General features: G+C 35.0%; 176 protein-coding genes and 1 pseudogene (1 of these 177 running past the window's edge). 84 read left to right on the top strand and 93 right to left on the bottom strand.

From position 1 onward, the window contains the following. The 9 genes from ACFOWA_RS09100 to ACFOWA_RS09140 form a co-directional block, all read left to right on the top strand. Positions 1-338, top strand: the 3' portion of a protein-coding gene (locus tag ACFOWA_RS09100; protein ID WP_378984285.1) for a ParB/RepB/Spo0J family partition protein. 571 nt of this gene lie to the left of the window's left edge; the window shows 338 of its 909 coding nt (coding positions 572-909); its start codon lies beyond the left edge, outside the window; its stop codon occupies positions 336-338. Further along, positions 338-1,057, top strand: a complete 720-nt coding sequence (locus ACFOWA_RS09105; RefSeq protein ID WP_378984288.1) for a DUF5683 domain-containing protein — start codon at positions 338-340, stop codon at positions 1,055-1,057. Before ACFOWA_RS09100 ends, ACFOWA_RS09105 begins: the two co-directional genes overlap by 1 nt. A gap of 21 nt (positions 1,058-1,078) precedes the next feature. After that, positions 1,079-1,813, top strand: a complete 735-nt coding sequence (dapB, locus tag ACFOWA_RS09110; protein WP_378984291.1) for a 4-hydroxy-tetrahydrodipicolinate reductase — start codon at positions 1,079-1,081, stop codon at positions 1,811-1,813. A 164-nt stretch (positions 1,814-1,977) separates the two neighbouring features. Further along, entirely contained in the window at positions 1,978-3,174 is a 1,197-nt protein-coding gene (gene lepB, locus ACFOWA_RS09115; RefSeq protein WP_378984294.1) for a signal peptidase I, read from the top strand. 135 nt (positions 3,175-3,309) lie between these two features. Then, complete coding sequence (locus tag ACFOWA_RS09120) at positions 3,310-4,497, top strand: ROK family protein (protein ID WP_378984296.1); 1,188 nt, start codon at positions 3,310-3,312, stop codon at positions 4,495-4,497. Positions 4,498-4,587: 90 nt separating this feature from the next. Then, on the top strand, positions 4,588-7,854 hold the full coding sequence (locus tag ACFOWA_RS09125; RefSeq protein WP_378984298.1) for a SusC/RagA family TonB-linked outer membrane protein: 3,267 nt from the start codon (positions 4,588-4,590) through the stop codon (positions 7,852-7,854). A 21-nt stretch (positions 7,855-7,875) separates the two neighbouring features. Next, entirely contained in the window at positions 7,876-9,471 is a 1,596-nt protein-coding gene (locus ACFOWA_RS09130) for a SusD/RagB family nutrient-binding outer membrane lipoprotein (RefSeq protein ID WP_378984301.1), read from the top strand. 71 nt (positions 9,472-9,542) lie between these two features. After that, positions 9,543-10,970, top strand: coding sequence for an alpha-L-fucosidase (locus ACFOWA_RS09135; protein ID WP_378984303.1), 1,428 nt, complete (start codon positions 9,543-9,545; stop codon positions 10,968-10,970). Positions 10,971-10,995: 25 nt separating this feature from the next. Then, positions 10,996-13,683, top strand: a complete 2,688-nt coding sequence (locus tag ACFOWA_RS09140; RefSeq protein WP_378984306.1) for a glycoside hydrolase family 3 protein — start codon at positions 10,996-10,998, stop codon at positions 13,681-13,683. A 52-nt stretch (positions 13,684-13,735) separates the two neighbouring features. Here the strand turns inward: ACFOWA_RS09140 and ACFOWA_RS09145 are convergent, their stop codons facing one another. Both ACFOWA_RS09145 and bshC read right to left on the bottom strand, forming a co-directional pair. Beyond that, positions 13,736-14,821 (bottom strand): Ldh family oxidoreductase, encoded by a 1,086-nt coding sequence (locus tag ACFOWA_RS09145; RefSeq protein WP_378984308.1) that lies wholly within the window; start codon positions 14,819-14,821, stop codon positions 13,736-13,738. Positions 14,822-14,892: 71 nt separating this feature from the next. Beyond that, positions 14,893-16,479, bottom strand: coding sequence for a bacillithiol biosynthesis cysteine-adding enzyme BshC (bshC, locus tag ACFOWA_RS09150; RefSeq protein WP_378984310.1), 1,587 nt, complete (start codon positions 16,477-16,479; stop codon positions 14,893-14,895). A gap of 183 nt (positions 16,480-16,662) precedes the next feature. Between bshC and ACFOWA_RS09155 the strand changes: the two genes are divergently transcribed. Continuing rightward, entirely contained in the window at positions 16,663-18,123 is a 1,461-nt protein-coding gene (locus tag ACFOWA_RS09155) for a TonB-dependent receptor (RefSeq protein WP_378984312.1), read from the top strand. Beyond that, complete coding sequence (locus ACFOWA_RS09160; protein ID WP_378984315.1) at positions 18,077-19,435, top strand: TonB-dependent receptor plug domain-containing protein; 1,359 nt, start codon at positions 18,077-18,079, stop codon at positions 19,433-19,435. The genes ACFOWA_RS09155 and ACFOWA_RS09160 overlap by 47 nt, the downstream gene beginning before the upstream one ends. Before the next feature lie 112 nt (positions 19,436-19,547). Here the strand turns inward: ACFOWA_RS09160 and ACFOWA_RS09165 are convergent, their stop codons facing one another. The 4 genes from ACFOWA_RS09165 to ACFOWA_RS09180 all read right to left on the bottom strand — a co-directional run bounded on the left by ACFOWA_RS09165 (position 19,548) and on the right by ACFOWA_RS09180 (position 25,014). Further along, positions 19,548-21,389: an alpha-L-fucosidase gene (locus ACFOWA_RS09165; protein ID WP_378984318.1), complete on the bottom strand. Its 1,842-nt coding sequence runs from the start codon at positions 21,387-21,389 to the stop codon at positions 19,548-19,550. Positions 21,390-21,663: 274 nt separating this feature from the next. Then, positions 21,664-23,613, bottom strand: a complete 1,950-nt coding sequence (locus tag ACFOWA_RS09170; protein WP_378984321.1) for a DEAD/DEAH box helicase — start codon at positions 23,611-23,613, stop codon at positions 21,664-21,666. A 118-nt stretch (positions 23,614-23,731) separates the two neighbouring features. Further along, a complete protein-coding gene (locus ACFOWA_RS09175; RefSeq protein ID WP_378984324.1) occupies positions 23,732-24,265 on the bottom strand; it encodes a hypothetical protein in 534 nt (177 codons plus the stop codon). A 281-nt stretch (positions 24,266-24,546) separates the two neighbouring features. Beyond that, the gene (locus tag ACFOWA_RS09180) at positions 24,547-25,014 is read right to left on the bottom strand and encodes a DUF4293 domain-containing protein (protein WP_378984326.1); all 468 of its coding nucleotides are present in this window, start codon (positions 25,012-25,014) and stop codon (positions 24,547-24,549) included. 139 nt (positions 25,015-25,153) lie between these two features. On the opposite strand from ACFOWA_RS09180, the gene truA reads away from it, so the two are divergent. The 5 genes from truA to ACFOWA_RS09205 all read left to right on the top strand — a co-directional run bounded on the left by truA (position 25,154) and on the right by ACFOWA_RS09205 (position 31,045). Next, a complete protein-coding gene (gene truA / locus ACFOWA_RS09185) occupies positions 25,154-25,912 on the top strand; it encodes a tRNA pseudouridine(38-40) synthase TruA (protein WP_378984329.1) in 759 nt (252 codons plus the stop codon). A gap of 125 nt (positions 25,913-26,037) precedes the next feature. Continuing rightward, positions 26,038-27,807, top strand: coding sequence for an ABC transporter ATP-binding protein (locus tag ACFOWA_RS09190; RefSeq protein ID WP_378984332.1), 1,770 nt, complete (start codon positions 26,038-26,040; stop codon positions 27,805-27,807). A gap of 56 nt (positions 27,808-27,863) precedes the next feature. Then, entirely contained in the window at positions 27,864-28,889 is a 1,026-nt protein-coding gene (locus ACFOWA_RS09195; RefSeq protein ID WP_378984334.1) for an isoaspartyl peptidase/L-asparaginase family protein, read from the top strand. After that, the gene (locus ACFOWA_RS09200; RefSeq protein ID WP_378984335.1) at positions 28,889-29,722 is read left to right on the top strand and encodes a cyanophycinase; all 834 of its coding nucleotides are present in this window, start codon (positions 28,889-28,891) and stop codon (positions 29,720-29,722) included. Before ACFOWA_RS09195 ends, ACFOWA_RS09200 begins: the two co-directional genes overlap by 1 nt. A 54-nt stretch (positions 29,723-29,776) precedes the next feature. Then, on the top strand, positions 29,777-31,045 hold the full coding sequence (locus ACFOWA_RS09205) for a dicarboxylate/amino acid:cation symporter (RefSeq protein ID WP_378984337.1): 1,269 nt from the start codon (positions 29,777-29,779) through the stop codon (positions 31,043-31,045). A gap of 685 nt (positions 31,046-31,730) precedes the next feature. Here ACFOWA_RS09205 and gap read toward each other — a convergent pair. The 3 genes from gap to pfkA are packed head-to-tail and all read right to left on the bottom strand — an operon-like array spanning position 31,731 to position 34,569. Then, positions 31,731-32,729, bottom strand: a complete 999-nt coding sequence (gene gap, locus ACFOWA_RS09210) for a type I glyceraldehyde-3-phosphate dehydrogenase (protein ID WP_378984340.1) — start codon at positions 32,727-32,729, stop codon at positions 31,731-31,733. Positions 32,730-32,736: 7 nt separating this feature from the next. After that, positions 32,737-33,579, bottom strand: a complete 843-nt coding sequence (locus ACFOWA_RS09215; protein ID WP_378984343.1) for a hypothetical protein — start codon at positions 33,577-33,579, stop codon at positions 32,737-32,739. Between the two features lie 3 nt (positions 33,580-33,582). After that, positions 33,583-34,569 carry a 6-phosphofructokinase gene (gene pfkA / locus ACFOWA_RS09220; protein ID WP_378984346.1) on the bottom strand — a complete coding sequence of 329 codons (987 nt, stop codon included), beginning with the start codon at positions 34,567-34,569 and terminating at the stop codon, positions 33,583-33,585. Between the two features lie 110 nt (positions 34,570-34,679). Here pfkA and ACFOWA_RS09225 point away from each other — a divergent pair, with 110 nt between their 5' ends. Then, positions 34,680-35,369 (top strand): NUDIX hydrolase, encoded by a 690-nt coding sequence (locus tag ACFOWA_RS09225; protein WP_378984348.1) that lies wholly within the window; start codon positions 34,680-34,682, stop codon positions 35,367-35,369. 159 nt (positions 35,370-35,528) lie between these two features. Here the strand turns inward: ACFOWA_RS09225 and ACFOWA_RS09230 are convergent, their stop codons facing one another. Further along, positions 35,529-36,392, bottom strand: coding sequence for a BadF/BadG/BcrA/BcrD ATPase family protein (locus tag ACFOWA_RS09230; RefSeq protein ID WP_378984350.1), 864 nt, complete (start codon positions 36,390-36,392; stop codon positions 35,529-35,531). A 218-nt stretch (positions 36,393-36,610) separates the two neighbouring features. Between ACFOWA_RS09230 and ACFOWA_RS09235 the strand changes: the two genes are divergently transcribed. The 4 genes from ACFOWA_RS09235 (at position 36,611) to ACFOWA_RS09250 (ending at position 40,370) form a co-directional block, all read left to right on the top strand. After that, positions 36,611-37,636, top strand: a complete 1,026-nt coding sequence (locus ACFOWA_RS09235; RefSeq protein WP_378984352.1) for a threonine aldolase family protein — start codon at positions 36,611-36,613, stop codon at positions 37,634-37,636. A gap of 142 nt (positions 37,637-37,778) precedes the next feature. Further along, positions 37,779-39,263, top strand: coding sequence for an acetyl-CoA carboxylase biotin carboxylase subunit (accC, locus tag ACFOWA_RS09240; RefSeq protein ID WP_378984354.1), 1,485 nt, complete (start codon positions 37,779-37,781; stop codon positions 39,261-39,263). A gap of 12 nt (positions 39,264-39,275) precedes the next feature. After that, positions 39,276-39,872, top strand: a complete 597-nt coding sequence (locus ACFOWA_RS09245) for a riboflavin synthase (protein WP_378984356.1) — start codon at positions 39,276-39,278, stop codon at positions 39,870-39,872. A gap of 36 nt (positions 39,873-39,908) precedes the next feature. Next, on the top strand, positions 39,909-40,370 hold the full coding sequence (locus ACFOWA_RS09250; RefSeq protein ID WP_378984359.1) for a DUF4268 domain-containing protein: 462 nt from the start codon (positions 39,909-39,911) through the stop codon (positions 40,368-40,370). On the opposite strand, the gene ACFOWA_RS09255 is transcribed toward ACFOWA_RS09250, so the two are convergent. Continuing rightward, positions 40,362-41,510: a tetratricopeptide repeat protein gene (locus tag ACFOWA_RS09255; protein WP_378984362.1), complete on the bottom strand. Its 1,149-nt coding sequence runs from the start codon at positions 41,508-41,510 to the stop codon at positions 40,362-40,364. The genes ACFOWA_RS09250 and ACFOWA_RS09255 overlap by 9 nt on opposite strands. A 132-nt stretch (positions 41,511-41,642) precedes the next feature. Here ACFOWA_RS09255 and ACFOWA_RS09260 point away from each other — a divergent pair, with 132 nt between their 5' ends. Both ACFOWA_RS09260 and ACFOWA_RS09265 read left to right on the top strand, forming a co-directional pair. Beyond that, entirely contained in the window at positions 41,643-41,939 is a 297-nt protein-coding gene (locus ACFOWA_RS09260; RefSeq protein WP_378984364.1) for a hypothetical protein, read from the top strand. Positions 41,940-41,968: 29 nt separating this feature from the next. Further along, positions 41,969-42,559, top strand: coding sequence for a porin family protein (locus ACFOWA_RS09265; RefSeq protein ID WP_378984367.1), 591 nt, complete (start codon positions 41,969-41,971; stop codon positions 42,557-42,559). A gap of 58 nt (positions 42,560-42,617) precedes the next feature. Here ACFOWA_RS09265 and ACFOWA_RS09270 read toward each other — a convergent pair whose 3' ends face one another. The 3 genes from ACFOWA_RS09270 to ACFOWA_RS09280 are packed head-to-tail and all read right to left on the bottom strand — an operon-like array spanning position 42,618 to position 45,464. After that, positions 42,618-42,830 (bottom strand): hypothetical protein, encoded by a 213-nt coding sequence (locus tag ACFOWA_RS09270; RefSeq protein ID WP_378984370.1) that lies wholly within the window; start codon positions 42,828-42,830, stop codon positions 42,618-42,620. 55 nt (positions 42,831-42,885) lie between these two features. After that, complete coding sequence (locus ACFOWA_RS09275) at positions 42,886-45,072, bottom strand: TonB-dependent receptor (RefSeq protein WP_378984371.1); 2,187 nt, start codon at positions 45,070-45,072, stop codon at positions 42,886-42,888. Between the two features lie 56 nt (positions 45,073-45,128). Then, the gene (locus ACFOWA_RS09280) at positions 45,129-45,464 is read right to left on the bottom strand and encodes a hypothetical protein (RefSeq protein ID WP_378984373.1); all 336 of its coding nucleotides are present in this window, start codon (positions 45,462-45,464) and stop codon (positions 45,129-45,131) included. 160 nt (positions 45,465-45,624) lie between these two features. On the opposite strand from ACFOWA_RS09280, the gene ACFOWA_RS09285 reads away from it, so the two are divergent. Both ACFOWA_RS09285 and rlmF read left to right on the top strand, forming a co-directional pair. Next, a complete protein-coding gene (locus tag ACFOWA_RS09285; RefSeq protein ID WP_378984376.1) occupies positions 45,625-45,936 on the top strand; it encodes a hypothetical protein in 312 nt (103 codons plus the stop codon). Positions 45,937-46,071: 135 nt separating this feature from the next. Then, complete coding sequence (rlmF, locus tag ACFOWA_RS09290; RefSeq protein ID WP_378984379.1) at positions 46,072-47,070, top strand: 23S rRNA (adenine(1618)-N(6))-methyltransferase RlmF; 999 nt, start codon at positions 46,072-46,074, stop codon at positions 47,068-47,070. Positions 47,071-47,165: 95 nt separating this feature from the next. Here rlmF and ACFOWA_RS09295 read toward each other — a convergent pair whose 3' ends face one another. Then, complete coding sequence (locus tag ACFOWA_RS09295) at positions 47,166-47,855, bottom strand: VIT1/CCC1 transporter family protein (protein ID WP_378984381.1); 690 nt, start codon at positions 47,853-47,855, stop codon at positions 47,166-47,168. 334 nt (positions 47,856-48,189) lie between these two features. Between ACFOWA_RS09295 and sucD the strand changes: the two genes are divergently transcribed. From sucD to fabG, 10 genes are all read left to right on the top strand, one after another. Further along, on the top strand, positions 48,190-49,062 hold the full coding sequence (gene sucD / locus ACFOWA_RS09300; RefSeq protein WP_123206699.1) for a succinate--CoA ligase subunit alpha: 873 nt from the start codon (positions 48,190-48,192) through the stop codon (positions 49,060-49,062). 440 nt (positions 49,063-49,502) lie between these two features. After that, positions 49,503-50,006: a methionine-R-sulfoxide reductase gene (locus ACFOWA_RS09305; protein WP_378984383.1), complete on the top strand. Its 504-nt coding sequence runs from the start codon at positions 49,503-49,505 to the stop codon at positions 50,004-50,006. A gap of 222 nt (positions 50,007-50,228) precedes the next feature. Beyond that, on the top strand, positions 50,229-50,609 hold the full coding sequence (locus ACFOWA_RS09310) for a septal ring lytic transglycosylase RlpA family protein (RefSeq protein WP_378984385.1): 381 nt from the start codon (positions 50,229-50,231) through the stop codon (positions 50,607-50,609). A gap of 428 nt (positions 50,610-51,037) precedes the next feature. Then, entirely contained in the window at positions 51,038-52,033 is a 996-nt protein-coding gene (locus ACFOWA_RS09315; protein ID WP_378984388.1) for a ribonucleoside-diphosphate reductase small subunit, read from the top strand. Between the two features lie 157 nt (positions 52,034-52,190). Further along, positions 52,191-54,575 (top strand): ribonucleoside-diphosphate reductase subunit alpha, encoded by a 2,385-nt coding sequence (locus tag ACFOWA_RS09320; protein WP_378984390.1) that lies wholly within the window; start codon positions 52,191-52,193, stop codon positions 54,573-54,575. A 241-nt stretch (positions 54,576-54,816) separates the two neighbouring features. Beyond that, positions 54,817-55,038 carry a cysteine-rich CWC family protein gene (locus tag ACFOWA_RS09325; RefSeq protein ID WP_378984392.1) on the top strand — a complete coding sequence of 74 codons (222 nt, stop codon included), beginning with the start codon at positions 54,817-54,819 and terminating at the stop codon, positions 55,036-55,038. Positions 55,039-55,507: 469 nt separating this feature from the next. Next, positions 55,508-56,383, top strand: a complete 876-nt coding sequence (locus ACFOWA_RS09330; protein ID WP_378984395.1) for a carbon-nitrogen hydrolase — start codon at positions 55,508-55,510, stop codon at positions 56,381-56,383. Positions 56,384-56,487: 104 nt separating this feature from the next. Beyond that, positions 56,488-56,778, top strand: a complete 291-nt coding sequence (locus ACFOWA_RS09335; RefSeq protein WP_378984397.1) for a four helix bundle protein — start codon at positions 56,488-56,490, stop codon at positions 56,776-56,778. A gap of 208 nt (positions 56,779-56,986) precedes the next feature. Further along, entirely contained in the window at positions 56,987-58,063 is a 1,077-nt protein-coding gene (locus ACFOWA_RS09340; RefSeq protein ID WP_378984400.1) for an agmatine deiminase family protein, read from the top strand. A 152-nt stretch (positions 58,064-58,215) separates the two neighbouring features. Then, positions 58,216-58,959: a 3-oxoacyl-[acyl-carrier-protein] reductase gene (fabG, locus tag ACFOWA_RS09345; protein ID WP_378984402.1), complete on the top strand. Its 744-nt coding sequence runs from the start codon at positions 58,216-58,218 to the stop codon at positions 58,957-58,959. 74 nt (positions 58,960-59,033) lie between these two features. Here the strand turns inward: fabG and ACFOWA_RS09350 are convergent, their stop codons facing one another. Further along, positions 59,034-59,768 (bottom strand): L,D-transpeptidase family protein, encoded by a 735-nt coding sequence (locus ACFOWA_RS09350; protein ID WP_378984405.1) that lies wholly within the window; start codon positions 59,766-59,768, stop codon positions 59,034-59,036. Between the two features lie 224 nt (positions 59,769-59,992). Here ACFOWA_RS09350 and ACFOWA_RS09355 point away from each other — a divergent pair, with 224 nt between their 5' ends. Then, positions 59,993-62,077, top strand: a complete 2,085-nt coding sequence (locus tag ACFOWA_RS09355; RefSeq protein WP_378984408.1) for a hypothetical protein — start codon at positions 59,993-59,995, stop codon at positions 62,075-62,077. A 125-nt stretch (positions 62,078-62,202) separates the two neighbouring features. Here the strand turns inward: ACFOWA_RS09355 and ACFOWA_RS09360 are convergent, their stop codons facing one another. The 5 genes from ACFOWA_RS09360 to ACFOWA_RS09380 form a co-directional block, all read right to left on the bottom strand. Beyond that, positions 62,203-62,502 (bottom strand): FtsB family cell division protein, encoded by a 300-nt coding sequence (locus ACFOWA_RS09360; protein WP_109931233.1) that lies wholly within the window; start codon positions 62,500-62,502, stop codon positions 62,203-62,205. Positions 62,503-62,697: 195 nt separating this feature from the next. After that, positions 62,698-63,993 (bottom strand): phosphopyruvate hydratase, encoded by a 1,296-nt coding sequence (gene eno, locus ACFOWA_RS09365; RefSeq protein WP_123206688.1) that lies wholly within the window; start codon positions 63,991-63,993, stop codon positions 62,698-62,700. 660 nt (positions 63,994-64,653) lie between these two features. After that, on the bottom strand, positions 64,654-65,775 hold the full coding sequence (locus ACFOWA_RS09370; protein WP_378984412.1) for an alpha/beta hydrolase-fold protein: 1,122 nt from the start codon (positions 65,773-65,775) through the stop codon (positions 64,654-64,656). A gap of 30 nt (positions 65,776-65,805) precedes the next feature. Beyond that, on the bottom strand, positions 65,806-67,212 hold the full coding sequence (gene dacB, locus ACFOWA_RS09375; protein ID WP_378984413.1) for a D-alanyl-D-alanine carboxypeptidase/D-alanyl-D-alanine endopeptidase: 1,407 nt from the start codon (positions 67,210-67,212) through the stop codon (positions 65,806-65,808). Positions 67,213-67,349: 137 nt separating this feature from the next. Then, complete coding sequence (locus ACFOWA_RS09380; protein ID WP_188415423.1) at positions 67,350-68,339, bottom strand: aspartate-semialdehyde dehydrogenase; 990 nt, start codon at positions 68,337-68,339, stop codon at positions 67,350-67,352. 49 nt (positions 68,340-68,388) lie between these two features. Between ACFOWA_RS09380 and ACFOWA_RS09385 the strand changes: the two genes are divergently transcribed. Continuing rightward, a complete protein-coding gene (locus ACFOWA_RS09385) occupies positions 68,389-70,998 on the top strand; it encodes a lamin tail domain-containing protein (protein WP_378984414.1) in 2,610 nt (869 codons plus the stop codon). Between the two features lie 189 nt (positions 70,999-71,187). On the opposite strand, the gene ACFOWA_RS09390 is transcribed toward ACFOWA_RS09385, so the two are convergent. The 11 genes from ACFOWA_RS09390 to ACFOWA_RS09440 form a co-directional block, all read right to left on the bottom strand. Next, positions 71,188-72,057 (bottom strand): sugar phosphate isomerase/epimerase family protein, encoded by an 870-nt coding sequence (locus tag ACFOWA_RS09390; RefSeq protein WP_378984417.1) that lies wholly within the window; start codon positions 72,055-72,057, stop codon positions 71,188-71,190. 17 nt (positions 72,058-72,074) lie between these two features. Further along, positions 72,075-72,947: a TIM barrel protein gene (locus ACFOWA_RS09395; RefSeq protein ID WP_378984419.1), complete on the bottom strand. Its 873-nt coding sequence runs from the start codon at positions 72,945-72,947 to the stop codon at positions 72,075-72,077. A gap of 5 nt (positions 72,948-72,952) precedes the next feature. Then, on the bottom strand, positions 72,953-73,846 hold the full coding sequence (locus ACFOWA_RS09400) for a hydroxypyruvate isomerase family protein (protein WP_378984422.1): 894 nt from the start codon (positions 73,844-73,846) through the stop codon (positions 72,953-72,955). Between the two features lie 3 nt (positions 73,847-73,849). Then, complete coding sequence (locus ACFOWA_RS09405; RefSeq protein WP_378984425.1) at positions 73,850-75,085, bottom strand: nucleoside permease; 1,236 nt, start codon at positions 75,083-75,085, stop codon at positions 73,850-73,852. Positions 75,086-75,206: 121 nt separating this feature from the next. Further along, positions 75,207-75,887 (bottom strand): 3-keto-disaccharide hydrolase, encoded by a 681-nt coding sequence (locus ACFOWA_RS09410; protein ID WP_378984428.1) that lies wholly within the window; start codon positions 75,885-75,887, stop codon positions 75,207-75,209. Positions 75,888-76,004: 117 nt separating this feature from the next. After that, complete coding sequence (locus ACFOWA_RS09415) at positions 76,005-77,462, bottom strand: Gfo/Idh/MocA family protein (RefSeq protein WP_378984430.1); 1,458 nt, start codon at positions 77,460-77,462, stop codon at positions 76,005-76,007. A gap of 29 nt (positions 77,463-77,491) precedes the next feature. Then, complete coding sequence (locus ACFOWA_RS09420; RefSeq protein WP_378984433.1) at positions 77,492-77,878, bottom strand: c-type cytochrome; 387 nt, start codon at positions 77,876-77,878, stop codon at positions 77,492-77,494. Between the two features lie 88 nt (positions 77,879-77,966). Then, positions 77,967-79,019: a sugar phosphate isomerase/epimerase family protein gene (locus ACFOWA_RS09425; RefSeq protein WP_378984435.1), complete on the bottom strand. Its 1,053-nt coding sequence runs from the start codon at positions 79,017-79,019 to the stop codon at positions 77,967-77,969. A 3-nt stretch (positions 79,020-79,022) separates the two neighbouring features. Continuing rightward, a complete protein-coding gene (locus ACFOWA_RS09430) occupies positions 79,023-80,180 on the bottom strand; it encodes a Gfo/Idh/MocA family protein (protein WP_378984438.1) in 1,158 nt (385 codons plus the stop codon). 78 nt (positions 80,181-80,258) lie between these two features. Further along, complete coding sequence (locus tag ACFOWA_RS09435; protein WP_378984440.1) at positions 80,259-81,959, bottom strand: GMC oxidoreductase; 1,701 nt, start codon at positions 81,957-81,959, stop codon at positions 80,259-80,261. Positions 81,960-81,984: 25 nt separating this feature from the next. After that, positions 81,985-82,572 (bottom strand): gluconate 2-dehydrogenase subunit 3 family protein, encoded by a 588-nt coding sequence (locus ACFOWA_RS09440; RefSeq protein ID WP_378984442.1) that lies wholly within the window; start codon positions 82,570-82,572, stop codon positions 81,985-81,987. A 460-nt stretch (positions 82,573-83,032) separates the two neighbouring features. On the opposite strand from ACFOWA_RS09440, the gene ACFOWA_RS09445 reads away from it, so the two are divergent. Both ACFOWA_RS09445 and ACFOWA_RS09450 read left to right on the top strand, forming a co-directional pair. Further along, positions 83,033-83,980, top strand: a complete 948-nt coding sequence (locus tag ACFOWA_RS09445; protein ID WP_378984445.1) for an NAD-dependent epimerase/dehydratase family protein — start codon at positions 83,033-83,035, stop codon at positions 83,978-83,980. A gap of 144 nt (positions 83,981-84,124) precedes the next feature. Continuing rightward, positions 84,125-84,853, top strand: a complete 729-nt coding sequence (locus ACFOWA_RS09450; protein ID WP_378984448.1) for a YebC/PmpR family DNA-binding transcriptional regulator — start codon at positions 84,125-84,127, stop codon at positions 84,851-84,853. A gap of 110 nt (positions 84,854-84,963) precedes the next feature. On the opposite strand, the gene ACFOWA_RS09455 is transcribed toward ACFOWA_RS09450, so the two are convergent. The 12 genes from ACFOWA_RS09455 to ACFOWA_RS09510 form a co-directional block, all read right to left on the bottom strand. Continuing rightward, positions 84,964-85,746 (bottom strand): carboxylesterase family protein, encoded by a 783-nt coding sequence (locus tag ACFOWA_RS09455; protein WP_378984450.1) that lies wholly within the window; start codon positions 85,744-85,746, stop codon positions 84,964-84,966. A 64-nt stretch (positions 85,747-85,810) separates the two neighbouring features. Further along, positions 85,811-88,108, bottom strand: a complete 2,298-nt coding sequence (gene bglX / locus ACFOWA_RS09460; protein WP_378984453.1) for a beta-glucosidase BglX — start codon at positions 88,106-88,108, stop codon at positions 85,811-85,813. A gap of 26 nt (positions 88,109-88,134) precedes the next feature. Continuing rightward, positions 88,135-89,880 carry a family 43 glycosylhydrolase gene (locus ACFOWA_RS09465; RefSeq protein ID WP_378984455.1) on the bottom strand — a complete coding sequence of 582 codons (1,746 nt, stop codon included), beginning with the start codon at positions 89,878-89,880 and terminating at the stop codon, positions 88,135-88,137. A gap of 221 nt (positions 89,881-90,101) precedes the next feature. Next, positions 90,102-91,472, bottom strand: coding sequence for a glucoamylase family protein (locus tag ACFOWA_RS09470; protein ID WP_378984458.1), 1,371 nt, complete (start codon positions 91,470-91,472; stop codon positions 90,102-90,104). Between the two features lie 15 nt (positions 91,473-91,487). Then, complete coding sequence (locus ACFOWA_RS09475) at positions 91,488-93,164, bottom strand: glucoamylase family protein (RefSeq protein WP_378984461.1); 1,677 nt, start codon at positions 93,162-93,164, stop codon at positions 91,488-91,490. A gap of 69 nt (positions 93,165-93,233) precedes the next feature. Next, on the bottom strand, positions 93,234-94,067 hold the full coding sequence (locus ACFOWA_RS09480) for a LamG domain-containing protein (protein WP_378984463.1): 834 nt from the start codon (positions 94,065-94,067) through the stop codon (positions 93,234-93,236). A gap of 17 nt (positions 94,068-94,084) precedes the next feature. Next, on the bottom strand, positions 94,085-95,569 hold the full coding sequence (locus ACFOWA_RS09485; protein WP_378984466.1) for a RagB/SusD family nutrient uptake outer membrane protein: 1,485 nt from the start codon (positions 95,567-95,569) through the stop codon (positions 94,085-94,087). A gap of 11 nt (positions 95,570-95,580) precedes the next feature. Continuing rightward, positions 95,581-98,595 carry a SusC/RagA family TonB-linked outer membrane protein gene (locus tag ACFOWA_RS09490; protein ID WP_378984469.1) on the bottom strand — a complete coding sequence of 1,005 codons (3,015 nt, stop codon included), beginning with the start codon at positions 98,593-98,595 and terminating at the stop codon, positions 95,581-95,583. Positions 98,596-98,936: 341 nt separating this feature from the next. Then, a complete protein-coding gene (locus ACFOWA_RS09495) occupies positions 98,937-101,819 on the bottom strand; it encodes a triple tyrosine motif-containing protein (RefSeq protein WP_378984472.1) in 2,883 nt (960 codons plus the stop codon). Between the two features lie 62 nt (positions 101,820-101,881). After that, on the bottom strand, positions 101,882-102,253 hold the full coding sequence (locus tag ACFOWA_RS09500) for a DMT family protein (RefSeq protein WP_378984474.1): 372 nt from the start codon (positions 102,251-102,253) through the stop codon (positions 101,882-101,884). A 50-nt stretch (positions 102,254-102,303) separates the two neighbouring features. Continuing rightward, positions 102,304-103,251 (bottom strand): oxygen-dependent tRNA uridine(34) hydroxylase TrhO, encoded by a 948-nt coding sequence (trhO, locus tag ACFOWA_RS09505; RefSeq protein WP_378984476.1) that lies wholly within the window; start codon positions 103,249-103,251, stop codon positions 102,304-102,306. Between the two features lie 302 nt (positions 103,252-103,553). After that, entirely contained in the window at positions 103,554-106,001 is a 2,448-nt protein-coding gene (locus ACFOWA_RS09510; RefSeq protein WP_378984478.1) for a DUF5686 and carboxypeptidase regulatory-like domain-containing protein, read from the bottom strand. A 209-nt stretch (positions 106,002-106,210) separates the two neighbouring features. On the opposite strand from ACFOWA_RS09510, the gene kbl reads away from it, so the two are divergent. The 4 genes from kbl (at position 106,211) to ACFOWA_RS09530 (ending at position 109,573) form a co-directional block, all read left to right on the top strand. Further along, entirely contained in the window at positions 106,211-107,398 is a 1,188-nt protein-coding gene (gene kbl / locus ACFOWA_RS09515) for a glycine C-acetyltransferase (RefSeq protein ID WP_378984480.1), read from the top strand. Positions 107,399-107,547: 149 nt separating this feature from the next. Then, positions 107,548-108,588 carry a phenylalanine--tRNA ligase subunit alpha gene (pheS, locus tag ACFOWA_RS09520; RefSeq protein ID WP_378984482.1) on the top strand — a complete coding sequence of 347 codons (1,041 nt, stop codon included), beginning with the start codon at positions 107,548-107,550 and terminating at the stop codon, positions 108,586-108,588. A 2-nt stretch (positions 108,589-108,590) separates the two neighbouring features. Continuing rightward, complete coding sequence (locus ACFOWA_RS09525; RefSeq protein ID WP_378984484.1) at positions 108,591-108,998, top strand: hypothetical protein; 408 nt, start codon at positions 108,591-108,593, stop codon at positions 108,996-108,998. After that, on the top strand, positions 108,998-109,573 hold the full coding sequence (locus ACFOWA_RS09530; protein ID WP_029274048.1) for a TetR/AcrR family transcriptional regulator: 576 nt from the start codon (positions 108,998-109,000) through the stop codon (positions 109,571-109,573). Before ACFOWA_RS09525 ends, ACFOWA_RS09530 begins: the two co-directional genes overlap by 1 nt. A gap of 80 nt (positions 109,574-109,653) precedes the next feature. Here the strand turns inward: ACFOWA_RS09530 and ACFOWA_RS09535 are convergent, their stop codons facing one another. From ACFOWA_RS09535 to carA, 3 genes are all read right to left on the bottom strand, one after another. After that, positions 109,654-110,808 (bottom strand): ABC transporter permease, encoded by a 1,155-nt coding sequence (locus tag ACFOWA_RS09535; RefSeq protein ID WP_378984487.1) that lies wholly within the window; start codon positions 110,806-110,808, stop codon positions 109,654-109,656. Between the two features lie 102 nt (positions 110,809-110,910). Beyond that, entirely contained in the window at positions 110,911-111,675 is a 765-nt protein-coding gene (locus ACFOWA_RS09540) for an ABC transporter ATP-binding protein (RefSeq protein WP_378984489.1), read from the bottom strand. Positions 111,676-111,877: 202 nt separating this feature from the next. Beyond that, positions 111,878-112,990: a glutamine-hydrolyzing carbamoyl-phosphate synthase small subunit gene (gene carA / locus ACFOWA_RS09545; protein ID WP_378984492.1), complete on the bottom strand. Its 1,113-nt coding sequence runs from the start codon at positions 112,988-112,990 to the stop codon at positions 111,878-111,880. A gap of 334 nt (positions 112,991-113,324) precedes the next feature. On the opposite strand from carA, the gene panB reads away from it, so the two are divergent. From panB to ACFOWA_RS09560, 3 genes are all read left to right on the top strand, one after another. After that, positions 113,325-114,140: a 3-methyl-2-oxobutanoate hydroxymethyltransferase gene (gene panB / locus ACFOWA_RS09550; protein ID WP_378984494.1), complete on the top strand. Its 816-nt coding sequence runs from the start codon at positions 113,325-113,327 to the stop codon at positions 114,138-114,140. 153 nt (positions 114,141-114,293) lie between these two features. Continuing rightward, on the top strand, positions 114,294-114,983 hold the full coding sequence (locus ACFOWA_RS09555; RefSeq protein WP_378984497.1) for an RluA family pseudouridine synthase: 690 nt from the start codon (positions 114,294-114,296) through the stop codon (positions 114,981-114,983). A gap of 162 nt (positions 114,984-115,145) precedes the next feature. After that, positions 115,146-115,571 (top strand): hypothetical protein, encoded by a 426-nt coding sequence (locus tag ACFOWA_RS09560; protein ID WP_378984499.1) that lies wholly within the window; start codon positions 115,146-115,148, stop codon positions 115,569-115,571. A 222-nt stretch (positions 115,572-115,793) separates the two neighbouring features. Here ACFOWA_RS09560 and ACFOWA_RS09565 read toward each other — a convergent pair whose 3' ends face one another. The 13 genes from ACFOWA_RS09565 to ACFOWA_RS09625 all read right to left on the bottom strand — a co-directional run bounded on the left by ACFOWA_RS09565 (position 115,794) and on the right by ACFOWA_RS09625 (position 127,115). Then, complete coding sequence (locus ACFOWA_RS09565) at positions 115,794-116,264, bottom strand: hypothetical protein (protein WP_378984501.1); 471 nt, start codon at positions 116,262-116,264, stop codon at positions 115,794-115,796. Between the two features lie 116 nt (positions 116,265-116,380). Then, a complete protein-coding gene (locus tag ACFOWA_RS09570) occupies positions 116,381-117,688 on the bottom strand; it encodes a sensor histidine kinase (RefSeq protein WP_378984504.1) in 1,308 nt (435 codons plus the stop codon). 113 nt (positions 117,689-117,801) lie between these two features. Continuing rightward, the gene (locus ACFOWA_RS09575; RefSeq protein ID WP_378984507.1) at positions 117,802-118,479 is read right to left on the bottom strand and encodes a response regulator transcription factor; all 678 of its coding nucleotides are present in this window, start codon (positions 118,477-118,479) and stop codon (positions 117,802-117,804) included. Positions 118,480-118,539: 60 nt separating this feature from the next. Continuing rightward, positions 118,540-119,730, bottom strand: coding sequence for an aspartate aminotransferase family protein (locus tag ACFOWA_RS09580; RefSeq protein ID WP_378984512.1), 1,191 nt, complete (start codon positions 119,728-119,730; stop codon positions 118,540-118,542). Positions 119,731-119,883: 153 nt separating this feature from the next. Beyond that, on the bottom strand, positions 119,884-120,315 hold the full coding sequence (locus ACFOWA_RS09585; RefSeq protein WP_378984515.1) for a hypothetical protein: 432 nt from the start codon (positions 120,313-120,315) through the stop codon (positions 119,884-119,886). Positions 120,316-120,327: 12 nt separating this feature from the next. Next, positions 120,328-120,984 (bottom strand): hypothetical protein, encoded by a 657-nt coding sequence (locus tag ACFOWA_RS09590; protein WP_378984517.1) that lies wholly within the window; start codon positions 120,982-120,984, stop codon positions 120,328-120,330. Positions 120,985-121,017: 33 nt separating this feature from the next. Next, positions 121,018-121,578, bottom strand: a complete 561-nt coding sequence (locus ACFOWA_RS09595) for an RNA polymerase sigma factor (protein ID WP_378984520.1) — start codon at positions 121,576-121,578, stop codon at positions 121,018-121,020. Positions 121,579-121,662: 84 nt separating this feature from the next. Further along, a complete protein-coding gene (locus ACFOWA_RS09600) occupies positions 121,663-122,619 on the bottom strand; it encodes a transketolase family protein (RefSeq protein ID WP_378984522.1) in 957 nt (318 codons plus the stop codon). 72 nt (positions 122,620-122,691) lie between these two features. Continuing rightward, positions 122,692-123,537, bottom strand: coding sequence for a transketolase (locus ACFOWA_RS09605; protein WP_378984524.1), 846 nt, complete (start codon positions 123,535-123,537; stop codon positions 122,692-122,694). A 56-nt stretch (positions 123,538-123,593) separates the two neighbouring features. Beyond that, entirely contained in the window at positions 123,594-124,058 is a 465-nt protein-coding gene (gene bcp, locus ACFOWA_RS09610) for a thioredoxin-dependent thiol peroxidase (protein WP_378984527.1), read from the bottom strand. Between the two features lie 160 nt (positions 124,059-124,218). Next, positions 124,219-125,949, bottom strand: coding sequence for a M23 family metallopeptidase (locus ACFOWA_RS09615; protein ID WP_378984530.1), 1,731 nt, complete (start codon positions 125,947-125,949; stop codon positions 124,219-124,221). Positions 125,950-125,954: 5 nt separating this feature from the next. Continuing rightward, a complete protein-coding gene (locus ACFOWA_RS09620) occupies positions 125,955-126,566 on the bottom strand; it encodes a fumarylacetoacetate hydrolase family protein (protein WP_378984532.1) in 612 nt (203 codons plus the stop codon). A 75-nt stretch (positions 126,567-126,641) separates the two neighbouring features. Next, on the bottom strand, positions 126,642-127,115 hold the full coding sequence (locus ACFOWA_RS09625) for a T9SS type A sorting domain-containing protein (RefSeq protein WP_378984534.1): 474 nt from the start codon (positions 127,113-127,115) through the stop codon (positions 126,642-126,644). A 317-nt stretch (positions 127,116-127,432) separates the two neighbouring features. Here ACFOWA_RS09625 and ACFOWA_RS09630 point away from each other — a divergent pair, with 317 nt between their 5' ends. Further along, positions 127,433-129,391 carry a KUP/HAK/KT family potassium transporter gene (locus tag ACFOWA_RS09630; RefSeq protein WP_378984537.1) on the top strand — a complete coding sequence of 653 codons (1,959 nt, stop codon included), beginning with the start codon at positions 127,433-127,435 and terminating at the stop codon, positions 129,389-129,391. 235 nt (positions 129,392-129,626) lie between these two features. Here ACFOWA_RS09630 and ACFOWA_RS09635 read toward each other — a convergent pair whose 3' ends face one another. Continuing rightward, a complete protein-coding gene (locus ACFOWA_RS09635; protein ID WP_378984539.1) occupies positions 129,627-131,576 on the bottom strand; it encodes an amino acid permease in 1,950 nt (649 codons plus the stop codon). Between the two features lie 307 nt (positions 131,577-131,883). On the opposite strand from ACFOWA_RS09635, the gene ACFOWA_RS09640 reads away from it, so the two are divergent. Continuing rightward, positions 131,884-133,107 (top strand): MFS transporter, encoded by a 1,224-nt coding sequence (locus ACFOWA_RS09640; protein WP_378984542.1) that lies wholly within the window; start codon positions 131,884-131,886, stop codon positions 133,105-133,107. A gap of 114 nt (positions 133,108-133,221) precedes the next feature. Here ACFOWA_RS09640 and ACFOWA_RS09645 read toward each other — a convergent pair whose 3' ends face one another. The 4 genes from ACFOWA_RS09645 to yihA all read right to left on the bottom strand — a co-directional run bounded on the left by ACFOWA_RS09645 (position 133,222) and on the right by yihA (position 139,336). Then, positions 133,222-135,648: a TonB-dependent receptor domain-containing protein gene (locus ACFOWA_RS09645; RefSeq protein ID WP_378984544.1), complete on the bottom strand. Its 2,427-nt coding sequence runs from the start codon at positions 135,646-135,648 to the stop codon at positions 133,222-133,224. Positions 135,649-136,022: 374 nt separating this feature from the next. Beyond that, complete coding sequence (locus tag ACFOWA_RS09650) at positions 136,023-137,729, bottom strand: M3 family oligoendopeptidase (RefSeq protein WP_378984547.1); 1,707 nt, start codon at positions 137,727-137,729, stop codon at positions 136,023-136,025. 93 nt (positions 137,730-137,822) lie between these two features. Further along, positions 137,823-138,680, bottom strand: a complete 858-nt coding sequence (locus ACFOWA_RS09655) for a UbiA-like polyprenyltransferase (RefSeq protein WP_378984550.1) — start codon at positions 138,678-138,680, stop codon at positions 137,823-137,825. 35 nt (positions 138,681-138,715) lie between these two features. Beyond that, positions 138,716-139,336, bottom strand: a complete 621-nt coding sequence (gene yihA / locus ACFOWA_RS09660) for a ribosome biogenesis GTP-binding protein YihA/YsxC (protein WP_378984552.1) — start codon at positions 139,334-139,336, stop codon at positions 138,716-138,718. A gap of 185 nt (positions 139,337-139,521) precedes the next feature. Between yihA and ubiE the strand changes: the two genes are divergently transcribed. The 13 genes from ubiE (at position 139,522) to murI (ending at position 151,703) form a co-directional block, all read left to right on the top strand. Then, complete coding sequence (gene ubiE / locus ACFOWA_RS09665; protein WP_378984555.1) at positions 139,522-140,253, top strand: bifunctional demethylmenaquinone methyltransferase/2-methoxy-6-polyprenyl-1,4-benzoquinol methylase UbiE; 732 nt, start codon at positions 139,522-139,524, stop codon at positions 140,251-140,253. Beyond that, positions 140,250-141,056: a type IX secretion/gliding motility protein PorT/SprT gene (porT, locus tag ACFOWA_RS09670; protein WP_378984558.1), complete on the top strand. Its 807-nt coding sequence runs from the start codon at positions 140,250-140,252 to the stop codon at positions 141,054-141,056. The genes ubiE and porT overlap by 4 nt, the downstream gene beginning before the upstream one ends. Before the next feature lie 79 nt (positions 141,057-141,135). Beyond that, positions 141,136-141,894 carry an SDR family NAD(P)-dependent oxidoreductase gene (locus ACFOWA_RS09675; protein ID WP_378984560.1) on the top strand — a complete coding sequence of 253 codons (759 nt, stop codon included), beginning with the start codon at positions 141,136-141,138 and terminating at the stop codon, positions 141,892-141,894. Positions 141,895-141,980: 86 nt separating this feature from the next. Further along, positions 141,981-142,421 carry a GatB/YqeY domain-containing protein gene (locus ACFOWA_RS09680; protein WP_378984563.1) on the top strand — a complete coding sequence of 147 codons (441 nt, stop codon included), beginning with the start codon at positions 141,981-141,983 and terminating at the stop codon, positions 142,419-142,421. A 346-nt stretch (positions 142,422-142,767) separates the two neighbouring features. After that, positions 142,768-143,532, top strand: coding sequence for an alpha/beta fold hydrolase (locus tag ACFOWA_RS09685; RefSeq protein WP_378984566.1), 765 nt, complete (start codon positions 142,768-142,770; stop codon positions 143,530-143,532). Continuing rightward, positions 143,532-144,194 carry a CBS domain-containing protein gene (locus ACFOWA_RS09690; RefSeq protein WP_378984568.1) on the top strand — a complete coding sequence of 221 codons (663 nt, stop codon included), beginning with the start codon at positions 143,532-143,534 and terminating at the stop codon, positions 144,192-144,194. The genes ACFOWA_RS09685 and ACFOWA_RS09690 overlap by 1 nt, the downstream gene beginning before the upstream one ends. A gap of 7 nt (positions 144,195-144,201) precedes the next feature. Next, complete coding sequence (locus ACFOWA_RS09695) at positions 144,202-145,083, top strand: NAD kinase (protein ID WP_378984570.1); 882 nt, start codon at positions 144,202-144,204, stop codon at positions 145,081-145,083. Between the two features lie 2 nt (positions 145,084-145,085). Next, on the top strand, positions 145,086-145,889 hold the full coding sequence (gene porG, locus ACFOWA_RS09700; protein WP_378984573.1) for a type IX secretion system protein PorG: 804 nt from the start codon (positions 145,086-145,088) through the stop codon (positions 145,887-145,889). Positions 145,890-145,908: 19 nt separating this feature from the next. After that, positions 145,909-146,649 carry an isoprenyl transferase gene (locus ACFOWA_RS09705; RefSeq protein ID WP_378984575.1) on the top strand — a complete coding sequence of 247 codons (741 nt, stop codon included), beginning with the start codon at positions 145,909-145,911 and terminating at the stop codon, positions 146,647-146,649. Between the two features lie 152 nt (positions 146,650-146,801). Beyond that, entirely contained in the window at positions 146,802-149,348 is a 2,547-nt protein-coding gene (gene bamA, locus ACFOWA_RS09710; RefSeq protein WP_378984577.1) for an outer membrane protein assembly factor BamA, read from the top strand. Positions 149,349-149,512: 164 nt separating this feature from the next. Continuing rightward, the gene (locus ACFOWA_RS09715) at positions 149,513-150,043 is read left to right on the top strand and encodes an OmpH family outer membrane protein (RefSeq protein ID WP_378984682.1); all 531 of its coding nucleotides are present in this window, start codon (positions 149,513-149,515) and stop codon (positions 150,041-150,043) included. A 56-nt stretch (positions 150,044-150,099) separates the two neighbouring features. Continuing rightward, the gene (locus tag ACFOWA_RS09720) at positions 150,100-150,678 is read left to right on the top strand and encodes an OmpH family outer membrane protein (protein ID WP_378984580.1); all 579 of its coding nucleotides are present in this window, start codon (positions 150,100-150,102) and stop codon (positions 150,676-150,678) included. A 206-nt stretch (positions 150,679-150,884) separates the two neighbouring features. Then, the gene (gene murI / locus ACFOWA_RS09725) at positions 150,885-151,703 is read left to right on the top strand and encodes a glutamate racemase (RefSeq protein ID WP_378984684.1); all 819 of its coding nucleotides are present in this window, start codon (positions 150,885-150,887) and stop codon (positions 151,701-151,703) included. A 49-nt stretch (positions 151,704-151,752) separates the two neighbouring features. Here murI and ACFOWA_RS09730 read toward each other — a convergent pair whose 3' ends face one another. From ACFOWA_RS09730 to ACFOWA_RS09750, 5 genes and pseudogenes are all read right to left on the bottom strand, one after another. After that, the gene (locus tag ACFOWA_RS09730) at positions 151,753-152,892 is read right to left on the bottom strand and encodes a cytochrome-c peroxidase (RefSeq protein ID WP_378984582.1); all 1,140 of its coding nucleotides are present in this window, start codon (positions 152,890-152,892) and stop codon (positions 151,753-151,755) included. Positions 152,893-152,895: 3 nt separating this feature from the next. After that, positions 152,896-153,459 (bottom strand): annotated as a pseudogene (locus tag ACFOWA_RS09735) (DUF6850 family outer membrane beta-barrel protein); the annotation flags it as partial. Positions 153,460-153,488: 29 nt separating this feature from the next. Further along, a complete protein-coding gene (locus ACFOWA_RS09740) occupies positions 153,489-154,445 on the bottom strand; it encodes a DUF6850 family outer membrane beta-barrel protein (RefSeq protein WP_378984585.1) in 957 nt (318 codons plus the stop codon). Between the two features lie 41 nt (positions 154,446-154,486). Continuing rightward, positions 154,487-155,806: a DUF4876 domain-containing protein gene (locus ACFOWA_RS09745; protein WP_378984588.1), complete on the bottom strand. Its 1,320-nt coding sequence runs from the start codon at positions 155,804-155,806 to the stop codon at positions 154,487-154,489. Between the two features lie 9 nt (positions 155,807-155,815). Further along, the gene (locus tag ACFOWA_RS09750; RefSeq protein WP_378984590.1) at positions 155,816-158,593 is read right to left on the bottom strand and encodes a TonB-dependent receptor; all 2,778 of its coding nucleotides are present in this window, start codon (positions 158,591-158,593) and stop codon (positions 155,816-155,818) included. A gap of 230 nt (positions 158,594-158,823) precedes the next feature. Between ACFOWA_RS09750 and ACFOWA_RS09755 the strand changes: the two genes are divergently transcribed. Beyond that, complete coding sequence (locus ACFOWA_RS09755; RefSeq protein WP_378984593.1) at positions 158,824-160,725, top strand: amidophosphoribosyltransferase; 1,902 nt, start codon at positions 158,824-158,826, stop codon at positions 160,723-160,725. Positions 160,726-160,872: 147 nt separating this feature from the next. Continuing rightward, positions 160,873-161,427 carry a hypothetical protein gene (locus ACFOWA_RS09760; RefSeq protein WP_378984595.1) on the top strand — a complete coding sequence of 185 codons (555 nt, stop codon included), beginning with the start codon at positions 160,873-160,875 and terminating at the stop codon, positions 161,425-161,427. Here ACFOWA_RS09760 and ACFOWA_RS09765 read toward each other — a convergent pair whose 3' ends face one another. Further along, the gene (locus ACFOWA_RS09765; protein WP_378984598.1) at positions 161,428-162,054 is read right to left on the bottom strand and encodes a LysE family translocator; all 627 of its coding nucleotides are present in this window, start codon (positions 162,052-162,054) and stop codon (positions 161,428-161,430) included. It abuts the gene before it with no gap. 151 nt (positions 162,055-162,205) lie between these two features. On the opposite strand from ACFOWA_RS09765, the gene ACFOWA_RS09770 reads away from it, so the two are divergent. The 5 genes from ACFOWA_RS09770 (at position 162,206) to ACFOWA_RS09790 (ending at position 168,419) form a co-directional block, all read left to right on the top strand. Next, positions 162,206-163,813 carry an MFS transporter gene (locus ACFOWA_RS09770; RefSeq protein WP_378984600.1) on the top strand — a complete coding sequence of 536 codons (1,608 nt, stop codon included), beginning with the start codon at positions 162,206-162,208 and terminating at the stop codon, positions 163,811-163,813. Between the two features lie 61 nt (positions 163,814-163,874). Then, positions 163,875-164,333, top strand: coding sequence for a deoxycytidylate deaminase (locus tag ACFOWA_RS09775; protein WP_378984602.1), 459 nt, complete (start codon positions 163,875-163,877; stop codon positions 164,331-164,333). Positions 164,334-164,395: 62 nt separating this feature from the next. After that, entirely contained in the window at positions 164,396-165,928 is a 1,533-nt protein-coding gene (gene guaA, locus ACFOWA_RS09780) for a glutamine-hydrolyzing GMP synthase (RefSeq protein ID WP_378984604.1), read from the top strand. A gap of 85 nt (positions 165,929-166,013) precedes the next feature. Further along, positions 166,014-167,231, top strand: coding sequence for an ABC transporter substrate-binding protein (locus ACFOWA_RS09785; protein WP_378984606.1), 1,218 nt, complete (start codon positions 166,014-166,016; stop codon positions 167,229-167,231). 18 nt (positions 167,232-167,249) lie between these two features. After that, positions 167,250-168,419, top strand: a complete 1,170-nt coding sequence (locus ACFOWA_RS09790; protein WP_378984608.1) for an RsmB/NOP family class I SAM-dependent RNA methyltransferase — start codon at positions 167,250-167,252, stop codon at positions 168,417-168,419. Between the two features lie 264 nt (positions 168,420-168,683). Here ACFOWA_RS09790 and ACFOWA_RS09795 read toward each other — a convergent pair whose 3' ends face one another. From ACFOWA_RS09795 to ACFOWA_RS09810, 4 genes are all read right to left on the bottom strand, one after another. Then, on the bottom strand, positions 168,684-169,250 hold the full coding sequence (locus ACFOWA_RS09795) for a MarC family protein (protein WP_378984686.1): 567 nt from the start codon (positions 169,248-169,250) through the stop codon (positions 168,684-168,686). A gap of 72 nt (positions 169,251-169,322) precedes the next feature. Next, a complete protein-coding gene (locus tag ACFOWA_RS09800) occupies positions 169,323-170,654 on the bottom strand; it encodes a porin (RefSeq protein ID WP_378984610.1) in 1,332 nt (443 codons plus the stop codon). A gap of 84 nt (positions 170,655-170,738) precedes the next feature. Continuing rightward, positions 170,739-172,214, bottom strand: coding sequence for an amino acid permease (locus ACFOWA_RS09805; RefSeq protein ID WP_378984612.1), 1,476 nt, complete (start codon positions 172,212-172,214; stop codon positions 170,739-170,741). 114 nt (positions 172,215-172,328) lie between these two features. Further along, positions 172,329-174,575, bottom strand: a complete 2,247-nt coding sequence (locus tag ACFOWA_RS09810) for a sodium-translocating pyrophosphatase (RefSeq protein ID WP_378984614.1) — start codon at positions 174,573-174,575, stop codon at positions 172,329-172,331. A 262-nt stretch (positions 174,576-174,837) separates the two neighbouring features. On the opposite strand from ACFOWA_RS09810, the gene ACFOWA_RS09815 reads away from it, so the two are divergent. From ACFOWA_RS09815 to ACFOWA_RS09835, 5 genes are all read left to right on the top strand, one after another. Further along, positions 174,838-176,259: an APC family permease gene (locus ACFOWA_RS09815; protein ID WP_378984616.1), complete on the top strand. Its 1,422-nt coding sequence runs from the start codon at positions 174,838-174,840 to the stop codon at positions 176,257-176,259. A gap of 238 nt (positions 176,260-176,497) precedes the next feature. Further along, positions 176,498-177,442 carry a TIGR01212 family radical SAM protein gene (locus ACFOWA_RS09820; protein ID WP_378984618.1) on the top strand — a complete coding sequence of 315 codons (945 nt, stop codon included), beginning with the start codon at positions 176,498-176,500 and terminating at the stop codon, positions 177,440-177,442. A 347-nt stretch (positions 177,443-177,789) separates the two neighbouring features. Next, positions 177,790-179,193, top strand: a complete 1,404-nt coding sequence (locus tag ACFOWA_RS09825; RefSeq protein ID WP_378984620.1) for an ammonium transporter — start codon at positions 177,790-177,792, stop codon at positions 179,191-179,193. 42 nt (positions 179,194-179,235) lie between these two features. Next, positions 179,236-180,252: a porin gene (locus ACFOWA_RS09830; RefSeq protein ID WP_378984622.1), complete on the top strand. Its 1,017-nt coding sequence runs from the start codon at positions 179,236-179,238 to the stop codon at positions 180,250-180,252. A gap of 86 nt (positions 180,253-180,338) precedes the next feature. Continuing rightward, positions 180,339-180,914 carry a DUF4468 domain-containing protein gene (locus tag ACFOWA_RS09835; protein WP_378984624.1) on the top strand — a complete coding sequence of 192 codons (576 nt, stop codon included), beginning with the start codon at positions 180,339-180,341 and terminating at the stop codon, positions 180,912-180,914. A 6-nt stretch (positions 180,915-180,920) separates the two neighbouring features. On the opposite strand, the gene ACFOWA_RS09840 is transcribed toward ACFOWA_RS09835, so the two are convergent. Genes ACFOWA_RS09840 through ACFOWA_RS09850 form a run of 3 tightly spaced genes read right to left on the bottom strand, consistent with a single transcriptional unit; the run spans position 180,921 to position 182,470 of the window. Then, complete coding sequence (locus ACFOWA_RS09840; RefSeq protein ID WP_378984626.1) at positions 180,921-181,388, bottom strand: SRPBCC family protein; 468 nt, start codon at positions 181,386-181,388, stop codon at positions 180,921-180,923. 31 nt (positions 181,389-181,419) lie between these two features. Then, positions 181,420-181,947, bottom strand: a complete 528-nt coding sequence (locus tag ACFOWA_RS09845) for a TlpA family protein disulfide reductase (RefSeq protein ID WP_378984628.1) — start codon at positions 181,945-181,947, stop codon at positions 181,420-181,422. 49 nt (positions 181,948-181,996) lie between these two features. Next, positions 181,997-182,470 (bottom strand): ribonuclease H-like YkuK family protein, encoded by a 474-nt coding sequence (locus tag ACFOWA_RS09850; RefSeq protein WP_378984630.1) that lies wholly within the window; start codon positions 182,468-182,470, stop codon positions 181,997-181,999. A gap of 220 nt (positions 182,471-182,690) precedes the next feature. Between ACFOWA_RS09850 and ACFOWA_RS09855 the strand changes: the two genes are divergently transcribed. The 6 genes from ACFOWA_RS09855 (at position 182,691) to ACFOWA_RS09880 (ending at position 186,403) form a co-directional block, all read left to right on the top strand. After that, a complete protein-coding gene (locus ACFOWA_RS09855) occupies positions 182,691-182,909 on the top strand; it encodes a hypothetical protein (protein ID WP_378984632.1) in 219 nt (72 codons plus the stop codon). A 49-nt stretch (positions 182,910-182,958) separates the two neighbouring features. Next, on the top strand, positions 182,959-184,263 hold the full coding sequence (locus tag ACFOWA_RS09860) for a DEAD/DEAH box helicase (RefSeq protein WP_378984634.1): 1,305 nt from the start codon (positions 182,959-182,961) through the stop codon (positions 184,261-184,263). 149 nt (positions 184,264-184,412) lie between these two features. Further along, on the top strand, positions 184,413-184,643 hold the full coding sequence (locus ACFOWA_RS09865; protein WP_378984636.1) for a DUF1456 family protein: 231 nt from the start codon (positions 184,413-184,415) through the stop codon (positions 184,641-184,643). Positions 184,644-184,749: 106 nt separating this feature from the next. Further along, a complete protein-coding gene (locus tag ACFOWA_RS09870) occupies positions 184,750-185,454 on the top strand; it encodes a GDSL-type esterase/lipase family protein (RefSeq protein WP_378984638.1) in 705 nt (234 codons plus the stop codon). A 202-nt stretch (positions 185,455-185,656) separates the two neighbouring features. Beyond that, positions 185,657-186,004: a hypothetical protein gene (locus ACFOWA_RS09875; protein WP_378984640.1), complete on the top strand. Its 348-nt coding sequence runs from the start codon at positions 185,657-185,659 to the stop codon at positions 186,002-186,004. Between the two features lie 18 nt (positions 186,005-186,022). After that, positions 186,023-186,403, top strand: coding sequence for a hypothetical protein (locus ACFOWA_RS09880; RefSeq protein WP_378984642.1), 381 nt, complete (start codon positions 186,023-186,025; stop codon positions 186,401-186,403). Between the two features lie 47 nt (positions 186,404-186,450). On the opposite strand, the gene ettA is transcribed toward ACFOWA_RS09880, so the two are convergent. Further along, a complete protein-coding gene (gene ettA, locus ACFOWA_RS09885; RefSeq protein ID WP_378984644.1) occupies positions 186,451-188,130 on the bottom strand; it encodes an energy-dependent translational throttle protein EttA in 1,680 nt (559 codons plus the stop codon). 227 nt (positions 188,131-188,357) lie between these two features. Between ettA and ACFOWA_RS09890 the strand changes: the two genes are divergently transcribed. The 3 genes from ACFOWA_RS09890 (at position 188,358) to ACFOWA_RS09900 (ending at position 191,139) form a co-directional block, all read left to right on the top strand. Next, on the top strand, positions 188,358-188,618 hold the full coding sequence (locus tag ACFOWA_RS09890) for a hypothetical protein (protein WP_378984646.1): 261 nt from the start codon (positions 188,358-188,360) through the stop codon (positions 188,616-188,618). A gap of 434 nt (positions 188,619-189,052) precedes the next feature. Next, on the top strand, positions 189,053-190,204 hold the full coding sequence (locus ACFOWA_RS09895) for a DUF3095 family protein (RefSeq protein ID WP_378984648.1): 1,152 nt from the start codon (positions 189,053-189,055) through the stop codon (positions 190,202-190,204). A gap of 68 nt (positions 190,205-190,272) precedes the next feature. Beyond that, on the top strand, positions 190,273-191,139 hold the full coding sequence (locus ACFOWA_RS09900) for an EamA family transporter (protein WP_378984650.1): 867 nt from the start codon (positions 190,273-190,275) through the stop codon (positions 191,137-191,139). A 100-nt stretch (positions 191,140-191,239) separates the two neighbouring features. On the opposite strand, the gene ACFOWA_RS09905 is transcribed toward ACFOWA_RS09900, so the two are convergent. Both ACFOWA_RS09905 and ACFOWA_RS09910 read right to left on the bottom strand, forming a co-directional pair. After that, the gene (locus ACFOWA_RS09905) at positions 191,240-192,763 is read right to left on the bottom strand and encodes a DUF4394 domain-containing protein (RefSeq protein WP_378984652.1); all 1,524 of its coding nucleotides are present in this window, start codon (positions 192,761-192,763) and stop codon (positions 191,240-191,242) included. Positions 192,764-192,817: 54 nt separating this feature from the next. Then, on the bottom strand, positions 192,818-193,129 hold the full coding sequence (locus ACFOWA_RS09910) for a hypothetical protein (protein ID WP_378984654.1): 312 nt from the start codon (positions 193,127-193,129) through the stop codon (positions 192,818-192,820). Positions 193,130-193,820: 691 nt separating this feature from the next. Here ACFOWA_RS09910 and ACFOWA_RS09915 point away from each other — a divergent pair. Next, positions 193,821-196,370 carry an ATP-dependent Clp protease ATP-binding subunit gene (locus ACFOWA_RS09915; RefSeq protein ID WP_378984656.1) on the top strand — a complete coding sequence of 850 codons (2,550 nt, stop codon included), beginning with the start codon at positions 193,821-193,823 and terminating at the stop codon, positions 196,368-196,370. 300 nt (positions 196,371-196,670) lie between these two features. Next, entirely contained in the window at positions 196,671-197,189 is a 519-nt protein-coding gene (locus ACFOWA_RS09920) for a CAP domain-containing protein (RefSeq protein ID WP_378984658.1), read from the top strand. 43 nt (positions 197,190-197,232) lie between these two features. Here ACFOWA_RS09920 and ACFOWA_RS09925 read toward each other — a convergent pair whose 3' ends face one another. From ACFOWA_RS09925 to ACFOWA_RS09980, 12 genes are all read right to left on the bottom strand, one after another. After that, positions 197,233-198,105 (bottom strand): ATP-grasp domain-containing protein, encoded by an 873-nt coding sequence (locus ACFOWA_RS09925; RefSeq protein WP_378984660.1) that lies wholly within the window; start codon positions 198,103-198,105, stop codon positions 197,233-197,235. 41 nt (positions 198,106-198,146) lie between these two features. Further along, the gene (locus ACFOWA_RS09930; protein ID WP_378984662.1) at positions 198,147-199,214 is read right to left on the bottom strand and encodes a PA0069 family radical SAM protein; all 1,068 of its coding nucleotides are present in this window, start codon (positions 199,212-199,214) and stop codon (positions 198,147-198,149) included. A 62-nt stretch (positions 199,215-199,276) separates the two neighbouring features. Then, a complete protein-coding gene (locus tag ACFOWA_RS09935) occupies positions 199,277-200,515 on the bottom strand; it encodes a carboxypeptidase-like regulatory domain-containing protein (RefSeq protein ID WP_378984664.1) in 1,239 nt (412 codons plus the stop codon). Positions 200,516-200,595: 80 nt separating this feature from the next. Then, positions 200,596-201,834: a carboxypeptidase-like regulatory domain-containing protein gene (locus ACFOWA_RS09940; protein ID WP_378984666.1), complete on the bottom strand. Its 1,239-nt coding sequence runs from the start codon at positions 201,832-201,834 to the stop codon at positions 200,596-200,598. Positions 201,835-201,879: 45 nt separating this feature from the next. Further along, positions 201,880-203,532: a DNA repair protein RecN gene (gene recN, locus ACFOWA_RS09945; RefSeq protein ID WP_378984668.1), complete on the bottom strand. Its 1,653-nt coding sequence runs from the start codon at positions 203,530-203,532 to the stop codon at positions 201,880-201,882. A gap of 99 nt (positions 203,533-203,631) precedes the next feature. Then, the gene (locus ACFOWA_RS09950; RefSeq protein WP_378984670.1) at positions 203,632-205,635 is read right to left on the bottom strand and encodes a M56 family metallopeptidase; all 2,004 of its coding nucleotides are present in this window, start codon (positions 205,633-205,635) and stop codon (positions 203,632-203,634) included. A gap of 1 nt (position 205,636) precedes the next feature. Then, positions 205,637-206,017, bottom strand: coding sequence for a BlaI/MecI/CopY family transcriptional regulator (locus tag ACFOWA_RS09955; protein WP_378984672.1), 381 nt, complete (start codon positions 206,015-206,017; stop codon positions 205,637-205,639). Positions 206,018-206,175: 158 nt separating this feature from the next. Continuing rightward, complete coding sequence (porD, locus tag ACFOWA_RS09960) at positions 206,176-207,069, bottom strand: type IX secretion system protein PorD (protein ID WP_378984674.1); 894 nt, start codon at positions 207,067-207,069, stop codon at positions 206,176-206,178. Beyond that, positions 207,066-208,262, bottom strand: a complete 1,197-nt coding sequence (coaBC, locus tag ACFOWA_RS09965; protein ID WP_378984676.1) for a bifunctional phosphopantothenoylcysteine decarboxylase/phosphopantothenate--cysteine ligase CoaBC — start codon at positions 208,260-208,262, stop codon at positions 207,066-207,068. The genes porD and coaBC overlap by 4 nt, the downstream gene beginning before the upstream one ends. 71 nt (positions 208,263-208,333) lie before the next feature. Further along, entirely contained in the window at positions 208,334-208,660 is a 327-nt protein-coding gene (locus ACFOWA_RS09970) for a DNA-directed RNA polymerase subunit omega (protein WP_056094546.1), read from the bottom strand. Positions 208,661-208,663: 3 nt separating this feature from the next. Beyond that, positions 208,664-209,599, bottom strand: coding sequence for an outer membrane protein assembly factor BamD (locus tag ACFOWA_RS09975; RefSeq protein ID WP_378984678.1), 936 nt, complete (start codon positions 209,597-209,599; stop codon positions 208,664-208,666). 550 nt (positions 209,600-210,149) lie between these two features. Then, on the bottom strand, positions 210,150-210,367 hold a 218-nt coding region (locus ACFOWA_RS09980; protein ID WP_378984680.1), incomplete at its 5' end, for a hypothetical protein.

Consider the following 210,367-nt stretch of genomic DNA (forward strand, 5'->3'; position numbering starts at 1 on the left):
GCGACCAGCGAATTTCTATGGGTCATGCCCGTGCTCTAATTAATGTAGATGGCGTTGATAAACAATTGTTTATCCATCAAGAAATTTTAGATAAAGGTCTTTCTGTTCGTAAAGTAGAGGAACTTGTTCGCAACCTCCAACATACACCATTTAAAATTGAAGATAAGCCTAAACCAAAAAGCGCTTCGTTTCAATATCAGAAACTGCAAGATGATTTGGCGTCTAAATTCGCTACGAGAGTAAAATTAAAAGTTAGTCAGAACGGTAAAGGAGCAATAGAAATTCCTTTTGTTAGCGATGATGATTTGAATAGAATTTTAGAATTATTAGATTGGTAATGCTGAAATTCAAGAGGTTAATATCATTTTCTTTATTTGCATTTTGCTTTGTAAATCTGGCTTCAGCACAGGTTAGAGATACGCTATTAAAACCTATTGATACCATAAAAACAACTCCAATACGTGTTGTTAGGATAGATTCACCGAAGAAAACGACTGATACAGCGAAAGCGAAATACGTTAATCCTGGTAAAGTTGCAGCTAGAAAGGCCGTACTAAAATCTTTAATTATTCCGGGTTGGGGGCAGTTATACAACAACCAATTACTTAATGAAAAACTTAATGCCAAAGGTGAAAAAACTGGTCATTTCTGGCAGAAAACATATACGTTAAGCAAAGTCGGAATCATTTATGCCGGTTTTACCCTGCTAACTTTATCATATATTGATAATGATAAACAGTATAAGATTTTTTTAAAGGAGGCGCAATTTAGGGGATTAAATTCGGGGCAAACAGAGAATAAAACATTAGATAGATATAGTGATTCTAACCTACTTAACAATCTTGCCATTTTTAAAAGAAACAGACAGATTGTAATTTTCTCTTATTTCGCGGTTTACGCAATAAATGTTGTTGATGCGTATGTTGCCGCTCGCTTAAATTATTTTAATATAGATGATTCTCTGTCGATGAAAATTACACCATCATTAATGAACAATCCCACCGCTATGTATGGCTTTAATGCCACACCAGCTTTAAAAGTATCATTACGATTTTAACCAAATTAAATAAATATCCCGATGAAAATTGCGCTTTTAGGATACGGCAAAATGGGCCAGATTATAGAGAAATTCGCTTTAGAACGCGGTCATGAGATAGTTTTAAAAATTTTTATTGATAATCAAGACGAACTAACCCGTCAAAATTTAAAAGCTGCTGATGTAGCCATCGATTTTAGCACGCCAGATTCTGTATTAAACAATATCTATACTTGTTTTGATGCTAATGTGCCTATTGTTGTGGGAACAACTGGCTGGTATGGCAAATTACAAGAAGTAAAAAATGAATGCAATAACAGTAACAATACTTTACTGTATGGGTCTAATTTCAGTATTGGCGTAAATTTATTTTTTAAATTAAACCAAACTTTGGCAAAACTGATGAATAGTTATCCTGCTTACGAAGTTCAGGTAGAGGAAATTCATCATACACAAAAGCTTGATGCACCAAGTGGTACAGCAATTACCATTGCAGAAGGCATTGTAGATAATTTGGATAGAAAGACAGAATGGTTAAATGAGGTTGTAGGTACAAATGTAGAAATGTTCCCGAAAGCCGACCAACTATTGATAGAATCGCACAGAATAGAAAACATACCTGGAACGCATACCGTAATTTACAGTAGTGAGGTAGATGAAATAGAAATTAAACATACCGCTCACAGTAGAGCAGGTTTTGCATTAGGCGCTGTAGTAGCAGCCGAGTGGCTCGAAAATAAAAAGGGCTTTTTTAGTATTACAGATATTTTTGAATAGAAGGTTGAAGGTAAAGGGTTAGAAGGCATAAGGCTCATAGTCCAAGACTGAAAAAACGGACAAAATATTAAATAGTAGATTAATAATCACACAAGAGATATTTTCGCTTTGCGCTCCCTCTTCTATGGAAAGAGAGCGGGTGAGGCTTTAACTAAACAAAAAATATGAATTATAAATTCTGGCAGAAAAAAAATGATGCCAATAAAAAGAAAAAATCCAAAACCCGCGAATGGGTAGATGCAATTGTTTTTGCGGTGGTAGCGGCAACAATTATCAGGGTGTTTTTTATTGAGGCTTACACCATTCCTTCGGGTTCGATGGAACGCTCTTTATTAATTGGCGATTTTCTTTTTGTAAGTAAAGTTAATTATGGCGCACGTATCCCTATGACGCCTGTAGCTTTTCCTTTTGCGCACCACACTATGCCACTAACAACATCAACCAAAGCATATTGGGACGGTGTTCAATGGAAATATCATCGTTTACCAGGCTTATCAGAAATTAAACGCAACGATGTTGTTGTATTTAACTTTCCTGAAGGTGATACCGTTGCGGTAGAAAATCAAGTTCCGAGTTATTATGATTTGGTTAGACAATATGGTAGAGAAGCAATTCATAGTCAGTTTACTATTACCAGCAGACCGGTAGATAAGCGTGAAAACTTTATTAAACGATGTATTGGTATTGCTGGTGATGTTATCAGCATGAAGGACGGAATTGCGAACGTAAATGGTAAAGATGAACCATTAAAAAGCACTGGAATGATGCCTTACCGCATTGAATTTAAAACCATGAATTTTAATTATGCTGTTTTTGATGATTTAGATTTAAAAATGGGCGATATGCAACCAGATGGTCCGAATGCATATATTGCCGAAATCTCACCAGAAATGGCCGATGAAATTAAAGCTTTTGATTTTGTAAAGTCGGTAAAAATGAATGCAGCTCAATCTTCGGTTATCGAAGCTGGTGGTTTATTTCCACACGACCCAAATCGCGTTTGGAATAGAGATAATTTTGGACCAATAAAAATACCAGCTAAAGGTTGGACCGTTAAAATTGACAGCAATACCATGCCTTTGTATTACCGGGCTATAAGAACCTATGAGGGGAACAAAGTGGAGCAAAAAGGTAAAGATTGGTACATTAACGATAAACTTGCCACATCATACACATTCAAACTAAATTATTATTGGATGATGGGCGATAATCGCCATAACTCTGCCGATTCTAGATATTGGGGCTTTGTACCTGAAGATCATGTTGTTGGTAAAGCTTTATTTATTTGGATGAGTTGGAATAGCGAAGGTTCATTCTTACATAAAATTCGATGGAGTAGATTATTAAAAGGAATTCATTAAATCGATTAAATTCAAAAACGACTTACACAAACATGTAAGTCGTTTTTTTATAGTTAGTTATTCTTTTTAATTTTTTTAAAAAGATTATATAAGTTTTGTAAATTTTTATTAAGTTTGTTTAACAACCAAACTTAAATGTCTGCAATAGTTAAGAAGAACGTTCAGCTTAAAGCTGATATCATCAAACACCTTTACTATAAAAAACTTTTATCTCTAACAGATTTAAGCAAGCTTACTATGAAAAGTTTGCCACTAGTTACCTCCATAGTCAATGGGTTGGTTGAAGGTGGTCAGTTAATCGAACAAGGTTTTGCACCATCAACAGGCGGTAGGCGAGCGGCAATGTTTCTTATAAATCCCGATTACAAAAAATACATTGTTGCCGTAGCAATGGATCAATTCATCACCCGCCTCACCATTTACGATTTATCGAATAATAAAATACTACCTACGCAACTGGTAGATTTAGACATGTCTGCACAAAATAGTGCCGATTTGCTAATCGAATTCATAAACAAATGCATCGAAAAATCTAAACTAGATAGAACAAACTTATTAGGTGTAGGCATTGGGATGCCAGGCTTTGTAAATGCAGATTTGGGTATAAATTACTCTTTTATGCCGGTAGAAGGTGGAAGCAATTTGCAAGGTTACTTATCTAAACAATTAGATTTACCAATTTTTCTTGATAATGATTCGAGTTTAATTGCATTAGCCGAACTTAATTTTGGTGAAGCTGCTGGCTTAAAAGATGTTTTGGTAGTAAACATTGGATGGGGCACAGGTTTAGGGATGATTGTTCATGGCAGTTTATACCGTGGAAGCAGCGGTTATGCCGGTGAGTTCAGTCATATTCCTCTATCTAGTTCTGATACACTTTGTTCTTGTGGTAAACGCGGATGCCTTGAAGTAGAAACATCTCTGCTGGTTATGGTTCGTAAAGCAGAAAAGGCTGTAGCTGATGGCGAACCCACCATAATGGCTGAACTTTTTAAAGATACAAGTAAGCACCACGCCGATCATTTTCTTGATGCAGTAATTAAACAAGATTCAGTAGCCATCTCTATACTATTTGATGCGGCTTTCCTAATTGGAAAAGGGCTTGCTACGCTAATTCACATCATGAATCCTGAAAGAATCGTTTTAAGCGGTCGCGGAGCAAAAGCCGGAAAAATGCTTTTACCACCAATACAGCAGGCAATAAATAAATTTTGCATTCCCCGGGTGGCAGATCAAACCAGTATTGTACTTTCTAATCTTGCAGAGCAGGCAGAACTTTTAGCTGCGGCTAGCCTGCTGGTAGAACATAGCAATTTCGACTAATCATAATAAACAATACAATATGGCTAAACAAAAATCGTAAACAAACATCCCCAACAACCAACTAATCAATTAAATACTAACTACAAAAAAATGAAAAAAATGTACTTAAAGTGCCTAAGTACGCTATTGTTATCCCTTTTTACAATAGCAGCTTTTGCTCAAAAAACTGTTACAGGAACAGTTAGAGATGCATCTGGAGCAGTGCCGGGAGTTAATGTTTCTATAAAAGGAACAACCAAGGCAACTCAAACAGATGGAAATGGAAAATTTTCCATATCAGTAAATCCAAGCGAAGTTTTGGTATTTTCTGCAATTGGTTTTGCCAAACAAGAGGTAACCTATAGCGGCCAATCTACAATTAGCATTTCACTTAAAGAAAATGCAAGCCAGCTTGATGAAGTAAATGTTGTAACTACAGCTCTTGGTATAAAACGCCAGGAAAAATCGTTAGGTTACGCAGTAAGTACTGTTACAGCTAAACAATTAACAGAAGGTGGTAATACCAATTTTGCATCTGCATTATATGGTAAAGCAGCTGGTGTTAAAATTACTACAGCTCCGGGTGGTGCAAGTAGTGCGGTAAACGTTCAAATTCGTGGTATCAATTCAATCAATTATAACCAACAACCACTTTATGTTGTAGATGGCGTAATGATAAGAAACGATGGGCAAAACGGAGCCGCTGGTGCCAACAATAACAATTATTGGGATGATCAACGTGTTAGAGGTAATGGTATTTTAGATATTAATCCTGCTGATATTGAAACATTAACCATTTTAAAAGGTGCAAGTGCATCAGCTTTGTATGGTTCTGACGCAGCAAGTGGTGTTGTTGTAATTACTACCAAAAAGGGTTCAAAAAACAGAGGATTAGGTATCGACTTTAATTATCAGGCTTCTGTTGATAAAGTTGCGTTTTTACCAAACTTTCAGAATACTTATGGCCCAGGTTACGATAGAGAAACTAACGTTGCAAATGGTGCTACCGAAGAAGGATGGATTCCGGATGCTCAATCTCCAAGTGGTTTCAGACCATACTTCAGGGCGTACGCCAATTTCGGTCCGAAGATGGAAGGTCAGCAAGTTAGATGGTGGGATGGTTCTGTAAGAGCATACAATCCTCAGCCAGATAACTATAGAGATGTTTATCAAACGGGTTATACTTCAAATGCAAACGTTGCTATTTCCAACCAAACTGATGGTGTAAACTATCGTTTTTCTGCATCAAGATTAGATTATAAAGGTACACAGCCAGGTAACACAGGTACAAGAAATACTTTTAACCTAAATTCTACCATCAAATTAGCTCCTAGATTAACTGCTGATGTTATTGTAAGCTATGTTAACACACTAACCAAAAACAGACCATATCAATTAGGTCAGGTTTTAGGGTCGTTTAGTGGTTTTTTCAGTAGAGCAGAAGATATGGATTTGATGAAACAAAAATATCAAACCAGCAATGGATATAAATATTCTACGTTCGACCAAACTGCTCGTCCTGAGCCATTCATTTTTAACATTAGAGCAACAAATTTATTAGATTTTTATTGGCAACAGCTTAAAAATAAATACGACGAAAATGAGAACAGGTTATTATCAAGTTTCACTTTAAACTATGATGTTGCAAAAAACCTAAAATTCAGAGGTCGTATTGGTAACGATTATACAAGTGTAAAAACAGAAAATCGTCAATTTACAGAAATACCAAGTGCATTAAACGGTAACACAAGTACAGGTTCTTATACAACAACTCAAGGTCAGTATTCAGTTTTATATGGTGATGCGTTATTAAGTTACACCAATAAAATTGGTGAAGATTTTAGTGTTTCATTAAGCGGTGGCTATCAAGGCAGAAAAGAAAGTTATAAAGACTTAAGAGCAAATACCAGAGATGGATTGGTTACAGAGAATTTCTTTGCACTTTCTAACTCGTTTGGTATAGCAGAAACATCAGAAGCACGTAAAGAACAATTGAAATATGCTTATTTAGGGTTATTAAACTTGAGTTACAAAGATTTCTTATTTGTTGAAGGAACCGCAAGACGCGAGTATGTTTCTACTTTGCCTCCAGGAAATAATCAATACTCATATTATTCAGTAAATAGTGGTTTTGTTTTTAGCGATGTAGTTAAATTGCCATCCTTCTGGACTTATGGTAAATTAAGAGCATCTTATGGTGTAGTAGGTAATGCGCCGCCAATTTATGAAGCAAACGTTTCTTACACTCAAAACTCTTTACAAACCATTAATGGTTCTGTACCATCTATCGTTTCGGCAAGTGCTTACGGTAACTTAGGTTTAATGCCTGAGAAAAAATATGAAGCAGAATTTGGTTTAGAAACTCGCTTTTTAAAAGGAAGACTTGGTTTAGATGTAAGTTATTATGATAACAAAATTAAAAACCAAATTTTACCGCTAGATGTAACCTCTACTAATGGTGCAAAAAGCCAAATTGTAAACGTTGGTGAAATTGGCAACAGAGGTTTTGAGGTTGCCATTAATGCGACTCCAATTGCAGGAAAATTTAGATGGGATACCCGATTAAACTTTTCTACAAACAAATCGAAGGTAAACTCTTTAAAAGATGCTAATTCAGAAATTAACTTCTATTCTTCTGATCAGGCTACCTCTAAAATTGTTGCAAGAGCAGGCGAGGATTTAGGTAACATCTATATCCGTCCACGCAAAACAGATGCAAGCGGAAACTATTTGATTAATGATGACGGTTTTTATGTTATGGACAATTCTGTTTACGTAAAAGTTGGTAACATCATGCCGAAAGCTGTTGGTGGTTTTTCAAATACATTTAGCTATGGCAATGTTGCTTTAGATTTTACTATTGATTACCGTTTAGGTGGCAAAATCATTGCACCAAACTTGAAATTTATGCGTGGTGCAGGTATGTTAGAAAATTCGATGGAATTTAGAGATGCTGCAAATGGTGGAATTGCTTACACAGCGAATGGAAAAACATACAACGATGGTGTTTTATTACAAGGTGTAAACCAAACAACTGGCTTACCAAACACTAAAATTTTATCAGCAGCAGATTATTATTTAACTACGTACAATTGGGGTGAAGGTTCTTTAACAGAAGGTGAAATTTTTAATAACAGCTATGTTAAAATGAGAGAGATAACTTTAAGTTATAAAATTCCTGCATCATTCACTAAAAAGTTAAGCATCACAAATTTAAGGTTCTCGCTAATCGGACGTAACTTGTTTTACATCTATCGTACACTTAAAGATTTAGATCCTGAAGCTCCACTAGGAAACAAATGGTGGTCTCAAGGTGTAGATGTGGGCTCTACAGCAGCATCAAGAAACTTTGGATTTTCTCTAAGCGCAAACTTTTAGCCAACTAATAAAAATAATATTATGAAAAAATTAATCATAAATGCCAGTTTTCTTTTACTGTCTGTAACAGCTTTAGTTGGTTGTAAAAAAGATGTAGATGAAAAATTCAATAACCCTGAAAAAGTACTGGATCCTAACGTGCCAGGTCTTTTTACAGGAATGTTAAATAACGATAGGGTTGCCCAAAAATATTGGAATGTTCGTACGTTTTTAACCCAAATGCCAGGTGTTTACGCTCAAACGTCTTACATCTCCAACGGTAATACAGTTTATCAGCAAAGTGATGGTTATTCTCAACAATATTGGGATGATTTTTACAGCACTGGTGGAAATGGAAGCGGACCAATGGCACTTTACCGTGTTATGGAAACGAAGTACAATTCTTTATCTGCAGCAGAACAAGCTAGTCAGAAAGTTATAATGCAAGCTGCAAAAGTTGTATTGATAGAGCAAGCTGCTAAAATGGTCGATTTATGGGGTGATATTCCATATTCTGCAGCAGGAAGCTTGCCTACAAGCAGCGCAATTACCAACCCGAAATACGATGAGCAAAAGGCTTTATATACCATGTTCATTTCCGATTTGGCGGCTGCTGCAACATATTTCAAAACAGCAACAACAACCAGTGCATTTTCTAAATCAGACATTTTATTAAAAGGTGATGTATCAAAATGGACTCGTTATGCAAATTCTCTGCGTTTAAGGTTGTTAATGCGTATTTCTAAAACTGATGAAGCTACAGCTAGAACAGCTGTATTGGATATGCTTAACAATCAAGCTAATTTTCCATTGGTTGATGGTGGAAATATTGCACTATACAGTCCTGCAAGTTCAGATGTTTTGCTTGCTCCTTTAACAAATAGCACAAGCGATTTGCATGATGCTTTTTTTGAAGGTGCTTGGTATGCAACAGATTACATGCTAAATACTGTTATGGCTCCGGCTAATGATCCTCGTATTCCTGTAATTTATGATAAATTCGGACGTACAGTTGCAGGTAAATTTGTGCCAAATGCAACGTACAAAGCAATGCCAATTACCTTTACAACTGCTCAGCAAGAGTCTAGCTTTGCAGATTATGCTGTGTTAGATTCTGCAACTTTCCTTTACAACCAAAAATTGCCTGGTATCTTAATCACAGCAACTGAAGTAAACTTATTAAAAGCAGAAGCTTATGAAAGATGGGGAAGTACAACAGATGCTAAAACAGCTTACGATAATGCATTAAAACAATCGGTGGCTTTCTACTATTATTTAAATAATTTAAACCAAGGCAGTGGTTTTGTAAATGTTGCAGCTCCATCTACTACAACTGTTGATGCCTGGGTAAATACTTCATCTGCGGCTTATTCGGGTACATCGACTGCAAAATTGCAAAAAATTGCTACCCAAAAATGGACGCATTTCGGTGTATTACAATCTACAGAAGCTTGGTCTGAATACAGAAGAACAGGTTTCCCGGTACTTACATTTCCAACTAATGGTAAGTTATCTGGTTTTGAAACTCCGCCAAATCGTTTGCTGTATCCAGCTAAAGAGAAAACTTTAAACAGCGCTAATTATCAGGTTGTTGTAAGTAAAGATACTCGTATGGGTAAAATCTTCTGGATGCCCTAATCATCCATATAATTTAATTTATTTATTATCCCGGCCAACGGTTTGGTCGGGATTTTTTTTTATAATTGATTATGAAAACCAAAATCCTTATTCTATTCTGCGCCGTGTTTTTATCTATTAATTTAAAAGCCCAGCAAAACGATATTATGCCTCAATCTACTCATTATGAGGCACCAACCGACCCACTTGTTAAACAAAAATTAGATAACTGGCAGGATAAAAAGTTCGGTATGATTATCCATTGGGGATTATATGCTGTACCAGGAATTATAGAATCATGGTCTATTTGTTCTGAAGATTGGATTGAACGAGATACCACAATTTCATACGATGATTATAAAAAGTGGTATTGGGATTTCAGCAAGCAGTTTAATCCCACAAAATTTAATCCGGAGCAATGGGCAAAAGCTGGTAAAAGTGCTGGGATGAAATATTTGGTTTTTACAACTAAGCACCATGATGGTTTTGCCATGTTCGATACCAAAGAATCTGATTTTAGCATAGCAAAAGGTCCGTTTGCTAATGACGCAAAGGCCGATGTAGCTAAATATGTATTCGATGCTTTTAGAAAAGAAGGATTTATGATTGGTGCATATTTTTCCAAGCCCGATTGGCATTCGCAATATTATTGGTGGCAAAAATACGCTACGGCAGATAGAAACAACAATTACGATATAAGAAAATATCCATGGAGATGGAACAAGTTTAAAGATTTTACCTACAATCAAATTGGAGAATTGATGCACAACTATGGTAGTGTAGATATATTATGGCTAGATGGTGGTTGGGTCCGTCCGTTAGAAACTGTTAATGCCGAAGTTTTGTCTTGGGGAGCTAACATTCCAAAATGGAGCCAGGATATAGATATGCCGAAAATTGCAACAATGGCAAGAAAAGCACAACCAGGGTTAATCATTGTGGATAGAACCGTTCATGGTCCTTATGAAAACTATCAAACCCCTGAACAAAAAATTCCGGAAACACAATTGGATTATCCTTGGGAAAGCTGTATGACTTTAGGTGGTGCATGGGGTTTTGTTAAAAACGACTCTTATAAACCTGCTGCAGAAGTGATTCATAAATTAGCAGAAATTGTAGCAAAAGGCGGCAGTTTGCTTTTAGGTGTTGGTCCAAAACCGGATGGAACATTGCCAGAAGAGGTTACAACGAAACTAAATGATATAGGAAAATGGACTGTGGTAAATGGGAAGGCAATTTACAATACTCGAATTACCAAAAATTACAATAGCAACCAAACGTGGTTTACCCAAAGTAAGGATGGCAAAAAGCTTTATGCAATTTATTGCTTAAAATCTAATGAAAAATCTCCTGCATCAATCAGCTGGACGGGAAATTCTCCAAAAAAAGGTACTGACGTAATTTTAATTTCTACAGGAGAAAAAGTTAGGTGGAACGATGTTGATGGCAAAACCACATTGCAATTAAAGGGCAGTGTTAATCAGCCTGCATTGGCATTCGAATTTACGCCTAACGGTTAATCAGCATATATTTTATCCTTCAGAAATGATTTTTAGAAAAATTTTAGTTACTCTGCTTTTATTATTTGCAACAAGCTATAGCCTATTTGCGCAAAACAATAATGGTAAAAACACATCGCAACCAGTCTATAAAAATGCAAAATTAAATGTTGACGATAGGGTAAAAGATTTACTATCCAGGATGACACCGGAAGAAAAGTTCTGGCAGTTATTTATGGTTCCGGGTGATGTTGATGGCATCAAAAAAGGCAGTTATAAAAACGGTATTTTCGGTTTGCAAATTAGTGCACAATCTGGGGGAGGCGGCGAAGCACAACAAATGCTTAGTTACAACACCACGGAAAATGCTTACACCCTAGCTAAAAAGGTAAACTTGTTGCAACACTACTTCATTAACAATACCCGATTGGGAATCCCGATGTTGGTTTTTGATGAAGCGCTACACGGTTTGGTACGGCAAGGTGCAACCGCTTTTCCTCAATCCATCGGTTTGGCAGCAAGTTTTGATACTCTAATGATAGCACAAATTGGAAACTCGATTGCGAAGGAAGCTAAAATAAGAGGAATAAGAGATGTGTTGGCTCCTGTTATAAATATGGCTGATGATGTAAGATGGGGCAGAACCGAAGAAACTTATGGTGAAGACCCTTATTTAACCACGGTAATGGGCTTAGCTTTTATGAAAGCTATCGAAAAGGAAAATGTTGTGGTAACACCAAAACATCTTATTGCCAATGTTGGCGATGGTGGAAGAGACAGTTATCCGATAGAAAAGAATGAGCGATTTTTAGAAGAGATACATTTTCCGGCTTTTAAAGAAGCTGTAATGAAAGGTAAAATCCGTTCTGTGATGACATCTTATAACAGTATAGATGGCACACCAGCCACCTCGAATCATTGGCTTTTAACGGAGGTTTTAAAAAACAATTGGGGATTTAAGGGTTTCGTAATCTCAGATGCCGGTGCGGTTGGAGGCGCAAATGTTTTGCACAACACCGCAAGTGGCTATCACGAGGCAACGGTACAAGCGCTTAACGGCGGATTAGATGTTATTTTTCAAGTTGAATACGAACACTATAAATTATTTATGCCGCCATTTTTAGATGGTAGTATTCCTCAGAGCAGAATTGATGATGCCGTTTCGAGGGTTTTAAGAGCGAAGTTTGAATTGGGTTTATTTGAAAATCCGTATTTATCAGAAAAGGAAGCAAAGGCTTCATTAACAGATTATTCTAATAAATCTTTAGCAAAAAAAGCAGCTTTAGAGTCGTTTGTTTTGTTAAAAAATAATCAGCAAACTTTACCATTAAAGCAATCAAAAAACATTCTGGTTTTAGGTGAAGATGCGATTGAAGCCCGTTTAGGAGGATATAGCGGCACAGGAAAAGGTAAAGTGAGCATCTTGGATGGCATTAAAAAACGAGCAGGAAAATCAGCCATTGTTAATTACACCCAAGGCAGTTTTCGTAATGATAAAGATTATGTTGTTGTAGATTCTTTATATCTCTCGTCGAACAATAAAGTAGGTTTATCAGCAAATTATTTTGAAACAACTGATTTATCAGGCAAAGCCGTTTTAAGTAGAATTGATAAAAAAATAGATTTCATGTGGACGCTTTATGCGCCCGACGAAAAATTGAAAACCGATAATTATTCTGCCAGATGGCAAGGCGAAATCAGCATACCAAAATCAGGAAGTTATAAAATCGGTTTAGAAGGTAATGATGGTTATCGTTTATTTATTAATGATAAAATCGTAATCGACCAATGGGATAAAAGCTCCTATCATGCAAGATTGGTTGATTTTGATTTCGAAGCCAATAAAAATTATCCTATAAAGATAGAATTTAAAGAACCCAAAGGTAATGCGCACCTAAAATTAATCTGGAATTATGGTGTCGAAAATAAGCAAGCTGAAGAATTACAGAAAGCCAAAGACTTAGCTAAAAATACGGATGCCATCATTATTGCAGCAGGAATCAAAGAAGGTGAGTTTTTAGATAGAGCTATGCTAAATTTACCTGGGAATCAAGAATTTATAATCCGTGAGATGGTAAAAACGGGCAAGCCTGTAATCGTGTTGCTGGTTGGCGGTAGTGCTATAAATATGCAAAACTGGATTGATGAAGTGCCCGCTATTTTAAACGTTTGGTACCCTGGAGAAGAGGGCGGAAATGCTGTTGCGGAAACGCTTTTTGGCGATTATAATCCAGCTGGAAGGTTACCCATTACCTATCCTGTGGATGAAGCCCAATTGCCGCTGGTTTATAACCATAAACCTACTGGTAGAGGAGATGATTACAATAATTTAAGTGGCGAAGCACTGTTTCCTTTCGGTTATGGATTAAGCTATTCTAATTTTAAGTACTCAAATCTAAAACTTCAGAAAAATAAAATTAAAATTGGTGAAACAGCAATTGTCACCTGTACAATAAGAAACGAAGGGAAGTATGATGGCGATGAAGTGGTACAACTTTATATTCGTGATGTATTGGCCAGCGTTTCACAACCTGTGCTTGCCCTTAAGAATTTTAAGCGCATTCATTTAAAAGCAGGAGAAGAAAAAGAAGTTGTATTTGAATTAAAACCAGAAACTTTTCAAATGCTTAATAAAGAATTAAAATGGGTTGTAGAACCAGGTGAATTTAGAATTATGATAGGTTCATCTGGTAAAGAATTGCAGCTAAAAGGAACTTTGGTTATTGAGCCATAATATTTGAGAATCTAAACTTCCATGGTCTGTGTCCTCACAGACCATAATAAAGCTAATTCAATCTTTCAATTTTTAGTTTGTCAGCCAATTCGTTTAAATCTTTAACAACTACATCGATAATTGGTATTCCACTAATTTTCCTTTCCTGTTCAAATTCATGTTCTGGCTCACCTGGAATAATTACTTTTTTATCGGGGTCGATTGTTTCGGCGCTTTTAAATCTTTCAATCCAATTATCAAGATGATTTTTAAAATCTTCGGCTGGTCGGAAACCATCAACTCGCATAGCGCCTAAAAAATGACCTAAACCTTCTCCAACTGGATTTGCAGAAGGTTCTAAAAAAGCAACAAAAGGCGGAACCCATGGTCCATAATTGGCGCCAGAAAGCACAGCAGATAAGATGTCAACTGTTGCACTCAATCCATATCCTTTATGGCTTCCGTGGTCTTTATCACTTCCCAAGGGTAACAGCGAACCTCCATTTTTTAGTTCATTTGGATTGGAAGAAATCTCCCCATTCTTGTCCTGAACCCAGCCATCAGGAATGCTTTTATTTGCTCTTTGTGCAATTTCTAACTTGCCATTTGCAGCAGCTGCTGTAGCCATATCTACAATTACAGGTGGGTATTTTCCTGCCGGAAAAGCATAACACATTGGGTTGGTACCCAGCAATCTTTCGCTTGAATAAGTTGGCGCAACTAGCGGACTTGCATTTGTCATACTGATGCCAATCATATCTTGCTCAACCGCCATTAAAGCATGGTAGCCAGCAATACCAAAATGATTTGAATTTTTAACAGAAACCCATCCGCTTCCATATTTTTCGGCTTTTTCTATAGCAACCTTCATAGCAAACGGCGCCACAACTAAGCCTAATCCGGCATCGCCATCAATTGTAGCAGTTGTTGGTGTTTCATGTACGATTTTAATATTTGGAGTAGCATTGATCCTTTTCTTCTCCCATAAACGCACATACCCACTTAACCGGGCAACACCGTGCGAATCAATTCCACGTAAATCAGAACGAACTAAAACATCAGTGGCTAATTCTGCGTGCTCATTTGAACAGCCAATTTTTTTGAAAACACTATAAGTAAATGCCCTAAGTTTTGCTTCGGTAAAAGTTATGAAATTCATTTTTAGTATCAAATATTAAGTAGCAAGACAAGTTTTTTGTGTATTTGCTATGGTCTTTAAGCTGTAATTTTTTAAGGTAGCAACAAGGTAAAATCACCTCCCAATGGTTCAAAGTTTTCAATACACGATGAAAGAAAGTCTTCACCATAATTTACATACATGGGTGCAATGTTCAAAATGCGTTCTTGCAAAGTTCCGCTTGGAAAAAGTCGTTTTTTAACATTTTCTATCTGAGCCAAAGCTATTTCATGCTTGCGCTTTTCGGCCCTGAATAGTTTTTTCTCTAAATTGGCTAATAAATGATTTGTTTTTTGCTTCGCCGAATCAGTAGAAACTGAAAGTGTCTTATCAATTTTGTAGGCATTCAATTTTATCTGGTCGAAAATGCTGTTAATTGCTCTGGTTTCATCAGCTAAAATTAACTGTGCGGTAGAATTTCGTTTAACCCAAATGTTCTTTAATTCTTCAACAGGCAAGAAAATATCTTCCAGTGCGAAACCCAAACTGTATAAATTCTCTGCACTGCGTTTATCAATCAATAAAGCAGAATTACGCAGGAGTAAAACTGGGAAATCAACCTTGTAGAAATCAAAATTTGCTTTTAATTGCATCCAATAGGCTACCTCAGCACCGCCACCAATGTAGGCTATATTTGGTAAAATAATTTCCTGATACATTGGGCGCATAACTACATTTGGGCTAAATCGTTCCGGGTGAGCCTCTATTTCAGCTTTTAATTCTTCTTCCGTAAAACTGATTTCTGTATGATTTACAAGATATTTTCCATTTTCTAAAATCAATCTTTCACGCAAATCATCTTTCAGATAGAAAAAGTTTATATCCCTTCCATTAACCTGGGTTTTATAACCAAGCGATTCTAAATTACCCGAACTTTCGTTGATGTTTTTAGAGCTGTTGTGTTGTGTAATATCTGTAGCAATAACCTGCGAAAACAACTTTTTTAAAGATGGATTATCGGCATTAACGATAACTAAACCATACTTTTCAAAAAGATTATTAACCAAATATCGTGTGGCATCGGCTAAGTTATCATGTTTCAGGTAAGCTTTTTCAACCAGTTTTGCAATGTGCTTACCGTTTTTTGAGATACCCAAATAACCTTGGTAAGCCAGAACAGCTGCTGCTACAGTTTTTGTATTTAATCTACCAGTAGCACCATTAGTATTTTGAATCCAACTGATGTTTTTTTCATCAACACTTACGTGATTAATTTCATCAAAATCGTGGTCTTCAGTCGCCATCCAATAAATAGGAACAAAATTTTTATCGGGATGAGCCATCTTTAATTCGATAGCCAAATTTATAGTGGTTACAATTTTATAAATAAAATAAAGCGGGCCTGTAAAAAGATTTAATTGATGGCCGGTTGTAACCGTAAAAGTATTTGCAGAAGCTAAAAGTTCTATATTTTTTGTAACCGATTTATTAGGCTGTAAATGTTGATATTGAGCTTTCAAAACATCAACTAAAATATTTCTATCGCCTAAAAAGTTTCGGTTTTCTATGGCCTTGGCTAAACCATCTATATCTGGGCGATAACTGTAAAAAGCTTTGAGCTGTTCTTCGTTATTTATATAATCCAAAACCAATTTAGAAAAAGAACCGGTTTCCTGATAAGAAATATATTTAGCCTGCATAATTAGCGAAAGTAGTTCAATTTAAGAACATTTATAATTTGATGTTTACATTTTACATTTAATAAAGAAAATATTCATCTGAAAATATATTTGTCACTAAAAAGTTAAATACTACTGTTTCGGTAGTCTTTATCATAACTTTTCTATCTTTGCCGCAAATAATTATTTAAAATATAAAAGCGTATGCAAAGAAAGCTCTACCTAATCTTAACTTCCCTCATTTTAATCTCAATAAGTTTAAAGGCTCAAACCATAAAGGGTATTGTAAGCGATTCTTCGCGAACCATAATTGGTGCCACAATAACGGTTACTGGCCAAGGCCTAAAATCTGCAACAAATGCTCAAGGTGCTTATCAAATTAAACTTAATACTGCCGGAACATTTACCGTTTCAGCAAGTTATTTGGGCTTTCAAACGCAACAAAAACAGCTTACTGTTGCTGCGGGAGCCACGGAAGAATTAAATTTTACACTTGTAGAAAATAAGAACGATCTGGATGGGGTTGTTGTAATTGGTTCGAGAAGTGCACCGCGTTCGCAATTGGAAACCGCTGTACCTGTTGATTTGGTTGATGTTAAAAAATTAGCACAAAATTCTCCGCAGGTATCATTAAGTCAGATTTTGAACTATGTTGCACCATCATTTACATCAAATGTTGCCAACTTAACCGATGGTACCGATCATATCGACCCGGCATCTTTAAGGGGTTTAGGTCCAGACCAGGTTTTGATTTTGATTAACGGAAAACGTCGTCACACTACTTCATTAATTAATATCAATGGCAGCTTGGGTAAAGGTTCTGTTGGAACAGATTTAAATGCAATACCAACTGCGGCTATAAAAAGGATTGAAGTTTTACGCGATGGTGCTGCTGCTCAATATGGTTCAGATGCTATTGCTGGTGTAATTAACATCATTTTAAATGAAGATGTTAACAAACTTTCGGCAAGCATTACTGGCGGAGGTTTTGCTGGAAAGCATTCTGATGGTTTAGACGGAGAAACCGCTCAGGCTAATGTAAATTACGGTGTTAAATTAAATGATAAAGGTGGGTTTTTAAATCTTACCGGTTCATTCGATTATCGTGATTTTGCATCTCGTACAACACCATATCGCGGGGTAATTTATACCGATTATAATAACCCTACTTTGTATTCAACACCAACGGGTCTTGATATTACGAATGCAGAGTTGGCAAGAAGAGGGCAAAGTAGGGCAGATTTTGTTCCAAACATTGGACAAAGTAAAAATCGTGGTGGTGCATTATTTTTAAATGCAGTTGTTCCGGTTGCAGATAATGCAGAAATTTATGCATTTGGAGGTTTAAACTCTAGAAATGGTACATCAACCGCATTTTATAGAACACCCAGACAACTTACGCAAACTAACGCTACCATTTATCCAAATGGGTTTTTACCACAAATTGTTACCGATAATGGCGACCAATCTCTAGCAATAGGTATTCGTGGTTCATTGGGCGAGTGGAAAGCTGATTTTAGCAATACTTATGGTAGAAATCAAATTAATTTTACAACAGCAAATACTTTAAATGCATCAATGCTTACGGCTTCGCCAACATCTTTTGATGCAGGAGGTTATGATTTTGTACAGAACAACCAATCTAGATTTTACAAGGTTCTTTAAAAATACTTTAAGTGGAATTAACGTTGCGTTTGGTGCCGAACATCGCTACGAAAACTATAAAATTATAGCTGGCGAAGAAGCTTCTTATGCAAATTATGGTAACGCAATAAATGTAGGTACCACCGCAAATCCCGTTTTAATACCTGATTTTAAAGGGAATCTATCAACCCGCTTTGCTGCTAACGGTGCTGCCTTAACTGGTGGTGCACAAGGTTTCCCTGGTTTTAGTGCAGATAATGCAATCAATGTTAACCGTTCGTCTGTTGCAGCTTATGGCGATGTTGAGGTTAATTTTACTGAGAAATTTTTGGTAGATGGAGCTGTTCGTTTTGAGAATTACTCTGATTTTGGTTCGACGTTAAATTTTAAAGTTGCGGGTCGCTATAAATTTTCAGATAAATTTTTGCTTCGTGCTGCAGTTAGCAGTGGGTTCAGAGCACCATCTTTGCAACAACGCTACTTTAACGCAACATCAACCGTGTTTATTGATGGTGCTTTTGTAGAATCAGGAACGTTTGCAAACGATAGTCGCGTAGCACAATTATTGGGCATTCCGAATTTAAAAGAAGAAACATCAAACAGTTATAGTGCGGGCTTTACCTCTAACTTAGGTAAAGTTAAGATTACGGTAGATGGATACTTAATCCGTATTGATAATCGCGTAATTTACACTGGTGGATTTACTGGTAGCAATGCTGCAACTGCTTCGGCTCAGGATAGGGAAATTTACACCATTTTACGCCAAGCCAATGCCAGTACAGCACGCTTTTTTGCTAACGCCGTAAATACAGAAACTAAAGGTATTGATGCCGTAATTTCTTATTCTACAGGCTTAGGCAAAGGAACTTTAAGAACAGACTTAGCTGGAACAATTTCTAAAACAACACTCGTAGGCGGAATCAATACTTCTCCACTTCTAGCTGGTAAAGAAAGTATTTATTTAGATGAAGCAAGTGTTATTCTATTAACCAAAGTTGTACCTCGATTAAAAGGAAACCTTACTTTTGATTATACCTTGGATAAATTTAACGTGTTTTTGCGTAATGTTTATTTTGGTAAGGTATCGCAACCAACAAACGTTATTGCTAACAGACAAGAATTGCCTGGTAGAGTAATTACCGATTTGGGTTTAGGCTACAATTTAACTAAAAACCTAAAATTAACGGTTGGCGCAAACAATATTTTTGATGTTTATCCTGCAGAACTTTTGGTAGGTAGTCAAGGTACATCTGGTCAGTTATACCCGAATCAAGCACCACAATTTGGTTTCTTAGGTCGTTATGTGTTCACTAGAATTAATGTTAATTTTTAAGTTTAACATTTTACATTAATAAAGAATCTTATCAGTCAGATTGAGCTTGTTGAAATGCCCTAAAAGGCTTTTTACAAGCTCTGTCTGGCTTTTTTTATGTAGGTTACAATCTTTACAGATTGCTTTCTATCGCACCAACTTTCTCCCGATACAAATCAATAGGGGAATCTAAAAGGACAGCGATTATGGTCAATTGTTTATCAAGCTTATCTTCGGGAATTGGAATGTAAACTATTCCTGGAATTTTGCTCCAATATAGTTTGTTATATATTTCATGCGAAAGCATCGTTCCTTCGCCAACAACTCTTATCCTGCTAATGTTATTTTTTAATCCTTTTATGGCAATTGGTCCGGTTGGTTTTCCTTCAACAAAAAGATAAAGTGTTTGTTTATCTGCCGATAAAACTGTTTTACCCTGATAATGTCCTGCAGGAATTCCGGCTGTAGTTTTATACAAAGCTTCTGCATTTTTAACTACCCAATTCTTAATGTTTTCGTTATTCTTTGTTACTCCAGATTTGAAGCCTAAGCCATCAGCAGTTAAATTTGTATTTTGAAATATATTTATTCCATTATTTAAATCTGTAGCTAGCTTTTTAAGATTGATATTAGTTAAATCTTCCTTAGATGAGAACAAGTTTTCCATAGAAATCGATTTCAATTTATCATCAGCTAATATTATGGATTCATTAAGTGAAACTTTTAATACGGTAACATCCTTATCGAAATCGCTCTCATTTGCATATAACAAATAATTAGTTTCATTAAGCTTAACAACTTTTACAGGCGCTTTATTACCAACGATTTCAACCTTATTAATTTTTGATTTTATCCCTGATAGGAGCAATCCATTAGTAGTTTTATAATCTACATAAAGATAAAGCACATCATTATTTTTAGAAAGTGAGGTTTTACCAACAAAATGTGAAGCCGGAATGCCAGCTTGCGTGCCATAAATTGCTTCGCTATGTTTTTTAGTCCAACGGCCTAAATCCTTTAAAATTTTAACCTGTTCAGTGGCAATAGTTCCATCTGCTTTCGGACCAATATCTAGTAGTAAATTACCGCCCATGCTAATGCAATCAACCAATGTACGGATAATCATACTTGATGATTTGTAATGATTATCATACGGTTGATAACCCCAGGAATCGTTCATGGTATAGCAAAGCTCCCAATATTTCGAATCGGGTTTAACAACAGGTACACCTTGTTCTGGTGTTTCATAATCGCCATGCTCATCCAGTCTCGAATTGATAATGATGTTAAGGTTATCGCCTTTTAATATGCTTCGAACTTTATCGGTTTCCCATTCTTTAGGTGTGTGTTCCCAATCGCCATCAAACCAAACCAAATCAGGTTTATACTGTGTAGATAGTTCTTTTAGTTGAGTTTGGTAATAGTTTACAAAGTTATTCCACCGTTTTGGTTCGGTTATAAAATCATAGCGTTTTCTTTCACGAGTGAAAATATCATAATCAGGATAACTCCAATCGGGCAGGGAAAAATACAAACCAGTTTTCAAACCCGCATTTTTTAAATTGGCTATAAAGGGAGTTATCAAATCTTTTTTTGATGCACTGTTTGATAGGGTAGTAGTTGCTTTGGGCGCTTTTGTATCCCAAAGGGAAATCCCATCATGATGTTTAGTAGTAATCACCGCGTATTTTGCGCCACTTTCTTTTATCAGATTTACCCATTCTTGAGGATTATATTTTGAAGCATTAAATCCTTTAAGTTGTTTCATGTACGCATCGTGGTCGATGTAGTTATTGTAAAATGCCCACGATTCGGAAATCCCATTAACAGAATATATGCCCCAATGAATGAATATACCAAGTTTTGCATCAGCAAACCATTGCATTTTTTCATTCGGTGTAGGTGCTTTTTGAGCGAAAATATTTATGCTTTGGGTAAGTATTAAAAAGGATAAAAGAGGTTTTAAAATCCGCATGATTAGTTAGTAATATGAAGGATTAAATATAACCTTTTAAGATTTTTTAGCAAGAAGAATTATGACATAATACCGATTTAAGAAGCCAAAATTTAGTTCTTATATTATTAAAAATTGGCATTTCTGTTGTACATTTCTTAAAGCAATGTTGCAAGTACTACAGTGGAATTTGGTTTGAACTAAAACTATTTAATAACAAACTCCTTAAAAATTTTTCGCACAAAAAAGCCGTTCCGATTTATCGGAACGGCTGTAAAATATTTGGTTTAATAATTTACCATTTCTTTTTACGGTCGCCACCTTCACGGTTTCCGCCTTCACGACTTCCACCTTCTCTACGTGGGCTACCACCAGTGTTTCCACCTTTATCTTCGCGACTACGGCCTGAGAAATCTCTAAAACCGCCAGCACTACTTCCACCTTCACGACTTCCGCCTTCTCTGCGTCCGCTTCCGCCAGAACTTCTTCTGTCGCCGCCGCCGCTACCACCACGGTAACCACCGCCACCGCCGCTTCTGCGTTCTCCACCAAATCCACCACTACGTCTTTCTCCGCCGCCACTGCGTCTTTCGCCAGCGCCTTCACCGCGACCACCATCTCCGCTTTTTTCAATGCGAACCTGGCGACCATTAAACTCAACAGCTTTAAAGCCTTCGAAAACTTTATCAGCCACATCGTCTTCTACTTCAAAGAAAGAGAAAACACCTTTTAAATCTATTTTACCAACGCTTTTGCCTGCTATTTTACCATTGTTACAGATAAAAGATAACATATCGCCACGTGTAAATTCATCTACCGAGCCTAAGTTAATGAACAAACGAGTGTAACCTTCGCTACCACGTCCGCGTCCACCTCTTTCGCCACGTTCACCTCTTTCACCACGGTCATCGCCAACAGCTGCATTTAAATCAGGTGCTTTTGCATAATAATCTAAGAAACGGTTAAACTCTAACGATGCGAAACGTTTGATAACATCTTCTTTAGATAAATCTTTAAATTCATCCATTATACGAGGAATGTATTGATCAATTTGCTCTACATTAACTTCTACATTATGTACTTTATGTACCAATGAGAACAATTGTTTTTCGCAAACATCAAATCCTGTTGGCAATTCTGCTTTGGTAAATTGTTTACCAATAATACGCTCCAGCTGACGGATTTTTCCAACTTCTTTAGAGTTGATGATACAAATTGAGATACCTGTTTTACCAGCACGACCAGTACGGCCAGAACGGTGGGTATAACTTTCAATTTCATCAGGCAATGAGTAGTTGATTACGTGAGTAACACCGCTAACATCAATACCACGAGCAGCAACATCTGTAGCAATCAACAATTGCATGTTACGCTCACGGAAACGTTGCATTACTTTATCACGTTGTTGTTGTGATAAATCGCCATGTAAAGCATCAGCGTTGTAACCATCTTTAATTAAGTGCTCGGCAACATCTTGTGTATCCAATTTGGTTTTACAAAATACTACTGCAAAAATTTCAGGGTTAAAATCTACAATACGTTTTAAGGCAGCATATTTATCGCGGGCACGAACAATATAATATTCGTGTTCGATGTTTACATTACCAGTGTTTTTTGTGCCCATAGTTAATTCTACAGGGTTATCCATATAGTTTTTAGCTATACGGCGAACTTCTGCAGGCATTGTTGCCGAGAATAACCAGGTTTTTTTGTCATCAGGAGTAGTTGATAAAATGTCGTTAATGTCATCCTGGAAACCCATGTTTAACATTTCGTCAGCTTCATCAAGCACAACATATTTAACAGAAGAAAAATCAATTGCCTTACGGCCAATGATATCCAACATACGGCCGGGCGTGGCCACTACAATTTGTACGCCTTGGCGTATTTCGCGTAGTTGTTGCATAATGTTAGCGCCACCGTAAACGGCAACAACATGAGCATTAGCAACGTTTTTAGAAAAGTTTTTAAGGTCGTTAGCGATTTGTAAACATAACTCACGTGTTGGGCATAAAATTAATGCCTGTGGTTTATTAAGTTTAAAATCGATTAGTTCTAACAGCGGCAAACCAAATGCGGCTGTTTTTCCTGTTCCTGTTTGGGCCAAACCAACGAAATCATTAGTGCCTTCTAACAGTACAGGAATACTTTGCTCCTGAATAGGCGTTGGAGTTTCAAATCCAAGGTCCTTTACGGCATTAACGACGTCATCACTTATCCCCAATAATTGAAATGGGTTTGTCATTCGTCTTTTATTTATTTAAGCCGCAAAGGTAAGGTTAATATTCCGCATTTTACTGATGGTTAGGTAAATAGTTTTTTATGCGAAATAATTGATTTTTAACGAGTTGAAGATTTGATTTTTATTTGTTCGACCAGATTTCACCTTTCCAGCCAGTTTTGATAGATTTTGCCTTCGAAAAATAAGAGTTTTTAAATTTACTGCCTTTAAAAAATTCATTTAATTGAGTTGTCAAAAAATCAAATACTTGGGCTTTCGTTAACCCCTTGTAGTCATTTAAAGGTACTGAAAAGTACATCTCGGAGGGCTCAAATTCAATTTTAACTCTTTGATAGTTTTTTGATACGTCGTAAGTATTTATACCAGTTAAGCAAAGCGTGTAATTATTCTCTCCTTCGAAAACATCAAAATTATATTCAGAGATTGCTTTTTTTGGCATATAATTTTCAAGGATAAACGTTAGCCATTCATTCACTGATTTAAAACGTGAAACAAAATTTGGAGGTGGTGGTTCAACACCATCTTCCTCTATAGTAAAAGAGTCATGTATCACCTCGTTTTGTTTAATATCCACATTTTTTTTTCTAGTACATGCCGTCAATTGTACGATTGATAGCATTAAAAGAATAAGAATGAAGTTTTTGTATTCGACCATTGAAGTTTATAGGATAATCATTTTTCAGATTAAACCCAGATACCTAAATATAAAAAAAAATCCCCAGGAAAAAGGAAACCTGTTTAACAATATCTAACTACATTTTGCACTTGCTTAATATAGGTTCACATTCTTCTTTACAACAGGCATAAAATTGAGCATGTTTCCAGAAATCAGACTTTCGTGATTGTTCCCGCCAAAATTTAACATAGAACGTTACTATGATGAATTCTATTTTCTCTTTGGTTTAGTATATATGAGAAAAGTTTTTCAGAATTTATTTACCTCAATCTTTCTGCAGAGCGAATTAATTTTTCATCCTTATTAATACCAACTATAGCCAAAACACAAAATAAAATCGAAACTGCTGGTAAATATGCTCCAAAATCAAAATGTGCACCATCAATTCCTCCAGGAAGTTTTTGAGCAAAAATACTGCACCAAAAAGCAAATGCACCAATAGCGATAATTGAAAATACGGCAATGCGCTTTTGCAAGGTTCTTTTTCTGAAGTTAAAAATGTTTACAAAACAAAGAAGTGCTACTACTATGTTGGTTATTAATAAAGGTGTGAATTGTTCTTTCAATAAACCCGGACCAGGTTTGCCAACCACATCCTGATATAAGCCAACAGTATGTATAGAAGTTTCTACGGTTTTATTCTCTTTGGTTAAAACCGGTAAAAATAACATTAGAACCAAAACGATTGCAGCTAAAAACAGCCAGATAGATTGTACTCTTTGTATCATGATAAATAATATGATTTTGGCAAATTTAGATTTTTTATTTGGAGGATAAAAGAACATGCATTAATCTTTGTTCTTTAATCATTGCTCCTTAATATTTACACTTTGTTCCTTAATCTCGAAAACGTATTTTTGCATCGCTTTGAGTAAAAAAAGGTATTTCATAAAAATTGCATACGATGGTAGCTTATATCATGGCTGGCAAACTCAACCGAACGCAATTACCATTCAGGAGTTGTTGGATAAAGCTATGTCGATTTATTTTAGACAACCAATTGAAACTTTAGGCTGTGGCAGAACAGATTCTGGCGTACACGCAACAGCATTTTACGCTCATTTCGATGTAGAAAATATTCCAGAAGAAAAGGTTTTGGCTGCAGTTGCTGGCATAAATGCTATATTGCCTCATCAAATTGCTGCATATCAAATTATTCCGGTAGCAGATGATGCTCATGCCAGATTTGATGCAACCGCAAGGGCTTATAAATATTACATTCATTTCAAAAAAGACCCTTTTAAACTCAATCGCTCATGGTTGGTTAAAGATAAATTGGATGTAAATTTGATGAATCAAGCTGCAAAGGAACTATTAAATTATACTGATTTTTCATGTTTTAGCAAGTCAAATACGCAAACTTTTACCAATAACTGTAAAATTGTAAAAGCTGATTTTGAACAATTAAGTGATGGCTTGGTTTTCACAATCGAAGCTGACAGGTTTTTAAGAAATATGGTTAGAGCAATAGTTGGCACTTTGGTAGAAATTGGTAAAGGCGAAATAAACTTAGAAGATTTTAAGACAATTATAGAAAGTAAAAACCGAAGCAATGCAGGGCAATCTGTACCAGCTTGTGGATTGTATTTAGTTAAAGTAGAATATGATTATATAGATAATTTTTAAATGTTACCAGATATCAGTTGTCAGTTACCAACCTGGATTCAAAAAAAGATTTTAATCAATTAAACCTTTAACCGACACAACTTCTAAACAGACAACAGACAACAGACAACAGACAACAGACAAAAATGGCTATAACAGGCGAAGTATATAACACAGGATTGCTGAGACGTATTTTTAAATATGTAAAGCCTTACCGTGTCATATTTATTTGGTCGGTAGTGTTAACGGTATTGCTAGCAGCAATTTCTCCAATTCGGCCATTTTTAATAGGTTACACGCTAGATAAATTTATTTTAAACGGCGATTATAGTGGTTTAGAACGGATGACATTCATCCTTATTTTTATTCTCTTGCTTCAAACCATTTGCCAGTACAGCCAAACTTTAGCTACCAATACTTTAGGTCAGTCGGTTATTAGAGATTTGCGAATTTCGGTATTTAACCACATCACCAAACTTAAATTAAAGTATTTCGATAAAACACCCATTGGTCAATTAATTACTAGAACCGTATCTGATTTAGAAACCATTGCCGATATTTTTTCTGAAGGATTAATTTCTATGATTGGCGATTCGCTGCAAGTGGTTGTAATTGTTGGGTGGATGCTTTATATAGATTGGGAATTAACCATAGTGGTTTTACTGCCTATTCCATTGTTAATAATTGCAACCAGGAAATTTCAAAAAGCTATTAAGGTATCTTTTCAGGAAATTAGAATGGAAGTTTCCAACCTTAATACTTTTCTACAAGAGCATATTACTGGTGTTTCCATTGTTCAATATTTTGCAAGAGAAGAGCAGGAGTTTAAAAAATTTAAAACCATAAACAAAAGGTATCGCGATGCGAACATTCGCTCAAATTGGTACTATTCGATATTTTTTCCTGTGGTAGAATTAATTTCGGCTATGTCTCTGGGCTTGCTGATTTGGTATGGCTCCAAGAGTATTTTGCAAAAACCGCTTGATGTATCTCCGGGAACCATTACAAACTTTATCATGTATTTGGGCATGGTTTACACGCCAATACGCCAGCTTGCTGATAAATTTAATACCCTACAAATGGGTATGGTTGGTGCAGAGCGTGTATTCAAAGTTTTAGATACCGATGAAAGAACACCCGATTCGGGAACAATTGAGCCAAAAAAACTCGAAGGCAACATCGAATTTAAAAATGTTTGGTTTGCATATAATGATGAAAATTTTGTGCTTAAAGATTTATCATTTAGCGTTAAAGTGGGGGAAACCGTGGCTTTGGTTGGAGCAACTGGAGCAGGTAAATCATCAACAATAAATATTCTTAATCGCTTTTACGAGGTTCAAAAGGGAGAAATTACAGTTGATGGAATTGATATTCATAACTTTAAACTCGATTATTTACGAAGCCATATTGCAACGGTCCTTCAGGATGTTTTTTTGTTTTCTGATACGATTTTAAATAACATCACATTAAACAACCCTGAAATTAAAATTGAAGAGGTGATAGATGCCGCTAAAAAAGTAGGTGCTCACGATTTTATTGAGCGACTTCCTGGAGGCTATCAATATAATGTGATGGAAAGAGGAGCAACGCTTTCTGCCGGACAAGCACAACTCATCTCATTTATCAGGGCTTTGGTTCATAATCCTGCAATTTTGGTGTTGGATGAAGCCACATCATCAGTTGATACCGAAACGGAATTACTCATTCAGAAAGCAATAGATAATTTAATGGACGGCCGGACCTCTATCGTTATTGCGCATCGGTTATCTACCATCCAAAAGGCCGACCAGATTATTGTTTTAGATAAAGGTGAAATCAAAGAAAAAGGTACACACCAACAATTGTTAAAACTGAACGGTTATTACAAAAGATTATACGATTTGCAGTTTTCGTCATCTGGAATAGCAAAAGTATAGCTACAATTATCCGCAAGAATTTCTTAATTTACCATCTTCTTAAACTCAATACGAAGATGAAGTCTTTTAAACTATTTGCAATCCTATTTTTCTCATTATTAACACTTAATATTTCTGCTCAACAGAAAAAATATGTAATGGTTATCCACGGTGGCGCCGGAACCATCCTGAAAAAAAATATGACGCCCGAAAAAGAAGCTGCTTATATTGCCGTTTTAACACAGGCATTAAAGGCAGGTTATGCCCAAATTCAATCAGGTAAAAGTAGTCTTGACGCCGTTGAAGCAACCATTCATGTATTAGAAAACGATCCTCATTTTAATGCAGGCAAAGGCGCAGTTTTTACCCATGATGGTAAGAATGAGTTAGATGCGGCAATTATGGATGGAAAGACATTAATGGCTGGTTCGGTTGCTGGTGTTACTACAGTTAAAAACCCAATCTCGGCTGCCAGAGCTGTGATGGAAAAATCGGAGCATGTAATGATGGTTGGCGCAGGGGCAGATCTCTTTGCAAAAGATGCTGGTTTAGAAATTGTAGATCCGAAATACTTTTGGACTAAAGAACGTTGGGACGGTTTGCAACAGGCTATAAAAGAAGACTCTACCAAAGCTGTTTTAGACCATGGAAACAAAAAATCAGAGTTATTAGGAAGTAAAAATCATGATTATAAATTTGGTACCGTAGGTTGTGTTGCGCTAGATAAGGCAGGTAATTTAGCTGCAGGAACATCTACAGGGGGCATGACAAACAAAAAATATGGTCGCGTTGGCGATGCGCCAATCATTGGTTCAGGAACGTATTGCAACAATGAAACCGCAGGCGTATCTTGTACAGGTTGGGGTGAGTTTTATATTCGTAATGTGGTAGCTAAAACCATTTCTGATTTAATGGAATATAAAGGCTTATCAGTTACCGAAGCATCAAAAATTGCATTAGATAAAGTAGGCAAAATGGGTGGTGACGGTGGTTTAATCGCGTTGGATAAGAAGGGCAATATTGCTATGCCTTTTAATACAGAAGGAATGTATCGTGGCGCCATTACAGCCGATGGTAAAATAGAAGTAAGCATTTATAAATAATGAGAAAAAAAGTCCTATTTCTTGTGCTGTTAGCTTTTTCTCTCAGCACCTATGCTCAAAACAAAGGTAATCTGTTTATAATTGGAGGTGGAAATCGTTCTGATGATTTGATGAGGCAAATGCTACAAACCGCTAATTTAAAATCAAACGATTACATCGTTGTTCTGCCAATGGCAAGCACAATACCTGATTCTGGTTTTAAAAGCTTTTCATCTCAAATGAATAAAATTGATAGCCACGTAGTTAAAAACTTCAATTTTAGCAAACACGATGTTAACGATAAAAATTGGATTGATTCTTTATCAGCAGCAAAATTAATATACATTTTGGGTGGCGACCAAAGTCGTTTTATGAAGTCGGTTTTGAAAACGCCAGTTTATGATGCGATTCATAAAGCGTATAAAAATGGCTCTACCATTGCCGGCACAAGTGCAGGCGCAGCTGTTATGAGTAAATATATGATTACTGGCAAGCAACTTTTAGATACCGTTTATAAAGAAACCTTTAATAAACTATGGGATAAGAATATTCAATTTGAAGAAGGCATAGGTTTGCTACAAAACACCATAATTGATCAACACTTCTTAAAACGAAACCGATACAATCGATTAATATCTGCCTTGGCAGCACATCCAAAAATGATTTGTATTGGTATTGATGAAAGTACGGCTATAATAGTGCATGCGAATAAAGCTACGGTGGCCGGTGATAGCCAGGTGATTAGATTAGCAAAACCAATAGCATTAAAGAAAACTGAAAAAGGGCTATTGAAATTTAACCAAGCGGATTTTGGAATTTTTACCGCAGGTGATGTAATTGATATCTTACCTTAATTCATTTTTTCAACACAAAAAATAATTCTATATTTCATTTCCCAAATCCATAAAATGAAATCCATCTTTTCCAATTTAACATTTCAGGTTTTAGTTGCCATAACAATAGGTATCCTGGTGGGAGCATATTTTCCGGAGTTTGCACCAACCGCGAAGCTTATTAGCCAGGGTTTTATTAACCTGATTAGTATGTTAATTGCCCCAATTATTTTTTTTACCATTGTTTTGGGTATTGCACATATGGGCGATATGAAAAAGGTTGGACGCGTTGGTGGGAAAGCACTATTGTATTTCGAAATTGTAAGTACAGTTGCCATTGCAATTGGTTTACTGGTTGCCAACATTCTAAAGCCCGGTGCTGGTATGGTTGCTAAGGCAGGTGATGCAACAAAAATCGCAGGTTATGCAGAACAAGCCAAGGACATGAACTGGGCTGAGTTTTTTCTTCATATTATCCCACATAATGTATTTGCAGCTTTTGCAGAAGGAAATATTTTACAGGTTTTGCTATTTGCTATTCTTTTTGGTTATGGCTTAAATAAATTAGGTAGCGATGGAACTTCTGTTTTAAACGCTTTTGATAAAATTTCGAAAGTGTTGTTCAAAATAATGAAGTTGATAATGCGGTTGGCGCCAATTGGAGCATTTGGTGGTATGGCTTTTAGCATTGGTAAACATGGTTTGCAAAGTATAATCGGCATGGCTAAGCTTATGGGTTCTGTATATCTGACCTGTATTTTATTTATTTTTATAGTGCTAAATGGTATCTGCCGGTATTATAAGTTTAGCCTATGGCAATACTTAAAGTTTATTCGCCAAGAAATTTTAATTGTATTAGGAACATCTTCATCAGAATCTGCACTTCCAAGCATGATGCAAAAAATGGAGGATATTGGTTGCGACAAATCGGTGGTGGGCTTGGTTATCCCGACAGGTTATTCCTTTAATTTAGATGGTACTGCAATTTACCTTGCAATGGCTGTAATTTTTCTTTGTCAGGTTTTCAATGTCGATTTATCAATAGGGCAACAGCTTACTGTACTCGGCGTATTAATGGTTACTTCGAAGGGTGCTGCGGGTGTTACGGGTAGTGGTTTCATTGTTTTAGTTTCTACGTTAACCGCATTAAAAATAATGCCTATAGAACACATTTCTATCTTAATAGGAGTAGATCGTTTTATGAGCGAAGCAAGAGCAATTACAAATGTTATCGGTAATGGTGTAGCTACTATCGTTATTGCAAAAAGCGAAAATCAATTTGATGAAGCAAAGTATCACAAAGCCATACAGCCAGTGGCAATAGAAAGGGGAGAAGAGGATTAATTAGTTTTTAATTGTAAAAATATAATCAGTATTTAAGTACACAGTTTCAAATTGGGAAACATAACCTAGAAAAATAAATATCGAATTAGAAAATATACTTAAAGACAAAATAACCTTAAATAAGAAAAGGAGACCTTATCCAAGCGTCTCCTTTTTTTCTAACCAAATATAAACCTGTTATGAGCCAGGCTTTGTCTTTAATTTTCTATCAATGCTTAATGCGTTTCAAGAAAATGATTTATCTTTTTTAATTGAATAAACTACTTCTGTTTATTACTCTACAAATATAGTAAAAATTTTCTTAGTGTAAAAAATACACTAACAATTTTTTAAGTATTTATTTTGTCATTTTTTATTTACAATTCCTTTTTTAAGAAGTTTCGCTAATAATTATGATTGTATTGCAAATATAGGTCCAAAATGCGTTAATTTATTGTTAAATATTATCATTTGATGGTATGATATGTACAAATCCATAAAAAATTAGCTTATTATCATAGAATATTAAAAATAACCATAATAAAATTTAACTATTTAAAGATTACAACGGAGAAACTGGATTATTATTTAAAATTAAATGTTAATGTATGTTAAATTAATAACATCATTTATAGGTAAAAATGTTATTCAAATAAAAAGGCTCCAAATTGGAGCCTTTTTAAATATTATTTACTTTGATTAATTATTATAAGCTTGCGTAATATTCTACAAATTTAGCAAGTGCAGATGAATATCCCCATTCGTTATCGTACCAAGATACAACCTTAACAAAATTATCGTTTAATGAGATACCTGCTTTCGCATCGAAAATAGAAGCGTGGTCATCACCGATAAAATCAGAAGAAACAACTTCATCTTCAGTATAAGCTAGCACACCTTTTAATTCACCTTCAGATGCAGCTTTCATAGCAGCTTTAATTTCTTCGTAAGTTGCTGGTTTTTCTAAACGAACCGTTAAATCTACAACAGAAACATCGGCAACCGGAACGCGGAAAGACATACCTGTTAATTTTCCTTTCAATTCTGGTAATACCATTCCTACTGCTTTTGCAGCTCCTGTAGATGAAGGGATAATGTTAGAGAAACCACCACGGCCACCTCTCCAATCTTTAGCGGATGGACCATCAACAGTTTTTTGTGTTGCAGTTACTGCATGGATTGTACTCATTAAACCTTCTACAATACCAAAGTTATCATTTAAAACTTTAGCAATCGGTGCTAAACAGTTTGTTGTACAAGATGCATTAGAAACGATAGTTTGATCTGCAGTCAATTTATCATGGTTAACGCCCATAACATATGTAGGGATATCACCATCTTTTGCCGGAGCAGAGAAAACTACTTTCTTAGCACCTGCTGCAATGTGTTTTTCAGCATCAGCACGAGTTAAAAATAAACCAGTTGATTCGATTACAACTTCAACACCAACGTCACCCCATTTTAAATCAGCTGGGTTACGCTCTGCAGTTACACGAATTGTTTTACCATTTACAACTAAATTTCCATCAACAACCTCAATTGTTCCATCAAACTTGCCGTGAGTTGTATCATACTTTAACATATAAGCCATGTAATCTGGCTCAATTAAGTCATTTATTGCTACGATATCTAAACCTCTTTTTAAAGCAGCTCTGAAAACCAGTCTGCCAATACGGCCAAAGCCGTTTATTCCAATTTTGCTCATTGTTTTGTTAATTAATGTAATGTTTTAATAAATTAAGTATTGGTTCTTTAATAATGCTTTTAATTTTAATATCATACTTTTCTGCAGTATGTGCTAGTCTATCTTCAAATTCTGCGGCAACTGTACCAACAAAATGTAAATCTTCGTCTGGATATTTTTCAATCATTGGTAATATACAAGTTTGAAAATGTTTTTCAAACCCATCATCAACCATTCTAATAATGAAACCGTGTTTATTGTTTTGGATAAAAAAATCAAAAAAAGAACTTAAAAAAATGTTAGCCTGTGGCTTATTGTAAATTCTTTCAAATACTTGAGATCTATCCAGATTATAGGCTCCAATAAATTTGGTCTCTAACTCTTTTGGTAATTTTTTATTTAGGAAACTTTTTAAAAGCATTTTACCCAGATAATTTGCCGAGCCTTCATCACCTAAAATATATCCTAAACCAAAGTTGTTGGTCAACGGGTTTTTACCATCAAAATAAGCACAGTTTGAGCCGCTTCCCAACATTGCCACAATACCTGATTTATCATAGCATGCGGCTTTTGCAGCGCCAAATAAATCGTTTTCAACTACAACTTTGCTATACCTAAAAAATGATGACAAGGTTTTAGCCAGCTCATCTTTACGTTCTGTTGAGGAAGCACCAGCAGCAAAAAAGTATATTTTTTTTATGTTTTCGGCATTATTTACCAGCGTTACCTTTTTATTTAAAATTTGCAGAATGGTTTTTGCATCAACAAAACAAGGATTAATACCTGATGTATTGCAATGTGCCACAACAACGCCATTTTGTGTTAATTTCCAGAATGCCGTTCTCGAACCGCTATAAACAACTGCTACCATTATTTAAATAGATAAAACCTCTGTCATCTCCATTAAATCATCTTCTAATTTGAAAGAGTGATTTGATAAAGCGTCGTCTATACTCGTTAATTTTATCTCATTTCCTCGTAAGCCAACCATTTGTGCACTTTCGCCGGCAATTAATGCGTTTACTGCTGCGTAGCCTAATCTGCTTCCTAAAATACGATCGAAACTACTTGGACTACCACCTCTTTGCAGGTGACCTAAAATGGTAACTTTCGTATCATAATGATCAAAGGTTTCTTTAACCTTTTTTGCAATATCATAAGCGCCACCTTGTTTATGTCCTTCTGCAACAATAACAATGCTCGATGATTTTTTAGTTGCAGCTCCTAATGCTAATTTCTGAATTAAATCATCAACACTTGTTTCAACTTCTGGCAGTAAAACTGCTTCGGCTCCACTAGCAATAGAACTTCTAAGTGCAATACAGCCAGAATCTCTACCCATAACTTCGATAAAAAACAACCTGTCATGCGCATCAGCAGTATCTCTTATTTTATCAATGGCCTCTATCACTGTATTTATTGCGGTATCGTATCCTAAAGTAAAATCAGAACCGCTTAAATCATTATCAATTGTTCCTGGTATGCCGATAACTTTTACACCAAATGTTTCGCCGAAACGTTTTGCACCGGTAAAAGTTCCATCGCCGCCAATAACCACCAAGCCATCAATATCATTAGCTTTTAAATTCTCGTATGCTATGTTCTGCCCTTCATCTGTCTTAAATTCTAAACATCGGGCAGTTTTTAATATCGTTCCGCCCAAGTGTAAAATATTGCTTACAGAGCGGGCATCCATTGGTTTTATATTGTTGGTGATTAAACCTTGATAGCCTTGCATAACACCAAACATGTTGATGCCATGGTAAATTCCTGTACGAACAACCGCTCTAATCGCAGCATTCATGCCGGGAGCATCGCCTCCTGAAGTAAGTACAGCTATATTTTTAATATTTGGTTTCATCTTCGTAGTACGAATATAGTGTGTATTTTCTACACTAAGTAATTTATTTTATTTTTTTTACTTAATATTGAAAGTCATACCTTTAACGCTTAAATTAACTAAATTTTACATTGGAACAAATTTTACCTCATTTAGATTCCGTTTTCTCCATTGACTGTGTGCTGTTTGGTTTTGATGGTAAAGAATTAAAAATCTTACTTATCGAAAGAAATGAAGAACCCTTTAAAGATTGGTGGGCACTGCCTGGTAATATAGTTGGGTCTGACGAGAGCTTAGACCAATCTGCTGCACGAATTTTATACGAACTTACCGGACTTCGCGGCATCTATATGGAACAGTATTATGCTTTTGGCGATCCAGGCAGACATCCTCAAGGCAGAGTAATTACACTAGCATATTATGCTTTAATTCGTTTAGGTGGCGATAAAGATTTACGTCCTGTAAGTACATATGCTAAACAGGCTAATTGGCTTCCAATCACTGCCTTACCTAAATTAGCTTTCGACCATCAAAAAATATATGATAAAGGTTTAGAAAAAATTAAGCGCAGGATTAAACACCAGCCAATTGCATTTGAATTACTTCCAGAAAAATTTACCTTAACTCAATTACAACATGTTTACGAATTGGTTTTAGGTAAAAAACTCGACAAACGAAATTTTAGAAAGAAGATTGTAAGTTTTGGTGTTTTAAAAGAACTTGATGAGAAACAAAAAGGTGTTTCATACCGAGCAGCAACGCTTTATAGGTTTGATAAGAGAAAGTATGCCAAGCTTTTTGGTAAGGAAATATCTTTTTAAATCGAAAATATTAATTATCAGGTAATTAGTTTCAAATAAAGGTTTGTAGTTTGGTTTGAGACTTATACGCTAACATAAAATGCCCGTTTTGATATTCAAAACGGGCATTTTATGTATTACCTAATTTACTAATAACTAATTAACCAATGACTAATTCAACTATTTGTTTTTAGGCGATAATTCCATGTGGTAATGCACTAAATCATCTATCGGCGAACGGATAATTTTACCAACACCCATTTCATATCTATCTGCAACAATACTTAAAATATCGCGGAAACTGTAACCCACAGAACCCACACAATTTAATTTGTGGTCTTTATAGTTAGGATAGTGAATAACCAAAGCTTCGAAAAAGGCAGTAAATGCATAGTCGATTGTTTTGTACGTATAATCTTCGTAGCTATCTTTAAAATCGTATAAAAACTTACTAAAACTTGCGCAGAAACGGTTTGGCAATGGTTTGTTGTAAATGTTATCAAAAATATCTTCGTTAGTTAAAGCATAGTTATCATAGAAAGCTTCTCTTAAACCTTTCGGCATGTAACCTTTCATGTAATCGCCTAAAATACGTTTCCCAATGTAAGAACCGCTGCCTTCATCACCCAAAAAATAACCTAGCGAATCGATATTTAAAGTAATATCATTTCCATCATACAAACATGAATTGGTTCCTGTGCCCAAAATAGCTGCAAACCCGGGCTCGTTACCCAAAAGCGCTCGGCAAGAAGCTAATAAATCATGACCAACAAAAATTTCTGCATTGGTGAAAACTTGTTTCATCGCATCGGCAACAATTTTTTTGTTACTAGGGGTAGAGCAACCTGCACCATAGTAATAAACCGCTGTTAACTTTTCTCTTTCCAAGTGGTCTGGTAGAGTTTCGTTTAAGGACTGTACAATATATTCTCCTTTTGAAAAATACGGATTGTAACCTTCGGTATTAAAGTAAATTTTTCTGCCGGCCTCGTTAATCAAACACCAATTTGTTTTGGTTGATCCACCGTCTGCAATTACTATCATTTTCTATATTTTTGGTTTTAGCACGATAAAAGTATAAAAACTCTTATATTTTGTATCCTTTTTTTTAATAATTTTTTAACAATTTGTTGTTGTTTAAATATAAGTGTGTAAAAAATACACTATATAAGCGGTTTAATGCGCTCAAAACCTTAAAATTATACCATAAAAGATATTGGTCTTATTTTTAAAATGAGCAATATTTTATAAACTTATTAACGATGAACAATCAAATAATAGACTTTAGAAGCGATACAGTTACCAAACCAACAGCAGGAATGCTTGATGCAATGATGAATGCAAAAGTTGGCGATGATGTTTTTGGAGAAGACGAAACAGTACAAAACCTGGAAGCAAGGCTTGCAGGAATGTTTAATATGGAAGCCGGATTATTTTGTCCTTCTGGAACAATGACAAATCAAATTGGTATAAAGTGTTTTACGCAACCTATGGATGAAGTAATTTGCGACCAAATGGCGCATGTTTATCGGTACGAAATTGGTGGAATTGCATTTCATTCTGCTGCATCAGTACGATTATTACATGGCGAACGAGGAATTTTGACACCCGAATTAATTGAGCCAGAAATTAATGAAGATAACATTCATTACCCTAACTCTAGTTTAGTTGTTTTAGAAAATACCGTAAATAAAGGCGGAGGCAGTTGTTACAACATTTCACAAATCGCAGCCATCCATCATTTATGCAATATAAAAGGATTAAAACTGCATTTGGATGGAGCTAGGATATTTAATGCATTAACTGCTACCGGCGATAGCGCACATGAATACGGAAAATATTTTGATGGAATTTCAGTTTGTTTATCAAAAGGTTTGGGTGCTCCCGTAGGTTCTGTTTTATTGGGTAGTAAGGCAACTATTCACAAAGCTCGAAAGATTCGAAAAGCTTTTGGTGGTGGTATGAGGCAAGCGGGTTTTTTAGCCGCAGCCGGAATTTACGCATTGGATAATCACGTCAATCGTTTACAAGAAGATCATCAACATGCTAAAAGTCTTGCAGAAGCATTAGTGAAAACGAGTTATGTTAAATCGGTAATGCCTGTAGAAACTAACATTGTAATTTTTGAGGTGGAGCAAGGTTCGGCAGAGAAAGTGGTTCATCAGTTTAAAGCAAAAGGATTACTAAGCAACACAACCAGTTCTAGCACGGTAAGGTTGGTAACACATTTGGATATTAGCCCTTCAATGATTGACCAAGCAATAGAAATAATATTACATTTGCGTTAGGGTGGGTTGAGGATGAGGCCGAGATTGAGGTTTAAATTGAGCTTGAGGACGAGATTAAGGTCGAGGCTAGGGTTGAGAATTGTAAATCATGACTTAATAATGGCGATACAAACCACCTAACAAACTAACCAACTAAATACCAATGAAAAAAATCCTTATTGCCAATCGCGGAGAAATTGCCTTGCGTATTATGCGTTCGGCGAAGGAAATGGGCATTAAAACTGTTGCGGTATATTCTGAAGCTGATCGTGATGCATTACACGTTCGCTATGCTGATGAAGCAGTTTGTATTGGTCCGCCGCCTTCTAATCAAAGTTATTTATTAGGCGAAAAAATTATCGATGCTTGTAAAAAAACAGGTGCCGAAGCCATTCATCCCGGTTACGGTTTTTTATCTGAAAATGCCGGTTTTGCCACAATGGTAGCCAATGCAGGGTTAATTTTAATTGGTCCATCGCCAGAAGCTATGGAAACAATGGGCAATAAATTATCCGCAAAAGCAGCGGCATTAAAATACAATATTCCCATGGTTCCAGGTACTGAGCAAGCCATTCAAGATGTAAATGAAGCGAAGCAACGAGCTGTTGAAGTAGGTTTTCCTATTTTGATTAAAGCAGCAGCAGGCGGTGGTGGAAAAGGAATGCGTATTGTAGAAAGGGTTGAAGATTTTGAAGAACAAATGCAACTTGCTGTTAGTGAGGCAACATCTGCTTTTGGTGATGGAGCTGTTTTTATTGAGCGGTATGTAACTTCTCCTCGCCATATAGAAATACAGGTTTTGGGCGATACACACGGCAACATTATTCACCTTTTCGAACGCGAATGTTCAGTGCAACGCCGCCATCAAAAGGTAGTTGAAGAGGCACCATCAGCTGTGCTAACAGAAGAAATTAGGCAACAGATGGGTAAATGCGCTGTAGATGTAGCCCGTTCTGTAAATTACACCGGAGCTGGTACTGTAGAATTTATTTTAGACGAAAACCTGGATTTTTTCTTTTTAGAAATGAATACTCGCTTGCAAGTAGAGCATCCGGTAACAGAATTAATTACAGGCATTGATTTAGTAAAAGAGCAAATTAAAATTGCATCTGGCGAAAAGCTAAGTTTTACTCAAGAAGATTTGAAAATTAGCGGTCACGCTGTAGAATTACGCGTGTATGCCGAAGACCCAAACAATAATTTTTTACCTGATATTGGAACTTTGCAAACCTATAAAACCCCTAAAGGAAATGGTGTGAGGGTTGATGATGGCTTTGAGCAGGGGATGGAAATACCAATATATTACGACCCAATGATTGCAAAACTTATCACATTTGGTAAAGATAGAGCTGAGGCAATTGAGCGAATGATTAGAGCAATTGAAGAATATGAGATTACCGGGATAGAAACTACATTGGCTTTTGGTAAATTTGTAATGAAGCATGAAGCTTTTAGAACTGGCAATTTTGATACGCATTTCGTAAACAAATATTTCAACGCCGGCAGTTTAAAAGTTGAGGATGAGACGGAAGCTACCATTGCCGGGATTATTGCCTCAAATTTATTTAATAAAAAAATTGAGGTTTCAGCAGCGAAAGAAAGCTCTAAAATTTCTTCTGATTGGAGAAAAAATAGATTACAATATTAGACTAGTAAAAAAATGTTTACCGGAATTATAGAAACGCTTGGCGAAGTTACAGCCATCCATACAGAACAAACAAATGTTCATTACACTATATCATCTTCAATTAGTAATGATTTAAAAATAGATCAAAGTGTGGCACATAATGGCGTATGCTTAACTGTAGTTTCGCTAAACGATGGTACACATACTGTTACCGCTATTGATGAAACCCTAAGGAAAACAAGTTTAGGCAGTCTTAAAGTTGGTAGCAAAATAAACCTCGAACGTTGTATGCAAATGAATGCTCGCTTAGATGGTCACATTGTTCAGGGTCATGTAGATCAAACCGCAGTTTGCATAAAACGAGAAGAACTTGATGGAAGTTGGGAGTATAGATTTAAGTACGACTCATCTTTAGGAAACGTTACGGTAGAAAAAGGCTCGGCTTGCGTTAATGGAATAAGTTTAACTGTAGTGAATTCTGTTGAAGATGAATTTTCTGTGTTTATTATCCCATATACTTTTGAACATACAAATCTTCAAGAGGTTCAGGTTGGCGACAAAGTTAATTTAGAATTCGATATCATTGGCAAATATGTTGCCCGACTTATGGGAAAAAACATTTCTTTATAGCTGCATAAAATATTTCTTCGAGCATTCAAATTTAGCATGTATAGTAAGGATGAAGCCGCACATTTACGGCAACAGTTTTGGATAAGTTTCGGTCAGTATATGAAACCGGTACCATCGGTAACCGGTTATCCGGTAAATTGGATTAATTACAAAACCGGCGTAAAAAACATCTACTTTAAAATGGATGTGACAAATAAAAGTGCAATAATTTCCATTCAACTTGCCCATCAAGATGCTGGCATCAGGAGTTTAATTTTCAATCAGTTTGAAGAATTTAAGTTAATGTTTACCAATACCATGAATGAACCGTGGGATTGGATCGAAAACACAACCGATGAATATGGAAAAACAATCAGCTTAATCTCTACGTCGCTCGATGGTGTAAACATCTACAACCAACAGCATTGGCCACAATTAATTTCTTTTTTTAAACCTCGTTTAATTCTTCTAGATGAATTCTGGGATAATGTAAAGCCAGTGTTCGAAGATTTAATCTAAAGCTTTAAGTTCTTCCATTCTGATTTTAACATATTTAATTTCATCCTTATCTTTTATGGGATTTGGCTTACTTTTCAAGTATAAATTATAGTATTTATTAGCTTGCTTTATTTGTTTATATTTCAAATCGTAGAGAAGTGCAAGTCTGTAATAAATGTTTGGTTCTGCTTTAAATTCTAATCCCTTTTGGTAAGCTGAGTTAGCCAAAGCAAGCTTATCGCTTTCTTCATAAACCAATCCCAGTAAGGCATAATAACTAGAGGTATTGGTAGAAATTCCTTCTTCTATTGTTCTTTTTCTGTAGGCCACTGCAGCGGGATAGTTTTTTAATGCCCTATAACTTAATGAAGTGTAATAAAGCGTGGCTTCATTTTGCATGGCCATTGTTTCTAAAAGCTTAAACTTCACAATGGCTTTATCATAATTTTTAGTGAAATAATAAGCCTTAGCAACATCTTTAATTACTAAAGCATCTTGATTTACCTGTAAAATCTTTTCTCCTGATAAAATTACTTCATCATACTTCTTTAAAAAATTTGCAATTGGAAGTATTGCCTTTTTTAAAATAATGTTGCCAGAATCGGCATCAATTGCAATATTTAGAATTTTGTATGCTATCGCATATTTCTGTAAGCCAGCATAAACATCAGCCAAATCATATGCAACATCAGCTTCTGTAGGGTTAAGTTTATTCGCTTTAATTAAATAAACCGATCTCAGCGAATCTTTAGTCGTTAATATATCTGCAAGTAATTTATAAACCGTAAAGTTGTTGCTGTCTATCTTAACAATTTCACCATAATATAACTTAGCCTTATCAGCATTTCCTCTTCTCCAGTTTATACTTGCCAAACTAAATAAAGTTGGTAGGTTATTTGGTTGTTGGATGTTTACTTTAGCATAATATTTTTCTGCTTCAGCAGTATTGCCACTCATTAAGTAGCAATAACCTATCTGGCTTAGTGTTTTTGCATCAGAAACATCCTCACCATAAATACTTTTTAAATAGTTAGCTGCTTCTGCGTATTTTTGGTTTTGATAAAAATCAAATAATTTCTCTTTATCTAATGATGATTTTCCCTGAGCGAATAAACTTGGAGAAATGAATATAAAAAACAGTAACAAAAGGAAGTTTTTCATAGGAATTAATTTTAAACTAATATATTAGTTATTGTTATTAATTCCAAAGTTGATTTAAAATTTTTCAAACAAAAACAAAATTGACTTGTTACGGGTTATTACTAAAACAATTAATAATTAAAATAAGAAGCTATGAATACTTTAGAAAAGTTTGAGTTAATGGAGAAGATAGTGCGTGAATTAGAAGATTTACAAAATTCTCAACAAGCACTTATTCAGAAAATTGGCAAAATTGAGGTTGATAATATCGAATTAGGTGATAAACGTTTAGAAAATGATTTACCTGATATGCACCAAAGAGTTGCTGATAACTTAGATACAATAACATCAATACTTCAATATTTTGCTGATAAAACAGAAAACTTTGGAGATAAAAATAATGTTGATGCTTTAAAAGAGCAACAAGCAATTAATGATGCAACTAGCTAATTCATAAGTATCAAATCATCTCTATTGTTATGAAATCCATCTCTCTTTTTTTCGCCTGCATGTTTGTAGGCTTTTGTGCAAGTGCACAAATTTTGCCTACGTTCCAACTTGGGGTAAAGGCTGGTGCTAACTTTTCTAAGTTTGATACCGAAAATACCTTTAGTAGTGATAACAGAACCGGTTTTTATGGTGGCCTATGGGCTAGAGTAGGTGGAGCAGGTATATTTTTTCAACCAGAACTTTACATTTCTGGAAAAAAAACAAACTTGATTAGTGATGTAAATGGTCAGGTGAATGAAGTAAAGTTTACAAGTTTAGATGTACCCTTGTTAATTGGTACCAAATTTGGAGCAGCAGGTGTAGGCTTAAGGATAAATACCGGACCAATGTTTTCTTTAATATTAGATAATAAGCAAAGCTTAGGACAGGCTACTGGAAATGTTTTTAGTGGTAATTTTAAAGACCAAGCTATTGCATGGCAATTTGGTGCTGGTGTAGATATTAAGAAATTAAGTATCGATGCCAGATATGAATTGGGCTTATCTAAATTAAATAAAGACGGTTATCCACCAACAAAACTTAATTTATTTACCATTGGTTTAGGTTATCGTATTTTCTAATCCATTCGATAAAAAAAAGAGGCAAGAATATTAAGTTCTTACCTCTTTTTTTTGAGATTTACTGCTCTTCATCCTCTTTTTCTTCGCTAAATTCTTCATTTAACAAAGTCCCTTCTCCATCAGCGTATTCGATTTCATCGTCAGCATATTCACTATCATCCTCATCTTCTTTATCTTTCGGATCTGGTTCGTGTGCATTAAGACTATCCAATTTATCTTCAATAGCTGTTGTTTCCTGTTCTTCAGTAAAATTATAATCTTGATTTTCCATGGTAGATGATTTAAGTTTCTAAGTAAACATCTGTAAATCACAATCGGTTTTATGTTTATAATTTTAGTTTAATTCCGGCATTAAAAGTTCTGCCTTCGGTGTGCGTCCAAATATCATCAAAGGTTGGGTTATTATGCGAGCCATTAACAACGCTTTTGTATTTACTCTGCCTTGTATCTGTAAAGTTTTCTGCGTTTATAAAAATGGAAATTTTGCCAAATACTTTTTCGGCCATGAAGCCAAATTCCCAGTATGATGGTGTTTGAAAATTATTGTATAAGTATTGTCTGTCCGTAAAATAACCTTCTAACCCGAGTTTAAAATTTCTTTCTTTTTCGTATAATAAAGCAAGATTTAACCTGTTTTTAGGTAATAACCGAATGTCTTGAATAACAGGTAGGTAATCGGCTTTTGCATTGGTAAAGGTGTATCCGGCAAATAGTTTAAAGTATTCTTTAAAGATAATTTTTGCATTACTTTCAAATCCCAAACTATTTACTGGAAGTGACGTGTTTGTAAAGAAAAAGTTAGCATTTGCATCTTGCAACAGAATTGTTGAATTGCTTATCCTGGTATAAAAAAACATTTGATTTAAGCTTATCAACCAATCTTCGCCAATATTCGTTTTAAAATTTACGTCTGCGGTTCCCCCATAACTTTTTTCTGATTCTACACCATTTAGTGGTAATAAATTTTGGTATTGAAAGGTTTCAGTTTGTTCGGTAAAAAGGGTAGGTGTTTTATAACCGAGGCCGCCACCAATTCTCGAACTCCACTTATCGCTAAATTTGTACAATGCAGAAATTCGGGGTAAAATGAAAAAGTCGGTGTTTTTATATAGGCTGTTAAAATAATTAACCAAATCTGTTCTAATGCCGCTTTCTAGTTTTAGTTTTTCTGTTGCATCCCAAGTATGTTGAAAATATAAGCCTGCAGTTTTAGTTTTAAAGCTTTTAGATAATGATGTTTGTTTTTCTTCTTTAAAATTATCATAAACCAAGTTAGCGCCAAATATTAAACTTTGGTTTTTTATGTTTTTTAAATAGCTAATATCGGTGTAAGCATTGTAATTATTGCCTTCAAACGTATAATTTGGAATGCTAATATTTCTTTTGAAGTAATTAAAACTCGTTTTTACGCGAAACAAATCTCTTTCTGCCAATTTTAAGCTGTAATCCAAAGTAGAGGTATTTCTGACGGTTTTATTGTTTTCAAAATACGTATGCTCTGCTGATTTGCCATCGTTTATCAAGAAAATATCGCCACCCGTTCTATCACTTCTTGTAAAAGAATTACCAATAATTATAGTGGTGCTTTCATTTGGGTAAAGGAAAAGTTTGGGGTGAATGGTAAAATCTTTGGATTTTGGCAGTTCAGTAAAATCATCTTTATCTACATCATAAGGCTTTTGAAAGTTTGCCAATGCAAGTAAACTGTAACCTACTTTCTTACTTCTGCTCATAGCAAAACCTCCAATATTGGTTTGCCCTACGTTAGATTGATTTACGATAAAATTATAATCTGCTTTTTCTCGTGGTGTTCTTGAAATAAAGTTTACAACACCAGCAATTGCACCCGCACCATAAAGTGTAGATGCCGGTCCTTTAATAATTTCAACCTGACTTAAATCCAGCGGTGGAATTTCGAGAATGCTCAAACCGTTTGCAAAGTTGCCAAAACTGGCGTATCCATCTTTTAGCAGCTGTGTATATCTGCCATCTAAACCTTGTATTCTGATGCTTGCATTGCCGCTGGTGGCCGATGTTTGCTGAACAGAAATTCCTGTACTTTCATGTAAAATCATAGAAACATTTGCAGGCCGCATATTGCTTTTTTCATCAATTTCTTCCAGCTCTATGGTTTCTACACGTGTTGGCGTATTTTGAATTGTTCTACTTGTTCTGGTTGATGAAATGATAACTTCTTCAAGTTCATCTTCAGATGGTGTTAAAAATATTTCCAAAGCCAACTGTTGAATTACAGGAAATGTAATGCTTAAAGTTTTTTCGTTGTATCCAATGTGATTAATCCTAATAGTTTGTTTTCCATCAGGTATATTAGATAGTGTTGCTAAACCAGCTTCATTTGAAATTGTTGTTACAGAAGAACCGATTACGCTTATTGTTGCTCCCTGTAATGCTGATTTGTTTTCTCCTGATTTGATTATAATTTTAAAACTGTTTTGTGCATAACTAGTTGATGCGCATAGAAATACACATAAAATTAAAAGTAATTTTTGCATTTAAATTTATTTGAAAATGAATTATTAGAAACTGCTTAGGCAGTTTTTTTTATGAATTATCCGAGAACATTCATTTTCATTTTAGGCGGTTGCCAAATAGTATTTAAGTAATCAGAAGCAAATGAACTAATATACTCGGGAGAGTTTAGATCCATTCGTTCTTGCTTAACAATATTTATCTTAGAAGATTTTAGACTAAATGCTAAAGGTTGTCCGCAACAATTGCAAGTGCAAAGTGGAGAACAATTATCTGCAATGGCGTGGTTTTTATTTTGTTCTATTGAAATAGAATCCTGTAGTTTATCTGCGCCAACAAAATCTGTAAAGTCTTCACACGATATGCAAGACAGTACAAGTAGGCAGATATTTAAAAAACAGGTAAAAATTTTCATTGGTGATGCAAATGTACAAACTATCAATTAGATTTTTTTAAAGGAATAATCTTGTTAAATTTTACAAATGTCTTATTCCCAGCAGTTGTTTCTTTGATTGCGATTAAGCTAAACAAAAGTTAGTCCTCTGTGTTCCTTAACTAAATGAAATAACCAAATAATGCAGATAACATTAAATAACAACCACATTTTGGAAAAATCACCATCATCTTTCTGGTTGTCTGCAAATCAAATTTGTGTAGCAAAGCTAAAATCTAAAGATAAAGAAACCTTTAAAGCATTTTATAAGTATTATGCGCCTGCAGTTTGCGGGTCTATTTTGCGCATTCTAAATGATAAAAATAAATGTGACGTTGTATTAGAAAAAACTTTTGCCCAGGCTTGGGATACCATATCTACATTTGATGAAGGCAAATGTAAAATGTTTACCTGGCTCAATAGAATTGCTATAAAATTAGCCTCCAACGTTTAGCAATAAATTCTTCAGAGATGCTCTTAATCTGGAATTAAATTATTGCTCATAACAATTCTAAACCATAACCCAACTCTTTTCTTTAACTTTGCGATAGAAATAAGCACACAGCTTGTTTAATTAACTCCTACCGCATTGGCTCAAAAAGAAAACACTCGTTCAGAAAAAAGCGAGTTACATCCACGCAACAAACATCGTTCGCGTTACAATTTTAAACAACTTATCGGTTCATCAAAAGAATTAAAGCGTTTCGTTTTTAAGAATGATCATGATGATGATTCTATCGATTTTGCAGATCAAAATGCTGTAAAGGCTTTGAATAAAGCTTTGTTAAAGCATTTCTATAACATTCCTCAGTGGGATATTCCGAAAGATTATCTTTGTCCGCCGATACCTGGAAGAGCTGATTACATTCATTACGTAGCTGATTTATTAGGTTCAAGCAATAAAGGGAAATTACCAAAAGGAAATACCATTAAAGTGTTGGATATTGGTGTAGGTGCGAACTGTATTTATCCAATTATTGGTCACCAAGAATATGGTTGGAATTTTGTAGGTTCAGAAATAGATCCACTTTCTGTTGAATCGGCAAAGCGTATTATCGATGCAAACAAACCTTTGCAAGATGCTGTTGAAATTCGTTTACAGCCATCAAAAATGGGTATTTTTAGGGGTGTTGTTGGTGCTAAAGAACGATTTGATTTAACAATTTGTAATCCACCTTTTCATGCATCTTTAAAAGAAGCCGAACAGGGTACACGACAGAAATGGCGTAACTTAGGCGGTACAGAAAAGGAAGTAAAACATGTTTTAAACTTTGGTGGTAACAAAGCCGAACTTTGGTGCCCGGGTGGTGAACGTGCCTTTGTAGAACAAATGATTATTCAAAGTGCACAAATTGCCAATCAATGTTTGTGGTTTACATCATTAGTATCTAAAAGCGCAAACTTAAAAAGCATTTATAGTGCTTTAATTAAAGCCAAAGCTTTCGAAGTTACAACGGTTCAAATGTCTCAAGGTCAAAAAGTTAGTCGTTTTGTAGCTTGGACATTTCACGATGAAGCTGCCCAAGCTGAATGGGCTAAAGGCTGGAAGGTAGAACCAAAAGTAAAAACTGAAGATAAAAATATTTAAATTATCAACTTTAAATCAAAGCCAGATTAACATTCAAAGTTAATCTGGCTTTTTTTATGCGTCTTGATGCATTTATTATATTGAAAGCTCCAAAGTTAACTTGTTTTAACATCGAAAATGTATCCAGCCAAAGCGGTTACCACCATTGCAACTGTTCCCCAAAAGCAAATCCTAATTATTCCTTTTGTCATATTCGAACCACCTGCTTTTGCTGCAATAGCACCTGATAATGCAAGAAAAATAATGGCAAAACCATATTGGTAAAATACCATAGTTTTAATTGGTGCAAATAGTGCAACCGAAAATGGTAATATTCCGCCAGTAACGAATGAAGCACCAGAAGCTAAAGCAGCCTGAAGTGGTTTTGGCTGTGTATGCTCATTTATTCCTAGTTCATCTCTCGCGTGTGCTTCCAAAGCATCTTTTGCTGTTAGTTGTATGGCCACCTTCAAAGCCAGATCTTCGTCCAAACCTTGTGCAACATAAATTTTTGCAAGCTCTTTAAGTTCTATTTCGGGCATGGTTTCCAATTCTACCCGCTCTCTTTCTAAATCTGCAGTTTCAATATCTGCTTGCGAGCTAACCGAAACATATTCTCCGGCGGCCATAGATAATGCACCAGCAACTAAACCAGCTAAAGCTGCCAAAACTATGGGGCTCCGAGTATCGCTTGCTGCAGCAATGCCGATAACCAAACTTGTAGTAGAAATTATCCCATCGTTTGCACCAAGTACAGCAGCCCTTAGCCAACCTGTTCGGTTTGTGTAGTGTTTTTCTAACTCCATTTAGTTTGATATTGTAACTATTTCAAAATTAAAGATATAATGCATTATTAAATGATGTATTACTAATACAGAAAGATTCTAATTTTCTATTCAAGTTTTTGATGAAATATTGTAATTCAAAGCGAATGCTCATAAAAGGCATATAGCTTTACTTCAATTTGCTGTGAAGACATTTAGGTTGATGAAGCTTTAAGTAGTAGTTTGTTTTGACAGCGCTTGGTGGGTGAAGGAATAAATAATCCAAAAATTCACTAAAATAATGCCTTAAATAATCTATTTTTTAGCTTGATTTTCCACTCAATAATATTAGCTTTGCACAAAAAAATATTGATACATGAGCGTTTTAGTAAATAAAGATTCTAAGGTTATCGTTCAGGGTTTTACCGGAAACGAAGGAACTTACCATGCTGAGCAGATGCTTGCATACGGTACAAACGTAGTTGGTGGTGTAACTCCTGGCAAAGGTGGGCAATTACATTTAGATAAGCCTGTTTTTAATACTGTTAAAGATGCTGTTGATAAAACAGGAGCAAATGTATCTATCATTTTCGTACCGCCAGCTTTTGCTGCTGATGCAATTATGGAAGCTGCTGAAGGTGGTATAAAAGTTATTGTATGTATTACTGAAGGTATCCCTACAAAGGATATGATTCAGGTTAAAGAATATATTTCTGACCGTGATGTTACCCTGATTGGCCCTAACTGCCCAGGTGTTATCACTGCTGATGAAGCTAAGATTGGTATTATGCCAGGTTTTATCTTCAAAAAAGGTCATGTAGGCGTAGTTTCAAAATCAGGAACTTTAACTTACGAAGCAGTTGACCAGGTTGTTAAAGCTGGTTTAGGCATTACAACGGCTATCGGAATTGGTGGCGACCCAATTATTGGTACACCAACTGTGGAAGCAGTTAAATTATTAATGAACGACCCTGATACTCACGGTATCATTATGATTGGTGAAATAGGTGGTGGAATGGAAGCTGAGGCTGCTCATTGGATTAAAGAACACGGAACTAAACCTGTTGTAGGTTTCATCGCTGGTCAAACTGCTCCTCCGGGACGTAGAATGGGTCACGCTGGTGCAATTGTTGGTGGTGCTGATGATACCGCAGCTGCTAAAATGAAAATCATGCGTGAGTGTGGTATTCGTGTAGTAGAAAGTCCTGCTGAAATTGGTGCTGCAATGGCAGAAGAATTAGCAAAATAGAATTTCTCTTTTTTAGATAAACGAAAGCGTTTCGAATATTTCGAAACGCTTTTTTTTTGCTTTTTTTGCCACAATATTTTTTGGTTACCCCGGAAATATGGGAAGCACGAAAATGAATGAAGTAGAAATTCTATCGCTTAGTAAAAATTCTGGTTGATATCATTTAGTACAAAACAACCTTAGTTATACAAATCAAACAAATTTAAATATTAAAGCAGCGATTGAATTTTGGTAAGACAACTTAAGAAATTAACTGTGTTTACTTCTAGATAGTTTTTCGTGTAATTTTGTTTCCACTTAATTTGAAAGCATGTTCATATTAGCTCAATAAATTCTGTCCTTCTTTGGCAAAGCTATATCCTTTTATCATCCGTTTGTAAACACTCTTACAAACCTTTAAACCCACAAACCAAATTAAAATCTATAGCGTATATTGATTTATGAAAACGATGTTAAATAAACTATTTTTGATTTCGGCGGTTGTTATAGTTACTGGTTTATCTGCTTGTGCTCAAAAGCAGGATAAGAAAGAAATCAAACAATCGCAATCATCAGAAAAAATTACACCAAAGAACAAAATGAACTGGAATCCATTAACACCCGAAGAGGAAAGAGTAATTGTAAATAAAGGTACAGAATACCCTGGAACAGGTAAATATGAGTTAACAACTGATAAAGGAACTTACACTTGCAAACGATGTAATGCTGCTCTTTATCGGTCAGAAAGTAAGTTTGATGCGCATTGCGGATGGCCTGCTTTTGACGATGAAATCAAAGGAGCAGTAAAACGTATTCCTGATGCAGATGGATCTCGTACAGAAATTGTTTGTTCTAATTGCGGAGCGCATTTAGGTCACGTATTTTTAGGCGAAGGATTCACAAATAAAGACACACGTCATTGCGTAAATTCAATTTCTATGAATTTCGTGCCTGACAAAAAATAAGGTGAGTAAGGATGGGTTAGGTAGAGGCGTACGGCGTAAGTTGTACGCCTTTTTTGTTGCTTGATATTCATTAAGTTTCCATCAGAAATGTAGTCATTTTACTCTTCTAATTTGATGCTTTTACTAAGCCAATTTTGGGCTTCAGATTTACGACTTTTCCACAATTTACTGATTATAAACTAAATGCTTATATTTGCAGGCTCAATAAATAATTTTTAGCCTATGAAGTATGTTCTGTTATTAAGTTTTTGTTTCTTGTTTTTACAAGTTAAAGCACAGAATTCTGACGCATCAAATGAACCCCATACTGTAAAAAAATCAGTTCTAGCAACATACTACCACAGAAAATTCGAAGGTCGCCGAACTAGCAGCGGAGCCAAATACAGAGCCAAAAAACTAACAGCAGCACATCGCACTTTACCATTCGGTACCATGATTACGGTAACCAATCCCGATAACGGAAAATCAGTTAAAGTTAAGGTAAATGATAGAGGTCCATTCTCAAGAAAACTAGCCATCGATTTATCAGAAAGTGCTGCTAAAGAGATAGGTATCTATAGTAAAGGCGTTGCTAAAGTAAAGCTGAGCTACACCTTAGAGTAATACTTCTTTTAGCTCTGTTTCATAGTTATTATACCCCTCGAATTTAAGTTATTAACACTCATCTTGGTTTCGTAAACGCTTAAAAAGAAATGATTAGCTTTTTTTTCGCTCTAAAATGAGATTTAGCTGATGCATTTATCCACCAAAAACATAACAGTGTTAACAACTTTGGTGCTCAAAAAGTACCACTCGTCTATATATTTGTTTAACAAAGTTCTTTAACTTTCTTCGCTTTAAAACAAATACAAAAGCTTAATTTTTAGGAGTTTACAATAGCATTACTCTAATGCTGATGAAATTTTTCTTAACTAAAAACTAAGTTGTTTATGAGGCGATGGGGTTAGCACTTTCACTACAGCGTTTTGATAAAAACAATACAATCATCATACAAAATTGATGGATGCGTGGTTTCGTCGGCTCTGTGCAAAATGAAGATTAAAAAAAATCAGCGTATGGAACAGGAATTATTGCTACAAGAAAATAAAGACAGATTTGTGCTTTTGCCGATAAAATATCCGGCAATTTGGGAAATGTATAAAAAAACCGAAGCTAGTTTTTGGACAGCTGAGGAAATTGACCTTTCTGACGACCAAAAGCACTGGGATAATTTAAATGATGGTGAAAGACATTTTATCTCTCATATCCTTGCTTTCTTTTCTGCTAGTGATGGTATTGTTAACGAAAACCTTGCGGTAAACTTCATGAGTGAAGTACAGTTACCTGAGGCTCGTTGTTTCTACGGTTTCCAAATTATGATGGAAAACATCCACGCTGAAACTTATGCGCTTTTAATTGATACTTATATTAAAGATCCGGAAGAGAAAGACCGTTTATTCCATGCCATTGATACTGTTCCTGCAGTAAAAAGGAAAGCAGAATGGGCTTTACGCTGGATTGAAAATGGAACCTTTGCAGAACGTTTAGTTGCTTTTGCTGCGGTTGAAGGTATTTTCTTTAGTGGAAGTTTTTGCTCTATTTTCTGGTTAAAGAAACGTGGCTTAATGCCAGGATTAACTTTCAGTAATGAGTTAATCTCTAGAGATGAAGGTTCTCATTGCGAATTTGCATGTTTATTGTACAGCATGCTGAGCAATAAATTAAGTGAAGAGCAAGTTCACGGAATCATCAGTGATGCAGTTGAAATTGAAAAAGAATTTATTACAGATGCTTTGCCAGTTGCTTTAATCGGTATGAATGCAAAATTAATGAGTCAGTACATCGAATTTGTAGCCGATAGATGGTTGCAGGAATTGGGCTACAAAAAAATCTACAATGCAACCAATCCATTCGATTTTATGGAAATGATTTCATTGCAGGGAAAAACTAACTTTTTCGAGAAACGTGTTGGAGATTATCAAAAAAGTGGTGTGTTAACATCTGCAGATAATAACAAACAGGCGTTTTCTTTAGATGAAGACTTTTAAATAAAGGAATTTTGAATTTAGAAATGATAGTACGAGTGAATGCTCATGCCATCATCACAAAATAAATAAAATATTACGAGCTAGTTTGAACGGTTGAAAGGAATTCAATTATTCAAACTTACTCATTCACTCATTAACAAATTAAATCTCATAGATTATGTTCGTACTAAAAAGAGATGGCCGCAAAGAAGCGGTGCAATTTGACAAAATCACAGCTCGTATTCAAAAGTTGTGTTATGGCTTAAATGCAGACCTTGTAGATCCAATCGATGTTGCCAAAAAGGTAATCGAAGGTTTGTATGATGGTGTAACTACCTCAGAATTGGATAACCTTGCGGCAGAAACTGCAGCGTCGTTAACCACAAAACACCCTGATTATGCTTTGTTGGCATCGCGTATCGCGGTTTCTAACTTGCATAAAAACACCATCAAGTCATTCTCGGGTACGATGAAAATGTTGTACGAATATTTCGACCCGAAAGCGCAGAAAGCGGCACCGCTTATCGCTGATGATGTTTATGATATTATTGAAAAAAACAAGGATATTTTAGATAGTTCTATCATTTACGACCGCGATTTTGGTTTTGATTATTTTGGCTTCAAAACATTGGAAAAATCATATCTACTGAAAGTTAATGGTCAGATTGTAGAGCGTCCTCAGCATTTATTCATGCGTGTTTCTGTTGGTATACATAAAGAAGATATCGATAGCGCAATTAAAACGTATAACTTAATGAGCGAGCGTTGGTTTACACACGCTACGCCAACATTGTTTAATGCTGCTACACCAAAACCTCAAATGTCTTCTTGTTTCTTGTTAACAATGCAAGATGATAGCATCGAAGGAATTTATGATACATTAAAGCAAACTGCTAAGATCTCTCAAAGTGCTGGTGGTATTGGATTAAGCATTCACAACATTCGTGCAACTGGTTCGTATATCGGTGGTACAAATGGTACAAGTAACGGTATTATTCCAATGTTACGCGTATTTAATGATACTGCTCGTTACGTTGACCAAGGCGGAGGTAAACGTAAAGGTGCTTTCGCAATTTATTTAGAGCCTTGGCATGCTGATGTTTTCGAATTTTTAGATTTGCGTAAAAACCATGGTAAAGAAGAAATGCGTGCCCGTGATTTATTCTATGCCCTTTGGATAAACGATTTGTTTATGCAACGTGTGAAAGATAATGGCGAATGGACTTTATTCTGCCCGCATGAGGCACCAGGTTTAGCTGATTGTTTTGGTGCTGAGTTCGAAGCTTTATACACTAAATACGAAGCTGAAGGTCGCGGTAGAAAAACCATTAAAGCACAAGAATTGTGGTTTGCTATTTTAGATTCGCAAATTGAAACCGGTACACCATATATGTTGTTTAAAGATGCAGCGAACAGCAAATCTAATCAACAAAATTTGGGTACTATTAAGAGTTCTAACTTGTGTACCGAGATCATTGAATATACTTCTAAAGATGAAGTTGCTGTTTGTAATTTAGCATCATTGGCATTACCTCGCTTTGTAATTAACGGTCAATTCGACCACCAAAAACTATACGATGTAACATATCAGGCTACTTTAAACCTGAATAAAATTATTGACCATAACTATTATCCGGTTATTGAGGCAGAGAATTCAAACATGCGCCACCGTCCGGTTGGGTTGGGTGTGCAAGGATTAGCTGATGCATTTATTTTATTGCGTTTACCTTTCGAAAGCGATGAGGCAAAACGTTTAAATAAAGATATTTTCGAAACAATTTATTTCGCATCGATGACGGCCTCAAATGATTTGGCTGTGCAAAATGGTCCTTATCAAACATTTAAAGGTTCTCCTCTATCAAAAGGTAAATTCCAGTTTGATTTATGGAATGTAACACCAGACAGCGGACGTTGGGATTGGGATGCGTTGCGTAAGAAAGTTGTTAAAGATGGCGTGTACAATTCACTTTTAGTTGCACCGATGCCAACTGCATCTACTTCTCAAATTTTAGGTAACAACGAATGTTTCGAGCCATATACTTCAAATATTTATACACGCCGTGTATTAAGTGGCGAATTTGTAGTGGTTAATAAACATTTACTGAAAGATTTAGTATCGTTGGGCTTATGGAACAATGATATGAAAAACCAAATCATATTGGCCAATGGATCTGTTCAAGGTATTGATGCCATTCCAGATTATATTAAGGAATTATACAAAACGGTTTGGGAAATTAAGATGCGTAACATCATCGATATGGCTGCAGACCGTGGTGCTTACATTTGCCAATCGCAATCGTTAAACTTGTTTATCAATGCACCGAATACTTCAAAATTAACTTCAATGCACTTTTATGCATGGGAGAAAGGTTTGAAAACTGGTATGTATTACCTACGTACTCAGGCAGCATCTCAAGCAGTTAAATTTACAGTAGAAAACCAAGGTGGTAAAGCAATTGAGGCTGTAATCCCTGCAACTATTCCGCAAGACCAAGTTGCAGAAGAAATTGTAGATGGACCAGTTTGTTCGATGGAAGAAGGTTGTATTAGCTGTTCAGGGTAAGTTAGTTCAATAGTTTATTAGCGCATTAGTCATTGGTTCATTTCTATCATACTTCACACATCAGTGAACTAATGACCATTGAAACGATGAACATTCTAAAGCAATAAAATACGTAAGGTTTTGAGCAAAAGCTCAAAACCTTATTTTTTGTCATTACTTTTGCTTTCAGTCTAATAGTTCATTTGTAATTGGTTCATTAATTCGTGCGCCAAACACCAATGAACGAATGACCAGTAAACCAATGGACCACCTTTTAAAACATAGCAAGCACGAAATCATTCCCTGCGAAAGATGCGGAACAGCTATAGAATGCAAAGCAAATTCTTATACCAAATGCCAATGCAGCGTGGTGCAACTTAGCATCAATGAAGTACAATACATATCTGAATTGTATGATGGTTGCTTGTGTGCAAAATGTCTTTTTGAATTGCAGCAAGAATATAGAGAGGATATTGGGGTGTAATAATAAACCGTTGGCTGAAGCCAAACGGCAATGAAATTCTATAGGGCGACTTGTTATTTTTTCATTGCAGGCTGCTTTAGCTGCCTGTGTAGATAATGATTATTGTATATTGGCTTTAGTCAATTTGTAATCTTGCAACCTTAAATAGCAGCAAAAATTTCCCAAATAAACGGGATAGAAGTGGCAGCCTACGATTTTTCATCGGAGCTAAAACGGATAGCCCGACTATCAATAATCAAAGCTACTGTCATTGATTTCCAAATCAATATTAAGCAGTACTATAAAAGATGCAGTACAGAATGCCGCTATCATAGCTTCCTAAATCACAACTTAAACAATCTCTCTTCCTTTCTAGCCTCAACCTTTTTACATAACTTTGCAACCTAGTTTAGAATGACAGAATTTAGAATGATGGAGTGCTTTGTAAATTCTCTCACTTCATCATTCTCTTATCCAATAATTTTAAGAAATGAAGAAAGTTAAAGTTGGCTTGGTGCAGATGAGCTGTACAAAAGATAAGCAGGAAAATTTAGATAAAGCGATTGCGAAAGTAAGAGAGGCGGCGGCAAAAGGTGCACAAATTGTGTGTTTGCAGGAGCTTTTTACTTCTTTGTATTTCTGCGATGTGGAAGATTACGATAATTTTGATTTAGCAGAAGCAATTCCTGGTCCATCTACTTATGCTTTGCAAGTAGTTGCAAAAGAATTGGGTGTGGTGATTATTGCCTCGTTATTTGAGAAACGTGCTGAAGGATTATATCATAACACTACAGCTGTGCTAGATGCAGATGGTTCGTATTTGGGTAAATATCGTAAAATGCACATCCCTGATGACCCAGCTTTTTATGAGAAATTTTACTTCACACCAGGTGATTTGGGTTATAAGGTTTTTGAAACGAAGTTTGCTAAAATTGGTATATTAATTTGTTGGGATCAATGGTATCCGGAAGCATCTCGTATTACAGCATTGATGGGAGCGGATATCATGTTTTATCCAACGGCAATTGGCTGGGCAACCGACCAGGATGAAGAAACAAATCAAGACCAATATAATGCTTGGCAGACTATTCAGCGTTCGCATTCAGTTGCAAATGGCGTTCCTGTGGTAAGTGTAAATCGGGTTGGTTTTGAACAAGATGGTGCAATGAAATTTTGGGGCGGAAGTTTTGCAACAAATGCACAAGGGAAATTGCTTTATCTGGCATCTCACGATAATGAAGAAACAGAAGTGGTTGAATTGGATTTAAACCAAAGCGACTTTATGCGGAAACATTGGCCATTTTTGAGAGATAGAAGAATAGATTCTTACCAACCAATTACGAAAAGATATATTGATGGTGACTAGTTATTAGTCTGAAAGTCCGAAGACCGGAGTTCGAAGTTTTAGTGCCTTTGGCAAAAAGTTCAAAATTAGTATATTCATAATTAAGTGAATTAACCTCTGATTAAATGGCTTTCAAATTTGAAAAACTTAAAGTCTGGCAAAAAGCTTTAGACCTGGCAGATGAGATTGATAAAATGACTAAAACCTTTCCAAAGGAAGAAGTTTATGTTTTGACATCTCAAGTTAAACGTGCTGCTGATTCCATCTCGATGAATATTGCAGAAGGAAGTACAGGGCAAAGTAACCTAGAGTTTAAGAAATTTCTACGCTACTCACTAAGGTCGGATGTTGAAGTTGTTAATTGTCTACATTTGGCAAAAAGACGTGGTTATATATTACTGATGACATTTTTATGAAACATTATCAATCGTGCGAAGAAATCCTAATAATGATATCTGCTTTAATAAAATCTTTAGATTAACCTCCACTAAATAAAACAAAATACTTCCGACGTAATTCTAAAACTTAATATCTTCCGACTTCGGACCTCCGACCTCGGACTTATTCTAAAACTTAATATCTTCCGACTTCGGACCTCCGACCTCGGACTTTTTAAAAAAACATATGTCAAATTTCCCTCCAAGAAAAGAACTAAATCTCAATCAATTCGATTATTCTCCGAAGCAGCAAGGCTATTCTTTCCCGGCTGAGTGGGCAAAACATGAGGCTACCTGGCTAAGTTGGCCACATAAAGAGGCGAGTTGGCCTGATAAAATTGAAACTATTTACGAGCCTTATTGCCAGTTTATTAAAATTGTTGCTGAAGGTGAGAAGGTACGCATTAATGTAAAAGACGAAGAAATGAAAGCTTTTGCAGTATCTGAATTAACAAAAGTTCATGCAGATTTAAGCCAGATTGAATTTTATTTCAACGAAACGAATGATGCCTGGTGCCGAGACCATGGTCCTGCTTTCTTGCTAAAAGGAAATGAAAAGGCTGTGGTAGATTGGGGTTACAATGCCTGGGGTGGCAAATATCCTCCTTTTGATTTGGATGATGTAGTACCTACAAAAATTGCAAAGCATTTTAATTTACCCTTATTCTCACCTGATATTGTGATGGAAGGTGGTTCGGTAGAATTTAATGGCGCTGGAACAATTTTAACTACAACAGCTTGTTTGTTGAATGAGAATCGTAATCCAAATTTAAATAAAGAGCAGATTGAAAAATACTTGATGGAGTATTACGGGCAGGAGCAGGTTTTGTGGTTAGGTGACGGAATAGTGGGTGATGATACGGATGGCCACATCGACGACATTACACGATTTGTGAATGAAGATACCGTTTTAACGGTGGTAGAAAGTAATCCTTTAGATGAAAACTACATTTTGTTACAGGAAAATTTGGCAACTTTAAAATCAATGAAATTGAAGGATGGCCGACCGTTAAAGATTATTGAATTGCCAATGCCATCACCAGTAATTCATGAAGATACACGTTTGCCGGCATCTTATGCGAATTTTTACATTGCAAATTCTGCCGTAATTGTACCGATTTTTGATGATGTAAATGACCAAAAGGCTTTAGATATTATTCAAGGTTGTTTCCCGGATAGAAAGGTAGTGGGAATTAATTCTGTAGATATTATTTGGGGGTTAGGAAGTTTTCATTGCTTGAGCCAGCAAGAACCAGCGGTTTAATTAGCAATTGTCGGTTGCCTGTTTTTACTTCAGATTTGAGCTAGAAACATTACCATTAACAATTCAACAATATATCATAAGAGTTTTTAACTTTACAACAGTTTAAATTTTTATTCATTATATAAAAGTCCTCTTTAGGGGATTTAGGGGTTATGAAATTACTAGAAGGAAAAACAGCATTAATTACTGGCGCATCGAAAGGTATTGGTCGTAAAATAGCTGAAAAATTTGCAGAGCAAGGCGCTAATGTAGCGTTCACATATTTATCATCTGTAGAAAAGGGCGAGGCTTTAGAGCAAGAATTACAGAGTTTCGGCACCAAAATTAAAGGCTACCGTTCTGATGCATCAAAATTTGCAGAGGCAGAGCAATTAATAAATGATGTAGTTGCAGAATTTGGAACGATTGATATTGTAGTGAATAATGCTGGAATTACAAAAGATGGTTTGTTGATGCGCATGAGCGAAGAAAATTGGGATGATGTAATTAACATCAACCTAAAATCTATTTTTAACATAACTAAAGCAGCTTCGAAAGTTATGATGAAAGCTCGTAAAGGTGTTTTTATTAACATGAGTTCAGTGGTTGGTGTTACAGGTAATGCAGGACAAGCAAACTACGCAGCATCAAAAGCTGGTATTATAGGTTTCACAAAATCAGTTGCTAAAGAGTTGGGTTCGAGAAATATTCGTGCTAACGTTGTTGCTCCAGGGTTTATTCGTACCGAAATGACAGAAGTTTTAGATCCTGCAGTCGTTGCTGGATGGGAGAAAGATATTCCACTTAAACGTGCCGGTGAAACAGAAGATATTGCAAATGTCTGTGTATTCCTTGCTTCAGATATGAGCGCTTATATAACAGGACAAATGCTTTCTGTTTGTGGAGGAATGCTGTAATATTAAGATTTAAAGCTAAAAGACCAAAGATAAAAGCTTAAAACCTACTAGCAACAAAAACGCTAGCGGGTTTTCTATTTTACAACATACTTTCCTTTTACCTCCCGAATATCAGCTAAGTTTTTATTCTTCTCAAAAGCTAAATATCCAGGTTGTAAGGTTTTCCAAAAGCTTATTTGTGCCGGAAACTGAGTGGAGTATTTCTTCATTTTTGCATCCGTCATTTTGAATGGATAAATGTTAACCGGAATTTTTGCCTGACCAGAATTCTTGGCTTCGACTGCTAAAACGTAAACTTCCTTTATTTTATCATCTGTTAATGGGATGCATCCTACAGTTACGCAATTCCCGTGAATGTAAATCTCGCCACCAGGTTCTCTATGTTTTCCAGTTCTTGCTAAATCAATTGAATTTGGATAGTTTATACCTAAGGATAAATGAAAACTACTCATGGGATTAAAAACATTAATGTGGTAAAATCCTTCTGGTGTCTGTTTATCACCTTCAATAACTTTTGGTCCTAAAGTGCCAGAATGCGCACAGAAATCGTAAGTTCTAAATAATGAATAGTGTTTATCTCCTTTACTTTTCATCCAAATTTCCAATTTTCCTTCCGCTTTGTAAGCATTTAATACTATGGAGAAGTCTTTACTGTAGCCATCTGTTTTTATAACTCTTTGTAGATACTCCCATTTTTCCTGGTAAGCATTTGCTACCCTTTCGAATTTAATTTGAGATGCTTTGAAATTGGTTTGGGCATTAAGCATAAGACCTATAAATAGCAGAAACGATAAACAGATTAATTTCATGAAATTGGTTTGGTTAAATCTAAATAAATTAACGATTTAACCGTAAAGGTCGAGAAGATTTTCTAAACAATATGTCGCATAGGTCACTAAGCTGGATTTATAAAAAGGAACCTTTATTTATATGTCCACAAACTAAAAACTTAACTTGCCTTTGCATAATTTCTTCGTGTTCTTTGCGGTTAAAAATCTTGAAAATTTCCTCAAAATTATCATCTTTATAAAATATGGATACTTTTTTTGCCGGTACTTCTATTTTATATTTTCTAGGTTGCCTTACATTGGGTGTTTTATATTCGTGGTTACTCTATCGTGGCAGCAAGAACCTTGATAAAAAATTACGATATGGATTAACTGCAATCAGAATCATTGCTGTTACAACAATAGCTTGGCTTTTATTCGCCCCGCTAATTAAGACCTTAAATTATACATTAGATAAGCCGGTAATCATAATTGGGCAAGATAATTCCTTATCCGTAGGGCAAATAAAATCTACCAGTTTCAACCAGAAATTATATAAGCAAAATTTAAAGGCATTACAAGATAAACTCTCAAATAAATATGAGGTAAAAACCTACAATTTCGGCGATTCGGTATCTGATGGATTTGATTTCAAAAATCAAGGAAAACTAACAGATGCCTCCGCGTTTTTTCAGAAAATAAAAGACGAATATACCAATAGAAATGTTGGGGCAATTGTTCTGGCTACTGATGGTATTTTTAATCACGGCGGAAATCCATTGTATGGGATAAATCAAATAAATGCACCAGTTTATACAGTTGCTTTGGGCGATAGCATACCAAAACGCGATGTTTTAATCTCGAATGTAAATTATAATAACATTGTTTATTTAGATGATGATTTTAATATTGAAGTTCAAGTTCAAGCCTTTCAAAGTGATAATGGAAATACAACGCTAACTGTTAATCAGAATGGGGCAAAAGCTGCGCAACAAAGCATTGCCATTAATAGCAATTCATTTGTTAAAACCATTCCTGTAAAATTACATGCAAGCAAAATCGGTGTCCAAAAATATACGGTACAATTGGCTACACTCCCGAACGAAATCACAACAAAAAATAATACGGAAACATTTTATGTAGAAGTAATTGATGGTAGACAGAAGGTTTTGCTTGCCGGAGTTTCGCCTCACCCAGATTTGGGTGTGCTTAAAGAGGCGATTTCGCTAAACAAACATTATGAGGCAAAACTTGCTCTTGCGGATGATTTAAACTCGACTGACCCATCAAAATACGATTTAATTGTGCTTTACCAATTGCCCGATGCGCAGAATATTTCATCGGCATTTTTGCAAAAGGTACTCACATCCAAGAAATCGATTTGGTATATTTTAGGTGCTCAGAGTGGTGTAAATGCCTTTAATCAAGTTCAAAATCAGGTTAACTTAGGTTCTGCAAATGGTTCCATTCAAGAAGTTTATCCAGATTTCGCCAATGGATTTACGATTTTCAATTTATCAGAAGAAGATAAAAAAACCTTTTCTACTTTCGACCCTCTGCTTGCTCCATTTGGCAGATTAACAGTTAATGCCAGTGCTACACCAGTTTTTAATCAGCGTATTGGCAAAGTTAGTACGCAGCAACCACTTTTATTTTTCACCAATGATAACGGCTTAAAAGCTGGGTATTTAATGGGAGAGGGTTTATGGAGGTGGAAACTTTCCGAAGCCGAAAATGAAGTGCAAGAATCGAGCTTAAATGATTTGATTTCAAAAACAGTTCAATACCTTTCTGTTAAAGATGATAAACGGCGATTTAAGGTTTTCGCTTCTAAATCTGCTTATGATGAAAATGAAACCATTCAATTTAATGCTACACTTTACAATGAAAGCTATCAGGCTGTAAACGAGCCGGAAGTGAATTTGCAAGTAAAAAATGAGGCAGGGAAATTATTCGATTATACTTTTCCCAAAACCGAAAATGCCTATCAACTTGATGCCGGAACCATGATGGCAGGAAATTACTCTTATACCGCAAACACAACTTTCGGCGGGAAAAAATTTACAGCATCAGGTAGTTTTTACATTAATGCTCTTATTGCTGAATACCAACAAACTACTGCCAATCATCAATTGTTAAATACCATTTCTAAACAAAGCAATGGTATACTTTTTATGCCTCAAGATTTATTAAAAATTGCTGATGAAATTTTGAAAAATGAAAACATTAAAACCATCAGTTATGAAGACCGTAAATATGATGAACTGATTAACATTAAATGGCTGTTTGGGTTAATTATGGTTCTTCTAAGTGTAGAATGGTTTTTGAGGAAACGAAATGGGGAACTATAGGGGAGGCAAAATGGATAATGTAAGAGTGAAAAGATGGAAGATGAAGGTTGATGTGAGATGGATTATCTAACCTCAATCCTGCTTTATCCTAAAATCCTGTTCCAAAATCATGTACTAATCCTCAGTTAGTCTTTCTTTTCTTCATGAATAATCACAAAAACATCTTCATTATCTTTTTTCATGAAGTATTTTTCTCGGGCAAACTTTTCAGCAGTATTTAGATTGGTGTTCAGTTCGTTTAAATCCTTTTTAACCTGGGCGGTTTCTTTCTCGAAGTATTCCTTTTCTTCTTGTAATTTGTTCGCTTGGCTCCGGTATTCGTATTGCGACATCATATCATTTTTATCGAAAAACAGCATCCACATGGCGAAAGCAACTGTTGCCAGAAAATATTTATTGCGGAAAAGGTCAATTAAACGTTTCATATATTGATATGAGATTTTAGATGTTAGATTTGAGCCATCCAAATCTGATAAACAAATATAGTATTAAAATAAAAACATCCGAAGATTTAAAATCTCCGGATGTTTTACAAATAAGTTTTTCAACTTGTTAACACCTTAAACCCCTGAAGGGGCTAAGTGGTAATTCCTTAAGTCCCCGTTAGGGGATTTAGGGGTTTATTTCTTCGCGTATTTGAAGTTTTTACCAATGAAACGGGCGTTTTCGCCTAATTCTTCTTCAATACGTAGTAACTGATTGTATTTCGCAATTCTATCCGAGCGAGATGCCGAACCTGTTTTAATTTGTCCGCAGTTTAATGCAACAGCTAAATCAGCAATCGTAACATCCTCAGTTTCGCCAGAACGGTGACTCATAACAGAAGTATAGCCATTTGTTTGCGCCAATGAAACTGCATTAATCGTTTCTGTTAACGAACCAATTTGGTTCACTTTAACCAAAATTGAATTAGCAATTTCTTCGTCAATACCACGTTGTAAACGCGTAACATTTGTTACAAATAAATCATCACCAACCAATTGAACTTTGTCGCCAACTTTATCAGTTAAAGCTTTCCAACCTGTCCAGTCGTTTTCATCCATACCATCCTCAATAGAGATAATTGGATATTTTACAGATAAATCAGCTAAATATTGTGCTTGTTCTTCACTTGTACGAATGGCACCTTTTTCGCCTTCAAATTTTGTATAATCGTATTTACCATCTTTGTAAAACTCAGATGATGCACAATCCAATGCTAAATAAATATCAGAACCTGGTTTGTAACCAGCCTTTTCAATCGCTTTTAAAACTGTTTCAATCGCATCTTCTGTACCATCAAAAGTAGGAGCAAAACCACCTTCATCACCTACAGTTGTTGTTAAACCTCTATCATGCAAAATACCCTTTAACGTGTGAAAAACTTCAGTTCCCCAACGTAAAGCCTCAGCAAATGATGGTGCACCTACTGGCATAATCATAAATTCCTGAAAAGCAATCGGAGCATCAGAGTGAGAACCACCGTTAATGATGTTCATCATCGGAATTGGCAATGTGTTTGCATTTACACCACCAATGTAGCGGTATAATGGCTGGCCAATTTCATCAGCTGCCGCTTTTGCAGCCGCTAAAGAAACACCTAATATCGCATTAGCACCTAAATTACCTTTGTTTTCGGTAGCATCAAGGTCTAACATTAATTTATCAATTGTATTTTGTTCGAAAACATCAATACCTCTTAAAGCATCAGCAATTTTAGTATTTACATTTTCTACCGCTTTTAAAACGCCTTTACCTAAATATGTAGATTTATCTCCATCTCGTAACTCAACCGCTTCGTGTTGACCAGTAGATGCACCACTAGGTACCGCTGCACGCCCGAAAGCGCCTGCTTCTGTTACTACTTCTACTTCTAAAGTTGGGTTGCCTCTCGAATCGAGAATTTGTCTGGCATGGACATTAACAATTATACTCATTTTATTTAATTTTATTGATTTTTTAACCTGCTTAGTGTATAAAGTACAATTACTAAGCCTATCATCAAAGTTAATATATTTTTTAAATAAATAAAGCGTTTAGGCTGTTAATGTTACCCTAGTTATTCAAGTTTAATCAGCAGTTCATTTTAAATTAATATTGGTGTTTTTGTAAAAAGGTTGCAGCAATTTTTCGGTTTAATTGAGTTTGGATGAAAGAAGGTTTGTCAATTCTAAGATTGGCAAATCAAGTTTAATTATTATTCATATTGATTTTTTTGGAAAGCAGTTTCAGTAGGTCTTCGGTTAAATTGAGTTTGGATGAAAGAAAGTTTGTTAATTCTAAGATTGGCAAATCAAGTTTAATTAGTATTCATATTGATTTTTTGGAAAGCAGTTTCAGTAGTTCTTAGGTTAAAGCAGTCCCGCTTTACGTTACAACAAAAGCTGAAAAAGCTTTTGGTTTCCACTTCAATCGGGTTTAAATAATATGGGTTTGATAATCCTTCGGAAAAATTTAAAACTGCCCAGCTAGTTATGAAATCTAAATGAAGCAATGAGCTATACCTAAACTGATGTTTAAGGTTCCGTCAGTTGAAACTGACGGCAATGAATTTCTGGGCGATTACATTTTCATTGCCGTTGACTTTAGTCACTGAACTATAGAGCTATGAACTTGTAAAACGGAACAAATTCCCGATGCCAAAACCATTCAGAATGTTTCCCATCCTCCTTTGCTATCAGCACAACATTTTTATTTAATCCCTTAGGGTTTATAATTCCATATATCTTTTTCATATCTCGAATCATAGCAGCACCTTCTTTATCTCCCGCAACAAAATATACTTTGCTATCAACCATGCCTGGTAAACTAAGTACAATATCATCGTAAATTTTCGGGGCCAACCAAAATGCCGGACTAAAAACTCCAGCCGAACCAAATACTTTAGGGTATTTAGCAATAGCATACATCGATATTAATCCACCCATAGAACTTCCAGCAATTGATGTGTTTTCTACATCTTTCAATGTTCTATACTTTGAATCTATAAAAGGTTTCAAAGTTTCAACTAAAAAAGTAACGTATGCTTTTCCTTCACCTTTCCCAAACTCGCTATCATACGGATTATATTCCTTCAATCGGTCTTTTCCTCCGTGGTTAATAGCTACAATAATCATTTCCTTTGAACCATTTTTTATCAAACTATCCATTACAGAATCAACTGCCCATTCATTTGCTCGTGGCGGGTTGGTGTGAAATAAATTCTGACCATCATGCATGTAAATCACCGGATATTTCCTTTTCGAAGTCTTATAACTTTTTGGAAGGTATATAGAAATTTGTCGTTGTTTATTTAGTTGCGGTATTAGAAATGCAGAATCTATAATATGAATATTAGCTCCGTAGCGGTAAATTTCTTTTATCGGTTTAAAATTATTCGTCCAGTTTGCAACATTGATATTCATTGAGGTATCAACATTCAAATTTAGGGTTCGGTTTGCAATAGGTTTGCCATCATTTTTAGATTCTGCCTTATCCCAGTTACCACGTGTAATTTTAAACTCAAAGTTTCCTTTAGGTAAGTTTAATTGGATAGCATAAGTTAAACTATCTTTTTTCGATAAACTGTATGCTTTGTTTCCTGGATTCCAATCATTAAAATTTCCTGCAATAAATAAAGTGTCAGCCGTTTTACTTGGAATGTGAACGGTTACATCAACTTTAAGTTGAGCATACATTAATCCTGGCAATAAAAGGAAAAGAACTAAAAATTTTGACATTATACTTTCAGGTTTATCAATTGAATAATTTTATTTCAACTCATCCAAAACACGAAACAATTTCTTATTGATTCCGCTACCACTGTAATTATTAATATTTATCACAATAGCATATTTATTACCAGCCGAATTAGTATAGTATCCTGCAAATGCTGAAATATCATTAATGGTTCCACTTTTAATTTTCATGCCGTTGTATTCTGGTAAGGCTTTGTAATAATCAGAAAACCAATTTTCCTTTTGGATTTGAAATAAAATATTCGCCATGGCAGAAGTTGTAACTCTATTGCCAGGAGAAAGTCCGCTACCATCTATAATGTTTAAAGCAGACTTATCAATGCCTTTCTGCGACCAAAAGTTAATCTCGGTTTGCGCACCGTTTGAGGTTGTAGCTGACTTTCCTGATTTTAGGGCAATGGTTTTTAATAGCGTTTCACCGTACAGATTAATACTTTTTTTCAAAAACCAGTACGTAATTTCACTCAAATTAGGAGAGGAGATAGTGTTAATCTTCTGGGTAATTACAGGAATGGATTGATTATTTAGGCTCATTAAACGAGCTGTAGTTGCTTGCTGGCTTGTGGTTACACCCAATCTTTTCAAAGTATCTTGTAATCGATAAGCACAATCAAAAGCAGGGTCGGGGAGCGCAACAGAAATTCCCGTCTTGCTGATTCCCATTCCCCAACTACCACGTAAATAGGCAACATTACTGTAAGGAGGTAGGAAAGCATAGCTTCTGTCACCAGTACCAGAACTGCCAGTTTTTAATTCATTTTGAATTTGAATATATGGCGTTTCAGGTACGGTTTTTAAAATTTTAACTTCATCCGCTGTATTAGAACCCGGGCGTAAATGAATGTCGAATTGATTTTCTCTCCAGGCTAATCCAGAAGTTCCGGCACCATAATAATTTCCAATATCCTGCCAAACCCAACCTTCGGGAGTAGTTTGAGTGCCAAAAATACGGTCGTCGCCAATTATCGCACCTTCAATTTTTTTAATTCCGGCAGCTTTAATTGCGGTAACCCATTGCGTTAAAACTGCATTTTCTTTGTTTTGATAACGCCAAGAAGCTAATGTTGGGTCGCCACTACCAATAATTATAAGGTTGCCTTTCAAAGTTCCATCAGGTGTAATGTTACCAGAATAAGAAAGTGTAGTTTGAAACTGAAAATCTTTACCCAAAATACTAAAAGCTGTGGCAGCAGTAATGGTTTTTAATATTGATGCAGTAGCCAAACCAATCTGCTCATTTTTAGCATAGAGCGTTTTTCCAGTATTTGCATCTAAAACACAAAGTGATGTAATGGCATGTTTCGCCTGCTCATCTGCTAATAAGTTATTGAAAGCTTTTTCGAGGTTTTGAATGTGATTTTGAGCGGAACTTACTAATGCTAGTAAAACAAAAAATATAGTGGGCTTTAAAAACTTCATAAAGTAAAATTAAAGGAAATAAAAAAAGTGATGTGTAACAAACACATCACTTTCACTAATCTTGTCATCACTTTGAATGTATTTCAAAGTCTATAATATTAAGATACTAAAATAAATTCAGCATGACGTATTTTGTTCTATACTAACTCCTTCTGAATTAAGTATTCTGCAATCTGAACTGCATTTGTAGCAGCACCTTTGCGTAAATTATCAGCTACAATCCAAAGGTTTAAGGCTTTTGGTGCAGATTCATCCCTACGGATACGACCAACAAAAACCTCATCTTTTTCATGTGCATCTTTCGGCATTGGGTATTTTAAATTTGCCACATCATCAACAACAATAATACCTGGCGATTTTTCTAAAATACTACGAACTTCAGCCAAATCAAAATCATTTTCAAATTCGATGTTTACCGATTCTGAGTGACCACCCATAACCGGAATTCGAACGGTAGTAGCGGTAACTTTAATGCTGTCATCGCTCATTATTTTATTGGTTTCTTTAACCATTTTCATTTCTTCCTTGGTGTATCCATTTTCCATGAAAACATCGATGTGAGGAAGAACATTTAAATCAATTTCGTAAGGATAAGCTTTTGGACCATCAATGCCTTTACGCTCATTCATTAACTGTTCAACAGCTTTAACACCTGTTCCGGTTACCGATTGGTAAGTTGAAACAACTACGCGTTTAATTTTATATTTATCGTGCAAAGGTTTCAAAACCACAACCATTTGTATGGTAGAACAGTTTGGGTTTGCAATAATTTTATTATCTATAGAAAGCTCATGCGCATTAACTTCAGGTACGATTAATTTAACCGTTGGGTCCATTCTCCATGCCGAAGAATTGTCAATTACCGTTGTGCCAGCTTCTTTGAAGCGTGGTGCATGCTCTAAAGAAGTATTTCCACCTGCAGAAAACAAAGCAATATCAGGGCGCATGCCAATTGCAGTATCCATGCTAACGATTGGGAACTTCTTACCCTTAAAAGTAATTTCCTTACCAACGCTCTTTTCAGATGCTACAGGAATTAACTCAGTTAAAGGGAAATTTCTTTCCTCCAATACTTTTAACATTACGGTACCAACCAAACCGGTTGCTCCAACAACTGCTACTTTCATTTTAAATTTTAATTATTATATTTATTAAACATTTGATATAAGCCCAAATATGAAGAAAATTCTGCTTATATCCCTATTGTTATTTTCTAAAATTGCATTTTCTCAGGTTATCGATTTATTTACCGATGGTGATTTCTCTCAAAATCCGACGTGGAAAGGCGATGTAAATTATTTTCAGGTAAACCCGAAAAAGCAATTACAATCTAAAGGTCAACAGCTCGCATCGCAAGTTATTTCGCTTTCTACTGCAAATCAACAAAGCTTAAACGTTAGCTGGGAATTTTTAGTGCAGCTAGATTTCAATCCATCTACAACTAATTTTGTTCGCATTTATTTAACTGCTGATAAAGAAGATTTAAAAGGGAGTTTGAACGGATATTTTATTCAAATTGGAGAAACCAGAGCCGCTGATGGTTTTCATTTGTACAAGCAAAATGGAACTACAGTAACTCGTATAATTACCGGACCGCAAAAAGTTAGAGCAAATGCAAATCTGGTTTTTGCAAAGGTTAAAGTTACTAGAGATGCTAATGGTAAATGGGATTTATTTACCGATGTTTTAGGTGGTAATAATTTCAATTTGGAAGGAAGTGTTACCGATAACACTTTTACAACATCATCATTTACAGGTTTTTATTGTAGATATACAACAGCTTCCAGGTACAATCGATACATATTTGATGATTTCAAAGTGGATGACCTTTTACCAGATGTAATTCCGCCAGTTGTCAATAACGTAACAGTAATTAATGCTACAACACTGGATGTTACTTTTTCTGAAGCTTTAGAAATAAGTTCTGCACTGCTAAAAACTAATTATAATTTATCTAATCAATACGCTAATCCGGATAATATTTCGGTAACCGTTTTACCAAACGTATATCGACTAACTTTTTCCAAAGAGTTTAATTCTGGAGAATATCTATTAAATATAAGTGATGTAAAGGATAAAAAAGGAAATGTTATTGCTGCAAATACTAATGTAAAATTCAGTTTCATTAAGCCATATACAGTTAAATTTGGTGATGTTGTAATTAACGAAGTCTTTGCAAATCCTACCGGAAATATTGGTTTACCTTCAAAAGAATTCGTGGAGATTTGGAACACCACTAACGATTATATTTTAACCCAAGGATGGAAATTTTCTGACCAAACCTCGACAGTCACTTTGCCTGTTGATACGATTAAACCGAACCAACATATCATTTTAACATCAAAAGCCGATGAAATTTTATTTAAATCTTTCGGCAAAGTAATAGGGCTTTCGCCTTGGCCAAGTTTAAATAATGATAAGGATGTACTAACTTTAAATGACCAAACTGGTAAAATAATTGATAAGGTTGCATATACCGACAGCTGGTACAAAGATGATGTGAAGAAAAAAGGTGGATACAGTTTGGAATTGATTAACCCAAAAGGGATTTGTGGTGGCATTCAAAATTGGTCTGCTTCTGTTGATGTTTCTGGAGGAACACCAGGCAAACAAAATTCAATTTACAATAGTCAGCTTAGTAAAGAAATTCCAAAACTTGTATCTGCAAATGTTGTCGACAGCGTTACCATACTTGTCGAATTCTCAAAATCAATAGACAGTTTATCGGCAGCTCAAAACCTAAATTATTTGGTTAACAATGGTGTAGGCAATCCTAAATCAGTAAGCGTCCATTCGCCTGATTTTAATGCTGCTACCTTACAGTTTGCTAATCCTTTAGCTAGAGGTGTAGAAAATATCTTAACCTTAAATAATATAACAGATTGCGCTGGTAATTTAATAAGTGTTGATTTTAATACTGCTAAATTGTTTATAGCGAAAAAAGCAGGGAAGAACGATATTTTGATTTCTGAATTATTGTTTAATCCAAAAGTTGGAAGTGTAGATTTTGTTGAAATATTTAATAATTCCAACCAAGTTTTGGATCTGAAAAATTTACAATTGGCTAATCTAGATGCAAATGGTAATGTAGCGAATATCAAAAATTTATCAACAAAAAATCTATTAATATTGCCAAAAACGTATTGGGTCATCAGTACCAATACCACCAGTGTTAAAGCAAATTATTTTTGTGAAAATCCTAATAATTTTGTCCAATTAAGTAGCATGCCTGGATTTAATAATGATAAGGGAACTGTAATTATATTAAGCAATAATTTACAGATAGATAGGTTTGATTATAATGAAAAAATGCATGTAGCTTTACTTCAAAATCCTGATGGAGTATCCTTGGAGCGGGTTTCGTTTGAAAAGAATACAAATGAGGTTGGTAATTTTAAATCTGCCGCAGCTTCATTCGGCTTCGCCACGCCAACTTATAAAAACTCTCAAGAACCAAATGGAGATGAATCTTACGTAAAAATTTTATCCAAAACTTTTTCTCCTGATGGAGATAATTTTGAGGATTTACTGACATTGGATTATCAAGTTACTGAAAGCGCTTGTTTTGCTACAGTAAATGTTTATTCGGATAAAGGAAGATTAGTTAGAAAGTTATTGAAAAATCAAACCATTGGAACAAAGGGAATTTTAACCTGGGATGGTTTAAATGATGATGGGCAAAAAGCCTCAGTTGGGATATATGTGGTTATTTTCGATGTATTTGATTTGAGTGGAAATCCCAAGCGATTTAAAAATACGTGTGTATTGGCTGCGAAAATAAATTAGATTTAAACCTAAGACTTAAAATAGAATTCTGTATTTATAATTATGAACGCCGGAGTAAAATTTACTTAATCTGTTAATTAATTAAGTTCTCTCATTTTAGTGTGTTTCGGTGGGATAATAATGAAATTGCAAATAACAGATTTACGAAGTTTTAAACATTATAGAATAAAACTTCGTAAATCAGTGAGCTTAAATCAAATTTGCTTTTATATAATCACAACTGGTTTTAATAGATTCGATAGGAGTTGGGTTATAATTGGTTTCATGCTCAACAAAATAATGTTGCATACCCGAAAGTTTGGCTTGAGCAAAAATCGTTTTAAAGTCAATCGAACCTTTTCCAACTTCAGTATTCCATTCTGGTTTTGCTTTGTCCATATCCTTAACATGCCACATCGGGAAACGTCCTGGATATTTGTTAAACAATGCAATAGGGTCATTTCCAGAACGAGCAACCCAATATAAATCCAATTCAAAATTTACCAGATTCTTATCTGTGTTTTGTAAATAAACATCATAACCTGTAGTGCCGTCGATCTTTTTGAATTCAAAATCATGATTATGATAAGCAAATTTTAATCCTGATTCCTTAGCAAATTCTGCAACTTTATTAAAATCATCGGCAGTTTTTTTAAAACCATCTAAACCCTTACTCATATCTACACGAGCGCCGGCAATGGTAAAATACTTTCCGCCAATTGCTGCAGCAGCTTCTATATCAGTTTTCAGCTTATCACTGTTTCCTGTTTTGCTAAATTCATCCATCAAATAATGGCCACTAGGTGCTTTTAGTCCATTATCCTTAAGTAAAGATTTAAATTCTTTTGGGGTTAATCCCCAAAATTTACCATTTGTAAAACCATAAGTTTCAACTTCTTTATAACCAGCATCTGCAACTTTAGCAATTATTCCGCGTACATCATTCGGTAAATCCTTTCGTAAAGTATAAAGTTGTAAACCAACTTTTTTAGTCACCTTATCAAAAGCAAACGATGGGATTAGTAATGCCGCACCGGCTGCTAGGCTTGCTTGTTTAATAAAAGATCTTCTTGAATTCATGGTTTAATTTGGTTAGATTAAATTAATTCCTTTTTAATGTAAGCACAACTTTTCTTTACCGATTCAATTGGATTTGGATTGTAATTGGTTTCGTGCTCTACAAAGAAGTGTTTCATACCTGATAGTTTAGCAGCTGCGAAAATAGATTTGAAGTTAATTGAACCCTGACCAACTTCTGTATTCCATTCTTTCTTGGTTTTATCCATATCTTTAACATGCCACATAGTAAAACGACCTGGGTTTTCTTTAAATAGCTGTACTGGATCTTTGCCAGAACGAACCACCCAGTATAAATCTAGTTCAAAATCAACAAGTTTTTTATCAGTTCCTTTTAATAGAATTTCGTAACCTGTAGTATCACCTTGCTTCTCAAATTCAAAATCGTGGTTATGATATGCCAATCGTATTCCAGCATCTTTACACATTTGACCCGCTTTGTTTATTTTCAACGCTAGTTTTTTATAATCATCGGCACTTTTCCTTAACGTAGGAATCAGCCATGGAATGGTTACATATTTACTACCTAACACCTTTGCGGCGGCAATTGCAGCTTTTAATTCTTCCGTATTATCATCAACTAAATAACTACCTAAACCATAATGTCCGCTAACAGCTTTCAGTCCGTTAGCATCTAAAATTTTCTTTAATTCTATAGGTGTTAATCCCCAAAATTGATCTTTAATCGAGAAACCATAAGTTTCTACCTCTTTAAACCCTGCTAAGGCAACTTTTTCTAAAACGCCTTTAACGTCTTTAGGTAAATCTTCACGGAGTGAATATAATTGCAAACCAACTACTTTATCGCCTGCGGCGAAAGCAAATGAGGGCATTAGATATACGGCAGCTGCTGCCATGCCACTTGTTTTTAGAAAATTTCTTCTTGATACCATAATTATTAAATATCGCAAATTGAAATGGCTTTTTTTAATGAGGCCAGTTTATCTGCATTTTTAGGAATAAATTCTTGTGCTACGAAACCTTTAAAGCCTGTTTCGAGAATGGCTTTCATAATGGCAGGATAATAAAGCTCCTGCGTATCATCAATTTCATTTCTGCCTGGTACGCCTGCAGTATGGTAATGTGCAATATATTTATGACTGCTTTTAATTGTGCTGATTACATTGCCTTCATCAATTTGCATGTGGTAAATATCATACAACAATTTAAAGTTTTCAGAACCAAGCCTTTTGCATAATTCTACACCCCAAGGCGTGGTATCACATTGATAATCCTGATGGTTAACTTTGCTATTAAGTAATTCCATAACCAATGTTACATTGTGTTTTTCGGCTAAAGGCATTAACTTTTTTAATCCTTCGACACAATTGTTCCAACCTGTTTCGTCATCTTTACCTCTACGGTTTCCGCTAAAGCAAATCAGGTTTTTGTATCCTGCAGCTGCAACCAAGGGAATCATTTCGGTATAGTTTTTTATTAATTGGTCGTGAAATTTTTTATCATTAAAACCATCAACCAAATTAATTTCAGCACCATTACACATGCTTGAAATTAATCCATGCTTTTTTAATGTTGGCCAATCTTTTGGTCCAACCAAATCTATACCAGTTAGGCCAAGTTTTTTCGCTTCAATGCATAAAGTTTCCACATCGAGCGTACTAAAGCACCATCTACAAACGGAATGATTTATGTTTCCTTTTAGCTTCCAAGGTTGTTCTTGTATATCTGTGTTATTCATTGCAAGCGATGAAAATCCCGAAGAAACACCTATTGCAGCTGTACCAGCAATAATATTTTTCAGAGCGTTTCTTCTGTTTAATTTAGATTTCATGTTTTATATTGATTTAACTTCGATTTCGGCCTTTGTTTTATCGTTAAATAAAACTGCAAAAAGTAAAAATACTACTGCTGCGATTCCTGCCGGTATAATCCAAACCATTTTCCAATCGGTAACATCAGCAGATTTGTACATATCCGTAATATAGCCTGCTACAATGAACCCAATAAGCATACCTACACCATAAGTTGCTAAAGTTATAATGCCTTGAGCAGCACTTTTTACTTGTTCACCAGCTTTAGAATTGGTATAAATTTGACCTGAAACAAAAAAGAAATCGTAACATACACCGTGTAATGCGATACCTATAATAAGCATAAAACTTAAGTTATCAGCATTTCCATAGGCGAAAAGAACATAACGAATTGCCCAAGCAAGCATACCTACCAAAATTGTTTTCTTAAAACCGTATTTAGAAAAGAATACTGGTATGGCAAGTAAAAATAATGCTTCTGAAACTTGACCAATAGCCATTTTACCTGTTGGATTCGATACTTTAATATCAGCAAGAAATAGCCCTGCGTTTTGGTAATAAAATGCTAATGGAATACAAATTAGAATAGAAGAAATAAAGAATATTGCAAAGTTTTTGTCTTTGAGTAATTTTAAAGCATCTAAACCTAGAATGTCTCTTACTTTAATGCCGCCTTCAGAAACTTTAGGAGGTGTAGCAGGTAAGGTAAAGCTAAATAAGCCTAAAGCTAATGAAGCAATTCCTGCCATTAAAAAAGTATTTTTTAATAACCCAGATTGGATTCCTTCAGGAGAATCCCAATGAAATACAAAACTAATCAGCAAGCCCGCTATAATCCAACCAATAGTTCCGAAAACACGTATGTTAGCAAACTCTTTTTCCGGGTCTTTCATTTGATTAAAAGAAACAGAATTGACTAAGGCAAGGGTTGGCATAAATAAAATCATGTAGCCCAAAACGTAAGGGTAGAAAATACTTACATCTGCAGCAGTGTACATTTGATACATCAATACAGCACCAACAATATGTAAAACACCTAGTATTTTTTCTGCGTTAAAATATCTATCTGCAATTAAGCCAACAATGAAAGGCGCAATTATAGCTCCCCATGATTGTGTTGAAAATACCGCCCCAGTTTCTGATCCTGAAGCTTTTAAGTTATTACCAAGGAAAGTTCCTAAAGTTACAAACCATGCACCCCAGATAAAAAATTCCAGGAACATCATGGTAGAGAGTTTAAAGCGAGTAGTGCTATTCATTCGTGTTATATTTGGTTTAAGAGTTAAGGTTGGGATTGAGGCTGAGGTTAAGGTTGAGGATAAGGTTAAGAATAAGATTAAGATTCCTTGCCTTAATCTTAACCTCGATCTCAACCTCCTTCTACAATTCTTTTATCATAATGTTTTTGAACCATACTTCATCTCCGTGGTCTTGTAATGCAATTTTTCCGGTTTTAAAAGTTCCCCAATCATTCCAGGTTGCAAATTTACTTCCGGCAACAAGCTTTTTCCAATTATCATCCCAAAGGGTAGTTTTAACAACAGTAACTCCATTAAGAATTAGTGTTAATTTTCCTTTTTTACTGATGATTTCTGCCGAATTCCATTCACCAACAGGTTTAACAGGTTCTGATGTGCTTTTTACTAAATCATATAAATCGCCTGCACGGTGTTTCGTAATTTTGCCATCTGGGTGGCCATCATTATCCAAAACCTGCATTTCTAAACCTGTAGAATAAGAAGCACTAAATCTTGGGTCTTCATGGATGTAAAAGATTAAACCACTATTTGCTTTTGGTGCTACTTTCCAGTCATATTTTAAATGGAAATCGCCGTATTCTTTATCCGTAACTAAATCGCCACCACCATCTGCACCTTTAGTAGTTAAATCTAAGTGCAATGCACCATCTTGAACTTGCCATGCACTACCCACACCGCTTTTATTGTAAGTATGCCACCCTGTAGTCGTTTTACCATCAAACAATGGTTTAAAACCTTTTTGGGCATTCGCAACATGAGTTATAGCCAATAAAATACAAGCGGAAAGAAGAATTTTTTTCATTTTAATTTTAGAATTATTGCCATATCAAGGTATGAAACAATCTTAATTTTATAGAAAAATAATCTAATATTCTTCTATTTTAGAATTGTTTCACACCTAAATACAGCTAATGTTTTATTATAACGTTAAGTTGTTCCAGCCTTTGCGATATTCGCGTTTTACAAACTGGTTGGCTTCATCAAAATTGGTAACTTTCATATTATCATTATCCCAAAGCATTTTCGTATATCTTCCAGGGTAAGTTACTTTACCATTTACTGTTTTTTGAATATCAAAACTTCTGATTGCTAAATTCGCCATTAATAAAGCTTCTGTTAACGGACCAGCAATTTCAAAAGGAGAACTAACTTCCTGCTTTCCGTAACCAGCGATTGAAGCCTCTACCCATTGTTTGTAATGCCCGTTTGCGCCATCTGGAACTCGAGCATATTTAGGCGCAACTTTAATATCTTTATTTCTGCTTAATGGTAAAAGTTTCGGGTTAGCGCTATAGGTTTCACTCATCATTTTACCTTTTGTACCAACAAATAAAGTACCGTTACCACCATCGCCAAAAGTTTCGTTAGCCTCTAATTCTTCCGGACGCTCTGGTTGAATACCACCGTCCATCCAATGTAGCGTAACATCACCTTTAGTTTTATTGGTTTTAGGAAATTTTAGAGTTACGTGGCTAGATGGAGGGCAACTTTCTGGGAAATAACCACGTTTAAATTCATCAACATAAACAGAACCAACACTTGCCTCAACCTCTTTAGCATATTTTAGATTTAATACGCTGAATGGAGCTTCAATTAAATGACAACCCATATCGCCTAATGCACCTGTTCCATAATCCCACCAGCCACGCCAGTTAAAAGGAACCAATTTATCAACGAAATCTTTATCAGGGGCAGTACCTAACCATAAATTCCAATCTAACTCTTTTGGTATTTCGGCTTTTGTTGTTGGCCATGGAATACCTTGTGGCCAAACAGGACGATTCGTCCATGCGTAAACCGTATGCACATCGCCAATTAAACCGGCCTCGTACCATTCTTTCATTTGGCGTGGACCATCATTTGATGCGCCTTGGTTACCCATTTGAGTAACAACTTTATATTTTTTTGCAGCTGCAGTTAAAATACGAGCTTCGTAAATATCGTGTGTTAAAGGTTTTTGCACATAAACATGTTTACCTAACTGCATTGCTGCTAAAGCCTGAATTGCATGATTATGATCGGGAGTGGAAACAGAAACGGCATCGAAGTTTTTATGCTCCTTATCCAACATTTCTCTCCAATCTTTATAATATTTAGCTTTTGGAAATGACTTTACACTTGCAGCAGCCCTTCTGTCATCAACATCGCAAAGAAATGCGATATCTGCTTTGCCACTTTTAGCAAACATTGCGATATCACTTTGACCTTTTCCACCAGCACCAATACCAGCAACAAGCAAGCGATCGCTTGGTGCTAAAAATCCTTTACCACCTAAAACGTGGCGAGGAACAATCATAAATGCAGCGGCAGCGATGGCGCTGGTTTTAATAAAATCGCGGCGGTTACTCGCGGTTTTATTTTCTTGCTCTGTTTTCATTATCAATAGGGTTTAATCTGGTTATGATTTTACTTTTTCTTCAATGATAAAATATATTTCGCCATTAATTTTGCATCATCTTTTTTTAAACTAGCATGAGCGGTCATAGGCATTGTTCCCCATACACCTGTACCGCCTTTGATAATTTTATCTGCTAAGTAATTAATGCTTTTTTCGTTGTTCGGGTATTTTTTAGCAACCTCAATATAGGCAGGGCCGATAATTTTGTTGGTTTTGTTATGGCAACCTAAACAATCAGATTTGTTAATTAATTTTTCTCCTGCAGATACTTGATAAAATGCATTATTGTGTTTCGTTGCAACAGCAGTTACAGCTTTTTCTTTTGCTAAATCTGCTTTTGAAAAAGAGGCCATGAATATTACCACAGCGCCTAAAATTAAAAATGTTTTTTTCATGTGTGTGTGTTATTGTTGTGTTTTAACCTGCGTAAATCGTTTTATTTATTCATTTAGCAGGTCATCATTTGTGTGTGTTATTATTAATTTATAAACCTAATATTTTTTTGTTAAAATCAGCATCACTTCCAGATGCTGCAAAATCATCAAAGGCCTTATCTGTTACCTTAATGATATGGTTTTTTATGAATTCTGCACCTTCTCTTGCTCCATCTTGTTGATTTTTAATACAACATTCCCACTCCATAACCGCCCAACCTTTAAAATCATATTGAGCCAATTTACTAAAGATGGTTTTAAAATCAACTTGTCCATCGCCTGGAGAACGGTACCTACCAGCCCGATTTGCCCAACTTTGATAACCACCAAACGTACCTTGTTTACCTGTTGGATTAAATTCGGCGTCTTTAACGTGGAAAGCTTTTATTCTCTCGTGATAAAAATCTATATATTGAATATAATCTAACTGCTGAAGCACAAAGTGAGAAGGATCATACAATAAGCATGCCCGAGAATGATTATTGACTGCTTCCAAAAACATTTCGTAGGTTTCACCATCAAATAAGTCTTCTCCGGGGTGTATTTCATAACAAACATCAACACCACAATTATCAAATTCATTCAAAATTGGCATCCAACGTTTTGCTAATTCTGCAAAACCTTCTTCTACCAACCCAGCGGGGCGTTGCGGCCATGGATGAAAATACTGCCACATTAACGAACCGCTAAAAGTTGCGTGAGCATTTAAACCAAGGTTTTGCGATGCTTTTGCAGCATATATCATTTGCTGAACTGCCCAATCTTGTCTCGCTTTTGCATTGCCATGAACTTCTTTAGGTGCAAAGGCATCAAATAATTCATTATAAGCCGGATGAACAGCAACCAACTGACCTTGAAGATGTGTTGATAGTTCTGTAATTTCTAAACCATATGAGGCAATTGTTCCTTTCAACTCGTCTGCATAAGTTTTGCTTTCTGCAGCTTTTTGTAAATCTATAAATCGAGAATCGAGTGTAGGCATTTGAATACCTTTAAAACCCAAGCCTTTAGCCCATTCACAGATGTTTTCTAAAGAATTGAATGGAGCTTCATCACTAATAAACTGAGCTAAAAATACAGCAGGTCCTTTTATTGTAGTCATAAATTAGATTTTATAGTCCCACCATTTTTGGTCAGAATTGCTTGAGTTTACTACGTTTTCAATAAATGCCATCCCGCGTACACCATCTTCTGTATTTGGGAAATCTAACATTTCATCGGTTGGTTTTTGGTTATTTAATTTAGCATCAATTGTTAACGCAAAATTTCTATAAATATTTGCAAAAGCCTCTAAGTAACCTTCTGGATGACCGCCAGGTGTACGAGTATTATGTTTAGCGAAGCTGCCGATGTAGCCATTACCTGTTCTATAAATTTGTGCAGGTTGGTTTAACCATTTAACTAACAAGGTGTTTGGCTCCATTTGATGCCATTCTAAACCACCTTTTTCGCCATAAATTTTTATTTTAAGGGCATTTTCTTCGCCTGCAGCAACCTGCGATGCAATTAAAACACCATTAGAGCCATTATCAAATTTTAATAAGACGTTACCATCATCGTCAATAGCTCTTCCAGGTACAACAATGCTTAAATCAGCACATATCTTATCGATTTTTAATCCTGAAATGTATTCTGCCAAATGTGCGGCATGCGTACCAATATCGCCCATGCTTCCGCTTTTGCCGGTTTTAGATGGGTCTGTACGCCAAGCTGCCTGGGCATTTCCTTCTCTTTCTGAAAGCGTGCTTAACCAACCTTGAGGATATTCTACAATAATTTTTCTTACTGCACCTAAAACACCTTCGCTAATCATTTGCTTAGCTTGCTTAACCATCGGATAACCAGAATAGGTATGCGTTAAACAAAGCGTTAAGCCAGTTTCTTTAACTTTAGCATCAAGTTGTTTTGCTTCTTCTAAAGTTAACGTCATAGGTTTTTCTATTACAACATTAAAACCTAAATCAAGCGCTAACATAGCAGGAGCAAAGTGGGCGAAATTAGGCGTTACAATTGTTACAAAATCTATTTTTTCATCAGCAGGCAGTTTACTTTCTGCATGAAGCATTTCTTCGTAGTTTTTGTAAATTCTTTCATCAGGCAGGAAAAGCATTTTTCCCGATTCGTACCCAACTTCAGGATTTACACTTAACGCACCAGCGGTTAGTTCTATCAAACCATCCATATTTGCTGCAAGGCGATGCACAGCACCTATAAAGGCGTCTTTACCACCGCCTATCATGCCCATTCTTAATTTTCTTTGCATAAGGATAAGATAATGACAAAAGGCTTAAGGTAAATGGACTTATCCATAAACCTTAAACCTTTCGCATTTAACTTTTTATTAGATGTTATTTTTCTTTAATTCTTTTACAGCATAATCAGCAGCACGTGCTGTTAAAGCCATAAATGTTAACGATGGATTTTGACATGCAATCGATGGCATACATGCACCATCAGTTACAAATACATTATTAACTTCATGCATTTGGTTCCATTTGTTAAGTACTGAAGTTTTTGGGTCGTTACCCATTCTTGCAGTTCCCATTTCGTGGATAGCCATTCCTGGATAACAACCTGCATCGTAAGTTTTGATGTTTTTCATGCCTGCTTTTTCTAACATTTCAGCAGCATCATTCATCATATCTACACGCATTTTTTTCTCGTTTTCCTTGTATTCGCAGTCAATTGCCAAAACAGGCTGTCCCCATTTATCTTTCTTAGTTTTATCGATGTAAACTTTGTTTTCGTAGTAAGGTAACATTTCACCGAAACCGCCTAAGCCCATGCTCCATTTACCTGGCTTTGTCATTTTTTCTTTTAAGCCCGAACCGAACGATAATTCAGCCACATCATCTTGCCAGTTTGCTCTGCTTGCACCACCTTGATAACCGAAACCACGTAAATAATCACGTTTATCATTACCAACGTTTTGATATCTAGGTACGTAAATTCCATTTGCACGGCGACCATAAGTGTATTTATCGTCAAAACCTTCGGCTTCACCTGATGCTCCACAACGGAAATGGTGATCCATTAAGTTATGTCCTAATTGACCACTAGAATTTCCTAGACCATTTGGATGTGCATCGGAAGTTGAGTTCAATAAAATAAATGTTGAACCTAAAGTTGAACCATTTACGAAAACAATTTTAGCATAAAACTCCATTGTTTTGTTTGTTTCCGCATCAATTACCATTACACCTTTTGCTTTTTTGGTGTCTTTATCATAAATTATATGATTTACGATAGAGTATGGTCTAACCGTTAAACGTTTAGTTGCCATTGCAGCAGGAAGCGTTGAAGATTGAGTGCTAAAATATGCTCCAAACGGACAACCACGACTACATAAGTTACGGTATTGGCAATTACCACGTCCTTTATGAGGTACAGTTAAATTGGCAACACGTCCAATCATCATGATACGCTCTCTTTTATAATGTTCTTCAATACGGGCTTTTACCGATTTTTCTACAATGTTTAAATCCATTGGAGGTAAAAATTCACCATCAGGACAGGTTGACCAGTTTTCTTTAGAACCACTGATGCCGGCAAATCGCTCTGCATAATCATACCATGGAGAAAGTTCTGCGTAGCGCACAGGCCAATCGTTTCCATGACCATCTTTTGCATTGTCTTCAAAGTTATGATCGCTTAAGCGGTAACTTTGGCGACCCCACATTAATGATTTACCACCAACATGAAAGCCACGGTACCAATCGAAACGTTTATCTTCTGTGTATGGACATTCTAAATCGTTTACCCACCATTTTTCGTTTGCTTCGCTATATGGATAATCTCTTTTTTGAACTGGATGAGTACGTTTTTGCTCTTCGGTTAATTTACCTGCGTGTTGAAAATCCCATGGGTTTTTCATTGCAGTTTCGTAACCTGTAATATGCTCGATGTTCATTCCTCTTTCAAGCATTAATACACGCAAGCCTTTTTCTGTAAGCTCTTTTGCAGCCCAGCCGCCACTAATCCCCGATCCTATTACAATAGCATCGTAAGTATTTTCTGCTTTTAAATTTGTATTTAAATTCATGATGTTTTTTTGTTATAGATAGAAATTAACCAGTTGCCCAAGATTTTTGACCTGGTTTTAATGGAGCGTTTCCATCGTATCTACCAGGAATAAGCACGTATTCACGAGCCTTGGTGCAGCCAATTTCTGAAGAGTAATAGCCTAATAAAGTTAAATCTCTGGCAGTAGTAAAAAAGTAAACCAAATCTTTATTGTCTTCAGATTTACTTGCTTTTTGCGCAATAGCCATCGCTCTTAAATCAACCATTAATTTGGTTTTTTCGGCAGTTGTTAATGCTAAATAGTTTTTCTTAAAATCGGCCATTGATTTTGCCTGAAGTTCTTTAAAACCTTTAGCAAAAGAAGTTTGCATGGTTGCCGGGTAACAGTCTTTCATCATCATCGGAATAAATTTACCTAGGCCTGCTGCTTTGGCACCTGCTGATGATTTTGTTGTTGGTACAATAATGTCTGCAAATTCTGCTAAAATCTTTTCATCTTCTAATGAAAATAGAACGAAATTTTTTTCATTTTCGGGGAGCGTAAAACTTTCGAATAAAACGCCCATTGTAGTTGCTGATATGGCTCCTCCCAACAAGAATGCGACGTTTCTTAGTGCTTCTCTTCTGTGCATCGTGTTTGTGTATTTATATATTGGTTATTTATATACTGGTTGGTAATATTAAAAAAAATATGGGATAAATTCAGTTAAAATCTCGTTAAATAAATTGCTTGCAATGGGATTGTTACCGAATAGAATTGTTCTAAATAAAAAAGATTTTATTCATTAAAGGCTATTTAAACCGTGTTTTTTCCTCAAAATAGCTTCGTGTGAAAAGTACATTAGCATTAATGAATATCTAATTTATTAATGAATAAATTATTTCTACTATCTAACTATAAATTTCACACTCCTTTTAAGGCTTTTTAATTATTAAATATATAAAAAATGTTTTTATACACTTGTTTTGATGCGGTTTTTTTTAACCTATAAATAATAAAAACTTAAAAGGGAATATTAGTACATCAATAGTTTAAATATTTTACAGCCCTTTTATGGTTTTTTTTACCTTTGCCAAATTGTTTAAATAAATATGCAAGAAAATATAGTTGTTTTAGGTTCGAATGGGCAAATTGGTACAGAACTGGTTACCACATTACGTAAAATATATGGCGACGACCATGTTGTAGCATGCGATATTCGTCGGCCAGATTATGACATTAAAAACTCTGCACCGTTTGAGTTTGTAAATGTGCTTGATAAAGAAATGATTAACGGCATTTTTAAAAAGTATAAACCTACACAAGTATATCTCTTGGCTGCTTTATTATCGGCAACAGGAGAGCAAAATCCTAAACTCGCATGGGATTTAAATATGAACGGCTTGCTTAATGTTCTGGATTTAGCGCTTGAATATAAAACTGCTAAAGTTTATTGGCCAAGTTCTATTGCTGTTTTTGGTCCAAATTCGCCTAAAGATAATACTCCACAATACTGTACCATGGATCCAAATACGGTTTACGGTATTAGTAAGCTTGCTGGCGAACGTTGGTGCGAATATTACCATCAAAAATATGGTTTAGATGTAAGAAGCATTCGCTACCCAGGTTTAATAAGCTGGAAAGCAGCACCAGGCGGTGGAACAACAGATTACGCAATTCATATTTTTCATGAAGCATTAAAAAAGGGAAGTTATCAAAGCTTTTTAAACGCTGGTTCTGAATTACCTATGATGTATATGGACGATGCCATTCGTGGTACAATTGAATTGATGGATGCACCGGCAAACCAGATTTCGGTTCGCAGTAGTTATAATTTTGGTGGCGTTAGTTTTACTCCTGAAATTTTAGCTGCAGAGATTAGGAAACATATTCCTGAATTTAAATTAACTTACAGCGATAATGATCCTCGCCAGCAAATTGCAGATAGCTGGCCTCGTTCTATTGATGATGGTTTTGCAAATAAAGATTGGGGCTGGAATCCGGAGTTTGATTTGTCAAAACTTACAGCTGATATGTTAACTAATTTAAAGAAAAGCTAAAAGTGTATAGCTGAAAGACTAAAGCTAAAAGAATAAAGATTAAAGCTGAAAGTACAAATTAAAAATATAATAAATAAGTTGAAAGTTGTATGTATGAGTTCAGGCTTGTTACTAACTACTAAAAACTAATACTAGATATTAAAAATGGGAAGAGCATTCGAATTTAGAAAAGAAAGAAAATTTAAGCGTTGGTCTAAAATGGCTGTACAATTTACCCGTATAGGTAAAGATATAGTAATGGCAGTAAAAGAATCAGGGCCAAACCCAGATACAAACTCTCGTTTGAGAACTGCTATGCAAAACGCCAAGGCTGTAAATATGCCAAAGGATAGAGTAGAAGCGGCAATTAAGCGTGCTTCTGATAAATCGATGGCCAATTACGAAGAGATTGTTTACGAAGGCTATGCACCTCATGGTGTAGCTGTTTTAATAGAAACTGCTACCGATAATACCAACCGCACTGTTGCAAATGTTCGTAGTTATTTTAATAAAACAGATGGTTCATTAGGTAAAACTGGTTCGTTAGATTTTATTTTTAACCGTAAATCTATCTTCAGATTTGTACCTGCAGAAGGTTTGGATTTAGAAGAGTTGGAATTTGAATTGATAGATGCGGGTTTAGAAGAATTGTATGTTGAAGCAGATGAAGACGGAAATGATGTTGCTGTAGCTCAAGGTGCTTTCGAAAACTTTGGCTCTTTACAAAAAGCTTTAGAAGAAAAAGGTATCGAGTTGAAAAGCTCTAAATTGGAACGTATCGCACTTTCTCATCATGAAGTTACTGAAGAGCAGGCTTTAGACGTTTTGAAATTAATTGATAAGCTAGAAGAAGATGATGATGTACAGGCGGTTTATCATAATATGGCAGAATAAGCGATAAACTAAATAATTATAAAACCCTGAAAGGAATTAACTTTCAGGTTTTTTTTGTTTAGAATAACCAATTTTATTTCTACAGTTGTTGATATTAAATATCACAACACCTAATCTTTCTTGTGTCCAAATAACCAAGGCAACAAATCAGGTTCTGCAAAAGCACTATCCCAGCTGTTATGATTTGCATTAGGATAAAGCGTAAATTTCACTTCATCACCTACCGTTTTTAATCGCTCTGATATTGCAATTGAAAATGCGGGATCTACAACATCATCTTTACCACCGTGGAAAATCCAAAGCGGTATTTTTTTATATTTTTCTATGTTGTTTGTATTATCGCCTCCACAAATGGTAATTGCTGCGGCAAAGGTTCTTCTCTGCCTTCTCAGCAACTCAAAAGTGCCCATACCACCCATAGATAAACCACCAGCATACACTTGCTCTTTATTTACGAAGGGTTTTTTTAGAAAATCTTTAACCATGTTTTTTAAAGCATGCATTGCTTTGGTCGGTTTGCCACCTTCAACAAATGTGAATGTTCTTTTGCCTTGTTCATTCGGGGCGATGTTTACATTTGCCCAATAATCATTTGCCGGGCATTGCGGAAAAATTATTATCGCCGGAAATTTTTTTCTTACATCATCTTTTAAAAACAACTTTCCTCCATGAACCAGCTGACTTTCATTATTGCTACCACGTTCGCCACTGCCATGCAAGAAAAAAACTACAGGATATTTTTGAGATGGATTAAAATTATCAGGGAAAAGTATGCGGTAATAAATAGAATCTTTTCCTTTTATATAACTCCCAGAAGCGTATTGATTAAAATCTTGAGCTTTTAAAACGAACATAAAAGCCATTATGCAGATGGTTAGAAATATTTTCTTCATTTAACAAAATTAAAAAACCCCAGCTATTCTGCAATAGACTGGGGGATAACCAACCAATATAATTTTATTTTAACGAGAATGATGCTTCTTTGACGTCCCTTGAATTAGAACCGATAAAAACTTTAAAATCCCCAGGCTCAGCAACAAATTTTAAATCTGAATTGTAGAACTTTAAATCTTGTTCGGAAAGAGAAAAAGTTACATTTTTAGTTTCTCCTGCTTTAAGATATATTTTTTGAAAACCTTTTAATTCTTTTACCGGGCGAGTAATGCTCCCAACCAAATCTCGTGTATAAAGTTGTACAACTTCTTTACCACCAACTTTGCCATTATTAGTAACCGCAATAGTTGCTGTAATGCTTTTGCCTTTTGTTAATGTATTTGAGCTTAATTTGATATCGCCATACCCAAAAGTTGTATAACTTAAACCATAACCAAATGGATAAAGTGGTTCATTGCTTACATCTAAATAATTAGAACGAAATTTCTCGAACCATTTACCATCTGCCAATGGGCGACCAGTATTTTTGTGTGCATAATAAATAGGAACCTGACCAACATTTTGAGGGAAGGTTGCACTCAACTTTCCTGAAGGATTTACATCTCCAAAAAGTACATCAGCAATTGCATTTCCAGCCTCACTTCCAGGGAACCAAACATTTAATATTGCTGGTACATTTTCGTTTTCCCAGTTTAAAGCTAACGGTCTACCAGTAAATAGAACCAATACCACAGGCTTACCTGTTTTCATTAATTCTTTAATTAATTTCTTTTGCGTTTCAGGCATTTGGATATCGGTAACACTACTGCTTTCGCCTGTAAATTCAGAACCTTCACCCAATACAGCAACCACAACATCCGATTTCTTTGCAACATTTACTGCTTCCTTAATAAGCTCCTCTTCTGTTCTCGAATCGCGAACGTAAGTTTTATTGTGAATGTTTACATAACGATTTTCCATGGTAGAATCTGCAAGGAAATTCGAACCTCGGGCAGTTAATATTTTTGCATTTTCGCCTAAGGCATTTTTCATTCCTTGTAACACTGTAACCGATTTATCAAATAAAGCAGCGACACTCCAGGTACCGTACATATTTGCTGTATTATCTACCAACGGACCAATTAAGCCTATTGTTCCTGATTTTTTAAGTGGAAGAAGGTTATTCTGGTTTTTTAAAAGTACAAAGCTTTCTGCAGCAATTTCTCTTGAAGCCTGGCGATTTTGAGGTGTGAAAACTTCAGTTTCTGCTCTTTTTACATCACAAAATTTATATGGGTTTTCAAACAATCCAAGTTTATATTTAGCCTGAAGTATTAAACGGCAAGCTCTATTAATTTGTTCTATACCAACTTTTTTCTCAGCTAATGATTTTTTTAATGTTCCTAAAAAACCTTCACCAACCATATCCATATCTACCCCGGCATTTAAAGCTAAGGCAGAAACCGTTTGTAAATCGCCCATGCCATGCGCAATCATTTCTGGAATTCCGGTATAATCTGTTACAACAAAACCTTTAAAACCCCATTGATTACGCAAAACCTCTGTCATAAGCCATTTGCTTCCGGTTGCAGGTATGCCATCAACTTCATTAAAAGAAGCCATTATGCTTGCTGCACCAGCATCAACAGCTGCTTTATAAGGTGGTAGGTACTCATTGTACATCCTCACTTTACTCATATCGGTTGTGTTGTAATCACGACCACCTTCTGCAGCTCCGTATAAGGCGTAATGTTTTACACAAGCTAAAATTTGATTATTTGATTTTAAATCGCCTTGATATCCTTTAACCATCGCTTTAGCAATCGCTGATCCTAAAAATGCATCTTCGCCATTACCTTCTGATATACGTCCCCAACGAGGGTCGCGAGAGATATCCACCATTGGAGAGAAAGTCCAGTTGATGCCACTTGCACTTGCTTCAATGGCCGCAATTCTAGCTGATTTTTCTACAGCATACATATCCCAAGTGGCACTCATACCCAATGGAATAGGAAAAACTGTATTGTAACCATGAATAACATCCATCCCAAAAAGTAAGGGGATTTTCATTCTACTTTCCTCAACAGCTACCTTTTGTACTGCGGCTATTTTTTCTACACCTTTTATATTAAAAAGTCCACCAACTTCACCGTTTCTTATTTTTTTACCAATATCGCTGCTGTTTGCTTGTCCGGTTGTGATATCTCCAGAACTTGGTAAATTCAGCTGACCGATTTTTTCATCAACTGTCATCTTCGACATTAGGTTGCTGATAAATGCATTCATTTTTGCTTTTTCAGCGGAAACTGGCTTCTTGGTTTGAGCCAACGAATGAATCGCCAGCACAAGCATGATACTAAATAGGATGTTCGCTTTTCTCATTATATGTGTTTTATTCTTTTTAATAATTATTCAACTGTTTTTACAGCCGTTTTTTTAGAGATACCATTCTCATTTATTGCTTCGATAGAGAAGTAATACGTTTTCTTTAAATCCATTGCTTTAAACCAATACTCATTTAAATCATGAATCATTATGCAATTGTAAAGTTTATCTGGAGCAGTGCCATAGTATAAATTATAAGCAAAGGCATTATCAACCAGCTGCCATTTAATGTAAGCACTACGTTTATCTTTTTCTGTTCGTAAAACAATTAGGTTTTTAACCGAATCTGGTTTTGCGCCGTTTCCATTACCAAAAACACGCAATCCACTTATGGCGAACTTACCCGTTGGCATGTGGATATTTATCATTTTGATGAACCTTGTTTTTATGGGTTTAGCCAACTCTATGTAATCATGCGGAACATCGGTTTTATTTTGGCTTTTATCAACAAGTGTTGTCCATTTTTTTCCATCTGTTGATGATAAAATTTTGTACTGATGGTAAATATTAGTTTGCTTACCTAAAAATTCTGCGTCTTGATCGGCATAATTTATTTGGATTGCATTTACAGTAGCAAGGTTTCCTAAATCGGTTTGAATCCATTCGTTGCCATTAGATGTTTTCGCACTCCAATACGTTTTTATACTTTCATCAACGGCATTGTTTGCATAAAAAGAACCTAGTGTTGATGATACTGTTACTGGTTTTTTATAGTTAATTAGCATCCAACCCGGGCCAGCAGGACCACCTTCTTTTCGCTCCAAAGGTAAGTATAAGGGATAATCGCCAAATGCGGTGTTTGTCCACATCACATCATCTTTATCAAAGCCTGTGGGCCAAATTCCAATTCTTCTTTCCCAGGTATTTTTTACACAGATGATGCTTGTAGAAACATGCCAATAATTTTTGCTATTGTCTTCAAATGTGGCTCCATGACCAGCACCTCGAGAAAATCCACCAGCTTTAAAACTTAACGGATCGGATTGTGGCGTATATGGACTATCATAAAATAAGGGTTTGCTTCCTACCACAACACCATCGGCATAGCCGCTAAATTCTGTACCTGGGGCACCATATTGAAAGTAATATTTGCCATTGTGTTTTGTCATCCAGGCACCCTCAATAAATGGGTCGAGGAAAGTGTTGTCCATGTTTTCTCCGAAGCGTTGCCAACCATAGCGCCATGATTCCAGGATATACATTGGCATTCTGGTTCCTTTAGGCTTAAACGTTTTTCTATCCAACTCCACACCATATACCGGGTAGTTGTTGCTACTACCGTTGTACATGTAAAATTTTCCATCATCATCAGTAAAGAATGCAGGATCCCATCCTCCAATTTCTAAAGAATCAACTAAAGGTTTCCATTCGTTTGCTTTAGGATTTGTACTCATCCACAAAGTAAAATTTTTAGTGTATGTGCTTCCGAAAACAACCATGGTATCACCAAGAATCCCTACTGCTGGCGCACAAAGCTCGTCTTTAGTTTTATTCCATGGGCGTAGAAATTTACGTTCCTCAAATTTCCAGTTCAACATATCGGGGCTGTGCCAATAACCCCACTGGTTGGTGCTAAAAAGATAAAAATCGCCTTTATAATTTACAATAACAGGGTCGGCAGTGGCACGATGTTTACCCCATTCTGTAAACGATTCGAAAGGAGTGTAACCGTAATCAATGTTGATGGGATTACAATACGTTTTTTGTTTTTGAGCTGTTGCTGTCAAACAGAGTACTGTAATGAAAAATAAGAGTAAAGTTTTCTTCATGTTAAATTCTGTTGCTCGTCATTGCGAGGTACGAAGCAATCTTAATTAGATATTAGACACCTCGGCAAATCACAATATTTTCTTCAGACTGTTAAATTCAATTTGTTTTATACAATTTATTCTGCCCATTCCAAAAAGGATAGCATAGTGCATAAAAAATAATGCTATTATAAACCAACTAACCTTAATCCTAAATAGTATTCTGCGAATCAGCGCCTATTTTATTTTTTTATTTGTGTGCTTTCAAAACCTAATTTTGTTAAGCCATTTTTAACATCTTCATTCTGCATAAATAGTTTCCATAATAAGCCAGATCTGTAATTTTCAATCATAACCACCATCGGGCCTTGGTCGATACCTAAATATCTTTTTGGATACCAATTGTCGGTTTCAGAAAATGCATCATAAAAACCGTATTTACCCCAAACTTTATCACCTAAATCTTCATATAAATGTCTGATAACTTTTATCGATTCTTTGGGTGTGTAAGGAATGGAAGAAATTGCTGCGGTAGGAGAAATTACACCAAAATCTTCTTGTGGATTGTGCGCTGCATATCCTTTTACCGAATAGCTTGCAGTTAAGCCCCAATTATTGGTTCCATAACCTTTAAAACCTTTTGGATTTGCAACACAGTAATCATGAATGGCGAGGGTATGGTTTACATTATTTTCCCAATAATTTGCATATCTATCTTTCAATCCTTTTGGGTTTAAACCCAGATACGAATAATGGGCCCAAAATAAAGGTCCAGCACTGTTTTTTTGTCCTTGATAATCTAAGGTAAATGGGTGACCGTAAACTTTAAAATTGGCTTTAATCTCCCCATTTCTTGCCCAACCTTCGTGGTAAACTTCAGCCGGGATGGTATGGGTAGGGGATGATGCTGCCATAACGTACATAATTAAACATTCATTGTAACCCTTAACAGGAAAATTCATTTCCCAGGCATACTCTGGAGACCAATGCCAGTAAAGCACATTTTTGCCACCATCTCTATACCAGCTAAAATCGATACCTTTAAAAAGTTCATCAGCTTTGTTTGATAATGATTTTTCGGCAGCAGTTCCGTTTTTGTAATATTCTTTAATACAAATTAAAGCTTGAGCCACAAAAGAAGTTTCTACTAAATCGCCGCCATTATCTTTCTTTCCAAAAGGTCTAACTTTACCGGTTTCACCATACATCCAATGTGGCCATGCACCATGAAATCGATCTGCTTTCGCAAGAAAATCTAAAATTTGATTTAATCTATCTAAACCCTGTTTTTTGGTAACATAATTTCTATCTATACCGCTTAAAATTGCCATTAACCCAAACCCAGTAGCACCAGTTGCAACTGTGCTTTTATCATTTTCAGGATAAATGTTATCAGCATGATAACGCTCACGGCCAGCACCAGAAGTTGGTTCTGCACCATCCCAAAAATATTGGAAAGTTTGTTTTTGCACCACATCGAGCAATGCATCGTCAGTTAATCCCTTTTTTATTGCTGGAGCAGATTTTATTTGTTCAAATGTTTGCGCTTCAGTGCTGCATTGTATGCCTGAAGTAATTAAAATAACGAGAAGGATTCGGAATAGATATTTCATTTTTTGTGTAGAAGGTTACAGATTTGGACTACTAAAACCTAAATTTCGCATGCTTGCTTTCACTTCAGGCGCACTCATAAATAGATTCCAGATTAAGTTAGAACGATAGTTTTCTATCATTACTATAATAGGACCTTGGTCAATTGCCAGCGTTGATGATGCAAACCATTGATCTTGCAAAGAAAAAGCATCGTAAAAACCGTATTCACCCCAAGTTTTGTTACCAAGTTTATAGTAAAAATATTTTAAAGCCTGCATAGATTCTGTAGGTGTGTATGGGAAAGATGATAGGGCAGCTGTTGGCGCAATAACACCTACATCATTACCAGGAGCACTTGCAGTATATCCATTTTTGATATCACTTGCGGTTAAGCCCCAACAATTTTCTCCATAACCATAAAAGGCAGATGGATTTGCTTTACAGTAGTTGTAATTTATAAGCGTATGCGCTTTAGTTTGGGTTTCATAATTTGCATAGGCATCGGTTAAGCCTTTTGGGTTAATGCCCATAAATGAGTAATGAGAGAAAAATAATGGTCCGCCATTGGCTGGCCCCAATGGAAGCTGAACACCATAGTAAGTGTTTCCATTTTTCATTGCTCCATTTTGTGCCCAACCCGAATCGTAAACGGTTTTAGGTATGGAATAAGTAGGAGAGGCAGCAGCCATAACATAGGTAACCAAACATTCATTCCAACCTTTAACAGGTAAATTCATATCCCAATTGTAGTTGGGGCTCCAATGCCAATAAAGTGTGCTGCTATTATCTTTACGATACCAACTCCATTCCACACCGTTATAAATAGTATTTATGTCAGCCCTTAAAGTTGCTTCTGAAGCATCAGCACTATTAAAGTATTGTCTGGCTGTAATTAATCCAGCCATTAAATATGATGTTTCTACTAAATCTCCACCATTGTCTTTTGTACTGAACGGAATTACTTTTCCGGTATTTCCATCTAGCCAATGCGGGTAAGCACCATGAAAGCGCTCGGCAGTTTTTAAAAAAGCTACTATCTTTTGCATTCTTGCTAAACCATCAGCTCTGCTTATAAAATTACGGCTAACACCCGTAACTAAAGCCATTATGCCAAAGCCAGAGCCACCAGAAGTTACAGTGTTTCCTGAGGTATTTCTTTCGCGGGCCAAACCACTTGTAGGGTGACCAAAATCCCAAAAGTATTTAAAGGTTTGCTTTTGAACCAAGGTTAATAGTTCATTATCGCTAATGCGGGCGAATTTATCGGTATCATCTACCGCGGTTATTAAGTTAACTGCTACAGCACTTTGTAATTTGGCCCCAGTTTTAGAAACTAAACCTGTACCTGCAGTTAATGTATATTTTGTAATGGATTGTAATGCTGCGGTAGGCGTTATTACAATCGTATTATCGTTATTCTCTAAAGTTGAAGTATAAGCAACTGCTGTTCCACCTGCATCGGCAAGGGTTATGTTTCCATTTAAGGAAGATAAATTAATAGCAGATGAAAATGTGATTTTAACAACAGGGGCGTTGTTTAAGCCGTAATAAGTAAAACCATTAAAAGCCCCGTTTACTTTTAAATCGGAAAATGAAAATGAAGTAGGTGTCGGTGTTACCGGCGGATCTATCGGAGCGGGTGAATCACCTTTTTTGCATGATAATACAAAAAGAAGTAGCACTAAATAATATGGGAATATTTTTGTCATCATAGGAAATTAAAAAGGGCTGCCGTTATTGGCAACCCTTTATTTGTTTGTGCCGTTTAAAAGTTACGAGGCTTATTTACCTCTTCCTTCTAACTTAGCTAAGTATCCAACTTCTTCATCAGATAATGCTTTGTTAAAAATTTTAACTTCGTCTAACTGACCAATTAAATAGCTAGCCCAAGGCTCTTTAGAGTGACTTGTTGTTTGGCTAGGTGTAGTCATAAATTGAGTTGTGCCGAAAACCAGGTTGCCAGAGTTAACAAAATTTAAAGGCCCAGTAATGCCATCTAGTTTACCAGAACTTACTCTCGAGCCATTTACATAAACTTTTACAGTTGATGTAGTTTCATCGTAAGAAACAGAAAGTGCATTCCATTTGCCGAAGAAATTAACAACATTACTTGCTGTATAAGTTTTGTCGCCAGTTCCGTTATTAATAAATACAATTTTTAAAGTTGCGTTTTCATTCGTACTACCATTTTCTACAAAAATTTCTAAATTTCCCCAAAACTGAGATTTATTGGAAAGGCTAAACAAACCAATAATTCCATTTGATGGAGGTGGTGTGTTAACCCATTCTGTAATGGTGAAACTTTTTAAACTTAAAACCTTTGCAGAAGGCGCACTTAAAAAATAACTATCTGTGGCACCTTGCAACGACTTGCCTTTAATACCTGTTCCAAAAGTTGTACCTGTATTCGTTCCGGCACCATTTGATACACTATCAATTAAGCTTCCATCAAATGCCCAATATGCAGCTAAATTGCTTGGTGCAATTTGCTTTGCGCTATTAAATCCGCCGATGCTTAAAGCAGGAGCGTAGCTTGATGGTTCAAATTCTTTCTGGCAAGATGATAACCCCAAGGTTACAACAGATGCCATCAATAAAAAATATTTTGTTTTCATTTTTATTCAATTATCAATTAATAACCTGGGTTTTGAGTTAAGACACCTGCACTTTTATCAATTTCAGTAGATGGAATTGGCCAAACTTCGTTTTTGTTAGCTTTCCAACCTTTTGCACCAAAAACAGCAGCAGCACGACCTTGACGAACAACATCGAAATAACGATCTGACTCCATAGCTAATTCTACTTGTCTTTCTTTCTGAATTGCTGTACGTAATGCATCTTTATCAGAAGTAGTAATATCAGGTAAAACCGCAGCTACACCACCTCTTGCACGAGCACGAACACGGTTTAATGAAGTTCTTGCCAAGGCAGGGTTACCTTGTTCGTTAGCTGCTTCTGCATTCATTAATAAAACATCAGCAAAACGAATTACCCTAACATTTTGTTGGGCTCCTTCTGGAAAACCGGTTTTAATTAAACTAAATGGAACATACGATTTTTGGTTGTACATAGGGTTATCGCCAGTAGCCGAAATTGCATCACCTTGTGGCGTGGTTTCACCACGAAAAATAATTGTAGCGTCTCTTCTGGTATCACCTGTTTCATAAGCACTAGCTAAAGTAGCTGTTGGGTTATTAAATCCCCAGCCGCCAACACTTCCACGTACGCCTTGAACCTGGCTATATTGTGAAGTTGCAGAACCTGCAATAGTTTCTACAATTTCGCATTGAATTTCAAAAACAGATTCTACACTATTTTCATTATTTAAACGGAAACTTTGTTCGTAGTTCGGAACTAAGTTGTAGCCCATCGTCATAACGGTATTTGTATAATTAAGCACATCTGCCCATTTTTGTTGATACATGGCAACTTTCGCATGTAAAGCTAAGGCTGCGCCTTTAGTAGCTCTGCCCAAATCAATTGATGTATAGGTTTGTGGTAAAACTGCTGCAGCATCAACTAAATCTTTTTCAATAGCTGCATAAACTTGTGCTTTTGGTGTTCTCGGAATGTTAAATTCTGATGCATCTTTAGGAACAGATAAACGCAATGGCACATCGCCAAAAGCTCTAACCAACCTAAAATACGAATAAGCACGAACAAATTTAGCTTCAGCGATGTAACGAGCTTTTAAGTTTGCATCCATGCTAATTGCCGGAATATTATCTAACACCTGGTTACAAAGGTTAATGTTTTGGTATTGTCCAGTCCAAAAACCTTGTAATTGTCCTTCTGTTGATGTAACTGTAAAGTTGTCGTAGCTGTTTAAATAGCTAGCATCATTTGCAGAACTACCTTTTTCAGCATCATCACCTGCAATACTTTCTATAGCAAGGGCAGGGAAGGCTGTGTTTTCCCAGCTTCTTAAGTTACCGTAAATAGAGTTTACTGCTTTTGTAGCATCCTCTTGAGATTTCCAAAAGGTAAGTGCTGGTTGTTGTGCTTGAGGATCTACATCTAAAAAACTTTTTTTACATGCAGGTAATACTAAAAGACCAGAGCATAAAGCAAGTAATCCAATCTTTTGTATATAATTATTTTTATAATTTATTTTCATTGCTTTATTTATTAGAAAGTAACTTGAAGACCTAATCTATAAGTAGCCGATAAAGGGTAAACGCTGGCATCTATACCTGCATTTGTCGGAGTACCACCAATTTCTGGTGTAAAACCTTTGTAGCCAAATATGTTAATTGCATTTTGAGCATCAACAAAAACCCTTACCCTTTGCATTTTCCATTTGCTCATTAATACAGATGGCAATGCATAACCTAATTGAATATTTCTAACGCGGATGTAAGAACCATCTTCAACATAAAATGAATTTGGTGCAGCGTTAGTTGTTGAACCCACGTTAGCTGATGGATATGTGTTTGATGTATTTGGACCAGTCCATCTGTTATCGTAAAAATCTTTACTGAAATTCTCATTACCGAAACGATATGCAATGTTTGCATTGTAAACATCAACACCTGCAACACCTTGTACATCGATAGCTAAATCGAAGTTTTTGTAACCAAATGATGTATTTAAACCATAACTATATTTTGGATTTGGATTACCCAAAACTACACGGTCTTTTCCATCAATGATATTATCACCATTTTGGTCAACATATCTGAAATCACCAGGTTTAGCGCCAGTTTGTGCAGAAGCAGCAACTTCAGCAGCTGTTTGGAAAATTCCACCTACTTTGTATCCAAAAAATTCGCCAATTGCACCGCCTTGAATGGTACGGGTTGCTAAAGCACCGTTTGCAATACCAGCACCACCAGCATAAATTGGATTTTGACCGGTTACAACTGATAACACTTTATTGTTATTAATGCCAATGTTTCCACTGATTGAGTAGTTTAAACCACCTTCTGTTTTATCAGAATAAGTTGCTAAGAACTCAAAACCACGATTTTGAAAATCTGCTTGATTACCAACCAATGTTCCTGATGATGTACCAATTGAACTCAAAATAGGAATTTCGAAAATTGCTTGTTCAGTTTTTTTGTTGTAAACACCAGTTTCGATGCTTAAACGATTGTCTAAAAATCTTGCTTCAATACCGATATCTGTACCTGTTGTACGCTCCCAGTTTAAAAATGAAGGAACTAAAGAGTTAACATTTGCGCCAGTATAACCAACTCCGTTAAAGAAAGCTACAAGATTTCCACCTTGTGCAACAGTCAATGTTGTAGGGTTAACCGGTACACCTGCATTACCTACTTTACCCCAAGAACCTTTAAGCTTTAAATAATTAACAACTTTTTGGTCTTTCATAAAATCTTCATTGGTAACTACCCAACCAGCACCAACTGCAGGGAAGTAACCCCAAAGGTCGCCACCACCAAAGAATTGTGAAGCCGCATCACCACGAAGTGTTGCGTTTAACAAATATTTATCTTTAAATGAATAATTTACACGACCGAAGTATGAATTAGATGTTGATAAGGAACCACCATCTGTAATGGTACGCGTTGCTGCTGTTCCTAAAGAAAGATATAAATCGCCATCGCTTGTATTTGGTACATCAAATGCAGTTGCATTAATAAAGTAAGATTTTCTTCTTTGGGCTGTTGTACCGGCTAAAACAGTAATGCTGTGGTCGCCAAATGTATTTTTGTAAGTTAATGTATTTTCAAGAATCCAGTTTCTGGTTTCTGCTCTGTTAATTCTTAAAGTACTTTGTGTAGTTCTTTGACCTTGAGTAGCAGCATAAAGCGGTGTATAACCTCTAACTTCATTTTGTCCGAAATCTCCACCTGCACTTGTTCTAAAAGTAAAGTTTTTTAAGAAAGTTAATTCTGCATAAACATTTCCATTTATACGATAGTTTTTAGATTGCTGATTGTAAAAATCTAAAGTAACCTGAGGGTTAAAGTTATTTCCTCCACCTAAACTAAAATCATTTGCATCGCCATAACTTCCATCTGCATAATATACAGGAACAACTGGTCCTGCTGCATACAACTGGCGGAAAATACCACCATCGATATCATTTGAATTGATAGATGTACCAGAAACTGTATAACCAACTTTCAAAGGTTTTAATACCTGAAAATCGTTTGATAATTTAGCAGTATAACGTTTCCAATTTTGTGTCTTAACTAAACCATCTTCGTTTGTGTAACCTAATGAGAAATTATAAGTTGTTTTCTCTGTACCACCATTTACAGATAATTGATGGTTGGTTTGTAATGCATTTCTCAAAGCTTGATTGTACCAATTTGTACCTTCACCAAAAGATGATGGATTAGAAAATAATGGACTCGCACCGTTTGAGGCAGATAATTCGTTAATAATGGTTGCATACTCGGTTGCATTTGCCATTTCTACCTGATTGGTAACTGCTTTAAAACCGATTGAACCATTGTAACTGATTACAGGTTCGCCGGTTTTACCTTTTTTAGTTGTAACCAATACAACACCATTTGCAGCACGAATACCGTAAATAGATTGCGAAGAAGCATCTTTTAATATACTGATGTTTTCAATATCTGCAGGATTTAAGAAACTAATCTCGTCATACCAAACACCATCAACCACATACAAAACACCTGTATTACCGTAAATTGTACCAGTACCACGAATAGTAATTTGTGGAGATGAACCTGGCGCACCATTATTTGTAATGGAAACACCGGCAACTTTACCTTGTAAAGCACTAATTGGGTTAACGGAGGCTTGTTTAGAGATTTCTTCACCTTTTACTGTTGCTACTGACCCGGTAACATCAATTTTTCTTTGAGTACCGTAACCCACAACAACAACTTGCTCTAGCTGCTGAGAAGACGAAGCCAACTCTACATTTATGGTTGTTCTGTTGTTAACAGGAACCTCTTGTGTAGTATAACCTAGGTATTGGAAAACTAATGTTGCGTTTGCTGGTGCGCTGATGCTATACGCTCCTGAAGGATCTGTTTGTGTACCTATTTGTGTACCCTTAACCAACACACTTACACTCGGGATGGTGGATTTATCTCCGCTATCCATAACCCTACCTTTTACAGTAATGTTTTGTGCAAATGCTACGTTAATTGTAAGTAAACAAATTCCGACCAGAACAGAAATTCTTGTAAAAATTCTTTTCATGCTTATTAAATATTTAGTTAATTGTTAGGATAAATGTGAGGTTGTTTTTCTGCCTCTGCAAGGAATTCGACCTCTACATTAATACATCAAATGGAAAAGTGTAGTATCTCACTATACTATACCAAATGCCCAAATGGGCTGAAAACGCAGTTTTAGTGATTGTAACTGATTAATTACTGATACACAAGTGTACAATGTACACCAAGTGATTTGAAACTGCTTTATTTAAGCTATGAGAGGTAATGATGTAGTGTTAATTCTGTGTCAATACCCTTATACTATGATTCAGCGTGATTAAAGCAAACGTTGCCAATTTGTATTTACGACAAATTAAGGTGACTTTACAGCTCCATTAAGAATTCTGTAAGGTTTTTATCATGCGGTACGTTAAGTTTTTTACGCAATCTATATCGTCTAATTTCTACTCCTCTAAGCGTTATATTTAGTAAAGAAGACATCTCTTTACTGCTCATATTCATCCTTAAATATGCACAAAGCTTTAAGTCGTTTGGAACCAAATCTGGGTGGCCAATTTTAAGTTTTTTAAAGAAACTTTCGTGTGCTTCATTAAAACTATTTTCAAATAAATGCCAATCTCGCTCATCGTTCATTCCATCATTTATAACTTTCTGAATTTTGCGCAATTGATCGTCGGCTAATTTTTTTCCGTTCTCATCTTTAAGCTTCAAAATTTCTTCGCTTATTTTTTGAAGCAATTCATTTTTATAAACCAACGTCATAGCAGAATTGGCAAGTTCTCTATTTTTAGATGCGAGCTCCGCTTGAAGTTTTTCGGTTTGTAATTTATTTATCTGCTTCTCGTTTGCTTCCGATTCTTGTTTCAGAATTTCATCTTGTTCGGCTTTTAACCTTTCACTTATCTTCAAGCTATCGCGTTTAAGCTTTCTCTCGTAGATTTTTTTTCCAGCAATCATTGCTACTACAAACATAAAAGCATAAAATAATATTGCCCAATTGCTTAAATACCAAGGCCGAAGAATTCTAAATTCGAATGTGGTAATTTCACTTACAGTTGCATCATCTATTTTAGCCCTAACTCTAAATATGTATTTGCCGCTGCTTAAGTTTGTAAAATCTTTTTGCGTTGCATAACTCCAATCAGACCAATCATTAGAATAACCTTCTAAGTAATATTGAAACTTAACTTTAGCTTCACGATAATAGGGTAGTGAAAAAGAGATTCGAATGTTATTTCTATTGTTTTTTATATCGATTTCTGAACCGCTATTTCCATTTTCACTAATGATGGAATATTTATCAGTAATATCTTCAATGCGGCGAATTAAAACATTTTGATTTATTTTACTTAATTGGCCAGCCATATTTTGCCCGGCGTTGTAAAATACAAAGCCATCATCTACACTAATTAAATAAATAGAATTGCTTATTCGGCTAATGTTTTCATAATACTGAACCATCTTGCCATCGAGAATACTGAAACGATTAGAATCAATTGAAATTTTACCAGCCTGGCTAAAGTTGGCTAAAGCCGTTTTACCATGATTGATAAACCAATATTTTTTAGCACCTGCATTAATAATTTTATTTGAAGAAGCAAAAGAACCCAATGCGCTGTTAAGTACGTTATATTTTGAAAATCTATCGCTCAGGTTATCATAGGTAAAGAAACCAGAATTGCTGGCAAAAACAATTTTTTCTTCTAGGTTAAATAAGTTTAAATTGTAATTGCTCGGCAAACCACTCTTTTCATCATAGTATTTGTTAGAAATTACTGTGCTGTAATCGTTGCTTAACTTTAATTTGTACAAACCTTTATAAGCGTGACTAACCCAAATTTCACCTTTATTATCTTGTTCTACATACCTCGAAGGAACATTAAAATTTGCTATCTTTTTATAAAACTGCCACTTGCCTTGAGCATTTTTGTTAAACAAAAGTAAACCTGTATAAGTGCCTTGTATTAAAAAGTTTGGATTGCTGTTGAGTTTCTTAATTGTCCACCCGCCGCTGTAGGTTGTAATCTTCTCTATTTTATCGCCAATTACATTAAAAGTTCCGTTATTATGGCCGCATAAAAGTTGATCATCAATGATGTTTAATTCCCAAACCTGACCCTGAGAATTTGGAATAAGCCTAAAATTTAAAGTAGAAAATTGATTACTATCTTTCCATTCACTGTAAAATAAACCCTGATTGGTGCCTAGGTAAATTTTACCTTTAAAAATTACACTCGAATAAACAGTTCCAAAAACACCGGTTTTATCAAGATAAAAATAAAGTGGCGAGTTTAGTTCGATTCTATCAATTCCATTATCCAAACCCGCCCAAAGGTTTTGTTCATTATCACTATATAAACTTAAAACTGTGTTATTTTGTAATCCGCTTGATTTATTAACTCGCTGAATGATGTTTCCATTTTCATCTATAACAATAATTCCATTCAGGATGGTACCGTAAGCATAATATTTGTCTAAAATTTTGGCACCGTTATTTAATTGAAATGTAGATAAAAATGAGTTTGCTGGCGTATTAAATGGTATAAAAGTCTTCCCGTCGAATAGGAATAAACCATCTTTACCGGTGCCAATAATTAATGTATTTGCTTTAAAAGGTAAGATAGATAAAACACCTGTTTTGCAAACCACATCGCTACCAGGTATATATACTAGTTTATTGCCTTTAAGCTCGTAAAGCCCTTTATTTTCTACAATAAACCGATTGCCGATTTTATAAGAAAAAAGAAAATTGCTGGCATTTTTTAGGATGGAAATTTTCCCATTTACGTAGATGTATATCGTACTGAATGATTGGAAAATTATTTTATTGCCGTAAATATGAATTTTCCAAATTTCATCTTTTCGTGGGTCAGACTTTGGAATTAAATGTGTTAAAGAAGTGTATTGAAATTTATTTTGTTTGAAGGACCAATAGCCAAAATCGCCAAAACAGCCCGTGTAAATTTTTCCATTATCATCGGCAGCAACCGAGCGTACAATTTGGTTATTTGGCATTTTATATTTTTGCCAGTACCTACCATCAAAAGTTAAAAGACCTTCGGTATTACCGAAATACATTACACCGTTTTTATCTTTAGCAACGCTCCAATTTTGGTTACCAGATGCATAAACCGATTTAGAATAATTTTCTATATACGGTACACCAATACTTTTTATATCAGCGGCATGTGTATTTAAAGAAATGCAGATTAAAAATATAAGAATGCATTTTAGGTATGATTGCATGTAAATTTCAGTAAGCCTTTATTGTACAAAGTAATAAAAATAAAGGGAGATATTATTTTGTTTTATTTCTTGATGAAAGCGAAAAAAACCGCTAATAAAATAAGGCAAAAAGCAACAATATGATTCCAGGCAATTTTTTCTGTTTTAAAAAATAGTATTGTAAAAATTAAAAATACAGTGATAGATATTGCTTCTTGCGTAACTTTAAGTTGCATTAAACTAAAAGCACCACCATTTTCCTTAAACCCAAATTTATTAGCTGGTACCTGAAAAATATATTCGAATAACGCAATGCCCCAGCTTATTGCTATTATGGAAACCAACCCTAAACTTTTGCTCCAAGCCATTTCTTTAAATTTCAAATGGCCATACCAAGCTAACGTCATAAACGTGTTTGATATGATAAGAAAGAAAACGGTTAAAGCAGCTCGCATATTTAAATTTTTAAATAAACCAATTTGAACAGAACTTTGTTTCAAAGCTATTATTCAGCGAGTTCAGGTTTTTTGCTTACTGGCTGAGGTACTTTTACGTAGTATCCGGTTCCATCGTAAGGGCGTTTTCTTGGGTTAGCTGTACACTGTACAGAGCAACAACCTTGTAGCTTCTCGCCGCAATCATCGCATTGAGTAATGTGTTCGTTGCATTCAGGGTTGGCACAATTTATCATTTTTGGTGTTGTGGTTCCGCAATTGTAGCAAACAGATACAATTGTTGGGTTTACTTCATTAACATCAACTGCAATTCTGTTATCAAATACATAACATTTTCCATCAAAATCTTTCCCGCCGGCTTCTTTACCATATTTTATAATGCCTCCATGTAATTGATAAACATCATTAAATCCATGATGCAGCAATAAAGCTGATGCTTTTTCACATTTAATACCACCCGTACAATAGGTTAAAATTTTCTTGTCTTTGTACTTTGCAAGTTGATTTATCTGCTCTGGAAAATCCCTGAAGTTTTCTATATCGAGCGTTATGGCATTTTTAAATTTACCTAAATTGTGTTCGTAGTTAGAACGTACATCCAAAACAATAACATCATCATCATCTTTCATTTTCATGAAATCGACAGGCTCTAAATGTTTTCCGGTTTGCTTGTTCGGGTTGATGATTGATGTGTCTCTCAAACCAGAATGAACAATTTCTGATTTATAACGACAATGCATTTTTAAAAATGAAGGTTCTTCAACATCATCAATTTTGAATTCGGTTTTGGCAAATCTTTCATCGGCGTGAATGGCTTTCATATACGTCTCGCAAGCATCGGCAGTGCCAGAAACTGTTCCATTTAAACCTTCGTCGGCTACAATAATCCGCCCTACTAATCCTAATGATTTACAAAATTTTAAATGGTCTGCGGCAAATTGTTCCGCATTTGCTATGTAACTATAGCAATAGTAAAGTATGGTTTGATATTTTTTCATAACGCTGTTGATACCGTTGCAAACGGCGTTTAAAGCGAGGCAAAGATAAGGAAAAAGTTTTTAAGATTAGGGTGAGGTTGAGATCGAGGTTAAGGTTGAAGCTGAGGTTGAGGTTAAGATTGAGCAGAGATCGAGGTTGAGGATAAGTTTGAGAAATCAGAAAAGTATGGAATAATGCTATTAATTTTTCTTGTATAACTTAATAAATACTCCTAATATTCTTACTTAACCTCAATCTTGCTCTCAACCTCAGTCTCAGTCTTAGTCTCAATCTCAGTCTCAACCTTAGTCTCAACCTCCCCTTAAAACTTGTAACTGATTCTAAATCCTTGGTTAATTTTCTTAGCAGCATCGTAGGCAAAACCGTAGCTAACCCTTAAAACTAGTCGCTGCAAGCCAAAGTAAAACTCTTTATAATTTCTTTTTTCTGGTGATGATAGGTAGCCTCCTCCAATAAATTCTTCGAGTTTTGCCTTTCTCAATAATGGCACTTTGTTTAAGAAGAAACCTGCAAAATTGTGCTCTAAATGTGCTTCGAAATATTGTTGATTGGTACTGAACTGATAAAACTCTAAGTATTGAAACTTTCTTAAATTAGGAGGGAAGATGGTAGAAATATTACCGGCAAAATGTTTGTATTCAGGGTAATAAATCTTACTGTTGTTTAAGAACTTTCCTGCACCAACTAAAAAGGATGTATAGCCCCACAACCCTAAACCAATTCTATCCTGATAAACTTCTGCTTTCACAAAATCACAATCAACATCACTATTTAAAAGTCCGTTAAAGCCTTTTTTATACAGCACCGTAATTCTTGGAAAACGAGATTCAGTGTAAAATTTACCATCAGGGCGTGTAATGTATTTCTGACCAATGGTATAAGTTAAACTTGCCGATGCACTAACAGAAGTATACGTTGGGAAAAGTGGTGTTTCAGTTGTTGGCGTAAATGGATTGTTTGAGGTAAATTCTCTATCCTTATTATCAAAAAACTTAAAATTAGAATTATTGGTTAATGTATGGTTTCTTGCATAATCTAAACTTATCGAACCCTGTAAGCCTGTAGCCAACTCTCTGGTTGTATTGATGTTTACAAAACTCTTCTCATAAAATTTAATAAAGTTTTTCTCGTAAAGTAATGAGTTAATGGTATTTCCAAGCAATGTCATTGAAGCTAAATTGTTCAAATCGAAAATTCCATTTCCAAAGGATGCACCAATACTCGCTCTTTTTAATGGGTCGTAAAAGTATGTTCCTGTTAAACTTCCAGTTAATTTTTGATTGGCAAAGCCGTATCTCAATTCTGGTCTGATGCTGTAAAACCTTCTATCACCAAATACTTTACGATAGGTTACGCCATATTTAATTGCAAAACCTTCAACCGTATTGTACATTAAAGCCCTTAAAACCGGGTCGAAAGAAATGTAAACGCTATCATATCTATTATTTTTGCTGTATCCGCTTAACAGTAGCTTGCCGATTCCAAATTTATTATTCTCTTTTTCGAGTGAATCAAGGTAGGTTTTTGATTCCTTCCTCTTCGCTATGCTATCTTTAACCACATAGTTAATTTGTTCATCGCTTGTTAGCGGTATCGGGCGATTGTTATTCCAGTAAATTGAATCTTTTTTATTAACCAGTTTAGTGATTTTTAAAATTTCTCCATTGAAAAAATTCTTTGGAAAAACTGGCGAAATATCATAATTACTGTATACACCAACATAGTAACCAGCAAACTTAAACCCTAAAACATTTCCATTAAATTGAAAATTGATGTTTGTAGGCATGTAAACGGTTTTAACCTTTGAAAAAGTTTGATTAATATTTAATGTATCAATAAAATTAATTCCAGAGTTTTTTGTCAGGTATAAATCGGTGTTGTAAATTCTCCAGCTATCATCCAAAATATAAATTACCCCTCTAAAAACAGGGTCATTTGTTCTGCGTGGAATTACCTCTATTTTATTTACCGTTTCACCATTTTCCTTTGTTTCTCCAAGGTATTTGTATTTATAATAAAACATGGCATTATCAGCAATCGGAGAAATAAAACCTCGGGCACTTAATGTATTTTCCAGTAAATAATTATCATAAAAATTGATAATTAAATCAGAGGCTTTGTTAAAACTAAAGGCATTATTCCGTCCGGCTACTTTTGATGATATCATTTCCTCATGTACATCATTTGGTCTTCTGAAACTAAATTTGCTTTGCGATTCGGATAAATAAATAATGCCCTGTCTGTTGGTATCCAGCTCCATTACCTTTCTAATATCCTGTCCCATAAATTTTTTCGGAGCAGTTACCAGGCGTTGTACACCTTTTATATAAACATCAACGGTGAAAGATTTTACTTCCTCTAAATGAGTTTTACGCATTTTAATCGCTTTGCGGATAATTGCATAGGCTGGGTCTTCTGCATTAGCCTTTATCGTTACGTTATCGAGCGTATAGCTTTCTGATGTTAAGGCAATGTTTAGTGTTAACGGCGCAGTAACGTTAACAATATTATCTTGCTGCTTATATCCAACCGCCCTAAAATTTAATGTCTGCTGACCAGAATTTAGCTTAATCTCATATTTTCCATCAATATTAGCTGATGTACCAAGGGTTGTGTTTTTTAAGTAAACTGATGCAAAAGGAACAGGTTGCCCGCTAGTATCTTTTATTGTGCCTGAAACTGTAAATTGTTGCGAAAAGGCAAAATTTGCAATACAGCAAAAGAATAGGAGTGCGCAGATTTTAGTCATAAGTGTAGATCAGTTAAGCTATAAATATCGAATAAGTTTTTACACAATACACATAGCTATGTGTTAAAGTTTGTTAATCAGTAAAAATTCAAAGGTTTTTTGCAATAATATTAAATTTTCATAATATAGTTTTAATGATGTGATTTGAAATGATTCTATAAATTCGGGCTTTTTTATAACTTTGAATAATCAATCAATCGGTAAAAACCATGTATAAAACATTACAGCCTGTTCTTCAAAAGGAACTCGAAGAAATAGAAAAAGCAGGATTATTTAAACGCGAACGTATTATAGTTACCCCACAAGGTGCAGATATTAAAGTTAAAGGTGGTGCAGAAGTAGTTAATTTTTGCGCTAACAATTACTTAGGCCTTTCATCTCACCCGAAGGTGATAGAAGCTGCAAAAAATGCAATCGATGAGCACGGTTATGGCATGTCGTCTGTTCGTTTTATTTGTGGCACTCAGGATGTTCATAAAGAATTAGAAGCAAAAATTTCTCAGTTTTTAGGTACAGAAGATACAATTTTATACGCTGCAGCATTTGATGCAAACGGTGGTGTTTTTGAACCTTTATTTAATGCAGAAGATGCAATAATATCTGATGAATTGAACCATGCATCGATTATTGATGGCGTTCGTTTATGTAAAGCACAGCGTTTTCGTTATAAAAATGCTGATATGGAAGATTTAGAAAAGCAGTTAATTGCTGCTGCTGGTTGCAGACATAGAATTATTGTAACCGATGGTGCTTTTTCTATGGATGGTTCGGTTGCACCTTTAGATAAAATTGCTTATTTAGCAGATAAATATGAAGCATTAATTATGATTGATGAATCGCACTGTTCTGGTTTTATTGGTAAAACCGGTCGTGGAACGCATGAACATTTTAATGTGATGGATCGCGTTGACATCATCACCGGTACTTTAGGCAAAGCATTGGGTGGAGCATCTGGTGGTTTTACATCGGGCAAAAAAGAAATTATAGATATGTTGCGCCAGCGCTCTCGCCCGTATTTATTTTCAAATACACTTGCTCCGGCAATTGCTGGTGCCTCTATAGTGGTTTTAGATATGCTGAGTGAAACCACATCACTACGCGATAAATTGGAAAGCAATACCAAATATTTCCGCGAAGAAATGACTGAAGCAGGTTTTGATATTAAACCTGGATTTCATCCTATTGTGCCAGTTATGTTGTATGATGCAAAAATTGCGCAAACATTTGCTGCCAAAATGCTTGAAGAAGGAATCTATGTAATTGGGTTTTTCTATCCGGTTGTTCCTCAAGGTAAGGCCAGAATTCGCGTACAATTATCAGCTGCACACGAGCAACATCATTTAGATAAAGCAATAGCAGCATTTACTAAAGTTGGTAAAGAATTGGGCGTAATATAATTCCTAAAAACGCTAAGATATTTTTAAAGCTGCAATTATTGCAGCTTTTCTTGTTTTGGGTTCATTTTCTTTTGTAATGATATAGTAAACAGATATTTTGAACCCATGCCATATAAAATTTAACAAAAATTTGCCGTATATTTGAAGCCATGTTACAAGATAAGATTACACAATACACTGAAAAAATAAATGCTTTTGTAACTGAAAAAGCAGATGAATTAGAACAGTTTCGTATAAAGTATTTAGGCAGCAAAGGCGTAATTAAAGAAATTTTCGAAGATTTTAAATCGGTATCTATCGAAGAAAAAAAATCGTTAGGAAAGGTTTTAAACGAATTTAAGCAACTTGCCGAATCAAAATATCAAACTTTAAAAGAAGCTACAGAAGCAAATCAATCTCAAAGTGTTGATAATCAACGAGATTTAACCTTGCCTGGTGAAGGTTTTGAAATTGGTTCACGCCATCCTTTAGCCTTGGTTCGTCGCGAAATTGTTGAAATTTTTGCTAAGCTTGGGTTTACTGTAGCAGAAGGACCAGAAATTGAAGATGACTGGCATAACTTCTCTGCTTTGAACTTTCCTGAAGAGCATCCTGCTAGAGATATGCAAGATACTTTCTTTATAAAAAAGGGTGGTGAAAAGGGAGACATCGCTTTGCGTACACATACATCATCCGTTCAAGTGCGTATGATGGAACAAGGTCAACCGCCGTTTAGAGCCATTATGCCCGGTCGTGTATATCGTAATGAAGCGATTTCTGCAAGAGCACACTGCTTTTTCCATCAGATAGAAGGTTTATATGTTGATGAAAATGTTTCATTTGCAGATTTAAAGCAAACCTTATTTTACTTTGTTCAGGAGCTATATGGTGAAGGTACCAAGGTTCGCTTCCGTCCTTCTTATTTCCCATTTACTGAGCCATCTGCGGAGATGGATATTTCTTGCACCATTTGTAATGGTGCCGGTTGCCAGCTTTGTAAATACAGCGGTTGGGTAGAAATTTTGGGATGTGGAATGGTAGATCCTAACGTACTCGAAAATTGCGGAATAGATTCGAAAAAATATAGTGGTTTTGCTTTCGGAATGGGTATTGAGCGCATTGCGAACTTAAAATATGTAATTAAGGATTTACGTCTGTTTTCTGAAAATGATGTGCGTTTTTTAAAACAATATAAATCTGCCTTGATATAATAATGAAACGAGTTTTTAGCATATTATTTTTTATTGTTATAATTTCTGGTTGCGGAAAGGAAGAAAATTACATTCCTGAAGTTGCGGTTAATTATGGCGTAACCGTAACTGAGTTTAGCATAAAAGCAGTAAATAATGTGCTTTTAGTGCCTAATAATGGTGTTGCTGGTTTAATAATTGTTAAAACACCATTGGGTGGATATGTTGCTTTTGATAGATGCAGTACCGTAAACCCAGAAAAACTGTGCAAAATTGTTCCCGATGATAGCGGACTTACGGCAACTGATCCCTGTTCAGGTGCTAAATTTTCTCTATTTGATGGCAGTCCGCAGAAAGCGCCTGCCGAAAAAAGTCTTAAGAGTTACACCATCTCTTTACAAGGCAACAACCTTATAAAAGTAACTAATTAATGGAAGCCGAAAAAATTAAAGAGACTGTAAAAAAGGCAGCGAAAGAACTGTTTAGAAAGTACGGATATCATAAAACAAGTGTTAACGAAATTGCTAAAAAGGCTCGTATCGCTAAGGCAACAATTTATAAGTATTTTGAAAGTAAAGAGCAGGTTTTAGATAGTATTTTAATGGATTATCTCGACCAGAATTTACACGAGATATTGCATAATAAATTAAGTTACGCTTCTGAAGAAGAGCATTTAAAGGCTTTGGTTATGAAAACCAGCCGACTTTCTTTTACGGCTTGCAACGAATTTATTGGTTGGGATTTTGTTCGGGAAAATGCAAACTCGCAAGAGTTTTTGAAGCACTTATCTGATCAGTTAGAAGCCTTATTACTAGCTGCTTATTTGCAATTGGATAATTTTAAAAATAATCCCGCAAGGAGAGAAGGACTAGCATTTTTACTCAAAGCCAGTAAAAGTATTGTGTTTTCTTTTGCATTTACATCTGTAAGCGATTCTGATGTTCGCAAAAACTTTGTGAGTTTTCAAAAGGAAATATTACCGTTTTTGGTGAAAGCTGCGTTGTAGAAATAAAATTTTAGTTTCAATAAAAAATGGGATATCGTTATTTACAATATCCCATTTTTATTTTAACCATTTTTTTTTAATTATTCCCACTTAAATACTTTAACAGCGACTGCATAAATTCCGATGCCCCATATAAATAAAATCATAATTTGGAATTTTACGTCCCATAATCCAACGCCTTCGAAAGCTACTTTACGCATTGCATCATTTAAATAGGTTAGTGGTAAGGCTCTGCTAATGGGTTGCAGCCATTTCGGGAAAGCTTCTATTGAAAAAAAAGTGCCTGATAACAAGAACTGTGGTAGCGTTACAATATTTGATATTGGTGGAACCATACTTTCGTTTTTTGCAATTCCGGAAATGATAAAGCCAAAGCCCATAAATACGATAACGCCCAAAGTAGCCAAAATGAGCATATTGACGACTGTTATAGCGCCATGAACAAGTGTAAAGCCAAAAAATAGATTACCCAATACAATAATAAATAGGGCACCAATTAAGGCGAATCCAATTCTCGCAATTCCTTCACCAATTACAATGCTCGATCGCTTTACAGGTGTAGCAAAAAAACGTTTTATAACCAAAGTTTGGCGCAGGCTTAAAAACACAAATGCAGTTCCAAATACACCTGTACTTAGTAATGAAAACCCTAACTGACCTGGTAAAATAAAATCTATTGTTTTATATTCTCTACCATGAACGGTACTTTCTTTAATTTCAGCAATGGAAGGTTTAAGGTTTTTGTCGTAAAAAAGGTTATTTAAAACTGATTTTAAAATGTTGCCCTTATCCATTGATGCTGATGTGTAAACCACATTTACAGAATAAGCAACCGAATTAACTTTTCTGTGTACATCAATCATTGCATCTACATTTCCTTTTTCAAGAAGCTTGTCGAAATCTTCTTTCGATTTATCTTTAATCAGTCTTATCATTCCGGTTTTCTCAAGCATACCAATCACCGGATTTTTGATGTCTGATCCTGGCGAAATACCCACATCAATGTGTGTACCGCCGCCGCCCAAAAATCCAAATACCAAAATAAATATAAGGGGGAATGCAAGTGTAAAAACCACTGCAGAAGGACTTCTTATGATAGAACGAAAGCTAGCCTTGGCAAGCGCTAATGTTGCTTTTGTGTTGCTATAAGCGCCAATTTTGTTCGTAGTTTCTTTTTTCATTCCATTATTTGCTCCTCCATTGTTTAGTTGAGCATTTGTTTTATTATCATTCATGTTATATGAATCTTATTTGAATTTGTCGGCTATCTAAAACTTAACTATATTTTCTTCTATTTCCACTACGCTTTTAATTTCTTTGGGAGATTATTGGCGATTCTATTCCCGCCACTCTTTACCTGTTAGGTTTATAAATACATCTTCCAAATTGGCCTTTTTGACTTCTTTTTTACGTTCGAAACCCGAGCCTACCAACTTATCTATTAAATTGTCTGGAGTATCTAATGCGATAATTTGTCCGCGTTCCACAAAGGCAACTCTATCACAAAGCTGTTCAGCTTCATCCATATAATGTGTCGTAATTACCACAGTAGTTCCATTACTTCTAATTTCAGTGATTAAATCCCATAAATTGCGTCTGGCTTGTGGGTCTAAACCAGTAGTAGGTTCATCAAGAAATATAATTTTGGGTTGATTAATTAACGTTGTTGCGATTGAGAAACGTTGTTTTTGTCCTCCGGAAAGTGCTTTGTATTTTGCCTTCGCTTTATCTTGGAGGTTAACTTTTTCGAGCATTTCCATTGGCTTTATGTCTGCGCCATATAAGCCTGCAAAAAGTTCAATAAGTTCTATAAGATTTAAATTCGGATAATAGCCTGCAGCTTGCAATTGAACACCAATTATCTGCTTAATTTCATGGGCATGCTTATCAACCGACAAACCATCCACAATTATCTCACCAGAGGTTTTATCTCTAAGGGTTTCAATGATCTCTAAAGTTGTAGTTTTTCCTGCACCATTCGGACCAAGCAAACCAAATATTTCATTTTCATAAACATCAAAACTTAAATCTTGTACTGCTACAAAATCATCATACTTTTTTACCAGATTTTTAACGCTAATAATGGCTTTTTTTGTTTCCATGATACGAATGTAAGAAGCTTTAAATGAAATGAATATAAATTTTTTTAAAAACCGAAAAATAATTAGAAAGAGCAAGTTTTAGATTACGAAATGCTATAAAATTAAAAATGCGAATCGTTTAGATTCGCATTTTTAATTTTATCTGGTGTAATGTATAAGTTTAATCTTTAATCTCCGAGCTAAAAGCTTGTAAGCTAAAAATCTACCAAACCAATTCGCCTTTCATAACATCAACGAAATCATCGAATAAGTAACGAGAATCATGCGGACCAGGAGAAGATTCTGGGTGATACTGTACCGAAAATGCTTTTTTGCCTTTTACACGAATTCCTTCAATGGATTTATCATTTAGGTTGATGTGTGTAATCTCTACTTTGTCAGAGCTTCTAACCTCATCTGGAATTACACCAAAGCCATGATTCTGAGAAGTAACTTCGCAATGGTTTTTGATAATGTTTTTTACCGGATGGTTTAAACCGCGGTGACCGTTAAACATTTTCATTGTTCCGATATCATTAGCTTCTGCCAACAATTGATGACCTAAACAAATACCAAACAAAGGTTTATCTTCAGCTAAAATTTCTTTAATGGTTTCAACGGCATAAGGCATTACCGAAGGGTCGCCAGGGCCATTTGAGATGAAATATCCATCTGGATTGAATTTTTCCATCTCTGCGAATTTCGTTTTTGCCGGAAAAACCTGAACGTAAATATCACGATTTTCGAAACTGCGTAAAATGTTTTTCTTAATACCTAAATCTAATGCAGCAACTTTTAAACTTGCATCAGGGTTACCAAAGTAATAAGGTTCGGTAGTACTTACCTTAGATGAAAGTTCTAAACCCTCCATCGATGGAACTTCTGCAAGTTTTTGTTTTAACTCCTCTAAATCAGTAATTTCTGATGAGATAATTGCATTCATTGCACCTTTATCTCTTATATGGCGAACTAAAGCACGTGTATCAATATCAGAAATGGCTACCAAATTATCATTTTGAAAGTAATCTTGAATAGATTCTGAAGCTTGTTTACGACTATAAACGATATTATAGTTTTTGCAAACCAAACCAGCAATTTTTATCGAATCAGATTCTATTTCATCGTTTTTGATACCGTAATTCCCGATGTGAGAATTGGTGGTAACCATTATTTGTCCGAAATAACTTGGGTCTGTAAAAATTTCCTGGTAACCTGTCATCCCCGTATTAAAACAAATTTCGCCGGTTGTGGTGCCAATTTTTCCGGCAGCTTTACCGTAAAAAACTGTGCCATCGGCCAGTAATAAAATCGCAGGTAACTTGGTGTAGTTAGTCATGGTAATTACAATATGGATTTTGATTTAAAAAAGAGTTGAAAAATGAATGGTTTTCGGCACTAATGCCGTTTTTGCTGACTGCAAAAAAAGATGAATAAATCCCTTCCATTTCGGGGTACGAAGATAGGATTTATGAATGGAAATGTAAAGAAAAATTTGAAATTGGTAGTGATTTAAAAAACCATTTAAAAACGAATTGTTTAGAATACATTATTCCTGCTTTGCTATGAAGATATGTCGATTGGCATTATGTGTCACGTTTTTTTTGACCGATTCTCTTTCAGCTTAATTTTCAAATAAAAAACAATACTTTTGAAGTATCAAAACCAAAACCATGTCGGTACACAAAGAAATTAAACGGATAACCACTCACATTCTGCAAGAAATGAAGCAGCGTGGAGAAAAAATATCTATGTTAACAGCTTACGATTATTCGATGGCAACCATTTTGGATGATGCCGGGTTAGACGTTTTACTGGTTGGAGATTCTGCTTCGAATGTTATGGCGGGACATGAAACAACTTTGCCCATCACCTTAGATCAAATGATTTACCATGCGTCATCGGTAATAAGAGCTGTAAAACGGGCTTTTGTTGTAGTCGATTTGCCTTTTGGTTCTTATCAAGGAAATTCTAAAGAAGCTTTAAATTCTGCCATTCGAATTATGAAAGAGTCTGGTGCTCATGGCGTAAAATTGGAAGGTGGAGAAGAAATTATCGAATCAGTGCATCGTATTATTACTGCAGGCATTCCGGTAATGGGTCATTTAGGTTTAACACCACAATCTATCTATAAATTTGGCACTTATACCGTACGTGCAAAAGAAGAAGAAGAAGCAAATAAATTAAAAACCGATGCTTTGGCGCTACAGAATGCCGGTTGCTTTGGAATCGTTTTAGAAAAAATACCCGCTGCCTTAGGTAAGGAGGTTTCAGAAAGCATTCAAATTCCAACAATTGGCATTGGAGCAGGACCAGATTGCGACGGACAGGTTTTAGTCGTTAACGATATGATTGGCTTAACAAAAGGTTTCAAACCACGCTTTCTACGTCAATATATTAATTTGTACGATGAGATATTAAGTGCAGCACAATCTTACATTCGAGATGTAAAGGCTAACGATTTTCCAAACGATAAAGAACAGTATTAATGTTGCGAGTTGCGGGTTGCCACTTACGAGTTAAAGCACAAATAAAATTTAAGCATCAACTGTTGTATTACTAACAATATTCTTAGACCTATATTTTGTGACCTATAATTCATAAATTATAATTTACAACATATAATCCATAACCTTACCACATTGCCAATTACCGATAAAGACATATTATTTGAAGATAATCACCTTATAGCCATAAATAAAAGGGCTGGGGATATTGTACAAGTTGATGAAACTGGCGATGAACCTTTGGATGAACAGGTAAAAAAATACATTGCCAAAAAATACGATAAACCAAATGGAGCTTTTCTGGGTGTGGTACATCGATTGGACCGACCAGTTAGCGGAGTGATACTTTTTGCAAAAACCAGCAAAGCATTAGAGCGAATGAATGCTGTATTCAAAAATCGTGAGGTTAAGAAAACATATTGGGCAGTTGTAAAAAATAAGCCTGAAGTGGAAGCCGGAACATTGGTGCACTGGTTGGTGAAAAATCCTCAGAAAAACGTTGTAACTTATTATAAAACAGAAGTTGCCGGAAGCCAAAGGGCAGAGTTAAGTTATCGCTTAGTTGCCCAGGTCGGCGAATATTATTTAATAGAAGTAAATCCACTTACCGGGCGTTCACATCAAATCAGGGTGCAATTATCATCTATGGGATGCCCAATTGTTGGTGATAATAAATATGGTTATCCTCGAGGAAGTAGAAAGGGAAGCATTTGCTTACACGCCCGAAGATTACAGTTTTCGCATCCTGTTAAAAAAGAACCTGTAAATATTTTCGCCAAATTACCAGTCGATGGCTTTTGGGAACGATTCGAAAATCTACTCTAAATCATATTTAGTAGCTGTTTCTAATTTGATTAGAAGGTCACGCCACTTTTTGGGGAAATATTTGCCCATTCATTCTATCAGTAAAGTCTTATAATGCGATTCTAGTGTAATTCCATTTTTGGTACGGTTTTACCATGTGTTAGTAAATAACCGAGCACATATATGAAAGGTATAGTATTATTTATTGGTGTTATTGGATTATGTGCTGCAACCTTATTCTATTGCAATACCGAAAAAAACTCGAAACTGGTTGTTTCTAAACCATCGCCAACACAAACCAATTCTCCAACAAACCTCATTAAACCTACGATCAAAATTATAAAACTAAAAGATGTACCTAGTTTTTCTAGCGATGAAGTAAATCAAGGTTTAGCAGAATACATTAATTTAAAATACAAATATCTCGAAGCATTAAAAACTAAAGATACCTCGGCATTAAAATCTTTAAGCAATAAATATTTGAAATGGGTAAAGGGTGCAAACATTTGGTCAGAAAAGTTAAAACCTTATGAAATACAAAAATATGCTGATTACGTATTAAAGCTAAATAAAGAATGGACATTTATCGCTCAGGAAGCGATAAAGTAGATTGAACCTAATAATTATTTTCAAATAGAAATACGATTAAAAGGGTTAAAGCATATAATACATACATACTCTATATTCTGTATAATAATTGTATCGGTGGCAAATATTCTTCGATTTTCTTCAGTTATAGTTCCACGAAGGTCTTTTGCCACAGAATTGCAGAGATACAAAACTAATTTATTCAAGTTTAACGAATTAGATTATTTAGGTAGTAAGCCTAGTTTACTTACACTTAGTTTTAGTAAAAACAATACCCTTACCAAAAGTTAATTTTCTTTTATTTTTAAATTTAACATTTCCATTTTCCTCATAAACATCTCCAGAACCTTCAAGTAGTGTATCTCCCTTCCTTACCCATACAATTTCACGATGAGAATATACACCTTCGGATTGAAATTTATAATCAACAGTAATGGTATCTCCTTTTAATACTCCATAAATAACGCCACTATTTTTGTCTTTTTCGTAGAAATTATATCTCAACTCTCCTAAAATTTTATCTGCTGAACCGTACATCAAAAGCGTAGCAGTATCTCTATTTTTGGTGTAAATAAAGCATTCATCTGGGCTTTTATATGGTGCCTGTTGATTGCTCATAATAGAGGAATCTACAGTAGTATATTTTTTGCTATCACTTTGGCAAGCCGACAATAAGATGGTGACAATAGCAACAATGTAAAATAATCTGTTCATTTTATTACGGGTTAATTTGGATTGTAATTTCTAATAATCTGTTTAAAATTAGTAAATTTTAACAGCTTGGAACAATTTAAACTATAATTTATGATTATTAAAATTTGATAACTTATTTATGGAAATATTAAACTTACGCTAGTTCCTTTCTGCTCAATAGAATCGATTTGTATCTCAATTTTATGAAATTTTGCAATGCTTTGTACAATTGCTAAACCTAATCCAAAACCATTTTCTTCTGTATTACCTCTTTTAAATCTATCGAAAGCATCTTCTACGAGTTCTTTGTTCATGCCTTTGCCAGTATCAGTAATTTTTAAATGATATTTTTGCTGCTTTATACCGCCATTTACATCAATTAAACCGCCAACCGAATTGTATTTGATGGCATTGTTTATGATATTAACTAATAATGTATGTATAAGTGCTTTATTTCCTTTAAAATAGAAATCGTTCTTTACGTTTAGTTGATAGCTTATATTTTTATCTAATATTCTATCTTCCAAATCTTCATAAATATCATCAAGCTCTTGCTTTATATTTATTTGCTCTGTTTTTAAATATTGGTTATTCTCTACTTTTGAAATTAAAAGCAAACTATTAATAATGACTTTTAATCTATTTAAGGTTTTTAAAGAAGCGAAAATTTTATTTTCATGCTCTACTGGAATGTCTGGTGTATTCATCATATTTTCCAGGCGTGTGCTTAAGATCGAAATAGGCGTAAGCAATTCATGAGAAACATTGGCAATAAATTGTTTTTCTAAAGCAAAGAGATTATTGATTTTTCGCATCAAAGAATTAATGCTATTATCTAGAATTTTAAAATCATCAGTCGTTGTAGGTATGCTTTGATAATTAAAATGAGTTGGGTCATCAACTTTATTAATTTTGTTATCAATAATTAAGTAAAAGGGTTTGAGTAAAAAGTTTGTAAACGCAAAATCGGTAAGAAGTGTAACTACTAACGAACCTACCAACACTACCAACATATAAAACCTGATTGAGTTTTTTATAGACTGTAAGGCTGTCATGCTTTCGCCTAATTCAAGCTTATACCAATTTTCTTGATAGAGGAACTTATAGTTTAAAATTCTATAAAACTCAACGTCGCCTTCAATTTCACGTTTTTCTGTAATAATTTTTGCGGTAGAATCTACTTGATTGTCAGGAATATCGGTTAAAATGATGAATTCTTCTTTAAGGATATTATAATCTGTAAAGCTTTGTTCATTGCTTAATAAGCTATCAATTTCGGCATTATTAAGGTTTTTAATAATTTTGCCCTTTTTCTTTATTAAACGACTATCGAGTTGATTATAAGCAATTTTATCAAGCGAAAACAATATAATAGCACCCAAAACTAAAATGATTGCAATTTTTGTTATAGCATTATATAATGAAAACTTGACTTGTAATTTCATCAATAGTGTAATGGTTTATTAGTTAATGGGTCATTATTTGGTTAGTTCGTTTGCTGAAGTATTGAATATAATATGGATATTTTTAAACTAATAAAATATTGATATCCAACTATTTAGCAATTTATTCTGTAGCCAATGCTTCGTACGGTTTCGAACCAATCAATAGGATTTATCGCCGCTAATTTCTTACGAAGATTTTTAACATGAACATCAACAAAGTTAGAATCTGAGTTGACTTCTAAAATATCGCCCCAAACATGTTCCGTTAAGCTCATTCTGGATACAACCCGATTTTTATTCAACACTAAATAGTTAAAAATCTCGAATTCTTTTTTTGTCAGGTTTAAACGCTCGTCGTTAAAAGAAACTGTTCTGTTTTGAATATTTAGCAAAAAACCATGAATGTTGACTTCGTTTTTTTCTAGCTTATGTTTCCTGCGGATGATTGCATGCATTCGAGCCAAAAGTTCGTTTAAAGAAAATGGCTTTGGAAGGTAATCATCTGCGCCTTCATCTAAACCTTTAATTCGGTCGTCAACAGCACTTCTTGCAGTTAAAATGATAACCGCATCATCACGATCTTTCAAAGCTTTAAGTTGTTTCAAAACCTCAAAACCATCGCCATCGGGCAAACCTAAATCCAATAAAATGAAATCATAATTGTTAACAAAAATTTTTTCCTCTGCTGATGATTTTTTCCAGGCATGTTCAACTATAAAACCTTCATTACTCAAGAATTCATCCATTTCTAAAGCGAGGCTTTTTTCATCTTCAACAATTAGTACATTCATTTTATTATCAAGTATTTATTATCAGGTATCAAGATGAATCAATCTTTGCTCTTTGTTCTTTTATCCTGTAACTAAGTTAATATTTTTGAGGATGATTTGGCAAGCTTCTTCAATTTCTGCTTTGGTAATAATTAGCGGAGGAGCAATGCGCATGGAATTACTGCAATGCAAAAACCAATCACTCAACACGCCATCTAAAATACAGGCGTCGATAATTTTTTTGTTGGTTTCGAAATCTTCAAATTCTACGGCGAGCATTAAGCCTTTTCCACGGATTTCTTTAATTGCAGGATGTTGCAGAAGTTGTTTAAAAAGTTGCCCTTTTTCTTCTACTTCATCAACAACGGTATTTTCTGTAAGTATTTTTAACGTTGCTAAGCCCGCTGCGCAGCAAACCGGGTGACCTCCAAAGGTTGTCATGTGCCCTAAAATAGGCGAATGCGAAAGCACAGACATAATTTCTTTTGAGCTGATAAATGCACCAATTGGCATTCCACCACCAATTCCTTTTGCCAACAACAAAACATCGGGTACAATATTGTAGTGCTCAAAGGCAAACATTTTACCACTGCGGCCAAAGCCAGATTGTATTTCATCAAAAATAAGAAGCGCTCCGGTTTCGTTACATTTTGCTCTTAAAGCTTGCATGTAAGCTAAATCTGCAACGCGTATTCCTGCTTCACCTTGTATGGGTTCAATAAAAACTGCTGCAATTTCTGATGTAATTTTTTGTAAATCAGCTATATCGTTATGTGTTATAAACTGAACGTGAGGTAAGAATGGTCCGTAACCTTGCGAATAGAAATCGCTTTCCATTAAACTTTCTGCACCATGCGTACTGCCGTGATATGCATTTTTGCATGCGATAAAACCTTTTCGACCAGTGTAACGTTTGGCTAATTTCATAGCACCTTCAACGGCTTCTGTTCCCGAATTTAAAAAGTAGGTACAACTTAAATTTTCGGGAAGTATTTCAGCTAAGGCTTTTGCAAAATTAACTTGAGGTGTTTGTATGTATTCGCCATAAACCATTAAATGCATGTAGGTTTCAGCTTGGGTTTGAATGGCTTTTACAACAGCCGGATGGCAGTGCCCAACATTACTTACCCCAATACCCGCAATAAGATCTAAATGTTTTTTATTTGATGAATCGTAAATATATACACCTTTGGCACTTACAAATTCGAGCATTAAAGGTTCTGGAGATGTTTGCGCATTGTGTTGCAGAAACAACTGGCGTTGTGTTAACATGCAACAAAAATACAGAAATGAAGTTGAATTGCCGTTTTGGAAATTTATTTTTTACGAACAGATTAGCAGGTACATTATGCTACACGTACCCATGTCGATAAAATAATGGTATAAAAAGAAAAAGTCTTTCGTATTACACGCAAGACTTCTCTACTATCTATCTTTAAATCTATTAAGCAACTCTCGCTTAAAAGCTTCTTGAGCTCGGTAATATTTACCTATTATTTTAATAGGCAACACCGCCTTAAATTTATTGTAGTATTTCTTTTCGATATTTAAATCGCGTTGTCGGAAATCAAATTCGCTGGTAATTAAACTTTGAATTTGAGCATCAGATAAATTATCAATTTCTGTCACTTTTCTAAAAGAAATCATCTTTTGAAAACGCTCTTTACGTAAAGCATTTTGTTCTTCTTGCATATTGTTGTAAATAGGCCAAAACACTTTTGCATCATCTGGAGATAATTCTAGTTTTTTAGTAAAGAAAGCAATTTTAAGAGATTCGATTTCCTCACCCTTAGGTCGTTGTGCCCAAAGCATTGATGGTAAAAGAAACAATAAAACGGCGAAAAATAAATTCTTCATTTTGTATTAATTTTATAATTCCTGAGCTAAATCACTCGACGAATAATTATTCAGGATGTAGTTTTCCACTTCTGTATCTGAGGCAGAAGCTGTATTGGTATTCGATATATTTTGAGCTTCTAGATGATCGATTATGGTATTTTCATCAATATCATAAAGCATTTGGTCGTTGGCTACATCAGCACTTTTTATTTGAGGTATGCTTACAACATCAGCAGGTTGATTATTTTGGTAAAAATAAACCCCGAATGACGAAATGAGTAAAAAACATGCAGCACTAGCATATTTAATAAAGCCTTTTCGCCACAAAGGAATAATTTTAGCTTCTTTTTTAACAGGTTGTTCAGCTTCAATTTTATTAATAATTCTGCTTTGTAAGGTTTCAAAATAATTTTCAGGAACAGCAAAACTATTGGTTAATTGAGCCGATTGCTCAAAAGCAATTCTAGTTTCAATCATTTCCGTAAGTTCTTCAAAATAATTTTGTGGAACTTCAAAAACATGTTGGTTTGTATTTTGCTTTAAGCCAACTAAAAATACTTCGCTTAAAACATCTTGCTCACAATTATCGAAATAGCCGGCAGGAACGGAAAAAGGGTTGCGTTTACCCATTGCAGCAAGGGTTGGCGCTTCATTAATCCAATCGTTATTTTCTAAATTTTCATTCATCACGGATATATGATACAATTAATGCCAAAAGGTTTAATAGTCTATTTCATCATTTATGATAAAAGCTTCAATTTTTTTTGCCGCAATATGAAATGAGGCTTTTAATGCTCCGACAGATGTTCCCAAAACTTGAGATATTTCTTCATATTTCATATCATCAAAATATTTCATATTGAAAATAATGCGTTGTTTTTCTGGCAAGGTCAAGATGGCTTTTTGAAGTTTGAGCTCCAATTTATCTCCGTTAAAATAAGATGAGGCTACAAGATTTTCAGCAAGTTCTGCAGAAACTTCATCCATTGGAGTGTTGTTTCTCTGTTTTTGCTTATTTAGAAAAGTGATAGATTCGTTAGTTGCTATACGGTAAATCCAGGTGTAGAGCTGAGAATCGCTGCGGAATTTATCTAGATTTTTCCAAACCTTTACAAAAATTTCCTGAATTAAATCATCGCAATCATCATGGTTAAGCACCAAGCGACGAATATGCCAATAAATTTTTTGCTGATATTTTTTTAGGAGCAAGTTAAAAGCTTCATTTCGAGTTTGCTCAACAGCAAACTTGGCGAGAATTTCAGAATCTTCAACTTGTTTCATTATGTATTAGATGTGAGATACGAGATAAAGATGTTAAATTTGAAAAGACTCATCAGCTCAAATTTAACAACTCATAACTCACATCTATTTTTTTCTGCCAATAACTTTTTGAACTGCTTCAACAATGTTAACAGCATCTAAACCGTATTTAGACATTAATTGGTCTGGCGTTCCGCTTTCTCCAAATGTGTCATCAGTCGCCACAAATTCTTGCGGAGTTGGTAATTCCGTAGTTAATAAACGTGCTACACTTTCTCCTAAACCACCAAATTTATTGTGTTCTTCGCAAGTAACCACACAACCAGTTTTTTTAACTGATTTTAAAATGGCCTCATCATCCAAAGGTTTAATAGTATGTATGTTAATGATTTCGGCATCAATGCCTAGTTCCGCCAGCTTTTCACCAGCTTCAATAGCTTTCCAAACCATGTGTCCGGTTGCAATAATTGTTACATCGGTACCTTCATTAACCATCCATGCCTTACCAATTTCAAATTTTTGATCAGGATCTGTAAATACAGGAATAACCGGGCGACCAAAACGTAAATAAACTGGGCCTTCGTATTCGGCAATGGCTAAAGTTGCAGCTTTGGTTTGATTGTAATCGCAAGGATTAATAACAACCATGCCCGGCAACATTTTCATTAAACCAATATCTTCTAAAATTTGGTGTGTAGCACCATCTTCTCCTAAAGTTAAACCTGCATGTGATGCACAGATTTTTACATTTTTATTTGAATAGGCAACAGATTGGCGAATCTGATCGTAAACACGACCTGTAGAAAAGTTGGCGAAAGTACCTGTAAAAGGAATTTTTCCGCCGATAGTCATTCCTGCTGCTATACCAATCATGTTTGCTTCAGCAATACCAACTTGTGTAAAACGTTCTGGAAAATCTTTAATAAAAGCATCCATCTTTAATGAACCAACTAAATCGGCACACAATGCGACTACGTTTTCGTTCTTTTTACCGGCCTCATGTAAACCAGCACCAAATCCCGAACGTGTATCTTTTTTTTCTGTATATGTGTATTTTTTCATTGTATTTTAGATATGAGATATGAGATTTTAGATATGATATATTAGTCTCAAATCTAAAGCCTCCAATCTGATTTAATAATCCCCTAGTGTTTCTGGTAATTGAGCTAATGCGGTGGCAAGTTGCTCATCATTAGGTGCGGTGCCATGCCATTTGTGAGAACCCATCATGTAATCTACACCAGCACCCATCTGAGTACTCATTAAATTCAAAATCGGTTTCCCTTTTCCGGTTAAAGTTTTCGCATAGTGTAAACCTTCAACTATAGCTTGCATATCGTTACCATCGGTATTGATTACGTGCCATCCGAAAGCTTCAAATTTTGCCTGTAAACTATCTAAATTAAGAACTTTTTTAGTTGGACCATCAATTTGTTGTCCGTTGTAATCAACAGTACAAATTAAAGTATCCAATTCATGGAAGGGCGCAAACATTGCTGCTTCCCAGTTCTGGCCTTCTTGCAATTCACCATCGCCATGTAGTGTAAAAACGTAGGATTTATCGCCATTCAATCTTTTTGTAAGTGCTGCACCAATTGCTACAGACATACCTTGACCTAAAGAACCGGATGCTACGCGAATACCAGGTAAACCTTCGTGAGTAGTTGGGTGACCTTGTAACCTCGAATCTAATTTACGGAAAGTAGCTAATTCCTTTTTATCGAAAAAGCCAGCATGTGCTAGTGTGCTGTACCAAACCGGAGATATATGGCCGTTAGATAAGAAGAATAAATCTTCACCAACCCCGTCCATATTAAAATCTTTATTATAGTTAAGAACTTCGAAATATAACGCTGTAAAAAAATCTGCACAGCCTAATGAGCCTCCTGGGTGACCTGATTGGCATCCGTGAACCATTCTTACGATATCTCGTCTTACTTGCGAAGCAATATCTTCTAATTCTTTTATTGTATGTTTCATTAAAATAAGAGTTGTTGTTGTATAGCAAAGTTAATATTTTAGCTGCTATATCATAATTAGTTATTGATTAAATCGAGTACTTGCTGAGTTGAGTTTTTGGTATCAACCTTTTTAATGATATGAGCAATTTTACCTTCGCCATCTATAATAAATGTTGAACGCACAGTACCCATATATTTTTTACCATACATATTTTTCTCTGCCCAAACACCGTAGTCGTTTACAATTTTTTGGTCGGTATCTGCCAGTAAAGTAAATGGCAAATTGTGTTTGGTTATAAATTTTTGATGAGATTTTTCATCATCAACGCTAACACCCAAAACTACAATACCTTTGTCTTGTAAGCCTTGATAATTATCCCTGAAATCGCAAGCCTCTGCTGTGCAACCTGGTGTATCATCTTTTGGATAGAAATAAAGTACTACAATCTTTCCCTTATAATCCGATAGCGAAACGGTTTCCCCGTTTTGATTTTTTGAGGTGATTGATGGGGCAACATCACCTTCTTTTAACTCTGCCATATTATTTACGATATTTTTTTACTGAGTAATAGGATAGACTTCGAAAGTTAAACAGATTTATTAGCTATACTGTTCCACAATAATTAAAATATGACAGTTTAAGGTTTTTACATGAATTGATGACTTATAATTCTTTATACCAAAAACTTAAATATTAAAATTAGCGGTAAAAAGTAATAGTGTATTTTCGTGTGTTTTCTTTCATATCAATTACCACCAACTCTAAAGTATGTTTTCCTGCTGATGTTCTTTCATCAAAGCTGTGCCAAAGTGTAGCAGTTTTTGTATCAAATTCCATTAATGTCCATTGTCCGTCAATGTAACCATTAAAGCTTTTTATACCAGAAAGATTGTCGCTTAGTTTGAATAATATCTTAGAAACTCCAGCCATGTTTTTGCCATCAGAAATGTTTACAGGCAGAATCCTTGGTGCAATGGTATCAACCGCGATGTAATAGCTTCCAAAATTTCTAGGTGTTGCTTTTACATATCCATTATCATAACTTCCACCTTGTGATGAACCGCTTGAACTAGCGATTAATGCCTTGCTTCGTAAATACTCGGGCAGGTTATCGGCTTTTATCCATAAATCAAAACCAACATGTAAAGGTGTATAACGGTTGTGGATTTGATGCAATGAAGAATATGCATTACCCATTAGTTTTGGTAATTTTTTATACATAAAATTCAAGTCGTTGTATAAAGTTCCTTTTTGAAACACCACTTTAACATCGTCTGTGTTAAACTCATTAACTTTATTGTAAGGATAAATTATTCCAGATGGAACAACAGCACTTGTTACTGGTGCCGAACCTGCCTGTACAGAAAATGATAGGGTAGAGGAATTTCCTTTCGAATCAGTAATGATGTACTTAAGTTGGTGCAGCGCTCCATCGTTAAAATTTATCTTGCCGTTATTAACTAAATTGCTGTAAATGCTTAATGGGTTACCGGGTTCGATGAAACTTTTTTGAATACTCCTTTTTGTATTTAAATACGTTGGGTAATCGATGTGTGAATTTATCGCTTTACTGTCTTCAAAAGCAAAACGTTCTAATGCGGAAGTGTAAATCATCTTGCCATCAAGCTCCAACTGAATTGAATACACTCCATTTGTGCCTGATAAACCATTATGTCTATCGGTAGTTACCACTCCGAATCCTACTTCGCCAGTTAAACCAATTGCTGCTGCTTTATATGTTCCGTTCGAACCTGAAATAGGGATTGCTTGTTTTGGTGTAGATTCGTTAAAAACTTTCCCGTTTAATCGGTAAGCATACAAACTATAAATTACCGGTGGGATGTTATCTGGAATATCGATTCCGAAAAACTGTGGATTTATGGTTTCTTCTGTTTTAGTATCTCTTATTTCAAAATGTAGATGCGGTCCTCCAGAACTACCGCGGTTACCAGACCAAGCAATTACTTCACCTTTGCGAACGGGAATTAAGGTTTCATTTGGGAATTCATCAATTTCAAACGATTTTTTATCATATTCCAGTTTTTTTACAAGTAATGCAATTTTCGGTGCAAACCTTTGTAAATGACCATAAACCGAAGTAAATCCGTTTGGATGATTGATGTAAAGTGCTTGTCCGAACCCACTGTTTTGCACCCGTAACCTTGAAACATAACCATCAGCAACTGCATAAATCGGGTAACCCTCACGTTGATTAGTTCTAAAATCAATACCCGAGTGAAAGTGATTTCCTCTTATCTCGCCAAAAGAACCAGCTAATGCTGGTGGAACGATATCCAGCGGTTGCCTGAAATAAGTTAATGGATATTTATTGGTACTAAAAATTTGTTGAGCGTGAGCTGAAGTTGCACACAATAAAAAACAAAAAAGGGAAGCGTAATATCTAAAATTCGAATATTTATTTTTTTGCATTCGCTTTACTTTACATCAAAATTTAATAGTTGTTGGCCTTCTAACCAAGCTTCTAATTTATCTCCTTTATTCACTTTGCCAACTCCTGCAGGTGTTCCAGTAAAAATTAAGTCGCCTTTCTTTAAAGTGATGTACTGCGATACAAAACTTATTATTTTCTCGAACGAGAACAACAAATCTTTAGTATTTCCAACCTGACGGCTTTCTGCATTTACCTTTAGCTCGAAATTTAATTGATATAAATCTTCAAAATCGGTTTTAGGTAAAAATATACTAACTGGTGCAGAATTGTCAAAAGCTTTTGCAAGCTCCCATGGCAAGCCTTTTTCTTTGTGTTTAGATTGAATATCTCGAGCTGTAAAATCAATGCCTAATCCAATTTCATCATAATAAGTAGATGCAAATTTCTCTGCAATATGTTTTCCCTCTTTACAGATTTTAAGTACAACCTCTAATTCATAATGTACATCATCTGAAAAATCTGGGTGATAAAATGGCTTATTATCTCTTAATACAGCAGTATCTGGTTTTAGGAATATTACTGGCGTGGTAGGCACCGGATTATTTAATTCTTTTGCGTGTTCGGCATAATTTCGGCCAATGGCGATTATCTTCATTTTCTAATAGATATGAAATGTAGTGTTGCGAATTTGAATCTTCAAATCCTCTCAAAAATAGAAAAGAAAATGGTGTTATAAAACTGAGATTCGTTTTACCTGACTTTCTGAGCCAGCCATAACGCGTAAAAAGTAAATTCCGGCATTTATTCTGCTCGGAATGGTGAAGGTTTTTGTTTGTTCGCCTGCATTTAAACGTTCGTTAGATAAAGTTACAACTTCATTGCCCAACAGATCGATAATTTTAATAGTGGTTTGTGTTCCGTCTCGCCCAATGGATAATATAATATTCAATTGATCTTCTACCGGATTTGGATAAATTTTAACAATGTTTAAAAGCTTATCTTTTGCACTAACGGTTGTGCTTTTTGCTGCCGAGTACGTGCTAAACATACTACCACCATTTACCGACATGTGTAAAGGTCTGTATGGTTGAATATTGGCCTTAATTTCTGGAACTTTACTAACTTTTTTTGGTCTTGTTTTAAGACTGATGCGAATGCTATCACTTTGTTGTGCCCAAGAACTCAATCCACTAAAAAACAGCATGCATAATAAGCATGTTATTTTTAAGAGAAGCGTTGTTTTTGGGTAGAGTTTCATCAAATTGTATAGCAAATGTATTAATTTAAAACAAAGAAATTAAACATTTTGTTTAATTGATATATTTTAACACAATTTAACAATAAATTTTGTTTTTGTACGTGTAGCTTAAATTTAGCGAAGCCAAATTCAGATTAGGGGCTTAAACGATTCTTCTTCTTTTTAAAAATTCTTTGGGTTTCAGAGTGTTGAAAATACACAATAAATTGGTTGCTAAATTGTTATAGTTAGTTTACTTTTGCCGCACTAAAATAAATAAAGAAGTGTCAAATCATAAAAATGCTAATGCGCTAACTGCCGGCGGGGTTCTAATCAGTTTAGGAATTGTTTTCGGAGATATCGGTACTTCACCTTTATATACATTAAACGCAATTTTTACTACCATATTAGGAGGTAAACAAGATATTAATCCAACCAATGTATTGGGTGTACTATCTTGTATCATTTGGACCTTAACCCTTCAAACTACCATAAAATATGTAATTATAACACTTAGAGCAGATAATAAAGGTGAGGGAGGAATATTTTCCCTATTCTCTCTAGTTAGAAAAAAGGCAAAATGGCTTGTAGTCCCGGCGGTTATTGGTGGTTGTGCTTTGCTCGCCGATGGAATTATCACGCCCAGTATTACCGTAACCTCGGCAATTGAGGGTTTAACAAATAAATTTGAAGTTCCAGTTATACCAATCGTATTATCCATCCTTACCATTCTTTTTATTATTCAACAATTTGGTACAAACCTGGTTGGAAAGTTATTCGGACCAGTTATGTTTGTTTGGTTTGCGGTTTTAGGAGTTGTCGGGATGTCTTTCATCATAAAAGATTTTACAATCTTAAAGTCTTTCAACCCATATTATGCCATTCATTTATTGGTAACCAATAAATTAGCCTTCTTAATTTTGGGTGGAGTATTTCTATGTACAACTGGGGCAGAGGCATTATATTCTGATTTAGGTCACTGCGGAAGGAATAATATTCGCCTCAGCTGGATTTTTGTTAAGCTTACTTTAATTTTAAATTACCTTGGTCAAGGCGTTTGGATTTTGCAAAACAGCGGAACTTATGTTCCAGGTGCTAAAATGAATCCATTCTTCCAAATTGTGCCCGATCAGTTTCAGGTACCAATGGTAATTTTAGCAACAATGGCGGCAGTTATTGCAAGTCAGGCTTTAATAAGCGGTTCATTTACGTTAATTGCAGAAGCTGTAAGATTAAATCTTTGGCCAAAAATCAGAATTGTTTATCCCTCTGTTTCTAAAGGACAGTTGTACGTTCCATCTATAAACTGGATGTTATGGATTGGCTGCTGTGGTATCGTTTTGCTGTTTCAAAAGGCAGAAAAAATGGATGCCGCTTACGGTTTATCGATAACGATTGCGATGTTAATGACAACCATTTTGGTGAGTTTTTATTTACGAAGCAAGCGTTTTCCAAGATACCTAATTGCAACTTTCTTTTTTACCTACGTGATAATCGAAGGAACATTCTTAATCAGTAATTTAACTAAGTTTTTACACGGTGGATGGGTAACTGTATTAATTGGTTCTGTATTATTTACCATTATGTGGAGCTGGTTTGTGGCCAGAAAAATTAAGAATCGCTTCGTAAAATATGTAGAGATTGAAGATTATTACCAGATTTTAACAGAATTAAGTGGTGATGAATCTGTACCAAAATATTCATCTCAATTGGTTTATTTAACTAGTGCAAATTTTAAAACAGAAATAGAATCGAAAATTATTTATTCCATTATTCAAAAAGAGCCTAAACGAGCTGATGTTTATTGGTTGGTTCACGTTGATGTTATGGATGAGCCATATACCTTAGATTACAAAGTAGAATTTCTAATTCCTGGTAAATTAATACGAATAGATTTTAGGTTAGGGTTTAGAGTAGAGCAGCGGGTAAATTTGCTTTATCGAAAGGTTGTAGAAGAATTAGTTAAAAATGGTGAAATTGATATCACCAGTCAATATACTTCATTAAATAAGCATAAAATTGCCGGCGATTTTAGGTTCGTGTTGTTAGAAAAGCACTTATCAAAATTCACAAAACTGAGTTTTTACGAAAGGCAGATAATGGATTATTACTTCATTCTTAAAAAGCTAAGTTTATCAGAAGAACGAAGTTTTGGTTTAGATAGCAGTTATGTTGATGTAGAAAAGGTTCCGTTAATTTTTGTAACGCCAGATGATATTGAGTTACACAGATTGCCTGTTTAAATGAGAAAAATTCTATTAGTATTAGCGATTTGCCTTTTTTTGATTGGTCCTGCAGCGAAGGTTTTGCACTGGCCGAATGAAGATAAGTATATGATTGCTTCAGGTTTAGGATTAATTTTAATAACTATAATGGCTTTCGTTAAGAAGAAAGTTTAAAAAAAACATTCTAAACTAAAAATCCTCCATTCTATGTAAAGAGTGGAGGATTTTTTATGAGTTAAATCTTCGGACTTTATTATGCAGCTTCCTGTCCTAATTTACTATGTTTAAACCCATATGCAAAATATACCACCAAACCAATCACAAGCCAAATACTAAAACCAATCCAGTTTGAGATACCCAATTCACACATCATGTACAGACAACTTATTAAGCCTAAAACCGGAATAAGAGATAAATTTTTGGTGATGCTGAAGTAAGTAATAAATACGCATATTATTAGAAAAATCCACATTGGGATTTTATGTTTAAATAAGCCCCAGCCACTTTCATACTTCTTCTCGACAGAGATTTGTGAGTTAGATATAAATTGCTCATACTTATCTGCTGGCAAATTACTTAAGTAAGATTCTGCATCAACTTTATCAGTTAAGTTTATTTGAGGTGCAGCATTTTTAATGATTTCCTGTTTTACTATTTTTAGTTCATCATTATTTAAAGAGGTTACAAAAGTTACCGTTTGAATGGTTTTTGGGGTGTTAAATATGAATGCTTTGGTTTCTGCATTGTATTGTAAAAATGCAAAAGCGATAGCGGCAATAAATACGAAAGGAATAATGAATTTGCTGTTGGCATAAGGAATTTTGAATTTTCCTCGCTGTACATCTGGTCTGTTTTGCAAAACTAAAACACCTGCACAAACCAATACAAACGCAAACAAAGTACCAATAGAACATAAATCAGTCACAATGGTTAAGTTCATAAATAGGGAAGGCACAGCAACCACAAAACCAACAACTATTGTAGCAAATGATGGCGTTTTATATTTTGGGTGAATTTTAGAAAACGATTTTGGCAATAAACCATCGCGACTCATGCTCATCCATATACGTGGTTGCCCCATTTGAAAAACAAGAAGTACGCTGGCCATCGCAAAAACAGCACTGACAGCGATAATTCCACTCATCAGTTTTAAATCTATCTGGTCGAAAACAAAAGCCAAAGGGTCGCCAACTGCCAATGTATCCGACTTAACAATTCCGGTTAAAACCAAGGCAATTGCAACGTACAAAATGGTGCAAATTATAATTGCCCACATCATTCCTCGTGGTAAATCTTTTTGAGGGTCTTTACATTCTTCTGCGGTAGTAGAAATTGCATCAAAGCCTATATATGCGAAAAATACTGCGGAAACTCCTTTTAAAATACCAGAAACACCATTAGGTGCGAAAGGATTCCAGTTTTTAGTATCAATATAAAAAACCCCAACGGCTAAAACGAGGAGAATAACGGCAAGTTTTACAACTACCATTGCATTGCTTGCATTTCTACTTTCTTTCATGCCTCGATAAACCAAAGCGGTGATGAAAATTATGATTCCTAAAGCGGGTAAATCTGCCACAAGATGGAAGTTGCCGATTTTAGGTGCTGTAAGCCAAGCGTTATTTGCAATTGCAGTTGCCGCATCTAATCCGCCAATATTTTTGCCTGCAGCCACAAGTGCTTCAGCAGTTTTATGTCCGTTAAAAGCGGTAAGATAATCCATTGTAGCCCATGTTGGGATATTAATGCCATCAATTCCTAAAGCAGGTATTCGAATGGAGGACAGTAATCCTGTAAAATAATCAGACCAGGAAATGGCTACTGTAATATTGCCAATTGCATATTCCATAATAAGCGACCAACCAATAATCCAAGCCACTAACTCTCCAAAAGCTACGTAGGAGTATGTGTAAGCACTACCGGAAACAGGAACCATTGAAGCGAATTCTGCGTAAGCAAAAGCTGCAAAACTACAAGCAACTGCGGTAAAAATGAACAGAAAAATTACTGCCGGACCGCCGTCAGCGCTTGCTTTACCAATTGTACTAAAAATACCGGCACCGATAATTGCTGCAATGCCAAAAGCAGTTAAATCGCGAACGCCAAGGGTTTTATGTAAAGAATTTTCATGGTCGCCATAGCCTTTTGCTGCATCTTGTAGTATCTTGGAAATAGATTTCTTTCTGAATAGCTTTTCGAACATCTGTTTTGGTTTGTTGTATTCCTCAAACTTAAAAAAATATCAGTTAAAAACGTTTAAAGCAGGATATAAATTTCTATACATCATTAATACATCTCATATTTTGACGATATCTGTAGTTTTATCTTAGTTTGAAACAATAATTTGCATTTTCAGATAATCTTTTAGATATTCTTTATGCATTTCCTGATTTTAAATTTTGTTGATTTAGGATTTATTTTTATGTGATTCTATTAACAAATTTGGATGTTTGATTGGTTAATTTCGCCCTCGATTTACAACGTATAGAAATCATCCAAAATGAATCACAATGCTCACCAAAGCAACAAATGTTAAATATATAAAGGAAGAAAATCAACGAATTTCTACTTTACTGGCTTTTGCTCTTATTCCATTATCAGGCTTTGCTACAGATATATACATTCCTTCGTTACCAACTATGGCCGGAGAAATGCAAGTAAGCAGCGTTCAGGTTCAGCTTACTTTGAGCATCTTTTTAATAAGTTATGGCATCTCTCAACTCTTTATAGGTAGCATATTAGATAGCTTCGGCAGATATAAAATTGGATTAATTTCTTTGGTGATTTTTGCAGTAGCCAGCATTATAATAGCAATAACCCACAATATTTATTTGATTTATTTAATGAGGGTAATTCATGGGCTTACAGTTGGAGCAATTGTAGTTGCAAAACGAGCCTATTTTGTCGATTTATTTTCTGGTGATAAGCTAAAACATTATTTAAGTTTATTTTCAATTATTTGGTCAACCGGACCAATTATAGCTCCATTTATTGGCGGTTATCTTCAAACAGCATTTGGATGGGAATCCAATTTCTACTTTCTAGCTGGTTTTGCACTTATTTTTGCAGTTTTAGAATTCATCTACAGCGGCGAAACTTTAAAAAACTTCAGCAATTTTCAACTCAAAACAATTTTGAACGTTTACCTCAACATGATTAAAACCGCCAGTTTTACTTTGGGTATAGTTATGTTGGGTTTGGCTTATTGCATGGTTATGGTTTATAACATGACTGGTCCATTTATTATCGAACACGAATTACACTTTTCACCAGTTATAGCAGGTTATAGTTCGTTAATTCTAGGGTTTGCATGGATGGTTGGTGGTTTTATTGGTAAGGCAACCATTAATAAACCTTTTTTTAAACGGTTGCTTATAAATTCACTATTGCAGGTGGTATTTGTAATATTAATGATAATAAGCATTAATTTTATTTCAAACATCTGGTCGCTTATATTTTTTGCATTCATAATTCATATTGGGGCAGGTTTTACCTTTAACAATTACTTTACGTATTGCCTAAGTAAATTTCCAAATAATGCCGGGATTGCAGGAGGGTTAACTGGAGGAATTACGTATGTGATTGTTTCTTTTTTAAGTTATGGAATTGTGAATTTGTTTCCAGCTAAAGATGAAAGAAATTTAAGTTTTAGCTACATAGTTATGATTATGCTTTCTGTATTGGTGATGTTTTTGATTATGAAAACGAGGAAGAAAGATGAGGTTGGTGCATAAAAATTACCTATGCTATCGCGTCAATCTGCGGGATATTTTATTAATACATCTCTAATTTTTCTCCTGCAGATTTCGCAAATGTTTGCAGATTTTTGTAGACAGTTATCTATTACCTTATTTTATTCTTCCCTCTTCATCAGCAACACTTGTTTTTCGTTCTCTTGTAGCTTTAATAGTGTTGCTGCCGAAACTGTAATTTAAGCTAAGCCTAAAAATTCTACTTTCTTGTTTTTGGGTGAGGTTGTAATTTAATGTAGATAAAGCACTGCTGATTCTTGCTTTTCTACTGTTTAAAATATCATTTATAGCAAACTTCAAATTTAATTTTTTATCAAGGAACGATTTTTTTACACCAAAATCAATTCCATAATAAGGTTTGATGGCGTAAGTGCCATAAATTTGAGCAGATACAAACTCTCCAGAAAGTTCGGCGGTGGTTGATGGTGTAATTGTGAAGTTATGAGTACTGTTCAAGGTGAAATTTACTTTCTTCCTATCATAATCTATTCCGTCTAAATTCGCAGATTTTATTTGATTATAAGTACTTATAACTATATTGTCCATACTCCAGAATTTGGTTATGCTTGTTGGGTAACCGATTGTTAAATCATACGAGAATTGTTTATCCAGATTTTTAACTGTTTGATAAAGGGTTTTGTTTGCATCATCAGGTAGTAGCACATCCAGAATTAGATTGTTTGTAATGCTGTATCCCAAGGAAATGTTGAGTTCCTTTTTATAATTATAAGAAAGTTGGAAAGCATTCGTGTATTGTGGATTAAGGAACGGATTTCCTTGACTAAATGTGTACAAATCAACAAAATAAACGAATGGATTGAGGGATTTGTAATCTGGTCTATCTATTCGCCTGCTGTATGAAAATCCTAACTGATTATTTTCCGATAAAGTTTGATTAACAGAAAAACTAGGGAAGAAATCGAAGTAGCTTCTTTTAACAACTTTTTGCTCGTTTACAGAATTACCTTTTGAGTTGGTTTGTTCTGTTCTTAACCCAACTTCAATGCTCGTTGATTTGAATTCGTGTTTAAAATTAGCATAAGCCGCATTAATGTTTTCATCATATATGAAACGATTGCTTCTTGTTAAATCATTTTGCCATTGCGAAGCAACCAGATTTTCAAATCTAAAATCATTATCGGTACTAACCCAACTACTTTTTAAACCAAAATCAAATTTAGTTTTAGTATTTAGGGGAAGAGAATAATCAACTTTTACGGCATTTATTTTAATAAGTGAAGGCGTTAAATTCCTAAAAATTAAAGGCGATTTATATTGATAACCGCTCGCATCAGAAAAATGATTATTGTAAACGGTATATTCTTCACTGCGGTATTTTGCATAATCCAAATCAACAGAAAATTCCTGACCAAGCGTATCAATAATAGATTTATAATTAAGGTTATAAGCCTGATTTCGATATTTGCTTGTAGATGGATTATCGGCTAAAATGGATGAATCAATTTTTGTAAAGCTTGTGCCGATATCCGTTGTACCATTCGAACTGTCGTGTCCGTTGTTAAAATAGCCTGTTGTTAAAAAACCGATAGTGTTTCTTTCATTTAAGAAATAATCTAAACCGAGTTTATAATTGTTATTGTGTGATGAGCGAATTTGAGTATTGTACTGGTGGAAATAGGTATCGGTGAGACCATCTCTAGTAATTCTATTGATGTTCAAATCCTCCTGATATTTATTGTTGTTGTTGGCGAAATTTCCAAAAATATTAAAGTTTTTATTTCTATGATTGATAGAAATCCCTGCATTACTTTTAGGATTTTTTCCATAGCCAAAACCCAAATCAATATTTCCATTTGTACCAAAGCCAGCGTTCTTTTTTAGTTTAATATTAATTATTCCAGCATTACCCTCAGCATCATATCTGGCTGATGGATTAGTAATCAGTTCCATGGATTTAAGTTCGTTGCTGTTCAGCGATTTTAATCTTGTTGCCAATTGCTCACTAGAAAGAAACGTTGATTTTCCATCTATCAAAACATTAACACCTGATTTTCCTCTCACACTGATAACTCCATCTTGGTTTACTGAAACTCCGGGCATTTTTGCTAGAACTTCAAGTGCCGTATTTCCCGTGGCGACGATACTATTTTCAACGTTCATCACCGTTTTGTCGCTAAATCTTTCGATTAAAGGTTTTTTCCCTGAGATATTTATACTGCCTAAATCATTTGATTCAGGTGCCATTTTATAGGTTTTATTTATAGAAAATTGATTGGTTGTAATTTCTACTTTTTCATCGATGGTTTTAAAACCAACTGCAGTTATTGCAATTGAATAGCTACCGATTGTTAAATCGTTAAAGCTAAATTTTCCTTTGTTATCTGTTGAAATTCTTTTTACAAATATCGTATCGCCCAAATTCTTCACCACTATTGTTGTTGAAATTGGTTTCCCTTTTTCATCAACCAATAAACCTGAAATTTTGCCGTTTGTAATTTGGGCTTTTGCTTGTGATAGAATAAAAAGAGATAGTAATATGAAAAACGTAGAGCTTAGTTTCATGTTAATTTGATAGCTTAATGAATAGTGTTTTCCTTATCTGAAAGAATAGCAGTACTAAACTAAATGATTGGGTGTATCAAACTGAGCTTTTTAACAATGTTTAACTTAATTAACGAAATTTTACAGAATGCTGTTATTAGAATCTTAATCAGTATCAACGAATTTGAGGTGGATTTTTCTCTGCATAAATCCGCGAAATGTGCGGGAGATTCTTATTATACATCTTTAATTTTTTCTCCCGCAGATTTCCGCAGATTTTTTTGAGTAAATCTTTTAATGATTATCAGAAAAAAGCAAAAAAGTCGCAACGTTATGCTGCGACTTTTTTAATTAAAAATAAATTAATATTTATAGAATTGCCCCTAAACCCTAATCTATCCCAACTTCTCCAACTCTTCTTTTACAAAATCAGCTAGTTCTTTTACATATTCTGCACTGAAATCAAATTTTATACCTGCAGTTTCGTAAATTTCATTCATTGGTTTTGTGTAACCTAATGAAAGGGCCTCCAGGTATTGCGCCAAAGCCTTTTCAGGGTTTTCTTTATAGTTCTTCCACACGGCGATGGCACCCAATTGTGCAATGGCATATTCGATATAATAAAAAGGAACTTCAAATAAATGCAACTGTTTCTGCCATCTATTTCCAAACTCTTTTTCTAAGTCTGTCCAATCGGCGAAACCCGCACCAAAATGGTTATAAATTTGTTTAAATGTTTCTTCTCTATCTGCTGCGGTATGATTTGGGTTGGTATAAATCCAATGTTGAAACTGATCGATAACGGCAACCCAAGGCAATGTTTTTAAAACATCAGCCAATTGTTCTTTTTTAGCACGATTTAAATCTTCAGCGTTATCGAAATAAACATCCCAATTATCCATAGACATTAGCTCCATGCTCATAGAAGCTAATTCTGCAACTTCCGAAGGGCAATGTTTAAAATCGTTTAACTCTAAATTTGCCGTTAAAAAAGTATGGATGGCATGACCACCTTCGTGAACCATTGTAGTTAAATCGCGAAGCGAGTTTGCAGAGTTCATAAATATGAAAGGTGCTCCGGTCTCTGCCAGAGGATAGTTATAACCACCTGGTGCTTTGCCTTTTCTGCTTTCTACATCGAAAAGATTGTTGGCTTTCATAGTTACCAGTTTCTCGCCGAGCTTTACATCAATGCCATTAAAACAAGCAATACTTTTATCAATCAATTCATCGCCGTTGTTAAATGGTTTCAAAGCAGGTTTGCCAGTTACACTTACTTCTAAATCCCACGGTTTCAATTCAGGCAACGCTAATAATTCTCGTCGCTTTTCGGCTTGTTCTCTTAATATTGGTACAATTTCTTTTTCAATCGCATTGGCGAAATCATAGCAATCTTGTGGTGTATAATCAAAACGACCCAAAGCCTGGAACATATAGTCGCGGTAATTTTCAAAACCAGCATTTAACGCAACCTGGTTGCGCAACTTTATCAACTCATCAAATAAGATATTCAAATCATCTTTATCAACCAATCGGCGTTGTTGAATAGTTTTCCAAGCATTTTCTCTTACTTCACGATTTAAATCTTTAATAAAAATAGAAGCTTGTTCCAACGTGTATTCTTGCCCATTAATTTCTACACTCATAGAACCTGTAATACCTTGATATTTTTGTTGCTTAACTTGCAATTCGGTAAAAAGTTCTATATTCTCTTCGCGATAAAGTTCCAATGCTTTCTTTATTGCTCGACTGTAAACAAAGTATTTTTCTTTATCTAAATCATCCATAAAAGGACTTTCAACAAATTTTATGTTCAGCTCGTTAGATAAGGGAGAAATTTTTGGGTCGATTTCTGTGGCGAAATATTGAAAGCTTTTAACCAACTCCTCGTTAGCCGTATCGCAACTCATTTTAATGTATCGCCAGGCGAAATCTTCTTCTAAAGCAGCTTCTAGTTCTGAACGATCTTTAAGCCACCTTTCTAATTCATCAGCACCGGTAATTTCTCGATTTTGTAATTCTGTAAATAACGGTTCTAAGCTTTCCCAGGTAATGCTTAAATCGTTTGGTATGTATGTTCTTGGTTTTTTATTTATAATCATAGTTTAATTATTATTGAATTAGATAATGAATGATTGAGTGAATATTTTAAAACATAATGTCAACATCCTCTCATTCAAAACTCACTCATTCTATCATTTATTTCTGATGTAAGCATCAATTAAAAAGCAAACGGCAAATACAACAGAAGCGTACCCATTTAAAGTTTGAAATGCCCTGTTTACTTTGCTAATATCATTTGGTTTTACAAGTAGGTGTTGGTAAATCAGCATTGAACAGAAAAACACGATTCCAACATAATAAACCCAGCTAAATTCGGTGAAAAATACAGGTATAATAACGCAAGCAGCAGAAAGAATGTGCAAAATCACCGATACATTTAAAGCATTTTTAATACCCAAAGCTGATGGAATGGAATGTAAATTTTCTTCACGGTCGAAATCTTCATCTTGCAGTGCATAAATAATATCAAAGCCACTAACCCAAAACAATACCGCGAAAGAATAAAGGACAGGTACCAATGCAAAATGCCCCGTTACTGCAATATATGCGCCGATAGGAGCGAGCGACAAACCCAAGCCTAAAACCAAGTGGCAAAGCGCTGTAAATCTTTTAGTGTAACTGTAAAATAATACAACAAATAGTGCAATTGGCGATAAGTAAAAGCAAAGGCTATTGATGAAAAAAGTAGATGCAATAAAGAAAACACAATTCGCGATGACGAAAATCAATGCTTCATTTGCAGAAACTTTTCCAGCCGGAATATCACGCATTTTTGTGCGAGGATTTTTTGCATCTATATTTCTATCTAAATATCGGTTAAAAGCCATTGCCGAATTTCTGGCGAAAACCATGCAGAGTAAAACCAAAATTAATTTTTCCCATCTAAAAGGGCTTTCTGTTGTGGTTACACCCAGAAAAAAACCAATCATAGCGAAAGGCAAAGCAAAAATAGAGTGTGCGAATAATACGAGTGAAAAGTATTTTTTCATATTAATATGTACGAAAATTAATCATCTACAGACTGTTAAGATTTGCTGATAATCGGCTTTACAAAATCCTTATTCACTTCGTAAATAAAATCTAAAACCTCTTCTTTACCTGTATATTTTTCGGCAGAGGTTACTATGGTTGTAGGAATTTCTTCAAAAAAATCAGCAAGTTTTTTCTTGAAAGCCGCAACGTTTTTAAGTGATTCGTTCATGCCTTGTTTATCAGCTTTGGTAAAAAGTAAAGCAAAAGGAATCTGGATTTCTCCAAGCCAGTAACAAAACTCTATATCGATTTGCTGCGGAGTTAAACGGCTATCTATTAAAACAAAAACGCACTGCAAACTTTCTCTTTTGGTGATGTAAGCACGAATAAATTTTTCCCATTTTTCTCTGCTTGTTTTAGAAACTTTTGCATAACCATATCCGGGTAAATCTACAATATACCACGATTCGTTAATTAAAAAGTGATTTATTAATTGCGTTTTACCAGGCCGTTGGGATGTTTTTGCCAAACCATGGTGGTTAACCAACATATTTATTAACGAAGATTTACCAACGTTAGAGCGACCAATAAATGCGTATTCTGGCATAGTTGGTGCGGGTAAAGCCGAAATCTGGGTATTGCTGCAAACAAATGTTGCGGTTTTGATAATCATAATACAAAGGTAGGTTTTTGAGTCGGAAGTCCGAAGACCGAAGTCAATAGTGTATAAGCACATCTATATATCTACACGAAAATTACATCAAACTTAGATTTTTACTTTAGGGTGAGGATTTGCAACAAACTCATCGGACTGCCAACTAAACACTCCCGACTTTTTCTTTATCTTTGCCTTATATCATGAATCAGAACATTACCCCATATAAAATTGACGATACAACCAAAAAGGAGCAGGTTGCGACAATGTTTAATAACATTTCCGGCACTTACGATTTTTTAAATCATTTTCTCTCTTTAGGGATTGATGTTTTATGGCGTAAAAAGGCAATAAAGGAATTGGTTTCTCTTCAGCCACGTATTATGCTCGATGTAGCAACCGGGACGGGTGATTTTGCTTTCGAAGCGATAAAAAAGCTAAATCCTGAAAAGGTTGTTGGTGTAGATATTTCTGAAGGTATGCTCGAAGTTGCCAAGAAGAAAATTAAAAGTCGCAGTTTAACTGAAACATTTTCTGTCCAATTGGGCGATTCGGAAGGATTAAATTTTGCAAATGATACTTTTGATGCTATAACTGTTGCCTATGGAGTTCGTAATTTCGAACATTTAGAGCAAGGCTTAAGTGACATGTTTAGGGTTTTAAAACCAGGTGGTAAATTGGTCGTTTTAGAATTTTCTAAGCCAAGAGTTTTTCCGGTTAAGCAGTTGTATAATTTTTATTTTAAACAGATTACTCCATTTTTTGGAAAGTTGTTTTCTAAAGATGCAAGAGCTTATTCTTATCTGCCAGAATCTGTTGCTGCTTTTCCTGATGGACACGATTTTACCGCATTAATGGAAAAAGTTGGTTTCCAAAATACCAAACAAAAAACTTTAACGTTTGGAATTAGTTCGATATACACCGGTTCTAAATGATAAAAAAGTTAAGCCTCATCATCTCCCTAGTTACCATAACAACTACTGCTTTCTCTCAAAATTGGGGTGGCGGTGTAGATGATGAAGACTTCCACTTTGGTTTCAGCTTTCAATACATTTCTACAGAATACAAAATCTTAAAAAATGCTGATTGGCGTCGTCCTGCTTTTGAAACTGCCAATGGAAATAGCTTTACGTACGTAAACGATGGTGGACGGCAGATAACGCAACCACTTAAAGCAATTTCAAGTCCGCCTTCGGCTGGTTTTGGGTTAGGTTTTGTTGTAAACAGAAGGATATCCGAAAACTTTGATATTCGTTCTACCCCATCACTCATTTTTAGTGATAGAATTATTCGCTATGAGTACGAAGCAGCTCCAGAACTCACTCCAGATGTGGGAACATCAATTACGCCACCAACTTATCAAACCTCGATTGATAAAAAAGTTCAGGCTACCATGTTCGAAATCCCATTGGGGTTAAAAATAAAGTCGAATAGGTTAAACAATTTCAGGGCGTACTGGCTTGGTGGTGCAAAGTATTCGATGGATATTGCTTCTAAAAAGAAAACTTTTGATGAAGGGGAAACGCCAATTAATAAGTTGCTGAAAAACAAACGGAACTACCTTTCCTACGAAACAGGAATTGGTTTTGATTTGTATTTTGAATATTTTAAAATGTCGCCCGAGATTAAAATCTCTTACTCAATGAGCGATGTTTTACAGCATGATAATACCGTTTTTGCAAATCCAATAGATAAAACTAAGTTGCGTCATTTTACATTCAGCTTGTTTTTCGAGTAGAACAACAATTCAAAAAAACTTACCTTTGCTGCTACTAAAGAATACGTATAAAACGTTTTCTAGCTTATAATTTATCGAAATGTCTAAAATTGCTTTAATTACAGGTGCAACTTCTGGTATTGGCGAAGCCTGTGCTCACATATTTGCTCAAAATGGATACAACTTGGTGTTGGTAGCCAGAAGGACTGAACGTTTAGCAAAAATTTCACATCATTTAGAAGATAAATATGCCATAACAATTAAACAAGTAATTGCTGATGTTCGGGAGAAAGAAAGTTTAAGTGAGGCTTTAGAAGCACTTTCGCCTGAATGGCAAAATGTAGATGTTTTAATAAATAACGCAGGTTTAAGTCAGGGATTAGACCCAATTGATAAAGGCAATACAGATGATTGGGATACCATGATAGATACCAACGTTAAAGGTTTGCTGTATGTTACTAAAATTGTATCCAATTGGATGATTCCAAAAAAATCTGGTCACATTATAAACATTGGGTCAATTGCTGGTCAGGAGGTTTATCCCAACGGAAACGTATATTGTGCTACCAAACATGCAGTTGATGCATTAAGTAAAGCCATGCGTATAGACCTTTTGCAGCACAATATTAAAGTAACGGCAATTAACCCAGGTATGGTAGAAACCGAATTTTCTGTAGTGCGTTTTAAAGGCGATGCAGAACGAGCTAAAAATGTTTATGCTGGTTTAGAACCATTAATTGCTGATGACATTGCCGATGCAATTTGGTATGCGGTAAGCAGACCAAAGCATGTTAACATTAATGATATGTTGATAATGCCAACCGCACAGGCAACTGCAACGCTTATAAATAGAAATTAGTTGCTTTAGTTATTAGTTAGTTGGTTTGTTAGGTGAAAAGCTTACCAAACGACCAACAAACGAAACAACGAACAAACCAAATAACCATGATACAAATAGACCAGGAAATTAAAAAGGCCATGTTGGCAAAAAATAATGCACAATTGCGAGGATTGAGAGCTATCAAGGCTGCTATTCTTTTAGCTAAAACAGAAAAAGGTGCATCAGAAGAAATTGATGAAGAAACAGAAATGAAAATTCTTCAAAAATTAATTAAACAACGCCGCGAATCAGCTGATATTTACAAACAGCAAAACCGCGAAGATTTATACAAAGTTGAGGAAGAAGAAATTGAAGTTATTAATCAATTTTTACCGCAACAATTGAGCAGGGCAGAAGTTGAAGAGCTTATTAGCGATGTAATCAAACAAACTGGCGCAACATCAGTTAAAGATATGGGAAAGGTTATGGGCATGGCGAATAAAGCACTTGCTGGTAAAGCAGATGGTAAATTAATCGCTGAAGTAGTTAAAGAGAAATTGGTCTAGGATTGGGAATAAGGGTTAAGGAGCAAAGATAAAGCAACAAAGAACAAGGATTAAAGAGCAATGATGAAGGACTTAGGAGGATAGCAACGCTGAAAACTAATTTTTCTTCCAGCCTTAAAAATTCTTAATGCCTTAATATTCAACATTAAACCTAAGTAAATACAGCATTAAATACCTTGATTAACTTAAGTAGATGTATAGAATAATAGCTTGGACAACGTGGAGCAATAACAATCATTACCCAAATCCGCCATCATTTTTATGTTTTTATTTATAAAAATGGCATTTAAATACCAAAAATTAATTTTACTCTACTAACTTAGTAGCAATATACCATTTACAATATATGAAATACCAGGTAATAGAAGAAGACGGATTTAAATACATCGAAACGGGGCAGGGCGAAACACTGGTACTATTACACGGCTTAATGGGCGAATTAAGTAATTGGGAATTGGTTATAGAGCAGTTTAAAGATCGTTACCGTGTTGTTGTACCAATTTTGCCAATATACGATTTACCTATACTAACTTTGGGTGTAAAAGCCTTATCGCGATACGTTCATCGTTTTTTAAAATATAAAAATTACGGTCAGGTTGTGCTTATTGGCAATTCATTAGGCGGGCATGTTGGTTTAGTTTTTACGGTTGCGCACCAAGAGTTTGTTAAGGCTTTAGTGCTTACAGGTAGTTCAGGTTTGTACGAAAATGCTTTTGGAGGTTCTTTTCCGCGTAGAGAAAGCTACGATTACATTAAAGAAAAAGTAGAATTTACTTTTTACGATCCAGCAACGGCAACTCCCGAACTTGTTGATGAGGTTTTTAAAACCGTTAACGATAGATCAAGAGTAATAAGAATATTAACCATGGCAAAATCGGCTATCCGACATAACATGGCAAAAGAAGTATCAAAAATTACCATCCCGGTTTCTTTAATTTGGGGTAAAAACGATAAAGTAACTCCACCAGAAGTAGCAGAAGAATTTCATCAGTTATTACCAAATTCAGAATTAAACTGGGTTGATAAATGTGGGCATGCACCAATGATGGAGCATCCAGAAGTATTTAATGCTTACTTAGAAAAATTTTTAGATAGGATACTATTAAAATAATGTTTGCCGAAGAAATCATATCAAATGCAATACCGCCAATTAAAACGGACGACACGGTGCAAAAGGCTTTAGATCGTATGAACGAATTTAAGCTAAAGCATATGCCTGTGGTTAATGATACCCAATTTTTAGGTTTGCTTGCTGAAGATGATTTATTGGAAATTCGCGATCATGAAATTTTAATTAAAGATGTTTCTGCTACTTTGCTTAATGCTTTTGTATTTAATAACGCACATACTTATGATGTTGTTAGGTTATTAAGTACTTTAAAATTAACTGCAGTTCCTGTTTTGGATCAACAAAAAAATTATGCCGGTTTAATTTCCATCAATAATATAATCGATAGCGTAGCAGAATTGTATGCCGTTAGTGAGCCAGGAGGAATTATTGTCTTGGAAATCAGCAACCGCGACAATTCATTGGCGCATATTGCACAAATTGTTGAGGCCGATAACGCACAAATCCTTTCATCGTACGTAAATTCATTTGAAGATTCTACCCGTTTAGAACTTACGCTAAAGGTTAATAAAACAGAAATTACTTCGCTAGTAGCCTCATTCGAACGCTATAACTACCAGGTTAAAGAAGTTTATAATAACACCCAGGTTGATGATGGTTCTCAGGAGCGATTCGACTCTTTCATGAACTATCTAAACGTTTAATTTTAATATGAGAATTGCAATTTATGGTAGAGACTTTAACGATTCGGTTTTACCCTACGTTCAAGAAGTTTTTGATCATCTAAAAAGTCATGGCATCCAGCCAGTTCTGCATCATAAATTTAAAAATTCTCTGCATGGTAAAATAAAAATTCCGTCGCATACCATTATTTTTCATAATCACGAAGAATTAAAGCAAACTGCCGATGTTTTGTTAAGTTTGGGCGGCGATGGTACATTATTAGATACATTGTCGTTAATCAGAAATTCGGGTATTCCTGTAATTGGTATAAACTTCGGGCGGTTAGGGTTTTTGGCAAGTATTAATAAGGGCGAAATAGAATCTGCTTTAAAAGCATTAATTCATGGCGATTATACTTTGGATGAACGTTCACTTTTGCGATTAGAATCTGATAACAATTTATTCGGTGAAGAGAATTTTGCACTAAACGACATCACCATTCATCGTCGCGATAATTCGGCAATGATGATAATTCATGCATCAATGAATGGAGAGTTTATTAACTCATACTGGGCTGATGGATTAATTATTGCAACACCAACCGGTTCTACGGCGTATTCTTTAAGTTGCGGCGGACCAATTATCTATCCAGATTCTGAAAGTTTTGTAATTACACCAATCGCACCGCACAACCTAAATGTTCGTCCGGTTATAATCCCCGATGATAACATTTTATCTTTTGAAGTAGAAGCAAGAGAATCAAAATTTCTAGTATCGTGCGATAGTAGAACCGTTACAGTAGAACGTTCGGTAAAAATCAGCATCAAAAAAGCCGATTTTTGCGTAAATCTTATTCGTCTTAACAATGAAACTTATTTAAACACGTTAAGGAATAAATTATTATGGGGCATAGATACCCGTAACTACTAAGTATGACGCTACATAAACCAACATTAATCATCATCCTTTTCGTATTATTTTCTAAGTTCGGCAAAGCGCAGTCCTTTCCTGCTACCTGGGAAATTGGTGTTTCTGCTGGTGGTGCTGGTTATATCGGCGATTTAAATCAAAATAACCTACTGCAAATCAGCGGATTTAATGGTGGTTTTTTTGTGAAAAGAAACTTCAATTCTTATATCGGTGTTCGGTTAAATTATACATATGGGCAAATTCAAGCCAACGATGCCAATTCCAGTAATCAGCAATTTGTAGACCGTAACTTAAAATTCAAAACTGCTTTAAATGAAGGTAGTGCGATATTAGATTTTAACTTTTTCGATTATCAAATAAATGGGGGCAACCGAAGATTTACTCCCTACCTGTTTGCCGGTGTTGGTTTTGTAAATTTTAAACCGACCGCTAAATATGATGGAACTACCTACAGGTTGGATAGGTATGCAACCGAAGAAAGAGAAAATCCATATCCAACTACTGTTTTAACGATACCTTATGGTGCTGGTTTACGTTACAATTATAAAGACACTTGGAGCATATTTACTGAAATAGGCTACAGAACACCCCTTACTGATTATATTGATGATGTTAGTGGCGTCTATCCAGTTAATCAAGCAATTGTTGGGAATCCACCAAATCAAATCAATTTAACAGACCCATCAGTGCGTAATATTGGTTTCGCCGGAACCCAAAGAGGCGATTTTAGAAAAAGAGATACTTATCTATTTGTTAGTGTTGGCATATCTTTTACCTTTGTATCCTCAAAATGCTATTCCTTTTAAGCTGATTTTGACATAATTAATGGGATTTAAAGAACAAATAGACTATAGCCGCCTACCAAAGCACATTGCCGTTATAATGGATGGTAATGGACGTTGGGCAAAAGGCCAGGGTAAAATGCGTGTTTTCGGGCATGAGCAAGGTGTACTTTCTGTAAAAGATATTGTAGAGGGATGTGTAGAAGTTGGTATCGAATACCTTACGCTATATGCTTTTTCAACTGAAAACTGGAGTCGCCCGAAAGAGGAGGTAGATGCTTTAATGCAAATCCTCATTTCTACCATCAACAAAGAAACCGAAACACTTAATAAAAATAATGTTAAGTTAAATGCCATTGGCAACATAGAATCTCTACCGCAAGAATGCATAAACGATTTAAAAGAAGCGATGGACAAAACCTCCCATAACCAGAAATGTACCTTAACACTTGCTTTAAGTTATAGTTCGAAATGGGAAATTGTTAACGCAGCAAAGAAAATTGCTATTGCGGTAAAAAACGATACAATTGATATTAATGATATTGATGAAAATCTTTTTTCATCAAAATTAACAACGGTAAATATTCCCGACCCGGAGTTGATGATTAGAACGAGTGGCGAGCATAGAATAAGTAATTATTTACTTTGGCAAATGGCTTACACCGAATTTTATTTCACCGATGTTTTATGGCCCGATTTCAGAAGAGAAAATCTTTTTGAAGCCATTGTTGATTACCAAAAACGCGAACGCCGCTTTGGCAAAATTAGCGAACAATTAAACTAATTTTTCTTTTAACACTTTTTAACAAGGGTTTAAATTAACTTAGCAGCACTTTTATACGATAAATGTAACCACTTCTTTGGTATGTAAAATAAAGCAATTTTGCTTTGTAAAACATTGTTACCTTCGTGGCCATTACTGAACAAATTATTTTAATGAAAAGAATATTTCAAGTCTTAATCCTATTGCTTTTAGCCGCTCCGGCCTTTGCTCAAATTCGTCCACAAGGTCAGGCACCGGCAACACCTTCGTTAAAGGTTGGTGGCTTAGACCTCGATTATTTTAGTCCAAAAGAATTTATTATTGGTGGCACAAAAATTACAGGAACAGAATACCTTGATAAAGAAGTATTAATCACCCTATCTAAACTAGCTAAGGGCGATAAAGTTGTTTTACCTGGTGAAGCAACTTCCGATGCAATTAAGACACTCTGGGCACAAGGTTTGTTTGATGATGTAAAATTAAATATCGAAAAATTTGTTCAGGATACGGTTTACTTTGAAATTGAGGTTGTTGAACGTCCCCGTTTAAGTTCAATCGATTTAAAAGGTGTTCGTAAATCAGAAAAAACAGCTATTCAAGAAAAACTAAATGATAAAACTGGCAAAATAGTAAACGATAATTTATACAATACAACTTCGGCCATTGTAAAAAAATATTTATTAGATAAGGGATATTTCTTTACAAAGATTAATTACACTACACGTAAAGATCCAAATTCTGAAAACAGTGTAGTTTTAGAAGCGAATATTGATAAAGGTAGTCGTGTAAAAGTTCAGCATATTGATTTTACCGGAAACAAAGATTTTAAAGCAGCAAAACTTAGAAAATACTTAAAAAGCCCTAAGCAATTTGCATGGTGGAGATTTTGGGGTTCTGGAAAGTTCAGTAAAGAAAAATACGAAGAGAATAAAGTTAAAATGATAGCCAAATTACATGAGAAAGGCTATCGCGATGCAGAACTTTTAAAAGACAGTATTTCTCAATACAATCGTAAAAAAGTAGATATCATGATGGATATTTACGAAGGAAAAAAATATTACTTCGGTAAAATTACTTGGGCTGGTAATGCCATTTACAGTACAGATATTTTAAACAAAGTTTTAACCATCGAAAAAGGTGATATTTTTAGTGAGGATAAATTAGATAAAAAAATTAATGGTGGTGGTGAAAACGGTGGTGACATCAATAGTTTATACACCGATAATGGATATTTAACTTTTAATATCGATCCTGTTCAAACAAAAATTTACAACGATACGGTTGATGTTGAAATGCGCATTTATGAAGGCCCACAATACACAAATAACCGAATCACTTTAAAAGGTAATACCATTACAAATGATAAGGTTGTTTTGCGTGAAATTCGTACCAAACCTGGGCAGAAATTTAACAAAAGCGATTTAATTCGTACCGTACGTGAGATTGGTGCTTTAGGTAATTTTGACGAACAAAAAACAGTTCCAACACCTCGCCCTAATCCTGCAGATGGAACAGTTGATATCGAATACGCAGTAGAGGAAAAACCTTCAGATCAGATTGAATTATCAGGTGGTTTTGGTGGTGGTCGTATCATTGGTACTTTAGGATTAACTTTTAATAACTTCTCGTTAAGAAACTTATTTAACTTAAAAGCATACAAACCTTTACCAAAAGGTGATGGGCAGAAATTAAGCTTACGTGGTCAAACGAATGGTAAGTTCTACCAATCGTATAGTTTCTCTTTCTCTCAACCGTGGTTTGGTGGCGAGAAACCGGTTAGCTTTGGTGTAAGTGCATTCACTTCATTACAATCTAGCGGTATTGGCGATTCTAGCAACCCTAATTATTATAAAATTCGTTTAAATGGTGTAACCGTAAGTTTGGGTAGAAGATTAAATTGGCCAGATAACTATTTCCAGTTAAGTCATTCGGTTAATTTACAGCAATACATATTACAGAATTATCCAGGTTATTTATTTAGCACAGGTACATCTTACAACTTAAACTTATCACAAGAAATTAGCCGCGATTCAAGGGATTCACCAATTTTCCCTACATCAGGTTCATTCCTTCGTTTTATTGTTCAGGCAACACCTCCATACTCATTGTTTAATGGTGTTAATTATGCAACTGCATCTGATAAAACTAAATATAGATTTACAGAGTACCACAAATGGAAATTTGATTCTCAATGGTATCAAAGAGTTGCTGGTCAGTTTGTAATTAAAGCACAGGCACAATTTGGTTTCTTAGGTCAATATACTGCTGCGGTTGGTCAATCAGCATTCGAAAGGTTTAAACTTGGTGGTGATGGTATGCAAGGATTTGATTTCTTACAAGGTTCTGAGTTAATTGCCATGCGTGGTTATGCAAACAACACAGTTATCCCGGTAGGCTCTAACCCAACAATTGCACAACAATCTGGTAGTCCAATTTACACTAAATACGTTTTAGAGGCTCGTTATCCGGTTATTAAAAGTCAACAAGCTACAGCGTTTATTTTAGCTTTTGCAGAAGGTGGTAACACCTGGAACAGATTTAGCGATTTTAATCCATTTAATATCAGAAGGTCAGTTGGTGTTGGTGCCCGTATCTTCTTACCTATATTTGGTTTGTTAGGTATAGACTATGGATATGGTTTCGATGCGATTCCTGGTTTGCCAGATGCTAACAAAGGACAGTTCCACTTTAGTATCGCACAACAATTAGGTGGATTTTAATTGATTATGATTAAAAAAATATTTAATTATGCAATAAAAATTGATAACCGGAGTTTAAACAAAGCTTAACTTATTACAACTACTCATAAAACACACACAAATGAAAATCTTCTTAAACTAAAAACACATGGTTTATGCAGACTGAATATCTTAAAGGAAAACAAATGAAAAAATATCTTTTTATTGCATTTTTACTTTGCACAACTTTTGGCGCTTTTGCCCAAAAGTTTGCTTACGTAGATACAGAGTACATACTTAAGCAAATGCCTGAGTATAAATCGGCATTGAACCAGTTAGAAGTAGCTTCGAAACAATGGCAACAACAAGTTGACCAAAATTTTAGCGAAATCGACAGGATGTATAAAGCATACCAGGCAGACCAAGTTTTGTTAACGGATGATATGCGCAAGCGCCGTGAAAATGAAATTATCGAAAAAGAAAAGGCGGCAAAAGAATTTCAGAGACAAAAATTTGGTCCTGATGGCGATCTGTTTCAAAGCAGAGCAAAACTTATTAAACCCATCCAGGATAAAGTTGCTGATGTAATTAAACAAATTGCAAAAGCAAAATTTCTTGATTTTATCTTTGACAAAAGCAGCGAAGCTACTATGATGATTTATGCAAGCAGCAGTTACGATGTTAGTAATGATGTGATTGTAAAATTAGGATACAAGCCGGGTGCTGTAAAAAATTAGTATATTCGCCCCTCGAAATAAGCAAAACAATTAAAAAAATAAAAGTTAAATAGAAAATGAGAAAGTTAATTAACGTATTTGTTGTAGCAGCAGGCTTATTGTTTACAGCGAATATGGCAAATGCACAGCAAAAGATTGGTCATGTAAATTCAGAAGATGTATTTGCAAACTTGCCAGAATCTAAAACAGCACAAACTACTTTAGAAAACTTAAGTAAATCTAAGCAAGCTGAAATTGATGTTATGATTAAAGAATATCAAACAAAAATGACAACTGCACAAGCTAAAGCTAAAACACGTAGTGAAGCCAATAAAGAAACAGTTGATAAAGAATTACAAACAGCAGAAACTGAATTACAGGATTTAGAAAAACGCATTACTGATGCAAGAACTAAAGCACAACAAGATTTAGGTACTAAACAAGGTGAATTGTTTCAACCAATTCAAGCTAAAGTAGCAACAGCTATTTCTGCTATATCTAAAGAAAAAGGTTTAGCGTACGTTTTTGATATCGCTAACGGACAAGGTGGTAACAACCTAGTTTTCTGGGAAGGTGGAGATGATATCACTGCAGCAGTTAAAACTAAATTAGGTATTTCTGCAACAGCAGCAAAAGCACCAGCTCCTAAAAAATAAGTTAAATTATTTGAGGAATTAACCTTTAATAATTTTCATGAAAGCGGATTTAAGTTTAACTTAAGTCCGCTTTTTTATTTATCGATTCGTCATGCTAAATTTATTTCAGCATCTTTAATGCTTACTCTTTTTATTTTTAGGTCTTGAAACAAATTCAAGAAGACGGCTGTTCGTATCGATTTTCTAAATTCAATATCTCTACCAAAATGCAACAAACATCACCAATAGGTATTTTTGATTCCGGTTACGGCGGTTTAACTGTATTTCGCTCTATTGCAGAAAAGCTACCAGCCTACGATTATATTTATTTAGGCGATAATGCCCGTTCGCCCTACGGCGACCATTCTTTTGATACCATTTATCGATACACGTTAGAATGTGTAGAATGGCTTTTTAGCAAAGGTTGTAAACTTGTTATTTTGGCTTGTAACACAGCATCGGCAAAAGCATTAAGAACTATCCAACAAAAGGATTTGCCTTCAAAATATCCTGATAGGAGGGTTTTAGGCGTTATCAGACCAACGGCAGAAGTGATTGGAAATTTTACTTCGAGCAAACAAGTAGGTGTTATGGGCACAAGAGGAACCATTAATTCAAAATCATACCTTTTGGAGATAAACAAGTTTTTTCCTGATATTGAAGTTCATCAACAAGCTTGCCCAATGTGGGTTCCAATTATTGAGAATAATGAACATTTACAACCAGGTGCCGATTTCTTTGTAAAAGAATATTGCGAAGCACTATTGGCTCAATCTGCAGAAATAGATTGTGTTTTATTGGCTTGCACACATTATCCATTGTTATTACCCAAGCTTAAAACAGTATTTCCAAGTGATATCAATATTTTAACACAAGGCGAAATTGTTGCAACAAGCCTGGTGGATTACTTACAAAGGCATCCAGAAATCGAAAAGCATTTGGGTAGAAATAACCTTAAATCTTTTTACACCAGCGGCGACCCGGAAGCCTTTGATGAACATGCATCAATATTTTTTGGTGAAGCATTAAAATCGAACAAAATGTAATTCATTTTAACTGTTTAAATGACCTTGTAGAATAACTTCCTCCGTCTACTCATTTTGGCAGTTGTTCTACGCGAACCAAGACAGTTGGAGAGCTCAGTGCATCAAGAAAAGAAACAACTGCATCTTTTTCTGCATTGCTTAATTTTAAACCACGTAATAATTTATCATTTTTTGGAAGTAAGGGGTCATTTGCCTGTTCGGGTTTAACACGCTGATTTGGCATCCCAACATTGTACATATTTAGTACGCCGTCCATATCCGGGAATAAACCATTATGAAACCAAGGTGCCGTTTTCATTACATTTCTTAACCCCGGCGTTTTAAATTTACCAACATCTTCAGGTTTTTTAGTTACGTTGTATAAGCCTAAATCTTCATATTTTCTGCCATAGTAGGTTAATCCGTCGTTATGAAATTCATTATCCGTAAATAGCGGTCCGTTGTGGCAATTAATGCATCTGGCTTTTGTTCTAATTAGATGCAAACCCATTAACTGCTGGTCGCTAAGTGCCTTCTTATCTTTTGCCAAAAACCTATCAAAAGGTGTTCTTCTGCTTACAATACTCCTTTGAAAAGTAGCCAGGCTTTCAAAAATTCTCTTATTTGTAACCTGTGCCGAACCAAATGCATCAATGAAATAAGGTTTGTAACCTTTTATCTTACTTAATTTCTTGCCTAAAACTTTCATATCCTGGTGCATTTCATTGTGTGCAGCAATCGGACTTTCGCCTTGCTCTTCCAAACTATTTGCTCTTCCATCCCAGAATAATTTTTTATAAAACCATACATTTTCTAAAGTTGGTGCATTGCGGATGTTGGCTAAATGATCATGACCGATAGAAACTTGTCGCCCGTCTGTCCAGTGTAAATCTGGCGCATGGCAACTCGAACAGGAAATTTGGTTGGAACCCGATAACCGTGGATCGAAAAATAATATTTTGCCTAGCTCTACAACTTTTTTTATCGAATCATTTTTTAGGTCTAATGGTGATGGAGGCAGTTCACCGAGTTCTGTAAAAACCGCTCCTTTATCCACATTTGGTTTCGGCCACTCAGTTGTGGGTTTAGCGTAAACTTGACGCAGGCTGTCGATGCTTAATTCTTCGTAATTATTAAACTCTGTTGATTGAAAGGAAAAGAAAATTAATCCGCCGAGGATTAAAGCAAGAGAGGCTAAAATTTTATTCATTTATTAAAAGTATATATTTAAGCTGATGTTAGAAGAAAAGCGGTTTGTGCCCGGTAAATAAGTATAGTTTGTATTTGGCATTTTTATGCGTTCCAAATAAGTTAATCCTACTTTAACACCAGCTTGGATTTGTTCAAATGCTGGAAAGCTATAATCGGCACTTATGTTTCCACCAATTTTTGTAGATGTGTTAAATATGTAATCATAGTAAATTACCCTATCTGTAAACTGACCAACATTTATTTCAGGAATGCTGATATTGCTATTTAAAGGTGATGAATAAATGCCATTTAAATCTATACCCCAGTTTTTTTCCTTAGCAAACGTCTTATTAAATCCAAATCCGCCAGCGAGTTCTAATCTATTGTATTTAACATTATTACCCGTCAATCCATCTTTCCTTTGTGCTCCATTTTTGTTAATAGATAACATATAATTAAAACGTGACGCATTTTTTTGTATTGTTAAAATACTTCGCAAACCAAATTGCTCTGCATTGTAAAGATAATTGTTAGCCAAATAAATGTAGTTTAAATCTCTTCCTTCCGAATTGTTATAACTAAGATTTACTGATAGTTTTTTGCTTTTTAAATTCTTTAACCATAATAAATTGAACGCATTTTTATATAAATTATATTGATTAAATCAGTTCGTCCAGAAGGACTCGACCTCAGATATTTTTGATGTTCTTCGATGTGTGAATAAGTGAAATACAGATCTCCGAAATTTCCGGTTTCAAAATTAACGTTTGCATCGAAACCGTTTCTTGATTCATCATTATTATAATCTCGCTCTGTATTTCTTATATAAGCCTCTCCATAACCATTTACCAGATGATTATTATATGCTGGCAATAAAACTATTTGAGAGAAGTTATTATTTTTATAATCTACACTAAACCGCTCTTGACCATAACCATAGCGATATGCAGCGCCAATTTTTAAACGATTGAAAAATGTGTAACCCAATGTTCCAATTAAATTAAACTGAAAATCTGATATAGCTCCTCTAGGATCATTGGTTGAAAAGTGATTGCCAATTCGATAATCTGCACCAAAACCAACAGGCAGGTTATTATTAATAAGGTTCTTTTCTGCTAATGCGCTTAGATTATAAACTGCACGCTCATAACTTACATTAATTGGCGAACCAAAATAATATGGAGCAGTTGTATTATTTCTGGTTTGATGATTATACATGGTGCTATCTTCAAAAGTTTTGCAATAACTAAATAGTCCAAATAACATAACAGAACCTAACTTGGTACTGCCTTCGGTTTTTATGTAAGTGTTTTTGATTTTTCCTGCATTTTGTGCTTCCATCAAATCCCCTTTTTCATAATTAAACCCTATGCTAATGTTGCTGTATTGCAAAGGCATAAGTTTACGTATGTTAAATGGGCTTAGCTTTGCAAATTCAAATGCATTTTTTGAAACAGAATCTGCGTTAAAAACTTTGCTCGTTAAGCTTTGGTTTGCAACTGCGCTATTGCTTTGGCTATAACAAAAAAAGCAATAGCATAGAAACATTGCTAATAATAGTATTTTCTTCATTTTATAAATTAAGGCGTATTGCAATAATTGGCTTTTTATTTTTATTTAAATCCCTTAGGGTTTGCAAGAATGAAATAATCAAAGTCTTCGGTTGAGTTATTGGTATCTTTTAAAATTCTCCTTCCATTTTCGGTTCTATCGGTTTTTCTAACCACAGATTGAGAACTATACTGTCCGTTTGGAGCAAATGTATAGCCGGCATCTAAAGAAGCACCCAGTTTTTTTGGAACACGAGCTGATGCTGTATTTGGTTGTATTTCAACGGCATCAATAATCACATTATTTGGTATTTGATAAAATTTATCTGAAGTTGATGAAGGAAGGGAAATTGTAGGGTAATTGTATTGCGGATAATTTTTTACATCAGTTTTTCCATCTCCTTTAAAAACAATAAACGCTGTTCTACCAGGATTATCAAATAACATATCTGTACCATTGTAGGCTAAAACTTCGATATTTGGCACGGTAGGATTATCAATATCTGATGTTAATGGTCTCGGTAAAAAAGGAGCATAATAAGCTTCGAAATCGGCTCCACTTAAATCAATTGTTAGAGAAGGATCTCGAACTGTAATAGTTTTGCCATCTGTTCCGGTAAAAGGTGATTTGTGGTTAATAGCAGTTTGCGCAATTACAATGCTTGCTCCTGGTAAAACAGGATGTTCTTTACCTTTTCCCGGTAACATAAAAAGTGCCCTTGGGTAAACATAATTGTTATTAGCATCTATATTTGAAGGCATATTAAAGGATTTATTCCAGTCCATTTGCCCATTTGGTAAAGTGTAGTAAGTTGTATTCGTATAACTTTGGCGACCAATTATTTCTGCAAAATATAGGCTATCTGCATACATAACAGAATCAGTATTGTTGTAAATTTCTATAAACTGATCCCGATAAGAGGCTCCAGTTGTGGTGTTAGAGCCAGCATAGTAAATTTGTTTGATTAACCAGTTGCCAATGTTTCCAGAAACGAGTTTAATATTAAGTTCGTTATTGGCTAAGCTTATCGTTTTGTTTTTATCAGATGCATTAAAAATTACATCTTTGTCAACAATTTCGCCCGTTAAAGTGCTATAAGTTGATGCAGGAATGGTAATTGTAGCACTAATATCATATACTCCAGCAGAGATCCCTTCAAAAGAAGCGTGTCCATTGGCATCGGTTAACAATTGCTTTTCTACGTTGGTATTTACATTAAGTATTTTAACCAACACCTTGCCCAAAGCTAACTTTTTACCCAATTCGGTTGAGGCATAAGTGCTAATGATTTTCAGGTTTATCGGCTTTAGTTCCGGTGTTCCTATTTTTTTGCAGGATGAAAATATCATAAGGCTAAACACATATAGTATAAATTTTTTCATTCTAAATAGTTAAAGTTTTAAAGACATTTCTGCCCCAAAGGTGGGAGTGTTATTAGGAAATACCAAGGTTCCTGTAGAACTGGTGTAATAAGGTTGATAATTAAATACGTTATAAACATTAAAAGAAAACCTAAATCGTTTTTTGATTTCTTTTGCAATACTTAAATGGTAGTTTGGTATAATTTTAGGCAAATTATTTGCGCTAAATTCATCAGGCGTACGATATAAATGACCATTTAAGGGATCGTTTCTATCAAAATTATTTATCACCACATAACTATTATCAAGTGTATAGTAAGCAATTGGTACGTTTTGATTTGCTGCCTCAATCGTTTTATTAAACAAATCAAATTCGGCGGTAAGCTGAACAATTAAACTTATTTTAGGAATGTGTGTAGATGCAGTAATTCTACTTGTGCTAAAATAAGCTCTTCTATTATTTGGCTCGTAAACACCAGTAACTGCATATTTTGGATTGGTGCTGGTTGTTTGAGATGTAACAGCATTTGTATAAGTTGGATAAGTAGATTTATATGCAGTTCTTGAAAACCCACCACTGATGTTAAATGAAGTGGCAATTTCTTTAATTTCTGGAGTGCTTAGAACCACTTCAAAACCTTGATTTTCTGATCTTAAATCATTATCAAACCTAAAATAATCTAATGAATAGGTTCTTGTGCCAGTTTGAGTATAGGTAGCTGCCTGCCCAGGTGTTAATGTGGCCGCATAAGTAGGTAAGGTTAATGCTTGATAATCGTGAACTGTACTTATACCATTGCTGTTGGTTTTGTTATACGCGGAAAGTGAAAGGTTAAAATCCTTTAATTTTATTTGAGTAGTAAATTCGATGGTTTCGCTTTTTGAAGCTTTAAGATTCTCATTGTTAGGTTCGTACCGATTTACATATAGCAAATAGATGCTTTCATTTACATTTCCATTATATGCATTTAGTAACGGAATCTCTCTAAATGTTGGTCCAGGATACCTTTGTGCCAAACCTGGAGATTTGAATGCAAGTCCATAAGCCAATCCAATTTTTACGTTTTTATTTAACTCATAATTGATATTTGTTCTTGGAGCAAAAGAGGCATATCCGTTTTGAATATCAAGCCTTAAACCTGCCCTTACATTTAAATCACGGTTGAAAACTCTAGCCTTAAACATATCTTCAGTATAAAAACCAACATCTTGAATTGCATTTGCGAGATTAAAATCGTAATACCGTTCAGAATTTTTAGATGAAAATGTAGTTGATGTTACCCTAACGCCACTTCTTGGAGCATTTGGATCTACGACCTGGCCTAAACCTTTGTTTGCGCTGTAATTGTAGTTTCCGCCAAATGATAAATAATGGGTTAGGTTACCAGTGTTAAACTCTGTATTTAAATCCATTCGGGCAGAAAAGTTTATAGGTCTACCATCAATTTGCGAAATTGCAGTGTAAACACCCGAATCATATTTTCCTTGAGTGATTCCGGTCTGTACCGCATCAGAATATAAAACGTAAGCTTCGTTTACTAGCTGCTCATCATAAGTTACCTGATGTCCCTCAGCATAATTTAAGTTCAAACCAATACTTTTAAAAAACTTATTGCTAAATCGATAACTAGTTCGATTGCTTACACTTAAATTCCAACTATCAAACCTTGTTTTGGTACTTTTAGGATCATCAGGGTCTTGTTTAATTCCGTCGAGGTTTTTGCCATAATCGAAACTGAATGCGTTTTTAAGCTCTTTGTTCTTGCCATAACTATTGGTCCACATTGCATTTGCGTTAATCCTTCTATATTCTTTCAATTTATCGCGATTGTCTGCAAAAGAGTTAACATAATTTACACCTAAATTAAGTGCTCCGAGTTTATCACTTAATTTTAATCCCTTACTTGCACTGTATGATGTGGCATTATCTCTTAATTGCATTCGTATGTTTGTGGAGGATACACCTGCCTGGCGTTCTATAACTACTGCACCATCAGTTAAATCTCCATATTTTACAGGGGCAACGCCAGAAATGATTTCAATGCTTTCTATGTTGTCAGCAGGTATTTGTCTTAAATCTGTTCCACCAAAAGCATAATCGCCACTGTAAGTTGTATTTCCACTGCCTCTTAAACCATAACTTGCACCTGAAGTAATTACAGAACTTCCCATACCACTCATTCCCACATTTCGACTTTGCATATTTGCATTATTACTGATAGGGTTACCATCTAAAATAATTGCCACGCCAAAAGAGTTATTTAACTTGAAGTTACTTCTGCCGCTGGTTGTTGGTGCAAATGTTGATCTTAAGGTTAAATTTTGAACGCTTTGCATCGATGGCGGCTGAATTTTCCTATTCGGAATTTGGTTTAGTAAATCGTTTACACTTAACGCCGGTATCTGTTCTATTAAATCTCTGGTAATGATTAACGATGAGTTGGTAGAACCTGAATAGTTTCTTTTGGCATTAATTTCAATGTTTTCTAAACTTAAATCAAGCACTTTAAGGCTAATGTTTCCTAAATTGTTTTCACCAGCCTTAACCGTAACCGTTAAACTTAATTTTTGAAAACCAATGTATGAGAATTCGAAAGAAAGTTTGTTATTGCTTTCCGAGCCATTAATCCTAAATACCCCATTCTTATCCGTAATGGCATATTGATTGGTTTCAACAACTTTAATATTTACAAGTTCCAAAGGATTGTTTTGCGGATCTACAATTCGCCCGGTAATTTCATTCTTTACTTGTGCAATGCTTGCCAAGCTCAACAAAACGAAAAATATTGATGTATATAATTTATTCAATTTAGATTGATTCTTATTAATCGCCAAAGGTGTAATATTCAATTTAATTTTCAAAATTATTTAGAATAATTATAAATAATAAATGGTTTTACAATTTGTTTAGACACGAAATCAGATTGATAGACATTCAAACTTTCTCTGTCAGTTTAACCTCATCATTAGAAAAGAAAGCATTTTTGTTTAGGTTGTAATTGTTTAAAAGGATAACTTTGCGGCTTCAAACCCACACAATGAGTGATCAGATAAAACACGAATGCGGAATCGCTTTTATTCGCCTGTTAAAACCACTTTCTTACTACCAGCAAAAGTACGGGACAGCACTTTACGGCCTTAATAAATTATACCTTTTAATGGAAAAGCAGCATAACCGAGGTCAGGATGGCGCCGGTATTGCAACCATTAAATTGGATATGAAACCTGGCAGCAGGTATATTAGCCGCTATCGAAGCATGGCATCCAATGCGGTAGCAGATATCTTCGAATATGTTCAAAACAAATTTGTAGATATACAAGAAAACACACCTGAATTAATGCAGGATACGGAGTGGCTCAAAAACAACGTAAGCTTTATCGGCGAGGTGTTAATGGGCCATTTGCGTTATGGTACACATGGTAAAAACAGCATCGAAAATTGCCATCCTTTTTTAAGGCAAAATAACTGGATGACTCGTAATCTTGTTATTGCAGGTAATTTCAACATGACAAATGTTGATGAACTTCTAGAACAGTTGTACGAATTGGGTCAGCATCCAAAAGAAAAAGCTGATACCGTTACGGTGCTAGAAAAAATTGGTCACTTTTTAGATGATGAAAATCAGGAGCTTTTTGATGAGTATAAAAAAGAAGGACACGATAACGTTGCCATAACTCAGAAAATAGCTGAAAATTTAAATATTGCAAATATTCTACGTCGCTCGGCTAAAACCTGGGATGGTGGTTATTCTATTTGTGGTATGGTTGGTAATGGAGATTCATTCATCATGAGAGATCCGGCAGGAATTCGCCCGGCTTATTATTATTACGATGATGAAATTGTTGTGGCTGCATCAGAGCGCCCGGCATTACAAACCGCTTTTAACATTCAATTTAAAGATGTTAAAGAGATAGATCCTGGTCATGCTTTAATCATCAAGAAAAATGGTGAGGTTAGCATGGAACAATTTCGTGAACCAACCGAAAGACTTTCTTGTTCTTTTGAACGCATTTATTTCTCAAAAGGAAGTGATGTGGAAATTTACCAGGAACGCAAGCAATTGGGGCGCTTACTTTGTAACCAGGTGCTTAAAGCTGTTGATTATGATTTAAAAAACACGGTATTTTCTTTTATTCCGAATACGGCAGAAGTGGCATTTTTCGGTATGGTTGATGGCGTAAATCAATATGTTCGCAACCATCAAAAAGATGTATTGTTAAATAAAAGGGAACAGTTAAGTGATGGCGAGCTTGATGAACTGCTATCGATGACACCAAGAGTTGAAAAACTTGCTGTTAAGGATGTAAAGCTTCGTACTTTTATTACCCAGGATGCAGATCGTGGTGAAATGGTGGCGCATGTTTATGATACAACTTATGGCATTATAAAAAACCATCAGGATACATTGGTTGCTTTAGATGATTCGATCGTTCGCGGTACAACACTTAAACAAAGTATTATTAAGATTGTAGATCGATTGCATCCTAAAAAAATCATTATTGTTTCTTCAGCACCGCAAATCAGATATCCAGATTGTTATGGTATTGATATGAGTAGGATGGGGCAATTTGTAGCCTTTGATGCAGCAATACAACTGCTAACCGAGAGAGGAATGTGGCAGGTTATTGAAGATGTGTATTCTAAATGTAAGGCTTCGCTGTTTTTACCTAAAGAGCAAATTGTAAATCATGTAAAAGAGATTTACAAACCATTTACTCCTGAAGAAATTTCTGCAAAGATTGCTCAAATTATTACACCAAAAGGAACAGTTGCATCAGTTGAAGTTATTTACCAAAGTTTAGAAAATTTACATAGTGCTTGTCCTAAAAACAAAGGCGACTGGTATTTCTCAGGAAATTACCCTACGCCAGGCGGTAATAAAGTTGTAAATAAAGCTTTTGTTAACTGGAAAGAAGGAAATAATCAAAGAGCATATTAATTCAATATCGTATACTATTAATTATAGCCTGCATTTTATGTAGGCTATTTTTTTGTCTAAATATTTTAAAGCTTTCAATCATTTTTCAGAACACTTTGAAAACCATTTGCTTGGCTAAACGTTAATGAAATCATAAAATTTAAGAATATGAAAAAGATTTTAATAGCACTAGTAATTTGTTTAGGGTTTGGATGTTCAGAAAATAGCCAAAAAAAGGTCGATTCTGTAATTGATGATACGAGCGATAGTTTAGTAGCAAAAGTTGACCAAGTTGGTGATAGCCTTAAACGTGTAAAGGATGATATCAAAAACAAAATCCCTAAGTTTAAAATTGATGTAATTAAAACTATCCCAATTTCCTTGCAGTGGATAAGTTTCGACAAGCAAGGTTCGGCTCAGCTTACCAAGCAAAGTGATGGCTGGTTTTCAATTAAAGGAGAACAAACCAATACCAATAACGAATTTTTAAGATTAGATGGAAAAATCAAAAGGTTAGATGCCAATCAACTTTCTTTTGAGGGAACAATTATTACCTATATTAAAGATAACAATGGTGGTAAACCGTGTGAAAAAACAGGAACACAAATTTTTGCTAAAAAGGGCGAAAGAAATTACTATAGGTTACAAAATATGGAAAACTGTTCTGGCGGCAAGGTTTTAGATTATGTAGATATTTACGATTTAGATCAGGTTGTAAAATAACTAGGCATAAAATTTAAAGTAGGTTTTTACAATTAGCCAGATGGCAAAAATGATAATTACAACACCTGCAATCTTATTTAATTTTCTTAATGAATCTTCTTTAATTTTATAGCGTAACTTACTAGAATAGAAACTTTTACCACCATCAATAGCCAATTGGGTGGCCATAGCAATAAAAAAACAGACTAATTTTTCGTTAAGCATATTATTAAGCTTAACGGAAATTATTCCACTTACAATTATCCAAAACATTAATGTTGATGGGGTGAGGATGCACATTAAAAATCCTTTAATAACATAACCTCTTTTACTTACTTTTTGTAGGGTAGAGCTATCATAATTAACAGTTATTTTAGAAACGAGATAATATATTCCAACAGCGAGTAAGAATATACCCCCAATTACGCCCACATATTTGTCGAAATCTGCTTTGTAATCGAAGAACTGACTACCAAAAAGCACTAAAGCAATTAGAATAACATCACTAATAATTACACCTACTGCTAAAGAAAAGCCAGCTTTAAAGCCTTTCTCTATACTGGTTTTTATCATTGCAAAGAATACCGGCCCTGTTAAAAACGATGAAATAATCCCTGCCCCAATACCTAACAATATGGCTTCAAACATGCATTGTGTTATTTATGAATATGCGAATATGCAATTTAAAGCTAAACATATCAACTTTATTTTTGTTGCATAGGTTGCATAATTTTGATGTTTTTAATTTTATTTTATTTAAGTTTAGCCCCAATAAAACTAAAAGCATAACATATATAAAATGTCAAAAGAAACAACAAAAAATTATGGTACAGCGCTATACACGATTATAACTGTATTCTTTTTTTGGGGGTTCGTTGCCGCTTCAAACGGTATCTTCATTCCCTTTTGTAAAACACACTTCAAATTAACCCAATTTGAATCTCAACTAATCGATTTTACCTTTTATGGAGGATACTTTATCGGTTCTTTAATATTGTATTTTGCTTCGCAGGCTACAAAGGTTGATATTCTAAATAAAATCGGATACAAAAAGGGTATCATCGTTGGTTTAATCATTTCAGCTGCGGGTGCTTTATTAATGATTCCTGCTGTTCAATCAGGTTCGTTTCTATTCATCTTATTTGCGTTTTTTGTTATTGCGTTGGGTTTCTCGTTACAACAAACAGCTGCAAATCCATTTGTTGTTGCATTGGGTGAGCCTGAAAGTGGCGCACATCGATTAAACTTAGCCGGTGGTATTAATAACTTTGGCGGTTTAATGGGTCCGGTAATTGTAAGTGTTGTACTTTTCGGAACCGCTAACGATGCTGTAGCGAAAGTGGTAGAAATTTCATCTATCAATAATCTATATTATATTCTTGCTGGCTTGTTTGTAGCGGTTGCTATATTCTTTGCCGTATCAAAACTACCAGATGTAACAAGCACAGAAAAAATAGAAGCAAGTAGTAAACCTACTGGTCCGTTAGTGGTAATGATAATCGGATTTTTAATGGTTGCAGCTGCTAGTCCGCTAGCTAATTTAACCGGAATTAGCAGTTCTATATTTGTTTATTCATCGTTCGCTATTATTTTGGGTGCATTGCTTTATGGCTATTTAGCTAAAAAAGAAAATTCTTCTAGTTGGGGTGCTATGCAATATCCTCAATTGGTTTTAGGTATGTTGGCTATCTTTATGTACGTAGGTACTGAAGTTACCATTCAAAGTAATTTAGGTGCGCTGTTAAAACTTCCTGATTTTGGTGGTTTGGCAGACGCTGAAATTAAGCCTTATATCTCTTTATATTGGGGTAGTATGATGATTGGACGTTGGGCTGGAGCGGTAAGTGCTTTCAACCTTACTAAAATGACTAAAAATGTATTAACGGTTATTGTTCCTTTCGTTGCTTTCGGTATTATTTTAATTGTTAACCATGCAACCGGTACTGATGTTGGTAACCTATATGTTTATGCAGTTTGTATTGCAATAATGGTTGTCGCCGTTTTCATCGGACAAGAAAAGCCTGCTAAAACGCTAGCAATTTTTGGCACTTTAGGTGCAATAGCAATTACCATTGGGTTGTTTACAACTGGTCATGTTGCCATTTTTGCTTTTGTAAGTGGTGGTTTATGTTGTTCAATTATGTGGCCTTCTATATTCTCTTTAGCCATTACGGGTTTAGGGAAATATACTGCTCAAGGTTCATCATTTTTAATTATGATGATTTTAGGTGGTTCAATTATTCCTCCAATTCAAGGTGAACTTGCAGATAGTGCAGGAATCCACAATTCTTATATTATTCCTGTGATTGGTTTCGCTTACTTAATTTTCTTCGCTTGGAAAGTTAGTGGTGAATTGAAAAAACAAGGTATTGATGTAGAAAGTATCGCCGCAGAAGGCGGACACTAAATTTTAACAAACTTATTTTAACGCCACAGAAATTATTTTCTGTGGCTTTTTTAATTAATAAATGACTGATAAACCGAGCTTCGATAGCATTTTCATGAATTTGGCTACAGAATTGGCCACACGTTCTCATTGTGTGCGAGCACATGTTGGTGCCGTCTTAACTAAAGATACCCGAATCATATCAATTGGTTATAATGGTCCTCCAGCTGGAACCCATAATTGTGATGAAGAATGGCCGGATACAGGCTGTGCCCGCGATAGTAAAGGAAGTTGCTCTTTAGCGCTCCATGCAGAAGAAAATGCCATACTTTATGCATCAAAAAATGGCTCAAAAATAGAAGGATGCACCTTATACACCACATTATCACCTTGTATTGCATGTGCTAGGTTAATACTCTCATCGGGAATTAAACTAGTTTATTATTCAAAATCTTACGCGGTCTACAAAGGTTTACCAAATGATGAAGGTGTAGATTTTTTAAGAAAATTTGGTGTGGAAGTTAAGTTGATGGAATCTTAAAGCTTGATAGAATTTACCAATAAAACAATTTAACAATTCCCTTTCTTTATCTATCTTTGCGGATGCAAGAAAAAATCATTATCGTCGATTTTGGTTCGCAATTTACTCAACTAATAGCCCGTAGGGTTCGCGAACTAAATATTTACTGTGAAATATATCCATTCAATAATCTTCCCGATATAAATACGAGTGATGTAAAGGGAGTAATCTTTTCTGGTAGTCCGTATTCTGTTCGTCAGGATGATGCTCCTCAGGTAGATTTAACCAACTATCACTTAAAACTTCCTTTATTAGCTGTTTGTTACGGTGCTCAATACATCGCTCAAAAATCAGGTGGTGAAGTTCAGGCTTCTTCTACTCGCGAATATGGCCGTGCAAACCTTAATTTTGTAAATCAGGAAAATAAATTATTTAAAGGTATAAATATTGATTCTCAGGTGTGGATGAGCCATGGCGATACCATAACCCAAATGCCTGAAGGCGCAGAATTAATTGCAAGTACAGAAAGCGTAAAAGTTGCTGCATACCATATCAGTAATTCTGATACCTATGCCATTCAATTCCATCCGGAAGTAACGCACAGTACAGATGGTAAATTACTATTACATAATTTTTTGGTAGATATTTGCGGTTGCAGTCAAGATTGGACTTCTGCAGCTTTTATTGATACTACAATTGCCGAACTGAAAGAAACCCTTGGCGGTGATAAAGTTGTTTTAGGTTTATCGGGTGGTGTAGATAGTAGTGTGGCTGCGGTTTTATTGCATAAAGCTATCGGCGCAAATTTGCATTGTATTTTTGTTGATAACGGACTTTTACGTAAAGATGAATACGAACAAGTATTGGAGCAATACAAGCACATGGGCTTAAACATTAAAGGGATTGATGCTAAAGATCGTTTTTTAAGTCAACTTGCCGGCTTAAAAGACCCAGAACTGAAAAGAAAAGCAATTGGTCGCGTTTTTATCGAAGTATTTGATGATGCTGCCCATGAAGTTACAGGTGTAAATTGGTTAGGTCAAGGAACAATTTACCCAGATGTTATCGAATCTGTTTCGGTAAATGGTCCTTCAGCAACCATAAAATCGCATCATAATGTTGGCGGTTTACCAGATTTTATGAAATTAAAAGTTGTTGAACCATTGAAAACGCTGTTTAAAGATGAGGTGAGGAGAGTGGGTAAAGCTTTAGGTATTGACGATGTTATTTTAGGTCGCCATCCCTTTCCTGGACCAGGTTTGGCAATTCGTATTTTGGGAGATGTTACTGCAGAGAAAGTAGAAATTTTACAACATGCAGATTCTATTTACATCAACGAATTAAAATCAGCAGGTTTATACGATAAAGTTTGGCAAGCCGGAGCAATATTTCTGCCAGTTCAATCCGTTGGTGTTATGGGTGATGAACGTACTTACGAAAATGTAATTTGCTTGCGAGCAGTAGAATCAGTAGATGGAATGACTGCCGATTGGTGCCATTTACCTTATCCAGTTTTAGCAAAAATATCAAACGAAATAATAAATAAAGTTAAAGGTATAAACAGGGTAGTTTATGATATTAGTTCGAAACCACCTGCAACTATAGAGTGGGAATAATATCACACTAACTATTTTTATTTATCCTACACAATTTATGCTGGTGAAAAAACTTTTGCCAGCATTTTTGGTTAAAAACAACAACATGATTACAAAGAAGGAATATTGGATTTTAATTTATTTTAGTTTGTTTTTGGTGGCCTGTTCGCCTAAAATTGTAACAACGAATAAGCCAACTCCTAAGCCAGAAGTAAAAGAAAAGCCAATAGAGAAAAAGGCTGTTAAGCGGTTTTCTCAGGCAAATATTTCGCTTTTAGTTCCTTTTAAACTTAATGAAGCAAACTTAAAATTTATGAGCAAGGCAGATGTTGAAAAATATGCCATGCCGATAGATTTTTACCAGGGATTTAAACTCGGTTTAGATTCTGTTGCTGCTTCTGGTTTAAATTTTAAACTTAATGTTTTTGATACGCAGGATGAAAATTCGCGTATTGGGGATATTTACAACAATGACAGTTTTAGAAAAAGCAATTTAGTTGTTGGTCCGGTATTTCCAAATGGCATTAAATACATTACAAACTATTCAAAACTGAATAATGTACCAGTTGTTTCGCCATTAGCAGCATCTCGACCATCAGATTTTAACAACCCTAATCTTATTTCTATTGTAAGTAACATTGATTTACATGCAAAAAAAATAGCTTCTTATATTGATAAAAATTTTACTCCTTCAAATACAATCATTGTAATTATTAATCCGAAAAAAACAGATGATGAGCAGCTTGCTTCGCCGTTAAGAAACTATTTTCTATCAAAAAGCTCAAATAAATTTGTTGTGCAGGAGTATGCGTCGGCCTTCACTTTTGAAACAAAAATGATTAAGGGGAAGCAATATGTTGTCGTTGTAACATCATCAGATAGAGCTTTTGTAGTGCCGACAATAGATAAATTGTTTAAGCTTAAAAATTTGGCCACAGGTGGTTATTCAATAAGTTTATTTGGGCATCCAACCTGGTCTAAACAAAATTATCCTACTGATAAATTACAGGCATTAAATACGGTAATAACTTCTTCTTATAAAGTTGATTACAAAAGCATTAATGTTATCAATTTTATAAAAAAATATAGGAAAAAATATGGCTTTGAACCTGGCGAATATGCCTTTAAAGGTTTTGATGAAGGCTATTATTTTGCTAAACTTCTAGCCACCTATGGAGAGGATTATTTAAGCTACCTCACCAAAGAGAGGTATAAGGGGCTTCATAATTCTTTTACATTTATGTATGATGAGCAATTGGGTTACATAAATACGAGTTTAATGCTTTTACAGTATCGAAATTTTGCTTTAAATGTTATTGAGTAAAATTTATAATTTAACTAAATGAGAGTTGAACATCAAATAAGAGCATTTGAACAGGTTTTAAAAAGCTACGATGGAAATCTGCCTTTACATAGATTTTTGCCAACATATTTTAAGCAAAATAAGCAAATGGGCTCATCGGACAGGAGGTGGGTAACACGGCATTTATATAGTTTTTTTAGATTAGGAAAAGCGTTACCCCAACTCAGTAATGAAGAACGTTTAAGTATTGCTGATTTTCTTGCTCATGATACGCTAAGCTTAATTGTAGAAAAGAATTTACAAGATTTTGCAGATAACATTCACTTTCCTTTTGAAGAGAAATTGCAATTGGTTATATCGCAATACCCCGATTTTAATTTAGAAGATGTTTATCCATACCATTCATTTCTATCGCCAGATGTAGATAAACAAGCCTTTTTTAAATCATTCTTCAGTCAGCCAAATTTATTTATTAGGGTATCTGCCGAAAATGTTTCTTCCATTGTAACTAAGCTGCAAAACGAAGATATTATAGTAGAGCAAGTTTCTGAAACAGCTTTATCCTTACCTAATGGTACAAAACTAGAAAACATTTTAGAAGAAGGGTCTTATCAAGTTCAAGATTTATCATCGCAACATACAGGAAGTTATTTTAAGCCGAGTAAATATGATAAATGGTGGGATTGTTGCGCCGCCTCTGGAGGAAAAACCTTATTGCTGCATAGTTTAGAGCCAGTTATAGAATTATTGGTAACGGATTTACGTGAAAGTATTTTGCTAAATTTAGATGAACGTTTTAAACATGCAGGTATTAGAAAATACCATAAAAAGGAACTCGATTTACTAAAAAATAACGAACAAATTTTACATCACTATGCATTTGATGGGATTATATTAGATGCACCTTGCACAGGTTCTGGAACGTGGGGAAGAACAGCTGAAATGTTAACATTTTTTGAAGAAAGAAAAATTAGTCAATTTGCAACAATACAAAAAGCAATTGTACAAAATGTAGTTAAGTATTTAAAACCTGGGAAACCATTAATTTACATCACTTGCTCTGCTTTTTCTGCAGAAAATGAAGAAGTTATCAAACACATCACCGAAACATTACCTTTAACTTTAGAATCTATGGAGTTAATAAAAGGTTATGAGAACAATGCGGATACCATGTTTGTAGCGAGGTTAATCAAAAAGACCCAAGATTAAAGGATTTTTTGCTACAGAAGTGGTTAGAATGCATCTGGTTTAAATATGCTCAAACCATTCCTTTAAATTCTTCTTAAGATATTTTGCCGCTTCTATTAAAACAGCAATTGCCCCGATTAGAAGGGTGTATTGTTCAAAGCTGTTCATGTTTGCTTTATTGTTTAGATAAATATAACGAAAATTGTTACGGATAACTAATTCAATGAATGAAAAATGTAACGATGTAAGAGGGAGTTAAACTAGATTGCCTCTTTGTTTATTTTACTAAAGTCCTGTATTGTTTCTGAATAATTTAATGGCAATTGCCAAAAGTATTACTCCAAATGCTTTACGAAGGATATTCAGACCAGATTTTCCAAAAAGTTTTTCGAGCCTATTGGTGTTTTTTAACACGAAGTACACAAATAGTATATTTAATAAAATACCCACGAGGATATTTTGTGTGTGGTATTCTGTTTTTAATGAAAGTAAGGTTGTCATTGTTCCGGCACCTGCAATTAATGGAAATGCTAAAGGAACGATTGATACAGTTTCCGGCGCTTCTTCTTTAAAAATAGTTAAACCTAAAACCATTTCCATGGCAATAAAAAATATTACGAAAGAGCCTGCAATCGCGAAAGATTCTACATCTAATCCAATAACTTTTAACAATGATTCGCCTAAAAAAAGGAATAAAATCATTAATCCAGCTGCAACTAAGGAAGCTTTTCCTGATTCGATATGACCTGCTTTTCTGCGCAATTCTATAACAACCGGAATGGCGCCTAAGATATCAATGATAGCAAATAGAACCATCGTGGTAGATAGAATCTCACTAAGGTTAAATGTCATAAAATCGAATTTCATAAGCGTAAATTTTAACAAAGGTAGTGCAAATTGAATTAAATCTGCATCAGCCCATTATTAAAAGTAGAATTGTGTTCTCAAGGTTAGTACATTATCTTTTCTATCCCTTGTATAATCCGTCATTTGAGTAGATTCGTTTTTGATAACATCATAATATAAAACTGCCTTAAAATGCATATTAAAGTGATGTAGAAAACCAAAACCAAAAGTATGAAATCTTATGTCAGCAGGGGATAAGCCGGCATTTGTTGAAATAGCTTGTCCTTTGACTTTCGAATTTGGGTCGTACCAATCATACTTGAAAATTAACTGGTTACTCGTACTGTTCAAAGTTTGTACAAATGTAAAATATGCTCCATTAAAAGGTCTGGTGTAATATGGCAATGCTATCGAATTATCATCTACAGGATAGGAGCCCGGCGTTGTAGATGTTGTGGATGTTCCGGTTTGTAAACCCGATATTACTTCTGCCCTAAATTCTGATTTCCAGCTTTCTGTGTTGGTTGCCAATTGAATATCTGCGCCATAATATCTTCTTGGTGCAACTTTATTAATTTTGCTTGCCGACGAATCTTTTGCCATGTACCATGAGTTATTATTCTTTTCCATTTTATAGCTTACAGGTAAACGATGGTTTAAACCTCCCTGTAAAGTACTAATTCCACCTGCAATAGAGAATTTTTGAAACTTATAAGTTTTGTGGCTTAACCTTAAAATAAAATCTTTGCTGTTGTCGAATTCTCCTGGCCCTGCTAATCCTTGGCCATTATAAATTCCAAAATCTAGAGACACATTTTTTAATTTCGCATCTTTCCATCTCGGGTTTAAGGTAAAGGTTACACCTAAATCGCGTTCTGTTTTCATTAAAATTTGCGACATTCTGCCACGTTCAGGCGCTTCTCTAACAGATGATGATAGCTGTAACTCGTTTCCAAATGGTCGGCCGGATAAGCCTAACGTAACCGCTAAAATTTTCCATTCATTTTCATAATATCTTCCCCAAAAATCTCTAACAGCAACGCCCTGCTCCGTTCCATCGAATTGTAATACAAAATAAGTTGATGGTGCGCCATCATCAGTTAAAAGCATATAATCGGCTCTTAATCGTCCTCGTCTTAATCTGAAACGATTATTTGTAAACTCACCAAAATTACCACCTTGATATTCAGCTTGCGTTCCATTGGTTTGAGCAGCCTGAAATTGTGGTTGTAAGTATCCGCTAAATGATAATGAACCATATTTTTTAGAAATAATTAAAAGATGATTCACGATTGTAGAATCCATCACATCATTTATAGTTCGTTGGGCTAAAACCTTGTTTGAACTAAGCAATAACACACAAATAGCTAGGATGTAACTTCGTTTAATAGTTGGTAAAGAAAGGGTCATTGACAATTAAATTTGCGCAAAGTTAATTTATTACGCATAAAAAAGCCCCGATTTTATGTCGGGGCTTTAAAATTATTTCGAAAATTATTTCGAATCTTTTAAATGAGAATGCTTTTTGCTGTATCCAAAATAGATGATAAAGCCTAATGCTAACCAACCAAATAACCTTAACCAGTTAGTCCATCCTAAGCCTAAAATCATCAATCCGCAGGCTGCAACACCTAAAATAGGAATTAATGGTACCCATGGTGTTCTGAATTGGCGAGGCAAATCTGGATCGGTTTTTCTTAAAATAATAACCGCAACACAAACCAGCATAAAAGCAAATAATGTTCCAATGCTCGTCATATCACCAACAACATCTCCTGGTATAAAGGCTGCAAATAAACCAACAATAACTAAAATTACCAGGTTTGCTTTATAAGGTGTTTTAAATTTAGGGTGTAATTCACTAAACATTTTTGGTAATAAACCATCTTTACTCATTGAGTAAAAAACACGGCTTTGACCTAATAACATCACTAAAATTACTGAAGAGAAACCTGCTAAAATTGCCACGGTTACCAATTTAGCCAACCAGCTATAACCAGTCATATACTCGCTTATGGCAGCAACTACAGATGCTTCACCACCCTTAGTTCTGAAGAATTCTACTGGAGCGATACCTGTAAGAACATGTGCAAATAAAATATATAGAATAGTACAAACTGCTAATGAGCCTAAAATACCGATAGGCATTGCAGTTTTAGGGTTTTTTGTTTCCTGAGCTGCGGTACTTACTGCATCAAAACCAATAAACGCAAAGAATACCGTTCCAGCGGCTCCAACTACCCCCCAGAAACCACCGAAGCTGTGACTAATTCCAGCATGGTCTACATAAGTTGTAGGTTCAGGAATGTATGGATGATGATTTGCTTCGTTAATAAAGCTCCATCCTAAAATAATAATTAGAATTACAATTGCAACCTTGGTAATTACGATTACACCATTTACAAAAGCAGATTCTGATGTTCCTTTAATTAAAAGTAAACTTAATACACCAACAATAAATAATGCTGGTAAGTTCATTATTCCATTAACAGTTCCATCTGGATGAGATTGAAAAGGAGAGTGACACCATTCGTAAGGTATGGGTGACACATGCAATACTTCTACTAAAAGTTTGTTAAGGTATTCGCTCCAGGCAATACCAACAGTTGCAGCACCAACTGCATATTCAAGTACTAAATCCCAACCAATTACCCAAGCCATTAATTCGCCCATGGTTGCATACGTATAAGTATATGCACTACCAGAAATTGGAATAGATGATGATAATTCTGCATAACATAAACCGGCTAGTGCACAGCCTATTGCAGCTATTATAAATCCAATTGTAACTGATGGTCCAGCGTTTTGAGCTGCTGCTGCTGCAGTTCGAACAAAAAGTCCAGCTCCAATAATTGCTCCTACACCTAATGCAACTAATGCACCTGCACTAAGTGTACGCTTTAAGCCTTTGCCTGAATCGCCCGCTTCTTCGAGCAATAGATGCATTGGTTTTTTAGTAAATAAACCCATATTATAGTTTTTGTTTAGATTAATCAGTGCCAAACGTAATTAAAAATTACGGAAAAATAAAAGGGATTTTGGTTAAAAATCCCTTTTAATGTTATTATATCTTAGTTTTTACAACTATGGTGTTAATGTATCCGTCTTATTAATTAAAGTATCGGTTATAACGTTGCCTAAACTATCCCTTTTTTGCTCAATTCTAATTTCCTTACGAACTTCTTGCTTACGTTCGCCGGCAACAGCCTTAACTGCTATGTACGGAGCAATAACTAAAGAGACAATCGACATTAATTTAATTAAAATGTTCATCGATGGCCCGGATGTATCTTTAAAAGGGTCTCCAACGGTATCACCAGTTACAGAAGCTTTATGTGGTTCAGATTTTTTATAAAACATTTCACCATTAATCATCACACCTTGTTCGAAAGATTTTTTAGCATTATCCCATGCACCACCAGCATTACTTTGAAAAATTCCCATAAGTACTCCTGTAACGGTAACTCCAGCTAATAAACCACCTAAAACTTCTGGTCCAAAGGTAAACCCAATTATGATAGGTGTTATCAAGGCAATCGCTCCGGGCATCATCATTTCTCGTATCGATGCTTTGGTAGAAATCGCAACACATTTTTCATATTCTGGTTTCGCTTCGTAAGTCATGATTCCAGGAATTTCTCTAAACTGCCTGCGAACTTCTTGTACCATATCCATTGCTGCCTTACCAACCGCTTGTATGCATAGTGCTGAAAAAATAAAAGGTATCATGCCGCCTACAAATAAGCCTGCTAAAACAGGTGCTTTATAAATATCGATTGCTGTTATGCCTGCAATGCCAACAAAAGCAGCAAATAAAGCCAGAGATGTTAATGCAGCTGATGCAATTGCGAATCCTTTACCCGTTGCAGCTGTGGTATTTCCTACAGCATCCAAATTATCAGTACGTTCACGAACTTCTGGCGGTAACTGGCTCATTTCTGCTATTCCTCCTGCATTATCAGCAATTGGACCAAAAGCATCGATAGCCAATTGCATTGCCGTTGTGGCCATCATCCCGGCTGCAGCAATTGCTACACCATATAATCCGGCAAAATGATAAGAAGCCATTATACCACCCGCTAAAACTAAAATTGGTATAACTGTAGATTTCATTCCTACAGATAAACCCGCAATAATATTGGTAGCATGCCCGGTAGAAGATTGTTGTATAATAGAATTAACCGGACCTTTGCCCATTGCCGTAAAGTATTCTGTAACGATACTCATTATTGTACCTACAACTAAGCCAACAATTATGGCATAAAACACATTGATGCTCGAGAATTCATAACCACGAAGGTTTAATGTTTCTGGCAGCATCCATTTTACAATAAAATATGATGCTACTGCGGTGATTAGAATTGATGACCAATTGCCTAGATTTAAAGCATTTTGTACACTCGATTTTTCATCTTTTATGGTTACAAACCATGTACCGATGATTGAAAATATTATCCCTAAGCCACATATTACCATTGGCAATAGGATAGGGGACATGCCGCCAAATTTATCTACAACTGTTATTTCTTGTCCTAAAACCATTGTGGCTAAAATGGTTGCAACGTATGAGCCAAATAAATCGGCACCCATGCCTGCAACATCACCAACATTATCGCCTACATTATCTGCAATTGTTGCTGGGTTTCTAACGTCATCTTCAGGAATACCAGCTTCAACTTTTCCAACCAAATCGGCGCCAACATCGGCAGCTTTTGTGTAAATACCGCCACCAACACGGGCAAATAAGGCAATAGATTCTGCACCTAAAGAAAAGCCTGTTAAAACTTCAATAGCCGTTCTCATCTCGGTGCTATCTACATTTGTAACATGAAATATTTGTAAAAAAACGATAAATAGTCCGCCTAAACCTAAGATTGCTAGTCCGGCAACGCCTAGACCCATAACCGTACCACCAGTAAAGGAAACTTTTAGTGCCTGTTTTAAGCTCGTTCTAGCAGCCTGAGTGGTTCTAACATTTGCTTTAGTTGCGGCGCTCATACCTATATAACCTGCAGTTGCGGAAAATACAGCACCAATAATAAATGATATTGAAATTATCCAACTGGAGTGCATAGGCACACCATTAATTTCTGTAATCGTTCCTGAATAGGCTAGTAGGGCGGCTGTGAATACAGCAAAAATGCTCAAAACTCGCCATTCGGCTTTCAAAAATGCCATTGCGCCATCGGCGATGTAACCTGCAAGTTCTTGCATGTTCTTATCACCAGCATCCTGTTTGCTAACCCAGGCGCTTTTAATCATCATCACAATAATCCCGACAAGGCCTAAAGCCGGAATAAAATAAATTAAATTGTCTTGTAAAAAATCCATAGTTGATATTTGGTTTGATTTGTTTGATTCAATATTCTTTGCTCATATCTTTTTTAAGTGTGGTTAATACTTAAGTTCAAGAATATTGAATTGTAATTTTGGTTATTAGGTTAGCAATATAATAAAATATTATTCTACTGTTCATTAGCTTTTTAAAAAAATAGTTATGGAGCATAAAACTTTGTTCTTCAATTAAAATAATACATCTCAATAGGCCTCAAATAGATTTTTTTAAATAAATTAGCCCAAACTAAACTTTATTATGGAGAAAGAACAACAAGACCATACGTTCAAACGAGCGCTTGGCCTTTTTGATGGTACAATGCTGGTTGTCGGATCGATGATTGGCTCAGGTATTTTTATTGTAAGCTCAGAAATGACCCGTTACGTTGGCTCTACAGGTTGGCTAATTTTAATATGGGTTTTAACATCAATTATTACAATGATTGCTGCGGTAAGTTATGGCGAACTCAGTGCCATGTTTCCTAAAGCAGGTGGTCAATACGTTTATTTAAAAGAATCGTATAATAAATTAATTGCCTTCTTATACGGTTGGAGTTTCTTTGCTGTGATTCAAACAGGTACTATTGCAGCCGTGGGTGTGGCTTTTTCTAAATTTGCGGCTTATTTATACGAACCACTTAGCGAAAAAAACATTATTTGGGAAGCGGGCTCATTTCAACTCAGCGCAGCACAACTTGTTTCTATTTTTACCATTGTATTGCTAACATATATAAATAGTAAAGGTGTTAAAAACGGAAAAATGCTGCAAACATTTTTAACCATTATTAAAATACTCTCACTATTTGGCTTAATTATCTTTGGTTTTGCATTGGCTGCGAAAGCAGAAATTTGGAATGCCAACTGGGCAAACACTTGGGATTCGAAGATGTTCGATATGGATACCAACTCTTGGGTTGGAATTAGTGGTGGCGCTTTAATGTCGGGCATTGTGGCTGCCATGGTTGGTTCGTTATTTAGTAGTGATGCCTGGAATGGAGTTACATTTATCGCTGGTGAAATTAAAAACCCCGAACGAAATGTAGGCTTGAGCTTATTTTTAGGGACACTTATAGTAAGTATTATTTACATATTAGCCAATTTAATGTATGTTGCTGTTGTGCCGTTGGATGAAATAGCGCATGCACCGTCAGATAGAGTTGCAATAGTAGCTGCGCAGTATATCTTTGGCAATACCGGTACTATTATTATTGCAGTAATGATTATGATTTCGACATTTGCCTGTAACAATGGGTTGATAATGGCTGGTGCAAGGGTTTATTATACAATGGCTAAAGATGGTTTATTCTTTAAAAAAGCCAGTTATCTCAATAAATTTGATGTGCCAGAATGGGCACTTTGGGCACAAGGCATTTGGGCTTCTCTACTTTGTTTAACAGGTAAATATGGTGCTTTGTTAGACTTTGTTATCATTATTGTACTTATATTTTATATCCTTACTATTCTAGGGATTTTTATTTTAAGAAAAAAACTTCCAGATGCTGTACGTCCATATAAAGCTTTTGGATATCCTATTCTGCCTGCGTTTTATATCGGTGTCGCATCGGCAATATCAATCGGATTGCTCATCACCAAGCCCGATACCTGTGGATGGGGTGTTGCTATTATGTTGGTAGGTATTCCGGTATATTACCTAACAAAACCTAAAGAACTTCAAGTTTAGGTTGATTTAAGGATTAACAAGATTTTGGGATGGGTAGGATTAAGTTTTTACCATCCTTTTTTTATGTAGTAAATGGGTGGGATAAGGGATTGCGTTGAATAAGTAATTTCGTTTTACTTGATACTATTCATTTAAGTATAGAGGTTAATTTTGAATAATCATGCTGCAATTGTTTTCTAAATTTTTTTAAAACAGTGTTACCTTAATACTTGATGCTATTTTCGTATTTTTGCAACAAATGGGAACACAGGTAGATTTAGGCATAAAGGGATATAAAAATTACGGAACGCATTTGCGTGAGAAATACAATGGTCAGCGGGTTTTTAAAACTATTGTTGATGGAGGTTTCACATGCCCAAACCGCGATGGAAGTAAGGGTTATGGTGGTTGTACCTATTGTAATGTAGATTCTTTCACCCCAGAAATCTCCCGTAAAATGCCAACCATTCGAGAGCAGTTGGAAAAGGGAATGGAGCGTGGTAAAAATTTCTATAAAGCTGATAAATTTATCGTTTACTTTCAGCCAAACACAAATACCTATGCACCGGTACATTATTTAAAAATGATGTATGATGAGGCGCTTGCTGTAAACCCCGAAGATGTTGTTGGTTTTTCTGTTGGTACAAGGCCAGATTGTATTGACGCAGAAAAGGTGGCCTTGCTTGAAAGTTATACTGATAGATACGATGTTGATTTGGAAATGGGTATGGAATCTATTTATGATGATACTTTAAACCAAATTAACAGGGGTTGTAGCCATGGCGAATTTGTCGAAGCCGTTAAGTTATTAGAAAACAGCAAACTTGATTTATGTGTTCACACAATTTTTGGTTTTCCCTGGGAAACTAAAGAAATGATGTTGGGATATATCCACGAAATTAACCGTTTTCCGCAAATTAAGTTTGTTAAATTTCATCACCTCCATATTGTAGAAGGCTCTATCATGGGTGCTAAATATAAAAAGGAACCTTTTAAACTGTTTACATTAGAAGAATATACCGACTTACTTTGCGAATTAATCCCTCTACTTCGTCCGGATATTGTTATTCAGCGGCTTTTTGGTATTTCAGACTGGGATTTATTAATTGCACCAAATTGGGGTTTAAATAAATCATCAATTCAAACCTATATTGATAAAGAAATTGAAAAACGTGGTGTTGTTCAGGGTTCTTTATATTTTTAGTCAAATCCAATATTTTATTGATATTTAACTTAAATTCATCTAAAAAACGGATGATTTTTGTTTATTGACTAAAATTTTAGATAAATTTTATCAAAATTTAGATAAAATTATACAATCTGTATAATCCCTGCTATTTTCTTTTTCTTAATTGGATACTATATTTTTGGTCTTTTTTTGTATTAATTGTAATTTAATGCAATTTATTTGATTGTTTTTATAAAAATCTCCTATTTTATTTAAAATATTCCTATTTCATAGTGTAAAAGTTACAATATGTTGTATTTTTATCAAAATAAATCAGGTAATCAAACAATTTTATTAACCAAACAAAATAAACCCTAAAAACTATGGCTAAAATTTTAGTTAAACAGTACGCTCCTTTTGTGATATTGATGGTATTCGCAATATTAGCTCTATTTGTTCCACTTCTTCCAAATTTTGATGAAGGAAAATACAGTGGACCTGACATCGCTTTCATATTAATCGCAGCTGCATTGGTATTCTTAATGACGCCAGGTTTAGCATTTTTTTATGGTGGAATGGTACATCGTAAAAATGTTTTATCTACAATGATTAAAAGCGTTGTAGCAGCTGGAGTTATAACAGTACTTTGGACTGTTGTAGGATTCAGTTTAGCTTTTGGTGATACCATTGGTGGTTTTATTGGTAATCCATCTACATTTTTATTTTTTAAAGGTGTAAATTCTGGAGCACCACATTTGCAAGGAGGGGCAGACTTAACTATTCCGCTTTCTTTATTTGCTGTATTTCAACTAATGTTTGCAATTATAACTCCAGGTTTAGTGGTTGGTGCAGTTGCAGAACGTATCCGATTTACATCCTACATCTTATTCATCGTTTTATTTGCAATATTCGTTTATTCGCCTTTAGCACACTGGACATGGCATCCACAAGGTTTCTTATTTAAAATGGGAGTTTTGGATTTTGCCGGTGGTACAGTTGTACACATTTCTGCTGGTATGGCTGCTTTGGCTGGTGCTTTGGTTTTAAAACGCAGAAAATCACACTTAGAACATCAAGAAGTTCCACCTGCAAATATTCCTTATGTATTAATCGGTACAGGTTTATTATGGTTTGGCTGGTTTGGTTTCAATGCTGGTTCTGCATTAGGTGCAAATAGTTTAGCTGTATCTGCCTTTTTAACTACTAATACTGCAGCTGGTGCAGCTGGTTTATCATGGATGTTTTTTGATGTGGCTAGAGGTAAAAAACCATCAGTTTTAGGTTTTTGTATTGGTGCAGTAGTTGGCTTGGTAGCCATTACACCAGGCGCAGGCTTTGTCAGTATTCCTTCAAGTATTTTTATTGGTGCTATTGCAGCGGTTGTGTCTAACTTGGTTGTGTCTTGGAAACAAAAAACAAGTTTAGATGATACTTTAGATGTATTTCCTTGTCATGGTGTTGGTGGTATTGTTGGTATGCTTTTAACAGGTGTTTTTGCTACTAAAACAGTAAATGCTGCAGGTGCCGACGGCTTATTTTATGGCAATCCTACGTTTTTTGTAACGCAGTTAAAAGGTGCTGTGATTGTTATATTATTCAGTTTTGTTGTATCATTTATCATATTCAAATTGGTTAATTTAATCAACCCAATCAGAGTTTCTGATGAAGAAGAAGAAATTGGATTGGATGCATCGCAACATAATGAGAAATACTCTCAAGGTACTTTATTGGTAAATGAAAAAGCGGCTTATGTCGCGTCAAATAGTCCGGTGCAAGAAGCAATATAATACGAACCATAGTTATATCTAAACCCCAAACAAAGCTCAAACATGAAGAAATTTTTAACCGCTATATTTAGTATAGCAAGCACTACGTGTGCCCTGGCGCAAGAGGCGCCAACCTCTCCACTCGAATTTTCAGGCTCGGTTGATACGTATTATAAATACGATTTTGCTAAAAGACCTAATATTCCAACATCATTCGCATCCGACCATAATTCGGTTTCATTAGGGATGCTAGATTTAGTGTTGAAGAAAAAAACAGGAAAAGCATCTTTTGTTGGCGAAATTTCATTTGGTCCTCGCGGACAAACGCAATCTATTCCTGATGCTGCTAATGATAACTCATCATTTCATATCCAGAATTTGTATGTAAACTACGATTTCTCTGATAAGTTTTCGATGACTGCCGGTTACATGGGTACATTTATTGGTTACGAAGTAATATCTCCGGTTGGAAATTTTAATTATTCTACATCTTATTTATTTACAAACGGACCTTTCCAAAATGCTGGTATAAAGGCAACTTATAAATTCTCTGATAAAGTAAGTTTAATGGCTGGTTTATTTAACGATTGGAACGTTTACAGCGCAACAAGAGGTGTATCAAGTATTGGTGCTCAATTAATGGTATCACCAGTTGAAGGCTGGACTGCATATTTAAACGTATTATCTGGCGCAGATCCGTATGGTTACGGAACCATTGCTGATTTAACTACATCTTACCAAATTTCAAAAGCATTTAAATTGGGTTTAAATGCAGCTAATTACGATATGGCTGATGATGCAGGTGGATATGCTGGTGTTGCATTATATCCTCAAATAGCTGTAGCAGATGCAGTAACTTTAGGGTTGAGAGGAGAGTATTTTAAATACAAAGACGTAGGTACTACGTTAGGTACATCATATACGGGTGTTACTTTTACCGCAAACATTAAATCAGGAGGTTTAACTTTTATCCCAGAGGTTAGATTAGACCACAATGGAGATAAACCATTTTTGAATAAAACTGGTGGTGCTGCACCTAATGCAGGGCAATTCTCTTTAGCAGCGGTTTACGCTTTTTAATTAATATTACGTTATTTATTTATTAGCCTCCGGCTTGTAGTCGGAGGCTTTTTGTTACCTTTAATTTTAGCTCTAACATTTTATCTATGAAATATCTGTTCATCTTATTTATAGCAATAATATCTCTAAAAGTTTCAGCGCAGCAAAAGCAATTTCCTTTGGATGATCGAGGCAAATTTATTTACTATGAAGTTGTAGATGTGAAGACTACATCAAAAGATAGCCTAATGATGAGAGCAAATACATTTTTAAATTCTTACAAAAAGTCGATTGTAAAGGAAAGCTCAACGGATACCTCAATTATTGCAAAAGGTAAAATGATAATTGATAAAACCATTTTAGTTGCCGGTCATCCAAGTGGTGAGGTTAATTACAATTTAAATTTCGAAGCTCGGGATAAGAAGTATCGTTTTTGGCTTACAGATTTTGAATATATCCCTTACCAAAGAGATCGCTATGGTAATTATGTTGCATCAACGAAAATCGGGACAGTCTTAGAACAAACTCCGGGCAAACTTAATGCTGGCGAATGGAAAGATATTCTAGAAAGTGCTTACAATAAAACCAATAAACTTGCTGAAGGTTTCAAAAAGGCTTTAGCTACAAATAGTACAGACAAACAGAAAACCAAAGTAAATACGGTATCGACTAAAAAATGGTAATTAAAATTATAGCTTACCGAAGAGTTCTTCTACCTTTTTATATCTGAAATTAAAAATATTGTTTATTTTATTGTTAACTACAATCGCATTAGCAATAGAGCCAATAGGACCCCATCCAATTGCATAATGAAGAATATCATGCATTAAGACCCCACCTTCTACGGTTTCGAAATGATGATTGTGATGCCAAAACGCAAAAGGACCAAATCGCTGCTCATCGATAAAGTATTCTTTATCTTTTATATGCGTAATCTCTGTCATCCAGTTCAATTTAATACCCAACAAAGGTGAAACTTTGTAAGTGATTATCATTCCCGGATACATTTTTGTGTCTTTTTGTAAAGGCGAAGTAACATCAAAAGTCATGTCCTTTGGTGTAATTTCAGAAAGGTTAAGTGGTGATGAAAAGAAATCCCAAGCGGTATCTAAATCAACGGGAACTTTTTGCGTAAATTCTAATCTGTAAGTTTTCAAGTTCTATTTTTATATCCAAACACCAAAGTCGCTATTTTGTTGTTGTACTATTAAGTTTATCGTTAATAAGCTTTACTAGCGATTGGAATTCTTTTTCCTCATAGCCAATAGATTGATAAATGATTTTTCCGCGTTCATCAATTAAAATATTCCTTGGAATAGATTGCTTAGCGAATTTGTTAAAAACATCCCTTTTTAGGTCGGGTAATATCGGGAATGTAAAACCTTTTTTTGCTTTGTAAGGTATCAGCTTATCCCAGCCTTCTTCACGTCCAAATACGAAAAACGTGAAATTTTTATTGTCTTTGTGTTTATCCCAAATTTCTTTTTGAACCAGTGGCAATTCGGTATTACATGGTGGGCACCAGGTTGCAAATAAATTAATAAGTATAAGTTTGCCTTTATAATCTGCAATGTTTACTGTTTTGCCCTTATCCAGTTCAAAACTAAACTTTGGCGCATCATCACCTATTTTTGTGTAGGTGTCTTTATCGTCGGTTTGAGCAAGAGCAGAAAAGGTAATTAATAATGCAAAAATAGGGAAGAGTATCTTTTTCATATCAAGGAAATATAGTTTAAAGATACTCCAATAAATTTCGAATTCAAACCTAATGAACCATTTTATCTGCACAAGTAGAACTTGCGAAAGCTTCTGGCTTGGCTTTAAATATAAAGCCCATGCTTAAAATGTAACCCATTGCATCATTCAATGCTTTATTAGATTTAAATGATGGATTGGTATTGATATCAGCATGTACTTCTAAAGCAACATCATAAATATCTAACAAATCGCAAATGGAGTATGCCGTTTCTATTGATTTTTGAACTTCCATTAACATACGTTCTTTAATGCTCACTTGTTGAGATGATTTCTCTTGATGGATGTACATAAAACCACCATGATGCGCTCTCAGCAAAACTATAACTGTTGCAAAATCAGTTATTAGGCCTTTAACTTGCGAGTCTGTGCCGATACAAACTTTTAGCTTATAGCCTTTTTCTGTTTCTCTGATAATTGCAAGTTCGATTTCCTCGAGGATAGAAGTTTGGATGACTTCGCCACTAAATTTTTTCCATGTCATACATGATTGTTTTTTGAGTTTAACAAATGGTAATCAGGTTATTATAAAATTAAGTGCTACAAATTAAATTAGTGTTAATATGCAGTTGTTTATTTGCTAACAAATAATTAGTTATCAACAGGTTAGGTGGTTTTTGTTAGTATTATTTTAATTTTTTTGCAACAATTTGGGTTTTTAAAGCGTTACATTTATCTATTAGTTAACCAAATCCCTTTGAGTTATGAAAGCAGAATTAATACAGGAATTTCAGTTGTTGCAACAAAGCAGAGCCAACAAATTTGCCGATGATTTAACAGAACGAATTATTTCATCGGTTGATGCTGTTAATGAGAAAGTTACGAATTCTTTATCGCAAAGAGGACGAATGTTACTTTTATTAGAAAAAAAACTTAATTTTTCGGTGTTGAAAAGATTGAAACGCAGGTTTCTGAAACGCTAATAATTTTACTGAGTTTGCTACAAACAGGAAATGCTTACCTTTGAGCGTAATGATAGAAAATGCGCTTAAAAAATTAAATATATCGAAGCTTAATGAGATGCAAAATGCATCTATAATAGCAGTAGAAAAAGGTAAGGATGTTGTATTAATTGCACCAACCGGGTCTGGCAAAACACTAGCCTTTTTACTTCCCTTATTATCTGGTTTAAAAACAGATGTTAAGGGAGTGCAAACGCTTATTTTGGTTCCATCAAGAGAGCTTGCTTTGCAAATTGAGCAAGTTTTTAAGCAAATGGGTTCTTCATTTAAAGTAAATTGCTGTTACGGCGGTCATGCTGTCCGTATTGAAGAAAATAACCTGGCGCATCCACCAGCAGTTTTAATTGGTACACCTGGTCGTATTGCATATCATTTAGAGCGCCATAATTTTGACGAATCTTTTATCGAAACTCTGATTTTAGACGAGTTTGATAAATCGCTCGAATTCGGTTTTGAGCAGGATATGTCTTATATAATCGGTACACTTCTTTCCCTAAAACAAAGAATATTAACTTCGGCTACAAAAATGGAGGAAATACCTGCATTTGTAAAGCTAAATAACCCTGCTGAGGTAGATTTTTCAAAAGATAACCAAGTAAAGCCTGATTTAAAACTGAAAAAGGTAATTGCACCTGCGGCAGATAAGCTTGAGATATTATTTAAACTGTTGAGTAAAATTGGTGGTGCAAATACTCTGGTTTTTTGTAATCACCGAGAAACTGTTGATAGGATTAGCGATTTACTTTTTGAACACGGCCTAGGGCATGATGTTTTTCATGGAGGAATGGAGCAGGCAGATAGAGAAAAGGCGCTTTTGAAATTTAGAAATGGCAGTCATAAAATATTAATTACTACAGATTTGGCTGCCCGTGGTTTGGATATTCCGGAAGTAGAAAACATTGTACATTACCAATTGCCTTATACTGAAGATGCATACATTCATAGAAATGGTAGAACAGCCAGAATGCATGCAAAGGGTACTGCTTATGCGGTATTAACTGAAGATGAGCACTATAAATATCTTCCAGAAAACATTGAAGAAGAAAAATTAGGAGATAAATATAAATTACCTGAAGCAAGTAATTGGGTAACTTTATATATTGCTAACGGTAAAAAAGATAAAATTAATAAGATTGATATTGTTGGTTTATTTTTACAAAAAGGCGGCTTACAAAAAGAAGATTTAGGACTTATTGAAGTTAAAGATACAACAAGTTATGTTGCAGTTAAACGAACAGTAGTTGAAAAACTTTTAAAGGCGCTTAATGGGGAGAAAATCAAAGGAAAGAAACTAAAGCTTGAAATAGCCAGTTAGGAGTTATTGGTTCATTGGTTCATTGGTTCAATGGTTCAATGGTTCAATGGTTCAATGGTTCAATGGTTCAATGGTTCAATTAAAATAGGACAAACAAGTTAGCAATTCATTCTATCATTCGAAATTCAATCATTCACAATTTAAAAAGTATGAGTAACAACGACATATTAAAAAAATTAAGGGTAGCCTTATCCTTAAAAACTGAAGATATTATAGCCATCTGCGATTTAGTTGGTTTTAAAGTGACGAAAGCAGAGCTTGGAGATATTTTCAGAAACGATGACCACGAAAATTTTAAACCATGTGGCGATCAGATTCTGCGGAATTTTTTAAATGGATTGGTTATTTATAAAAGAGGTCCGAGAGAGGAGAAAAAGTAGTTTGTGTCTTTATCAATTATCTTGAAAAAGTCTATTTTTTAAATGCGATTGAACCAATCAAAATTGATTTTCATATTGTTTGAACTGTAATTACAACTTCCGCTAAATGAAAATAAAACTATTCCTGCTTGTTATTCTTTTTAGCGTTTGCAATTTATATGCTCAAAACGTAAAAGAAGATTTTTCTGATGATTGGGCTAACCTAACAAAATATCAAAAGGAAAATGAATTATTAGGCTTGCCAAAAAAAGGGGAGAAGCGAGTTGTGTTTTTAGGAAGCTCTATTTTTGAATTCTGGAAGGATAAAGATCCTGAATATTTTGCCAATCATGCTTATGTTGATAGAGGTATTAGCGGCCAAATCTCAGCACAGCTACTCATCAGGTTTAGGCAAGATGTTATAAACCTCAAACCGAAAGCCGTAATTATTTTAGCTGGTAGTAATGATTTGGCAGGGAGCAAAGGTCATGTTACTAACGAAACCATCATGAATAATGTAAAATCGATGGCCGAGTTAGCAAGAAAAAATAATATTAAAGTTATTCTGTGTAAGTACCTTCCAGTTTATGAATATCCGTGGAATAAAAATTTAAAAGGTGCTGCTGAACAAATAATTTCTCTTAATAAAAATATCGTTGCTTATGCCACGGAAAATCATTTTACCGTTCTGGATTACTTTACTCCTCTCGTAGATGAAAAGAATGGTCAGAAAGCAGAATATACAACAGATGGTGTTCATCCAAATTTGGCAGGTTATAAAATTATGGAAGCTGTAACGGATGCTGCAATAATGAAGGCAATAGGTAAATAAAAGATTAAAAACGCCTGGTGAAAATCGGGAATTTTTTTTGAAATATATTTTCAATAATATTTGAAAGTTCAATAACATTTAATTATTTTTACCGTATGATAATAGTATATACTAATATTACTGCTACCCTTAATCAACGCAAAAAAAATTTGAATATGTGTTTCATAAATTTCTGAAAGTTTAATAATTAAATCATAAAACCATGAACTTAAATATTATTGGTTACTTCATTTTTATTTTGATAGTTGTTTTGATTATAGTTTTTGTCGGCAAAATATGTTATCGAAATGGAAGTGTTTTTGTTGCAGAATTAATTCCCGGACACTTGGATGTTTGCCAGCAAATCAATAAAACACTATTAGTTGCTTATTATCTTGTAAACATTGGTTATTGTGCTATAACCTTAGTAGGGTGGGTAAATATAACCAGTGGGCTTCAATTGATTGAGGTATTATCAATCAAGGTTGCTATTATAATTTGCATACTTTCTGTGCTGCATTACTTTAACATTTTAATCATCACCACCACTATTCATAAATTAATCAAATAACAATTTAAAACTTTTATTATGGAAACGACAAAAATTTTAATCGGCTATGCAGTTTATTTACCAACTGCATTATTTCTAACTTTTTATGTTTCAAAAACACTTTTTAAGAATAGTAAAATTTATATGCTTGATATTTTTAGGGGGCGAGAAGAGATTGCGAATGCAACTAACAAACTCTTTGAAACGGGATTTTACCTATTAAACTTAGGCTTTGCATTATTAATTATGAAAATAACAGCCTACGAAAATATCTATCAAACACTTATTGAAACCCTTAGTACAAAAATTGGAGGATTTTCAATCTATCTCGGAATAATGCTCTTTTTTAATTTGTACTTTTTCTTTAGAGGGAAAAGAAAAGCTAACGAACATAAACAGGCAATTGCACCCATTGCTTAAAACTATTGTATAAAAAAAAACTCCCTGTTTTAATAGGGAGTTTTTTACTAACTAAGTTTCTTATATCTGATTCGTTTGGGAGTAACATCTCCTAAACGTTTCTTGCGGTTTTCTTCATAGTCAGAATAATTACCTTCGAAGAAATAGACTTCTGAGTTACCTTCAAAAGCTAAAATATGTGTGCAAATTCTGTCTAAAAACCATCTATCGTGACTAATAACTACAGCACATCCACCAAAATTTTCTAACGCTTCTTCTAATGCACGTAATGTGTTTACATCAATATCGTTGGTTGGCTCATCTAGTAAAAGTACGTTTGCACCTTTCTTTAAAGTGATAGCTAAGTGAACACGATTACGTTCACCACCAGATAAAATGCCAACTTTTTTCTGCTGGTCGCCACCATTAAAGTTAAATTTAGAAACGTAAGCACGACCGTTAACAGCTTTATTTCCCAACTGAATGTTATCTAAACCATCAGTAATGTTTTCATAAACTGTTTTATCGGCAGCTAAATCATTATGCATTTGATCTACATAACCTAATTCTACTGTTTCTCCAACACGGAAAGTTCCCGCATCGGCTTCTTCTTGCCCGGTAATTAAGCGGAACAAGGTTGTTTTACCCGCACCGTTTGGCCCAATAATTCCAACAATACCTGCCGGAGGAAGTGAAAAATTAAGATTATCGAACAAAACTTTATCGCCATAAGATTTTGTTACGTTGGTAGCTTCGATTACCACGTTACCCAAACGCGGTCCGGCCGGGATAAAAAGTTCAAGCTTATCTTCTCTTTCTTTGCCATCTTCAGAAGCTAGTTTATCATAATTTGCCAAACGTGCTTTTGATTTTGCATGGCGAGCTTTCGGAGCCATACGAACCCATTCCAACTCACGCTCTAATGTTTTTTGGCGCTTGCTTTCTGTTTTTTCTTCTTGAGATAAACGTTTGGCTTTTTGATCTAACCAACTGCTGTAATTTCCTTTCCATGGAATACCTTCACCACGGTCTAACTCTAAAATCCAACCGGCTACATTATCCAAGAAATATCTATCGTGAGTAACGGCAATTACCGTTCCTTCATAGTTTTGCAAAAACTGCTCTAACCAATCGATACTTTCTGCATCCAAGTGATTGGTAGGCTCATCCAATAATAAAACATCAGGGTGTTGCAATAGCAAACGGCACATTGCCACTCGGCGACGCTCACCACCAGAAAGAACACCAATTTTAGTTTCAGGGTCTGGACAACGTAAAGCATCCATTGCTCTTTCTAATTTCGAATCAATTTCCCATGCACCTAAAGCATCAATTTTATCTTGTAAAATACCCTGACGAGCCATCAGCTTATCCATTGCATCGGCGTCAGAATAGTTTTCTTCTAAACCAAAAGCTTCGTTAACTTCTTCGTATTCTTTTAAGATTGCGGTAACTTCTGCAACACCATCTTCTACAATTTCACGTACGGTTTTATCCGGATCAAGAATTGGTTCTTGCGCCAAATATCCAACAGAATATCCTGGAGAGAAAACCACTTCGCCTTGATAAGTTTTATCTAAACCAGCAATAATTTTAAGTAAAGATGATTTACCAGATCCGTTTAAACCAATAACACCGATTTTTGCACCGTAAAAAAATGAAAGGTATATATTTTTTAAAACCTGTTTTTGAGGTGGGTAAATCTTATTTACACCAGCCATTGAAAATATGATTTTCTCGTCTGCCATTATGAATTTTTATTTTTGCAAAGATGCTTAAAATGGAATGAAAAGAGAATGTTTTTTATAATGAAAAGCGCTCTCCAATTGCAGTTCTAAAAAATATTGCCATGTAAGTAGAAGATGTTTAATTTTCTCTTTATCAGTTTCAAATACTTTGAAAATTAGATTATCTCTTATTCTCTTTTTTAGGTTCTAGCTTGGGGCATACACATAAAGCAAACATCGATGATATTATGAATGCGTTAAATTCATATATCCAGGGAGAAAAGGTAGACTCGATATGTAAGCTATACGATATTGATGATTTAACGTTCAATCGATGGTATGCCCGTTACGGTGTTTTTGCCGGTAAGTATTACCAGATAAAAATGGACCATGAACATTTAAAGAAAAAGTATCAATCCTTGTTCGAAAGCCATGAGGCACTATATGAGAAGCTGGATTTAATGCGTCAGTTTATTGAAGAAGTAGATGGCGCAAAAAATGATATGTAAAAATGGTATTTATTATTGGAAATGTTCGAGCTAAATCGAAACAAACAGGATAACCAACCAAATTATACTAAATACAGAACCAAAGTAAACCATAGGCATATTTTGTTTTAGATTTTTCTTAATCAAGCCAGAATAAATTAGCCATCCAATAAAAGCAATAAAATAAAGTGGAACTGCGAATACAAGCATAACAAATAAATTTATATTCAAATATATACAATTTCTAGATTAGGATTCAATTTACAGTAGAACACTAAATAAAAAGCAAAACTATTTTGCTTAAATAGATAACATAAGATTAATTAATCGAAAGGTCAATTTTGTAGATTAAATTTGGACAATGAAAATTCTTAAAACATCCAATTGAATTTCTTATCAATATAAAGCACATCTACACTCAAATATGTTACTTTTATAAGGTTAATTTTTGATAAATGATTAAATCATCGGATGTATTTTATAGTGATTTACCGGCTCACCGAATAGAGTTAAGTAAGCTATTTACTCAAACGGAACTGTTTCAAGAAATCCCCGGCGATTGGCATGTAATCATTACAGATATTAAAGGTTCTACCAAAGCAGTTTTAGATGGTTTTAACGAAAATGTAAATTTTATAGCCACAGGAAGTATCGTTGCCGTTCTAAATTTGGCTTACAGTTCGGGCATAACCATACCCTTCTTTTTCGGTGGAGATGGAGCGACCTTTCTAGTTCCATCTTCAATTTTAGATTCTGCCTTGAAAAAGCTATCCATTTTTAAAGAAAATACCCTTACAAATTTCAATCTAAATTTACGGGTAGGAACCATTTCAATAGCACAAATTTATGACGCTTCTTTTCAAATTCGGATTAGTAAATTTCATGTTTCGGAATTTTTTTCCATTCCTGTTATTTTAGGTGATGGATTGAGTTATGCTGAGAAATTAATTAAAGCTGAAGATTACTTGCTTGCACCCATTAATAAGAAAGATGAGGTTTTAGATTTAAATGGCATGCAATGCAGATGGGATAAAATTGATCCACCTCAGCATAGTAATGAAATAGTAACCTTACTAATAGTTGTTAATAAAATTGAGGAGCAACCCGAAATTTTTAGCACTGTAGTTAATCAGCTTGATACAATCTATGGTGAGCCTAAAAAGAGACAACCGATTTCAGTAGATAAACTTCGGTTCAACACCACTTTTACCAGGTTGAGTAAAGAGATGCGAACACGGATTGGTGAAGTTAAAATTTTCGAATTGATGAAAGAATGGGTGATAAATTTGTACGGTTATATTTATTTCAGAACCGAAAGCGGAAAAAATTATCTCAATCGATTGGTGGAAATGTCTGACACGCTGGTGCTAGATGGAAAAATCAATACCGTAATATCAGGAAACGAGCAGCAAAGGTTGCGGTTAATTAAATACCTCGATAATCTAGAAAAACACGGCTCTATAATGTATGGTTTACATGTTAGTTCAAATTCTACCATGTCTTGCTATGTACGTGATTTGGAAAATGAGCATATACATTTTGTTGATGGTTCTGAAGGAGGTTACACGCAAGCTGCAAGAATTTTAAAAGCCAAAATATCAGACTAATAAAAATTTAGTTTAGGGTAAAAAATTTCAGGCTGAATAAAAAAACTATTTTTGCCCAAAATCGGCAAATGAAGAATAGCAAAGGCATATCAATACCGCCTGTTCCTGCAGTAATATTATCTATAGTTAGTGTTCAGGGTGGTGCAGCTATTGCAAAAGGAATTTTTCCTGTTATTGGTGCAGCGGCAACTTCTTCATTAAGAATCGTATTATCTGCTATCATTTTAATCTTATTTAACAGACCAAACTTAAGAAATCTAACGCCTCAGCAGTGGAAAACGGTTTCCCTTTATGGAATAACCTTGGGCTTGATGAATTTGATATTCTATAAAGCGATTGAAAGAATTCCGTTAGGTTTGGGTGTAACTTTAGAGTTTATTGGCCCACTGGTATTGGCTATATCAGGCTCTAAAAGGGCTTTAGATTTTTTATGGGTTGTTTTAGCGGCAATTGGCATTGCTTTTATTGCGCCCTGGAAAAGCGACGGTGTGGATTTGGTTGGTGTGATATTAGCATTAATTGCAGGTATATTTTGGGCTGCATATATTGTTTTAGGTGGTCGTATTTCTAAAATAATGGATGGAGGCAAAGCCGTTACCATCGGTATGATGTTCGCATCAGCAGTTATCATTCCATTTGCGCTTGCAGATGGAATTTTGAACAATATTAAACCAGGAATATTTATGGCTGGCTTAGCGCTGGCGTTATTATCTAGTGCTATTCCTTTTACTTTAGAAATGAAAGCGCTGAAAAAAATGCCTGCTAAAACTTTCAGTATTTTAATGAGTTTGGAGCCTGCTGCAGGTGCACTTTCGGGTTTGATTTTTTTAAACGAATACCTTTCTGTTTACGAATGGATTGCGGTAATATTAGTAATCGTAGCTAGTGCAGGCGCAACAATAACTCGAAAACGGCAGGAGCGGGTGATTGTTTGAAAGATCCCCTTTATATAAATAATTATGCCTTTTGCGGTTTATCCACAAAAGGCATAATTTTTTTAAATTGTAAGGGTATCTTCACTAAAATTTATAAAGTTTAGAAACCTAAACCCAAAGTAAAACCTCGTACTGGAGTAGTTATAGTTGCACCTGCGGTTGCTGCACCACTTGTTAAGTTAATGCTGTAAATTTTTTGCATTCCAGCTACAGTAAATATACCATAAGCTATTCCGCTTGTACCGCCAATATCAAAACCGTTATTGGTTTCAACATTTACGCCTAAAGCACCTACATCTACTAAAGTTCCGTTGTTTGGTGGGTCTTGTCTATACAATCTATCACCTTGCGAATCAATATCGAAAAGCACAGTTGCCGTTGCACCTGCAAAATTATTGGTATAAGCAGCACCAGAAATAGATGCAGTTGTTAAAGATATGGCACCATCAACAGTTAATGTTCCGTCAGCCGGATTTATACGTAGATTTTGGCCAGTATTAGTTACGATCCTAATTCTATCTACCGTTGGGTTAAAGTCAAAACCAACAGATGTGCCAGAAATTAATGTTGCTAATGGAGCAGTTCCAACAACAGTTGCAACACCTGATGAAGCATTGATAGCGTAAATTCTACTTGTACTACCTAAGGCAAAAAGTTGACCATTCAATGGTCGCATATCAATACCTAAAATACTTTCTCCGGTTTGTGTGCCCGTAATTGCTTTTACAATTGGCGTTGGAGATGCCGCTGCAGGATTAAAAATAAGTAATTCATTATTGTTCGAAACGGCATAAGCAACTGGCTCAGTAGGAATGGCAAGACCAGTAATTTGTGAACCCAAATTGCCAATTTTTGATGCTTTACCAGTATTTACATCAACAGAATAAAGTGCAGATACACCACCTGTTGTTAATGCTGCCAATGCTGCAGTGCCATCTGGATTGATATCAAAGCCACCAACTTCATCAACATCGAAACCTAAAGCGCCAACTTCTACTAGTTTCCCATCATTTGGTGGATCTTGTTTGTGCAATTTATCAGTTGCAGGGTCGATGTCAAAAAGTACGGTCGTAGCTGCACCTGCTCTATTTTGCGTGTAAGCAACTGATGAAACTTTCGCATTGGTAATGCCATTAATTGTTCCATCAATAGCTGCTACTGTTCCTGTTTCAGGATTAAGACGCAAGTTTTGACCAAGATTAGTTACCAAACGGATTCTATCAACTGTAGGATTAAAATCAAATCCAACCGATGTACCGCTAAGCACTGGTGTAAATGGTGCAGCAGATATTGATCTTGCTATACCTGTTTTTTGGTCGATTACATATAAACGACTTGTACTTCCTACACCATATAACTGGCCAGTTGATGGACGAAAATCTATTCCTAAAATAGTTTCGCCGGTTTGCAAGCCAGTAATAGTAATTGTCGAAGTGATGTTTGATGGGTTTTTGGCATTAATTAGCAACAACTTGCTGTCGGATGTTAAGGCGTAAAAGTTTACATCTGGGCCAGGTGTTAGTGTTTCTTGCTCGTAACCTCTATCTTTTTTACAAGCCGAGAATAAAATTGGTGTCATAACAGCAAATAATGCCGCTACGATAAAATGTTTAGTTTTTATCATGATTATGGTAAGGTTTTAATTAAAGAATATTATTTATTGTATGAAGCAGGTTGCTTACTTAGGAGGTTGCTCTGGTATTTGTAGATGACAATACGTGAGTTCAGCATTTGCAGAACTCTGGTAGCTTTTTGAATTTGAATTTCCTTTAAATTCAAATGTCGAAAATCCAGGCATCAGCAAATCTGCAAATTTGACTTTTTCTACTATAGAATTTTCTTTTTCTACAGGTTCAGATTTTGCATCTGGTTCTGTTTTAAAAATCTCTTTCGGAACATTTGTTACAGGCATTGCGTAAATTACAACTCTGCTTGTAAAAGCGATCAGCAGAATTAACACAATAAAGAATCTTTGAGAAAAAGATGCCATGTTTAAAAGTAATTTTATCAGATTTTCCATTATCTACGAAAAGTAATCGTAAATAGATTTTGTTTTATTACTTCTACGTGAAATTGAAATTAACCTATATGGAAATTGTGCCTTGAAATCTTCAATTTTAGCATCGAACCAATTGATCTAAACCCGATATAAATGGAAAGCCCAAACTTTTTCTGTTTGGCTTGGAATGGTTAGCGGGACTAACACATGATAGTTGTACGACTACTGCTTTTCGGAAATAAAATACATTTTACAAGCTATTAAGTATCAGCAAAAAATGATTTTATCAACAAAAAGTAAGGAATGATACATTAATTTATGAAATGTGTCAGCTAACTTTTATTTATCTGTCAAAACTTGTAAATTGCTTAATCAAAAAGCAACATACTGTCAGTTTTCTGCACTAAAAAAATCCTTACAAAAAACCGACATAAAAAAACTAGATGCCTTTGAGCTAAATCAATATCATTCTAAAACCTGTAAAACAGTTATTACGTAGATAGATATAGTATAATTATTGATTATTTGGCCTTTAATCGCATGTTAAATTATTTTTCATAAAACATTTAACAAGCGGTTTATTTGCCCACATGGCGCAGTTGTTGATAAAATAAAGAAAATGGTACAGTCTCTTTTTATAATTTATTTTATAGTTTAGGGGCGAGCCGTTAAGAAAGGAATTATGGAAGCAAAATTTTCACCACAGGTTAAGGATGTAATCTCTTTTAGTAGGGAGGAAGCGTTACGCTTAGGGCATGATTACATCGGGACCGAGCATTTATTATTGGGCCTCATACGCGAAGGCGATGGAATGGCTATAAAAATTTTACGATCGTTAGGAGTTGATACAGGTAAATTACGCCGTTCTATTGAAGATGCTGTTCGCGGTACTTCGAGTGTGACGGTTAATTTAGGTAACATACCATTAACTAAACAAGCCGAAAAGGTTTTAAAAATTACTTATCTAGAAGCCAAAATATTTAAAAGCGATTTAATAGGAACAGAACATTTATTATTATCGGTTTTGAGAGATGATGATAACATTGCTTCGCAGATTTTATTGCAATATGGCGTTACTTACGATGTTTTTAAACAGGAGGTTGAAGTGAATAAAAATGGTTTCAGAGATGATATTTCAAATAGCGCATCTACGGGTGGCGATGATGATTATCGTGAAGAAGAAAGCTTTAGTACACCAAAAAAGGTTTCGGATATAAAATCGAAAACTCCTGTTTTGGATAACTTTGGTCGTGATTTAACAAAGGCAGCAGAAGAAGGTCGCTTAGACCCAATCGTTGGTCGTGAGAAAGAAATTGAGCGTGTTTCGCAAATTTTATCACGTAGAAAAAAGAACAACCCGATTTTAATTGGTGAGCCAGGTGTTGGTAAATCTGCAATTGCAGAAGGTTTAGCATTGCGCATTGTTCAGCGTAAAGTGTCGCGTGTGTTGTTTGGCAAACGTGTAGTTACTTTAGATTTAGCTTCGTTAGTTGCTGGTACAAAATACCGCGGTCAGTTTGAAGAACGTATGAAAGCCGTTATGAACGAGCTTGAAAAATCTACTGATGTAATTTTATTTATTGATGAGATTCACACAATTGTTGGCGCTGGTGGTGCATCGGGTTCGTTAGATGCTTCCAATATGTTTAAACCAGCATTGGCAAGAGGAGAAATTCAATGTATCGGTGCTACCACTTTAGATGAATATCGCCAATACATCGAAAAAGATGGTGCTTTAGATCGTCGTTTCCAAAAAGTAATGGTAGAGCCGGCTACACCTGATGAAACAGTTGAAATTTTAACCAGAATTAAAGATAAATATGAAGAGCATCATGGTGTAACTTATACTGATGAAGCGATTCTTGCTTGTGTTACTTTAACATCTAGATACATTTCAGACCGTTTCTTACCAGATAAAGCTATTGATGCTTTAGACGAAGCTGGTTCGAGAGTGCATTTAACAAACATTCACGTTCCTCAAAATATTATTGATATCGAAGCAAAAATCGAAGATATTAAGTTAGAGAAAAACAAGGTTGTTCGTAGTCAGAAATATGAAGAAGCTGCTAAACTTCGCGATACCGAGAAGAATTTAATTGAAGAATTAGATAAAGCTAAAGCAGAGTGGGAAGCTGAAACTAAAACCAAACGTTACGAAGTTTCTGAAGATAATGTTGCTGAAGTGGTAGCCATGATGACAGGAATTCCTGTTCAACGTGTTGGCCAAACAGATAGCATTAAGTTATTGAACATGTATGATAAAGTGGCCGAGAAAATTATTGGTCAGGATGATGCAATTAAGAAATTAACCAAAGCCATTCAACGTACTAGAGCTGGATTAAAAGATCCTAAAAAACCAATTGGTTCATTTATTTTCTTAGGTCCGACTGGTGTTGGTAAAACAGAATTGGCAAAAGAATTAGCTCGTTTTATGTTTGATAGTGATGATTCGCTAATTCAAATTGACATGAGTGAATACATGGAGAAATTTGCGGTATCACGTTTGGTAGGAGCGCCTCCGGGTTATGTAGGATACGAAGAAGGTGGACAATTAACAGAAAAAGTTAGAAGAAAACCTTATGCGGTAATTCTATTAGATGAGATTGAAAAAGCTCACCCTGATGTATTTAACATTTTATTGCAGGTTTTAGATGAAGGTCAGTTAACGGATAGTTTAGGTAGAAAGGTTGATTTTAGAAATACAATCATCATCATGACATCTAACATCGGTGCCCGTCAGTTAAAAGATTTTGGTCAAGGTGTAGGTTTCTCAACTAGCGCTAAAACAAATCAGGCAGATTCTCATAGCCGCGGTGTAATAGAAAGTGCTTTGAAACGTGCTTTTGCTCCAGAATTTTTAAACCGTGTTGATGATGTAGTTGTGTTTAACAGTTTAGGTAAAGATGAAATTTTCAAAATCATTGATATCGAATTAAAAGCTTTATTTGGACGGGTACATACTTTAGGTTACGAAATTATTTTAACCGAAAACGCAAAAGAATATATTGCTGATAAAGGTTTTGATAGTAACTTCGGTGCAAGACCATTAAAAAGAGCGATTCAAAAATATTTGGAAGACCCAATTGCCGAAGAAATACTAAAAGGAGAATTAACTGAAGGCGATGTTTTAGAAATAGATTATGATAAAACAACTGAAATAATTTCAATCGTTCATAAAAAAGGCGAGAAGAAAAAAGAAGAGCCGAAAGAAGAAGATTCTTCAAATAAATAATATAAACTCCCGATAAAAATCGGGAGTTTTTTTATGCCCTATTATTCATAAAGTTAACATAACAACTTAAGTTCGATGATTAATTTTATTTCACATTATTAATAAGCTACTTTTTTTAGTTTACGTCACCCTGGATTTATTTATGGGTTTTTATTGCAGGAAAGATGCTGAGAAAGATTCAATAAGATGTGTCGTACAAGCAATACGTTGATAAACCAACTTCGGTCATCAACTTACTATTTCATTGATATGCTGAATTAAATTTTCTTTCTTTGTATTCTCCTTACACATCCCTATCAAATGAAATTTGCATTTTTGATTTTATTATTTCTTTCGATATCTATTACTTCTTGTAAAAAGAATTCGTTAGCTATTGACACTAGTAATGAAAAACCTTTAAATACCCGTTTGGCGGTTAATACCAATTTAAATAACGACTTACTGCTAAAATTAGTTAATGATGTACGCAAAGCGGGATGCAAATGTGGTTCATCAATTATGCCTTCCGTTGCTCCACTAGCCTGGAATAATCTTTTGGCTGCTGCGGCCTTAGCACACAGCAAAGATATGAATGCCAATAATTACTTTAGTCATACTTCTTTAGATGGTAAAAATGCAGGGATGAGAATTACTGCTGCTGGCTATCAATGGACAACTTACGGTGAAAACATTGCTGCGGGGCAACCCAATGAGCAAGCTGTTTTTGATGCCTGGATTAATAGCGAAGGTCACTGCAAAAATATTATGAATGCTAATTTTAAAGAAATGGCTGTTGCAAAAGATGGTAGGTATTGGACACAGGAATTCGCAGCAAAATAATTATTTTAACTCCTAAACATCTCTAATTCATCAAGCTAGCTGTTTAAATCAGTTCCATCAAAGCGGCGTAATAATGCTCATAATTTTCGGAGTTTGTATTTAGGAAGAGAAAAGGTTCTATAAGCTCTAGTTCCATTAATACAAATTCTTGGTTAATTACTGCACCATCAACACGAGCATACAAACAATTTTTCGCAAATAAATCTACATATTTTTGCGCCTCTGCAAGTAATTTTTCAGTTGGTTTTTGTGGATATATCGTGCCGCCATAAGCATGCTGAACCCTAAAATCACCTGATTTTGCTTTTTTAAGCAATGCATGGCTAAATTTTCCATTGAAAAAAATCAACGACCACTCGCCGCTATCGGTAATCTCGTTTAAGAACGGCTGCACTATAAATTCTTCATCGAGTAACAGCGATTTTAATTTTTCTGTTATATCCTCAACAGTATCACTTGTAACCTTAAAAGTATTTTTAGAACCTCCGCTAATACATGGTTTTACAATGAGTTTATCTGTGTTAAATTTTTTAAAATAGCTATGTAGATCAATCGGCTGGCTGTTATCTAGAAATACACTTGGCGTTACTTTTAATCCGGCAGCTTCAATTTCTAATAAATAATGCTTGTCGGCATTCCATTTTACTACATCAATTGGATTTAATAATCGGATGTTTTTCGCTTCCAAAACTTCAAGCCATTTGTAAAAGTCATTTATCAAATCAAAATAATCCCATGGAGATTTTAATATTGCTAATTGATACTCATCCCAATTTACTGATGGATCATTCCAGATTACTTTTTCAATTCTCAGACCTTTTAATTTTAAAAAATCAAGCAATTGGTCATCTTCACTTTCAACAGTAGTTGAATCATAAGCACCTTTATCCTGGTAAGTAACGTAAGCGATATTCATATTTAACATAGCCGCAAATTTAATATTTATTTGTAAAGAGGTTAAAATAAAGTCATCTGCTCGCTAGGAATTTTAAAAAGACTGTGGTTTAAAATAATTTCATTTTGATTGAGTCCGTTTAGGCGACAATGGAGTTTAAAGTTATTCTTTATCATTTCTGCAATTTTTCCATCACCACGCATTCTATCTCCAAACCTGCTATCGTTAACATTTCCACCATGGCAACTTTGTATCATGTGCCAAACTTTATCAAACCTATCTGGAAAGTTTTTTCGCAGCCAATCTTCAAAAATTTGACCAATTGCACCATTCAATCTTACAACCGTGTAGCCGGCTTTTATTGCTCCTGCATTTGCAACTGCCTTTAAAATCGCGGGAATTTCATGGTCGCTTAGACCTGGAATTAATGGTGCAAGCATAACACCCATTGGTATGCCGGCCTTGCTCAGTTCCTCAACTACTTTTAGTCTTTGATTTGCCGTCGCTGTTCTAGGTTCCATTGCCAAACGAAGTTTATTATTTAAACTATTAATTGAAGAGTAAACCATAACGAGATTTAGTTTTGCCATTTCTTGCAGAATATCAATATCTCTCAGAATTAAAGAATTTTTGGTAATCATCCCGATAGGTTGTTTGTATTCCAAAGCAATTTCCAAAAGCTGTCTGGTTAGTTTAAATTTTCTTTCAGCAGGCTGATAACAATCTGTGTTGCCAGAAAGCGAAATTGTAGAAGCATCCCAGCCTTTTTTCTCCAGAAATTTTTTAAAGAGGGCAGGGGCATCTTTTTTTACAATAATTTTTCGTTCAAAATCTAAGCCTGCGCTATAACCCCAATATTGATGTGCATTTCTGGCGTAGCAATACGTACAACCGTGTTCGCAACCTTGATATGGATTTAATGAATAAGCCATACCAACATCCGGACTATCAACTTTATTAACAATCGTTTTCGAATTTTCTAAAAGGAAAGTGGTTTTATGATCGCTTTCTTCCCAATCATCAATCCCTTCGTTATGCTCTTTGACATAACTATTCTGTATAAACTTATTATGTGGGTTAACTTGAGCGCCTCTTCCTTTAAAATATTGATTTTCTTCTTCATTAACCATAAACTAAATTACTAATATTTTTAGTAAATAGACTGGGTTGTTGATAAAATGTTTAAAAGAATTTATTGGCGTGCTAGTGGGATATAATCCATTGGCACCATATCTCCAATTTTTTCGTAAGCCCAGTATCCTTCATACAGCATAGAACGAGAATCGTAAATTCCGCCATTTGCGTAAAATCGAACCGGATTTTGAGTAGTGTGGTTTACAACAGAAATTTCATATTCCGGAACATCCAAAGGACGAAAGACCCAGAAGCCTGTATTAGAATATGCCAGAGATTCTTTTTCCTTTGTGTATTGCACACATAATGCATCGGTATAATTAATCCACTTTAAATTGTTATTGTAATCATGAACAAGTGTATCAGGAATTACATCGGCTCGGCTAAATTTATCTATAAAGCGTGGCATTTCTTTTTGCTTTGTCCAAAATTCAAGAAGTCCCACATCAACTTTTCCGGCAACTTTTCTAATTCCGGTTTTTTCTGGTAGCGTTCTTATTTTAGATAAATTCTCGTTGATAACATTTTCAGGGTATCGGTTCGGATTAGGTGTTTTAATTATCTTATTAATCAAAAATCCTTCTTCTTTCGTTCTGCCTTCGTATAGCGACCTGAAGAAATGTTGCGATGAACCATAATAGGCAATTTCTCGTGCTTCAATATACTTTTTCTTCTTTGCTGCTGATGCTTTTAATTCTTCGAAAAAAGGGTGTCCCGAAAAATAAATAATTCGGGTGCGGCTATTGTACTCAAAATAATCGAGCATGTATTTCAATCTGTAACCCAAAGCCTTATTCTCTACAATTAAAAATTCAGTTGTTTTAACCGTAAGCAAACTTTTAGTGATATCAAAATCTACATTTAATACCTGTGGATTTAAAATTTTACACTGCTTAGAATTTGGTGTTATGCCAATAAAATATTCAGTAAACTGTTTTATATATTTAGCTCGATTTGGGTCGGCCCGAATGGTTACTTCATTCAGCTGAACCGTATTTTCTTTTAATAATAAATCTACTTGAACCGATTTATCAGCAATAATTACCCCTTTAGAAAACGGTAAATAGCCCACCATTTGTACAAGTAAATCGTAACTGCCTGGTTTTAAATTTGGTAGGGTGAAGTTACCATTGTTATCTGCAACTGTTGCAATTTTATAACCACTTAAATAAATGCCAGCTCCGGGTAAGCCACCTTGTTTATCACGCACTTTTCCACTTATCGAAAAAGTGTTCTGACTAAAAGCGCTAAGTCCACAACAAAAAAATAGCAGAGATAAAAGGATGCTTTTAATCATGAGAGCGAATGTAACCAAATGGAATAATAAATATTAAAATTTGTAAACGATTTTAACATTTTTAACATTTAATTTGTCGATCACTTTGATGAGTTTATTTTGGATACTACGTAATCTAAAGGAACACTATCTGCAATCTTTTCCCAACTCCAATAGCCCTGAAAAAGCATAGAACGGGGATTATACGTTCCACCATTTTGATAAAAATATACCGGAGCAACCAATAAGTTTATAAGTGAAATTTGATAATCGGGCATTGTTAGCGGTCTTGATATGGATAGACCAATTCGATTGGCATAGCTGGCAGCTTCTTTTTCTTTAGTGTAAATTACATATAAAATATCGGTAAAGTTTATGCTTTTAATACTTTCATTATAAACCTTTACTAGCGTATCTGGCAATAGCTCTTGTTGGTTTAAAATCGATATTTCTTTTGGTTTATTCTTTTGACCAATCCAATAACTTAACGAATCGCCACTAGTTATTTTTATGCCGCCAGCAGAATTTAATTTAGCCGATGTTAATCTTTGTATATTCGATTTAATAACACTATCGGCAGGTCCGGTTTTATCAACTTGCTTAATCAGTTTGTTCATAATAAAACCTTCTTCTTTCGATTTTCCAGCATATAAACTGCTAAAAAAATGTTGAGTAGAGCCGCTGTAGGCTTCAGCTCTTTTGGTCGCCCATCGTTTAATTTTTCCTTTAGAACCTTTTAAATCTTCATAATAAGGATAGCCTTCATAATATATAATGCGGCTTTTATTATCAAATTCGAAATTATTAAGCATGTACTTAATTCTGTAGCCCAAAGCCTGGTTTTCTATAATGAGGAATTGATTGGTTTTAACGGTGAGTTTAGAATCATCGGTACTGTAATCTATAATTAAAACATTTGGGTTAATAATTTTGCATTGGGCTGCATTAGGAGTAGTGCCGACGAAAAAATCGAAAAACATTCTGATATAACTTTCTCGATTTGGGTCTGGCTTTATGGTAACTTCATTAAGTTGAACAGCATCTTCTTCTAGCGATGCATCTAAAGTTATTGGCTTATCATCAATGATTATGTTTTTGTTTAAAGCCTTGTATCCAATAATTTGAATGAGAATATCGTAATTGCCCGGTTTTAAATTTAAGCTATAACTACCATTATTATCCGTAACCGTAGCAATTTTATAGCCGCTAACATAAACGCCTGCACCAGGCAAGCTTTCGCCGCGTTTATCTTTTACAACGCCGGATAGTTTAAAGCTTTGCTGTGAAAATACAAGTGTATAAGTAAATACCAGGAAGATGATAAGCAGTATTCGTTTCATAGAAACAAATATAAACTAATTTGTTAGTTAAATATCTTTCAACAATTATTGTAGCAATTCTTTTGCATTCTCTATCGCCGATGCTCCTGGATTTTTGCCACTAAGCATCTCTGCAATCGCGGCAATACGTTCTTCTTGTTTTAATTTACGAATTCCGGTTGTGGTTTTTCCACCGCCATCATTTTTAAAAACAAAGTAATGAGAATTTCCTTTTGCAGCTATTTGTGGTAAGTGGGTAATGGAAATGACCTGCATATTTTCACCTAAGTTTGAAATAACTTCACCAACTTTTAACGCAGTTTCGCCCGAAATTCCAGTATCTATCTCATCAAAAATGATGGTTGGGAGTGAGGTATGTTTAGCCAGCAAAGCTTTAATAGATAACATCAATCTTGATAACTCTCCACCAGAGGCAACTTTATTTACCGGCGCCGGCGGCTGACCAGCATTTGCGGTAAATAGTAAATTAATTTCATCTAAACCATCTTTATTAAGTTCGGTCAACACAGTTTGCGATAATACCAATTTTGCATTCGGCATCCCAACCTGGTGCAACGTTTTGGTGGTTTGTTCTTCAACTAATTTTATCGCTTTTTTTCTATTTGCACTTAATTGATTTGCCTGCTTTGTCAATTCAATTTTCAACAGTTCGTTTGCTTTTGTTAATTTCTCGATATTTTCATCTGATGAAAGCAATTGGTTAAGATTAACTTCCAATTGATTTTTTAAAGCTATTAATTCTGAAGTGTTAGCAACACGATGCTTTTGTTGCAGCGAATAAAGGGAATCTAATCGTTGATTTATGCTATCTAATTTCTCTGAGCTATGCAACGTGTTTCCTTCAATAGTAGCTGTTTCATCAGCAATATCTTTAATTTCTATTACGGATGAACGCAACCGCTCAAAAAGGATGTTGATTTCAGGATCGAATTTCTCTATTGATTGCAACTGAATTTGTGCTTCTTTCAAAAGTTGAATCGCTGAAGGCTCGCTTTCGGTTAATAATCCGGTAGCAGTTAGCAATGCTCTTTTGATGGTTTCGGCATGTGTTAGTTTTTCTAGCTCTTGCTCCAACTCTTCCTGTTCGTTTTCTTTTAAGTTAGCCTGCTCTAATTCATTAAATAAAAATTGCTCGTAATCTTGTTTACTTCTGGCTTCGGCAGCATCATCAATTAGTTTTTTTAGCTGCGATGTATTTGATTTTAGTTTTTTAAAACCGTTTCGATAATCAATCAATAGTGCATTATGATTGGAAAGTGAATCGACAATCAGTAATTGGAAATCAACATCATTAATTTCTTGGGTAGCATGCTGCGAATGAATATCAATAAGTTTTTCTCCAATTTGCTTTAGCAACGATAAGTTTACAGGTGTATCATTAATAAAAGACCGCGATTTACCATCGATAGAAATTTCTCTTCGCAGAATTGTTTCTTTGAAGAAATCAAGGTCAGCTTCTTCAAAAAGTAATTTTAAATTTTCATCAGCTAATAAAAAGGTTCCTTCTATAACACATTTTTTATCTTGATTGAAGAAATATTTACTTTCAGCCCGTTGACCTAAAATCAAGGAAAGTGCACCAAGTATAATAGATTTACCTGCACCGGTTTCCCCAGTGATTATATTTAAGCCTTTATCAAATTCGATGTCTAAACTATCGATTAATGCGTAATTACGAATAGAGATTTTTTGTAGCATAACTTAAGCAAAAATACTAAAAACTTATTTTAACATTGGTTACAAAACAAAAACGGCGAAGATTATTCTTCGCCGTTTTAAAATATATTTGGTTGGTTTTTAGTTTTCCATTTTTTCAGGTTTTTCTTTCTTTTCAGCTTTTTGCTTCCTTTCTATTTTTTCCTGTAATTCTCTTACCTCTTTATCGAATTTTAGTCTGAGTTTTCTATATTCTTCTGTTTGTCTAACATTATTTGATCTTTCAATATCGCTCATTCTAACCGAATTCAATTCCCTTCTAGCTTGAAAAACTGAGTCAGCCCTCACACGAGAGTAACCCGATTTTAAGCCTGCCAGATTTTTTGAAGCGTTAATCCGGAGATTAACATCACGATCTAGATTTTCGATATTAGGTAAGGCCGATAAAATTTCATTAACTTTTGTAAGCTGCGCAATGGCTTCGGGAGATGAGTATTCTTTAGCCATGTCTTCACCATTTTTTTTCCATTTTGCTTGTGCTTCTGGCGAACCATATTCTTTAGCTACATCTTCGCCAAATTTTTTCCATTTTGCTTGTGCTTCTGGTGATGAATAAGCTTTGGCTACTTCCTCGCCAAATTTTTTCCATTTCGCTTGTGCTTCTGGAGATGAATAAGCTTTTGCCATTTCTTCGCCAAATTTTTTCCATTTTGCTTGTGCTTCAGGAGATGAATATGCTTTAGCTACATCTTCACCATATTTTTTCCACTTTGCTTGTGCTTCAGGAGATGAATATGCTTTAGCTACATCTTCACCATATTTTTTCCATTTTAATTGCGCTGCAGGAGAATTAAAGTTTTTGTAAATTTTAGCTTGAAATAATGAATCGCGAGTTTTAAATGTAGAATCTGATTTAAATAAATAAGCATTATTTCCTCCAAAAAGTTCAGCCTGATAAAAGTCTTTTTTAAGGCTATCTGGCATCTCTTTTAAAGAATTATATTCAGTTTTCTTACCGTTTGCATCAATTGTAACAATTTTTATTTTACGTTTTTTAGTTGTGTCCAAATACATTATCGGACGATTAGCTTCCGTTACATTCAACTTTGATAAATGGTTACTAACAATTTTGATTTCATCATTTTTCTTCTCAACAGGGTTAATCCATGCGATAGAAAACAAGCATGCAACACCCAAAGTTAAGGCGGCCATTTGCTGTTTGGCATTTAAATAATTTGTTTTCATATTAGTTATGCGTTTAATACGTTGATATAAATTTTGAGTTTTTCCGGTTGCTGCTAACGCATATGCCGGACTGGTTTTGTCTTTCAACAATTCTAATTTTAATAAAGCATGAGCATAATTAAGGGGTTTTCCTGTAGCCTTTAATACTAAATCATCACAGGCATGTTCTCGTTCTATATGTATAAATTTTCCAGCCATCCACACAAATGGATTGTAAAAAAGAAACGTTTCAATGGCAGTTTTAATTAGGTTTAGCAGAAAGTCATTCCTGCGGATATGAGAAAGTTCATGAATCAAGATGGCTTCAACTTGGTCGTTATCCAATTGATTAACCAAAGCCAATGGAAACAAAACTACAGGCTTTAAGTATCCAATTACCAAAGGAACATTTACAATTTCAGATAAATGAAAGGCAACTTTCTTGTTTATTTTTAAATTGGAAGTAACTGCTGCGAAAATAACTTTCCATCCTTCAGGAATGTTGCTTAAGCCTTTATTTTTGTATTGATTTAGTTTTCTATATCCTTTTATAATCACAAATAACTGCAAGACAATTCCAATTAAATAAAAGGTAATCACCAAGGGGAAGTATTGTTCGGCCTTACTGCTAAAACTTTGCGGTAAGTTATTTAAATATAAATATGAATCTGCATTCGAAGCGCTTTCTATACCAGTTTTTGCGGGGATATTTTTAATCATTTGGCTGATGAAATTATATCCAAAGCAACCAAACATTAATATTATTGAGCCAAAAGCCAGATTATGTTTGTACTTGGCTTGTAGCTTTGGTAAGCTAAACAATATGATGAACAAAACACCATAAATTAGCGCACTTTGCCACAGGGAGTTTAAAATGCTCCAGCCAAATGCTTTGATAAATTGTTGAACTAAAGTTTCCATATTAGCTATTTTTTTCTAATTGTTCTAAATACTTTTTTATCTCCTCTATTTCATCTGCACTTGCACTATGGTTGCCCAAAGCCTGCATCACTAATCTTGCCGCCGAACCATTAAAAACGTTATCAATCATTTTATTAACCAGCTGTTTTTCAGTTTTATCTTGGTTAACAATGGCTTTGTATATATGTGTTTTTTGATTTGTGTCTCGCTCTACTAAACCTTTTTCATGCATAATTTGCATAAGTTTCAAAGTAGTAGTATAACCAGAGTCTTTTTTATCTAAAGCTTCATGAACCTCCCTAACCGTACATAAGCCTTTTTGCCACAGTACTTGTAAAATTTCCATTTCTCCTTCGGTTGGTTTGATGTTGGTATTGCTCATATGTTACAGTTCTACGAATTATTTCGTATGTAAATGTACGAAGATATTCGTAATAACAAAATAATTATTAAAAAATTTAATTTTAAGAAGGTTTGTAGGGTAGGTGGTGACTGAATCTAGCTGATAATTGATTTTAAAGTTCTATCAGCAAATGCAATCTAATTTGATTTTAGTCCCTCATATTTACCAATATTGGCTGGATCAATTTCAGAAAGCATATTATAAGCCTTCAAACGCTCCTGCGTATTCAACTTTGATAGAACACTGCTAATTTCTTCTGCTTTGGAAGCAAAATAAACATTTGGAAATATCGAGCCGAGTTTTTGCTTATCCATTTGTTGTAAAGATGCTAATGCATTAACAATAGGCATCAAGCCTTTATCATTATCTGTTAATTGGTCTAAACCGCTAAAGTGATAGCTATAAATGAAACTCCTTAGTTCTGCAAAAATGGGGTTTAAGGCATTTTCATTAAACCAAAAGCGATTTCGGAGTCCATCGGCAGCTCTCCATCCAGAGTTTCCAGACGCTTGAGCAAGGTTTATTATGTTTTGTGCTTTCTTAAAATACGGTGTTCCGCCCATCTTACTGAAACTATCCTTATCTAAACCAATAATGGTGTAAGCATAGTAAGTTAGGAGAGCACTTATATTTGAAATATAATTTTGATCAGAAAAATCTATAACAGAACCATCGTTAAAAGCAAAATCGAAATTTTTATCGCTCATATTTAACAAAGTACTATTGTACGTGCTGTTAAAAACTGGTCTGCTACTTTGAATTTGTGCTTCTGCTGTATAACCAGAACCACCATCCCAAGAATTTATGGTAATTACAAAATTGCAATCTATACGCTCTTGTGGCTTGTAGGTTTCGTTAGTAAACTTATTGTTATTTAAATAATCACGAATAGTTTTTTGCAGGGCATCTATTGTAGGCTTACTGATGTTCGATACTTGTGGTGCCAATAATTGTACCCTCGCATTTAATTCTTGCGCCTGAATTTTTCCAATACCGATTAACAAAAGCAAACAAACAAACTTCCTTATCATTTTATTATTTTTAAAATTACTTCACAAATATCTTTAGCAACTTCCGTTTTAGATTTCATATCAAAAACCGTTCTTTCAAGTGCTTTGTTAAAAATAGTAATTTTATTTGTATCTGTTTTAAAACCAGCTCCTGTATCTTTTAAAGAATTTAAGACAATAAGATCAAGATTTTTCTTTTCTAATTTACCCTTAGCATAATTTTCTTCATCGCTGGTTTCTAAAGCAAATCCAACTAAAATTTGATTTGTTTTTTTTCTGCTTCCTAACGATGATAAAATATCAGTTGTCTTTTCTAGTTCTAGAGTTAGATTATTTTCTTGCTTCTTAATTTTTTCAGTAGAAACCGTTTTAGGTCTATAATCTGCCACTGCGGCACACATAATGGTTATATCTACTTCATCAAAAATTGCGTTACATGATTCTAACATGTCTTTCGCACTTACAACATCAATTCTCTTTAAATTTTGATTTGATTTCTGAGCTGTTGGTCCTGAAATTAAAGTTACGTCTGCTCCAAGTGTAGCAAGTTCATCGGCTATGGCAAAACCCATCTTACCCGAAGAATGGTTGCCAATAAAGCGTACCGGATCTATAGCTTCGTAAGTTGGACCAGCCGTTACCATGGCTTTTTTTCCATATAAAGGCAAAGATTGTTTTATCGAATTTTCAAGAAATAGAATCATTTCTTCTGGTTCTGACATGCGTCCTTCTCCAAATAAACCACTTGCCAATTCACCACTTGTTGGCGAAATCACAAAGTTTCCAAAACCTTTTATTTTATTAATGTTCTCTTGAGTGCTTTCATGCTTCCACATGTCTAAATCCATAGCAGGTGCTACGTAAACAGGGCACTTTGCTGAAAGGTAAACTGCAGTTAAAAGGTTGTCGCAAATTCCATTGGCTAGTTTAGCTAATGTGTTAGCACTTATCGGTGCGATAATGATTAAATCTGCCCACAAACCTAATTCGACATGATTGCTCCAAACACCTGTTTCTTTTTCGAAATATTGAGTATAAACAGGGTTTTTAGAAAGCGTAGCAAGTGTGAGTGGTGTAACGAAGTTAGCACCCTCGGGGGTAAGAATAACCTTAACGTTTGCACCAGCTTTAATTAAAAGCCGAATCAGAAAAGCCGACTTATATGCTGCAATACTGCCGCAAACGCCAAGGATTATGTTTTTATTTTTAAGCATAGGTTACAGCATGCTAAGTAAAGGCAAAAAGGCACATCTTAACAACGCTATGCGCTAATACCATGCAATAATTATTTTTGTTCTTTAGCAGGATTTCTGTGATAAATTTTTTCATTTAAAAATTCATCAATTGCAACTAAAACTGGTTTAGGCATGCGTTCGTAATGCTTGCTAATTTCAATTTGCTCACGGTTTTCAAAAATCTCTTCTAAATTATCGTTGCTAGATGCAAATTCTGCTAATTTACCATGCAATTCTTCTTTCATGTTATTAGAAATTTGATTTGCTCTCTTCGCAATTACAACTAACGATTCATATAAGTTATCAGTAGTTTTATCTAAATCGTGTACATTTCTTGTAACCGTAGTGTTAGGTACAGCAGGTTTGTTAGTATTCATGTGTTACTTGTTTTTAATATCAGTAGTGGTGTTAACTTTGGTAGTATCTTTAATCTTACCAGTTTTTTTAAGCATTTCTAAATATTTTGCCTGCTCAGAAGCATATAATGCCATTTCTTGCTTATTTAATACGATGCCATTTTCAATATCAGATTTAAGTTGCTTAGCATCATTTATAAATTTACTTTTTGGGTAGTTTGTTGTAAATTCATTATATAACTCAATTGCCTCATTGTATCTATCTTCCTGGCGAACAGGGATACTATTTTTAGCGTACATATATTGAGATTTAATCATTAAGAAATCCATCTCTTCAGCATATCTAATATCAGGAAAATCTCTTTGTGCATTTTTCAAAGCTATCACGGCTGCCCTATAATTTTCTACATTACTTGGTCCGGTGGTTAAATACATTTTAGCATTTTCAAATGCCTTATCTTCAAGTTTACCTCTTAAAGTTGCAATATACTTTGCTGCGGAGGTGGCACGTTCGCTTGTAGGGTATAAGTTTATAAACAATTGTAAAGCATCAATAGCCTTATAAGTGTTCTCCTGGTCTAAAGAAAAAGTAGGCGATTCTAAATAGTAACAATATGCAGCCATGTAGCGAGCCTCTTCAGCATCCTTACTAGCAGGGTAGGTATCTGCGAAGCTTTTAAATTGATATCTTGCTGTAGTGTAATCCTGTAATTTGTACAAGGTATTAGCATAGTAAAAATTTAAACCTTCAGCCTGCTCTCTACCACGGTATTTTTGAGATAAATCTTCAAAAAGTACTAATGCTTTACTAAAATCTCTTTTATTATATAACCTAATAGCTTCTTGATATTTTTTGGCAACATCATTGCTCGCTCTTAATTTTTCAAAACGGCTTTTACAGCCAGCCATGCCAATAGCGGCAACAAATACTAAAATAATTAGGTGTTTAACTTTAAACATTCTGCAAAGATAAATAATAATACGATAACATCAATAAAAACAATTGGGCGCTAAGCTATGGAAAGCATTTCAGTAGTAAATATCAGTTAACAAAATTTAACATATATATAGGTGTAGGATTCGAGATATCTATATAATGATGTATGACACTTTATAATATGCTATATAATCTATTAATTTTTTCGGTAAATCAGGTTCCTGATTATTTTTTTAAAGTCACTCCCGCCCATCATTTCAAATCCTCGGTTCGTTCCTCACCTTGCGGGTTTTCCATTTGGGTCGGGTTTAGATTAGATAGGTCTGTGCAGATAACTCAGGTTTCTGGTTCTGGCGTTTAAAAGGAAATAATCCCATTGGCTTCCATCCTCACCAGCATTCATTCTGCGTTATCGGGGTCATCTGCAGGAAAAGGTTTTTATGAAATTAGGAGGAGTATTTTACCGTTGTAAATATATATCTATCATTTTTAAGCATTACCAATTCTTGAAACTGTTTAAAGTATATTGATTTATACAAAGCTTCGAAATATCCTTTTCCCAATAGCTATATACTATAAAGAGAAAAAAGCTGAATTTCGATAACAAAACCCGGCAGTGACATTAAAATACTTAAAATGTTTCAACTGAGTTTCATTTTTTCTTATTGAGAATGATGGAGTTATGATGGATTTAGGGATATAAGGTTGCAAGGCTTTGCGGATAGAAGATTTTTTTCTACTTTTGCAACCCGCTTCGGAGGAAGGGGCAAGGTTTAAGAAACGAGCAAAAG

Origin of the sequence: Pedobacter lithocola, assembly GCF_042650845.1 — a bacterium.
GTDB classification, from domain to species: domain Bacteria; phylum Bacteroidota; class Bacteroidia; order Sphingobacteriales; family Sphingobacteriaceae; genus Pedobacter; species Pedobacter lithocola.

Coding starts and splice junctions, on each gene's coding strand:
- ACFOWA_RS09105 (WP_378984288.1), top strand. CDS start 338: ATGCTGAAATTCAAGAGGTTAATATCATTTTCTTTATTTGCATTTTGC.
- dapB (WP_378984291.1), top strand. CDS start 1,079: ATGAAAATTGCGCTTTTAGGATACGGCAAAATGGGCCAGATTATAGAG.
- lepB (WP_378984294.1), top strand. CDS start 1,978: ATGAATTATAAATTCTGGCAGAAAAAAAATGATGCCAATAAAAAGAAA.
- ACFOWA_RS09120 (WP_378984296.1), top strand. CDS start 3,310: ATGTCTGCAATAGTTAAGAAGAACGTTCAGCTTAAAGCTGATATCATC.
- ACFOWA_RS09125 (WP_378984298.1), top strand. CDS start 4,588: ATGAAAAAAATGTACTTAAAGTGCCTAAGTACGCTATTGTTATCCCTT.
- ACFOWA_RS09130 (WP_378984301.1), top strand. CDS start 7,876: ATGAAAAAATTAATCATAAATGCCAGTTTTCTTTTACTGTCTGTAACA.
- ACFOWA_RS09135 (WP_378984303.1), top strand. CDS start 9,543: ATGAAAACCAAAATCCTTATTCTATTCTGCGCCGTGTTTTTATCTATT.
- ACFOWA_RS09140 (WP_378984306.1), top strand. CDS start 10,996: ATGATTTTTAGAAAAATTTTAGTTACTCTGCTTTTATTATTTGCAACA.
- ACFOWA_RS09145 (WP_378984308.1), bottom strand. CDS start 14,821: ATGAATTTCATAACTTTTACCGAAGCAAAACTTAGGGCATTTACTTAT.
- bshC (WP_378984310.1), bottom strand. CDS start 16,479: ATGCAGGCTAAATATATTTCTTATCAGGAAACCGGTTCTTTTTCTAAA.
- ACFOWA_RS09155 (WP_378984312.1), top strand. CDS start 16,663: ATGCAAAGAAAGCTCTACCTAATCTTAACTTCCCTCATTTTAATCTCA.
- ACFOWA_RS09160 (WP_378984315.1), top strand. CDS start 18,077: ATGATTTTGTACAGAACAACCAATCTAGATTTTACAAGGTTCTTTAAA.
- ACFOWA_RS09165 (WP_378984318.1), bottom strand. CDS start 21,389: ATGCGGATTTTAAAACCTCTTTTATCCTTTTTAATACTTACCCAAAGC.
- ACFOWA_RS09170 (WP_378984321.1), bottom strand. CDS start 23,613: ATGACAAACCCATTTCAATTATTGGGGATAAGTGATGACGTCGTTAAT.
- ACFOWA_RS09175 (WP_378984324.1), bottom strand. CDS start 24,265: ATGGTCGAATACAAAAACTTCATTCTTATTCTTTTAATGCTATCAATC.
- ACFOWA_RS09180 (WP_378984326.1), bottom strand. CDS start 25,014: ATGATACAAAGAGTACAATCTATCTGGCTGTTTTTAGCTGCAATCGTT.
- ACFOWA_RS09190 (WP_378984332.1), top strand. CDS start 26,038: ATGGCTATAACAGGCGAAGTATATAACACAGGATTGCTGAGACGTATT.
- ACFOWA_RS09195 (WP_378984334.1), top strand. CDS start 27,864: ATGAAGTCTTTTAAACTATTTGCAATCCTATTTTTCTCATTATTAACA.
- ACFOWA_RS09200 (WP_378984335.1), top strand. CDS start 28,889: ATGAGAAAAAAAGTCCTATTTCTTGTGCTGTTAGCTTTTTCTCTCAGC.
- ACFOWA_RS09205 (WP_378984337.1), top strand. CDS start 29,777: ATGAAATCCATCTTTTCCAATTTAACATTTCAGGTTTTAGTTGCCATA.
- gap (WP_378984340.1), bottom strand. CDS start 32,729: ATGAGCAAAATTGGAATAAACGGCTTTGGCCGTATTGGCAGACTGGTT.
- ACFOWA_RS09215 (WP_378984343.1), bottom strand. CDS start 33,579: ATGGTAGCAGTTGTTTATAGCGGTTCGAGAACGGCATTCTGGAAATTA.
- pfkA (WP_378984346.1), bottom strand. CDS start 34,569: ATGAAACCAAATATTAAAAATATAGCTGTACTTACTTCAGGAGGCGAT.
- ACFOWA_RS09230 (WP_378984350.1), bottom strand. CDS start 36,392: ATGATAGTAATTGCAGACGGTGGATCAACCAAAACAAATTGGTGTTTG.
- ACFOWA_RS09235 (WP_378984352.1), top strand. CDS start 36,611: ATGAACAATCAAATAATAGACTTTAGAAGCGATACAGTTACCAAACCA.
- accC (WP_378984354.1), top strand. CDS start 37,779: ATGAAAAAAATCCTTATTGCCAATCGCGGAGAAATTGCCTTGCGTATT.
- ACFOWA_RS09245 (WP_378984356.1), top strand. CDS start 39,276: ATGTTTACCGGAATTATAGAAACGCTTGGCGAAGTTACAGCCATCCAT.
- ACFOWA_RS09250 (WP_378984359.1), top strand. CDS start 39,909: ATGTATAGTAAGGATGAAGCCGCACATTTACGGCAACAGTTTTGGATA.
- ACFOWA_RS09255 (WP_378984362.1), bottom strand. CDS start 41,510: ATGAAAAACTTCCTTTTGTTACTGTTTTTTATATTCATTTCTCCAAGT.
- ACFOWA_RS09260 (WP_378984364.1), top strand. CDS start 41,643: ATGAATACTTTAGAAAAGTTTGAGTTAATGGAGAAGATAGTGCGTGAA.
- ACFOWA_RS09265 (WP_378984367.1), top strand. CDS start 41,969: ATGAAATCCATCTCTCTTTTTTTCGCCTGCATGTTTGTAGGCTTTTGT.
- ACFOWA_RS09270 (WP_378984370.1), bottom strand. CDS start 42,830: ATGGAAAATCAAGATTATAATTTTACTGAAGAACAGGAAACAACAGCT.
- ACFOWA_RS09275 (WP_378984371.1), bottom strand. CDS start 45,072: ATGCAAAAATTACTTTTAATTTTATGTGTATTTCTATGCGCATCAACT.
- ACFOWA_RS09280 (WP_378984373.1), bottom strand. CDS start 45,464: ATGAAAATTTTTACCTGTTTTTTAAATATCTGCCTACTTGTACTGTCT.
- ACFOWA_RS09285 (WP_378984376.1), top strand. CDS start 45,625: ATGCAGATAACATTAAATAACAACCACATTTTGGAAAAATCACCATCA.
- ACFOWA_RS09295 (WP_378984381.1), bottom strand. CDS start 47,855: ATGGAGTTAGAAAAACACTACACAAACCGAACAGGTTGGCTAAGGGCT.
- sucD (WP_123206699.1), top strand. CDS start 48,190: ATGAGCGTTTTAGTAAATAAAGATTCTAAGGTTATCGTTCAGGGTTTT.
- ACFOWA_RS09305 (WP_378984383.1), top strand. CDS start 49,503: ATGAAAACGATGTTAAATAAACTATTTTTGATTTCGGCGGTTGTTATA.
- ACFOWA_RS09310 (WP_378984385.1), top strand. CDS start 50,229: ATGAAGTATGTTCTGTTATTAAGTTTTTGTTTCTTGTTTTTACAAGTT.
- ACFOWA_RS09315 (WP_378984388.1), top strand. CDS start 51,038: ATGAAGATTAAAAAAAATCAGCGTATGGAACAGGAATTATTGCTACAA.
- ACFOWA_RS09320 (WP_378984390.1), top strand. CDS start 52,191: ATGTTCGTACTAAAAAGAGATGGCCGCAAAGAAGCGGTGCAATTTGAC.
- ACFOWA_RS09325 (WP_378984392.1), top strand. CDS start 54,817: ATGGACCACCTTTTAAAACATAGCAAGCACGAAATCATTCCCTGCGAA.
- ACFOWA_RS09330 (WP_378984395.1), top strand. CDS start 55,508: ATGAAGAAAGTTAAAGTTGGCTTGGTGCAGATGAGCTGTACAAAAGAT.
- ACFOWA_RS09335 (WP_378984397.1), top strand. CDS start 56,488: ATGGCTTTCAAATTTGAAAAACTTAAAGTCTGGCAAAAAGCTTTAGAC.
- ACFOWA_RS09340 (WP_378984400.1), top strand. CDS start 56,987: ATGTCAAATTTCCCTCCAAGAAAAGAACTAAATCTCAATCAATTCGAT.
- fabG (WP_378984402.1), top strand. CDS start 58,216: ATGAAATTACTAGAAGGAAAAACAGCATTAATTACTGGCGCATCGAAA.
- ACFOWA_RS09350 (WP_378984405.1), bottom strand. CDS start 59,768: ATGAAATTAATCTGTTTATCGTTTCTGCTATTTATAGGTCTTATGCTT.
- ACFOWA_RS09355 (WP_378984408.1), top strand. CDS start 59,993: ATGGATACTTTTTTTGCCGGTACTTCTATTTTATATTTTCTAGGTTGC.
- ACFOWA_RS09360 (WP_109931233.1), bottom strand. CDS start 62,502: ATGAAACGTTTAATTGACCTTTTCCGCAATAAATATTTTCTGGCAACA.
- eno (WP_123206688.1), bottom strand. CDS start 63,993: ATGAGTATAATTGTTAATGTCCATGCCAGACAAATTCTCGATTCGAGA.
- ACFOWA_RS09370 (WP_378984412.1), bottom strand. CDS start 65,775: ATGTCAAAATTTTTAGTTCTTTTCCTTTTATTGCCAGGATTAATGTAT.
- dacB (WP_378984413.1), bottom strand. CDS start 67,212: ATGAAGTTTTTAAAGCCCACTATATTTTTTGTTTTACTAGCATTAGTA.
- ACFOWA_RS09380 (WP_188415423.1), bottom strand. CDS start 68,339: ATGAAAGTAGCAGTTGTTGGAGCAACCGGTTTGGTTGGTACCGTAATG.
- ACFOWA_RS09385 (WP_378984414.1), top strand. CDS start 68,389: ATGAAGAAAATTCTGCTTATATCCCTATTGTTATTTTCTAAAATTGCA.
- ACFOWA_RS09390 (WP_378984417.1), bottom strand. CDS start 72,057: ATGAATTCAAGAAGATCTTTTATTAAACAAGCAAGCCTAGCAGCCGGT.
- ACFOWA_RS09395 (WP_378984419.1), bottom strand. CDS start 72,947: ATGGTATCAAGAAGAAATTTTCTAAAAACAAGTGGCATGGCAGCAGCT.
- ACFOWA_RS09400 (WP_378984422.1), bottom strand. CDS start 73,846: ATGAAATCTAAATTAAACAGAAGAAACGCTCTGAAAAATATTATTGCT.
- ACFOWA_RS09405 (WP_378984425.1), bottom strand. CDS start 75,085: ATGAATAGCACTACTCGCTTTAAACTCTCTACCATGATGTTCCTGGAA.
- ACFOWA_RS09410 (WP_378984428.1), bottom strand. CDS start 75,887: ATGAAAAAAATTCTTCTTTCCGCTTGTATTTTATTGGCTATAACTCAT.
- ACFOWA_RS09415 (WP_378984430.1), bottom strand. CDS start 77,462: ATGAAAACAGAGCAAGAAAATAAAACCGCGAGTAACCGCCGCGATTTT.
- ACFOWA_RS09420 (WP_378984433.1), bottom strand. CDS start 77,878: ATGAAAAAAACATTTTTAATTTTAGGCGCTGTGGTAATATTCATGGCC.
- ACFOWA_RS09425 (WP_378984435.1), bottom strand. CDS start 79,019: ATGACTACAATAAAAGGACCTGCTGTATTTTTAGCTCAGTTTATTAGT.
- ACFOWA_RS09430 (WP_378984438.1), bottom strand. CDS start 80,180: ATGCAAAGAAAATTAAGAATGGGCATGATAGGCGGTGGTAAAGACGCC.
- ACFOWA_RS09435 (WP_378984440.1), bottom strand. CDS start 81,959: ATGAATTTAAATACAAATTTAAAAGCAGAAAATACTTACGATGCTATT.
- ACFOWA_RS09440 (WP_378984442.1), bottom strand. CDS start 82,572: ATGCACAGAAGAGAAGCACTAAGAAACGTCGCATTCTTGTTGGGAGGA.
- ACFOWA_RS09445 (WP_378984445.1), top strand. CDS start 83,033: ATGCAAGAAAATATAGTTGTTTTAGGTTCGAATGGGCAAATTGGTACA.
- ACFOWA_RS09450 (WP_378984448.1), top strand. CDS start 84,125: ATGGGAAGAGCATTCGAATTTAGAAAAGAAAGAAAATTTAAGCGTTGG.
- ACFOWA_RS09455 (WP_378984450.1), bottom strand. CDS start 85,746: ATGAAGAAAATATTTCTAACCATCTGCATAATGGCTTTTATGTTCGTT.
- bglX (WP_378984453.1), bottom strand. CDS start 88,108: ATGAGAAAAGCGAACATCCTATTTAGTATCATGCTTGTGCTGGCGATT.
- ACFOWA_RS09465 (WP_378984455.1), bottom strand. CDS start 89,880: ATGAAGAAAACTTTACTCTTATTTTTCATTACAGTACTCTGTTTGACA.
- ACFOWA_RS09470 (WP_378984458.1), bottom strand. CDS start 91,472: ATGAAATATCTATTCCGAATCCTTCTCGTTATTTTAATTACTTCAGGC.
- ACFOWA_RS09475 (WP_378984461.1), bottom strand. CDS start 93,164: ATGATGACAAAAATATTCCCATATTATTTAGTGCTACTTCTTTTTGTA.
- ACFOWA_RS09480 (WP_378984463.1), bottom strand. CDS start 94,067: ATGAAAACAAAATATTTTTTATTGATGGCATCTGTTGTAACCTTGGGG.
- ACFOWA_RS09485 (WP_378984466.1), bottom strand. CDS start 95,569: ATGAAAATAAATTATAAAAATAATTATATACAAAAGATTGGATTACTT.
- ACFOWA_RS09490 (WP_378984469.1), bottom strand. CDS start 98,595: ATGAAAAGAATTTTTACAAGAATTTCTGTTCTGGTCGGAATTTGTTTA.
- ACFOWA_RS09495 (WP_378984472.1), bottom strand. CDS start 101,819: ATGCAATCATACCTAAAATGCATTCTTATATTTTTAATCTGCATTTCT.
- ACFOWA_RS09500 (WP_378984474.1), bottom strand. CDS start 102,253: ATGCGAGCTGCTTTAACCGTTTTCTTTCTTATCATATCAAACACGTTT.
- trhO (WP_378984476.1), bottom strand. CDS start 103,251: ATGAAAAAATATCAAACCATACTTTACTATTGCTATAGTTACATAGCA.
- ACFOWA_RS09510 (WP_378984478.1), bottom strand. CDS start 106,001: ATGACTAAAATCTGCGCACTCCTATTCTTTTGCTGTATTGCAAATTTT.
- kbl (WP_378984480.1), top strand. CDS start 106,211: ATGTATAAAACATTACAGCCTGTTCTTCAAAAGGAACTCGAAGAAATA.
- pheS (WP_378984482.1), top strand. CDS start 107,548: ATGTTACAAGATAAGATTACACAATACACTGAAAAAATAAATGCTTTT.
- ACFOWA_RS09525 (WP_378984484.1), top strand. CDS start 108,591: ATGAAACGAGTTTTTAGCATATTATTTTTTATTGTTATAATTTCTGGT.
- ACFOWA_RS09530 (WP_029274048.1), top strand. CDS start 108,998: ATGGAAGCCGAAAAAATTAAAGAGACTGTAAAAAAGGCAGCGAAAGAA.
- ACFOWA_RS09535 (WP_378984487.1), bottom strand. CDS start 110,808: ATGAATGATAATAAAACAAATGCTCAACTAAACAATGGAGGAGCAAAT.
- ACFOWA_RS09540 (WP_378984489.1), bottom strand. CDS start 111,675: ATGGAAACAAAAAAAGCCATTATTAGCGTTAAAAATCTGGTAAAAAAG.
- carA (WP_378984492.1), bottom strand. CDS start 112,990: ATGACTAACTACACCAAGTTACCTGCGATTTTATTACTGGCCGATGGC.
- panB (WP_378984494.1), top strand. CDS start 113,325: ATGTCGGTACACAAAGAAATTAAACGGATAACCACTCACATTCTGCAA.
- ACFOWA_RS09560 (WP_378984499.1), top strand. CDS start 115,146: ATGAAAGGTATAGTATTATTTATTGGTGTTATTGGATTATGTGCTGCA.
- ACFOWA_RS09565 (WP_378984501.1), bottom strand. CDS start 116,264: ATGAACAGATTATTTTACATTGTTGCTATTGTCACCATCTTATTGTCG.
- ACFOWA_RS09570 (WP_378984504.1), bottom strand. CDS start 117,688: ATGAAATTACAAGTCAAGTTTTCATTATATAATGCTATAACAAAAATT.
- ACFOWA_RS09575 (WP_378984507.1), bottom strand. CDS start 118,479: ATGAATGTACTAATTGTTGAAGATGAAAAAAGCCTCGCTTTAGAAATG.
- ACFOWA_RS09580 (WP_378984512.1), bottom strand. CDS start 119,730: ATGTTAACACAACGCCAGTTGTTTCTGCAACACAATGCGCAAACATCT.
- ACFOWA_RS09585 (WP_378984515.1), bottom strand. CDS start 120,315: ATGAAGAATTTATTTTTCGCCGTTTTATTGTTTCTTTTACCATCAATG.
- ACFOWA_RS09590 (WP_378984517.1), bottom strand. CDS start 120,984: ATGAATGAAAATTTAGAAAATAACGATTGGATTAATGAAGCGCCAACC.
- ACFOWA_RS09595 (WP_378984520.1), bottom strand. CDS start 121,578: ATGAAACAAGTTGAAGATTCTGAAATTCTCGCCAAGTTTGCTGTTGAG.
- ACFOWA_RS09600 (WP_378984522.1), bottom strand. CDS start 122,619: ATGAAAAAATACACATATACAGAAAAAAAAGATACACGTTCGGGATTT.
- ACFOWA_RS09605 (WP_378984524.1), bottom strand. CDS start 123,537: ATGAAACATACAATAAAAGAATTAGAAGATATTGCTTCGCAAGTAAGA.
- bcp (WP_378984527.1), bottom strand. CDS start 124,058: ATGGCAGAGTTAAAAGAAGGTGATGTTGCCCCATCAATCACCTCAAAA.
- ACFOWA_RS09615 (WP_378984530.1), bottom strand. CDS start 125,949: ATGCAAAAAAATAAATATTCGAATTTTAGATATTACGCTTCCCTTTTT.
- ACFOWA_RS09620 (WP_378984532.1), bottom strand. CDS start 126,566: ATGAAGATAATCGCCATTGGCCGAAATTATGCCGAACACGCAAAAGAA.
- ACFOWA_RS09625 (WP_378984534.1), bottom strand. CDS start 127,115: ATGCTGTTTTTTAGTGGATTGAGTTCTTGGGCACAACAAAGTGATAGC.
- ACFOWA_RS09635 (WP_378984539.1), bottom strand. CDS start 131,576: ATGTTCGAAAAGCTATTCAGAAAGAAATCTATTTCCAAGATACTACAA.
- ACFOWA_RS09640 (WP_378984542.1), top strand. CDS start 131,884: ATGCTCACCAAAGCAACAAATGTTAAATATATAAAGGAAGAAAATCAA.
- ACFOWA_RS09645 (WP_378984544.1), bottom strand. CDS start 135,648: ATGAAACTAAGCTCTACGTTTTTCATATTACTATCTCTTTTTATTCTA.
- ACFOWA_RS09650 (WP_378984547.1), bottom strand. CDS start 137,729: ATGATTATAAATAAAAAACCAAGAACATACATACCAAACGATTTAAGC.
- ACFOWA_RS09655 (WP_378984550.1), bottom strand. CDS start 138,680: ATGAAAAAATACTTTTCACTCGTATTATTCGCACACTCTATTTTTGCT.
- yihA (WP_378984552.1), bottom strand. CDS start 139,336: ATGATTATCAAAACCGCAACATTTGTTTGCAGCAATACCCAGATTTCG.
- ubiE (WP_378984555.1), top strand. CDS start 139,522: ATGAATCAGAACATTACCCCATATAAAATTGACGATACAACCAAAAAG.
- porT (WP_378984558.1), top strand. CDS start 140,250: ATGATAAAAAAGTTAAGCCTCATCATCTCCCTAGTTACCATAACAACT.
- ACFOWA_RS09675 (WP_378984560.1), top strand. CDS start 141,136: ATGTCTAAAATTGCTTTAATTACAGGTGCAACTTCTGGTATTGGCGAA.
- ACFOWA_RS09680 (WP_378984563.1), top strand. CDS start 141,981: ATGATACAAATAGACCAGGAAATTAAAAAGGCCATGTTGGCAAAAAAT.
- ACFOWA_RS09685 (WP_378984566.1), top strand. CDS start 142,768: ATGAAATACCAGGTAATAGAAGAAGACGGATTTAAATACATCGAAACG.
- ACFOWA_RS09690 (WP_378984568.1), top strand. CDS start 143,532: ATGTTTGCCGAAGAAATCATATCAAATGCAATACCGCCAATTAAAACG.
- ACFOWA_RS09695 (WP_378984570.1), top strand. CDS start 144,202: ATGAGAATTGCAATTTATGGTAGAGACTTTAACGATTCGGTTTTACCC.
- porG (WP_378984573.1), top strand. CDS start 145,086: ATGACGCTACATAAACCAACATTAATCATCATCCTTTTCGTATTATTT.
- ACFOWA_RS09705 (WP_378984575.1), top strand. CDS start 145,909: ATGGGATTTAAAGAACAAATAGACTATAGCCGCCTACCAAAGCACATT.
- bamA (WP_378984577.1), top strand. CDS start 146,802: ATGAAAAGAATATTTCAAGTCTTAATCCTATTGCTTTTAGCCGCTCCG.
- ACFOWA_RS09715 (WP_378984682.1), top strand. CDS start 149,513: ATGAAAAAATATCTTTTTATTGCATTTTTACTTTGCACAACTTTTGGC.
- ACFOWA_RS09720 (WP_378984580.1), top strand. CDS start 150,100: ATGAGAAAGTTAATTAACGTATTTGTTGTAGCAGCAGGCTTATTGTTT.
- murI (WP_378984684.1), top strand. CDS start 150,885: ATGCAACAAACATCACCAATAGGTATTTTTGATTCCGGTTACGGCGGT.
- ACFOWA_RS09730 (WP_378984582.1), bottom strand. CDS start 152,892: ATGAATAAAATTTTAGCCTCTCTTGCTTTAATCCTCGGCGGATTAATT.
- ACFOWA_RS09740 (WP_378984585.1), bottom strand. CDS start 154,445: ATGAAGAAAATACTATTATTAGCAATGTTTCTATGCTATTGCTTTTTT.
- ACFOWA_RS09745 (WP_378984588.1), bottom strand. CDS start 155,806: ATGAAAAAATTTATACTATATGTGTTTAGCCTTATGATATTTTCATCC.
- ACFOWA_RS09755 (WP_378984593.1), top strand. CDS start 158,824: ATGAGTGATCAGATAAAACACGAATGCGGAATCGCTTTTATTCGCCTG.
- ACFOWA_RS09760 (WP_378984595.1), top strand. CDS start 160,873: ATGAAAAAGATTTTAATAGCACTAGTAATTTGTTTAGGGTTTGGATGT.
- ACFOWA_RS09765 (WP_378984598.1), bottom strand. CDS start 162,054: ATGTTTGAAGCCATATTGTTAGGTATTGGGGCAGGGATTATTTCATCG.
- ACFOWA_RS09770 (WP_378984600.1), top strand. CDS start 162,206: ATGTCAAAAGAAACAACAAAAAATTATGGTACAGCGCTATACACGATT.
- ACFOWA_RS09775 (WP_378984602.1), top strand. CDS start 163,875: ATGACTGATAAACCGAGCTTCGATAGCATTTTCATGAATTTGGCTACA.
- guaA (WP_378984604.1), top strand. CDS start 164,396: ATGCAAGAAAAAATCATTATCGTCGATTTTGGTTCGCAATTTACTCAA.
- ACFOWA_RS09785 (WP_378984606.1), top strand. CDS start 166,014: ATGATTACAAAGAAGGAATATTGGATTTTAATTTATTTTAGTTTGTTT.
- ACFOWA_RS09790 (WP_378984608.1), top strand. CDS start 167,250: ATGAGAGTTGAACATCAAATAAGAGCATTTGAACAGGTTTTAAAAAGC.
- ACFOWA_RS09795 (WP_378984686.1), bottom strand. CDS start 169,250: ATGACATTTAACCTTAGTGAGATTCTATCTACCACGATGGTTCTATTT.
- ACFOWA_RS09800 (WP_378984610.1), bottom strand. CDS start 170,654: ATGACCCTTTCTTTACCAACTATTAAACGAAGTTACATCCTAGCTATT.
- ACFOWA_RS09805 (WP_378984612.1), bottom strand. CDS start 172,214: ATGGGTTTATTTACTAAAAAACCAATGCATCTATTGCTCGAAGAAGCG.
- ACFOWA_RS09810 (WP_378984614.1), bottom strand. CDS start 174,575: ATGGATTTTTTACAAGACAATTTAATTTATTTTATTCCGGCTTTAGGC.
- ACFOWA_RS09815 (WP_378984616.1), top strand. CDS start 174,838: ATGGAGAAAGAACAACAAGACCATACGTTCAAACGAGCGCTTGGCCTT.
- ACFOWA_RS09820 (WP_378984618.1), top strand. CDS start 176,498: ATGGGAACACAGGTAGATTTAGGCATAAAGGGATATAAAAATTACGGA.
- ACFOWA_RS09825 (WP_378984620.1), top strand. CDS start 177,790: ATGGCTAAAATTTTAGTTAAACAGTACGCTCCTTTTGTGATATTGATG.
- ACFOWA_RS09830 (WP_378984622.1), top strand. CDS start 179,236: ATGAAGAAATTTTTAACCGCTATATTTAGTATAGCAAGCACTACGTGT.
- ACFOWA_RS09835 (WP_378984624.1), top strand. CDS start 180,339: ATGAAATATCTGTTCATCTTATTTATAGCAATAATATCTCTAAAAGTT.
- ACFOWA_RS09845 (WP_378984628.1), bottom strand. CDS start 181,947: ATGAAAAAGATACTCTTCCCTATTTTTGCATTATTAATTACCTTTTCT.
- ACFOWA_RS09850 (WP_378984630.1), bottom strand. CDS start 182,470: ATGACATGGAAAAAATTTAGTGGCGAAGTCATCCAAACTTCTATCCTC.
- ACFOWA_RS09855 (WP_378984632.1), top strand. CDS start 182,691: ATGAAAGCAGAATTAATACAGGAATTTCAGTTGTTGCAACAAAGCAGA.
- ACFOWA_RS09860 (WP_378984634.1), top strand. CDS start 182,959: ATGATAGAAAATGCGCTTAAAAAATTAAATATATCGAAGCTTAATGAG.
- ACFOWA_RS09865 (WP_378984636.1), top strand. CDS start 184,413: ATGAGTAACAACGACATATTAAAAAAATTAAGGGTAGCCTTATCCTTA.
- ACFOWA_RS09870 (WP_378984638.1), top strand. CDS start 184,750: ATGAAAATAAAACTATTCCTGCTTGTTATTCTTTTTAGCGTTTGCAAT.
- ACFOWA_RS09875 (WP_378984640.1), top strand. CDS start 185,657: ATGAACTTAAATATTATTGGTTACTTCATTTTTATTTTGATAGTTGTT.
- ACFOWA_RS09880 (WP_378984642.1), top strand. CDS start 186,023: ATGGAAACGACAAAAATTTTAATCGGCTATGCAGTTTATTTACCAACT.
- ettA (WP_378984644.1), bottom strand. CDS start 188,130: ATGGCAGACGAGAAAATCATATTTTCAATGGCTGGTGTAAATAAGATT.
- ACFOWA_RS09890 (WP_378984646.1), top strand. CDS start 188,358: ATGAATGCGTTAAATTCATATATCCAGGGAGAAAAGGTAGACTCGATA.
- ACFOWA_RS09895 (WP_378984648.1), top strand. CDS start 189,053: ATGATTAAATCATCGGATGTATTTTATAGTGATTTACCGGCTCACCGA.
- ACFOWA_RS09900 (WP_378984650.1), top strand. CDS start 190,273: ATGAAGAATAGCAAAGGCATATCAATACCGCCTGTTCCTGCAGTAATA.
- ACFOWA_RS09905 (WP_378984652.1), bottom strand. CDS start 192,763: ATGATAAAAACTAAACATTTTATCGTAGCGGCATTATTTGCTGTTATG.
- ACFOWA_RS09910 (WP_378984654.1), bottom strand. CDS start 193,129: ATGGCATCTTTTTCTCAAAGATTCTTTATTGTGTTAATTCTGCTGATC.
- ACFOWA_RS09915 (WP_378984656.1), top strand. CDS start 193,821: ATGGAAGCAAAATTTTCACCACAGGTTAAGGATGTAATCTCTTTTAGT.
- ACFOWA_RS09920 (WP_378984658.1), top strand. CDS start 196,671: ATGAAATTTGCATTTTTGATTTTATTATTTCTTTCGATATCTATTACT.
- ACFOWA_RS09925 (WP_378984660.1), bottom strand. CDS start 198,105: ATGAATATCGCTTACGTTACTTACCAGGATAAAGGTGCTTATGATTCA.
- ACFOWA_RS09930 (WP_378984662.1), bottom strand. CDS start 199,214: ATGGTTAATGAAGAAGAAAATCAATATTTTAAAGGAAGAGGCGCTCAA.
- ACFOWA_RS09935 (WP_378984664.1), bottom strand. CDS start 200,515: ATGATTAAAAGCATCCTTTTATCTCTGCTATTTTTTTGTTGTGGACTT.
- ACFOWA_RS09940 (WP_378984666.1), bottom strand. CDS start 201,834: ATGAAACGAATACTGCTTATCATCTTCCTGGTATTTACTTATACACTT.
- recN (WP_378984668.1), bottom strand. CDS start 203,532: ATGCTACAAAAAATCTCTATTCGTAATTACGCATTAATCGATAGTTTA.
- ACFOWA_RS09950 (WP_378984670.1), bottom strand. CDS start 205,635: ATGGAAACTTTAGTTCAACAATTTATCAAAGCATTTGGCTGGAGCATT.
- ACFOWA_RS09955 (WP_378984672.1), bottom strand. CDS start 206,017: ATGAGCAATACCAACATCAAACCAACCGAAGGAGAAATGGAAATTTTA.
- porD (WP_378984674.1), bottom strand. CDS start 207,069: ATGATAAGGAAGTTTGTTTGTTTGCTTTTGTTAATCGGTATTGGAAAA.
- coaBC (WP_378984676.1), bottom strand. CDS start 208,262: ATGCTTAAAAATAAAAACATAATCCTTGGCGTTTGCGGCAGTATTGCA.
- ACFOWA_RS09970 (WP_056094546.1), bottom strand. CDS start 208,660: ATGAATACTAACAAACCTGCTGTACCTAACACTACGGTTACAAGAAAT.
- ACFOWA_RS09975 (WP_378984678.1), bottom strand. CDS start 209,599: ATGTTTAAAGTTAAACACCTAATTATTTTAGTATTTGTTGCCGCTATT.